Genomic DNA, 230,686 nt, shown 5'->3' with positions numbered 1-230,686 from the left:
GCTAGCAATAATTCTAGACAGTACGGGAGCTAAGCGTAACTCAGACACTTTGGCTACATCACTAGAACGATTAACCGCACAAGGTGAAAAAGCCACAGGGTCAACTGATGAACTAGGATTTTCCTTTAAACGCCTTGCAACGTCAGCTGCAGGTGCTTTATCAATTGGGATTGTTATTAAAACGGTCGATGAATGGGGGCAGGTTGCAGCGCGTATGAAAAACGCCTTGAGATCTGTTGAGGGTGATATTAAAAATTACTCAGCTATTCAGGAACGATTTTTAACTATCAGTAATCGCAATGGTAAAGATATTGCTGACACTCAGTTACTCTATATTGGTGCAGCTACAGCAATGCAGGAACTTGGTTATAGCACAACTCAGACAGTCGATTACATTGAGTCTCTTTCATCTGCAATGACCGCTAATGCTTCAAGTGCTAATGAAGTTTTATCTATGCAGAATGCACTTAATAAATCAATGGTTGCTGGAAGGGTTGCAGGGGAAAACTGGAATTCAATAATGAATGCCACACCTACATTATTGTGGGATATAGCTAGACAGCTAGAAAAGCAAAACGGTGGTATTAAAGTTACTGAAATGGAAGTTAAAAAACTTGCATCGGAAGGCAAGATATCATTCAAGTTATTTGCTGATGCAGTAATGGCTGCTAAAGATGCAAATAACGCGTTAGCTGACTCTATGGATAATACCTTTGCTGATGGTTTGACTCGCATTACCAATTCAGTCAAAGCCTATTACGGGGAAATGAACCAAAGTCTAGGCATTACTCGCTCAATGTCAGCAGGTTTGGCAACTGTAAGTGATAATTTCGATGAAGTGGCTACAACATTAACGGCATTAGTCGGAATTGGCGCAGCTCGTTACTTTGGTAATTTGTCTAGCAGTATTTATGATTCAACCAAAAAAGCCGCTGAGAACGCATTAACAAATCGTAAGCTTGCGGTGGATAAAGTTAATACTGCAAGGGCAACACTGATTCAGGCTCAGAATGAAAAAGCGGCAGCAATAGCAGCAATTGAATCCACTAAAGCACAGCAAGCAGCCGCGACTAAGGAAGTTCAGCGTATTTCGCTAAAGACACAATTAGCCAACCAAACAGCAGTACTTACAGCGGCGACAAAAGCTGAAACAGTCGCAACTACTGAGTTGGCAGCAGCGCAGGGTAGGTTGAGCGTTGCCAATAATCTAGTTAAGGGCGGCTTGGCGTTAGTTGGTGGGCCTATTGGATTAGCTATGTTGGCGGCAGGTGGCATGTATGCATTTGCTACGAGTATGCAGCAGGCAAAAGCTGATGCAATAGATTTATCGCGTGGGCTTAGTGGGTTAATTGAAAAGCTCAAGGAGATGACTCGTGAGCAAAAGCTTATCAAGATTGGTGATCTTGAAAACTCCTATGTCGCTTTAGAGTCTGCAATAAGAAAAGCAGAGCAAGCAAAGGCGGAGGCTTTCAGAGGAACTTTTGGTAAGGCTCAAGCGATAGAGAAAGAGACTGTTGGCACTAGAGAGCACACAAAGGCTGTTGAGGAAGCCGAACGAGCGCAAAGGAAATATGAGGCCGCATCTGCAAGTCTTTCTGTAGCTAAGGATGATCTGAGTCGAGCGCAAAACACAGTCAAATTAATTCAAGCTGATTTGAATGGTACGTTACAACAAGGCGCTGACTTATTAAGAGCGCACACACAAACAACTCTTCCCAATGGAGCTGCGGCATTTAAAAGCTTTGGTTTCGATGTAGGAGTTGCAGCCAACGCACTAGGTCGATTTAATGCGGCATCCTTACAGCTTAATTTTACTGATGGCGGCGCAAGGCTTAAGAAACAGCTGGAGCGTGATATAGCGCTAGCTAAAAAAACAGGTGAGGCAAGGGAGCGACTAAGAGCTCAGTATGCAGCTGAGGACGCAGGAGAAACTAGACCTGAAAATATTAAGGTTTTAGAAGATGCTGCCGCTGAATTGTATAACCTTAACAAAGAAAACAAGGAATTAAGTAAAACAACCAAACAAAGTCGTGATGCTGGACAGGAAATGCTCAAGCAGTTGAGGGAGCAAGCTTTAGCAATTGAAGATCAGCTTAGGTACTCAGGTAAGTTAACAGATGCAGGGTTTCAGCGTTTATCGTTTGAGCGCCAAATTGCAGCCATTAAAGCTAAAGGAAGCAAAGCAACCGATGATGAAAAGTCATTATTAGCAAATCAAGGTTTGGTTTTGGCTGCTTATAAAGAGTTAGAGGTCAGGCAAGAAACCGCTAAATTAATGGAAGAGTATCGTAGCCAGCAGACTAGCATTTACTCTGAAATGAAAAAAGGTAATACGCTGCTTGTAGAGAGGCTAACACTACTTGATAAGTTAAAAGCCGCTGGAAAACTAACGGATAGTGAATACGAGACATCGCGCAATAATGCTATAAAAAATACCAAGCCAACATTGCCACAAAGTGTAACGAGTGTGACAGGTAATTTATTGCCTACAGGTGGTGAATTATCGGGTACTTGGGGCGGTATGCAACAGCAAATGAATGAGCTTCAAAAAGCTCAAGAAGCTGTTAACCAATGGCAAGAACAACAATTGGAATCCTACCGCCAATATTATGAGGGGAAAGCAAATCTAACCGCAGAATATGAGGCGAGAATTGCTGAAATTCAAAAAACAGCGCGACAAGCAAATGATCAGATAGAGGCTCAGCGTCGAGAAATAAACCGAGCAGCGACTGAATCCATTATGGATAGTATCGTATCAATTACACGTGATGGTTTTGGTGAGCAATCAGCGGTATACAAAGCGGCGTTTGTTGCTAACAAAGCATTTGCGATAGCTCAATCTATGTTATCTATCCAACAAGGTATAGCAATGGCCGCGGCAAATCCGTTTCCAATGAACTTAGCAGCTATGGCCTCGGTAGCAGCGCAAACTGCAAGTATTGTGTCAAATATTCAAGGTATCGCACTTACTGGTATGGCACATAATGGTATTGATAAGGTTCCGCAAACGGGCACATGGTTATTGGAAAAAGGTGAGCGAGTTATGACTCAAAACACCTCGGCGCGACTAGATAAGATGCTAGAAGACTTATCTAAATCGATGACGCCAGACCAATACGCTATGAAAAACATTCACCCAGCTAACCAGACGACGAATAATAGTAATCAGGAGTCAATGACACAAAATAACATTACCGTGCATTCAGCTCCGATCACTATACAAGGTAACCCCGATAATAAAACTATTGAATTAATAGAGCAGTCACAGAAAAAGGCAATAAAGCAAGCTATTGATGTGGCAGCTGCTCAAATTATTAAAGGAGATGGTAAGTTAGGAAATGCTATGCGTGGTACATACAATGGGCGTAAAACAGGCTAACTAGGTTCGGGTCGCTCTCTTGTATAAGGGAGTAACCACTTTTCCTATGTTGAGAATCCCACGTAAAGATCATAAGATAAGCAAAGTTTTTTTAATTACACGCTTGAGAAAGAAGATAAATGTATGCAACCAATTCATAAATCAGAAGAATTAATGCACTCTCTTCAAGACAGAATTTCAAATGAAGAAGTGTCTAATGAAATTGAATTAATGCAAACACTTAGAGAAATTGATAAGTATAGTAGTGGATTGGAGAAAAACCATCTAAAAGCTTTAGCATATAGCCTGAATAACAAAATTGATAAAGCTTGTGATTTTTTTGAATTATCCATACAAGTAAATAACTTAGATTATGCTAGAAATTATTTAGCAGTGATTAATCAGCGCTCATCAAATGTTAAATACTTACAATTACTTCACCGTTTTGCGGATGAGTATGAGTCTCCCACACTTGCCTTTTTAGCATACCAATCATGCCTTAATATTGCGGATTTACGCAATGCTGAAAAATTTATCTCAAAGGCTATCAAGTTATCAGAAGAAGATAAAAGGAATGCCTATATAAATGAGTTTCAAAATGCAAAGCTTGCATTGATGAAATATCTCATGCTGTCTGGTTTGAGCGAGGAAGAGCTAATGAACTTGGCAAATATAGTTATTTCTATCTTGGATGAGTGGAAGGTTCAAATAGTAGCTATAAATTACACAAACACCTCAGCTCATGATGAACAATCTAATTTATTCATGATGACGGCAGAGTGTGATGATCCAGAAATATTATCGGATATGAATATAGCATTGGCATATAAACTAGCCGAACATGACGAGTTTATAGGTAAAAACTTCAGCGTGTTTATTGGTGGGGTTAATGATATATCTGAATTAAAGGAGCGACTATTGTGGCTATAACATATCTAGATATACTTGATTTCTCTAAAAATTGTATGAAAACTGAAAGCGAAGTTGGATGCAGAAATGCAATATCTAGGTCTTATTATGCGGCATACCATTGTATTTACCCATCAATGGCTTATGGTCCACAAGATAGTCATCAAGGACTGATAGATTATTTGGCTCGTTCAGATACGTCAGCAAGAGAGCAATATGATAAAAAAGATTTACTTGCTCTGCATTACGCCTTGAAAAACATGAAAGGGATGAGGGTAGTGGCTGATTATAGTTTGAATAGTGATGGAATGACTATGATTAATGCAAAGGCAAATATAGCTACAAGCGAAAAAGCAATTAACAAAATGCTTGAAATGAAATCACTCAAGAAATCAAGTAAATGCTAAACAAATCAATGTTTAAAAACAGACCTGCTTCGGCAGGTTTTTTATTTTCTAAAATCCGAGGATAGCATGACTGAAATAACCTATCCGTATGAATATCTACCGCTGCCTGAACAAGAAGGTTATGCATTTAAGCCGGTATCACCGTTAAGGCGAACGCAATTAAGTTCAGGTCGAGCAAGACAACGACGGGTATATACATCAACCCCAACAAACCTATCAGTCTCCTGGTACTTCGAAAAAGAACCGCAAACGCAATTATTTGAGGCATGGTATCGAGATGCTTTAAGTGATGGTTCTGCGTGGTTCTTGATGAAGCTAAAAACACCACTCGGCGTTGAATTATATAAATGTCGGTTTACGGATATTTATGAAGGCCCTATTTTAGTGCCCCCTAACCACTGGAAATTCTCAGCAACGTTAGAGTTGTGGGAAAAGCCCTTGTTACCCAAAGATTACGGTTTATTCCCTGAGTACATTGTTCAGTCAGATATCTTAGATATTGCCTTAAATCGAGAGTGGCCAGAAGCATGACAATATTAAATCGGTTGTATGCCTCTGGCGGTTCAGAGGTGGAAATTGAAACCTTGCAAATCAGAGTCAATGGTGAAGATCACTGGTTAACAAAAGGTTGGGATGATATTGAGGCAAAATTAGAAGATGGGCGGCTGGTGACGTTTATTGCGTGCGGGATGGACATTGCGCTACCGGCACGCAATGAAGATGGTACCCAAGACCTGAAATTTGCTATCAGCAATATCGACGGCATTGTGTCAGGTGCAATACGGGAAGCGATTGATAAGTACAATGAAAAACCCAGTGGTACACTGGCAGAAGTCACTTATCGTCAATACCTTGATGTTGATCTCACCGCACCGAGTAAGCCGCCTTTCACGCTAACCGTTAAATCAGGGCAATGGACGTGGTCTGATGTTCAAATCACCGCAGGTTACATGAATATTCTTGATACCGCGTGGCCTCGCCATCGTTATAACCTCGCCGAGCACGCTGGGCTTCGCTACCTCTCTTAAGGGCATTCTATGTTTAACATTGATAAATACCGTTCTGTCACTTGGCAGAAGGGCGGACGCGCTTATCCTTATTTAGACTGCTATGGCATCGTTCACGAAATTCGGCAGGATTTGGGTTTACCGACATGGCCAGTTTTCGAAGGGGTAACCAAAGACGATAACGGCTTAGACAAAGAGGCTAAGTTGCTGGCGAAAACAGTCAACCGCTGTAAACCTGTTCAGGGGGCTGTTGCCGCCTGTTATACCAGTAGCATGATCACCCATGTAGCGATTGTTGTGGATATTAACGGGTTGCTTCATGCGGTTGAGTGTAACCCAAAATCTAATGTCACCATTTTACCCTTATCCCGATTTGAGCGACGGTTTTCGCATGTGGAGTATTACCAGTGACTATTCGTATTTATCCCTCACGCTTGCAGGGTGAGCCGTTAGAAACTCACCAGCATTGCAATATAACTTTGCACCAGTGGTTAACGGAGAAGGTGAACGGGTATCATAATGAAGATACTCAACCGATCAGTATTGACGTTAACGGCTCCCACATTCATCCGAATGATTGGCCACTCACGGTTATTCGCGCTGAAGATGATGTAAAAATTTATCCCGTTCCATTTGGTCTTGAAGCTGCAACTATCGGCTGGATTGCGGTGGGGATCGCCGTAGCAACAGCCGCATATTCAATATTTATGATGCGCAATATTGATGTGGGCGGCTATTCCTCATCGGGCAATGGTGACCAGCTCGAGCTAAACCCTGCTAAAGCCAATAGCGCTAAACTAGGCGACCCCATCCGTGAGGTGTTTGGACGGTTTCGGGTGTTCCCTGATTATCTGGTGCAACCGATTAGTCGATTTGATAAAGCCGATCCCAAAATATACCGGACGCAAATGTTTTTGTGTGTGGGTCGTGGCAATTTTGCAATTAATGCGTCTAACATCAAAATTGGTAATACCCCAATTTCCTCCTTCGGCGATGATGTTAATTATGCAATATATCAACCGGGTGTTGATGTGACAGGGGATGTTCGCACCGAAAACTGGTATAACTCCACGGAAGTTGGGACCACAACAGCGGGAACGACAGGGCTTGATTTGAGTTCCAGCGCCCCTAAAAGTGTCAGTGTGAATGCCGAGGCAGTAGCGGTTTCGGGGGCGTCCATTTCGATGATTAATACGGAGTCGAGCGACGAAGAAACGCCTCATGATTCGACTATCCCCGCTTCATGGAAAGTCGGAACCATTATCACCGTTGAAGCCCCGGACACGTTTACCGTAAAAACGGAAAATAGCCACAGTGTGATTTATGGCGATATGAGTGAGTTGTTGCCGTATGTAGGTCAGCCGATCACCCTAGTCTTTAACGATAATCACTATGATTTATTTGTAAAAAGCTATGCGCCGCGTCAACCTGCTGTGCCCGGCGTTGGGGGAATTGCTGCCTCGATTGAAGCGAATGAATCACCCCGAACCTATAACTTCACGCTTGAGCCTGAAACTTTTGCAATTAGCTGGCAAGGTGCGGTGTATTATATTTCGCTCTTAACCGATTACGTCACCATGAGCGGCTTAGTCAATACCATCACGACTCAACTAGTTGGCTCTGGGTTAGTGGCGTGGGATGTGTCAGGGCGCATTGTGATCACGGAAGAATCCAGTCCTTATATTGGCGGTAATATTCTTGCATCATCACTACCCGATTCTGTATTCGGTGCCGAACCCCGCTTTAATGGTGGCGTTCCGTCATCAGGTGGCACACCTGCGATAGAAGCGCATATTTCACTGGCCTATAACAGTGCGACAGGCTCTGCATTTTCTGGCTTACCTGAAGGTACTCAACGCCTTAGCCTTGGCCTTAAAGGTAATCAGTACAAAATCACGGAAATTGATGGGCTAACCCTCAGTGTCGAGCGCTTCACTGTCGAAAAAGACGAGTCAGGGAACGACGTCACGGTGGTTGATACCAATTGGCAAGGTTTCCGTGAGCGTACATTATTGGATTTCAGTATCACGGGCATTAATGATGAGCAAAACTGGATAGGGCCTTTCCTTGCGTGTCCGAATGGCGAAACGACTAACCGCATGGAGCTTAATATTGTTTTCCCTGCGGGGCTGGCATCTTATGATAAAAAAGGGCGTCGTGGTTCACGGGAAGTGAAAATAGCGGTTCAGTATCGGGGCGTTAATGACACTGAGTGGGTCACAAAAGAGTTTCGTTATAGTCGCAGTACCGAAGACCAAATCGGCTTCACGGAAGTATTTGAACTACCCCAGCAAGCGCAATATGAAGTGCGTGTTAGACGTGTTTCTGATGTGGGCGGAGGAAGTACCCGTGACCAGTGCCACTGGCAGGCCTTACGTGCATTATTAACCTCAAGGCCAACGCATTATGAAGGGCTAACAACGATTGCATTAACGGTAAGAACTGGAAACCGCTTGGCAGCGCAGTCTGACCGCCGTATTAATGTGGTGGCAACAAGGTTGTATGGTAATCACCCCTCGCGCAGTATCAAAGGGGCGTTCTATCATGTGTTGAATAGCCTCGGGATGAATAATGCGCAAATCGATAATCAGACCATCGAGGAGCTACACAATACCTATTGGTCACCCCGTAATGAGTTGTTTGACTGGTCATCCGAAAGTAACAGTGAATCGGCATTAAAAGTACTACAGCGAATTTGCAAAGCGGGAATGGGGGAGTTTTTGTTAACAGAGGGTTTAGCCTCAGCGTATAGAGAGGGGGTTAAGCCGTGGACGGGGGTCATTAGCCCGCAAGAAACGACTGAGGATTTGCAAACTGGCTTCACTGCGCCCTCTGAGGATGATTACGGTGGTGTGGATGTGACTTACATTAATGGCGTGACATGGGCAGAAGAAACCATCCAATGTCGTACAAAAGATAACCCTACATCGAAAAAGGTGGAAGATTATCAAGCCGATGGCGTGTTAAACCCTACCATTGCCTATCGTATTGGCATGCGGCGACTCATGAAGCATTTACACCAACGACTCAGTTATTCAACATCTACGGAACTGGATGCGCTTTGCTATAACGTGGGGGATCGCATTGTGTTTACGGATGATATCCCGAGCAATAAAACCATCAGCTGTTTAGTGATGAACATAAGTCATGACCAGGAGCGAATTATTCTCACGGTCAATGAGCCTCTTGATTGGTCATTTGAGCAACCGCGCTGTTTAATTCGCTTGCAAGATGGTAGCGCATCACGCCTTTTGGTACCCACGCAGATAGATGAATATACGCTCTCTATTCCGTTCTCCAGTGAGTTGGAAATTGATTCATGGATAATGGACGACCCGTATATTGAACCGCCCAGGTTGATATTTTGCTCATCTAAATATGTGGGTTATGACGGCATTATGCAGGAAATTACCCCCAATTCAGACGGCACTTGCCAAGTTGTCGCCAAAGAGTATAAAGCGATTTTTTATCAATACGATGACGCTGAATACCCAGCGTAATAAACTCATTATATTAATCACGAACCTCGCCACTGTGCGGGGTTTTTGCATTTATAGGTGTCTTGAATGACTACATATAACACAAAAGATCCCCTTGGTTCAGCATCAGTAAAAAACCTGTATGACAATAGTGAAAATTTAGATAAAGCAACGAATGATAGAGAAGCAGAAAAATGGACGGACAGATTCGGTTCTGAGCGTCTCAGCTGGCACGGCATGGAGATGCGAAATGAGCGATTAATTGAAAAATTTAATCAAGATATGCTCTCCGCTATTTTGGCTGCAGGTTATTCGCCAGTTGGATCATTTCAAGAAGGAGCCGAAGTTAATACTCGCAATGAAACTGTATTATGGGCACTCCCAGAGGGGGATGGGGATTATTATCGTTGGGATGGTGAGCTGCAGAAGCAAGTTGCTGCAGGTTCAACACCACAGTCTACTGGGGGTATCAATAAAGGTGCGTGGGTCAGTGTTGGTGATGCGAACCTGCGTAGTGAATTAAACAAAACATTCAAATCGGCTGTTAATATGGGTCTTATCGCTGATGGTGTGACTAATGAAAAGGGAACGTTGGACAGCATTAAGCTCACTGCCAGTGAAGCGAATGCCCCTGTTGCAGTACCCGCAACAGGTAACGTAAGGTCACGTATGCACAATGAACCTGTTGATGATTTAATGCCGGAACAGTTTGTAACGCTCGGAAACTTAAAAGGCCGTTTAGATGTTTACGACCCCGAACCCGTACCGAGTTGGAACGAAGCAGTGGACGGAGTAACGGGTGGAACTACAACGATTAACGCGAATTGGCTTTATGCTGAATTTGATAAGCTCGTTAATGCGTCAAAAGGTAAGCTAGTAAGACAAGAAGATATTGGAACGTCACAAGATGGTGCTTACCCTATTAGACAGTACCTTTGGGTCGGGGCGAATAATCCAACAGGTGCGCCAGCGGATAGAACTCTAAGAGAAGTATTAGTCACTGCTGGAATTCATGGTTCAGAGACTATTAGCATGTTAGGTCTTTTGTACTTTATGAAGGACTTAGTGGAGAAAGGGGATGAGATACCTGCACTGCGCTGGTTGTACTACAATACAAGAATACGAATTGTACCAGTTGCCAACCCGTGGGGCGTGAGCCAAACTCCGAAAGTGCGGAATAACAGCCGAGGCGTCAACCTTAATCGTAATTTTGATTATTTGTGGGACACATTACCAACAACTAATCCGGGTGATGCTGATTATAAGGGGGACGCACCTTTCTCGGAGTCAGAGACAGTAGCTCTAAGAAGCTGGTTTGGGCAGTTTTCTTCTAGAGCAGTTGCTTACATCGATATCCATAGTATGGGTATATACACGGGGAATTCAGCTAAAGCACCGCATTTTGTTGGATTCTGTAGTCCTTTAGCTGACCCTATTGCTAATGAGATATTCACCAAGTTCGCTAATAAACATACTAGAATTGAGATCCTTCAAAATCAGAATAGCCCAACATCAAGGGCTTATGCTACGGTTAGATACGGATTACCGAGTATTACATGTGAACACACAGATACAGCGTGGGCAAGAGAGGGTGCGTCGTACAGTCAAGCTAAAGATACCTCATACTCAATAACGGGTGCAGTTAAGATGTATGGGAATGTTATAGCTGGGTTTGCTAAGTTAGCAGTAAGGCAATTATTCCCTATTCATATATCTGATGACAATTCAGATATTCTTGTGCCGTCTGGTATTAACTGGATTCAGTTATTTCCAAGAAACTCATACGATGCAGGGATAGATGGTGTCATTAAAATCAGGGCATGTGCGGTAGTTAAGAATACAAGTGATACAGCTACTGATGTGTTCTTGGGTGTTATAGGAGATGGGACTGCTGTAGACAGAAAGGCTGTACCGTACACTACGATACAAGCGCAATCAACTTCTGCTCTTTACGTTGATAATATCTTTAGGGTGGACAAGTCTCAAAGGAAGTACCCACTCTCGGTGCATGTAGCATCTAGAACAGCCAGTGTTACAGTTGTGCGGTGGTACGCGATTATTGAGCCACAATATTTAGGATATGATGTTGGAAATATTTAAATGTATCAGCTTTCTAAGCTAGAAGCCGAGCGATTGGCGAAAGAGGAGGCGGATAGGCAAGCGGAGGAGGGGGCTAAGAACGCCGAAATTAAAGCTGAAAGGGTAGAGCAGGAAGCTGCGGAACGTAAACAATATGGCCTTGATGATAATAGTGTATTGCTGTAATTAAAATGAATGCGCCAGCTCGAGTAGTTGGCGCATCTAGATCACATAAAGTATTTTTTATGGCCTAACTCTCGTTTCGCAGAGTCACCATAAAAATGTTTTTCCAGTTGTTTCAATAACTCTTTAGCTACCTGTTCATGCATGAAGGATTGAATTGGTTCCCTTTTAACATTTTCCATTTTTAAAGAATCTTTATTAAAACTAGGATCTGATAACGTCATTTTTATAAATACGAAACCAGGAGGGTTATCAATAGCGATTTGAGTTTTTTCTAACTTAGGAATATATTCCGCTTCGAAAAATTCAGAGTTTTTAGTTTCATTATTTTTCATGCTGGTACCCATGAGTCATCTTGCCAGATTTCTTCCAAAAGTTGGCCTATTTCTTCTTTTTCATCATCTGTTTTTGTGCCACTGATCGTAACTGACTGTGAAGAACTCATAGCAACACGAAGGCTTAATGGCCCAAATCTATCGCCAATTTTTTTAATGATTTGCTCCTGCAGGGCGTTACGTGTTTTATCAGAAGGCTTTTGTTTTGACTCTTTATCAAAGAGTATTTCTATACGCGGCATGGTAGATATCCCTCATCTTAACTGTTTAAATATACAGTGTATTTATATACAGTAAATTGGGATATTTCAAGTATCTTGCATGCAAAATTTTTCGGTTATACCTTCATAATTACATCATGTCTTTTACTGTAATATGTTGTTTTATCTAACTGTTACATTTTCACTATATTATGAAAAAAATCATATGTTATTGTTTTATAATATAATGTATATGAATTTAAAATCCCTCGGCCTTTAGGCTGTGCGGGTTCAAGTCCCGCCCTGGGCACCATATAAAACTTGACTGATAAATCAGTAAGTTAGGGAAAGAAAAAGCCACCTTCAAGGTGGCTTTTTTGCATCTGGAATTTGTCACTGAAAATCAAAAGTGGCGGCAGAATGGCGGCACTGTTCATCATTACAGTATTCAAGCTTCATCATTCTTTCATATATCAAATCTGAATGTGAATTTTACATTCAAAGTTTTTATTTATTATTTTTTATTCAGTGACAACTGACGCACTCTTTACTTGCTATCAAATTAAAATATTACTCTTCATGTACCTATGATCTTATGTATTTTTACCTTCTATCTTTCAAGATGAAAAATAGTTATTTAAAACAATAAGTTAAATAAAGAGTAGGAAAATAAGGTATTTTTGACTATTTTGAGATAACTTATTGTTATCAAGATTATTTTTTATGGTAGTCTATAGGTTCACTGCCGTATAGGCAGCTTAGAAAAAATTGAATGCCTAATTTATTTAAACCCTGATGTTCACTGCCGTATAGGCAGCTTAGAAATGAATAACTGTTTCCGATTAATCGGTCTATCTGTTCACTGCCGTATAGGCAGCTTAGAAAAAAACCACACAAAAAAGCAGAGAAATAATTTTTGTTCACTGCCGTATAGGCAGCTTAGAAAGTTTACGTGCCAGCGCAATGCGTTCCCTTGCCGTTCACTGCCGTATAGGCAGTTTAGAAAAGTTAGTTTGTAAGTTTACGGCTCACACCCGATTTCACTTTTGGTAAGTGGCTTAGAAAGCTGTAAATTAAAATCTGTTTTTGTTGAATTTATTGTTAACGTTTAAGTAGTTTCTCAATATCTGATTGATAAATAATTATTTTTCTATATTTATTTCGCGGATAAAAAAGTCATACTCACAGTGTAAGACAGTGTTAATTAAATGAGTTCGAATATTTTTAAATATTGAGTATTTAGTATTTCTATTTTCGAAAAAAACGAATAAGAATTGACATTTTATGATTCTCCAAAAAAGTGGGGGGGTACAATATTTTTATTATTTCACAATGTTATATTAGGTTCCATATAAGCATTTATACAAGTTATGTTGAGTATAAATTAATCCTATAACGATAGGTGGATTTCAACTGTCTTTGTTGTTCATATAAGAATATGGGAAATATTAACGACACGAAGAAATAGTTTCCGAGCCTGCTACATTAGCATTGCTATCTAATATACAATTCATATTAACTGATATAAAACTGCTCCTATAAATATAGCAGAAGTTGAGTTAAAATTACTGCTCTATGAGTGAAAGAGTGCGATTAAACTACAAACGATTGGTAACATGATAAAGCACTATTGAGGAGATTTATTTTTCGAAAATACTACGAATAGTGCCATGAAAGGCTATTAGTGAGAAAGACTATGGCGATAAGCGGGGATTTATGTGTGACAAAGTATAGTTATGGATATAAATAGGCGGCATATTTGTTATGGATTACGATACAAATATAGTTTGTGTAATGACTACTTTAATGGATCAATTAGCAAGATCGGATAAAATTCGAAAATCTAAATTAGATGCTGTTTGCTGGTGTTTAGATGATCCTTACATTACTGAACTCGATAAAAATATGTTTGCTGTATATCGTGAAAATCGTTTAAAGGGCAAGTGGAATGCGAAAGGTAAAGCTGCTCCGAAACAAGCAACGGTTAATCGTGAGCAATCATATTTACATGCCGTATTCGCAGAATTAAAGCGTCTTGGAGAATGGGAAGGGGATAATCCTTTAGATGGCGTTAGGCAATTTAAAGAGAGTGATCAAGAACTCGCATTTTTATACCAAGAAGATATTAAGCGTTTACTGCATGCTTGCGATGAATCTCGAAATAAAGACCTCGGTAATGTGGTTAGAATTTGCCTTGCTACCGGAGCAAGATGGAGTGAGGCTGAATCTTTAAGTCAGTCACAAGTCATGCCTTATAAAGTGACATTCACTCAGACTAAAGGCAATAAAAACCGCACAGTACCGATATCACAGAAACTATTTGAGCTGCTTCCTAAACGACGCGGAAAGTTGTTTTCTAATTGCTATGATGCATTTGAAGGCGCATTAAAAAAAGCCGGTATAGATTTACCCAAAGGCCAAAGAACCCATGTTCTAAGGCATACTTTCGCCAGCCATTTTATGATGAATGGCGGCAATATTTTAGTACTACAGCAAATATTAGGTCACAGCACCATCATAATGACAATGCGATACGCACACTTCGCTCCAGATCATTTAGATGCAGCTGTGAGTTTGAATCCATTTGATAGGGTGTAGAAATATAATGGAATTACGTATATCAAATTATAAATCAATAGTTGATCAAGTTAGTGTAAAAGTTGATGGGTTAACTATATTATCTGGGGCTAATAGTTCGGGAAAATCTAGCTTTATACAACCATTTTTAATAATAAAACAGACCAAAGATGCATCATTTTCTCCTGAGGGCCTGGTTTTGTCCGGTGACTCAATTCAACTATCTGATTCTACGGATATAGTGCCAATAAATAATAATAATAAAAATAAACTATTTACAGTATCGATCTTAGATGAGAATTATGAGGAACATGTTAGTTTTATAAAAAAAAGAGATGAAGGAATAGTACCTTATGATATTTATCTTAATGAAAATTTTTATAAAATACATGAAAAGTTTGGGAGTTATAGGCAGGTTTCATATGAAGATAGAGCAAACCTAGAACCAACATATTCTAATGGTAAAAAAAATGGTTCATTAAATATTGATGATGTACAAGTATTGTCTAGTGAGGGAGTTGATTTTTTTTACTCAATAAAAAGCCATAAAAATAGTACTGTCGAAAAATATAAAAATAGAATTACTAATAAAATCAGTGTGATAGGTCATGATATCATTCATATCCCAGGTGTGAGAAATATAACAAAGAGAAATTTAACTATAACGTCTGGTGAAAATCAATGGATGGAAGGATATAAAGGTAGCTTTGAGGTTTATATTCCAGGGATTATTTATAAATGGCAAAAGAGTGGTAATAAAAAATTAAATATGTTGATAGAAAATTTAAAAAAATTAAGCTTAACATCAAATATAAAAGTTAACAGAAGAAATGATACTATTTTTGAAATCATGGTGTCTAGAAATATGTTTGCACAAGATTCATTTGTAAATATTATGGATGTCGGTATTGGAGTATCACACGTATTACCAATTCTAGTTGCTGGGTTAGTAGCGAAAAAAAATAATATAATTTACATAGAACAACCAGAGTTACATTTACATCCTAAAGCTCAAGAAATTCTTGCTGACATTATAATTGAAAACATTAATAATGGTTGTAAATATTTAATAGAAACACATAGTTCAATATTCATTCGTAGAGTTCAAACTTTAATTGCTCTGAAAAAAATAAATAAGGATAAAGTTTCGATGAATTGGTTTTCTATAAATGAAAAAGGGAATACCTTGGTCGAATCTGCTGATATCCATGCTGATGGGTCATTTGGTGATTGGCCTGCGAATTTTGAATCTACTTATTTAAATGCTGATGATGATTATATTAATGCTGTGGCCAATTTATTAGGGTTTAACGATGATAGTATTTAATAAAATGGTTATAATAGATGCTGATATTCTTAGATCGGCTGGGGGTATTAATGCTCAAAATGAAGTTTCATTATTTTCATCTCAACTTTTATCTTTAGTTTTAGAAAAAAATATAAAAGTTGGATGTGATCAAAAATTATTTTTAGAATGGAAACAGCATAAGTCAAGATATAGTTCAAAGTGGTTAAGCTCTATGATTAGTAAGAGAAAATTATTGAGATTACCAGAAGATAATGATATGTCATCGAGCATTAGTGATGCTGAAAACCTGACTACAGAACAAAAACGTATAGCGCTAAAAGATAGCCATTTAATTTCTAATGCTATTAATTCGGATAAGATTGTTATATCAAAAGATGATAGGGCTCGAACTATATTTTGTCTTTTAAAGGAAGAAATTGGAGGCAGTCTAATAGAGATATATTGGGTTAGTTTAATGACAAAGAAAGATACTTTATTTGAAAGTATCTCAAATCGTTATGCTCACATTGATGATGCATGTAAATTATAAAATAAAAAATGGCGACATAAATTTATAATTATAGTTATTAGTATGTATTAAATATGATAAAGAGTAATAACTTCAATAAGTTACTGATTTATATGTGAGTTGATTAATATTTAAAATCCCTCGGCCTTTAGGCTGTGCGGGTTCAAGTCCCGCCCCGGGCACCAAATAAAAACCGCGTTGAATAACAACGGGTTAGGGAAAGAAAAAGCCACCTAGTAGGTGGCTTTTTTGCATCTGGAATTTGTCGCTGAAAATCAAAAGTGGCGGCACTGTTCATCATTACAGTATTCAAGCTTCATCATTCTTTCATATATCAAATCTGAATGTGAATTTTACATTCAAAGTTTTTATTTATTATTTTTTATTCAGTGACAACTGACGCACTCTTTACTTGCTATCAAATTAAAATATTACTCTTCATGTACCTATGATCTTATGTATTTTTACCTTCTATTTTTCAAGATGAAAAATAGTCATTTAAAACAATAAGTTAAATAAAGAGTGGGAAAATAAGGTATTTTTGACTATTTTGAGATAACTTATTGTTATCAAGATTATTTTTTATGGTAGTCTATAGTTCACTGCCGTATAGGCAGCTTAGAAAGTTCCAAAGTTATCACCATTTCAGCTGTAGTCCGTTCACTGCCGTATAGGCAGCTTAGAAATGCGGAGACAATGAAAAAGATAGAGCAGACCAGTTCACTGCCGTATAGGCAGCTTAGAAAGACTAATGCTAAACAACGGATCGCATTATTTAGTTCACTGCCGTATAGGCAGCTTAGAAATGTGCAACGTAAAATCGCCAATGCGGTTAAAGGTTCACTGCCGTATAGGCAGCTTAGAAAGTGGTATCGATGCCGATATAGGTCAAGTTAAAGTTCACTGCCGTATAGGCAGCTTAGAAAGTTAGCGTCAGCACCGGACAAAAGTTGGTTTCAGTTCACTGCCATATAGGCAGCTTAGAAAAGTATAGGGAAGCTGAGAGATAGAGCCCCAAGTTCACTGCCATATAAGCAGCTTAAAATATTTTAATACTACAACTCAAAATAGTCGTAAGTTGTAATTTCATATTTATTATCGTAGGGATCGGTGAAGTAGACTGATAAAGACACCTCGTGGTCGATAACTGAAATTGGAACATTACAACTTGTTAGATGCTCTTTGAATTGCAAGAAGCTGGTTTTATCAACACTAAATGCTACTGTGTTTCCTCTATTTTGCGTTGTTCTTTTAAATAGAGATAAATAAACATCGCCACTGTTGATAACTAAAGGGCCGCCTTGCTCAAACCAAAATTTAAAACGTGGGGTTATTTCAAAAGAAAGTATATTTTTATACCACTGAATGGCTTCATCAAGGTCATCAACATAAATATGAACATGGTCAATTGCTATAAATCTCATGGTTTTCTCCTCTTATAAAAGACCTAACGTACTACTTTTTATCTGTAATTTATAAGCTACAATGGCTTTATCCGTATAATTGCATTCTCATATTGCTGCAAAACAATACAGGCTATCATGGCTATAGATCGACAAGGTAGGATAACAACGTTAGCTCCAGTTGAGTATCAAGCACAATTTAAGCAAGTGATTGACGATGTCATCGCTCATCTTAAACTTAGTTTGAATAATCGATTACATAGCATATATGTCTATGGTAGTGTCGCAAAAGGGCAAGCAGTTCAGTATCGCTCAGATCTCGATCTATGCCTGATTCTTACTCAAAAACTTAATGAAACTGAACAGAGACAATTAAATGAGGCGCACTCATATTTAGAAAAAATGCATGATATTGTCAGTAAAATTGATTTTGATATTGGCATACTGGCGGATGTTATTGATGAATGTAATCAGTTTAGTTGGGGGTATTGGCTAAAGCACCATTGTCGCTGTGTGTTTGGTGACGATTTAAGTCTACGTTTTGCCCCTTTTTTACCTTCCAAAGACATTGCTATTGCGGTTAATGGCGATTTTGTTGACGTGCTAACACAGTATATTGATGAATTAAAAAATACGGCAGATGCGAACAAACGAAGATTAATACAGCGTGCAGCTGCCAGAAAATTACTGCGTTCAACGAATATCTTACATGATAATAATGATACTAGTTGGCCGGAAAGTTTAAATGAGTATGCTGAACGCGTTATGGCTCTTTTTCCTGAATGTAAGGAGCAAATTCACTATTTTTTGCAAGAAAGCTATCAACCTCAAGATAACACGAATATATTTATATCTAAATTAGAACATTTCATCTTGTGGTTGAATAAGTATTATCTCCAGCAACAATAATATCCTTATCTATATTCATTATATTTCAAGTTCTAGCGCTTGCGTTACAGTATCGTATCTGTGTTTACTTGTTTTCATTATGGAATTGACCTTCGAAGTATTTATAGTATCAATTGGTAAGTGAGGTGTTTGATGAACATAGAAACTTTAGGCATTGTTTTATTCGATGGCTTTGAAACCTTAGATGTGATGGGGCCAGTTGAGGTTTTTGGCCGATTACCAGACTGTAAGGTGAAATTTATTTCGCCTGAAGGTAACAAAAAAACCAGTTCGCAGGGAGTGGCTATCGAAACTGAGAAAGTCACCAATCCTCAATATAAATATTTGTTGATTCCAGGAGGGCAAGGGACTCGGCCTTTGGCAATAGATAAAGAGTATATTTATTGGTTGAAACAACAAGTTGAATACACCTCATACTGTATGACAGTTTGTACTGGTTCAGCGCTATTAGCGGCAACAAATTTATTGAATGACCTTAGTGCTACAAGCAATAAATTAGCTTTTGAATGGGTAACTTCGATTAACAATAATGTTAATTGGCAGCCGAAAGCGCGTTGGGTGAAAGATGACAAGTTTTATACATCTTCTGGAGTAAGCGCAGGTATTGATATGTCATTACAGGTGGTCAGTGATTTCTATGGCTTACAGCAAGCTTCAACCATTATCAAGAGCATGGAATATGTGTGGAATGATGATGCGAGTCATGACCCATTTGCGGTGAATTTAGCCTGAGCATCTAGTCTTCATACTTCAAGTTGCAGGTTTTTTCGTTAAGGTATAAATGACTAGGCCACGCTCATTGAGTCATAACGTTTATCTATGCTTCCTTGCCTACCTGCAACTCGAATTATTTAGATTATAAAGAGGTTAGCCTCTAATTTTAGAGACTCACGCATGGAATTATTTTTTATTCTTTTCTAACCATTTTTGCATTTGTTCTATTTCAGGGCCTTGAGCATTAATAATCTCTTCTGCTAGTTTTCTCATTTCAGGATCTGTGCCATATTTAAGTTCAATCTTAGCCATATCAATTGCGCCTAAATGATGGGCGATCATCCCTTGTGCGAACGCGATATCTGCATTTTGCTCATTCATACTGTTAGCCATATCTGAATGCATTTTATCCATTGATTGATTCAGCTCTTTTTGCATTTCATTAGTTGCTGGTGGAGACATATGCATGGAATGGGTTGTATCAGCAAAAGTTGCAAATGAAAGCGTGCTTGCAATGAGAGCAGCAAGAGGGAGCAATTTTTTCATGAGAATTTCCTTGTTCATGACTGGTTGAATTGCAATAACCATAAAGCTTCCCCTAGGGGGAAGGTCAATGTGAGGTGAATGAATTTAACTTAATTTACACTCGTGATACTGCTAGGGCAGCGCCTTGTATTGAGGTATAGCACCTCTATGCTTTCGAATTAATCTTATTATTTTTTAATTCTATAGCGATGAGTTAGTTTGCTATCTATCGGTAGCTCGAATTATTTAGAGTGTCGATATTAATGCATAAAGTAAGCTATTAGTTTCTTTATTCAAAAAGAGTGATCTAGGTTGCAAATAAACAATAAAAATTAATATTTTTAATGATGTTATTACATGAAAGATTACAAGGAAAAAGTTAAACACTATTTATTTTGTAAATAACGTTAATTAAACAATACTTGCTACTTATTTTGTGTGTTCGATATATATTTATAATGGGTTGTTTTTTATTAATTTAAATTTAATCCGATTTATTTTGATAGCGTTAAATTTAAGTTTCTTTTGAATTGATTATCAATGCTAATAATAATCATTACCATTTGAGCGGTAAGGCGAATTCTATATACTGCGTACCAAGCATTGCGACTAATGCTTTTAAGCTGTTTTGGATAGTTATATTTACCATTTAAGTTAACAGTCATTTGACAAGGAGCCTTATGAAAAACCTATCATTAGCAGTACTCACGATTGCTTTATCGACTTCTGTTTTTAATGCCAGTGCAGAGATAGCTTTTGCACAAAGCCAAAAATATGGTGTGGATGGTATTGAAGTGATCGTTGGCGACACCCAATACGCTAGCGGGTCACATGCAGGCGCAATCGGTGATCCGGGGATCGGTTTACAACCAATATTTTTTGGTACCAGAATTAGTTTTGCAAGTTTTAAAGCGCGAGCGACTGAAAATGAACATGGGGTATATGAATTAGCTGCATCAACGAGCGCGCACTCTGCTAATACCGGAAAATTTAATTTTACTCAAGTTGCGAATGCCGAAGTTTATTTTGGTGATTGGTCTAAAACCGGTATTGATGGTGATGCAACGCATACCGCATTCTATTCGGGTAAAGATGTTACCGAATCTCTGCCTAATTCAGGGCAAGTTGAGTATACCATCGCTGGTATTAACCAGTTTGATAGCTCAGGTAAATTAAGTGGCACATTTAATGCGGATTTTGATACTAAAGAATATACTGGCTCACTGAGTGGTCATGAATTAAATATCACTATGAGTGGGGACATTTTAGAGCAAGAACAATATCAATTTAATGGGACTGCGATCGCTAATGAATCAATTGAAGGGCATAGTTATGGTCACTTTTTTGGCGCTGATGCAACAGAGGTAGCTGGGATAGTATCTTTCGAAAGTGAACATATTAAAGATGTTGCATTTGGTGGTTCTAAAGCACAATAGTTAACTTGAATAGGTGGAATTAATATTCCACCTATTACTACTTTGTTAGTCAATTGGTTGTATGTTATGACGATATCTCGTTTAATTATATTATTATCGATTTTTTACAGTGGCTTTGTTATTTCTCATAGTGATGACACTAATGATTATCAAAGATTATTAGTAGATAAAGTCAATGTGAATGAAAAATTATCTAAAGATAAAGAAATAAAGATAACCCTTGATGATGAGTTGATAGTTAACTTTGATGGGGAGAACTATAAAATAAATAATAACGTCCATGATATAGGGGAGGCTATTTATATTGCCTTAGCTAGGGGGCAATATAATGATGTGAATCAGCTATTGTCTTCTTATCAAAAATTAACTGGTCATGATGATTTATTGGTGAAATATGCGAATGCTAAAATTTCCCATCAAAATAAAAATTATCAAAAAGCAATCAATTATTATCAGCAAATTTTACAAAAAAATTCTGATTTCCTACGTGTCGAGCTCGAATTAGCTCGTGTATATTATGAAAGCCAACAGAATAAAGAGGCTATAGTACAATTTAATCGTGTGTTAGATAAGTATGCTCAACAATTACCGAAGCATGTATTAGACAATATTGCTCAATTCACCAAAGCCTTGAAAAAAAGAACAGCGTGGCGGGGGAGTATCTCGTTAGGTTATGGTTATAACTCAAATATTAACCAAGTGCCGGGTGATCATCGAAGAGATTGTTATCGTAGTGAGGTAAAAGAGGTCTGTTATGGCGTAGGAGAAGCCACTAAAGGACAAAAATTTATCTACGAGGCGAATATTGAGAAACAAGTTCCTTTGTATCGCCATCATAATGCGCTATTTAAGGCTTATACATATGGATACAAGTATGAAAAAGCGTCTCAATACAATGAGAATATAATAAATACAAAATCCTATTATCAATATCAAGATGGTATAAAAACCTTTGCCTTTGGACCTACAATTGAATTTAAGTTTATTGGTGATCAGCAGCGATATTATGGATTTGGGGCGAGTATAGACGTGGCGTATCACTTCACACCAAAATTTTCGGTCAGTGCTATCGTTGATTATAAAAAATTAAACTACCGCTCTATGTATCAAAGTAGTAATGGTAATAAGAGCACGTTTTATTTAACTAATATTTATGCATTTTCACCCGATATAATATTTTTTGGTGGGGTTGATGGTGTAATGCGAAATAAACGGTATCAAAGTGATAGTTATAAACAATATGGTATTAGAGTCGGTGTATTTAAAAGTTTCTCACAAGGTTTTAATTTTTTAGGTATGGCGAGCTATAAAAAAACGCATTTTGAGCAACCTCAGTATGCATTAAGTCGTCAAATTAGAGATGATAATGAACAGCTCTATTTTATAAAGTTAAGTGCTCCAAAGTATAGTTTATTTACTTTAACACCATCATTATCTTATAAATTCAGGATAAACCATAGCAATATTGATGCACTGTATTCTTATTCACAGAATGAAGTTGAGTTTAAATTAGAAAAACGCTTTTAATATTTTAGGTATTATATAATGAAGATAAAAAAGTTAGTTGCAATTAATATTGCGACAGGTATCTCGTTTGCTTTAATTTCCAATCTGATATTTGCTAAAGAGCAGGAGGATATCGGAACCATTATTATTAATGATAAAACAACAACCATTAAACAGCGCGATCAAAAAGGTTATGATGCTCAGTATGATAAAAATGAATCTAATGTTTACCTCGGTAAAGAATTGGTTGAGCGTTACAAAGGAACGAATCCCGCAGACGTATTAAACAGTGCTGTTGGGGTATTTAGCGGTGATGCTCGAAATAGTGGGGCGATAGACCCTAATGTTCGAGGGATCCAAGGTCAAGGTCGAGTTCCTGTTACTGTGGATGGTACAGAGCAAGCTCATACTGTATGGAGAGGATATAACGGTGCCAATAACCGTAACTATGTTGATCCCAATATGATCAGCAGCATTACGGTACATAAAAGTGCATCATTAGATCCAGATGTAAAAACGTCGGTAGGAGGTGGAATCGCCATTAGAACGATCAATATTGATGACGTGGTTTCCCCTGAAGATAAATTTGGTTTTGATTTAAAGTTAGAAACTAGCAGTAATTCGACCAAGCCAAGAATTGCTCAGTTACAGGCAGGGACAGATTATCGTGATGATCCTGCTATTTTGAAAAGCATGTCTGATGAATTAATAAAAAGAACATCATCACTATTTAATGACCCTGCTTTGTTAATGACAGCAAAGTCCCGTGGTGACGCGAACTTTTTTAATTTGAGAGATAATGCAGTCAGAATGGCAATCGGCACAAGGCAGGAGCGGTTCGATGTAATGGCGGCATACAGTTATCGTGATCAAGGAAATTATTTTGCAGGAACGCGAGGCGCTGAAAACTATACTGAGGAAATTTTGACTTCTCAGTCGAAATCATTTGATCCCTATATGCCATTTGCTGCCAATGTCTATTTCCCAGGCAGGGAGGTCATGAATACTTCCAGCAAAATGGATACCTATTTAATTAAAACCAATCTATTTTTATCTGAACAGCAGAAACTTTCGCTAGGTTATACTCAAACCATGAATCATTACGGTGAAATCATGCCATCAAGAGTCGCGATGATGGACTTAAACGGGAAGGTGCCCCAATGGCCATTAGCAAAATTTAAAGTAGATGCTTTTTATGCTACTTATTCCTTTTTGCCTGAAAACAATCCCTATATTGATATGAAATTAGGTTATTGGTTAACTAAAACTATAAGCAATAGCAATACTTCGGGGGCTTATCCAAGGGAGCCGCGAAATCGTGATCTTGAATTTGAAAGGGGTTTTCTCCCAAGAGATTCAAAAATCGATGGCACATTAGTTTTAGGAGAACAATTTAGTTCACTTAATCATCGGCAAGGAATTGATTTGTCGAATAAGATGCAATTAACCAGCAGTTTAGAGTTAACGATTATCGGCAGTTTAACCCATGAAACAATAAACAGTAAAAATAATGTTTTTGATGCATCTGCTGGGGCGACAGTAAAGTCATTCGGCGCGTTACCGCGAGAAGGGAAACGACAAGAAAATACCTTTGCCTTTAATTTTAATTGGCGTCCTACGAATTGGTTGAATATGACTGCGGGGGCTCAACGTACCAGTTATTGGTCACAGGACGATTTACTTAATAAGCGTCGTGCGTTAAAAGATATTAATTTTGCTCGTCCTCATCAGTTATTAGCTAAGAGTTATGATATTTCTCGAGTTGTTACAGTTGATGAATATAATAAAATTATTAATCATATTTATATTGACTCCAAAGGTAAACATAAACGTTTTGACGATGTACGACGTTCTCCTTATTATCGAGATCTTTTTGTTAAGGATGCATTAAATTTAAGCAGGAATGCATTTGGTGGATCAGAATTAAAAAAAATAAATGGACAAGAAGTATTTCGTATAGATGAAATCTCTAAGGCTAAATGGTATCCGGATAGTGATAATAAGCTAACCAAAGAAACCAATCCTTTTTATAACGGTACTTTCGATCTGAATGCTGAGGCTATTGATCCATTTAGTGGACAATTGGTACCACAATATATCCCCAGTTATTCACTTTCTAGTAATAATAATGAAACTATCCGCCAATTAATGGACGAAGAAAAGTTTAAACCACAAGAAAAACGTAAAGCACACGCATGGGCACCCGCTTTTTCAGCATCCGCTTATCTCACCGATAACGATCGTATCTATGCCAGTTATACCGAAACGGTTCGTATGCCAAGTATTTTTGAAGACACAATTGGCTTTTCATCCATAATTGGCAATACGGCGGTATGGCGAAATTTTCAACCTGAGCGCGGTAAAACAGCGGAGCTTGGTTATGTGCGTAATCTGCAACAGCTACTTGGTGCGGAGCATTTTGCGGATGTACGTATAAATTATTATTACACGACGATTGAGAATTCGTTTGAACGCGATGGCCATCTTAAATTTACTCAAGTAGATAAACACATCACATCGGGCATTGAATTACAGGCGCGTTATGATAATGGCAATTATTTTGGTGACATTGGTATTGATTATCGCCTAAAAAATGAGGTTTGTGATAGTGCCTCTGCTGCCATGTTAGATCCGATGAATAAATTCAATATATCGTCATGTACTGAAGCAGGGTTCCCCGGCGGTTTTATGCGTACCCAATTGCAACCTAAATACAGTATTAATGCGAATTTAGGTATGCGTTTCTTCGATCAACGCTTAGAAGTTGGTAGCCGCATGCGTTATCACAGCGGTGCAGAAAACAGTGATGAAAAAGAGATGATGGGGAAATATCCTGCCCATTATGCACCGCTTAATAATAGCCCGATGCGTTGGAATCCAGTATTCGTTGCAGATGCTTATATGAGTTATCAAATTGCTAAAGACATTAGCATGGAATTATTAGCGACTAATGTTTTTGATGAATATTATTTGGATCCACTGACACGTACTATGATGCCAGCTCCAGGTCGGACATTCAGACTTAATTTCACTAGCCACTTTTAAATCCAGTAGCCCTCTTAATTAATGTTTAAGAGGGCTGATTCGAATATGATGAAAAAAATACCATTTTTGACCGTATCTGTTTCGTTATTACTGCATTCAGTGATTATTGCTAATTTGATTAATCGTTCTTACGCAGAACACAGTTTACAACATCGGGCGGATATTGGATCGCCGGTGGTGTCTATTGCATTGTCACAGGCGATAGAACAAGCAAAGTTACCTGAAACAAAGATTGAGCCCCCGATTGTTCAACATGATTTACCGGTATCTCCAGCCATTGTCGAAACAGCAAAAATCATTGTGCCTAAAAAGGAAAAAAAAACGGAACGTAAGCCAGCGACTAAAGAAAGTAATAAAATGGTGGTATCAAAAGAAAACACAGAACAGCAGGAAAAAACAGACTATGAAACAGAAAAGACGGCTGTTCAGCCACAGCCATTGATGTCACAAAATGGTGAAAATGCATCCTCTCAAGCGATGGGGGCAATGGGTAAGCCAGTTCAAGGTTTTTCAATTATGGAAGATAGCGGGGAATTAAGCGCTTACCGTGAAAAATTGCGTCGAGAAATTGAGCGCAATAAACAATATCCTCGAAGAGCCAGTAGTATGAAAATTCGTGGTACCACTGAAGTTGTTTTTAACCTCACAATAACAGGTGAGTTTACCTCTGCCCGTGTTATCACTAGTTCGGGTCATGAATTGTTAGATAATGCGGCATTGGCGGCCGTTGCAAAAAGTCGCTCTGTTGGTGTGCCACCTGAAGGATTTAAGTCACAAGTGTCATTTGAAATTAAATTTCAGTAGAATAGGGGGGAAGACGATAATGTAGTCTTTATTATATTAAACTATGGCATTGTACTGTGTTTTTGGGGGATATTAAGTCAATCATACTTGTGATGGTTCAGGTTTTTTATTCATATTGTGATTAATTCTAGGGGCAGATTTAAAATAAAGTTTGCTATCATAATCATTGTATGCGTTAATAGCGCGGCTGGTTTGGTAGTACCCATTTATTTATGAAAGACAAGTTAAAGCAGTTCCCTATTAAGTGTTATCCATGATACCTTCATTGTGAATTCCTTCTAATTTAATTCCCATAAGTACGTACAAAGAACAAACCTTACCCCGCCTTATGGCAATTTAATAAATTTAAAGGAAATAACATGTCTAATACAATGACTGGTACAGTAAAATGGTTCAACAATGATAAAGGTTTTGGCTTTATCTCTCCAAAAGATGGTAGCAAAGATGTATTCGTACACTTCTCTGCAATCCAAAGCAACAGCTTCAAAAGCCTGAACGAAGGTCAAGAAGTGTCTTTCTCTATCGAGAATGGCGCAAAAGGCCCAGCAGCAGCTAACGTGATCCCACTGTAAGCTAAAGTTGCAACAGCGTCTAAGCGCTGTACAAATTTGAATAAAAGCCTCGTGTAAACGGGGCTTTTATTTTTGGAAGCAAAAATAGCAATAGTGAATTATCAATTTGTAATTAATTTATTGTTGATAGTTTTTCGCCAATATAATTAATGGAGGATATACCTTTATCACAAGCCGTCTCTTTGAGTGCTGAAGGGGATTTTTCAACGGTGATTTTGAGTTTATTCAATTGCTTAACATAGGTATTTGAACCGGGGATAGTAGGGTTTTCTTCTAGGTAATTTATCAATATAGCAAATTTTTGGTCAAAATAGTCACATTTATTGTCTGAAACTTCAATTTTATTAAAGTTTTTTAATCCTTCAGGGACTAAACTTCCCGTATTATCCTTAATCAACTGCGAATATTGCCCACTTTTTACCTGCTCAATCGTCGTATCGATTTTATTCTTTATATTAAACAAATTAACACCTAAAAAAATAATCGAAGCAAGAAGTATCACATTGACCGCAAGACTAATTGGTAATAAATATTTTTTCATTATTGTTCCTTAAGTAGTAGGTACTGATATTAATAAGTACTCTTTCCTAAAATATGGCGAGCGGCAAGTATAGCAATTTGTTTGAACAAATGAATATAAGTTAAGTAAGCAAGTGTAATAAGGCAATATTGAGGATAGAAAATAGGGAATGAAGGCGGTCAATCATTAGAGTGAGTTGTTCTCACTCTAATGCGGATATCATTAAGTTTTAGAATAATTTTTTCTGCGGTGGACCGGAGAAATTCATCGTACCAATGTTTTTCATTAGAACTTCGACGACCACTGGCTGCTTTAGCTCAATTGCTTGTTGAAGCGTTGGTTGGAACTCTTCTGCTCTATCAATAGTTAACGCATGAATTCCCATTGATGCTGCAAGTTTGCTAAACGATGGCGTGAGCAATTCATTATAGTATTGTCGACCTGAAAAATATTTATCCTGAATACCTCGCATAACACCATATCCATGGTCATTCATAATGATCAGCACAATAGGTAACTGCTCTTGAGCCATGGTGGCTAATTCACCAATGCCAAGCATTAGCCCGCCGTCACCGACTAAGCCAATAACAGGAACGTTGGGATTTGCTTTGGCAGTGCCAATTGACATTGCTAAACCTAAACCGATAGCTCCAGCTAATGAATGTATATTATGCATTGGTTGAGTGGCTTTTAATAATCGGCTTCCCCACAGACTACCTGAAACAGTAATATCACGAACAAAAATGCCTTCGCTAGGGAGAACGTGTTCAATAGCATCACTTAATTGGCTATAAGAACCACATTGTTCTCGCAATTGCGTTTCTGCCTGCTGCACCGCTGTTTGTACGCGTTGTTGCCACTGTGAAGGTGCAGAAAAATGTGTTTGTTCTAATTTATCGGCTAATCCACTTAATATCTGAGCACAATCCGCAGTGATAACTAAATCAGCGCTGTAGTTACGATTTGCTGCCAGTGGGTCGATATCAATTTGAATCAAAGGTTGTGGTAGAGGGAGCGACCATGTTTTTGTTTCGTTACTCCGTAGTCGAGAGCCTGCAACCAGTGTGATATCACAATCACGCAGTAATTTATCAATGGAATCTGCATTATGAAAAGCACGTAAACTAAATGGATGGTCGTCAGATAGAATGCCTCTCCCATGTGTACTGCTAATGACAGCAATACCTAAATCAGCGAGTCGCTTAACCGCTTGGCTTGATTGTAATGCTCCGCCACCAATCCACAGTAAAGGCCGTTGTGCATGTTGTAGTTTTTGCCAAATAGCTTCAACTTGCTCTAGGGTGGCACTAGGAAGCATCGATGGTGCGAGTGGGGCGCTTAAAATAGATAATGGCACTTGCGTGTTTTGAATATCGATTGGAATTTCGATAGATACTGGGCCACAAGGTACGGTTTGTGCGACTTGAATGGCTTTATGTAAAACGGCGATGGCCTGCTCCGCAGTATGCACGCGAAAGGCTTGTTTTGAACTTGCTCTCAAGAAGCCGAGTTGATCACGAGTTTCATGGATAAAACCCGCATCCATATCAAGGTAAGCTTTTTCAACCTGCCCAGTAATATGTATCATTGGAGAACATGCATTCATTGCTTCTATCATTGAACCAATAGCATTGCCTGCACCTGCGCCAGTACTGGTCAGAGCAACACCTAAACCGGTAAATCGACTGTGAGCATCAGCCATCGTCACTGCGCCAGCCTCACCACGACTTGGGGTAAAATCAATGATGCCGCGACGACCGATAGCATCGGCAATCGGGAGGTTGTGAATTGAAATAACGCCATACACGGTACTGACTTGATATTGTTCTAACGTTCTGGCGATAGCCTCGCCAACCGTGATTGTCTCATACATAGTGTTCTCCTTTAGAATTCGATAACTCACCGAAAGCGTATCGGTGGTCATTTATTCACACCAACGGTTTGGTTGTGGGTTTAATGCCAGAAAAATACTTTTTTGTTGCATATAGGCTTTAAGGCTCTCAATGCCTTTTTCTCTACCGAGTCCGCTCTCTTTAAAACCGCCAAAAGGTGTTGAAATGGAGAAAGCTTTGTAGGTATTGATCCAAACAGTGCCAACGTCTAATGCGTCAGCGAGTTTAAATGCACGTGTATAGTCTTTTGTCCAAATACCCGCTGCGAGTCCATAAATAGAATCATTCGCTTCATCAATAAGTTCAGCTTCATCATCAAATGGAATAACGACGAGAACAGGGCCAAAAATTTCTTCTTGGCAGACAGAGGCTTGGTTAGTCAAACCTTCAATGATGGTTGGCTGGTAATAGTTACCTTCTTGTAAACTCGGGTCACTGGGTATTTCACCACCAAGGCGAATTGTGCCGCCTTCGTTAATAGCTTGAGTGACATAGCGGATCACGCTTTCTCGGTGGGCAGGGGTAATTAATGGGCCGATATGTACACGCTCTTGACGTGGATCGCCAATAATCAGCTGTTGGGTAAGGGCGGTTAATCGTTCCATAAACGGTTTATAGATGGCTTTTGCCACAAATAGCCGTGAGCCCGCAATACAAGCTTGCCCCATAGAGCTGAAAATACCATAACAAACGCCGTGTGCCGCCAGTTCAATATCGGCATCTTCTAGGACGATAGTCGGCGATTTGCCTCCGAGTTCAAGTGACGTTGTGATCAATTTGTCAGCTGCAATATGCGCAAGTTGACGACCGGTGTTTGTGCCACCCGTAAATGAAATTTTTCTGACTAATGGATGACGAACCAGCGCATCGCCTACGATAGATCCTTTGCCCGGTAATACACTCAGCAATCCAGCAGGAAGGCCTGCTTGCTCGAACAATTCTGCAAGTTTTAGTGAGATCAGTGGGGTCGCTTCTGCTGGTTTTAAAATCACGGCATTACCTGCGGCAATGGCAGGGGCAATTTTTTGCATATCGCTAGCAATCGGAGAGTTCCATGGCGTAATCGCCGCTATTACACCAACAGGCTGATAAGTGCTCAAGGTCATCATATCGGATTGGCGACGTGGTGGGAGTTCACCACCACTGACTTCACAAACGGCTGCAAAGTAGCGTGCGGTAGCAGCAGCACTCATGACTAAACCACGTGCTTCTGCCCAAGGTTTGCCATTATCAAGGGTTTGTAAATGTGTGAGTTCGTCAATGCGTTCTTCAATTAATGCACTGACTTTAAGCAAAATAGTGGCTCGCTGGTGGGAAGGTTGTGAACGCCAACTCGGCGCACGCCACGCCTTGTCAGCAGCGAGAACGGCATCTTCAACATCTTCAAGGTTAGCACTATTGAGTGTGGCAACAATATGTTGATCACCAGGGAAACGGGAGTGCATTTCGTTACCACGGCCTTGCTGCCATTTCCCTCCGACAAATATATCAAGCTTTTTCATGGTTTTTCTCCTGTCAGATAATGGCATCGTGCTGTGCAATGCGTTGGCAAATTTCAACAGCACTTAAAGCAGATAACAGCGAAGTTTTCGGGTTTGATGGCAAAGGATTACCATTAAGTTCAATGGAAAAATGCCCAAAATCCCCTGTAACATCAATGTGGTGGCTGTTTTTACTGGTGGTTGGGTCAACCATCAACTCCACTTTGGTTTGATCCATACCAACGCCATACAGAGCAACGGTCGCTGCGACGTTGGCATTGGTTGGAAATTTAAGTGCGGCATCACGTGCTGAACCACGGAAAAACACCGTAGGTTCCGTAACGCTATTGAGGTCAATGTATTGTTCCGCAGGGCCATTTCGCCAACTTGCAGGACTTTTACGGGAAAGATAAGTGACTTGGTTAATATTGGCTTGTTTCGCACAGCGTAAGCCATCTAACCCTGCTACAGCGCCCGATAATGGAATGAAAGTGCCTTGATGGGAGTGCTGATTTAGGCTATCTGCAAATTGTGCATCAGCGAGCGCGCCTGTCGAGATCACTGCAAATGTCCAGCCTTTTTCTAAGATCATGGCGGCATATTGTTTGACGGCCTGTTGGCTAGCACATTCTAAAACCAAATCGGGTTTTTGATCTGCCTGTGATGGGCAGATTAGTGGTGTCACTCGGTTATTAAAACGTTGTTTGATTTCGTTATGATGAGGCTCGCGAGCGACCACCCAACGTAATTCAATCCCTGCTGGTAGTCGATTAATGACCTCATTGGCCATAGCGCCATATCCTATAAGCATCAATGTTTTCATCATCATCGTCCCTTTAAATGTGATGGCTAAAGCCGCCAGAGACATCAATTGCCGCCCCTGAAGTAAATGACGCCATTGGTGAAGCTAAAAAGACCAAGGCGCGTGCGGGTTCTTCGGGTTTACCAAGGCGTTGCATCGGTATGCCTCTTTTTTGAGCAATCGCGCCAATCCAGCTATCCCAATCCAGATTTTTGTCGTTGCGATTTTCAAAGCGGCGGCGCCATTGTTCAGATTCCACCATACCCAATAAAATTGAATTAACACGGATCCCTTTTGGTAATAAGGTTTTTGATAGATTTAAGGTTAAATTCAATAATGCAGCTCGTGCCGCGGAAGTGGCGACCATATGCGGCTCGGGTTGTAAAGCTAATAACGAATTGACACAGGTAATAGAGGCAATATCAGATTGCTCTAGCTGTGACATAAATGCATTTACAGGATTGATAACACCGAATAATTTCAGTTGTGCCTCGTGTAACCAAGCCGTTTCGGGAGTATCAGCGTAACTAGCGACATAGCCTTGCCCTGCATTATTAATTAATACATCGACTTGCCCAAAGTGGGATTGAACTTGTTTAGCAAAATCTTCAGTTTGTTGTTTGTCCAAAACATCACAACTCACCGCCAAAAGTTCGCCTTGAGGATAGAGCGTCTGTAATGACTGGCATGTCTGCGCTAATTTGTGTTTATCTCTACCGCAGAAAGCAACTTTGCATCCTTCTTCCAACAGCAATTTAACGGTCGCGAGGCCAATTCCTGAACTGCCTCCTGTGACAACGGCAACACGATTTTCTAACTGTAAATTCATAGCGCTATTCCTTAATCAAACTTCTACTGCGGCATGGGATGCCAAAAATTGTGTCAGGTAACGATTAAATTGTTGAGATGCGTCGAGATAGCTAGCATGGCCTGCTTGTTCGAGATAATTCAACGGGCAGCCTTTTTGTTGTGCTAACTGTTGTACTTTTTCAGGTGGAGTGATGGTATCGTCGAGACCGACAGCCATTTGCACCGCCCCTGAAAAGGTATCGAGATAACGCCCTATGTCATCGTGCGCTAACATCCATGCCGCCGCTAGAAAGCCATCAGGGTTGAGTTGACTCATGGTTTGCCTTACCCAATCAATTTGTTGTTTGGTTGCTGTTGGGCTGAGTAATGCAGCAGCGCGTTGTTGTGCATATTTTTCAATACCTGAATTAAACACAATGTCTTTGCGTTGCTGGTAAATTTGCTGTTGCTCTGTGGGACTTTTTGTTGCGTAGCCTTGCGCAGGGTTAGCTAAAAATAAGCTTGTTACCTTATGTGGGTATTTTGCGGCGAATGCACTTGCCATTAATGCGCCTAGTGAATGGCCTACAAGAACCACTGAATTTAGCGCCAAGCCATCGATAAAAGCGACTAATGCATCTGCGTAGTCTATTGCCGTTGGATGCTCAGTAGCGAGAGCTTGGCTTTTAAGGTAACCCGGAGCATCCCATGCGATGAGTCGATAATGTTGTGTCAGTGATGAGTCTGCCAATTGATAAACCCATGAAGCTGACCCTGAGCTGATACCATGAAGTAGAATGATGGCATCACCATTGCCTGCTTCACGCCAATTTAAAAAATACTGACCGAAATGGGCAGATTGGATCACAGGTAATTGTTCACTTGGCAGTTTCATCACTGATTTCTCCTCTTAACCACGTTTGACTTTTGATAAAGGATGATCTTCTGGGTAAGTCGGAATAGCCGGTTTTGGTGTACCGATCATCACACACATGAGCGCTTCTTCTTCACCATGGTTGAACAGGCCACGATAAATACCGGCGGGTACAGAAATCAGATCGCGCTCTTTTAGCACGGTTTCATATTCTTCGTCGCCATCTTTAATAAATAAGGTGATGGTACCTTTGAGCATGAAAAATACTTCTTCAACATCTGGGTGTAAATGCAGAGGACCTTCACATTTTGCGGGTAGTACCATAGTAGAAAAGGTAAAGTTTTCAGCAGGTACGGTGTTTGCATCATTAGCAACACCTGTAGCTCCAGTACCGATATAGCGCATTTGTGCTCGACGGTATTTAGGGTCAAAATCGGCCTGAAATTTCAGCGCGTTCCAATCATATTTACGACCTTCAAAACGTGCGATGCGTGATTCCACCCAATCAGCGATTTCAACGCCTTGTGGTTTTATTTGATTCTGTTGTTGTGACATAGTGCGATCTCCTAACATTGAGTCTCTAATCAATATTTCTTAATAAGAGGCAGCAGTAGTAAGCTGCCGATTAAACCGATAATAACGATAAATAATAGTCCGCTATCCATATCATGAGTGATGGTGATCAACACGCCCATAAGCAGTGGAGCTGCTGCACCAGCAAGATTGCCTAGTCCATTGAAGATACCGCCAGCTAGTGCACTGACTTGTTTTTGTGTTGCTTTAGCAAGCAAGGCAAAAATATTCGGTGCGCCTGCGCCCCACATAAACATGCTGAATGCCATCATCAAAATAATGCTGTAGGTATTATCAAGGAGTAATACGCCTGCTAGCCCAGCCACTGCACCTAGCAATGAGATAAAGCAAACGAGTGCACGACGATCGTAGCGATCTGAAAGCCAAGCCCCGATGGCTTCACCGAATAACATGGCGATAAAGGGCAGTGATGAGAGGATCCCTGCATGCTCTAAATTGATGGATTTGCCTTTAATTAAGTAACTTGGCAACCAACCATTCATCCCCCACAGGTAAATTAAGAAGGCGATGTTAAATAAGCAAATGATCCAAAAATGGCTATTACGTAGCAAAATGTTGCGCTGTAATTTCGTTTCAGCAATTTCATGGGGGGAAACTTGGCCATTCGCATTTTTGTTTTGTTTATGACTTAAATTAGGATGGCGAATACCGATAATAATCAGCCACCAAACAGGCACAGTAAAAGCCGCCATGACAAAAAAGGTACTTTGCCAACCGAAGTTATGAAGTAAATACAGTGAAATAGGGAAGCCAAGCGCAGCCCCAAGCGGGGTGCCGAGTAACCAAAGCATCGTTGCTCTGGCTTGCATTTTTTGTGGAAATGTTCGGCGAACGATAGCGTAAGAGATAGCTAATAATGGGCCTTCAGCGATCCCAAGTAGGATGCGTAGAAAAACCATAGTGCCATAATGATGGGTGAATCCCATAAAAATCATTAAAAAGCACCAACTACTTACCATGAAAAGTAGCATTTTGGTTGGGTGAAATTTATCACCGATACCACTGAGCACCATGGACGAAATACCATAAGCAAAAAGAAAGGCGCTCATTAATAAACCAAGGCGAGTTGGATCAAAATCAATGCCTAGTGCTTTTTGAAATTGTTCATCAGAGAACAGTGCTGCGATACTAATTTTGTCAAAAAAGGCGAGCAGTACACAAGAAAATAATCCAATTGGAATAAACCAATTCACTTTTTCTTCTTGTTGTGTTTCTAACTCGTTAGTCACTGAGGAAACAGAAACTTGTTGGTTTGCCATGGTGTTTCTCCTACTCGCTTGTTTATTTCAGCGACATCAGTGAAAAATTAGGATCTGCAAGCTCTGTCGGTGATAGCTTACGGTTGTTTTGCATCCATCTCTTACCCAATTTAATGGCTCTGGCATCATTGAATGACACCATCTGGATCAACTCATTGTTTTGATTTAGTGAGAAATAAATTTCAGAATTGGGGGTGATACGTTGAATATGTTGAGTCGCTTCAGCCGTAGGTATGCCAAGTATTTGGATATTGTCTTGATATTGATCCGACCACAGCCAAGCGAGATCACTAAACGGCTCACTGTGTGCATTAAGCATCGCTTTTGCTGTTGAGATGGCTTGGTTTTGTGCATACGCCCAAGATTGTAAACACAGTGATAATGTAGGATGACAAGCCACATCACCAGCTGCATAGATATCGGGGTGTGAGGTTTGCCCTTGACCGTTAATCACAATGCCATGGGCTAATTCAAGACCTGCTTCAGAAGCTAATTCTAGATTGAGTTCTACCCCAATCCCCATAACAGCAATATCAAAACATTGGCTGGCTTGTTTATCACAGCTTATTGATAACGAGTCAGTGGTTTCATCAAGGCAGATATCGCCACAATCTGTAATGATATTAACGCCAGCTTGCTGGTGACGCTGCATTAAAGCATCAGAAACTGAAGCAGGAACGCTACGTTGGCATAGACGTGTTTGGCGTTCAAATACAGTGACGTCAAGCCCCATTTGACGTGCAGAAGCTGCTACTTCTAAGCCGATCCAACCACCACCAATAATGGCAATATTGTCTGCCTTAAGCATGGCTTCACGTAAACGTTGCGCATCATCCCATGAACGTAATGTGAAAACACGAGGGTGTGATTGCCAATCTGAAGAGAGGTAACGAGCCCGTCCACCGGTAGCAATTAAGAGTTTATCAAATGAAATAGCACGCCCATCACTGAGTAGAACTTGTTTGTGCTGAGAATCAATCGCGGTTGCTCTAAGTGGTCGATACCATGTGATGTTCAATGCCGCAGTGTCTTCTTCACTAAATAAACGTGATAGCGAGAAATCGGCTTGTTTAAGAGCGGCCTTGGATAACGGTGGTCGTTCATAGAAATCATGCGCTTCATCGCTGATCACAGATAAAGTGCCTTGGTAACCTTCATCTCTTAAGGTTTTGGCTGCCCAGCCGCCAGCTTGGCCTCCGCCAATAATGACAATTCCACCATTGATTATCTGTGTCATGACATCACTCCTTCTCTTTTTTGACTTGGCGGCGAGTTTCGTGGTCGATACCTCCCTCGATAGCCCATTCAGTAAAAGAAACTAGAGAGTGTTCGAGTTCACGTGGTTGCCACTTTTCAGTTAAATAGTCGTCATTGGTGTAATATTCAAAGGCGCCACCTGTTGGGCTGTTGACATACCAAAAGTAAGCAGATGATATTGGGTGGCGGCCTGGGCCGATAAATGTACTCCAGTGCTGGCGGTTCATTGCCAGACCACCACCAATGACTTCATGGATATCACGAACGGTAAAGGCGACATGATTGAGGCCGCGTCCTCGGTGTGGCAGCTTGAGTAAAAAGAGATTGTGATGGCAGCCATTGATTTGAGTGCGCAAGAAAACAGCGCGATCGATATAACGATCGGAAACTTGAAAACCGAGTTTTTGACAGTAAAAAGCTTCTGTTGTTGGTAAATCATCAACGAAAAACACCACGTGACCGATATTAATTGGGGTCGCTTTATCGTAAACAGGACTCGGTGCATCAATACGGCGAATATCTCCCCACTGATTAATAGGGGAAATTTCAACATCAACGGGCTGTTGCTGTGTAATAGTAAACGCGACTGTCATACCGTTTGGATCCAGACATTCAGCACCATTCTCTGTGCGTTTGAATTGGGGACAATCGGCGATTTGTTTGATGATCTGTTCTAGCTCTGAGGCATCTTTGACGCCCCAAGTGATACGCCGCAAGGTTGAGCCTGATTCAAATGCAGCGGGTAGGTGAGGGTCGTCAATAGCGGAAACTGTGATGCTAGCCCCCGATAATGTGGTGAAATGAGATGGGTTACTGGAGGATTTGTGTAAACCAAAATCCTGTAAAAATTGCTGGCAAGCCGCAATGTCGTCGACCCCAAACTCTAATTTTTCAATACCAATGACTGACATAATTTGACCCTCTATATGATATTGGTTTATTGCCGAGCTAGATTTTGGGCAAGCAAAGGCCGCTGGTTTATGGCAATAAACCTAATGTTTGGTGTTATTTCGTTAAACTCATGCAACGTTAAGTTGCAGCGCTGTTTGTTTAGATTCGGCGGTTACGCTAATTTCGTCGCTAGCGACACCTCGAACTCTTCAGCGCATTATTCGTGCTATATCGCTTTCATGGATGTCATGCCACCAATAAACTCGGTAAGTTTTTGCGCTGCACTTCTAACTTCATTTTGTAATCGCTGTCGTTCTTGGGCTGGGATACTATCCATTGGCATCATAATGCTAATGACGGCTTCGACACCGCTGTCTCGGTTGTACACAGGATAAACAATAGAAGAAATTCCTCGTCGATAGAATGATTCCCCGATGACATAGCCGCGTAAGCGGTCTGCTTGGATCATATTCCAAAAAACCTGTTTACTGCCGGCGTCATCAGGAAGTTCATCATCTGGATACAATTCATCAAATTCGGCGCGACTTAATCCACTCAGTAACATACGTCCAAGGGATGTCCGATGTGCCAGTAAACGTGTTCCAACGGTAACATGGTTAATTTTTGATTCGGCTCCACTGACTCTGGCAATATAAATAATGTCTCTGCCGTCGCGTATTACAAGGTGGCTATTGCACTGACTGCGATCGCGTAATTGCTCGATGATAGGTTGCCCTAATTGAGTAAGATCGAGCGAGGCGATATAGCCTAAGCCTAGGCTAAGCACTTTGCGACCTAGGGAGAAGGCGCCGGTTCTTGGGTGCTGCTCGATAAAATCCAAATGAACCAATGTTTGTATAGCGCGATAGGCTGTAGCTTTTGGCATATCAACTAAACGTAAAATTTCTGCGAAAGTCAGTTCGCGGTGTTGCTGTGCAAGGAGTAATAAAAGTTGTAACCCTTTTTCTAAACCGGGGATCAAATATTTGCATGTTGAACTCAAAATCTTAACCTCCCCGCATCAGCGGTGTGATTAGTTAAATACAAACCCGCCATTAACTGGGATCAATTGTCCCGTCACGAAATTAGCCATTGGTGAAAGCAAATATAAAACAGTGCCTGTGACATCTTCAGGCTGTTGCTCTCCTTGCAGTGCTCGTCCATTCTCATAGAGTTGATGGCGTTCTGCGGGAACGTATTCTGTCGCTTCAACTTTGGTTAGACCCGGAGCGATAGCATTGACGCAGATCTTTTGTGCGCCCAGCTCACGCGCCATAGAACGGGTCATACTAATAATTGCTCCTTTGCTAGCGACATAAGCCATCAGTTTTGGTGCGCCCCAAAGAGCGGTATCCGAGGCAATATTGACAATTTTGCCTTGCTGACTTTGACGTAAATAGGGCAGCGCCGCCTTAGTAACCAGCCAAGTACCTTTTACATTAACGGTCATCACGCGATCCCAAAGGTCGAGGTCATATTCGTCTAATGTCTTACCACCAACCCCTGTCGCAAGTGCGGCATTATTCACTAAGCCATCAATAGCCCCTTGCTGTCCGATCAATTGAAAAACACGTTCTATCGCCTCAGGATCGGCGATATCTAAGTGATGACCTTCGGCGGTTAAACCTGCTTGTTGTAGTTGCATGACGCTCTGCTGTAAACGCTCCTTTAGGATGTCACACAACACAACATGGGCGCCTTGTTCGGCAATCGTTTGGGCGAAACTAAACCCTAAGCCTCTTGCCGCACCAGTAATAACAATACGTTTCCCCGCCAGTAAATCATGCATTTGAGACTTCCTTGTTGTAGATTTGGTCAAATTGCTTTTTGGCCTCGCGCTGCATAATACGGCGTAGACGTGATAAACCAACATCATGTTGATAAAGGAATTCTTGTTGACGAGCATTTGGTGCCATGTTTTCTAAAATGAGGCGATCTTGCTCAAGTACATCCCAGTGCAAGCCTTCTAAGCGATTGCGGTACATAAAGCGCCACAGGTCGCGTTGCCAATCTTTGACCTTACGGATACGCCAAAAGAAGACTCGGGTATTAAATCTATCTTCAGGAACCACCATACCGATGATCCAGAAGTGTCCACCTGGTCCAAAACGCTTTTGATAAGGAATCGATAAACGAAGCCAATTAGCGCCTGTGCTAGCAAATTCTACCCAGTCAAAGTTGACGCCGACTTGGTCATTTTTGCGGAAAATAAATCCATTTTCAGTTGGCTGTAAGATCATTTCTGATTGTTTATCCCCATCCGCCATGGAGTGAGAAGATGAATGCAAATAGGTGCCATGCATTGGATCCATGACATTTTCAAGTGCATATTGATAGTTGCAATGCCATGTCGCAGTACATAAGAAATTGCTATGATTTTCGCTATCAGCTAACTCTTCTGGAAACTCAAGTGATGGCGGTACTTCATCTTCAATGGCAAAGTAGAGAAAAATGGCGCCATGCAATTCTTGAACCGGGTAGGTTTTTAAGCATTTTTGTCCTTCAAGCGGGCATTGACTAACCGCAGGAACATCTTTGACAATACCATCACCACCAACTTCAACACCGTGATACCAACAAGCAATGCGTTCACCTAGATTCCAGCCCATAGATAACCGCGCTCCACGGTGTGGGCAGCGATCTTCTAAGGCATGAATTTGCCCTTTATCATCACGCCATAAAACAATTTGTTCTTCGAGGCGGGTGATGCCTATCGGGTTGCTAGTGACTTCCCAGCTCGATAAAACGGGATACCACTGGCCTCGTAATCCAACATCTAAGTAATCTTGATAGTTTTGAAGTTGTGTTTTGGTTGTCATAATTTGCTTCCTGTTATTGGCGGTATTATTCGTTATTATTATTTCTGTTAACTACTCGTGATATTTCAAGTTGCAGTGTTTATGTGTTCTAGTCACATCTTGAGTCTGTTCCTAGTCTCACTGCGAATAGGCAGAGTAGATAGCAGTGAATTAATACCCATTTACTTGGAGAAATTCGCGAAAACTGGCTTCATTCCATTGTTGACCTTGTCGGTCAAATAGCTGTTTTTGATTTAATTCATCAATGATTTGTTCAAGGGTTTCAACACCCGATGCAAATAACGTTTCTAACATCGCTATTAGTGAGACTTCGTACTCATCGGGAATACGTGAGCGAGTTTGCCAAACGACATTAGGTGCAGTACCGGGTGATTGAATATGACCTTTACCGCCTTCTCTTGCTGGGATAATTTGATGATTAGCTGGTAAGAAGGGGTTAAAATTTTGTATTGGATCCATATCTACTCCTCAATCAAACTGATTTCGATTCGGTTTTCAACAACACGTGTTTGGTATGTTTTCAAATCACGGCCGCCTGGCTCACGTAGACACTTACCTGTTCGTATATCAAACACGGCTTCGTGGAGTGGGCACTCGACTTTGCCATCTTCAACAAAGCCTTGGCTGAGTAAGGCATAAGCGTGTGGGCAAACATCCTCCATGGCATAATATTTTTCTTCCACGAGAAAAATGCCGATTTCGGTATCCTTGACACGTGCTGAATAAGGAAATTCCTCTTGTACTTGCGAGACATCACATACCGCTATCCAACTCATCTTGTTTCCTCTCTCTACAGCCAAATAATTTTGTTTCATATATAAAACATTGTTTATTATTTAAAACCAGACTAATTGGTTGGATGATAAACAGTCAATCAATTGTTACTATCATGTAAAATGATTGTTTTAAAATGTGCAGTGTGTCTAGATTATGATTAGTTTTAGTTTCATATAAGAAACAAGAAATGAATTGTTGCGTTAGAGGGGAAGGGGAAAATAGGCCATTTACGCTATTTCACTCGATATTTCTAATGAAGTACTCAAAAATGGCTTAGTTGATATTTTTTATACTTTTTCTTTTAAGATTGGCGATGCAGTTTAGATTGAAAACCTTTTTCAACATTTTTTTATGCAAGGAAATGGGTAATCATTATATATGACAAATTGTTACAGTAAGTTTCTAAAAAACCCACCGAAGTGGGTTGCTATTTTAACGTACAGTTAAAACAGAAATTTTAGAGTTTTGGATGATCATTGAAGCGGTTGAGCCAAGAAAATACGTCGATACTCCAGGTCGTCTTGAACCAATAACAATTAGGTCTGCTTGAATATCATCAGCGATACGTAAAATTTCATCTCTCGGTGTTCCCATGATCACTTGGGCAGTAAACTTCTCTTTGGGTAAATTAAATTCTTTAATTATATCAGCTAGTTGTTTTGTCACTTTGTCGTTTTCACTGTCTGCTTTTTCTGCAAAACCGAAGCCCATTGAGGTATAAAAAGGTACAGTTGGGATGATTGCTAAAAAATGAATATGAGCGCTTTCTTCCTCTGAAAGGTATCTAATGTGAGGAAGTACCATATTAGCCAAACTTTTTTCAGTAATATCAATAGGAACTAAAATTTTCTTATACATATTGTTCTCCGAACAATCGTCAATCGTGTTTTAAAAACTAACCAGACCATGAAGATAAAAATGTTCAAACGATAAGGAATTCTAGAGTAACTCACGATCAGGAGCATACATCATAATAATCAATAATACTTTGACGTCCGATTTAAGTTAGGAATTAATGTTAAAAAATATAGGGCAAATAAGTCTGTGAATATCTCGTTTGTGCTGATTATCTATCATTATCTCTTTGTATGGGATATGGTTTAGTGCGCGGTGTATTATTTTAGCGTGTATATAGCATTGCGCTGTTATTAAGTCACACGTCAGAAGAAGAGTCTATTAACGATAAAGGGAAGTACCATGAGTAATATCACAATCAAAACAGCTGAAGAAATTGAATTGATGCGTGAGTCGGGGCGCTTATTAGCCAAAGTATTTGCTATGTTAGATACTTTTATTGTGCCGGGTATTACCACCATGGAAATAAATGACAAGGTTGAAGATTATATTGTCAATGAGTTACAGGCAAGGCCAGCGAGTAAAGGGCAATATGATTATCAGTATGTTTTAAACACCTCATTAAATGAAGTCGTTTGTCATGGTGTTCCAAAGGTTGATGAACATTTGAAGGCAAAAGATATTATCAACGTTGATATTACGTTGGAGAAAAATGGCTTTATTGCTGATTCGAGTAAAATGTATGTGATGCCTGAAGCATCGCCACTAGCGCGCAAATTAGTGAAAGATACCTATGATGCCATGTGGGAAGGGATTAAACAGGTAAAACCAGGGGCAACGTTAGGCGATATTGGCGCCGCTATTCAACATCATGCTCAAACCAATGGTTATAGTGTTGTTCGTGAATATTGTGGCCATGGTATAGGCCGAGAGATGCATGAAGATCCTCAAGTTTTACATTACGGTGTTCGTGGGCAAGGCATTGAATTAAAAGAAGGAATGACCTTTACTATTGAGCCAATGATCAATCAAGGCGGAATGAAGATCAAAACCAAGAAAGATGGTTGGACGGTGGTTACCCGTGATAAAAAGCTTTCTGCCCAGTCAGAACATACTATTTTGGTAACAGCTACGGGCTATGAAGTATTAACTTTACGCGATGAAGAGAAAAATATGATGTCCTCATGAGCGTTTAACTCGTAGCGGACTATATTCACGTTATTGACATTCATCATTTGAAGGCCGCAGATGCGGCCTTTGTGTTAATTAATCCGTGTAGTCGTTAATTTCATATTGCTGCGCACAGTGACGATTTGGATTAATACTAATTATTTAAGATCTTTTCTGTGCATATTTGAAAACAGGAAATTAAACAGCCATGTTGGTGTGAAGAGGAAAATAATCACACCAACCATAGATATTATTGGCGCATACCAATAGCAACACGATTCAACGCACTCATTAGCCCAATGGCAAGGGTTAAATCTGATATTTGTTCATCGGAAAAATAATGTTTCAGGTTTTGAAATAACGTATCAGGTGCGACAGTTTGAGCAATATTCACCAAAGATTCAGCCCAAGCCAGTGCCACACGTTCTTTGTCATTAAAATGAGAACTCACTTGCCAACCCGCTAAGCTATCAATTTTTTTATTACTCACACCACGCTCTCTTAATGAAGCAGCATGCATTTCTAAACAAAAAGCACATCCATTCATTTGTGAAACTCGTAGATTGACGAGTTCAATTAACTCGATGCCTAATCCACCTTTTTCTAATGCTTTTTTACAATCAATTAAGCCTCTATAGGCATCAGGTGATAATTTGCTATAGGGTAGGCGTAGTGTGTTCATATTAATTCCTTTATCTATACTCGTCATACTTCAAGTTGCAGCGCTTTTCGTTAAGGTATGGTGACTACGTTCATGCGCGCTAGTCATATACTCATGTATGCGCCTAGGGTCTCATCATTAAGGCATCGTTACGGCAAACATTCGTACCAGTCTCTGTATTTTCAATGTCTCAGCGAACAATTAATAAAGATAGTAATGATAAGTTGTCCTATAATAAAGTGACAAAAATGATTGAAATGACTGGGTCAAGATGGTGAGTAATATATTTAAAGTTGATAGTACGCTAAATGAACCACTGTATATGCAGTTATACCATCGTTTTCGTGATGCAATCGATTCAGGGCAATTGCTTGCTGAACAACGAGTACCTTCGATCCGTGCTCTAGCAAGTGAATTAAACCTTGCGAGAGGGACAGTCGAGTTAACTTATCAGCTATTGATTAGTGAAGGAATATTGATTGGGCGAGGGGCTAAAGGTACATTTATTGCGCCAATGGCGAATTGTTTGCGCAATAAAAAATCAATTATAACGCCTAATTTCAATCAGGATACACACAACTCTAAGGTTACCAGTTTCTATCATGAAAATGAGGTATTGCCTTTTCAACTTGGTATTCCTGCTTTGGATGCATTTCCTTTGACATTATGGAATCGGTTAATGCATCGAGTTTTACGTAATACGGAGTCTGTGCAACTGGGCTATCCTGATCCACAAGGTTTTATTGGTTTAAGAGAAGCATTAGCGAGTTATTTAGCTGTATCAAGAGGCGTAGTTTGCTCCCCTGAGCAAATTTTTATTTCTTCAGGCTATAGAGCAAGTTTACTTTTAATTTTACGCAGTTTATTCCAAGAAGGGGATGTAGGTTGGTTCGAGGAGCCTGGATACCATATCGCTCGAGAGTTTTTGCAAAAAATGGGGATGGTTTTAGTGCCTATTGATGTTGATGCGGAGGGAATAAATGTTCATTTAGGTAATAAAACAGCCGCAAAAGCGAGGTTTGCGTTAGTGACACCGACTCATCAAAGCCCGACTAATGTCACTTTATCGTTAGAAAGACGTATGGATTTGCTTGAATGGGCAAATAAACATAAAAGCTGGGTAATTGAAGATGACTATGACAGTGAATTTCGTTATTTAGGTCGTCCAATTCCTGCGTTGAAAAACCTTGATAATGACAATAGGGTTATCTACTGTGGAACCTTAAGTAAGGCATTATTTCCTTCTTTACGTCTCTCATATATGGTTGTGCCTACTCACCAAGTCGCTCGATTTAAAAGTACAGCACAACAATTAGGTGGGAATAGCCCAATATGGACACAACAAGTCAGCCAATTATTCATCCAAGAAGGTCATTTTTCGCGTCATTTACGAAAAATGCGCAATCTATATCGACAGAGGCGGCAATACTTAATTGATGCAATAAACCAAGTCTTTGCTGACATTTTATTTGTTCATCAGCAGTCAGGGGGGATGCATATTGTTGCCGAGCTGATCAACGGGCAATCATCGGAACGTTTTGTTAAACAAGCGAATAGGCAGGGTATAGGAATTCAATCACTGACAAGTTGGATGCAGTCTAATCATTCTACGCAAATTATTTTGTTAGGATTCACTAATATTAAAAGTGCTCAAGATGCATTTGAGTTGTGTTTGAAATTAAAAAATTGTTATTTTTTAACTCAATAAATCTTTAATATTAGTTATTCTCGTTTTTTGTAATATAGTTTAATATGTAAATATTATTAATGACTAAAGAAATAACGTATTTATGCTGATCTTTATTCATGCGAGTATTCATACTGTATGCTATTTTGTGTTAAATAATATGAAGTGGAATTTTCAACTAATGGTTGTAACTTTATCTTATTGTGTGTAAGGCTTACTTTATCATTGTTTTTATATGAAATTATATTTTAAGTTAATGATGATAATTATTTAAATGAATATTAATTTGACTCGATAAGATTATGAGAATCTATATAACCTAATGATCTTATAAAATTATAAGGAGGCTTCATTTATTGACAATAAACTAGCACTCCATTTAGGAGATATCATTATGCATGAAAAAAATATTGACTTTTGGGAGCAGATTTTTCGCTGGGTTCAACTCAATTTTCCATTATTAAGTGGTGTTATGTTGGCAACGCTGATTGCATTTATTCGAGAATGGCGAGATGGTAATAGTACATGGCAATCATTAGCGGAAGCAGTGATTTGTGGGGCAATTACTGTGAGTGCGATCCGAGCACTACAATGGTTATTAGTTTACATGAATTACTCTGAAGCGTGGTCATCTCTCGCTGAATTTTGTGGAGCAATGATAGGCTTTCTTGGTACTAAAAAGATTAGCTGGATTGTAGATTCGCTTTTAATTTCAATGAAAAAACGTTATGGAGAAAAAGAATAGCATTAAATATGAAGTATATTAAGAGATTGATAAAATTAAGTTGTACGATAAGCCATCAATAAGGCTTATCGGATATAATGATGACGACTGGCATTAATATTAATGTTAAGATTGTAATTTATTTTCCTCCTCTCAATGTAAACTTTAAATTTGATGATGATTTAGTCTGTTACCTATTAAGTTAGCGATAACTAATAATTTGAGGTCTTACGTTTATGATTAATTTAATTGAATATATTATCATATATTTTATTTTGACTTCTATGACTTATCTTGAATTGATTATAAGTTATTACTTATGGATTAACAGAATGTAACAATGCTCAAAATAACGTAGTGAATATTGCAACATTATTTAATTTTAGGCAGAAGGATCATCTTATTTGTCTTGTGTTAACAACTGCGTTACATGTCACAATTACAATCAATTGTGTTAACAATGTTTTGACATTTATTGTTATATGCAAGTAGATTGAAGGCAGCAGATTTTAGATAAGAGACTATCTGTGATATGAAGATGGTCTCTTATTGTCTTTTTTCAGCAGATAGCGGCCATCTTACCAATATTACGAAGGGGGCTGCTATGACTGTTCGCAATCTATCAAAATCCGTAACTATTAGAGGTATCGATGACATTATTCAGTTCATCGATTCTCAGGCTCGTCTTACTGGCCGTGCTGGGCTGATTTGGTGGTTAATGCTCGGAGGATTATTCCTTGATGCATTTTCTAACTCAGCGTTAAGCGCAGGGCTTAATCCAATGACTCGTGATTTAAATTTATCGGCAACGCAGATTGCGTTATTGACGTCTTTTTCGTCATGGGTCGCTATTATTTTTAACCCTGTAGGTGGTTGGATTGCTGACCGATGGGGAAGAGTAAAACCATTAATCATTGCTAAGATTGTCGCTATTATCGGCGCATTATTAGTGATGTTCTCAACTGATTTTCACACCATTATTGCAGGGCGCTTCTTTGTTGGGGTGTCTTATGGAATGGACTTTGCTGTTGCAATGGCAATGTTAGCGGAGTTTACGCCTGCGAAACTAAAAAGTCGCCTTAATACATGGCAAGGGGTTTGGTATGTTGCTGTGTGCCTGAATTTGATATTTGCCTTGTTATTCTTCTCAATGGATGTGGGTGATGCAATCTGGCGTTATTCTATTGGGGTGACTGCGGTTTGTGGTATTACAATTTTTATTCTGCAATTTGTTTACCTCGTTGAAAGTCCCATTTGGCTGGCGAGAAAATCGCGCTTTGCTGAAGCAACAAAGGCGATGTCAAAAGTCTATGGCGATTATTTTACATTAGCCCCTAAAGAAGAATTGAAACCCATTGTTGGTCAAGCAAAAGGGGGAGTACGGAATCTATTACTTATTTTTAAAGGCGTTTATTTACCAAGAACGATTTTGGCTGCAACGGTGCAAATTTGTCAATCTATACAATATTTTGGGATTGGTTGGTATTTGCCAGTGATCAGTGCAGCGATGTTTGGTAAGAATTTTGTTTATGCAACCTTAGGTTCACTATTTTTCAATCTGTTTGGGATCCTTGGTGGGTTTATGTCCCCGCTGATTGGCCGTTGGCTTGGCTTGAGAATGGCATCAGCAACCGGTTTTGCAGTTGCATTTTTAGTATTACTTTCTTTAGGGCTATACAGTGATGTGATGCCAATTTGGTTGTCATTGACGGTTCCTGCCTTGTTCATTCTTTGTCATTCAGGTGGACCCGGTGCGAATGGTAAAAGCCTATCATCACTTTCATTCAGAAGTGAATTGCGCGCTGGTGCAAACGGCATCATTGGTGCTCTTGGTGCGATGGGGGCTGCGCTTGGTTTATTCATCTTCCCTGTTTTTCGTGAGTCTTATGGTTTACAAACCACCTTTCTGATTATGTCAGTGGTACCGTTGGTCGCCAGTATCATTTGCTTCCTAATTAAATGGGATCCTACTCGCACTCACATCGTGCCTGACAACGAGCCAAATGCTCCTCAATTTAAAGCTGAAAAAGAAACGATAATTGACAATCCGTTAAGGAGAACAGAATGAAACACGGTCAAAATGTCATTCTAGCGATTGATGAAGGTACATCAGGTACTCGTTCAGCAGTTGTCAGTGCAGATGGATTAGTGCGTTTTTTAGAATATCATCCTTTACGTGTTGAAAGTTTACAGCATGGTGTTACAGAGCAAAATGCAGATGACATATTAAAGGCAACATTAGAGGTTTGCCGTAAAACAATTGCTCAGGCACAACAAGATAATTTGCATATTGTTGCCTTAAGTATTGCAACTCAGCGTTCGACCTCAGTGCTATGGGACAGTAAAACAGGCAAATCATTAGTCCCCGCTATGGTTTGGCAAGATGCACGCTATGCCGATATTTTACATACTCTAGCTGATGAGTGGGACAGCCGCCTACTACAACATACAGGCCGTCCTGTAGGGATCCGCTCACCTTATTTATGGGCTGCAAAACATATTCAAGAAACCCCAGTCGTTGCAGAGGCTTTTAAGGCCAATCGACTCAAATTTGGCACCATAGATAGCTGGTTGCTTTGGAATTTATCACAAGAAGGCCACTGTGTTACAACGCCCACAAACGCAACGTCAGCGGGCGCTTATAGCTTACGTGAGCATCGTTACTACACTCCTTGGTTAGAGGCATTATCATTTCCTCTATCATTACTGCCTGAACTTAAAGATGACTTAGATGATCTAGGAACCACAAGGCAAGACCTACTTGGTATTTCGGTACCGATTTTGGCTTGCATGGGGGATCAATTTGCGGGTGCTGTTGGATTAGGTTGCATTCAACATGGGCAATCTATTTGTATGCATGGTACTGGCAGTTTTATCGACCAAATTGTTAGTGAGAGTGTTCCTTCATTCGATCATCAATTGGAAAGCACGCTTGCGATGGTGGCTCGTCGTCAGCAATCACAATCTCATTATTCAGTAGAAACCTTTGTTCCGACAACAGGTTCTGCGCTGAATTGGGTGTGTGAGAAATTACATTGGTTTGATTCACCTGAGCAAATAAGTGAACTGGCAATGCAAGCGCAAGATGCAGGTGGTGTTAGCTTTATACCTGCTTTAACTGGGCTACGAGTGCCGAGTTTACAACCTCAAGCACGTGCCTCTTTAAACGGCATATCAATTTCAACTACACGTCCACAGATCGCCTACGCCATTTTAGAAGGCATTGCGAATTCAGTCGCAGGTTGCTTACGTGCGAATCAATCTGCAACAGGGTTAACCGCACAACAATTGGTAGTCGGGGGTGGGATGTCAAACAGTGATGCTTTATTGCAAATTCAGGCAGATATCAGCGGTATACCTGTATTACGCATGTCTGAAACAGCGAGAGCGAGTCTAAGAGGAGCCGCATTTTTAGCGGGTTCTAATGGATTGCTTTGGGACTCTCTCGAAAGTGCCTGTGAAACATTAACGGTAGCGAAACGGTTTATTCCATCAATAAGCGAAGCCGAGCGTAATCAACGTCTTCTATTGTGGAATTCACGCCTTCAACTTGAAATTGATTATACCGCAATAAAAGCCATTGCTTGTTAGGAGTCTATTTACTCATGAATTTTTTTCCATCTCGTAAACCAAGTAAATCACACAGTGATTTGTTTACAACAGCGCCATTAAGACTCAATCGAGAAGAACAACTTGATCGGTTACAACATGAAAAATATGACATCTTGATTATCGGCGGTGGAGTGACTGGTGCTTATTCCGCATTAGATGCCAGTTTGAGGGGATATAAAGTTGCTTTAGTCGAAAAAGATGATTTTGCGTCGGGGACATCATCTAAATCCTCCAAAATGGTACATGGAGGGCTGCGTTATATCGAACAAGGGAATTTAAAACTGGTGTTTCATTCTTTACTAGAGCGACAACGTTTACGCCGTAATGCAAGGCACCTAGTACAACGTTTACCGTTTATGTTCCCAATCTTAGATAAAAACGGGGTATTTGATAAAAGATTAGCCAAAGCCTTCGAAAGCTTATTATGGACATACGATCTGGCAGGGGGATGGCGTGAAGGTATTTTACATCAAAAATTGACACCTGCTGAGGTGCTATCACATTGCCCAACACTGAATGAAGAACAGCTTTCCGGTGGATTTATGTATTTTGATGCACGTGTCGATGACGCCAGATTGACACTTGCATTAGCGAGAACCGCTGCACATCACGGAGTCACTGTTATCAATCATACCAAAGCGCAACAAATACTAAGAGACGCGAACGGGAAGGTTAATGGTGCGATAGTTCAGGTAAATAACCGTGAAATTCATGTTTCAGCGAAAGTGGTGATCATGGCGACAGGTGTATGGTTGCGTGATTGGAAAGGCGAGAAAAAAGGCACGGAAAGTGCTTTGCATGTGCGCCCAGCAAAAGGGGTTCATATTGCAATCCCATGGTTGAAAATACGCAATGATTGTACTGTGACTATCCCTGTTCCGGGGCGCAATCGTCGTGCAACGATTACACGCTGGGGAAATGTTTCTTACTTAGGCACGACAGATGAAGACTATGAAGGAAATCTAGATGATGTGCATTGTACACGTAAGGAATTAGATTTCTTAATTGAAGGTGCCAATACCGCGTTGAAAACCAATTTAACTGTTGATGATGTGGTTGGCAGTATCGCAGGTTGCCGCCCGTTAGTGGGGGGAAAAGGCGGAAAAACTATTGAGATGAAACGTAACCACCAAATTACAGTTGCAGAAGATGGCTTGATTACCGTTGTTGGTGGCAAGTTGACGACTTCACGCCATATGGCAGAACAAACCATTGATGCTGCTAGCAAACTATTGGGTAAGAAAAAACGCTGTACGACCAAATCCGCTTATCTACTAGGTGCGGCTGGTTATGATCCACAAGCGGTGATGGCATCTGGTGGAATGGCTGCACATCTAGGCGAACGCTATGGCACCGAAGCACATTTTGTTAGTGATATTTTGCAGCAGGATCCAACACTTGCAAAACCCATTGTTGAAGGACTGCCTTATAGCGAGGCAGAGGTACTTTATGCCATTCGTCATGAGCTAGCCAGTACGGTTGATGATGTTTTGGCAAGACGGATCCGTGCACGTTTGATGGCACGAGATGCCTCTGCGCAAGCAGCTCAACGAGTTGGTGAATTACTTCAACAAGAACTGAGTTTTACTGCCGAAGAGATTAAGACACAAGTAGACGACTATCAGGCAGCGATTAAACGTGAAAAATCGATACTTATAGGAGAAGCAATATGATCAGTAAAGATGCGATTAAGCGCGGCTATAACCGAGGTAACTATGTTGTTGGCGCTCACACGCCACCAAGTTGGGCAACGTCAGTGTCTTCAAGTAACGGTAATCAAGGATTACAAACAGCGCCAGTGCATGTGAATAAAGAAACCATTAAGCAACTCAAGCAGATCGCCGATCGAGTGATGACGTCAGAGCAAGACGTCATTAATTTCACTCGTGACTGGTGGGCGCGAACGATGATCAGCGAGACAGAAGGCCAGCCTGCAACTCCGATGGCGGTGATCGTCTGTGTCTCCACCGTTGAACAAGTTCAAGCGGTGATGCGTATTGCTCACGAAAAAAGCTTACCCGTCACAGTTTCCGCTGGGCGTAGTAATGTGACTGGCGCAGCGTTGCCTCTACGTGGTGGGATTGTGCTAGATGTCTGTGAACTGAATAAACTCGTGAGTTTTGATAAAACGAGCCAAATTGTTGATGTTGAAGCGGGCATGTTTGGTGATGTTTTTGAAGAGATCATTCAAAAAGAATACGGAATGACGATGGGGCATTGGCCTTCATCATTTGGTATTAGCACGGTAGGTGGTTGGGTGGCATGCCGAGGTGCAGGGCAACTTTCTACACGTTACGGCAAAATTGAAGATATGGTTTACGGTATGGATATCGTGCTCGCTGATGGTCAATTAATTACGGTAGGGGGCTATTCGCGTGCGGCGACAGGACCTGATTTACAGCAATTATTTATTGGTTCAGAAGGAACATTAGGCATCATTGTACGTATTCGTTTTAAGCTACACCGTTTGCCTGATTATGGTCGTGCGATTGCATGGGGGTTTGACAGTTTTGCCGAGGGGCTAGAAGCATGTCGACAAATCATGCAACAGGGCACAACGCCAGCGGTTCTGCGTCTTTATGATAATCTCGAAAGCGGTGTGCAATTTGATCTACCTAATACCAACGTGTTGTTAATTGCCGATGAAGGTGCAAAAGAAGTGGTTGATGCCTTTTTGACCATCGCTGAGCGGGTATGCCAGCAAATAGGGCAGCCTCTCGATCATGCATTTATTTTTGAGCGTTGGTTAGATACGCGTTATTTAACAGGAAAAAGCGCAGAGGGTTTTAAACGAACACCGGGACTGGTTGCTGATACACTAGAAATGATTGGTTGTTGGCGTGATCTCAGTACTATTTATGATGAGGTTGTGGCGGCGATTAATGCAGTCCCAGGAACACTAGCAGGCTCTGCGCACCAATCTCATGCTTATGTTGATGGCGCTTGTTTATATTTCTCTTTGCGCGGCGATGTTGAGGTAACACAACGAGCTGCATGGTACCGCGCAGCATGGGATGCGGCAAACCAAGTGATCATTAAACACAAAGCAACACTCAGCCATCACCATGGGGTCGGGCTACTAAGATCGCCTTATATGGAGAGATCACTGTCATCGGCTTTTCCTATTATGCAAAGTTTGAAAGCGGCGCTTGACCCTAAACAAATACTCAACCCAGGTAAGCTCGGATTTAGTACTGAGCTTCCTAATGATTAGGTAGGTGAATTATGGTTCATAACTTTGGCGCGCTGTTAGCGCGCCATCCTGTCATTATGGCTATCTATGGTGTGGAGCAATTAAAAGTCGCCATCGAAAGCGAAGCAAAAGTGTGCATTATCGCCAATATCGATCTGTTAAAAATTCAACCTGTGATTAATTTACTCACGCAAGCAGATAAATTTGTCATTGTGAATATTGATAGTTGTAATGGCATTCAGCAAGATAAAAGTGGTATCGAATATATTGCTGAAAGCGGCGCTACTGGCATATTGTCAACTCGCTTACAAACGATCCAACGCGCGAATCGTCTTGAGTTACTGACGATGCAAAAAATCTTTGTGACTGACCGCTCCACGTGGTTACGTAGTTTAAATGCGATCGAACAAAGTGCTCCTGACTATGTCCAACTGATGCCAGCCCCTATGCTGCCTCTATTATCTCAAGCCGATAAAATGAAATTACCTCCTATTGTGGCTTCTGGATTTGTGAGCCATGCAAATGATGTCACATATGCATTAGCCAATGGCGCTATTGCAGTTTCAAGTAGTGATTGTCAACTGTGGGGAATGGCCCTATCACCAGAAGGAAAAATAAAATGAATAATGGTTATCTTCAAGTTATCGCTTATTACTATGCCAAACAAGGAATGGGGGAGCATGTTAATCAAGCCTTGATAGAGCTGGCCGCAGCAACACGGACAGAGCCTGATAATTTATCGTATCAGTTCTTTCGTTCCACAGAAAATAGCGATCACTTTGTTATTCTAGAACAATATCAAACGGCGAATGGTTTGGAAGCACACCGTCAAACGGAACATTTCCAGCGTATTGGGGGGAGCATCATCACGCCACTTCTGGACAGCAAACAGGTGGAAAGTATTTTTGTGACACAAGGAAATAATTCGCTCAATCAAGGAGTACGTCAATGATAAACTTAGACAAATTTGAATTTGCCTGTGTACCAAAGCTTATTTTTGAATGGGGGGCCGCACAGCGATTAGCGCAAATTATAGAAACCTTCGGCTCTCCAAGACAAGTGATGATTATTTCAGATCAGGGGCTTGTGCAAGCGGGTATTGTCTCTGATGTCATGCTTAATTTAGAGCGTGCGGGATATAGCGTTTCGCTATATTCGGCTGTTCAGCCTGATCCGTTAGAGCAGCAAGTGATTGATGCCGCTGAAATGGCCACGAATGTTGGCGCAGAAATAATCATTGGATTAGGCGGGGGATCAAGTCTTGATGTTGCAAAGCTGGTAGCAATTATGGCGCAATCACAACAACCGCTTTCACAAATGTATGGCATCAATAAGGTTAAGGGACAACGATTACCATTGATCCAAATCCCCACGACTGCGGGGACAGGATCAGAAGTCACTAATATAGCAATCCTCACTACCTCTGATGATAATAAAATGGGCATAGTCGATGCAAAATTATTCTGTGATGTGGTGGTGTTGGATGCGCAATTAACCCTTAAGTTACCCGCAATACATACGGCTGCATCAGGGATTGATGCTATGGTGCATGCAATTGAAGCTTATACCAGTAAACATAAGAAAAACCTATTTTCTGATTTACTTGCCAAAGAAGCGCTGGTGTTACTTAGCCAAAATTTAGTGGCTGCTTGTAATGATGGTAATAACCGAGCGGCCAGAGAAGCGAACTTATTAGGTGCGACACTTGCCGGTATCGCTTTTGCTAATTCACCTGTTGCGGCGGTTCATGCGTTAGCCTATCCACTCGGCGCGCAGCATCATATTTCTCATGGATTATCAAATGCATTAATGTTGCTGCCAGTGCTTCATTTTAATTTACCTAGTGCGCAGATGTTATATGCGGAATTGGCGACGTATGTGGGTGCTTCAGTAAAACACAATGTGCAGCAAGATAGTGACGCCTTTATCAACAAAATGGCGCAAATTATTGCTGAATGCCAAGTGCCTCAACGCTTACGTGAAGTCGGGATCTTACACAGCGATTTATCATCATTGGCTCAGGCGGCAATGGCTCAAACTCGCTTATTAGTGAATAATCCTCGGGAGTTGACAGAGCAAAATGCATTGGAATTATACCAACAGGCATGGTGACTAGGTTCATTGATAGTCGGCAGCGTGTTTTCTCTGCTCCTCGGGATTGGAGAGTGCATCGTTAATTGTGACTTAAATGATGTATACCCGTCATACTTCAAGATGCAGGATTGTTGACTGCGCTACGCTCGCCGAGTCACATAGTTTATCTATGCTCCCCGTCTATCTTCACTTGTCGCCTACCTGCATCCCGAATTATTTAGAGTATAGATAAAGATAACCTGTTTGATGTCTGTGAATTAACATCAAACGCTAATGGCATAGCGACCGTACTTGAAGATTATATCTGCTGTAATGCTATATCAATTGCAGAATCCCATTATTATCCTGAGTTCAAGCCTAAAGCATTATATTGTGAGCAAGCGTTGATTGGTTTCTTTATGTACCGAGAGCGAGATTTGCTGCCGAATGAAGCCCAAATTTGTCGTTATATGTTAGATCACAAGTTTATTGGGCAAGGTCTCGGAAAAAAAACATTTTCAGCAATAATTGATTACTTTAAAGCCAAAGGACTCCATCGTGTCACATTAGGAGTTGATAATGAGAACAATATTGCTAAAAACCTCTATATATCACATGGTTTTACTTATACAGGTGAAATTGTCGATGGGGAATATATTTATAGTCTAAAATTGATTTAAAAACAGGTGGTTAGATGACTCTTTTTTTTGAGATAAAAGAATGGCTAATATATAAATCTTATCATTTATGGATAAGATTTTAGCGTTAAAGTCTGAAGTTATTCTCAGTCAATAAAAAGCTAGAAAGCCTGATTCTGGATATGGTATATCATCGGAAAATTATCTATCTGGACAGAGTCTATGTTTAGTCTTTCTGAATTAATTAATGATACGCCGATTGACTCTATTTTATTATTTGTAATCACATTTGTGTTATTAGTTATTTCTGCGTATATCGGTAAATTTATATTTAAGCGCCGAAATGCGCACGAAGAAATTGCTGACGATGAAGCTAAAATTATACTAGGTGCCATTTTATCATTATTGGGCTTATTAATTGGTTTTGTACTCTCCATCTCAATTAATGGCTACAATAATCGGCAGCAAACCGAGGAAAATGAAGCGATTGCGATTGGCAATGCTTATCAACGCGTGCAAATATTGAACAGCAGTGATAGGGCTGATGCGATGAATTTATTGGAACAGTACCTAGAGGCACGTATTGAATTTTTCAAATCGGGAGTGAGTGATGAAAATAACCAGTGGCGACGCCTTTCTTTAGAAAAACAAGCCGCATTATGGGAGCTCGCAGTTAAAGAAGCGACTAAAACACCGAACCCTGTGATTGCATCAGTACTGACGGCAATTAGTGATCTTTATCTTTCGCAGCAGAAAACGATGGCAAGCTGGCGACATCAAATACCTAATGCGGCATGGTTTTTATTAATTTTCTTTGCGGTTTGCTCGAATATTTTAATTGGTTACAACATTCGTGGCACTAAAGGGAAGAACTGGTTGATCTTGATCTTACCTTCACTAACTACTTTGGCTTTATTTATGATTGCAGAAATTGATATTCCTGGTGAAGGGGTCATTCATGTCACACCGGACGATTTGATTTCATTGCAAGAATTCTTATTTAAAGAGGGTACATTGGTTGGACAATTAGGCAATTAAATGACCCCCGCAGGTGCATGCCTGCGGGGATATTTTTATCGAACGATAATGCCAAGTAAAATACCAATAACACCGAAGTCTGCATCGCTGAATGTTGTATTAGCGATACCAATATCACCAAGAACAGGGAGTAGGAACACAGGCAAGAAGGTAATTAATAGGCCTTGCGCGAACGCACCTAAAATTGCTCCACGACGACCGCCCGTAGCATTACCAAACACCCCAGCAGCAGCCCCCACGAAAAAGTGAGGTACAACACCCGGTATAATCACAGTCATATTTAACGCATACAGGATAAACATACCGATCACACCAGCGGCAAAGCTACTTAAGAAACCAACTAATACAGCATTAGGCGCATAAGGGAACACAACTGGGCAATCTAGCGCAGGTTTGGCATTAGGAACTAATTTATCGGAGATCCCTTTGAAAGCGGGAACAATTTCTGCAATGACCATACGAACACCTTGCAGAATGATATAAACACCCGCAGCGAAAGTGATAGATTGCATCAATGAGAACATAAACCAGTTTTTACCACCACTCACTTCACGAACGTAATCACTGCCAGCAAATAAACAAGTGATGATAAAAATAATGAACATAGTGAATGAAATAGCAACTGGGGTATCACGTAGGAAAAGTAAACTTTTCGGTACGTTCATGTCTTCAGTTGAATGTGCTTTATTACCAAATTTGCTCCCGATAAAACCAGCAAGCACATAAGAGATCGTTGAAAAGTGTCCGATAGCGACGTCATCTGAACCCGTCACTTTCTTCATGTATGGGTGGGCGATGGCAGGGAAGAACACCATACAAAAACCAACAATGAGTGAGCCAACAACCACCAGTAGCGTACCTTCCATACCTGCTGTTGCAAGGATCACTGCCACCATCATTGACATGAATAAAGTGTGGTGACCCGTTAGGAAAATGAATTTCCATGGGGTTAAGCGGGCAATCAAGATATTAATAAGCATGGCGAAGAACATGATCATTGCCATTTCTCGGCCAAAGCTTTTTTGTGCAATAGAAACAATGGCTTCATTGTTTGGTACAACACCATTAATACCGAAAGCATGTTGGAAAATTGCTGAGAAATCACCTAATGAGCTGACAACGAGGCCTGCACCTGCACCTAAAATGACAAAACCCATAATGGTTTTGATGGTGCCTTTAATACATTCAGTAACGGGTTTCTTTTGAGCAATTAAGCCAATTAAAGCAATCAGACCGACTAGGATCGCCGGTTCAGAAAGGACATCCTGCATCAGAAAACGAAAAAATGACATATAGCCTCCGCTTACAGTGCGCCTAACTTACGCAGTGCAACACTCAAATGTTCTTTCATAGCGACTTTGTCGATCATATTTTCTAGAGCAACGATTTCACCATCGACTTGCTGTGCAACTAATTGTTCAGCAATATCTTTTGTACCAACAAAAATATCACTAGCAGTTCCTTTGGCAGAACCAAGATCCACGTGATCTACATCAGCACTGACTTGCAAATCTTTTAAAATCGTTTTGATACTCATTTCCATCATCAGACTAGTACCTAAACCATTTCCACATACGACGGTAATTTTCATATTCTTTTCCTTCTAAAAATTAATAGTTAGCGATGATTCTAATGATGTCATCAATGTTTTCTGATTGGATGATTTGGTCAATATGATCTTGGTTATCAAATAGTTCAGCGAGTTTAGCAATAGCGCCAATATGGCTATTACTGTCTGTCGCAGCGAGTACGATTAACAACTTAATTGGATCGTTGCCTTCCGAGCCAAACTCAACGCCCTGTTTAATCACCGTTAGACCTAATGATAATTGGTTTACACCATCTTCGGGGCGAGCATGGGGCATTGCAATACCTGGGCCTAATACATAATACGGGCCAATTTTTTCATGAGAGCGAATGATGGCATCGACATAAGACGGCTCAATCGCGTTATTTTTGATGAGTGGTTCACAGGCGATATGTATCGCATCACGCCAGTCAGTGGCGCTATCGACGACCTGAATGACGTTAGGGGTCAATAATGTCGTTAGCATTGAATTTGCTCCTGGTAATGTAAAACTATTTTTAGCTTTTTTTCTAACTATCAAACTAAGAGCATAGTAGTGATCTATGGTAGCGCTATCTAGCTGAATTGTTCATTTTCGTGATAGCGCTATCATTTCATATAAATAAAGTGAATATATTGCAAACAACATTAAAGACCGCTCATTAACAAATCTAACCTGTGGTAAGTTATAGCGTGACAAATTGGGTAATAGAGTAAAAAAGCATCTTTTATGGAAAAAACACGCAAAAGAAAGAATACTGGGCGAGTGACGCTACAAGATGTTGCTAAATATGCAGGCGTTGGTTCAATGACTGTCTCAAGGGCGCTGCGCACTCCAGACTTAGTATCAGATAAACTGCGAGAAAAAATCAATGAAGCAGTCGCAGAGCTTGGGTATATACCAAACTCTGCGGCGGGTATACTCGCCTCCGGTCAAAGCCGAACGATCGCAGTACTTGTGCCATCATTACGAGACTATGCGAGTTCGGCATTTTTGCAATCACTACAGGATGTACTTAACAAAAACAGCTATCAAGTTGTTATTGGCAGCCATGATTATCAACAGAAAAAAGAATCTGAAGTTTTCTTTACTTTATTGCAAAGTAGTCCAGCAGCGATGGTTATTTTTGGCGCGATTAATTCTGAAAGCGTGCTTAGCTATCTTAAAAATATTGATATTCCCGTTATTAGTGTTGCAGGGGAAGCAACACACTCACTTTCGCTTAACATCCGAAGCAATATTGGTGAGGCCGTATATTTTCTAACTAATCATATGCTACAAAAAGGTTATCGAAAAATTGGTTATATTGGCGCACAAATGGATAGTAAGGTACAAAGTCAACAGCTAAGTGGCTGGACAAAGGCAATGTTAAGCCATAATCACAGTGCAGAACAAAGCATAACCACCCCTTATGTGGCCACTATGGATTTTGGACGGCAAGCCATTAGCGAAATGTTAACTCGTCAACCAGAACTCGATGCAGTGATATGCAGTCATGAAATGATTGCATTAGGGGTACTTTTTGAATGCCAAAGGCGGTTGATTAAAGTTCCATCAATGTTAGCTGTAGCCTGTGTTGAAGGGTCATCAAATTGCGATTATATCCATCCATCGCTCACATCCGTTAGGATCGATTACAGTAAAATGGCAAAGGAAGCAGCCAAGAAATTACAAAAATGGCTTTCTGATCCCGATAGCGATTTTTCAAACCAGCAAGAAGAAATTATTTTCCCCTACAAATTCGAAGCCAGGCAAAGTGCATGAAATGCAAATGCCGAGAAGGGCATATTTTCTGCCTTTTTAATCCCTTATTTATACGCTAACACATTCAAAAATGTGTTAGCGGTCACTGTTTAATTATCGATTAGATAGTTATTTTAACCCTCGAAATAAGATTGTCGATGATGTCACGGAATCATTAATTGATTGTGGTAATTTGATTAAGCAGTTAATTATTTTTTATTTTGCAAAGTCAATATGTTGTCTCACAAGGCATGATTTGTAGATAAATTACAGGGGAATTTATGAACACAACACAACTAAAAATAGCGTTATCTGCTGCGCTACTCGCGTCATGCTCAGTGGCAGCAAGCACAACAGGCTCTGAAATACTCGCGGTACAAAACGGCGGGACACCTGATAAAGTGTACCAAACAAATAAACCTACGATTAAAGTCGCGACTTATAATATAGGTAAAAACGAATTATCCGAGAATGTTGCTGATTTTAATCAGCTTAATCAGGCGATTGCTAAAATCGATGCGGATGTCATTGTGGTGACTGAAGTTGATAATAAAACGGCACGCAGTAAAAAAGTTGATCAACTCGAAACGTTGGCGAAAGCGAATAAAATGTATCATGCATTTGGTAAAGCTTTAGACTTCGATGGTGGAGAGTATGGAGTTGGGATCTTATCAAAGTATCCAATTGAAAAATCGAAAGTTATTCCACTACCGTCGGGAGATGCCGAACAGCGAGTTGTTTTATTATCACAAATCAGTAAACCGGGTTTTGATTCACCGATTATTATTATGGGAACTCATTTAGATTGGCAAAAGGATCCCACAATTCGTATTGGCCAAGTGAGACATATACTTGATGCGGCTATTGGCGATACTGATACGGGATTCGATAATATTGCAGCGTCAATCAAAATATTGGCGGGAGATTTTAACTCTACAGCAGAAGAGCAGCCGATTAAAGAGCTTCGCTATTTTTGGGTGCCAGTAGAAAAATCAGGCGTGAACTATCGAAGCTGGCCCGCGGTAAATCCTGCGATTGATATTGACCATATTTTCACCTTTAAAGGTCAAGTTTGGGATGTGAAAGATATGGTGATCCCGAAAGACAGCAAAGAGTTTCAATGGTCACAAGCTAGCGACCATCTGCCTATTATTGCGGAATTAGAGTTGCAGGAACAATAACCCGATAAATATAAAATAACTTGGGATGGAAAAATGATGTTTCTATTCCAAGTCATTGATAATGTAAGCCCCTTAACCATCTAGATAAGGGGCTTAATCATTTATTAGTCTTGGTTGAGAATTTTTTTTCTTTCAATAAAGCGTGTTTCTGCTTGTTCTAAATAACTTTTGATTAATTGATAAATTTGCTCGCGTTGAGCGTACAACTCATGGTTATTTTTCAATATCGGGTCGATTTGCACTTTATAGTTGCTTAAAAAAGAATCAATGCTTAAATGTTGAAGAGCGATTTGCGCATAATAAAACTGATAAATATATGATCCTTGCGTGTGTGAAAGTGCAATGTCTTCTTTGAAGTTATTAGTTGCAAGTAGTAGTAGCTGAATATTTGTCATGATACACCTTATCGTCGGGACATGTAGATGCTACCTGACTAAAATAAAATCCATTGTCAAAATTGGTCGTATAATTTTAGTTTTTAGGCTCTAACCCCATTTATAGGAATATTCTGTATTTAGAGCGGGGGATAAGGTGGCTATAGGATAAAATACGTATTGGTGATGTGATTGTTTAATTATTTTTTATAGTGGATAAATTAACTTTATTTATCTATTTTGTTTTTAACGGGGTTTTTTTACTCTTAAATTGCGTTAGATTCCATTTTAAGATAAATGAATTGATAAGAATAGCTTAAGATATAATCGTTCGAATGATTATATCTAATTGTAGTCTATTGTATTAAGAACATTGTGAACATCAAGTATGAGATAGCTGAAGGGAAACATCAAATTTACAGTATAAATATGCTGCTAGAATATCCTTGAGATATCAATAGCCCGCCTATGTTGGCTTCCTGCCAACTGAGTAGTTAAATTATAAAACATGTGCAAAAACAAAATTTATGAGTTTGATTGCTCAGAATAATAGATTAATGAATATATGGTTAGATTATTTTTATTGCTTTTTTACTCACAAAAGGGATTTTATATATATTGAAATATATATTATCCATTTGTATAACTTATTCATGTTTATACATGGATGAAAATGAAATATGATTGACACTTAAGTTAAATGATACGTTTAGTCATTTTAGATTGATTATTTTTATAGTAAAAAGGATACAACCTGTAACAGTTCAATCTACTACTGATACTTATTTTAAAAGAATATTGCTGATAAAATTACTCCATAATTGAGTTTTATTAAGAGAAGTTATAATAGTTGTATGTTTTTAACTATCTTTAGCCATAATTCTGTAGGTGTTGTAATTATTTTTAGTGATAGAAATATAAGAACAATTTAAGTTGTGATCGCGAAAACTGACATATATCAGAAGTGAGAGGATGAGATTATTTTAATCCAAAAGGTATCGTATATTTTTTCTGTAAAAATTGATTATGAATAAAATGATTAATTATTTTGAAGAGTACAAGATATGAATATCGTTAAGCTGCTTACGATGGCATTACTTATTGGGTGCTCATTTTTATTAGGCGTAACTATCTATTATAAGCCACAACCAGATGTGATCAAACTGGCTGAATACAATGTTGAAGATTATTTATCTTACCCTGAGTCGGCATCATTTAAGCATGTAAAATATAATCTTATCAGAGTAACCGCAGATAAAGGCGAAGTCGGTTATGTTTGTGGTAAGGTGTTAAGAATAAAAAATGCAAAAATAGAAGGCTATAAAAGATTTATAGTAAAAGCATATCATAGTAAAGATGGACGAGCTGTTCTGTCATTTCCTTTGGTTGAAGGCGATGATGATTTATTACCACTTTCGGTTATAGAAAATCTCTGGGTAAAGTATTGCTCTTAATAATAGCTTGGTATGGAAGTGTTTTAACAAAAAACAAACAAAATTGACGTTATTATTTTACATTAATACAAAAGGTCGCGTTTTTTATTAAAAATAAGTTTGCCGATTAAAGAAGCTTTATCAGGTTTTTTGTTAGTCGAATGAGCGATTTTTCATAGAATTAAAAGAGATTAGGAACGCTTGATAACAAGTAATGTTATCAAGCGTCTGATAATATTACTTATTCAATGTATTAATAAGCAGTTGGTGGCGCTCATTGTAAAATTTAATATATGTCATATAGCCAGCTAAAATAGTTGATAAACTTGCTGTTGCCAATAACATAAAAGTGACCATAATCTGATATTTTACCGCTTCTAGCGGATCAACACCTGCAAATATTAATCCTGACATCATACCCGGTAAGCTAACAATACCGACTGTTTTTGCAGAATCGACAGTTGGGATCAGCGATGCACGAATACTTTCACGAATAATTGATGCTGAAGCAATTTTAGGCGTTGCACCTAGACTTAGCATTTCTTGTATTTGTTGTTGCTGACTGTTAAAACGTTGCCCTAAGTTATTAAAACAAAGACCTACAGCGATCATTGCATTACCCGCAATCATACCTGTAATTGGGATCACTTGCATTGGTGTGAAAGCAATGGCTTTACTGGTGATTAATATGATTAAGGTTAGGAATGTCCCTGAAGTAATTGCGATAAAGGCAGTGCCGAAAATTTTATCTATGTATTTACTGCGTTTTTTCGCATTCCATGCCGCATTAAAACAGATAAACATAACCATTGCGATGGTGAGTATTTCATGGTCGACCTGAAAAATATACTTAAGGATATAACCGACAATTAATAGTTGGATGATGGCACGCAACGTACTCCAAATAATGTCTTTTTCTAGAGCGAGTTTTTCTTTATGGCTGATAAATATTGCAACCAGAACAAGCATAATAGAAAAACCCAAGGACTCATTGGTGATAGTGGGTTGGTGCATGTTTAATTCCTATGTTCTTGATTATGGATGGGAAGAGTGATGACGTCATCTGCATGCATAATTTCATCTTGATCGTGAGTTACCCATAAAACAGCAATACCCTGCTGAGTTGTATATTGATGGATCATCTCATTAACTTTGACTTTATTTGCTTCATCTAATGCACTGGTGATTTCATCCAGTAGTAATACCTTCGGTAAGAATTGAAGATTACGAATTAGTGAAACACGCTGTTTTTCACCCCCCGATAACTCATTTATTCCTTTTTCTAAGATAGATTCAGGTAGTGAAAAGTAATTTAGGTCATGCAATATTTTAGCTTTGTCAAAATTTAGTTTTCGAATTTTATAGGGGAAAAATAAATTATCATAGACAGTATTGCCAAACAAAGATGGCGTTTGGGTGCAATAGGAAACTTGTTGTCGATACTCTTCAGGTGATATAGATGCATAATCACGGCCATCAAATAGAATTGTTCCTGAAGTAGGAGGCAACAATGATGCAACTATCTTTAATAGTGTACTTTTCCCACAGCCTGAAGGGCCTGTAATTAGCTTAAACTCGCCTAATTTTAATTCAAATTGGACATGCTCCAATATGGTCTTACCATCAATAGAATACCCAATATCATCAATTTTCAATAAAGTGCGGTTTTTATCCATTTTTACGCTTAACCTATACAATTAACATGGTTTCATGCTGAGCTTATTATTGTTGATTTCTGACTCTACGCATGAAAAAAGCAGGTAACATGGTTTTGTTCTGCGATGAAAATATTATGCGCTATTTAAACTCAAATTTATATATTTCACTGAGTTAAAGGAAGAAATCGATACTGAGCTATCTGTCACTTTAAAAACATCACAATAAATTAACAGTTCAAACTATTTTTCTTCATTTTTATCAAGAAACAATTGCTCAATAACGGGGGCAATAAGGTTTTTTTTAGCTGAATTATATTTGTATAAAATACCAATGTCGCGGCTAGGAGCAGGTTCAGGTAATGGAAATTTAATGATATTTTTCCTATCACTAAATAGCGGCTGCCAGTCTGGTATTAATGAAATGCCACAGCCACTACTGACAAGTGACACAATCGCATCAAGTGTATTTAAATCAAAACGTTTATTTACCTGAATATTTTGTGATTGCAAATAGCGGTCAGCAACAATCCCACCCCATGATTGTTGGTGATAGCGAATAAATGGCTCTGTTTTTAGCAAGTCATGAGCCGTACGGCCTTTTAATGTTGCGGGGGCGACGACGACAAATTTTTCTTGATGATGGTGTAACCAACAATATTCTTTACTAAGAGGAAATAGTGGTGTTACTAGCAAAGCAAGATCGATTTCATCATTTGCCAATTGTCGGTACAAACCACTGGAAAACCCTAATTCAATTGATAAAACTAACTGCGGAAACTGTTCGTTTAAATGTGTTAAGACATCAGGAACTAACATTGACAATAAGGTTGGTAAGACGCCAATCCGAAGCTCTCCTGCAACATCTTGCATTGAGGCTAGCTGTTTTAAGGCCTTACTTCCTGCAATTAATTCCCTGACTTTAGGAAGAATTGCTTTCCCTTCAGGCGTGACTTGCATTGTACGACCTGTTCGATAAAGCAGTGCTACGCCAATCTCATCCTCTAATGCTTTGATTCTCTGTGCCATGGCCGTTGCTGTTAAATGCAATTTACGTGCGGCAGAAGCAACGGAGCCTTCTTCAACAATACAGAGAAAAGTTTCTAAGAATCGAATATTCATAATTAACTTTTTGTTGAGTTTGAAAGTAGAAAAACAATGTTTTGTTTACTTTAATGGCTGAGTACAGTGGTTGTAAATACATTTCTTTTTTACAAATACATAACATCGGGTGAATTATGCGTAGCAAATTATTTGTGCCTGCATCAAGGCCTGAACTTTATCGTAAGGCGCTAAATAGTGCATCTGATTCGGTTAGCTTCGATCTTGAAGATGCAGTAAAGCCTGAAGATAGGCCTGAAGCAAGAAAGTTTTTATCTCAGTTTCTCGATCAAATGCCATTAAATTCTCAATCACAAACAAAAGATTTAATTGTTCGTATCAACTCATTAGAAAGTGATGATATTCGCGCCGACTTACAAGTTGCAGTTCATCCTAATATTCAAATTATTAATCTCCCAAAAGTTGAGTCAAAAGAACAAATTATTGAATTAGCTGAGCGTATTAATGTTATTGCTGCCAAAAAGGGATTAAAAAATAAGCTAGCGATACTTGCCACAATAGAAACTCCAAAAGGATTACGCAATGCCCATGAAATAGCGGGTTCCTCTGAACAATTAGTGGCTTTACAGCTGGGGTTTGGCGACTTATTAGCCCCTTTTAATATCACGGCTACGGATATGTCAATACGCCAATATATCCGATTACAGCTAAAAATGGCGGCAGCCGAACATCAGTTAGCGGTTTGGGATTCGGCTTGGCCTGATATCCACGACAGTGAAGGTTTTATCGCGGATGCGCAAGCAGCAAAAAATCTTGGATACACAGGCAAGTCTTGCATTCATCCAACTCAAATTGTATTGGCAAATCGTATTTTTATGCCAACTAAGCAAGAAGTAGAACAGGCATTAGCCATTATTGAGACCGCAAAAAATAGTCAGCACGGTGCTAGTCAATATCAGGGAAAAATGATTGATGCGCCTTATCTCGCTCAAGCATACGCGGTTGTTGAGCAAATAAAAAATATCAGCAAAAGGAAGTTGAATAATGAATAAAAATAATACAAGAATTCAGGAATTTAATCCACAAACGAAAGGAGCACTACAAGGGATCCGCGTTATCGATATATCACGTTTAGTCGCGGGTAATATGTTGTCATTGCAGCTGGGAGATGCGGGAGCGGATGTTATAAAAATCGAGCCAATTAAAGGAGATCCTCTTCGGGCATGGAAAGAAGAGGGCGATTCATATTTTTGGAAAGTCTATGCTAGAAACAAGCGTTCTATTGCCTTAAACGTACGTGATGATGAAGGCAAGGCGATACTATTAGAATTATTGAAGCAAGCTGATGTCTTTATTGAAAACTATCGCCCTGGGACACTTGAAAAAATGGGGCTTTCACCCGAGGTTTTGCATCAGCACAATCCCCAATTAATCATTGTGCGTATCTCTGGTTTTGGGCAAACCGGTCCCTACGCACAACAGCCAGGATTTGGCACATTAGTGGAAGCTATGAGTGGTTTTGCTCATCGAACCGGTTTTGCGGATCGAGAGCCTGTATTACCACCGCTTGCATTGGCTGATATGATCACAGGAGTGTATGGTGCAAATGCGGTTACGACAGCACTATTTGCTCGATTTAGGCAACTTTCTCAAGGGCAAGTAATTGATTTATCACTGTTAGAATCTATCTACTCGGTTTTGGGTCCAGAGGCGGCTATTTATGAAAAAACCGGTTTGATTAAGCAGCGCATTGGTAGCGCGTCTAATACTAGCGCTCCAAGAAATGTTTATTGTTGCCGTGACGGAAAATATGTCGCACTTTCAGGCTCAACGCAAACCATGGCATTACGTTTTTTTGACTTAATTGGACACAGTGAGTTTGCGGATGACCCTCGATTTTGTGATAACAGTGCACGAGTTAAAAATCGTGAACAACTGGATATCATTATCGCTGATTGGTTTGCACAAAGAAACCGAGCAGAAGCACTTGAGCTAGTTCGAGAAGCAGGCGTCACTGTTGGCCCTGTTTATAGTATTGATGATATTGTTAATGACCCACATTTTATTCATCGCCAAGTTCATCTATCTGTAGCAGACGATGATTTTGGATCGTTGAGTATGCCAAATATTTTACCTCGATATTCCTCAACACCCGGTGTTTGGCGTTTCCCCGCTCCTAAATTGGGGGAGCACAGTCATGAAATTTTGAGCGAACTTGGATTTGACGAGCAAAAAATATCCATGTTGCGACAAAAAGGTGCGATCGCATAAAAGATCTCGCATCACCCTACAAAAATCGGTAACACTCATACAAATAATATAAAGAGGTCACCATGACACAACATAATATTGCTGCATCACCACCACAGACTTTGGTCAAAGTATTTAACTATAAAGTGGGATTTATTCCGTTACCTGTCTATCTATTATTATTGTTGCTAGTGGCTGGCATTATGTCTGTGAAGAAAATAGGTACTGATTTACCTACTATGATAGCAATATTGGGATTAGGTGGAGCAACTTGTGCGGAAATCGGTAAACGCATTCCTTATTTAGGTAAAATGGGCGGATCCGCAATCATTGCTGCATTTCTTCCATCATATTTAGTGAGTATTAATGTTATTCCACAAACATTAGTCGAGCCGATTACATCATTTACCAAGTCCAGCAATTTTATTTACTTGTTTGTTTCTTCAGTAGTCGTTGGTAGTATTTTTACTATGGATAGAAATCTTATATTAAAAGGGTTTGCTAAGATTTTCTTACCATTATTTATTGGTTCAATACTTGCCTTTATTATTGGTGGGTTAGTTGGGCTCGCTTGTGGTTTAGATTTAAAACAAATCGTATTCTTTATTAGTACGCCAGTAATGGGTGGGGGATTAGGGGAAGGTGCCATTCCATTATCGGTTGGATATTCTGAAATCATGGGGATTGATTCTGGAAAAGTACTTGCACAATTATTGCCTGTGATATTAGTTGCTAACTTGTTCGCAATTATTATTTGTGGTTTTTTAAACATGATCGGTCGCCGTTATCCACATCTAACAGGAAATGGGCAGTTACAGGTGACTGGTGATAATTTACTGGCAGGAAATAAACAAGAGGTAAAAGGTACTATTGATGTTAATTGGGTTATTAGCGCAGGTATGTGTGCGATTACACTTTATTTAGCTGGTGTTCTGTTACATGCATTATTTGGCCTACCTGGTCCAGTATGCATGCTCTTTCTTGCAGTAATATTAAAGCTGAGTAATTTAATTCCTGCTCCGCTTGAACAGGGGGCAAAGACGTTATTTCAGTTTTTCTTAGCGAGTGTGACATACCCATTATTATTTGCGAACTCAGTTGCGGTGACACACTGGAGCGAATTAGTTGCTGCATTCCATCCAACAATATTAATTACTATTTTTGTGACTGTAGCGACGTTAGCCTTAGTTGGTTTTCTCATGGCTAAGAAAATGGGTATGTATCCTGTCGAAGCGGGGATTGTTACGGCGTGCCATAGTGGTTTAGGTGGAACTGGTGATATTGCTATTTTAACCGCAGCTGAACGTATGACGTTATTGCCGTTTGCTCAAATATCTACACGAATTGGCGGTGCTATTACTGTGATGATTGCCTTATTAATATTTGCTCAACTAAGTTGATGTCACAATCAGCACTTATATAGTGTATAGGTGCTGTTCAACGAGTGAATAAATTATACAATAATCCACTATTTACCTTGTAATTAATTAGCTGTAATCTAATTGCAGGAGATGGCATTCCTCCCGTGAAAAACCGCCCTTAATGGGCTGATGATGCCTACGTTAACCTTTTCAATTGATGGGGTACGTAGGTATTATGTGCCCTAATTATTGGGGCATAAATGTTAATATATCCGCGCATTTATTTCCCCATGATAACACTAGGGGATCCCGCTATGTATGCAGCTCTTTTTTCTATCGCGCTAGGTTCTGTTTTAGGTGGTTGGTTAAGATGGTTTATCAGTCTAAAACTCAATCATCTCTATCCAAATATTCCAATGGGAACTGTATTTGTCAATCTTGTCGGGGGATTTATCATTGGCTTTGCGATTTCTTATTTTGCCAATGCCAATCTCAGTCCTGCCTATAAACTGTTTATTGTGACCGGTTTTTGTGGCGCGTTTACTACATTTTCAACGTTTTCATTGGAAGTCTTAGTGCAAATACAAGAAGGAAAATTACTGGTGGCACTGAGCACGATTGCTATTCATGTTATCGGGGCACTAATTTTTACTTTTTTAGGCATGTTATGCCATAACTGGCTTGCTCAGCAGTGATTAAGCAATGAATTTTTGATTGAGTGTTTGGTAACGATACCCGTTAAATAAACGATGAGGTATGCGCTTATATTGCATATTTAGCGGGTATGCTTCAGGTTGCAGCGCCTTTCATTAAGATATGTTGATTGTATTTGATCGTAGCTATTACCTATTTTTTAGGTGCCTAGAGACTCGTTCAGTTGTTACCTAGCGGCCTCTAAAATTATTTAAGGGAGAGGGCGCTGTTATTAGTGGAAAACCTATTTTAGGTATTGATTACACTCAATACTGAATAAAGTAGATTGTTTGGGATAAATTAATTAATTCTTTTATAAAATAATTCGTTTTCCAAAATAGCGAGTATACCTTTTTAATATATAGCACTTTTCGACAGAATATAATTTCACTGTTTAAAAAACAAACCAAAAAATTATCATTTGATTTTTTTTATAAATTAGCGATATCACATCGATATGTTAACTAATTGTTAGTCAATTCTAATGTCATATGCCGATCGGCTATGATTTATCACTGTTAAGCTTAGTAGCTTTCTATTTTGTAATTTGTGACCTCTTCAGTGGGTTATCTATACATATTGATTTTCGATGATATTATGAATTTTGGTATGCTTTTAATCGCTTTTAGATAAATCATCTTTATTGTGACCAAATACCATACTAAATGGTGTCGTATGTCACCTCTAATCATAAATAATAAAATTTATAATCTATAAAAAATTGAATTTTAAACAGATATAGACGGGGAAAAGTTATGTCGCAGATGTTAGCGCTGTTTATTATAGTTTTGATTTTGTATATCGGGGATGCGATTGCAGTGAGAACTAAAGCATGGATCCCTTCAGTGTTTGTATGTGCTGTCTTATTTTTATTAGGTTATTGGACATTTTTCCCTAAAAATATTGTCAGTATTGCGGGAATACCACAGGTCGTTGCTGTGACATTGATGTATTTACTTATCACCAACATGGGAACGCTATTATCATTAAAAGAATTGTTACGTCAGTGGAAAACCATTTTAATTTCTTTGTCGGGTATTTTAGGCATTATTGTTTTTATCTATGCCATTGGAATGGTGTTATTTGATCTTAATACCGTATTAGTAGCTATTCCGCCATTAGTTGGTGGGATCGTTTCTTCGTTAATTATGTCAAAAGGTGCTGCAGATGCAGGGCTAATTGACTTATCTGTTTTTGCTATTCTTATTTACGTGATGCAAGGATTTGCGGGTTATCCATTAACTGCTGTTATGTTAAAACGTGAAGGCCGGCGGGTTTTGACCCAATATCGCAGTGGACAATGGAAAGAATCGCTGTCGGTTGATGGGGCTGATGATGTAGAAGTCAAAACAGTCACTTCTGATGAGGAAATGCCTCGTTTATTCAAAAAAATCCCATCACACTATAATACTAGCTATTTCAAATTCTTACGTCTTGCAGCGGTAGGCTACCTTGCTTATTTAGTTTCAACATGGGCCGCACCAATTGTTAGTATCAGTCCATTTGTATTGTGCTTATTATTTGGCGTTATTGCATCATCGCTAGGATTTTTAGAAAGACAGCCGCTACAAAAGGCTAATGGTTTCGGTTTTGCAATTATGGCGCTGATGTTATTTATATTTGATACCTTAAACCATGCTACACCAGACATGTTATTACGCCTTGTTTATCCAATGGTTGTTTTAATCGTTGCAGCTGTCATCGGTATGTATTTGGCATCATGGATAGTCGGTAAAATTCTTGGTGTTTCCAAAGAAATGGCATTTGCTGTCTCCTTGACTGCGTTATACGGTTTTCCTGCTGATTATATTATTACCAACGAAGCGATTAATGCGCTCACTAAAGATGAAAAAGAACGTCAGATCCTAACGGCACATATGTTAGGTCCAATGTTAGTGGGGGGATTTATTTCAGTTACGATGGTTTCGGTAGTATTAGCTGGAATTATGGTCGGTTTTATTACACCAATTGCGGGATAACACAATGGAAATGAGCAAATTAAGAATTCAACGTCATTTAGAGCAATTAGCTGAATATACCGCGACACCGGGCCAAGGTACGACGCGTATGAGTTATAGCGAGCAGGATAAACAGGCGAGAAATTATTTAAAACAGCAAATGTGCCAGCTGGGTTTACAGGTCAGGGAAGACGCTATAGGTAATATCTATGGACGATTAGAAGGCTCTGAACCTAATTTGCCTGCGGTGATCATTGGTTCGCACTTTGACTCAGTTCCCCATGGAGGCGCCTTCGACGGGCCAGCGGGTATTGTTTGTGGGTTAGACATTATTGCTCGCATCCGTGAACAGCAACTACAGCCGCGTTACCCTATTGAGGTGATTGCACTAGTTGAGGAGGAAGGCACAAGCTTTGGAAGAGGTTTGATGGCTTCAAGCGTGATCACAGGTTTAATTGGCACTAAAGAGTTATATCAACTCAAAGATAGACAGGGAGTGTCAGCGGCAAAACGTATGGCTGAGGCCGGTTTTAATGCGGATAAAGCGGATGAGGCGATCCTTAATCCTTCCCAAGTAAAAGCTTTTTTGGAATTACACATTGAACAAGGGCCAATATTAGAGCAAGTACAAGAAGATGTTGGCATTGTCGATACAATCGTGGGTATTGCACAACTTGAAGTGAAACTAAATGGTAAAGCGGGGCATGCTGGAACTACGCCGATGAATATGCGTTCTGATGCATTAGTTTGCGCGAGCCATATAATTGGTCAGATCCCCGCAATAGCAATAGCGGCTGGTGATGGTACGGTTGCAACGGTAGGGCGGCTCAATGTGCTACCTAATGGTGCGAATGTGATCCCGAGTGAAGTGATTTTTAGCGTTGATATTCGGTCAAAAAATGATAAAGCACTACGACAAACCATTGAGCGAATTATTGATTTAGTTGAGCAAGCAAGCCGTCAATCAGCGATACAAAGTGATGTCATTCAACCACTGTATGTTCCGCCAACGGTATTAAATGAAAATATTCATCAGTTGATGGTACAGCATGCAGCTCAACAAGGGTTGCAATACCGCACAATGGTGAGTGGTGCTGGGCACGATACAATGATATTTGCGGGCATTACCCAAACAGGATTAATTTTTGTGCCAAGCCGTAATGGGTTAAGTCATCACCCTGATGAATGGACTGATTATGAACAAATTGTACGGGGTGTTGATGTCATGTTCGCGACAGCTCGGTCGCTAGCAGAGTGTTGAATTAAAAATAAGTATTCTTAGGTAAAGGTAGAAACATGGTAAATACAACGATTACTCAGGCAATTAAAAAATACACCTCAGCAATGATCGCTTTTCGTCGTGAATTACATTCACATCCTGAATTGCCTTGGGAAGAGGTACGTACCACTAAACGTATCGCAGAAGAACTGACTAAAATTGGGATTGAGTATCGCCTCACCGAGCCTACAGGGATCATTGCTGAAATAAAAGGCGGCAAACCAGGTAAAACGGTTGCTCTAAGAGCCGATATTGATGCACTACCGGTGTTGGAGCTGAATGATTCATTAGATTATAAATCACAAAATCAAGGAAAAATGCATGCATGTGGTCATGATGCACATACTTCCATGCTATTAACTGCGGCGAAAGCCCTCTACGATATACGCGAACAACTGAGTGGTAATGTCAGGCTTATTTTCCAGCCCGCTGAAGAGATAGCTCAAGGCGCGAAAGAAATGGTAAGGCAAGGCGCAGTTGAAAATGTCGATAACGTATTCGGTATGCATATCTGGTCAACCACACCTTCAGGAAAAATCTCTTGTAATGTAGGGGGCACATTTGCTTCCGCTGATTTACTTGTTGTCAAATTTAAAGGTCGGGGGGGCCACGGCTCTATGCCTGAAGCGACCATTGATGCTGCGGTTGTTGCATCTTCTTTTGTGATGAATTTACAAGCCGTGATTTCACGAGAAACCTCACCGCTTGAGTCTGCGGTGGTGAGTATTGGTAAAATGGATGTTGGTACACGTTTTAATGTTATTGCGGAAAACGCGGTCTTAGATGGTACGGTACGCTGCTTTAATATTGAAACGCGTAGTCGCATTGAGTCGGCAATCCGTCGCTATGCAGAACATACTGCCGCAATGTATGGAGCAACAGCTGAGGTGATTTATACCTACGGCACATTACCTGTCATTAATGAAGAGCGAAGTGCATTGTTGGCACAGTCTGTGATTACTGAAGCGTTTGGTGAAGATACATTAATATTTGAAAAACCAACTACGGGCGGTGAGGACTTTAGTTTCTATATTGAAAATATTCCTGGCTGTTTCGCCCTATTAGGATCCGGTAATCCTGATAAAGACACTCAGTGGGCACATCATCACGGACGTTTTAATATCGATGAAGATGCAATGGTCGCAGGCGCTGAACTCTATGCTCAGTATGCGTGGTCCTATTTACAACAAGATAAATTCTAAGAGTCTTACGCTTTACTACAGGTATTATCGTGAGATGTTAGGTTGCTGGCGAAGTGAGAAAATAGCATTGTTTTTCACACTTCGCTGACAGGTTCTAATTAACTGAATTGATTTCGTTGGTGCCTGTATGCCTATCCGCTTGGTTATTTTAACTATGTACTTGTCATACTATGGAGATACCGTGATTTTCCTTAAGGTAAGATGGCTACATTGAGGTTTATCGAGTCACATAGTTTATTTATGCTCCCACCTATCTTCGTTTGTCGCCTACCTACATCTCGAGTTATTTAAAGTATAAGGCTGTTACTTGTTAATTCCAGGACTATTAATATAAGTAGCCGAAAATAATTTACTTATGTAAATAAAAATCACCTAAAATTAAATTTTAATTAAACATGTAAATGGCGTTATTTAAATAAAATACTTTTATTGTAATTGTTTCATTATTTTATTCTCTATAATTTTCTATTTTTCTCTTGAGATTAATCTTAATTTTATTTTTCGTTGTTTTTATGTACTTATTATTCTCTGTTTTTTTTTATTATAAAGGTACCTATGGTTTATTTAATTAAAAACGGCGTAAATAAGCAATAATATAACACTAATAAATATTCATAAAAATAATTTTATATATGATCTATTTTAATGTTTTTTGGGGGTTTTCTTTACGCTATTAAAAAACACTTTAACATCACTTCCCTTAAAATTTAAAAATTTCAACTGATTGATTTCAAAGTTGTATATCTTATTTTGATGGTTTCTCTATTGAAATAGTTAGCTTTTGAAAAGTTTATCTATCTGTGATTTTTATATAATTTAACTTTAGGTTATTTAATTGTTCTTTAAATTTTGTTTATTCCATAATTCATTTGCCTTAGGGCGATTTTATTTCTTTTTTCTTTTGTTTTTATCTATAAATAATCTAGGATTTAATTATGAAAAAGAATACAAATAAAGTTTTCAGCACGCCCATGCTGAAAATTAAGCCTATTTACTTATGTGTGTCTGTTATTTTAGGTTTTGCTTCTGTTGCTCATGGAGCAATTATTAATACTAATGGTGCAGGTGTACAAGTACAGCCTAATGGACCAACTATTGTTAATATTAATAAAGCGAGTGATAAAGGTGTCTCGCACAATATTTATCACAGTTTTGACGTCGATCCGACGGGTGTGATTTTGAATAACAGCAAAGATTCTTCCACGACCCAATTAGGTGGAACAATCAATGGTAACGCTAATTTAGCTGGTGGCAGTGCAAAAGTCATTTTGAATGAAGTTAATTCTAATAGAGCCAGTACATTAAATGGATTAATTGAAGTAGCGGGGGATAAGGCTCAAGTTATCGTCGCAAACCCATCAGGTATCACTTGTAATAGCTGTGGTTTTATTAATACCAGTCGTGCAACATTAACAACGGGTAATGCAGTTAAAGCAACAGATGGCACAATTGTTGGTTATAACGTTGAAAAAGGCCAAATCATTGTTAATGGTGCACTACGTTCAGATTCACCGACGGATTTATTGGCTCGTTCAGTGGCTATTCGTGGTGATATTCGTGCAAAAGAGATAAATATCACGACAGGCAGTAACTTTGTGGATGCAGACAATCGTTTTACTACTGCGATCAGAGGCATCGGTTCTACTTCTCGAGTCGGTATTGATACTTCCTCTATTGGTGGAATGTATGCTGATAAGATCACCTTAGTTACCACTGAGAATGGCGTTGGTGTGACAAATAATGGCGTTATTTCAGCAGGTACCGGTGGTTTAGTGATTAATTCCGCAGGCCAAGTAACTAATACTGGGCTTAAAATTGAATCGCAAGGTAAGATTAATATCAAAGCAGCAAGTACTATTACAAACCGCAGTAGTATTGCAGGAAACAGTGATATTGATATTACTACCAGCGGATATGGTTATATTGACAATCAGAAAGGCCAAATTGTATCTAATGGTGGTAACGTTAAGTTAGCGACACTCAACTCGATTAATAATAATAACGGTATCGTCAGTGCATTCAATACGATTGATACTCAATCAGGCTCTGTAGCTAACACAAATGGTACGATCCAAACTCGAACTGGTGATATTAATATTAATACTACGGGTGCAATAGTTAATAGCTTCGATTTAAGAAATAACCTACATGAACAGAATAGGCGTGGAATTATTTCTGGTCGTGATATCAATATTTCATCGAATCAGTTAACTAATAACTATGGTAACATTTCAGCTGAACGTAATATGGACATTCGTAATCGTTTAGAAGTGAGGAATAACGGTAAGGCAACACTTCAGTCTAAAGGTTCAATGAACATTGATAGTTCAACCATCAATAACTTATCTTCAACGATCAAAGCGGGTGGAGATATGAATATTACGGCAACAACGCTCAATAACGATAATGTTGCAACAATCAATGGAGAGAAAAACTTAAACGTCAAATCATCACGATTGACTAATACAGGTTCTATCGTTTTTGAAAATGGTAAAGCGAATATCTCAGCGACAGCGTTATCTAACCAGTATGGTTATATTAAAGCAAATGAGATAGAAATGACTTCTGATTCATTAAATAACCAGTCTGGTTATATTCATGCTAATAAATCACTAACCGTTGATTCTGGTACAATATATAACCGTTATAGTGACAACTTTAAGCAAGTCAGTTCACGTTTTGGTTTAATTAACCAATCCGGTGGTTTAGAAAGCAGTGATGGTGGTATTTCGATTAAGGCGAATAGCTTTGATAACCAATATGGGTTGGTATTTGCCAATATCACTCAAAAAGCAAAAGTGACAGGTGATATTAATGTCACGGTTAGAAATGATTTTCAAAACAACCGAGGAACAGTTAGAGCCTCAAATAATATGAATATCACTGTTGGTAATATGACGAATACTTATGGTCTTATCGATGCAGGTAATAGCGCAATGATAAAATCGTTTAAATCAGTTAATAACCAATATGGAACTATTCGTTCAGTAAATACAACACAAATTGATAGTCCAACAATCTACTCACAAAGAAATGGTCAAATTCTTGGTGGAACAGTAGTACTCAACACCTTAGGTTATTACTAATACCTAATTTTAGGGGAGCAGTTTGCTCCCCTATATTTTCAGAATAATTAAGGGTATGTATGTTTTTACGTTTAACGATTATATCGCTATCTGTATTTGCGTTTATGGTTTATGCTGATCCAATACAGCCAATAGACCAACAAATTAATAATCAAATATCTCAAGATAAATCACGATATCAACAAACACAGTTAACGACTAAAGATGTTTTGGATGATAAAGCCGAGATAAAAGAAGATAAATTATATTTTCAACCAGAACAAAATTGTTATGAAATAAAATCAATACACCTTGATACGGAAAGAAAAATTGCTAATATGCGTTTGTTACAGCAGTATGTTGATCAAGCTGTAGGGCAGTGCCTTGGTATTTATGGTATGGAAACGTTAGCAAAAGGTTTACAAGACAAAATTATTAAAATAGGTTATGTTACGACACGTATTAATATACCTGAACAAAATATTAGTAAAGGTTTGCTAAAATTAAAAATTATTCCCGGTACTGTGGATAATATTAAATTAACAGACAACAGTAGTGAATATATTTCGTTGTTTAATACCATGCCCACAGAGAAAGGCAAAGTTTTAAATTTAAGAGATTTAGAACAAGGGCTTGAGAATTTAGAGCGGATACCCGGAGTAAAAACCAATATTGAATTAATGCCCGGTAAAGAATTTTCAACAACAGATATTGAAATTGAAAGGGTACAGTCATCATATTTTAATGTTGGTGGTTGGCTTAATAATGCGGGAAGTCGACAAACAGGAAAAAATCAAATTGGCGTTACTGTATATGGTAATAATTTAACTTCATTAAATGATACAATTTATGTTTCAATGGGTAAAAACCTAGAAAATAGAGCGCGATATTCGACTAAGAACCAAGCAATTTATTATGCAGTTCCTTATAACTATTGGTTGTATTCCGTATATGCAAGTAAAAGTAATTATAAGCAAACAATCAATGATAGTATTATGAGCTATAAATATTATGGTGAAAACCGATATTTAAATTTTAGTGCAAGTCATGTTTTTTTGCGAGGGCAATCCTATAAAGACTCATTAACATTCCAGTTAATGAAAAGAAAATCTAGATATCACCTTGAAGATATTTCATTGTTATCCCAAGAAAGAGATTTAACTAATATTAATATAGGATTAAATCATCGCCAGAATATTAATAACTCTACAGTTGATGCATCAATTAATTATCAACGAAATGTCCAATGGCTGGGAGCAAAACCCAGTTGGGATATGGAGTATGGTGATGTGAGTAAAATGGGAAGGATCATCACTATTGATGTCAATGCAGTCATCCCTTTTTCTTTCGATAACTTTGTTATGAGTTATAACCCTCAAGTGTTTATTCAGTACACCCCTGATAACTTGACGATTCAAGATCAATTTTCGTTAGGAAATCGTTGGACAGTGAGAGGTTTTGATGAAGAGTACTCATTAATTGGTGATAAAGGATTTTATTTTAGAAATGAGTTTAATTTTTACTTTCCTAATGTCTCTATTTATCCTTATTACGCATTAGACTATGGTCGCATAATTGGTGATATTTATCCTATCGGTCTTTACTCAAATGATCAGTTGTTGGGGAGTGCACTAGGTGTTAGAGGAAATTTTAATATATTTAATTATGATCTGTTTATTGCTGTTCCTCTTTATAAGCCCGCGGAATATGAAACAAGTGATTTAAATATAGGTTTAAATGTTCAATGGTTTTGGTAGTAATATCTTTCTTAAAGTGCTGGGTATTCAGTCTAAAAGTGTATGTATTGGTCGCTACAGTAGTTGAATATAGCGCCTAATAGATAAAAGATAACTAAATGGTTAACGATATCTTTAGGCAATATCGTTAACCAAATATAAACAAGTGATTATATGTTTCACTTAATCAAGTCTATTTATTGACACAATCAATCACGCCAATATAATTCATCTCAAACAATATTAATCACATAAAGAGTAATATGTTTGCCCTTATACTAAAGCTCATGGTGTTTAAAAATAGCATTTCTCAATCGTTGCTGTAACTCAAAACGTTGTTCTTGGGTTAATAATTCGTCATGAGAAAGCTGAGCTAATAATATATTCATATTTACAATTGAGTTCTCAGTGAGTAGGGAATCAACTTGTTTTACGATATCTTCATAATGCTGCATGCATACCTCCTAATCGTGGTGATCAACAGATTATAACACAGGGATATGAAGGTTATTATTGATACTGGAAGTGGTTTATTTTTTATATTATACATAGGAATAAGATCTTGAAATTGATTGTCATCGTGATGAGTTTATTACTTTTTGCTTGTTCATCGACAAAATGGGAGCCTATAGGATCACCTGAATGGACTTACCAAGAGGCTGATTCACAGTGTGAATTTGATGCTTTTAAGCGATTTCCAGTACGTAACGAAGTCGCACAACGCACTGTGTATGAAACGATTACAAAAAGATGTAAGAAAAGTGATGAATGTGGCAAAGCGGAAACTTACGAAGAAAAAGTTCCGGCGACAGAAAGCTACGTATTGGATGTGAATAAAGATAGCCGCTACCAAGAATATAGCAAGTGTATGAAACGTAAGGGATGGCAAGAAAAAAGGTACTATTTTTGGGAATAATTGAAAATACTGACCTAAATTATGTTTAGTTACACTTCGAAGCCAATCATAAATATATTTATGCTTGGCTTCGTTTTAATTCTGTCTATCAATAATCATCACTGCCATTGTGTTTGGCTCAAGGGCTCTCATAATATGGGGTATATCTCCCGGATAATGAATATAGTCACCGGGGGACAGCTCAGTTGGATTATCTAAAGGCCCTACCATAGCACGACCACTCATTAAGATAATATGCTCACTCACACCATTCATATGAGGATCAGAGATCCGATCTCGTCCGGGCTGTGCAAGAACAGTATAGATATCACGTTGTGAATTTGACGGTGCAGATGAAAGTAAAAAGGCTAAATAGTTTGCATGTTCAGCACTGATTTTAGTGCCTTCACCATGACGAATTACGGTTACAGGTTCCTGCTGCTCTTCAATCAAACGAGAAAAAGGGACATTAAGAGCGACACAAATAGCCCATAGCGTTTCAATACTTGGGTTGCCAGTACCTGATTCCAGTTGTGATAGGGTTGACTTGGCAATACCCGCTTGGCGAGACAGTTCTGAAAGCGATAGTCCGCTTTTTTGGCGCTCTTTGGCTAATGCTTTGGCAATTAACTCGATAGGTGGGGTCAATGTGCTCAATTTTATTTCCTATTTTGATTGCGCTTTTTATTCTCGTTCTACATAATGAACAAATGTATTATATATCGAACGGTTTTGATATGCTACTTTCAACGCTAAATCATAGCACGGTAAAAAATATTGTACTGGTTTGTCTTGCTGATTTAATTGTCGGCATTTCTTATGGAGCTTTAGCTCACTCTCAAGGATTTGATTTTTGGGTTCCTTTAACACTTTCTATACTAGTATTGGCTGGGGCGTCTGAATTTTTATTTATTGGTGTGGTGTTCTCTGGTGGTAGCCCAATTTCAGCAGCATTAGCTGGTTTATTAGTCAATTCTCGACATATTCCATTTAGCTTTGCCGTGAGCGAATTAGCCGGCAAAGGCCCAAAAGCCCTACTGGGTTACCACATTATGAATGATGAAAGTGTGGTATTTGGGTTAGCTCAGGAAACAGACAAAGAAAAAAGAGCTGCTTTTTGGTTATGCGGTCTGGGTATTCTTATGTGTTGGCCTATAGGGGTATTGATTGGCGAAGGAGTAGGCAGTTTTATTCAAGATACAAAGGCTTTGGGTATGGATGCAATGTTTCCTGCAATTATTTTAGCGCTTTCATTACCTGCATTAAAAGATAAAAGTTTACGCTTAACGGCGATTATTGGTGCCGTAATTGCAGTTGCATCAACTCCATTTTTACCTGCGGGGATACCAGTATTAATGGCTCTTATCAGTTTGGTTATTTATATTAGGAGCTGAATATGATGGATAATCCATGGCTTATATTGGCAGGTATTATCATACTTGCGGTGGGCACTTATTTAATGCGTGCTTCAGGCGCCTATTTTAAAGGTAAAGTAGTACTTTCAGATAGCAAGAAAGCCCTGTTTTCAGCTGCGGCGATTGTTATTTTATTTTCAGTTGCTATGACATCTACAGTATTTGATGGGGAATATTTTTCCGACCCCGCTAAAATAATAGGCGTATTGGTGGCTGGTATTCTAACTTGGTACCAAAAACCCTTTATTATTATTGTATTGTCAGCGTCAGTGGTTACAGCATTATTGCGGTTCATTTTTTAGTTATACTAAAACGCCTTTGCTTAATTAAACAAAGGCGCCAGAGGTTACAACTTTTTATATGTGATTAAGCCGCTAACTACGCAGTATTATGATGTAAGATCTTTAATCTCATCCGTTGTAGCATTTTTTTGCACGGATGCTATACCTTTCATCGCAGCTTGTTTAGACGAATACATTTCACTACTTGCGATAATTTCATGGTTCGCTGCTTTAAGAACAAAGTAATAAGGTTGAGACGTGTCCTTTGTTGATTTTTTCAGTTCGAAATAACCCATGATAAACTCCAATAGTTGTTTAAAGTCGAAAAGCAAGCAGTGGTTATTACCTCTGCTATTTCTTAAGACTAGAAACAAATATGCAAAATTACTAGTTTTTGGTTTCAATTTCAGACAAAAAAAAGCCTCTATGGAGATAGAGGCAATCGTAGGATTAATGTACTCGTCACACTTCAAGTTACAGTGCTTTTTGTTAAAATAGAGTGAATTACATAAGGTAGTCACATAATTTCTACTTATCGCGCAACTGCATCTCAAAATGTTGAGAGTGTAGATCTGATTGTTATTAGTTCAAAATAGCGAATAATGACAATCAATGCTATTTGGTTCTATGTATTAGTCTAAAAGGTAATATCTATAAAAGGTAATACCTAAAGCGAAGATCTAAAACTATTGCGCTACCGCTGGTGCTGGCGGAGTAACAGCATTGGTGGATTGCTGAGTAGAACCACGCTTTATTTGGTTAAAATCAGGAACTTCTACAATAGTCATTTTTACCATGTAACGTTTTCCATCTGCTGCTTTGGGGGCATCGTTAGCCAGTTTTTGTAGCGTTTCATTAGGATTGGTGGTTTGTTGAGTGACGCTATAAATGACATTATGAGGAGCTCTCATATGATGGCGTGGTGATTTGTTATCCGAACCATTGGCCGCGCTAGCTGCAAAGCCAACTGACATTAACATGATAGCAAGTAAACCCGTATTTAATTTATTCATTGATATATCCTCTTATTTGCAATGATTTAGATAATCAATCAATTAGTTTCTAGCCGCAATCGCTTTTACCTGCTTTGACTAAAGCTTCACAATTGCTGCACTTTTTCCATATTTCCTACTTAATTAGCTTTTTTAGCACATTAAATACAGAAACAACATCGGTTGTGCGGTCTAACTGGTAGTCTCTGGAAGGTGAGCAGAGAATCGATTAGGATGGTACTTATTGAATACTGGAGCACGACAAAGTGAGTCATTATGTCTGATAAGCAAATCCCTCTTTCTGTGTTAGATCTCGCGCCAATCATTGAAGGTTCTTGCGCTAAAGAAGCTTTTTCTCATTCATTAGATTTAGCTCATTTAGCTGAGAAACAAGGTTTTCATCGCTACTGGCTTGCTGAACATCATAATATGACAGGTATTGCGAGTGCGGCAACTTCGGTTTTAATTGGTTATTTAGCCGCTAATACGAAAACGTTGCATTTAGGCTCTGGTGGGGTGATGCTACCAAACCATTCTCCTCTGGTTATTGCTGAACAATTTGGCACATTAAATACCTTGTACCCTAATCGGATAGATTTAGGTATTGGTCGAGCTCCGGGCAGTGATCAACAAACGATGCGCGCATTACGTCGTCATATGAGCAATGATATTGACAATTTCCCCCGTGATGTTGCTGAGCTGGTAAATTGGTTTGATGCCATAGATCCTAAACCGGCTGTTCGACCCGTTCCCGGCTATGGTGAAAAAATCCCAGTTTGGTTATTGGGCTCCAGTTTATATAGTGCACAACTTGCGGCTCAAATGGGCTTACCATTTGCATTTGCTTCACATTTTGCACCTGATTTATTATTACAGGCACTTCATGTGTACCGTGAAAATTTTAAGCCATCACAAAGGCTAGAAAAACCTTATGCAATGGTATGTATTAATATTATTGCCGCAGATACTATCCGTGATGCTGAATTTTTATTTACCTCAATGCAGCAAGCCTTTGTGATGTTACGCAGAGGTAATCCATCACAATTGCCACCTCCTGTACAAGATATGGCGAAAATTTGGTCTCCAGCAGAAGAGTATGGCGTACATCAAGCACTAGGTATGTCTCTAGTGGGTGATAAAGCAAAAATTCGTCATGGACTAGCTTCTGTGTTACGCCAAACCCAAGCTGATGAAATTATGGTTAATGGCCAAATTTTTGATCATCAGGCGCGTTTGTACTCCTTCGAACTCGCAATGCAAGCAATGAAGGAGTTAGCATAATTATTTGGCATCGCGCGTCGTGATTTTACCAACAGATTACTGAGAGAAATTGCGGGAGGACGTCCTCCGCGAGGCTTGGTCTGCTTGGTAATAAAGCATAAGTTTAACCGCTGTGCTACCACTGCTTAAGCTAATATATTCGTCATCTTTCAAGTTACAGGGCTTTTGTTTAAGTATAAGTGACTGCGCTCATAGAGTTTATAGGGGCACTCTATACTGAGTGGGGCAGTCACCATATAGTACAGAGCCTATCTCGATAAAAGTAATGAAAAGCTCAACGTTTTCATACAAATGACAACAGGTGCGATTAATGTATTTTGGGTCATTTCTCCTTGGTCTCTTCTGGCTAAGAGGAGAAATCCAAGGAGTTTGGTTTTGGGCGATGCCTTGTTGGTTAAACACAATAACTAATGGGGCTTTTTTATTTTAGTTCACATAATGTTTGAACCGAAAAGGAGCAAACACTCACACAAATATCATCAAAAAATGGCTCAATAAATTTAAAATTGCTCCGACTCTCTTACCTATCAATGAATGCTTTTATAAAGATCTATGGTGTCAGAAATAATAAGAAGATAACCCAGATATATCTGGGTCATAGACGGCTTAACAAGCGATTTGTGGGCGTTGAGGCTCTAGAGGGGGAAGGCCGTGAGCAGCACGAGCGCGGTCACAGGCTTCGTTATGTATGCCATCAAGCCATGATTGTTCAAATTCACGGCATGGTGTTGGCCTTTGTGTATAGATAGAACAGGAAACGCATTCGCCTATGTTGCCTGACAAGGCAGTACATCGGGTATTGTGTTTCTGGTTAGTCCCTTTCATTGCGCTCATAAACGGGGTTATTTGTTCGGTGAGTTCTTGAGGAACAACACCGCCCCCACTTTCACTTTCGGCCCAATAAAAAGAGACTCGGAAATAAGCGCAGCATGCACCGCAGCTTATACAAGGGTTATTGACAGGATCAGTTTTTAGTATATGAATATTTGTCATATAATTACAGAATTCTATATTTGGTTAATGGTTAAATATATTAATGTAAACTGCAATTTTAATACTAGGTCTGCTTGAGCAAGCTATTGTTTTTCTGCTTTATCTTCTGCTGGTGGGGGATGTGGAATATCTTTTATGATAAAAAATAGTTCTACATCTTAGTATGTTTTCTGAGCTATAAAAATCTTCCCCAAAACCCCACCAAAACTCTTCCCCAAAATAGTATGGAAAACAGGCTGATCAAATTACAACAATTTGCCAATCTTTTCCACGGTCATCATTGTAATTATTTGTCATTTGTTGAGTCTTATGACCTAGCAATTTTTGTGTATCCAAGCCTTGCTCTCTGTACAATCTCTCTGATAGCGATCTCTGTTCATGAAATGATGGTGCGGTTCCTTTTTCCCACTTTAGTCCGCATTTCTCTCTTGCATTTTTAAACGAAGCGGTAAGGGTGGTTGGCGTTACCTTGTCACCTCTATTTGCCCTTCCTGTTGCGTGTCGGTGATGCACCAAGTAAGGGCTAACAACAAGATCCCTACACATAGAAATAATGTCACCTAAAGTCATTCCAACAGCATTGCATTTAAGTGATAAAGGAATTGCAAGCTTTGCGCCCGTTTTCTCTTGTTCTACATGCAACAATCCATCCCAAACATCAGAGAATTTCATTCTTGTGATATCACCAAGTCGCTGACCTGTTGCGAGCGCTAGAAGCATGCCGCACTGCAAATAGTGTGAATGCTTTCCAGCCTGCTCATAAATTGTTTTCCATTCTTCAATTGATAACCTTTCCCGCTTAACTTTATTGCGCGGCTGCTTAGTTGCCTGTGCTGGATTATAACCAGGTGGCACATGACCTGCATGTTGAGCTTCTTTATATACATCAATAAGAACGACACGAACAACTTGAGCCATTCTATTATGCCCAAGCGCTTTAACTTCATCTGTGATCTTTGCTATTTCTAATGCAGTAACATCTTTAAGTGAAAGTAAACCACAATGTTGCTTGAATAAATTCAGGGGCTTTATTTTTTGTTTATATGAATTTATTTTTAACTCACCAAGATCAACACGTTCTTGTTGAATTTCTAAATACTTGTCGATCCAATTTGATACACTAATTCCGACTTTTTTATTCTTTATGTTCGATAACCGATCATTAATACTAAGAATTTGTTTTGTTTGCTGCTCGGCGATAATTGTATTTGCTTGTGACGCAACTAAAGCAGCCTCCTCGGCATCCGTGCCGAGGCTATGAAATGTACCTGTCAATGGATGCTTATATTGATAGTACGTTTTACCATTTCGTTTATCTAATTTTCTGTATAAATTAGGAATGGTAATTTTATGAGAACGCGGTCTTGCTGCCATCAGATAATATCCTCGATAACTTATCACTTGCACCAGCCGGCAATTGAGGTTTTGCAACGACACCTACATAGCGAGAATCACGATCTACCATCCACTTTTTACCGACTTTAAGCGCTGGTGGAACCATCATTTTTGATTTAGCATATTTAAGTAAAACGCGCCTGCTTGGAGCCTCATCGCCAAACTCTATTCTTGCCCACGCCTCTAGATCTACCATCCTAGACATAATTACCCCCACACCTGCCGCATACAGATTTAAATATCGTCGTTAACTGGTTTAATTAAATGCTGGTGGATAATAGACACATACTTAGCTTGATGGATTGCATCAGCTAAAGCATTATGTTGTTCACCTTCAAATTCGAGTGTTCGCTTAGGGTCAATGCCAGCACTACGACCAAGCTCTACAATCGTGCGAACATCTCGATTATTCCAGAATTTCCAGAACGGATTAAAATCACATGCAGCATAAGCACTAGCTAAGGCAACATTATCAAAATCACTACCGTTACCCCATACACATACATTGTCAGATAAATGTTCTTCAGCGAAAGCGGATAGGGCGAGTAGTGCCGATTGAATAGTTCTAGCATCCTCATCAACGATAGCTGCTCTTGCTTCACTGCTTTGTTTCATCCACCACAAGACCGTATCAGCATCAATATGTAGTCCGAACTTTTCACAACTAACCAGATCAACAGTCAAATAGAATTCGGGACCCATTTCACCCGTTGATGGCTCAAAAGCTACTGCACCAATCGAGACAATAGCCGCATTACTTTTGTTGCTCATAGTTTCCAGATCTAACATTAAGTGTTTATATTTCATTGTTTCACCTTGAATTTAATAACAACGTCTTTATTAATTGATATCCTGATGCATGTGCTATCACAATAATAACTAAGTTTGTCGCACTCACGCTGTAAGTCGATATCTGTATTTCTATCAGAGTAATAAAAGTAGCGACAACGAAACCAGCTATCACCAACCTTAATTATGTCATTTGGCTTTAATTCGTTTACTGACTTATCCATCACTCCACCTTCTTAAACTCAATAACCCATACCCACGGATTACTTTCAAAATTACAGTCAGGTTTACTAACTGAATCCCACAAATGACGAAACCAACAAAACGCATCAGTACTACCGCCTGTTAACTCTCTATCCAGCGGGTAACCCTCAGCTTTAAAATCTTTGTCGCTAGCTGCTTGTAGGCGCTCTACTCGAACATCAGTAATTTCTAGTGTGATACGTGAAGCCCAGCGTGGCATGTGAATGGATGGAGTCCATCCAACTAACTCAGAGCCTTTCCAAGATGCACGATGAATACAATGCTCTGGCTTGCGAAAACGCTCAGGTATCATGCTTAACTTTGAATCTTTGCAGCCATAGAATTCAATATCACTCCATGTGCCATCGCGTGGCGCGTCAGGCATCCATGTTTCACGAACCCAAAGGCGATCACCGACACCACCGTGTGGGCAGGCTATACCAGCAATACCAGCCCATGCACCCTCATTGTTCTGCATCATTTCTTTAATATTGATCATGGACTGACATATATTACTAGGCCACGAAAAACCACCGTTTTCATTTGGTTTTGGCTGCGGTTTCATGATTCTGCGTGTTTGAGTTTTACGGCCATCAAGGATGGCGCGTACCATTTCTGAGTTAAAAATAATTCCGCGCTCTTTCATATCAATCCATTAATGACTTGTAAGTTGATTTCATTTCTAGATAAAGCTTTTTACCTTCACCGGCGTCGTAAAGAACCTTCCATTTATCCCAATTATCAATAACAGCAGACCACTGAGGGGAACATGCTTTCATTTTATGTAATTGGCTTGCTAGTTCAGGTACGGCTTCTAATAATCGAATGCAGCGACCTAAATCAGCACCATCCCAAGGGTAATGATGTGGAGAGTTAAATTGACCAGAAAGAACGGAGGCCATATATTTAGAACTTGCACCTACATCATCACTAGCAAGCCATGCAGTAAGCCCCATGCCTTCAGTAGCTTTAACAAGCGGCTTTTTAAATTCATCACAAACCAATGTTGCAGCCTTAATAATGGCATTCATATAACGAGGTTCAGCAGGTATGCCGGGTATTTGTTTTTCTATTTCAGTAGAAATAGCGGAAATTAAATTGATTTGACTAAGTTGCATAATTAACACCCTCGTTATTAATAATCATTGCAGTAGCTAATGTCTTCTGGTGACTCATCCCAAACTAATAAGCTGCCGCCGTAATAGAGGTTCAAAATTAATTTATCAAAACGGGAATATGGGTTAATTATTCTTTTGCCTAAAGTATTACCTTTAACTTTACCGCCAAACAGTTCATATACTTGATGACCTTCATGTAAAAACAATTCGCTTCCATAGCCATCTTCTCGGACGCTACTCAGAAAGAATCTATAATCACATTCGCTTTCTCTTATTGAGCTATATGAAGACACAGCCTCATCTGGGTGTAAGCTAACAAAAATAGATCCATCACGTTCATCATCAAAAAATACCTGTGGAGAATCCCAGCCATTTTCAATTGCATTACTAGCATTGTCTTCAATAAACGCTTCCCATAAATCAGATGCTTTTATATATTTAGGGCACTCTTCATCGCTTGTAAAATCTTTTACTAATGAAATAACTTTTTCCTGTAAGTCCATTTCGATTCCTGAGCTTTCCCAAGAGTTGCGTATTTTTTCAGCAACTAGAGTGTTGTATTTTTTCAAATCAACCATATCTTCTATATTGTTTGGTAGGGCACTTTCCATTGCTTTTCTTAGTGCTTTGCTAAAATCGCCGTAAGAACGAAAAGCATCATCAATAACATTGTTAAATAAGTTAGCTATGCCTTTATCAATAATCTCTACCGCTCGCTCACTATTTGCAAACTCAACGCAACGCTGAGTTAATAATTCACTTAATGTTAGTTCTTTCGACATAATTAATACTCCACACAAAATTTAGATAATAAGAGACCGTCTCTTAATAAAGAGAATTAAATTCCTTGGTGTTGACTAAATAATTTAAAGCTTGGCTTCTCCGCCAAGTGAACCAATCAATGCTTTTATTAAAACATTTAATTCTGAAATAATTAAGAAGAAATCAGCATCAAAGCGTTGGTTATAATCTTCCATCCCAATATCATCATTTTTTTCTAAAAATGCAGCATCAAATTTAAGCTTAGATAAAATAAAACTATCATCAATACAGAATGTAACTCTATCTTCATAGCCCAGCGATAATTTAGTGACTAATTTACCAGCTTCAATATTTGTTTGAATTTCATCAGAGACTAAATCTTGTTTTGTGTATTTAGCGATCCCACCTTCTTCAAGAATGGCTTTCATTTCTGATTGCTCACCAAAAACAAAGCCTTTTGGTAATTGACCGCTTCTAACCCATTCTGTTAGCGTTAATTCAATAGGCTCTTTCATTGTTAGCGGCACTACTGGCAGGGAGCCTAATGCCTTACGTAGCAGGGCGAAGCAGTCCTCTGCTCGACGAGGTGACGATACCAGCCCAATAATAAGACTATCAGTAATGTTAATCCACACATCAAACCGCGTATATTTAGAGAATGCACGAGGTAATAACTCATGTACAACTTCATCTCTAATTGAATCACGCTCAGTTTTCTTAAGTCTGCGGCCTTGATCTAACTCTAATTTACTTACTTTCTTTTGAGTTTCATCTTTAATAACTTGCGCCGGAATTATTTTATCTTCTTTATAAAGAGAAATAAGCATCTGGTCATTTACTAGATGAGTTAAACACTCAGATTTACCGATCCCCATCGGTGGAATAAAACCAAATCGAGATATATCCTGTGAGCCACAAGGCTCGTATTTTAAAGGTAGTAACTGTTCTTCGAGATTATTAAAATCAATATCACGAGTTAAACGATATATGACTAAGTTTTTAACATTAAAAACACTCATGAGATATCCCTCATTAAATTAACTCCACACAATATATAAGACCACTGACAATAATTAATTAACTTACCTAGCGTGAACTGACTATACGCCAGTGGCCTTATGTATTGAGTAAAAAAGTGGCGGCTTGTCACCGCCAAAGCGAGCAATGGCAATTAATTAACAGATTCGTTATTTTTCTCTGCTTGTATTTTTAAATAAATTTCTTGTCTATGAATCCCAATTTCCTTCGGCGCTTCAATTCCAATTCTAACTTGATTTCCTTTTATTCCGAGAATAGTAATTATAATGTCATCACCGATCATTAATGTTTCTCGGGTTCTACGAGTTAAAGTAAGCATTTAATCCCTCTCTATTACTCCACACATTTAAAATTTAGTTAAGCACTAACAGTAACCGCACACATATCCATGCACTCTGCAATTTCTTCGTCGAGCTTTTCGAGTTCAGCTTGCTTGTTGTCACGGTCAGCTTGCAGTCGTTTAAGTTGATTAATCAGTTTAGCCTTTGTGAGGATCCACTCGCGGACATCATCCTGCGACATCGGTACACTGAAAGTTACGATTGGTTCGTTTGAATTGGTTTGCATGACTAGCTCCTAAGTTGTCTTTGATATAAATCTAATCCAGCTTAGGGCTTCTGTCAATAAAAAATCTAATTAAACTTAGATTTTTGCTAAGTGGTGGGGTTAGAGTTCGAATTGAACGCTTCTGACGACACCAACAATTTCACAATTTCCGTTGATAGGAATGCTTGGATATCGAGGATTCAAGGGTAACAAAAATTTATTTGGCCCATCAATTACAAGCTTTTTAACAGTTACCTCATTCGAACCAGATAGGCGAGCTACAACAAATTTACCGCTTACCGGCTCTACATTAGGGTCGACAACTATATGTGCCCCCTCTGGAATTGATGGCATTCCTGCAGGGTTAGTCATTGAGTCGCCCTTGACTATTAGAGAAAAAGCCATAGGGGATACCTTTATGCTGGTTTCTATGTACTCTAGATCTTCATTAAAAATTTCTTCTGGGGGATATTCCGTGAACATTCCAGCCTGAACATATGAAAGCACAGGGATCCGCTGAATGGTAGTAACTACAGAGTCAGCCTCTCTAGTTGGTATGCCATACAAGATATACGCTTCTGATGTATTAAAATATTTAGCTAACTTAATTAAAGCATCACCATTTGGTAAGTTTAGGTCTCTTTCCCAATAGCCCACAGCCACATCAGAAACACCACAAAACAAGCCCAAATCTTTTTGGGATGTTTTAGATATTTTTCTCATGTTTTTGATTCTTTCACCTACCGTTTCCATTACTCCTCCACAAGTAAATAAAACCTAAGTTATCTTATTTTTTATTGACCAATATAAAATTCGGCTTTAATATCTAAGTGTTCTTAGATTTAATCGGAGGTCATATGACTACAGATCAGGTTGAACAATATTTTGGCAGCGCAATAAAAACAGCTGATTTTTTCGGTATCAGTCCAGAGGCGTTTTATCAATGGAAAAAAAGGCCAAATCAATTAATACCAAAAAATAGAGCTATAGAAGCTGATTACAGAACTAAAGGAAAACTGAAGTTCGATCCGGCTCTTTATTAAAAGTATCAAATAAAAACACCTGGTTTAACTACTAGTAAAACTACGGAATTGTAGATATGTGCAAACAAACACTAAAAGAAGTTGTGAAAGAGATGTGCAGAGCATATCCCGGTGGGCGTTCAGCAATGGCTGGTGCTTTGGGTATTTCTGAAACGACTTTCAACAATAAGTTGTATGAAAAAAATGGCTGCCGCTTCTTTGAGCACGATGAACTTGAAGCTATGGAAGAGTTATCTGGCACTCAATTGCTGGTGGCCTATCACATGGAACGACACTCAATTGTACCAGCAACAAAAGTAGAGCCAGAAAACTTAGATGCAGTGGAACTCTTTGAAATACGTATGAATCTTGGGGCTATGCAGGGTGCGCTATCCGTTCTGATTCAAAACAGCATTTCTGATGGTGTTCTTACTGACGAAGAGATTAAGGCAATAGATCGCAAATTAGCTAAGGTTTTTGGTTACGCAGCTGGCTTCATTGAATCACTGAAAACTGTGTACGGGATTAAAAAATGATGAATAGAGCTAGAAAGGGTGACGCCCCAGATATGCGGTCCGAGGCGTCGAGTGCTAACAACTTTTTGTGTGGAGTAATTAGCATGAGTAGTTTAGCGCACTTAAGCCACAAAAAGCAATTTCGTTGTTTACCAACAGGTAAGCATGGTGCGTTTCAATATGTAGAGATCATAACTTCAGTTGATTTATTTGGAAACTACCAAAAAAAGCAGCAGTTGGTAGATAGCAGCAAGTTAAAAACAAGCTGGGCTGATTTCTATTATCAAAGTGGGAGTGAGGGCGGTGAGCAATGAAAAACACAAAAACCTTAATCGCTACTTCAGAGATAGGCGCGGCGTTGTCGTTAAAGTCATTGAGTGGGATCCGCACCAAAAACGGGTCATCTTCATGTGGGGCAAATATGAGCATCGATGCTTTGTGCCACTTTGGTTATTTGAACGTGATTATACAGAAGTTGAATAGGGTGACTGCATGAGCATGATCTTAACTGCCCGTGCACTGCAAATAAAAACGGGCAATCCACTCCGCAAGCTAGTGCTTGTCAAGTTAGCTGATAACGCAAATGACCATGGCGAGTCATGGCCTTCGGTCGCTTATATTGCTGAGCAGTGTGAAATGTCAGTGCGTTCTGTCCAAAATCATATTACTGAGCTAGAAAAAATGGGCTTGGTGAGAACGGAATTCCGTAAATCAGCGAAGGGATTAAACCAGTCAAATATTTATCATTTACGCCTACCAGATGTAACAAATAGTGGTGCAGGAGATGCACCATGTGGTGCAAATGCTGCGGGGGTAAGTGGTGCAGGAAATGCACCCACTGGTGCAGGAGATTCCAATAGTGGTGCAGGAGCTGCACCCAGAATCAGTAATGAATCAGTAATAGATCCTAATAATAAAAATATTAAGCCTCGTTCTGAAAAATCGAAAAGCAAAACCGCCATGCCAGAAGATTTTAAACCGACAGATGAGCACGCTGAAAAAGCCACCAAATATGGTCTGGTTTTAAACGATGAGTTTGAAAAATTCCGTGATTATCACACCAGCAAAGGTTCAGCGTTTGTTAGCTGGAACCATGCGTTCAACTACTGGCTAGGCCAAGCCAAGCAGTACAAGCCACAAAATACATCCGGATCATCGGTTGGCATCGATACCGTTGAGCGTGACACGGTATTTACTCAAATTTTCTCAACGGGTTGGAAGCCAGCTAACAGGATCCAAGAAATTGCCAAAGAAATGGCTAGCAGAAGTGGGCTAGGTCGCCTAAATGAATTTGCAGGGCGTTCGGCATGGAAGGGGATTTGGCAACAGGCAGCAGAGCAAGCAGCTCGGGAGGCAACAGCATGATGCACAGCGAATCTAAAGAAATTTACGGAGCTAATGTTTTTGGTCTAGTTGCCCTGTTTTGTCATGTTTTTCCACACCGCCAAACAACTCGCAAATTACAGCGAGAGTGGGTTGAAGAGCGCAAGACTTGTGCAGAGCTAAAACAATCTGGTTGGGGTTATGTAGACTTCGAATATCGTTACAAAAATATTCGTCAATTAGCCAAAAGCCACCAGCAGCGAGGTGCTATCTAATGGCTGTTTATTCAAGCAATACCGCACCTGAAGATAAAGATTGTTGGCAAACGCCTCAATGGTTATTTGAAGCTTTAACGCTTGAATTTGGCTTCTGGTTAGATGCTGCGGCAAATGAACAAAACGCCCTGTGTCCATACTTCCTAACCATAGCGCAGAATGCATTACAAAGTGATTGGGTAAGTCGTGGCGCAATATGGTGTAACCCGCCTTACAGCAAAATAAAACCATGGATCGCTAAAGCTGCGGAGCAATGCACAAAGCAAAACCAGCCAATAGTGATGTTATTGCCAGCGGATAAATCAACATCCTGGTACTCATTGGCACTAAAAAGTGTTGATGAAATCAGAACAATCATTGATGGCCGTATTAATTTTGTTGATCCCAACACAGGTGAAGAAAAAAAAGGTAACAGCAAAGGCTCAATTCTTCTTATCTGGCGTCCATTTGTAGAGCCAAGAGCTATTGGTACCCACGTTTCAAAAAATCGCCTGATGGAGATTGGTAAAGCGATTTTAGGAGCAGATGTATGAGACTTATTGGTGAAAGTATTTATTTGCGTAACCTTGCAGTGATCATGGCATTTAAAGATAAAGGCCCATTTACAGTTGATGACATGCATCGGCTAACGAAATTAAACCGCTGTGAATGTCAAGAATCCATTAGGCTCTTGCTACCAATAGGAGCCATACAACGGGTCAGCAAGTGTAATGACACAAGGGGTGTTTCTGTTTATCACTATCACGTGTCTCCTAATGCGGAGAGTCTGTTAAATAGTGTAAGAAGATCAGTTAGAAAAGCGTCAGCTCAAAAAGTAACGAAAAAAAAGGTGAAACACAGCCCGAAAAAGCCAAGTAATGATGACCCCTGTGGCTACAAAGTCGTTAAAAAGGCGGATGTGTCTGGAATGGGATGGTCATATCTGAACCATTTGGATCAATTACTAGCAGGGGTGAGGGTATGAGTAAAAAATGCATGTTCTGCGGTGGTGAAGCTGATCTACTATGCGATAGTGTTCTTTGCTACATCGGTGAAAAGAATGATAGCGGGGCATTACTCCGCTTTACATCTGCCTATACTTGTGACGCTCCTATGTGCGCTGCTTGCTCAACATTCCACGGAAATTTTCATTGGAAAAAAAGTAATTCTGGCGGCTTTTCATCTATTGATTACTGTCCCATTTGTGAGAGCCAAGAGTTTGGATTTGGGCGTAGATATGTTTTCTCTGAAATTGAGCAAGTGAAAGTGCATCGTCAGGCGCATTATTTAAAATTCAAGTCATCGAAAGGGCTTCATTTGGAAGCTGTTATGGGAGGTGGGCAAATATGTCTGGATCTTTAAGTTTCATATTACCTTTTCCTCCTAGCGTTAATGCATGCTGGCGAACTGTTCGTGGCACTATGATCATTAGTGACAAGGGGCGCAAGTTCCGCGCTAATGCAATAGCGGCGGTATATGAACAATTAAGAAAAAAGCCAACCGCAATAGTGGGTGATGTTTCAGTTATTGTGAAAATGTACCCACCTACACGGCACAGGAGAGATATTGATAATTACCTTAAAGCGCCATTTGATGCATTGACTTACGCTAACGTCTGGAATGATGACGAACAAGTTAAACATGTTGACATGAGGTGGTGTGAGGTCGTGAAGGGCGGGCGCTTTGAAATCACAATAAATCACTACAACGGGGAGGTTGCATGACAAACGGCTGGATCCTCCCTGCGACTATTGTGCCTGATATGGGAATTGTGATGTTTAAGCCTGGTGTAAATCAATTGGCTGACTTTAACGGCTTAATGCAGATAACACCCGCTTCGAGTGAATCGAACAAATCAGGCAAGGTCACACATAAACAAGCTTTACTTGATGATAAGCGATTGTTTCCATTTTTTAGAAATAGAGATGTATTTGCTAAAACTGGTGGAATCGAGGCATTAAAAGGGCGTATTAAACAGAACGTTAATTATTGCCAAATTCGTGATGATAACGATGACTATCATCATCACGAACTAACAATAACGAAGAACGGTAATCATTATGTTCGCACTTGTTGGTCACATGACAATCAATTACGTGAAAATCCCGCGCTTTATAATGCGTCATCAATAGCGAAGGATAATTACTATCAAAATATACTGTGGGCAGTCGGTGAGGGATTATGTTACCCGAAAGGCACCCCTCTATCGTTGGGTGACTTGTTCACATGGACTGTTCAGCATCAAATTTCGCATTTATTACCTGATGAAATATTAAAGCGACTTTTAGGTATTGGCATTACTCCGTCACATGATGGTCCTATCTATACGCCGAGTGAAATAGCTATAGAGAAAACTAAGGCGTTACTGCCGCTGCAAGTAGACCCCGATCCACCAGCACTGTATTTAAAAAATCCTAAGCGGTATCGATGGGAAAATAAAAACCTGCTTCAAATTATTAAAAAACTGCCTTGCTGCGTGTGTGGTAACCCTGCCGATGATGCACATCATATTGTCGGATATGGCCTGAGCGGAATGGGTACTAAGGCCCACGATTGGTATGTGATACCCCTATGTCGCGGTCATCACGACGAACTACATAGGGATCCGGTCAAGTGGGAACAAAAATACGGCTATCAATTAGATTTTCATCGTCAGTGCTTTGATCGGCTATTCGGTCTTGGCGTGTTTGGTTAATGCGTTGTGCGGAACGCAGGAGATTTTTTGCATGAGAGATATTCAGTTAGTATTAGAAAAGTGGGCTGGCTGGGCGAGTGATAATCCGGGTGTTGATTATTCCCATATTGCAGCAGGTTTTAAAGGTTTAATTGCAAACAAAGAGCCATCAAGGGAATCATGCAGCGATGATGATGGAATAACCATCGACAGTTTATCGCTAAGCTGAGACAGGTTCGAAAAGAAGAAGAATTAGATTTGATAGTGCTACATTACCTTTACGGCGTATCTAAGCGAAGTATTGCCAAAGAATGGAAAATGAGTGAAGGGCGGATTAGGCAAATGATGCAAGTCGCAGAGGGCTTTGTTGATGGTTGTCTAGCTATGCTGGGGGTAACCCTAGAAATGGATTCTGAGGTTATTGATAAAGTAAAAGTGCTAGATAGTAAAAAAGTATTAGTGCGCTACGCAAATTCGATGTTATTGTGATAAGAGTGAATACGTTGTCACCTAACTTATAGAATGAAACCTCGCCATTTGTGCGGGGTTTTTTGCTTTATAAGCAAATAGAACTTGCTGTTACGTTTGGTCAGAGTTACATGTGTAGTTATGCACAATAACTGACCAGAGGTTTAAAAATATCATGTTAAAGCAGTGTGATATGACAGAAAAGGCAACGCTTGTATTTAATACAGTTACAGATGAACCAGCTACAGTAGGTGAAATCGCATGGCTTAGTAATCTAACAGATTCATGCTGCCGATTAATACTGACACAATTAGCAATGGCTGGATTAATCAAAGAAAACATCAAAGAAAGTACATATCAAAATATCTAGCACTGTGAAAATGGGCGGCTGGTGGGTGTTGGTAGCACCCTACCAGCCATTCGCCCGTTGAGATAAGGATCACGGACAAACTAAAGCCCACTGCTTATGTGCACAAAGCAAGTGAAGCTTATCAAAAAAGGTTTCCCTGATCTATGAAAAATACTGTAAATTTAAACAGTGTCAATTTAGTCAATGATGACTCACTCAGCTATATAAAAACACTTCCCGACAACTGTATTGATTTAATCGCAACTGACCCGCCATACTTCCAAGTAAAGGCCTGTAGTTGGGACAATCAGTGGGAAAATGTCACGTCTTATCTATTATGGCTTGATGAAATGCTGGCGGAGTTTTGGCGAGTCTTGAAGCCTAACGGTAGCTTATATATGTTTTGTGGGTCAAAGCTTGCAGCTGATACTGAAATATTAGTGCGTGAACGGTTTAACGTTTTAAATCATATCATCTGGGCTAAACCATCTGGGCCATGGCGAAGAGCGTGCAAAGCTGATCTGCGTAGTTTTTTTCCAAGCACGGAACGCATTATATTTGCAGAACACTACCAAAGCCCTTACAGGGGGAAAGGTAGTGAATATCTGCAACAACGTCGTGAACTTAAAGAAAACGTGCTTAAGCCACTGATTGAATATTTCAAACAAGCTCGTGATACGCTGGGAATAACAGCAAAAGAAATCCACAAAGCAACGGGGAAGCAAATGGCCTCCCATTGGTTTGGTTATAGCCAGTGGCAGCTACCAAGCGAAACAGATTATTTGAAGTTGCAAGAGTTGTTCAGGCGCGTAGCTGAGGAGAAGTTAAGTCATAACCCACTAAGCCGAGAGCATGCCGATCTAGCGAGTGAGCAAAATGCGCTAAGGCGTGAATATCATGAGTTAGCAGAACAATATCAATTATTACGCCGTCCTTTCTCTGTTACTGTTGATGTTCCTTATACCGATGTGTGGACATATCCACCAGTGCAGTATTACCCCGGCAAACATCCATGTGAAAAGCCTGCGGCGATGATGGAACACATTATCAATAGTAGTAGCCGTGAGGGTGATATTGTCGCTGATTTCTTCATGGGGTCTGGCGCAACAATAAAAGCAGCATTAAAACTTAATCGTCGTGTTATTGGTGTTGAGCTAGAAACAGACCGCTTTGAGCAAACCAAGTTAGAGATAGAAGTGCCCATCAACTTGTGACTAATTTTTACATGTGAACCCTCCGGAATTTCCGGATAGTTCACATACTCGGCTATTCTGAACAACTGCGTGATTTACGCTTTCTTGTGTGAGTTCTCTCTCTTTTGAAAATGCGCTTGTAATCATCATCAGTGTATGTGTCGTATTGTTTTCTAGAGTATAAGATTGATTGCTCATGTAGAGCGCTATCATTTTTAATCTGCTGCCAACGTTTCTTTGCATTAAAGTGCTCTTTTTTGATTTGAGACTCAGATGACCTGCATTTTTTTAGAGTCAATCTAGCTCTTTCTCTGAAAACTGAAAGCAAAGCGGGGTCGCTATTTAGTCTATCTCTTAGTTTAGTTAAATATGATGCGCGAGTGTTTTTAAATTCTTCAGTATGTTTGATTGAGTGATAGCGCTTTTTCTCTTTTTCACTATTCCTGATTTTTGCACATTTTTCGCTGCAAGTAGCAGAGATTCGACCCGATTTATATTTTATTCTAGATCCGCATACTTCACAGATGCCACCCTTGCAATAGCTGCACATCAATCGACCCTTGTAGGTCGGTTTTGTTATTGTTCGGGGAAACAGTTCTTCTACGCCGCAATCACAGCGGCATAGAATCTGAGAATTAGGGGAATCTTTTATTATTGTAAGTTTGCCGAACTTTTGGCCTGTTCTATCAGTCTTCATCATTAATTATTTCACTTTGACGCCAATTGTCAGCCGTTGCTTCTGCAAGCAAGCTTGCAGCTATAGACTGTGATAGCCTCCATTTAATAACACTACGAACACCAGAAGCCTTTCCATACTCATCTAAAGAATCGAAATACTGGTAATTATAGTGTGAAAGGTCAGGCTCAACGCTAAGCAGTTCAGTGCGAGTCAACGCGAGCATTTGCATTTGCTCTACAATATCAGACGGAATGGAGCGATCGCCTTTTTCCCACCGTTGCCACGTTCTTGTTTCAGCTTTTGCTATATGCTCTGCTGCTTCGGACTGGGAAAGGAACAACAGCTGGCGAAGCTGCTTGAGTTCTAAATTAGTCATGTTGATACCTATAGTGAAAGGGGCGTATAGCCCCTAAATATTATGCGTTAACCCAAGACTTGCCTGATTCTTTAAAAGCAATTAAAGCGCCATTTTCATGTTCTATTTTAAGCGTTGTGCCTTGGAATGATTGATTGCGTGATGCAAAGCGTTTCGCCTGAGTTAGCGTTTCACCCTCGAATTTGATGCCTTCGCGGTCTGAATTAACGTTTTGAGTTTCTTTGATGATGTAGATAGTAGTCATAATATTCTCACTTAGTTGAGTTGGGTTTGCCTTATTGCCTACCCGATGAATATATTATGGTCGCGAACGCGACCAATTGCAAGCGATATTATGAATTTTATTTATATAACCTAATTTCTGAGAAGTAAGTCACATTCAAGAGGTCGCCTAGTGCGGCCTTTTCGTATACAGCCCCCGCAAATCACACTCAACATGTTTAATTACTGCAATTTTGCGGTGGGCTATCTATTAACTAAGAGAAACACAAATGAGCACATCATTAGGTATCACCCTCGGTGCTGCTGGCGGTGGCGCTATGGGCGGTCTCCTTGTGGGTGCCGACTATGGTGTAGTTCTTGGGGCGATTATTGGTGCCTCAGCTTCCGTTATTGCATCAAAAGACAATAACCGGCGAAAAATATTGCATTTTATTCTTGCGCTTGGTGCAGGGATATTAATCGCTAAAGAAGCATCCGATGTTATTGCACAGATATGGAATTGGGATATTAGCCCTAAGATAACGGCGATTGCTATTTCAGCACTATTGATCCCCGTTCTCGTCTTAATGGCAAACAAGGATAATTTGAGAAAGCTATTTAGCCGGATCATGACATCGATAGATAAGAACTTCAGCACCATCACTCAAGCGATAAAAGACTGGCGCAATAAAGGAGGCTCCTAATGGAAAACCTTCTCTTATTTGGTAATGACATCATTAGCTGGTGTAAACAGAATCCACTCGGTGCTACTGACATACTGTTTATGACAGGCTCAGCAATCACGGTGTTTCTTTGTCGCTATAAAAAGTTTCGTGATTCTATTGTGGGTACAGCGTTATTTATTTGCTGGATCTATAAAGTCTATGAAACAACCGTTGGTGACAGAGTATCAGCCCCATCGGATGTCTTATTTAACGGTGTTATGTTTCTGGTGATCTTCTCGGCGGGTGGAAACATCATGTCAGTTGTTGTTATCCGTCATTTCTTCGAAAAACTAAAATCACTCTGGCTGCTTATTAAGCGGCCTTTTCTTCGTTAAGGCGGCTATATGAATAATCAGCAACGAAAAATCGCACGTGGTGAGCGTAACAATAACCCTGGCAATATTGATTATAATCCAGCGAATAAATGGCAGGGGCAATTGCCGCACGACCCAAATATTGAATCTCGTTTCTGTCGCTTTGTCTCTGCCGAGTACGGTATTCGCGCTATCTATAAATTACTGCAAACCTACCAGCGTAAATACGGACTGAATTCTGTATCAGCAATTATTAACAAGTATGCCCCACCCATTGAAAACAATACTTCCGGTTATATTAATCGTGCCGCTGCGTCTATCGGTGTCGGAATCAATGATCACATCAATACTAGCGATAAGAAAACAGGCATTGCATTAGCAACGGCAATAGTCAGTGTTGAGCTAGGTTATCAACCCTATGATGAGGCTACGTTCGAAAAAGCGTGGAGCTTGTTGTGAACTGGAAAATGCAAGTTTTTACATTAGTTGGTGTGATGATCCTCGGCGGTGTCCTTAATTGGACTATTACTGAAAATCAGAAGCTAACAAGTGAAAACAAATCGCTAAACAGCGAACTATCGACAAGTCAGCTACTGAACAAAGTAACTCAATCAGCAATTACTCTTCACTATCAAGTCTCATTCGACAACATCAAAGCAAAGCAATTAGAGGACTCAGAACATGTCAAAGTTAAGACTGTTATCAAAACAGTGCTCAAAGACAATGAGTGCGCTAATACTGCTGTGCCTGATGATGTTACTAACAGGCTGCGGAACTACAAAAGAGAAATTGATTCCCGTTCAGCCAGTTCCATTGCCCCCTCAGTTAACCGCTGATTGTCCTCAGCCTGATATTCCAGAAAAAATGGATTGGGGCGATATGCCGAAATTACTTATTGACGCTATGAATTCAATCGCAAAGTGCAATTTAGATAAGAAAGCCATTCGAGAGATTGAAATGAAGAGGGTGAATAATGGTATCTAAAAGGTCTGTTTTGGAAGATTTATTTCTTTTTAGAAGAAAAACTGATGTTATCTACAGGGATTTGTATAAGGTATCTACATTAGCACTTCAGATACTGAGAGAAATAGAGCCTGAATTAAAAAAAAGAGGAACTGAGAAGGACGTGGAGCTTCTCGTTAAAGCATATCGTTTTGCTGATGCTGTCGGTGATTCAGTAAAGCATTCAAATGAGTATGCGGATTCACTCGGAAATGAATACACGCGAGTAATGAAAGGTATAAATAAGCTATAGATTATTTTATTTAATTCTACAAATGCTATTCATTGAGTAGCATTGATAGAGTTTTATATTTAGCGAATAGTTTTAGGTCTTAAAATTTACGGGGGTTTAATCACTCACCTCGCAAACAGTTAGAATAATATTCCAAATAGCCATCAGTTAACCGCTGGTGGCTTTTTCATTTATGGAGACAGTCATGTCAGATAAAAAAGAAATAGCCACTATGCACATAAAGATATCAGTTGATACAACAGACTTAGATAAGCTGGAAACGCAACTAAAACGTATTGAAGGTCTAATGGTTAGCACTGGTCTGAAGCAACCAGCTAAGCAGGGCTTCACAATGGATTTTGGTAAAGGATGCTTAGAACCGGTGTTTACAGTTTCTTCTGGTGTCGCTTACATAAATGAAGCGTGTATTGAAAAGGCCACACTAGAGAAGGTGATGCTACAAGCAGTAAAAGAAGGTGCCAAAAAAGGCGCAGAGCAAGCACGGTTTGAAATAACCACAGGCATTAATGATAATCGCGAACAAGTATCTGCTGAGATGCTCCTTAAATCTTCCGCTGAAATTGCTGAAACAAGTAAGACCATCTCCCGTGAGCAGTCAGCATTCGAAAAGTTTAAGCAACAAGTAGAGGCTCGATTTGATGAGCTTCAATCACAACTAACCCATACTCAATGCTCGTCAGCTTCCAGTGAGCAATCAACAGCGCAACACCTATCTGGCCTACAGCGTCAAATTACCCAGCTAAATAAGCAGCTTGAAGATGCGCGATGCAAAGAAAGCATTAATAACATGTCTATCATCAGCTTAAAGCAAACTATGGAGCAGCAAGAGAAATCGCTAGCGGAAACCATCAAGCGGATGATTGCAGAGGATCTGTGTCGCGGTGGTACTTTGTCGCGCATGTTATGAAAGCCACAAATTATTCAGAGGTGAGCAATGCCGCCACGTATTCCCCGAGCATGCCGCAAACACGGATGTAACAAAACAACTACAGACCGAAGCGGGTATTGCCAAGATCATATAAGTACAGGATGGAAGAACCACCAGCCCGGCAAGAGCAGGCATGAACGAGGGTACGGTTACAAGTGGGATAAGATACGACCTCGCATTCTTCAGCGTGATAAACACCTTTGCCAAAACTGCCTACCTCGAGCTGTAGAAGCCAAGACTGTCGACCACATCATACCCAAAGCACATGGTGGTACTGATGATGATAGTAACTTGCAATCACTATGCTGGCCTTGCCATAAAAGAAAGACGGCAACAGAACGACTTCGTAAGTGATTGTTATATTTAAATTTTAAACTAAATGATAATTATTATCATCTAAAGAGAGGGGCGGGTAAAATCCCTACCACTCTCGCCCTCTAGGACTGCCGCTTCAGGTGAATTTTTATACCCGCGAAAAATGAAATTAAAACTGGCTGATTGTTTAGCCTAACTTATGTATCGGATCCTGAGTTATTTGGAGGTTTTTTTATGGCTGGCACTCCGGGCAAATCTGGTCGTCGCCCGAAGCCTACGGCCAGAAAAGAATTGGCCGGCAATCCGGGAAAACGTGCATTAAATAAAGATGAACCGGTATTCACGCCACTAAAAGGTGTGGCGCCACCCGATTGGTTCACTGAGAACGAGTTAGAGCTAGCCATTGTCATGTGGGAGCTCACGATAAAAGAGCTCTGTGGACAAGGTATTTTATGCATTACAGACCTTGCGGTGCTTGAGCGCTGGTGTGTGGCCTACCATATTTGGCGCAATGCAGTTATTGCAATCATGCGAGATGGAACTCGCTTAATAGGTGCGACGGGTGGGCCAATAAAAAACCCTGACTTAACGACAAAAAAAGAGCAGGAAAGCGAAATGGATCGTACTGGCGCAATGTTGGGTTTAGATCCGAGCAGTCGCCAGCGGTTAATTGGTATGGCGGGGCAAAAGAAACAAGATAACCCCTTTATGAGGATCATTTCATCATGAGCCGTAAATCTTACCCGAACGTCAATGCAGCAAATCAATATGCGCGTGATGTAGTGCGCGGCAAGATTGTGGCGTGTCAGTATGTCATTGATGCTTGCCAACGACACATTGATGATATGGCCCAAGAGAAAGGGCGTAAATTCCGCTATCGATTTGATAAAGACTTAGCAGAGCAAGCCGCTAAGTTTATTCAGTTATTACCACACACCAAGGGGGAATGGGCGTTTAAGCGCATGCCAATTACACTCGAACCGTGGCAGCTTTTTATCGTCTGTTGTGCATTTGGGTGGGTGCAAAAAGGTACGAAACTTAGACGATTTCGTGAAGTTTACACAGAGATCCCCCGTAAAAACGGGAAGTCGGCCATCTCTGCGGGGGTCGCATTGTATTGTTTTACATGTGATAACGAATTTGGAGCTGAGATTTATTCAGGTGCAACAACTGAAAAGCAAGCGTGGGAGGTGTTTAGACCTGCAAAACTAATGTGTAAGCGTACACCGTTGCTCACGGAAGCGTTTGGTATCGAGGTCAATGCCAAAAATATGAACCGACCTGAAGATGGTGCGCGGTTTGAGCCACTTATCGGTGATCCGGGGGATGGTCAATCGCCACATTGCGCCATTGTTGATGAGTATCACGAACATGATACGGATTCACTTTATACAACCATGTTAACGGGGATGGGGGCAAGACGGCAGCCGTTGATGTGGGCTATTACCACAGCAGGTTATAACATCGAAGGGCCTTGCTATGATAAGCGCCGCGAAGTGATTGAGATGTTGAATGGCACAGTACCGAATGATGAATTATTCGGTGTTATTTATACTGTAGATGATGGAGACGATTGGACGGATCCTAACACACTAAAGAAGGCTAACCCAAATATGGGTGTTTCGGTTTACAGTGATTTTCTGATTAGCCAGCAAAACAGAGCAAAAAATAATCCTCGGCTGGCTAGCATTTTCAAAACCAAGCATTTAAATATCTGGGTTTCAGCGCGTTCAGCGTATTTCAATATGTTGAGTTGGCGCGAGTGTGAAGATAAAACCCTGACATTAGAAATGTTTGAAGGGCAATCTTGTGTTCAGGCACTCGATCTGGCCAGAAAACTGGATATGAACTCACGAGTTAAACTATTCACTCGCGAAATTGACGGCAGGCGGCATTATTACTGTATCTCTCCGAGCTTTTATGTGCCTTATGATGCTGTTTTTAGCTCAGATATTGAGAATCAACGAACCGCAGAACGCTTTAGAAAGTGGGTTGAAACTAAGCATCTGAAGTTAACAGACGGTGCCGAAATTGATTATCGCGTTATTTTAGAAGATGCCAAGGCAGATAATTTGAATAACCCGATTGATGAAAGCCCAATTGATCCGCACGGCGCAACAAACTTATCTCACCAACTGGCTGATGAGGGATTAAACCCTATCACCATTGTTCAAAACTACACGAATATGTCTGACCCGATGAAAGAACTTGAAGCCGCGATTGCTTCAGGGCGCTTTCATCATGATGGCAACCCCATCATGACATGGTGTATGGGGAATGTGGTGGGTAAATATTTACCGGGTAACGATGATGTCGTTAGACCTATAAAAGAACAAAACGAAAATAAAATTGACGGTGCAGTCGCGCTTATTATGGCTGTTGGTCGGGCGATGCTGCATGAAGATAGCGATTTCCTTTCCTCACTCAACCCAGACGAAGATTTATTATTCCTATGAAAAATTTATTTCTCGATATCACTGCCTTAGTTGGTTTTGGGGCGGTGATGGCAGGCTGTTATCTAAATTATGGGCTCCCCAATACATTGATGATCGGTGGTTCAACGCTGGTGGTTTATGCATTAGTGGCGGCAATGAGGGGGAAACGTGCTTCTTAATGCGCTTTTTCGTGATGATGAACTCACAAATATTGAAAACCCCTCAGTACCGATTACTGCCGACTCTATCGATACCGACAGTATATTTACGGCAGATGTGCATGTAAGCCCTGAAACATCGATGAAATTAGGCGCTGTTTACGCCTGTATTTATGTCCTTTCCTCCTCAATTGCTCAAATGCCGTTGCATGTGATGCGTAAGTCGGGAGGTAAGGTTGAGGCGGCGCGTGATCATCCCTTATTTTATTTGGTTCATGATGAGCCAAATGAGTGGCAAACAAGCTATAAATGGCGTGAAACGAAACATCGCCATATTTTAGGCTGGGGGAATGGTTACACACAGGTTGTACGTAACCGTAAAGGCGAAGTCACCAACCTTGAGGCGTGTATGCCTTGGGAAACCACGCTGCTCAATACGGGAGGGCGCTATACCTACGGTGTTTATAATGAACTTGGTAATTTTGCGATCAGCCCTGACGACATGATCCATATTCGCGCCTTGGGTAACAACCAACGCATGGGATTAAGTCCTATTGCTCAGCATGCGGAAACCATTGGTATGGGCATGAGCGGTCAGAAATACACCAGTTCGTTTTTTGGCGGAAATGCCAGACCTGCGGGAATTTTATCCGTTAAAGGGGAGTTAAATAAAGATAGCTGGGCGCGCTTAAAAGATATGTGGCAAAAGGCAACAGCGCTGCTTCGTAGTCAAGAAAACAAAACCATGCTTTTACCCGCAGATCTTGACTATAAAGCATTAACGGTCTCTCCCGTTGATGCTCAACTCATTGATATGCTGAAACTCAATCGCTCAATGATAGCGGGTATCTTTAATGTGCCAGCCCACATGATAAATGACCTCGAAAAAGCCACTTTCTCTAACATTTCAGAGCAAGCGATTCAGTTCGTTCGGCATACAATCATGCCGTGGACAGTGAACTGGGAACAGGAATTAAATCGACGTTTATTTACGCGACAAGAGCGTCGCGCAGGTTTCTATGTTCGATTTAATCTTGCAGGGTTATTGCGTGGTACCGCGAAAGAGCGCGCTGAGTTTTATCACTACGGCATTACGGATGGCTGGATGAGCAGAAATGAAGTGCGTGCTTTTGAAGATATGAACCCAGTGGATGGATTGGACGAAATGTTAGTTAGCGTTAACGCTGCTCAGCCGGTGGGTAGCAAAACAGAAAACCCCAAAGGAGATAATGATGAGCAGTAATCAAGAAACACGCTGCTATGTTGGCGAGGTTAGGGCGGAACTGGGGGAAGATAGTAAACCCACTCATATCATTGGGTTGGGCTCTGTCTTTGATTCACGTTCTGAGTTGATGTACGGGTTTAAAGAAATCATTAAGCCGGGCGCTTTCGATGGTGTACTTAACGATGATGTTCGAGGGTTATTCAATCATGATCCTAACTACATTTTAGGGAGAACCGCAGCGGGTACACTTTCATTAAGCGTTAGTGAGCGAGGCTTGGTCTATGACATTACCGCGCCTGAAACACAAACTATCCGTGATTTAGTGCTCGCCCCCATGCAGCGAGGCGATATCAATCAAAGCTCATTTGCTTTTAGAGTTGCGCGTGATGGCGAGGATTGGTATCAGGACGATGAAGGGATGATTATTCGTGAAATCCACAAAGTTTCACGTTTATTTGATGTTAGTCCCGTTACGTATCCCGCTTATCAAGAAGCAGGTGCAGCAGTCAGATCAATGAAGGCGTGGAAAGAGGCTAGAGACAGCGGTGATCTGCAAAAAGCAATCAATCAAAAATTAGCGCGTGAGCGCCTTTTAACTTTACTCAATGCATAAGGTAATTCTATGACTATGAAGCTTCATGATTTAAAACAAAAGCGTAACACTATCGCGACAGAAATGCGTGCAATCCATGAAAAAGTGGGTGAAGGCATGATGACGGAAGAGCAGCGTACTGAATGGAACAAGGCTAATACTGAGCTGGAAAAATTGGATGAGCAGATTAAGCGCGAAGAGCAACTTCGTTCGTTAGACCAAGAGTTTGTTGACGATAACGAGCAAGAGCAGCGCAATAACCCCGCTAATGATCCAGAGGCGGCAAAAATTGAACGTCGTAATTTAGCCTTTGACCGTTTTGTGCGCAGTGGCTTTGGCGAATTGACAATAGAAGAACGTCAAGCGCTGAAAGAGCTACGAGCTCAAGGTACTTCCCCTGATGAAAAAGGGGGTTACACGATACCAACTCAAATGCTGAATAAAATTATTGATCAGATGAAAGCGTATGGTGGTATTGCCAGTGTTGCTCAAATCTTAAACACTTCAAACGGCCAAGATATCACGTGGTCCACTTCGGATGGTACTGAGGAAGAAGGTGAATTATTGGGTGAAAACACAGCAGCAAGCGAACAGGATGTTGAGTTTGGTACCGCAATTTTAGGTGCGAAAAAGCTTTCTTCTAAAATCATTCGCGTATCTAACGAATTACTTCAAGATAGTGGCGTGAACATTGAGGCATATTTAGGCAGCCGTATTGCTCAGCGAATTGGTCGCGGCGAAGCGAAGTATTTAGTCAAAGGTACGGGCGCGGGAACTCCGTTACAGCCTAAGGGGCTGGATACGTCTGTTACAGGTACAGTTGATGTATCAGCGGCATTTGGCTGGAAAGACATCAACGCATTAGCTCATGCGCTTGATCCTGCTTATCGTAACGGGCCTAAGTTCCGTTTAGCGTTCAACGATGACACATTAAAAAATCTGAAAGAAATGGAGGATGCACAAAAACGCCCACTATGGCTACCATCGATTGCGGGTGTTGCTCCTTCGACTATCTTGGGTATGCAATATGTAGTTGATCAGGCTATTGATAAAATGGAAGCGGGTAAAAAATTCATCTTCTGTGGTGACTTTGACCGCTTTATTTTGCGTCGCGTGACGTACATGACCCTGAAACGTTTGGTTGAGCGTTATGCTGAATATGACCAAACTGCATTCTTAGCCTTCCACCGCTTCGACTGTGTGCTTGAAGATACCTCTGCAATCAAAGCGCTGGTGGGTAAAGCTGCAACAAAATAGTTTTAAATAACGCTCAGTTAACCAAGCGCCGCTTAATTGCGGTTTTTTTGTACCTGCGATCTGGAATGGTCGCAGGTTTTAAGGGGGACTTATGCCATTTCCAACAATTGAAAAGCTTAAAGCCCAGTGCCGCATTGACGAGGATAATACAGCAGAAGATGACTTATTGATGACGTACGCATTAGCTGCCAAAAAGCGGGCTGAGAATTACATCAATAGAACGCTTTATGATAAAGATATCCCCGAAACTGATCCCGATGGTTTGTTGATATCTGATGATATTGAATTGGCCATTATGCTTGCGGTAGGTCACTTTTATGAAAGCAGGGAAACGACGGCAATGTCCGCTGGGTTCAAAGCATTACTTGAGCCTTACCGCTTCATTAATCTTTAATCTTTAGGTGACCGAATGAAAGCTGGCGAACTCAATAAACGTATTGCGTTATTACGACCTGAAGAAGTCAGAGACGATTTTGGTGAATCTAAAACAGAGTTAGTAAAAGTCACTGATGTATGGGCTAAAGCGGAGGCGATGTCTAATCGTAAAATTCGAACCGCAGACCAACAGCAAGTTATTGAAACCTACCATTTCACCATTCGACCTCGTAGCGATATCAACGAGGAATGGGTGATTGCTTATCAAAAGCGCAATTTCACGGTACGTGCATTAGATAGAAACCAGCCAGACCGTTTAATTATAACTGCGGAGGTCGACAGTCGACATGATAGAAACTGATATCAAGGCAGACTTAGAGCGACTGACGGGGTTAAATGCTTATCCTGTGATGCTGCCATCAAATGTACTCGAAGGGGTGACTTATCAGAAAATAAGTGACCCAAAAATGATAACCGGTCTAGCTAAAACCTCACTAGTTCAAGCGCGATTTCAAATCACCTTTCAGATCCCTAATGATTATGCCAAAGCATTAAAGCTTGAAAAAGTTGTGTGTAGTGCATGGGAAAACATCACCCATGGCCATATTGGCCGTTATCCCGTTCAAACAGTTCAGCGAGGTAATTTCATGCAAAACCGAGAAGAGCAGACGGATAAACGGGTTATTTGGCGTGTGATGCGTGATTTTATTATCACTTATCCAGAGGGGGCTGAATGAGGGTAACAGTTGAGATAAAAGGCCTCAAAGAATTGGAGTATGAGTTAAACCGTTTAGGGGAGGACATAACAACAAAAGCGCTACGGCAAGCTGGGCGTGAAGCGATGGCACCTGTGCTGGAGGATATGAAACAACACGCAGGCTATGATGTAACCAGCGAATCAGAGCACATGCGCGACAGTATCAAGATCCGCACAACGAGCCGTATGAAAGACCAAAAAACGCTCTCTGTCATGACTGTCCGTGTAGGCCCAAGTAAAGCCCATGCAATGAAAGCCAAAGCGCAAGAGTTTGGTACCGTAAAACAAATCCCTAATCCCTTCATCCGTCCAGCATTGGACTACAATCGCCAGTTTATTTTAAACACGCTAGCCGCTGAGATACGCGCCAGCATCGAAAATTATCGTTAATTCATTTATTTGGAGTAAAAATTATGGCCAATAAAACGTCGCCAGAATACGCCATGCTTCCAGCAGGAACCATTGTTAAATGGGGTAAGGTGGGTGATTTACCTACCGCTTTAAAGCCGCTAGAAAACTGCAAAGCTATTGGTGCCACAGGTCTAACGGGTAGCTTTGTGGATTGCACCACGCTAATTGATAAAAACAAGCAGTTTATTTCTGATATGCCAGAAGGCCCTGAAAAAACACTGGGCTTTATCGATGATCCTGAAAATGCAGATTTTGCGGCTTTTTTGAATGCGGCACAGGCGCGTGAAACGGTGCAGTTCTTCATTGAACTTCCCAATAAACGTACCGCAACGATGATCTTAGCGTTATCAGGTTGGGAGATGGCAGATATTAGTGCGCCAGCAAGTGAAGTTATCCAGATCTCAGTTAAAGGCAAACAAAACAACCTAACTTGGGGTGTAGTTGCATCAGGAGGTACAAAATAATGTCCTTGAAAGCTTCATTGTTGAAAGCGTCCCCATATGTTGAAGAACATCCTATTTTAGGGGTAAATGTCTTTATTCGTCGTTTGACTATCGCTGAACTTGATGAGTATGAGCATGATTTACAAGAAGCTCAGAAAACGGGGTTCAGTTCTGATGCGAGTAAAGCGGGTGCCAAACTTATCTTAAAGGCTATTTGTGATAAAGATGGACGGCCTATTCCGGGTGAAGATCTGCCTACAGCAGATGAACTTATTCAGGCGCACGACACGCCGACTTTGCTGTCAGCAATGTCATTCGTGCAAAAATTTAGTTATGGCTCCGTAGAGGAAGCGCAAAAAAACTAACCAACTCACCCTATCTTAAGTTTATTTTCCAATTGGCTGATCGATGGGGTGAGCCAGATCCGAGAAAAATTGCTCAATTGCCTGCCGACATCATCACCCACTGGCAGGCATTTTTTATGCCTGAGCAAGAAAATACCACCAAAACCCAACAAACGACTGCATCAATAGCGAGTGTTCGCACTGATATTGAATCGCAGTGTCATGATGTAATGAGGGCAATAAATGGCTGACGTTGCAAGTTTAGCGGTTGCGTTACACCTCAACGCAGCCTCTTTTAAATCTCAAGTTTTTGATGCCTACGATTCTGCCAGTAAAGAATCGAAAAAGTTTGCACAAGCTGCCTCTAAAGATGCAGGGCAGACCGCCAGTAAATTACTGGAAGTTTCAGCGAATGCGCGAAAAGCAGGGGCAGATCTCTCTGCTTCCGGTCAATTAGCACGTCACTCTCAAATGGGATTCGCTCAATTACGTACAGCATTAACCAATGTTTCGGCAGGCTCTAATGTAGCAACCAGCAGCTTAATTGGTGGCTTTATTCCTGCACTTGAGCGCTCTTTAGAGAATGTGAATAACGTTAAATTCTCGCTCGTAGAACAACAGCGAGTCGCGCAAGAAGCTGCGCGCGAAGCAATGAATTTATCTCGTGCGCAAATTGAAGGCGCGCAAGCGGACAGGAAAAGCGCGCAAGAAAAGCTTAATTTGGCGAATAAAATGCGAGAAGAAGCTATTGCTCGGCGGGAGCAAGCATTTGCGCTTGATGAGTTTTTAGAAAAGCAGGTGGAGGTTAATAAACAGCATGGCATTTCGGTCAGCTATGCGGAAGATCATGCAAAAAATGCCCGCGTTATCCGTGAAGCTAATATTGCCGAAGCTGAGGCTAAACGGCGAATGGCGAGTGCAACAAAGGACATAATAGCGGCGGATAAATATGAGGCTGACGGTAAAAAAGGATTGGTCTCGGCAACGAATCAACTCACAGAAGCAAGTAAAGAGCTTACCTTTTCGCAACGTGCAGCAGCCAGCAGTGCAAGTCTGTTTAAAAGCGCATGGGGAATGATGGGCGGTGCGGTTGGTATTGGGATCATGGCATCAGCAGGCGCCTTCACTTATCTTTATTCCCAGTATCAGCAAGCCGAAGAGCGCCAAAAGGCCTTTAATGCTGCATTGCAAAAAGGTGGATTGGGGCTAACAACAACGGCTTATGATCTGCGTAACCTCGCTAATGAATTGGGTGGTACCGCTGAAGCCTATAAATCAGTTGCCGCCGCCGCTTCTGCGGGTTTTTCTGGCGATTTATTACAGCAAGTTTCTGAGCTTGGCGTTCAGATGGAAAAATCAGGTGGTAACGTAGATGAACTGATCTCTAGGTTAGTAGCATTAGGCGAGCGACCAGTTGAAGGGCTGCAAAAGGCAATTGACGCAGGGCATATTATTGATGCTCAAATCATGGAAAGGATAGCAAGACTAGAGCGGGAGGGGAAAAAACAAGAGGCTGCTAGTGCGGCCAGACTAGCAGCAACAGCGGCAGAAAGCGAATATAACAAGAGTACCAAAGAATTTGCAGATCAACACATAGAAAGAATTAAAGATTTAAACAAGGCTTATGCTGGATTGCAAATGACAGTACGCAATTTAGATATGGGCGATAAAGATCCATTTCTCGGAATGTACGTAGCCGCTAAAAACCTACTAACCAACAAGCTAAAACAGGAACAAGAAGAGCGACAAAAGGAACAATTTGAGCAACAAAAAAGTTTAACTGACAACTTAAAGCTTCAGATTAACTTTAATGCGGCATTTTCTGCGGGAACTGATCAGCAAAAAGAACGTATTGAAAGGCAAAGGCAATTTAAAGAAATGCTAGATAAAGGAACTATCTCAGCGAATGAATATGAACAAGCCCTTAAAGGGTTGGATAAATTGTTTTCTACGCCGAAAAAAACAGGTGGTAGCTCTGTTATTGACGAAGGAAAACAACGCATAGAACAGCTCCTACAACAAGGTGCAGCATTACATGCGCAACTAATGGAAACTGAAGGGTTAACAGCATCTGAGCGTAAGCTCGCCTCATTCGAGCAGGAGCTGCTTGGGTTACAAGGACAGCATTTAAATGTGCGCCAAAAAAGTATTCAAGCACATTCATCTGAAATTCGCGCACAGTTACTTAAAAATGCCGAGCTTGAAAAAGAGATAAAGTATAAAGAGCTGCGTAAAAAATTTGATGATCAAAATTTTGAGGTCATGCAAAAAACTTCAAAATTAAGCCAAGGTGCAACAAATCAGATATTACAGATGACGATGAGCCAGCCAGCTTATGATTTAATGCTGGAGGAACAGCGTATTCGTGATGATTTTCGCCAGAAGCGTTACCAGTTAGACAAGGAGGTTTCTGATAAAACTACACAATTATATGCAGATCAAACAATTTTTTTGGAGTCTGAAGAGCAAAAGCAGATTGAGATAGCGCGCCAATCATCTAAGGATAAATTACTTGCGCAAAAAGATGCTTATGCCGGTATGGCTAAAGGCGTTCAGGACTTTGGTGATACGGCGAACAATGTTCATGAGCAAATGCGGACAATCACTCAAAACTCACTGGATAACATGTCTTCTATGATGGCGGATTTTGTAACCACCGGAAAGTTAAATTTTGCAGATTTTGCACAATCTATTGTCAATGATATCACTAAAATGATATTCAAGATGATGATTTTTAATGCATTAAAATCAGGATTAACGGGTACTGCATTTGGTGACATGATAGGTTTTAAAGCTGAGCCTAACGCCAAAGGAAACACCTACCAATCACCGGGGCTCAGTGCTTATAGCAATAGTCTAGTCAAGTCACCTACGTTATTTCCATTCGCAAAAGGTGGCGTTCCGGGGGTAGGGTTAATGGGCGAGGCGGGGCCGGAAGCGATTATGCCGCTAACCCGAGGGCGAGATGGGTCGCTGGGCGTTAGAGTGCTTGGGCTAGATCTACCTCAGCAGCAAGTTCCTAGTATTATTATTCAGCAAACTTTTAATGTGACAGGGAATGGTGATCAGGCTCTCTACGAAGCTATGCAGGAAGCTGCAAGAGTTGGAGCTAAGCGAGGGTCGGATGATGCACTAGCTAGGATCCAGCGTGATTTTCAAACAAATGGAAAAATCAGAGGAACGTTAGGGAGATAATGATGGTGCTTGAATGGCCTGTATCTGTAGCTCCAGCCAACATGAGCTGGCAATTGATTAGCAATAGTAAAACATTTACCTCTTCGTTTACGGGTAGTACTCAGACCGTACGATTCCCTGGTAGCCACTGGCGTTGTACGTTAACATTCAACAATCTAACAGAATTATTATCACGTGAACTTGAGGCTCTAATAGCTTCTCTTGATGGAGAGAGTGGGCGGGTCAAAATTAGCCATTGGGTGAGAACTGGCTTAACAGGGCGAGGGGATCCGGTTGTTGCTACGCCCAATCAAACAGGGCGAACAATACAAACTAAGGGGTGGGTGCCGAATACTGTTGTTTTACGAAAAGGTGACTATCTGACGGTGGGCAATGAGCTAAAAATGAGCACGGAAAATGTTATTAGTGATAAGGAAGGGAATGCTCTAGTGTCTATTTCGCCAATGCTACGGATCTCGCCTGCGTTAAATGAAAAAATTGAAACAATTAAGCCGTTTGGTATTTTTAAATTAACCAGTAACGATCAGGGGAGTTTTCAGTATCGACCCGGCAACTTTTCTAATGTCACAATCACACTGGAGGAGGCTTTAGCTTAATGCTTTATCATCCCTTTTCTAATGATATGGTTAAGGCGGTTAATGAAGGCTTTGAATTGGTTGTTGCGGCGAAGTTAGATCTGAAATCCGGTGTAACAAGAGCGCACACGGGGATAGGTAATCTTGTTATTGCCGGAGAGGTTTACCCAGGGGTAGGTTCTTTTGGTAAGATAGAACCTATTTCTGAAGCTAATTCAACCAGCCCTCAGCAACTTATTTTATCACTTTCTGGTTTTGACTCTCTTTTAGTGGCTGATGTTATGAACGAGCGGAGTCGAGGTCGGCAGGTTAGTGTTATGCTTGTGGCTTTAGACTTGGAAGGTAAACCTGCTCTAGCGGAGGTGATTTTTGCTGGGCAAATATCTAATATTGGTGTCACAACAGGCAATGAAAATGAAGTTTCGGTTACTGTATCGAATCGCTTCGAACGATGGTCTCAAGGGTTACCGGATAGATTTACCGATGAGTCGTGGCAAAAACGGCATGTTGGCGATCGTATATTTCGATTTGTAGCTCAAATGGCTGAGCGCGCCATTTACTGGGGGAGCAAAAAAGACGCTCCAGCGTTTATTTATAAGTAAATATCTTTTATCCTGAAATAAATGGCATATTTTATTGGACTCAATAATGAAAAAAGAAATGGTTTATGTTTTGGGATCTGTGGGAGTGTTGATTGTCATTTTTATGATTGTTATGTTCTTCAAAGTAACAGATAGTAAAATTTATTCTGCTGTGCAGGATGCCGTATCAGAATCGTTACTTGATCCGAGGTCAGCACAATTTAGCAAACTTAAGATAGTAGACAGATCCAATGAGGGAAAATCTTCTAATATGAAAGTTTGCGGATATGTTAACTCTAAAAATTCTTTTGGTGGATATACGGGTAATAAGGGATTTTATGCTTTTGTTTATATTAATGGTGCAAATATATCCGTAGGTAAAAAACCAACTATAGAAAGTGATTGGCTAACGAAAGGGATGTTTGAACAGACCTGTAATTATTAATTTAGCGTTTATAAAGGAACCTGCTTCGGCAGGTTTTTTATGTGCGGAGATCATCAAATGCGACACATCAACTGGACAACTCGACTCCCTCAAACACTACAAAATGCAATGCAAAAACCCTTTGCATGGGGTGAGCATGATTGCTGTTTATTTGCGGCGGATTGCGTGATCGCAATTTGTGACTTTGATCCGTGTGAAAGTGTGCGAGGTCGATACAAAACTAAATCGGGCGCAGCGCGGGTGCTGAAATCCGAGTTTGGTGATATCGAGTCAGCACTATCACGCTTCTTCGTTGAAATCCCTGTAGGTGCAGCAAGTCGCGGTGACATTGTTCTGTTTGAGGGGGACGAAGGTAAAACTCTTGGCGTGTTGTGGGCGAATAAAATTTGGGCAGTTACTGAAGAAGGGGCTAGACCCGTAAGGCATCAACCAACGAAGGCATGGAGAGTAGAGTAAATGGGTAAGACAGTCACCAATATCGTTTCTGCTGGCTTGATGGTTGCAGGTGTCATTGTTTCGGGCGGGTTGGGTGGTGCGTTAATTGCCGCAGGTTTGGCTGTGCAGACTGCCGGCTCAATGATCTTCAAAGACAAAATGCCTTCCGGCTATCGTGACCAATCAGAACGCAAGCAGATGTTGCGTTCACCCACTGCACCAGAAACTATCATTGTTGGTAAAACAGTATGCTCAGGGTTGTTATTCTTTGCAGAAGAAGAAAAAGGCGAACAAACAGAAAATGAGCGTTTATTTCTAGCGTTAGCAATTGCAGCACATAAACTTGATCACATTGGCCAGATTTGGTTGAACGATGATTTAATCGGTGAGTTTGGTGATAAAGCAGAGTATGAATTTCATAACGGCCGCACTGATTGTGATCCGTATATGCTGAAAAATGCCCCTAGCTGGAAAGAGGATATGATAGGGGATGGCCTCGCTTGGTTGCGCTTAACGCTAAAGTATGATGCTGAAAAATTCCCGTACGGTGTGCCGAATGTCAAAGTCGAAGTATGGGGAAAGCAAATCTATGATCCGCGCACTGATAAGACAGTGTGGAGCAATAACGGCGCGTTGGTTATTCTCGATTACTATCGTAGTTATTTAAGTGTGCCTGATTCCGACATTGATTTTGATGCGTTCAAAGTAGCTGCTGATTTATGTGATGAACCAGTTACTACGCCTGAAGGAAATGCCGAGCCTCGCTACACAATCAACGGCGCTTATGAGCTTTCCGAATCGCCAGCATCGATACTTGATCACATGCACAAATGCATAGCCGCTGAGCCTACGTACGTAGCGGGCAAGCACGGCATTTTAATGCAAGCTTATAACGGTCCTGCTGTGTTACGCATCGAACCCAATCAAATCATCGATACCGTTAATATCACGCCAGAACTTGCGCTACGAGATGCAACCAATGCGATTTACGGTACGTTTGTCGATGCAGAGCAACAGTACATTAAAACCGATTTTGAGCCGGTCATTGTTGATGAATGGGTTGATGAAGATGGGCTAGAAATTAAAGAAAATATGGACTACCGCTTTGTTAGTAGCCCATACCAAGCAGCGCGATTAGCTAATCTCTATCTACGCAAAAAGCGCGCAGGTCGCCGCATTCAGCTAAAAATGAACATGGATGGTTACGCCTACAGACCAGGAGATGTTGTTTTATTAAATCTACCTCAAATAGGGATCCAAAACTTTGAATGCCGCGTTGCTGAGTGGAAGTTTCATCCACAGGAAGGCGTTGATATTCTCCTCGAGGAGGACGGCGCTTACATCTATGAAGATATTATTGGTAAGCCATTTGTTAGACCGCCATTTACTGTTTTACCGACTGGCGGGGTAGCTCCACCGCTTAATCTTACATTTGTGGCCACGAATATCGGTGAAGTGGTTCAGGGTTATTTGAGTTGGCAATCAGCAGCTGCAGATGTTCGCTATAACACGGTGAATATTCTTGAAGCTGGCAAGGTTATCCAATCGATTCAAGTACCGAGTGACCGTGTTGATTTATCTGGGCTTGTGCGCGGCTCTTATCGTGCTGAAGTTCGTTCTATCAATGCTGCTGGAGCAATGTCTGCACCTGCAATTGTTGATTTTGATATTCAAGCCCCGCCTAAACCCGTGAGTGTTGAAATGGTTGGCGGTATGTTCTCACTAACCTGTATTCCGCACGGTGGCGAAACAGCGCAACATGGTTATACGTTTGAGTTTTGGTTCAGCGATAAAAAACTGGCCAGCACGAATGATCAGGACGTCACAACGAAAGCTAATCGTCAAGGTCAGGGGCAATTCTGGACAAAGGAGAATTTAAAGGCTGGTACCGATTATTGGTTTTATGTTCGTACGGTTAACAGCTATGGCAAGTCTCAGTTTGTTGAAGCAGTCGGTCAAGCTAGCGGAACGCCAAAAGATATGCTTGATGAGTTAGGAAATAATTTCCTTAGCAATGAAGCCGGCCAAATCATGCAAGAGCAAATTGACTTCAGCAAAAATGAAATCGAAGTCATCGCGCGTGAACAGTTAGAGATTAAGCAAAATGTTGTTGATATCGACGGCAAGACAATTGACCTAAATAACAAAGTTGTTCAAATCAATACTGATGTTGCAATTGTGAATGAAGCTGTCATGCAGAATGCAATTAGCTTAAATAATGTCACTTTTCGATTAATGGAGGAAGAAGGTACTCGAAAAGCAGAAATACTCGATGTTCGCGAGATTATTATTGATGACCAAAAAGCCTTTGCGCGTTATCAATCTCAAGTTTCTAGTCAGTTTGAGTATGTTGGCGCAGATGTCTATAACTTGCAGCAATCATTAGCGACAACAAATGAAGCTTTTGCTCAGCAAATGAGCCAAGTTCGTGCTGATTTAAACGCAACAAACGATGGTATGGGCAAAATTGCTGCACGTGTGACAACAAACGAAGAAGCTACGGCAAATATCGAGAGGTCACAGGCGAAGTTTGAACAAGTGACACTCGCAGAATTCGAATATCAGCGTGCGTATATTAATCAAATCAGCAGTGCCTTTTCAGATCAGCAAATGTCAATGTCAGAAGCAATTATGCAGACGACGGCACAGTTTAACTCTTTGAATGATAAGCAGCTAAAATCCGAAGCGAAAATCACGAAAAATGAGAAAGCGATTGCAACAGAGACAGAAGCCCGTGCAACGATGGGGGTTCAGCTAGAAGCGCGCATTGATAACAATGAAAGCGGAATAACTGAAATTAAAGAAACTGTTGCGGAGCAGGGTAAAACTATTGCATCAACGACTGAGCAATTACGTGCTGAAATCAAAACGGGTGACGAAAAATTACAAGGAGATATTGATAACCAAGGCCGTGAATTATCTAAAGTCAGCAGTAGCATTGATGAGCAAAAGCTCGCCATTGCCGAACTTGATAAAACACAAACGGAGCTCAAGCAAACTCAACAGAGTAATTATGAAGAGAACAATGCACACATTGCTAATCTTCAGCAAACTATCGCTAATAGTGACAGTGCTAATGCTGAAGCAATTATGCAAACTACAGCGCAAACAACACTTAATCATAATGAAAACTTAAAAGTTAAAGCTAGCGTCGAACGACAACAGAAAACAATCGCTAATCAGCAAGAGGCCCATGCTGAGCTTTCTGAGAAAGTCGATGCACAGTATGCAGACAATCAAGCTACCTTTGTTGATATTCGTAAATCAATCGCAGAGCAAGACAAAGCACACTCTGAGCGTACAGAGCAAGTACGTGCAGAACTCGGAAAAGACATCAACTCGAACAAAGAGGAGTTATCGAAAGTTAGTGCCGCTGTCACGACGAACACAAAAGCGATAGCGAAAACGGATGAGACTGTCACGGAGCTTCAGCAACTTCAAACAGCTCAGTTTAATGATAACAGTTCATCCATTGCGAATGTGCAACACACGCAAGCGAATGCGGATAGCACCAGCGCTGAAAGCACATTGCAACTTGCAGTTCAGCAGAATCAGCAAGGCACTGAGATTTTGCGTGCTAAAGCTTCTATCCGTGAAACTAACAAAATTGTTGCTGATAACGATAAAGCTTATGCGCAGAAGTTCACGCAAATTGATGCTCAACTCGGTGAGAACGGCGCTCGTTTTACGCGAGTAGAAGAAGCGCTGGCAGATACTCAGCAATCAGTTGCAAAAAGCCATGAGCAGCTCAACGCGAAGTTTGATAGCAGGATTAACACCGTTCAAGCTCAAATTGACACGCAGAAAGAAGCGATTGCGAAGCAAGACCAAGCGATTGCTAAAGTTAACACAGATTTATCTACTCGAATCGGTCAAGCAGAGTCGTCAATCAGTGATAACAAGCAGTCAATCAGCGACAACGAGCAAGCTTTGGCGGATTTCAGTCAGTTGACGAGAGCTGAGTTTGACAATCAGCAGGCAGCGATTGAGCAACGTGGGCAAACCATTTTTGACCACAACGGCAATGGCTCTGCTATCTACACAATTAAGACCGGCATCAACTGGAACAATCAATATTACGATGCGAAATTCATGATGGGAGCGGAAGTAAGAAACGGCAAGGTGGTCACACAAATCGGCTTTAGCGCCGATACGTTCGGCATTTTCAATCCATCCAGCGGCAAGTTAGAGCCAGTTTTCTTTGTTGAAAATGGGCAGGTGTTTATCAATGAAGCGTTTATTAATCAAGCGACAATTGAAAAGCTGTTAATTGGTTCGACTATCAAATCCAAAAATTGGGATCCTTCAGCTAAAAAAGGTCTCATGCTGGATTTTGAAAACGGGAAGCTGATTGCAAATGACGCTGAAATAACCGGGAAGATTTATGCAACTGATGGTGAGTTTAATGGAACTGTTTATGTTGAAAAGTTAATTGGCGATAATGCGGTAGCAGCAACTTACAAGTATGCCACCAAAGAAGAAATCCATGGTAGTAAATATGACCAAGTCATTGAGTCAAAGATCATTTATACAGGGGGGATGCCGTATGATGTTGATTTATTAATGCCAACGATGCAGTTTGAGTCAGCAGGGTCTTATTCAGACGCAATTATCGATGCCTATGTTCAAATCATTATTGATGGGGTAACACATACACCGCAAACAACAGAGGTGATAAATGGAAGTTCATGGAAATTAGTTTGCTCATTCTACGCAACAATACCAGCTAGCAAAAAAGACGTTGTCGTTACAGTTAGATACACCACATATCATGCAGGGAAGTGTACGACTAAGATACTGCCAGCAATGGTTATTGCCTGCAAACATAACTCATCATCATTTAAAATCAGTTAAAAGTCTATCACATAAACAAGCCGCTTAATTGCGGTTTTTTTGTATCTAAATTTCGGAGAATATTATGTACAACGTAGGAACAGTCACAACGACAGCAAACAGCACAAAGTTAGTGGGAGTAGGTACTAAGTGGAAAGATAACAACTCACTCGTTTCAGCAGAGCAAGTGATTTTAATTCAAAACGGGTCAACAATTTACATCAACAGCATTGCGTCTATTCAGAGCAACACAGAGATAACACTGAGTTTCCCTGTGCCTGCATCGGTGAGCAATGCACCGTATCAAATACTGACAACGATGGTGAATTCCGTTTCAGATGCAGCAAACAAAGTTGTTGCCATGAACGTTGCGAATGTGCAGTTCAGCGATATCTTAAATCGATGGGCGACAGAAAGCGGTACAATTACAGTGACGTTGCCCGATGGAACAACACAGCAACTGAGAACGGCGAAAGAAATGGATAAGCAGCTTGATGGGAAGTTTGATAAAGCGGGTGGAACTATCTCTGGTGATGTGACTTTCAGTAAGAACGCAATCAAATCGACTAAAGGGACGCATGTCTTGCCTGACAAATACGGCACGCTAATGCAAGTTGGTGATTATGGGATAGGAGGCTCTATGAATGGTAGCTACCTAGGGAGTGTCGAAAATTTTGAAAAAAATAAAGTTGGTATTTTTAATGCATCACACAACGTCGAAGGAATGACAGAGCTTGGCATAACGGATTTTTACGGTTCATGTATTGTTACTAAATACAATAATTCAATAAACAATCAGGTATTATTGTTGGGGAACTTCGGCAAAGATTGGTTGCAACTTGTAAGAAAGGGCGGAAGCGATGCTAGAGTAGAACGATGTATCTTTTATAGTGATAAAAACACAACCAAAGACTCCAACGGCAACTTAAAAGCAGCATCGCCAATTGTGAAATTATTTGCTGATCACATTGAGCTTAACGAAGAGTCAGAAGGCGTTGAAATGGAGCACCTTGGTATTGGCCATTACCTCATCAAAGGTGTTGTGGGTTTTAATGCAGATGGTGCATGGGGTATCAATAACGGCTTTGTCATCCCTCAAGACCATAACGGTAAAAACATGGTGCTTATTGATTACAAGGTGAGACCTGATGGTGATATTGAAGTTTTTGTTTTCCACCAACAGAACGCTGACCTACCGGAGCGTTTTCAGAACAAGCGCATTAAGCACTTTGATGAAGACGGCAACCCTGTTTACTACGAAAACTACGAGCCTTGTGACGTACCTGAGTCTCGCTGGATAGATATGCGTGTCGAAATGCCACCGAACTCTATCTACAATCCCAAGAAAGCAGAATCAGAGCGATTAGCAAAAGAAGCAGCAGAGAAGCAAGCGGAAGAAGAGGCTAAACTTGTAGCAGAGGAAGCTGAAAGGGCAGAGCAGGGAAGCTACTGATCATTAGATAAGCAAAAGCCCCTAATATAGGGGCTTATTCTCAGCGCTGACTTAGCTTGCTATCGCTACCTGTCGCGCTGGCTACAATGGACGCACCTTAGAGTAGTCTTTAAGCCTGTCAATTAATTATAAAACTAACGCAGGAGACACTAATTTCAATTACACAGACTCAAGGCGAACAACATCGCCCTGTTGCTTTTGTTTTCTCTCAAGCCGCCTTTTCAGTCTAGCCACGGATGAGCCAACGGAAACTTTGCGTAAAGAACCATTTTCAATTACGTTTGACGAACAGTGTTCACTTGAGATAGCGCTGCTTGCACTTAACTGCACGTCAAGATTTTCATCTAGAGTTTTAAGCATATCTCTCACCTTGTCGTAAACATACGTTTTATATAATGAAACATCTTCCTGAAATTCTTGATATCGACTTAGGTTTCCAAATTTATTACACTTTACCCAAGGTTTTATGTTTGGGGTGCCGCCAGTTGCGAAATCTTTTAATGATGCATTATTCATAGCTCCGACTATATTACAACCAAAATCACTAATAAAGGACTTTTTTCTTTCGGCAAAGTGAAAGAAGTCACATGCGTGCAATCCACCACTGCCTATGCAGAATAAATTTGACATTCTTTTCCTGCGCTCTACGCCGGATAAGGTATTATCACCATAAAATCTTCCTCCATGAAACTCAAGGAGCTTTCCATTTGACTCGGACACAATGATGGACTCTAAGGTTTCATCCGTTAAATTGGATATTAGTTTTATATAGTCTTCATCATTGATGAGCCCTAATATGGAGGCTTGCTCAACTAAAATTGGATTCTCATCGCCAGCAAATATAGTTATTTCTGAATCACATATGACAAACTTCCTTGTTGGATGATCGTCTATCGGCTTATTTTGTAACTTATACGTCCACCGAGAATCAACACTCCAAAATGCTCCCGGACGTCCAAACGCAGTTGTCATATTTAATACCAATTGTAGATATAACGGATCCGTAATATTTGACTTTGGTATAAATAATAACACACTTAAGTAAAAGTTTATATTTGTAAGTGATTGAAGCGTCATATTAAAAGAAAATTGCTTTCAATAATACTTACAATCTTTTTTTGATGAATAATTAGCGCATTTAGATCACTTATCAAAATATTCCATTTCGGCTTCTTGGGTTTCAGGAAGCCACTCACCATCATTCCAAATTTCTTCCAGCGTTTCTTCAATATAAGTTTTCTTCTCATTCTTCCCAAGACCATCAATCGATAAATTATCTTGAGTACCCCAATTAATATCGACTTTAAGATCAGAATACTTAGCACTTAATCTTTTTGTTACTTCATTTTTCAATGCTTCGAATGTGCCGGTAGGTAGTTGGCCTTTCTTGTTGCTGTTAAAACGGATCTTGATGGTCACCATAAAACACCCCCTTTAGATTAAATCAACTGGTTTTATATACAGTAAAATATAACTGTGATTATATACAGTAAAATAGCGTGAGAGATCAAGAAATTTTATTAACTTTTTATGGGGATTGAGAAAAAACAGTTCCCCAAAACTATTTGGCCATTACAGATAAATCAATGTATTAGAAGGGATGGTTAGTGACGTGAAATTCTTCATTTTTAGCGATAAATTAATTTTAAATCAAGAGGTTAAATTAATTCTTACTGTATGAATATTTGTCATATATAAAACCACTAACAATTTTGATAATAGAGACCCGCAGAAGACGGGCTGACGTAACATAGGCAGGAGGCCCAGAATCGTTACTCAGGCGATATTATCTTACGTACTATTAACTATTGGCAAGGTTTTTTAGACGTTAATCCTGTTATTTATAATTATCCGTACGATAAATAAATTTAATTAAATTATTTTGACAACAAAAAAGCCTGCTTTAAACAGCAGGCTTTAAAAGTTGAATAACACTGAGGGTTAGACGTGTTTCAAATCACCATCATCCTCTTGGTTAAAGATAGCTTTATCCGTTTCACCCATGAGTTGGCTGGTAACCGTACCAGCAGTCATAGAACCACTCACGTTCAATGCTGTACGACCCATATCAATTAATGGCTCAACTGAGATTAGTAAGGCAACGAGTGTTACAGGCAGCCCCATAGCTGGTAGAACAATCAGTGCAGCAAAAGTCGCACCGCCACCCACACCAGCAACGCCAGCAGAACTTACAGTTACAATACCCACTAAGGTGGCAATCCAGAGCGGATCAAAAGGATTGATCCCAACCGTCGGTGCGACCATCACAGCGAGCATCGCAGGATAGATACCGGCACAACCATTTTGACCGATTGTTGCACCAAATGAAGCTGAAAAACTTGCAATAGATTCAGGTATACCAAAGCGACGCGTTTGTGTCTCAATGTTCAGTGGGATACTTGCTGCACTTGAGCGACTAGTAAATGCAAAAGTTAACACTGGACCCGCTTTTTTGAAAAACTTAATTGGGCTTAACCCGGTTACCGCGATAAAGATGCCATGGATAATAAACATTAATGCAATGGCGACATATGAAGCGATAACAAAAGTACCTAAATTAATGATGTCTGACAGGTTAGAGCTTGCGACGACTTTGATCATTAACGCCATCACCCCATAAGGTGTTAAACGCATCACCAAACGTACTAATTTCATTGCCCACGCTTGTAATACATCAATCGCAGCTAATGCTTTTTCGCCACGTTCTTTATCATCTTTGAATAGTTGCAAGGCTGCAATACCTAAGAAAGCAGCAAAAATAACCACGCTGATAATTGAAGTTGGACTTGCACCAGTCAAATCAGCAAATGGATTTTTAGGAATAAATGATAAAATCAGCTGTGGAACAGTTAGGTCTGAAACTTTTCCAACATAATTACTTTGAATAGCATCTAAACGAGCGGTTTCTTGTTGGCCTTGTACCAAACCTTCAGCGGTTAAGCCAAATAGGTTAGCCATTAAGATACCAATCAGTGCCGCAATAGCTGTGGTTAATAGTAGCGTAGCGATGGTTAAGAAACTGATCCTGCCTAAAGAAGAGGCTTTGTGTAGGCGTGCGACAGCACTCAATATAGAAGCAAAAACCAATGGCATGATCACCATTTGTAATAGCTGTACGTAACCATTACCAACAATATTAAACCAAAGAATGGAGTCTTTAACTGTTTGATGACCATTGCCATAAACTAGGTGTAGCACGACACCGTAGGCAACACCGAAAACTAAACCAACCAATACTTTTTTCGACAGGCTCCAGCCCTTTGCCCCGAGTTTTGCTAATAGTATCAGTAGTGCTATAAAGACAAGCACATTAATTATTAAAGGAATATTCATTCCGAACTCCAATCGCAGTTTTTGAATTATGTTATTAGCGTTGCAACCTTAAAGGTTATAAGGGATTAGCTCATCCTAACAACTGGTTATATGTTATCAGTAGATAAATGACAATTCTTATACCGAAAAGTAATAACTTATGATGATTGATGCTTACAGTATATTACAAAACTGACACTTATGCAGAGTTATGCATATCTATTTGATTGTGAATATATTTTATAATGCCTTCAAATTGGCCATATAAATCAAAACTATAACTAGCGGGTAGCGAAAAAGCACAAACTGTCAATGCGATAGCAATAAAGCGTTCTGCACGTTTATTTGATTTACTGCGCAAGATAGGAAAACAGAAACGTATAGGCAGCGGCCATAAAAAAGGTACCCCCGAAGGGGTTAGCATATCGGCGATTAAATGGCTGATATAGCCAAGTAAGAAGGCTTGAAGTAAATCACTGGGAATTGGCCATTGTACCGCAAGCCATTGATAACATGTTATAGAAAGCAACAGCCAAGCAATTAGACTATGAGTAAATCCACGATGCCCACACAATTTGGAAATAGGTAATGACAAAATACGCAGCAACCGACCCGGTATAGAAGAAGGGTGATCGATATCTGGTAATAGTGCGCCGAGTAACGCGCCAGGCACCATATGCAGCCAATCACCTTGAGCAAGCTCAGGCGTTAATTCTAACTTATGTGCCATTACTAATGAGGCGACAGAAAATAGCAGGTGCCCTTCAGCGGTCATGGTGGATAAATTACCATCTGTTTATCTATACAGTTATACGGGCAGTATAAAGTGTTTAAAAAGAATATGATAGGGCTAAAAATGAAAAAAACTCTTAGTTATTAGTCGATAACGTTAGAGTTTTATACTTTTGTGCTCTATCCCTATCGATATGTGATAGGGATGAGTAAGAAAGCAGCGAATAGGGCGATTAGCGTAGGTATTTTTCAGTCAATTGCTCAAGTGAAGATAGCTTCACATCAGCAAGCCCCCAGCGAGGGTCGTTAAAGTGTTGTTTATCAGGAACAACAATCGAACGCATTCGAGCGGCTTTAGCTGCTATCATTCCATTAAATGAATCTTCTAACGATACACAATGAATTGGTTTGGTTTCCAATAAAGCAGCCGCATTAAGATAAACTTCAGGGTGCGGTTTGCTGTGAGGCAGCTCGGCCGCAGAAACAACCGCAGAAAAATAATCTCGAATTTCAAATAAGTTTAGGACTTTTTCTAGCATGTATTGTGGCGATGCAGAGGCTAATGCGATACGCAAATCCATTGAGCGGCAGAGATCAAGTGCATGGTGCACGCCTGAAAGAAGGGGACGCTGCTCTTCAACAAGCCCAATAACACGGTCAATGATCATCTGCTCGACTTGTTGAAGAGTATGGCCTTGCCATGGTGAAGCGTGGTACCAAAGTTCAACCACATGGTCGATACGCAAGCCTAATGTATCAGGCAGTTTGTCGGCAACGGAAAGGTCTAAACCTAGTTGACTAAAAACTTCGTGTTCAGCTTGTGCCCAAAAAGGCTCCGAATCAATCAGTAAGCCATCCATATCAAAAATAACGGATTGGATGGATAAGTTATGGTACATATCAAAACTCCATTCATAGCGTTTTTTAAGCCAACTTGAAACTGCTAGCCTTTTAGTGAGACACCGCATTGTAGCAAGTCAGCAACTGATTATATATATTTGAACATTTTTCTTTGTTAATAGCTTAGGAATTAATGAGTTAAATAATCTGAAAATCATTATCTGAGGAATATTAGCCAATGTAAATTTGGTGGCTTCTCAAAAATTCAGTTATGATTAGTTATAAAAAAAATTTTTGAGGGTTAATAATGAATTACCAGACTGCAAGTTATGTCGCAATCGGCAAGCGTATACTTGGTTGGATTGTTTTTCTTGTAGCATTAATTTCAACTTTAGCTTCATTGGTAAAATTGGCGGGTATGAAAGGATTAGAAGGTGAGGGGATTAATGCAGTAGCCAATGATTTTATTAAACTAATGGCAGAAATGACACGGCAAAGTACACCATTTTTGAATATGTTTTGGAATAATTCTCCTGTACCTCATGTCAATGAAGGGTTTTCAGGTGCAAATATTGGTTTTATGGTGATCTTTATTTTTATTTTTGTTGGCTTAGCGTTGAGTGCCTCAGGCCTACGTATGTACCGACAAATTAAATTTATTCGTGAAAGCCTTGAAGATCACGTTATTTTAGAAAAAGCCAAAGGTAATGATATTTCAAAAGAAGAGCTTGAGGCAAAAGTGACTATTCCTCGTCATACTATTTTCACCCAGTTCTTTATTCTTTATTTTTGGCCAATTGTATTCGGGATTGCGATTTACTTTGCTTTGAAATTATTGAATTGGTAAATCATCAGTTTATTGGCCCAGCAATTGTGTTGGGCCAACGTATCAATTATTTCCCATCAAGTAATTCATCAATAATAGAGCGTGCATGCACGTAACTCTTTTCAAGGCCAAAGATATTTGATTGGCAAAGTAAGTAATAGAGTTGGTAAATAGGCTGTCTTTTAATAAATCCGGCAGGTAGCGGCCATACGCTTTGGTAACCATCAATAATTTGGATAGGAAGCTCGGGGTATAGCGGGAGCATGGCGATATCACACTCTCTGTCTCCCCAGTAGCATGCTGGATCATATAACAGCCCATTATTCTCAGCAGTCATAGCACAGTTAGCGGGCCATAAATCACCATGCAATAGTGATGGTTGCGGTTGATGACCGGATAGCTTTTCTTTAACAACATCAACGATCCGTTGGATATCACCAAATACCATGCCTTTTTCTGCTGCCAATTGTAATTGTAAGCCAATACGCTTCTCTGCAAAAAAAGAGCTCCAGCGTTTTTCCCAGCTATTTGGCTGTACGATAGTGCCTAGCATGGTATCAAAATCGAACCCATAACTCGGTTGTTCCTCCCATTGATGGAGGTGAGCGAGTTGTTGACCAAAACGCCATGCATTAGTTGAATCGAAGTTTTTGAGGGGAAAGTATTCGAGAAGCAGGAAACTATGATGTTTATTACTACCCACACCATAAACTTTTGGGACAGTGATCGTGTTACTTTTAGCAAGCATTTCAAGTTGTTCGGCTTCTTGCTTAAACAAAGGTAAAAACTCACGCAGGTTTTGTTTTACAAAGATGGTATGTTGACCATAATCGATTTTCATCGTGTGATGAATATCACCGCCAGAGAGAATTTCTTTGTTATGAAATTCTGCTTCACCTAAGTGTTCGCTTAATAAACGATACATTGCTTGCCACATGACTCACCTCGCTTTGCTTTGGTCTTCACTATACTCGTCATACTTCAAGCTACAGGGGGAACTACGCTCAGCTAGTTGTTTTCTATACTCCTCCATCTATCTTCGCTTCTTGCCTACCTGCAACTCGAATTATTTAGTATATAACTCGATTCTATAGTGACAGTTTGGGAATTAACAGTAATAATTATTTAAAAAGAAGAGCCTATCACGAAATCAGTCACTTAGTTGAAAGCTAGTCTGGAAGTAATCATGAAGACATTACTTTTAAATTCTATTGATAAGTAATCATAATTAAATATTTAAATACGACTATCATTTGAATTTAATATTGAAGTCGCATTTAATCAAATAATTACTTATTGTAATTAATATTATTTGCTATATTTTCAATTGAATATAATTAAATTATTTTAAATCATAATTAGAATGTAATTATTTGATATTTATTCTTTGCCATATTTAAATTTGAAAGAGTAATGAAAATGAAACAAAAAATTGAAAATTATACAGGTCCAGCAGCAGGCTGGGGAGCCGTGAAAGCCGTCGCAGAAGCTATTCGTGGTCAAATGAATGTGAGTCACGATGTTATTGCTATGTTTGAAATGAACAAACCAGAAGGCTTTGATTGCCCTGGCTGCGCATGGCCTGATCCGAAACATTATGCTTCATTTGATGTATGCGAAAATGGTGCTAAAGCGATGTCATGGGAAGCCACATCAAAAAAAACAACCCCTGAATTTTTTGCTAAACATTCTGTAACTGAATTATTAAAATGGGATGATTACGATTTAGAAAATGAAGGTCGTTTAACTCATCCGGTTAAATATAATGCTGAAACTGATCATTATGAAGCGATTGAGTGGGATGAGGCATTCAGACAAATAGGTAAATGCCTAGCGAATTATTCAAATCCTAATACTGTTGAGTTTTATACCTCTGGCAGAACATCAAATGAAGCTGCATTTCTATATCAATTATTTGCCAGAGAATATGGTACGAATAATTTTCCAGATTGTTCAAATATGTGCCATGAACCAACCAGCGTCGGGCTAGCAGCCTCGATCGGCGTTGGAAAAGGAACCGTCCTATTAGAAGATTTTGATAAAGCCGATTTGGTTATTTGTATTGGGCATAACCCCGGAACTAATCACCCAAGAATGTTAAGTTCATTGCGTGAAGTTTCAAAACGCGGTGCAAAAATCATTGCCATAAATCCGCTTAAAGAACGTGGCCTTGAGCGATTTGAATATCCACAGGATCCCGCGGAAATGCTGACTTTTGATTCCACACCTCTGGCGGAGCATTATTACAAAGTGCGTATTGGTGGCGATACTGCGCTAATAAAGGGTGTCATACGCTGTATTCTGGAGCAAGATGATGAGGCAATTGCTCAAGGCAAGCCATCTATATTAGATAATGATTTTATCCAAACACATACTGTTGGGTTCGATGCCGTTAAACATGATGTCATGACGACGAGCTGGGAAAATATATTACGTGTTAGTGGGTTATCAAAAGAGCAAATAGAACAAATTGCTCAGTTATATATTGACGCTGATAACACGATTATTTGTTATGGAATGGGGATCACCCAGCACCAACATGGCACTCAGAATATCCAACAACTGGTTAATCTACTTCTGCTCAAAGGGAATATTGGGCGTGAAGGCGCGGGTATTTGCCCATTGCGTGGTCACTCAAATGTCCAAGGCGATCGTACAGTGGGGATCACTGAAAAACCAAGCAAATCTTTTTTAGATAAGATAGAGCAGCGTTTTGGTTTTAAACCACCAGCGGAATTCGGTCACGCAGCGGTGGCAAGTATGCAAGCGATATCCGAGGGAACAGCGAATGCTTTAATATGCATGGGAGGTAACTTAGCGGTTGCAATGCCTGATAAGGATGCCTGCTATCAGGGAATGAAAAAATTAGATTTAGCGGTACATATTGGTACTAAATTAAATCGTTCTCATCTATTAACGGCAAAAAATACCTTTTTATTCCCTGTATTAGGTCGTACTGAGCGAGATGAGCAAAAAACAGGACCTCAGAGCATTACAGTAGAAGATTCCATGTCGATGGTTCATGCATCGCATGGCAAGTTAAAACCTGCTAGCCCTTATTTAAAATCTGAATGTGCAATTGTTGCTGGTATGGCAAAAGCAACATTACCAAATACAAAGGTTGAGTGGGATGAATTTATCGATGATTACGATAAAATTCGTGATGCAATGGAAGCGGTATTACCTGGCTTTGATGATTATAATGCACGCATTCGTGTGCCGGGTGGTTTTCATTTAACCAATGCGGCTGCAGAGCGTCGTTGGCTTACTCAATCAGGTAAAGCTAATTTCCTGACCACGGAAGGCGTTATTGAAGATCCAAAATCCGCAGTAAACAGTGAGTTAGTATTAGCAACGGTACGTAGTCATGACCAATATAACACCACTATTTATGGATTAAATGATCGCTATCGCGGTGTGTTCGGTCAGCGAGATGTCATGTTTATTAGCGAAGCACAGGCTAAGAAGCAGAACTTAGCTGCGGGTGATAGGGTGAATATTATCGCATTAGATAGTGAACAAAAACGCACGCATCGTCGTTTAGATAACCTAAAAGTGGTGATTTATGATATGGCTGATCGTTGTGTAGTGACTTATTTCCCTGAAGCCAACAACTTAATTGCACTGGATAACTTTGATCCACAAAGTGGTATTCCTGCTTATAAAAATATTCCGATTGTGCTAGAAAAAGTTGATGTTGCATCTTAATTAATCATAAAAAGCCACCGCGATGGTGGCTTTTTTGTCTCTATTGAGTACTAAGCGGTCTGTAGCTTCTCTTTAGGTAATTTTGCTTTTCTACGTGCTAATACTAATTTGTTGTAGAGTAGCGCAATAATAAAGTAAACAGCTTGGGTGATCACAATACAAGGGCCTGTAGCGCCATCAATATGGAAGCTGACAATGGTACCTATCACACTAGAGGTTACGGAGGCGATAACCGCGACAACGAGCATCCATCCAAAGCTACGGCAGAGCACAAAGGCAATAATACCCGGCGAAATTAGCATTGCAATAACTAAGATGATCCCCACAGCTTGGAGGGAAGCAACAATTGTTAATGCCAATAATGAGAGCAGCCCATAGTGGATCAGTTTAACAGGAAGACCAATGACTCGCGCTTGATTTGGGTCGAAGCAATATAGCATAAAATCTTTACGTTTTAGTAAGATAACAGCAATAGTAATGCCTGCAAACCACAAGTTTTGTGTAAATTCAGCGTCAGTGATCCCTAAAATATCACCAAATAAGATATGGGTGAGGTGTTGTTCGGTATCGATTTTAGCGAACATGACTAAACCAAGGGCAAACATCCCTGAGAACACAATCCCCATCACGGTATCTTCTTTGATACGGCTATTTTCTTTTAAATACCCTGTTGCAAAGGCACAAAATAACCCAGATAAAAACGCCCCTATAGCTAGAGGGATCCCTGCAACTGAAGCGATAACGATACCCGGCAGTACGGCATGGGAAATGGCATCCCCCATTAGAGACCAACCCTTTAATACTAAAAAGCAGGATAAAATAGCGCATACCGCACCAGTAACAATCGCCGTGATAATTGCTTTTTGCATAAAAGGAAAGATAAAAGGCGCGGTTAGTAAATCAATAAAATCACTCATTTGCGGCCTCCTGCTGCTTTATTTTATGCAGGTTTTCAACTTCGCGTTTTGCTTTACGGCGTGATGCAAAAACACCATGTTTTGGTGCAAAGAAGAATGCCAGTAAGAAAATAACTGTTTGTAACGTAACGATTAGCCCACCAGTTGCACCATTTAGGAAATAACTGGCGTAAGCACCAATTGCACTCGTCGCGGTACCAATAGCAACCGCAATAATTAATAAGCGCTTAAACTGATCTGTTAATAAATAAGCGGTTGCCCCTGGAGTCACAACCATCGCAATCACTAAGATAGCGCCAACGGTTTGCAATGCCGCAACAGTACAAGCACTTAATAAGGTGAAGAAAATAATCTTCAAACGTAGAGGATTTAAACCGATTGAACGTGCATGGCTTTCATCAAAAAACACAGCGAGTAAATCTTTCCACAGAGCGACTAGCACAATAAATGAAATTGCGATAATGATTTCAACTTGCAATACATCAGCATCAGCAATACCTAGGATATTACCAAAGATGATGGTTTGCACATTCACTGAGGTAGGATTCAATGAGACAATTAATAGACCCGCAGCAAAAAATGTGGAAAAGATAAAACCAATCACAGCATCTTCCCGCAGTCGAGTTATATGTTTAATAAAAGTCATGGCGAGCGCGGCGAGGATCCCTGTAAAAAATGCGCCAGCGGCATAAGGGAGTCCGAGTGCGTAAGCACCAGCAACACCGGGTACAACAGAGTGGGAGAGGGCATCTCCCATCAGTGACCAGCCTTTGAGCATCAAATAAGCGGAAAGGAAGGCACAAACGGCGCCAACAATCGCACTTACCCAAATGGCTTTAACCATATAGTTGTACTCAAAGGGCTGAAGTAACAACTCGATCATTGTGGATCCTTAGGCTGATTTGTTCTAACTGGGGCATCATGGTCATGACCATAAAAGACAGCGGCTCTTTCGTCATCGGTGATAACTGTAATGGAACGAGGGTCATCATCATCATGCAGTTCTTGGCCAGACAGATTGATGTGGCGTAATACACCCCCAAAGGCCATTTGTAAGTTCTTCTGTGTAAATGTGGTTTCTGTTGGTCCACTGGCAAGAACAGTACGGTTGATTAAAATAACCTGATCACAAAACTCGGGTACACTGCCTAAGTTGTGCGTGGAAACTAAAATAAGATGCCCTTCGTCACGCAAACTGCGCAATAAATCAATAATGGCGTTCTCAGTTTTAACATCCACCCCTGTAAATGGTTCATCCAGTAATAATACTTTACCTTGTTGCGCGAGTGCTCGAGCTAAAAATACGCGTTTTTTCTGTCCACCGGAGAGCTCACCGATTTGGCGATGTTCAAGCCCAGCGAGGTCAACACGCTCAAGCGCTCGTTTGACGGCTTCTTTGTCTTCACTTTTCGGGATGCGAAAGAAGCCCATTTTCCCATAACGGCCCATCATCACGACGTCAGAAACCAGTACAGGGAAATTCCAATCCACTTCCTCGGTTTGCGGAACATAGGCAATAATATTTTCTTTTAGAGCGGCTTTAATGGGTTCATTGTTTAATGTCACGCTACCAGACGATGGGGTAACTAGCCCCATAATGGTTTTAAACAGGGTTGATTTACCACTGCCATTTACGCCAACCAACGCACAGATTGATCCGCCAGTGATATTAAAGCTTGCATCATAGATTGCCGTGTGGCCGTTGTTATAGGTGACTGTAGCGTCATCAACGACTAAGTTAGGGCGTTCAAAGCGGTTTGTATGACTCATTTATTGACCAAATCCTTTCGCTATTGTTTCTACAGTGGTGTTTAACAGGTCGATATAAGTAGGTACTGGGCCATCAGCGGTTGATAATGAATCAACATAAAGCATGCCACCATATTTTGCGCCCGTTTCTTTACTGACTTGGCGCGCAGGTTTATCTGAAATAGTACTTTCACTGAATACGACTGGGATGCTGTATTTACGTACGGTATCGATCACTTTTTTCACTTGCTGTGGTGAACCTTGTTCTTCCGCATTAATTGGCCACAGGTACACTTCTTTAAAGCCATAGTCTTTGGTGAGATAGCTAAAAGCACCTTCACTGGAGACTAACCAACGTTTGTCTTCAGGAATGCGACTTAAACGTTCGCGTAATGGCGCATCAAGCTGAGCGATTTGCTCTGCATATTTTTTTGCATTCTGATTGTAGATTTCTGCATTTTCTGGGTCATACTTCACTAGTGCTTTGCGAATATTTTCAATATAAATTTTTGCGTTTGCAGGTGACATCCATGCATGCGGATTTGGGTTGCCTTTATATTCACCTTCACGGATTGGCATTGGTTCAATACCTTCTGTGACTACAACCGCAGGTACATTTTGGAAATTTTCAAAGAAGCGTTGGAACCAAACTTCAAGATTCATACCATTCCATAAGATAAGATCAGCATCATAGGCTTTCATAATATCTTTTGGTGTAGGCTGATAACCGTGGATCTCTGCGCCAGGTTTTGTTATTGATTCGACTATTGCGGCATCACCGGCAACATTCTGTGCAATGTCTTGAATGATGGTAAAAGTTGTGACGACCTTAAACTTTTTTGCCAATGCAGGTTGACTTATCAACAAAATCGCAGATAAAGCAAAGAGAGCGGAAAGTAGGGGTTTAGAAAGTAGTGATATTTTTTTCTTCATTATTCAGATCCTGACATCATTGGCTTAGTGGATTCTTTAATATTCAAAGGTGCTTGGAAGCTCTCTTAGAATTAATTACTCAACTGATAATGATTATCAATATCATCTGAGTAAAGTCAAGACAAAAAGTGTGTGTTATTTATATTATTATGATAGTTATTTTTGATGACAATAGTCGTCATACTCCAAGCTATGGCTCTAATTATTTAGAGTATAAAACATGTATTGAAGTAAAAGTTAAGTAAAAATTATTTTATTTTTCCTGCAAGTCGTTATTCTTTCGTCAGTTTTATTAGCAGAGGATATCTCGGTGAAAACAAAAATCGGTGGTGCATTGGTATTTCTGTTGCTAGCAGGCTGCTCCAGCGGGCCAGAAAAACCAGCCACAACGCAACGAATGTTAAATCAAAGTAACAATTTATCAACCGCACAGCAAAATATTTCATTTCCTCGTACGCCATTTGATGAATTTATTCGAGAATCTGCTAATCGATATAATGTTGATGAGACGTTAATTCGGGCAATTATTGAGGTTGAGTCAAACTTCCGCCCAGAAGTTGTGAGTAAGTCGAATGCGATTGGCTTGATGCAAATAAAGGCATCAACAGCAGGACGAGATGCATATCGTTATCAAGGCAAAACGGGTGAGCCATCAAGCCGTGATTTGAAAGACCCTCGAACCAATATTGATATTGGTACAGCCTATATTCGGATTTTAAAAGAGCAGCATCTTGCAGGTATTAACCATCCTCAAACAATGTATTACGCAACCGTTGTGGCTTATGTCAACGGTGCTGGTGCTCTGTTAAGGACATTTGATAATAACAAAGGTAGAGCTATTGCAATGATCAATAGCATGACACCTGAAGAGTTTTATCAACATGTGCAAAGTAAGCACCCAGCACCGCAAGCCCCACGTTATTTATGGAAAGTGAAAAATGCGTATAATTCGCTAGCGATGAATTATTGATGTGCTGAGATTAAGTGTGGGAGTTGCGCAACAATTTCAACAATACCGTTGATAACAAATTGTACTCCCATACAAATCAGTAAAAATCCCATCACGCGCGATATTGCGTCGATCCCCCCATTCCCTAACCATTTCATAATGGATGTCGCTCCTCTTAGAGCTAACCAAACAATTAAACTGACAATGAAAAACGTTAATACAGGGGCGATTTTTAATACCCATGGTGCAAACCCTGTATCACCTTGTAAGGATGCTGTTGAACTAATAATTATCGCGATAGTACCCGGCCCTGCTGTACTAGGCATCGCTAAAGGAACGAAAGCAATGTTGGGGGATTTCTGACGTTTTTTAGAAATAGTGGAATCATCAGGGGTTAAGACATTAGCATCATCGTTAGTCTCATTGCTTGGAAATAGCATACCAAAGCCGATAAATGCCACAATTAAACCACCCGCAATACGTAAACCAGGTATTGAAATTCCAAAGGTACTCATGACCAGTTGCCCCGCGTAGAAAGCAATCGTCATGATTGAAAACACGTAAATTGAAGCCAGCAGCGATTGGTGATTTCGTTGCTCTTTGGTCATATTACCTGAGAGGCTTAGCATCACTGCTATTGTGGTCAGTGGGTTTGCTAGTGGGAGTAATAAAACCAATCCAATACCGATGGCTTGAAACAGTTGCAAAAAATCATTCATCATAGGCAAGTTAAGCTCTCAGTGGATATTAAAATTCAGGGTGAATAGTAACGCTACAACATAGAGTATAACAAAATGATTATAAATCTGTATCTTAGACTGGTTAGGTAGCATTGTTTTAAATAACATATGTGATTATCTATGCTGCAATAGATTAAAATTGATTAATCAATGAGGGGGCTAGTTGTTCACATTAACTGTGGATAACATTCGCATTCCATTGTGAATAACTTAATTTAATTCTTATATAACATGCAGATAAAAAGATTGCGCTAAAAGTGTTCAATTATATAGGCAAAAAAAAAACCCTTTTTATGGGGGTCATAAAAAGGGAAAGGGCATCTATTAGTAGGTTGTCAAAATTTCGATGTATTTAGTTATACCCTGAATTATGTTATTTACTTATTTGTTATGTAAATTCATTAAAAGAACGCTGAGATTATTGTTTTATTTTTATTGGTGGATTAACAATGTTATTAGGAATCAATCACTTAACAATTGCGGTGACGAATGTAGAAAAAAGTATTTATTTCTATCATCATATCTTAGGGATGCATTTACATGCTAGTTGGAAAAATGGCGCTTATTTAACATGTGGTGAATTATGGGTATGCCTTTCATTTGATCCGCAAAGGCATCATGTTGATCCTGATACTACAGACTATACCCATTACGCATTTAGTGTGACAGAGAACGACTTTTCATTGGTCGTTGAAAAATTGCAGCAATTCGATGTAAAAGTATGGAAAGACAACCGTAGTGAAGGGGCATCATTTTATTTCTTAGACCCAGATGGTCATAAATTAGAAATTCATGTTGGCTCTTTACTTGATCGGTTAAAAAGCTGTCTAGTTCACCCGTATGAGGAAATGAAATTCTATGAATAGACTATTTCTTTCATAAAAAAAGCATCAATACCGATATTAATAAGAGATCCTCGAATGAATATTGAACTTATCTCAACAATTCAAGGCCATGAGCAGCAATTGACTGCGTTACTGATTGATTGTGTGAATAGCGGAGCGTCAGTGGGTTTTCATGCTCCTCTAACGCAATCTGACGCTGGATGCTATTGGTATAAGGTAGATAAAGGTTTACAAGCAGGTGAACGGCTGCTGGTGGTGACATTTATTGGCGATAAGTTAGTGGGGGCTATACAGCTTTCTTTGTGCTTAAAAGCGAATGGGTTACATCGCGCTGAAGTTGAAAAACTGATGGTACATACGCAATATAGACAACATGGCATAGCGAAACAGCTACTTGCGGCTGTAGAGGATATTGCACTAGGTCACCAACGTACATTATTAGTGTTAGATACTCGTACAGGAGATACTGCTTCAGGCCTGTATCGTAAACAAGGCTATATAGAAGTTGGACAAATTCCACAGTTTGTGACTAATTCAAATGGAAAATTTGAGAGTACAACTATTTTTTATAAACAATTGGGCATTCCTGTATCATCTTAATTTGTTAGGTATTATTGGTGGAATAATATTGCTAAAGTTTTCTTTACAAACAATTTTTTAATATAAAAATTGTTTTACGCCCCATGAGGTAATCTATCTTTAGTTAAATAGGCATGTTTGGGGTTGTAAATGAAAAAGCTAACGACTGCACTAACAGCCCTCATGATGTTAATGGGGGTCGCGATCGCTGCTCTGTTTATTGTATTTCCACAACAATGGAAACAAAATGTTTATCCCAGTATTTCAAACCTTTTGCCTGAGTCAATTAATTCTCTTATCCCAAGCTGGGATATAAACAACAATGTATGCGACCGTCTAGAAAGTAATCTGCAAACATTTACGGATTATTTGCAGGCTAATGAAGATGTAGTAAGCATCAAAGGCATGAATGGTTTGGATGACCAAATTGGTGAAATTCGTTCTCGAGTAAACAGTATTCCATCTCAAGTGAGAAAATTTGCGTGTCAGCAGGAGTATGCGCGTTTAGAAGGGTTAAAAAGTGTTTTCTTTTTAACCAAATAACGTTTGATTTACCTGTATTCACCGTAACTATTATTAAATCGTCTCGCCTTAGCGACTGAGCTGGACGAGTAATAGTGCTTTTATTCGTATAAATTGAAATTTACTTTCCGCTATTAAACCTATCTCATCACTCTTCACGGTAAAACAAAACTGCTCTGACTATCTAATGACTTGCCTTGTCTAACGAGGAGGGTATATTAAAACTTATTGGCTGGGGAATGTATTTTGTAACAGATTGATGTCTGTCAAATAGTTTCACGATATAAATAGATTGTAAGGATGATACTCGGCATTGCTTTACTTATACTCATCAATAAGATTGACCTTGCCCAATATAGGACATTGAAATGAATATATTTAGGCTTCCTTTGTTAACTTGGATCGTTTTAAACTCAATAGCTTTGTATGTGTTACATGTAAAAAACAATTTTTTGTGGAGTTTCTCTGGCTGGATGGGGATATTGGCAATTTTAGTTGCGCTTGAGAGTTTTGGATGGATTGCAGTAAGTTTATATTATTTTCACTGTTATAACACATCCCCCAATCCGACGAATAAAGCTAAGGCTTTGATTACTAAAGGGCCATTCCGTTTATCGCGAAATCCGCTTTATCTTGCATTTACATCAATGTGTATTAGCTTAGCATTGTTCACTCATTCACCTTATTTCTTAGTTTCTGGCTTAGTTTTTTGGTTGATTACAGATTTGTATACCATTCCTCTTGAGGAACGATATCTCGCTGAACATTTTAAGGAAGAATGGCGGCAATATAGCCAGCAAACCCGCCGCTGGTTATAGCGGGCTAGATCCCTATGTTACAAAAATGAAGATTGGCACGACTACCATTGGGTCAATTGTCGTGCCTCCACTCTTTGCGGCAAATATGCAATGAAATAAATTTATTTAATTTTATCAACAGTCTTATTGATATTAGAGACTTTGTTTTCGACATTATTTTTTTTATCAGTGATATCTTTTTGGATTTTTTTCGAATCAACACCTAAGTTATCATCCACTTTCTTAGTTGCCTGGGTTTTGACTGCCTTCTCTGTGTCACAGTTACCCGATAAACCTATTTTTTGATCTAGCATTTTATTTCTAGCTGCCTTTTTAAAATTACAATCCGCTAGCGCTAGGTTTGAAGCTAAAAAAAATGAAAGAAATAGCACAGTTTTTTTCATAAACACCCCCGTAAAAATGCAAATCATATAGCTTAGCTAAATTAGCGCAAGTTCTTAAGTGTGACAGGATTTATTGGTGATTTTAGATGATCGTTATTTGAATTTTTTTGATTAAGGAAATGAGAACTATGCTGTGGTTACTGCCGCTATAACCGATTAAGTTATAGCGACAATAACCATCATGACGTTAAAAATACTGTTTTATATTTTGTTGGTTGAACTATGACTAATGACTATTTTATGATTTGGTTGCTAATTTCATCATAATCACACCAGCAACAATCAATGCCGCAGCGATGATCCTCATAATATTCATGCTTTCATGGAAAAATACGATGCCTAGAATGAATGCGCCAACCGCACCGATCCCAACCCATATCGTATAGGATGTTCCTAATGGAAGTGTTTTCATTGAAATAGATAGTAACCCAAAGCTAACAACCATAAACAAGATGGTTAGCAAGCTAGGAACTAATTTAGTAAAACCGTTTGATTCCTTCATAAAAAAGGCCCAAACAACCTCAAAGACGCCCGCAAGGAATAGATATAACCATGCCATACTTTTAAATCCTACAGGGTCGTCCCTTGAGTAACCAGATACCTAACAGGGTCGTCCCTATAAGGTAAGTATTCAGATGAACACGGAATGTAAACGCTAAATAGAACGCATATAATTTAACGCTTAGAGGCTCCCATATTAGCACTCATTTTCAGTAAAAAAAACATATTTGGATTTTTATTACTTTCTCTTTTCGTCATCGTTCAGCGAAATGAGGCCTATTTTTTATCGAAAGAAGTGAGCGGAAAGTATAACTCTACCTACCTATCTATAGGACAAGGACAGCTGGCGCAATGAGATTGCTAGCTGATAGTTTGAATGAATCCATTTAATTTGGACAAGAAAGCAAGATAGGATATAGAAGAAAAAGTAGCCTAATAAAAAAGACCCCAGCTATTCACTGGGGCAAACTTGAAAACTTATTACAAGAAATACAGTAATAAATACATAACTCTCGTAGGGGGAGTAATGCGAAATGGATACTGCAATGATATTAACTGTTCCTAAAGTTAAATTATGTAACAAAATACGGAAAAGATAATTGAAAGAAAATATGCTGATTAGTAAAGAATTAACTTTATTATAATTCTATAATTGCTATTTAGCGATTAAATATTAACAATGATTTATATAAGTAATGGTAACTCATTGTTATATTTTCAATGAGAATTACACGAAAACATTGAATAAAACTCTAAATAGCCATCAGTTAATCGCTGATGGCTTTTCATTTTCGTAGAAATTTATGTTTGCTACGCTAGAGAAGTAATGTTAGGTTTTTTAATTGCCATATAGCTATTATCTATATTTTTCTCGACATACAACTCTTTATTTTTGGCTACAGATAATCGTTGGTAGACGATAAGAGGGACGTTTCTATACTGATAAGACCCTTTTTTGTGATAATTTATTTCAAGTACTTTAGCTTGATTGTCATAACCTATAGAACAGATGCTGGGTGAGTTAACATGATATCTAAACATTAGTATTACCTTCATCTAAATTATAAGAGTGCTAATAAAATAGAATTAATACGCTAAGAGGAACTTACATGTCGCTTTCATATCTCTTAAATAATGCCACTGATTAAAACATATATCTAAGAAAGTGTAGTCTGAGATTGATTCATTTCAAATTATTTCTAATTAATAATAAATGTAATTGACATGTTAGGAATAAATTTTCATCTCCATTATTGAAAAATGCGCCTTTTAGATAGTTTCAATGAGTTAATTGTTTAGGTAGTAAGAGTCTATTAATAAGTAAGGGGAGTATAATGTCATCGATATTAGCTTTTAAAAGCAATGAAGTCATCTCATTTGATAAGTGCAGATGAGTAAATTTGGTGTACCAATAAATAATGTTCAGAGCGCCTTGAATGCAGGGTAGTTTCTCAATCATACGTATTTTTAATCGCAATAAAGCTGAGTTGACTGATGATATATCTCTACCTATAAATTGAAATTTTATAAAGCAGAATGATGAAAAAAGTCTTACCAACTGACCCCGTCAGGTTTTTTTGTTTTCTTCAATTTGTGCTCCCTATAAACTAACCGTGCTAAAACTAATCGATAGGATAGTGAGATGAAAAGAAGTGAGCTTATAGATTATATTCAAAGCAATTATGGTGTTGTTGCTGAATCACCGTGGAAAAATCTTCCTAACTACAGGGTTTTTAGACATGAAAATAATTCAAAGTGGTTTGCTGTTCTTATGAATGTCACATCTAAGACATTATCCGAAAACGGGGGGAATGACATGGTTGATATTGTCAATATAAAAGCCTCTCCTGAACTCGTTGGCTCTTTGCGATTAAAAGAGCATGTTTACCCTGCATATCATATGAATAAAGAGCACTGGATAACGATAATACTAGGGCGTGGCTTTCCTGAAAATGAGCTTAAAGCATTGATTGATGATAGCTATAAACTCACCACAAAGAGACAAATCAGGGCAGACTTAGCTAATCTATTAGTTTAGTCTTTAGAATATGAATTCAATCAGGGTTTATAGCCCAGTTATTCTAATTTCAGCGAGTACAAGTCATTCTTCGTGGAAACTACGGGTTCAATTATCTGTAATAAGCTAAGCAATCACGAAAATACTCGGAAAGTGTTCTGTTTGTGACTTTTATATCTCGATATCAATAATTGGGATGCCAGTTATTGGCTTGTCGCATTTTTCGCGATAGGTAGCTTCACCTGTAATTCATAGACATTCACTTGTGTCATTATCTTTCTTAGATAGCGCTAAAGGATTGTGCATGATGGTTTTTTTATTGGCATCGAGTGAGAGGAATGTGAAGCAGAATAGGGGAGCTGTATCCTCTTTACTATCGCTAATAATATAGTCTGTGTTATTATTTTGTATGAGTTACTTTTAATGTGCATCGCAATTTTATTGTTTATGTACATACCTCGCATTGTGCAGCGAGAAATTAATTGTAACGTATTGTTTTATAAACTTTGGAATAATCAAGCAAGTGATCTTGCGTGTGGGTCACCACTGCTGATAAGGATTTATTAATGCCTGTTATTACTCTTCCTGATGGAAGTCAGCGTCAATTTGACCATGCCGTTTCGGTGATGGATGTAGCTCGTGATATTGGTGCGGGTCTTGCAAAAGCCTGTATTGCTGGCCGTGTGAATGGTGAGCTGGTCGATGCTTGTGAATTGATTGAAAACGACGCTAAATTAGCCATTATCACCAGCAAAGATGACGAAGGTTTAGAAATCATTCGCCATTCTTGTGCTCACTTGCTAGGTCATGCCATTAAACAACTATGGCCAAATACCAAAATGGCAATCGGTCCAGTGATTGATAATGGTTTTTACTATGATATCGACTTGGACTATGCGCTGACACAGGAAGATTTGGAAAAGCTCGAAAAGCGTATGCTAGAGCTGGCCAAAACAGATTATGACGTGATTAAAAAACGTGTTTCTTGGGCTGAAGCTCGTGAAACATTTGTTGCCCGTGGTGAAGACTATAAAGTTGAGATCCTTGATCAAAACATTAGTCAAGATGACCGCCCTGGCTTATATCACCACCAAGAATATATTGATATGTGTCGTGGTCCACACGTTCCTAATATGCGTTTTTGTCACCATTTTAAACTACAAAAAGTGGCAGGAGCATACTGGCGCGGTAATAGCGACAATAAAATGTTGCAACGTATTTATGGTACCGCTTGGGCTGATAAAAAACAGCTTAGTGCATACTTATTGCGCCTTGAAGAGGCGGCAAAACGTGACCACCGTAAAATTGGTAAGCAACTAGATTTATATCATATGCAAGAAGAAGCGCCGGGCATGGCATTCTGGCATAATGATGGTTGGACCATTTTCCGTGAATTAGAAACTTTTGTGCGCACAAAATTGAAAGCCTATCACTATCAAGAAGTGAAAGGCCCATTCATGATGGATCGCGTATTATGGGAAAGAACAGGTCACTGGGACAACTATAAAGATGCGATGTTCACAACTTCATCAGAAAACCGTGAATATTGTGTTAAGCCAATGAACTGTCCAGGCCATGTTCAGATTTTTAATCAAGGTTTGAAATCTTACCGTGATTTGCCATTACGTATGGCAGAGTTCGGTAGTTGCCACCGTAACGAGCCATCAGGTGCACTGCATGGTTTGATGCGAGTGCGCGGCTTTACTCAAGATGATGCGCATATTTTCTGTACTGAAGATCAAATTTTGAGTGAAGTAACAAGTTGTATCAAAATGATCTATGACGTTTATGCAACATTTGGTTTTGAAAAAATTGTTGTTAAGTTGTCAACTCGTCCTGAAAAACGTATCGGTACCGATGATATGTGGGATACTGCGGAAGCAGATCTGGCTCAGGCGTTAAAAGATCAAGGTATTGAATTTGAATACCAACCAGGTGAGGGGGCATTTTATGGTCCTAAGATTGAGTTTACACTGTATGACTGTCTTGATCGTGCATGGCAGTGCGGTACAGTACAGTTAGACTTCTTCTTACCGGGTCGTTTGAATGCATCTTATGTAGGTGAAAATAACGAGCGTATCGTGCCTGTCATGATCCACCGTGCGGTATTAGGCTCTTTAGAGCGTTTTATCGGTATTTTGACCGAGGAATATGCGGGTTTCTTCCCAACATGGTTGGCACCACAGCAAGTTGTTGTGATGAACATTACAGACGCTCAAGCGGATTATGTTCAAGAATTAGTAAGCAAGCTACAAAGTGTTGGCATTCGTGCGAAAGCGGACTTACGCAATGAGAAAATTGGCTTTAAGATCCGCGAACACACCCTGCGTCGTGTTCCTTACATGTTAGTTTGTGGCGATAAAGAAGTTGAATCAGGTAAAGTGTCTGTTCGTACTCGTCGTGGTAAGGATTTAGGTAGCCTAGATGTCAATGAATTTACAAGCAAACTGCTAGAAGAAATTCGCAGTCGTCAGCTCAATCAGATGGAGGAATAAGGTATTAAAGGCGGAAAAAAACTCCCAACAGCACGTCCTAATCGTATTAACGAAGAAATTCGTGCAACTGAAATCCGTGTCACCGGTTTAGATGGTGAGCAACTTGGTGTCATGAGTGTCCGTGAAGGACTGGCAAAAGCAGAAGAGGCTGGTGTTGACTTAGTTGAAATTAGCCCAAATGCTGAGCCACCAGTTTGCCGGATCATGGATTACGGTAAGTATCTTTATGAGAAGAGTAAGTCTCAAAAAGAACAAAAGAAAAAGCAAAAAGTTGTTCAAGTGAAGGAAATCAAATTCCGTCCGGGAACAGATGAAGGCGATTACCAAGTGAAATTGCGTAGTCTGATTCGCTTTTTGGAAGATGGTGACAAAGCCAAAGTGACATTGCGTTTCCGCGGTCGTGAAATGGCTCACCAACAGATTGGTATGGAAGTGCTTAATCGCATTAAAACTGATCTGGATGAACTGGCAGTAGTAGAGTCATTCCCTTCAAAAATTGAAGGGCGCCAGATGATCATGGTATTGGCACCGAAGAAAAAATAATTAAGCCATAATGGGATAGCACCCGCTGTAAATGTGGGTGCTATCTTCGTTGTTGAAGTGTATGTTAACGAATGGCACTAAATAAAGTGGTTTAACCTTAAGCATTGATTGTTATGTTTAGGCTGTTTTATACTCTAAATAATTCGAGATGCAGGTAGGCGACAAGCGAATATAGACGGGGAGCATAGATGAACTACGTGACTCGGGAGCATAGCGCAGTCCACAACCCTGCATTTTGAAGTATGACGAGTATATGACCCTTTTATTCAGCGGCATCCTATACCTTTGTTAACTATTAACAAGAAAAGTCGGTAGTTAATGCGAAAAAATTGATTATCTACTTGAGTAATCGAGCAATAAGCATTAAAATCCGCGGTCGAATCGCTTTGTCAGTCCATCATAGTGAACTTGATATAGGCAAATGAATATTGCGTTTCAGTATTAATGCTTGAATGCGTTGGTTTTAATCGTTACTGAAATGTGTGCTTTAGAGAAAATAGCAACTCTCTTTATCCAGTTGGAGGAATGAAGTATTAAAGGCGGAAAAAGAATCCCAACAGCACGTCCTAATCGTATCAACGATGAAATTCGTGTGAATGAAGTGCGTTTAACCGGTTTAGACGGTGAACAACTTGGCGTTATGAGTGTGCGTGATGCACTGGAAAAAGCAGAAGAAGCAGGGGTAGACCTTGTAGAAATCAGCCCTAATGCCGAACCGCCAGTTTGTCGTATTATGGATTACGGCAAATTCCTTTATGAGAAGAGCAAGTCTCAAAAAGAACAGAAGAAAAAGCAAAAAGTTGTTCAGGTGAAGGAAATTAAATTCCGCCCTGGTACAGATGAAGGTGATTATCAGGTCAAACTACGCAACCTGATTCGCTTTCTTGAAGATGGTGACAAAGCCAAAGTTACACTGCGTTTTCGTGGTCGTGAAATGGCTCACCAACAAATCGGTATGGAAGTACTTAACCGTATTAAAGCCGATTTAGATGAACTGGCGGTAGTTGAGTCATTCCCTTCAAAAATTGAAGGCCGTCAGATGATCATGGTGCTGGCACCGAAGAAGAAATAATTAGGCCATCAAGTAGTAACAGTGGCAGTAATGTCACTGATATTCGCCTAATTAATTCGTAGTTTATCACAATGCGAAGTTGGAAATTAAAGAAATGCCAAAGATCAAAACTGTACGTGGCGCAGCAAAGCGCTTTAAAAAAACTGCAGGCGGTGGCTTTAAGCGTAAGCATGCAAACCTTCGTCATATCCTGACTAAAAAGTCTACTAAGCGTAAACGCCATTTACGTCCGAAAGGAATGGTATCTAAGGGCGATCTGGGTCTGGTAGTTGCCTGCCTGCCTTACGCATAAGTAAACATTGGTTAATAAGATTAAAGACGATAGGAGATAGCTATGGCTCGCGCAAAACGTGGTGTAATCGCCCGTGCACGTCACAAAAAAATTCTGAAGCAGGCGAAAGGTTACTATGGTGCACGTTCTCGTGTTTACCGCGTAGCATTTCAAGCGGTAATCAAAGCTGGTCAATACGCTTACCGTGACCGCCGTCAACGCAAACGTCAGTTCCGTCAACTGTGGATCGCACGTATCAACGCTGCGGCTCGTCAGAACGGTCTGTCTTACAGCCGTTTCATCAATGGCTTGAAAAAAGCTTCAATTGAAATCGACCGTAAGATCTTAGCAGACATCGCCGTATTCGACAAAGCAGCATTCACTGCACTTGTTGAAAAAGCGAAAGGCGCTTTAGCTTAATGTTTGCTTGAAAAGAGGAAGGTAACTTCCTCTTTTCATTTATGCTTATTTGTGTTACTACTTAAAAATACAAATTATTTAGTGAATTAATTAAATGCAAACCGTTACTTTTCGTTTCTTCTTTTACTTTAGCACCTGAATATCGGGGGCTTATGCGTGTAGAAAAGAAACGAAAAATTACGCCAAAGCCTCCTTTAGGGAGGCTTTTTTGTTTTTGATTTAAGAAAAATACAGTAAAATCAGTTAAGTGCTTATCCATTATTAATGAATGGTAAATGAGAACTTAATCAATCGGTGAATAACTAGCAAAACGACCTGAAGGGTCATAGAGGGGAAACAATGCCACATCTCGCTGAGTTGGTTGCACAGGCAAAAGCAGCCATTGAACAGGCCCAAGATGTTGCTACGTTAGAATCAGTTCGTGTTGAATATTTAGGCAAAAGTGGCCATTTCACACTACAGATGAAAACGTTGCGTGATCTGCCAGCGGACGAACGTCCAGCTGCTGGGGCTGTGATAAATGAAGCCAAAGTACAGGTACAAGATGCACTGAACACACGTAAAGACGCTATGCAGGCAGAGATCCTAAATGCACGTTTGGCATCAGAAACCATTGATGTTTCATTACCAGGGCGTCGTATGGAAAACGGTGGTTTACACCCAGTGACCCGTACTATTCAGCGAATTGAAGAGTTTTTTGGTGAATTAGGCTTTAGTGTTGAAACTGGGCCCGAAATCGAAGATGATTACCATAACTTTGATGCATTGAATATTCCTGCTCATCACCCTGCGCGTGCAGATCATGATACTTTCTGGTTTGATGCGAAACGTTTATTGCGTACGCAGACTTCAGGTGTACAAATTCGTACCATGAATGGGCAGCAGCCTCCTATCCGCATAATTGCACCGGGCCGTGTTTATCGTAACGATTACGACCAGACACATACTCCCATGTTCCATCAAACTGAAGGGTTGATTGTTGATAAAGACATCAGCTTTACCAATCTTAAAGGCACGTTGCATGATTTCTTGAATAACTTCTTTGAAGAGGAAGTTCAAGTTCGTTTCCGTCCATCTTATTTCCCATTCACAGAGCCTTCTGCGGAAGTAGATGTTATGGGCAAAAACGGCAAATGGTTAGAAGTCTTGGGTTGCGGTATGGTACACCCGAATGTGCTACGCAATGTGGGAATTGATCCTGAAGTGTATTCAGGTTTTGCATTCGGTATGGGAATGGAGCGCCTCACGATGCTGCGTTATGGTGTTTCTGATTTACGCGCATTCTTCGAAAATGACCTTCGTTTCCTCAAACAGTTTAAATAAGGCGGGACTTTCTCATGAAATTCAGTGAACTCTGGTTACGCGAATGGGTAAATCCAGCCATTAGCAGTGAAGCATTATCAGAACAAATCACAATGGCCGGTTTGGAAGTAGATGGTGTTGAACCGGTGGCAGGGCAGTTTAATGGTGTAGTAGTCGGTGAAGTGGTTGAATGTGGCCAACACCCAAATGCAGATAAATTGCGTGTAACTAAGGTTAATGTAGGTGGTGAACGCCTACTCGATATCGTTTGTGGTGCGCCAAATTGCCGTCAAGGCTTAAAAGTTGCTGTAGCGACTGTTGGTGCTGTTTTACCGGGCGATTTTAAAATCAAAGCGGCAAAACTGCGTGGTGAGCCGTCAGAAGGTATGTTGTGCTCTTACTCTGAGCTGGGTATTTCTGACGATCATAGCGGCATTATTGAGCTACCTTTAGATGCTCCGATTGGTACTGACTTACGCGATTATTTAAAATTTGATGACAGTATTATCGAAATTAGTATTACCCCTAACCGTGCAGACTGTTTAAGTATTTTAGGTGTTGCGCGTGATGTGGCGGTGATTAATAAACAGCAGTTGCAAGAGCCTAAAATTGAGGCTGTCAAAGCTACAATCGCAGATTCATTCCCTATTCGCGTTGAAGCGCCAGAAGCATGTCCGCGTTTTCTAGGTCGTGTGATCAAAAATATTGATGTATCAGCACCAACTCCATTATGGATGAAAGAGAAGCTGCGCCGTGGTGGCGTCCGTTCAATTGATGCTGTTGTTGATATCACTAACTATGTATTACTTGAGTTAGGGCAGCCTCAACATGCTTACGATCTTGATCGCCTAAATGGAGCCATTGTTGTTCGTATGGCAAAACAGGACGAGAAATTAGTTCTGTTAGATGGTAGCGAAGCAACATTAAAATCTGATACGTTAGTGATTGCTGATGAACAAAAAGCACTTGGTATTGCGGGTATTTTTGGTGGTGAGTACTCAGGTGTTAATAGCGATACGAAAAATGTTCTATTAGAATGTGCATTTTTTAATCCATTATCAATCACAGGTCGTGCGCGTCATCATGGGTTACATACTGATGCTTCACACCGTTTTGAGCGCGGTGTTGACCCTGAATTACAATTCAAGGCTATGGAGCGTGCCACACAACTGATCCTTGATATTTGTGGTGGTGAAGCAGGCGAAGTCATTGACGTTTCCAGTGCGGCACATTTACCTAAAGCGGCCAATATTACCCTGACTCGTCAGAAGTTAGACCGTCTGATTGGTCATGTGATTGCGGATGATGTAGTCACTGATATTTTATCTCGCTTAGGTTGCCAAGTGAAGGTTTCAGAAGGCCGCTGGGATGTGGTAGCACCGAGTTGGCGCTTTGATATGCAAATCGAAGAAGATTTGGTTGAAGAAGTTGCGCGTGTTTATGGTTATAACAGCATTCCAGATGTTCCTCTGCGTGCTGATTTAATTATGACTAAGCACCAAGAAGCTGATTTGCCTTTGAAGCGTGTTAAAGCGATGTTAGTTGACCGTGGATATCAAGAAGCGATTACTTACAGCTTTGTTGACCCGAAAGTACAGTCTCTGCTGCACCCTGAGCAAGAAGCATTAGTGTTACCAAATCCTATCTCAGCTGATATGTCAGCAATGCGTTTGTCACTTTTAACCGGTCTTTTAACCACTGTAGTCTATAATCAGAATCGTCAACAAAGTAGAATTCGTTTATTTGAGACAGGTCTGCGTTTTATCCCTGATAATCAAGCAGAATATCAAATTCGCCAAGAAGCTATGTTGGCAGGTGTGATCGCAGGTAACAAATTTGAAGAGCATTGGTCATTAGATAAACAAATTGTGGATTTCTTTGATTTAAAAGGTGATCTTGAAGCTGTTTTGGAATTGACTGGCAAACTGAATCAAATTACATTTAAAGCTGAAGCACATCCAGCGTTACATCCTGGGCAAAGTGCTGGGATTTATCTGGAAAATGAACATATTGGTATTATTGGTGTTGTTCATCCAGAACTAGAACGTAAACTCGATTTGAATGGTCGAACCGTCGTATTTGAGGTTCGCTGTGATGCGATAGCACAACGTGTGATCCCTGATGCAAAGGCGATTTCACGCTATCCATCGAACCGTCGTGACATCGCAGTTGTTGTGCCAGAAAGTGTAGCTGCAGCAGATGTTCTGGCAGAGTGTAAAAAAATTGGCATAAATCATATAGTTGGCATAAACTTGTTTGATGTGTATTGTGGTGAAGGGATAGCAGATGGTTATAAGAGTCTTGCTATCAGTCTTGTCTTCCAAGATACCGCGCGTACTATGGAAGAAGAAGAGATAACCGCGACCGTTGATCTGTGTGTTGCTGCGTTAAAACAGCGATTCCAAGCCTCCTTGAGGGACTAAACCTATGGCGCTTACTAAAGCTGAAATGTCAGAAAATTTGTTTGAAAAACTAGGTGTTAGCAAACGTGATGCTAAAGACCTTGTCGAAACTTTCTTTGAAGAGGTTCGCCTTTCCTTAGAAAATGGTGAGCAAGTAAAATTATCTGGATTCGGTAACTTTGATTTACGTGATAAAAATCAACGTCCCGGTCGTAACCCAAAAACTGGGGAAGATATTCCAATTACTGCCCGCCGCGTTGTGACCTTCCGCCCTGGCCAAAAATTAAAAAGCCGTGTGGAAAAAGCAACACCAAAAGAGTAATAGCACTTTTTTGTGCTGATAAAAGACCGCCTAGGCGGTCTTTTGTTTTATTAGTAGCATTGATTATTTTATGCGTTTAATGAGTGTGCTCATGAGATTATGCTTAATTCTCTACTGATTAATTTTTCCATGAGGTGAGTTGCCGGTTCTAACCAGCTAGTATCCTGTAGTGAATTTCGAGTGTATTGGTATCGTGATGCGGCAATCTGTACGACATTATTTGTGTCCATTTGGTTGCTTTCTTGATTGTTGATAATCTCTCGGTATAAAGGTATATAAATGCGTGTGAGGTGATCTAAATCAGAGAGTGCTCTTATGTTGCCGTTTGTTTCAAATTCAGATAATTGTTTAAGTAATTTATGTTTCTCAGTTTTATTTTTGTCTAAGAATTTATTTTGTAATTCTTTCATCGCGCTAATTGCTAAGTTTGATTTGGATTCGAATTTTTCTAAGTGGAATAAGTTGAGTGGCTTTTGAGTATCAATGCTGTCTATTAGTGTAGTTGTGTGTTTTAGAGTGCCAGATTGGCGAAATACCCACCCTTGTTGTAGGTATTGTGGTTCAGAAATTAACACAGTAACTAAGTAATTTATTTTGTGAAGTTGAATTTTTTCATTTGCTGATAAAGCACCATCCTCATTGATAGCTTTTTTATTGGCGGTATAGATTGGAGACACCTTCGCCATTTTTTGTTTATATTTGTCATATTCTGAGGCGATAATATGCTGAATATATTGAATATCGCAATCGCGCTGTTCTTCATACTCCTTAAATGTTTCTGGGAGATCATGCTGCAAAACTGGTGCAATAAGGCGCGCTAAATCTTTTTCGCTTTGGTTATACTTTTCTTTTTGCGCGAGTATTTCACACATAGATGGCACTAGCTTTTGTAAATCAGGTGGTAAATCCTTAATATTGGGCTCAAGGAACATCGGCGTTTTTTGATGATCTTCACAAGTATTATTACTTTCTTTCAGAATAAAATCCCAAGTTTTTGTTAACCGATTAAACGTATTGATTTCTTCTTGAGTTGGTATTTCAATATTTTGGATCATAGATTTAAATTTAATGAATAGGTTTTCTTCTTTTCGATATGATGGGTTCTCAAAAGTGGTGAAAGGTTTTTTGCCACTGATGGTATAGTAGATTGATGTAGCGATGTTCGAGATAGCGGTTATACATCTTGAAAACATGCTAGGCGCTGGTTTGACAGAAAACGGATTTGTTGTCTCTGAAGCGCTGTAAGTTTTGTGTTGGTACTCGTTATTCGTATTATTTGCTTTAATATCAATGCTCATAAAGTTCCTTTCGTTTTATAGTTGAAGAAATTATGAGTATCCTAGATTGATGGATAGCGTATTACTTTCATAAATAGCTATAATTAGTCTGCTGACCTCTTTTTTTAAAATATTATTAACCTAATGAATAATCACTTATTAAATCTTCAAAAACAGCAACTGCGCTCTGATGTGCGATTAATTATTATGTTAATGATTTTTTTGATGATTATTTCAGTGGTGGCACTGAGTGTGGGTGAAATTCAGCTTTGGCCAAACCAATGGGGTAGTGAAAGTGCTCAATTGTTTGTTTGGCAAATTCGTTTTCCTCGGCTACTGGCGGTAATCACCATTGGTGCAGCATTAGCTGTTACTGGTGCGATCATGCAAGCGTTATTTGAAAATCCATTGGCAGAGCCCGGGCTTCTTGGGATCAGTAATGGTTCTGGGGTTGCCGTGGTTTTGGTAGTGTTATTATCCAACGGGGTGACGCAATATTGGCTAATCAGCGTTGGTGCGATTATTGGTGCACTGCTGTTAACCTCGATTTTGCTTTTCTTTGCTCGTCGAAAGCATTTTAACAATGCCAGCTTGCTGCTGGTGGGAGTGGCACTTGGCGTGATCTGCGGCGCGATAATGACATGGATGGTGTATATCAGTAGCAGTTTGGATTTACGCCAGTTGCTTTACTGGATGATGGGCAGTTTTAGTGGTATCGATTGGCGTCAATTTGGTTTAGTTATCGCATGTTTACCATTCTTACTATGGGCTATCTTCCAAGGTAATATCCTCAATTACTTGTCGCTAGGATCATTGCAAGCCTATCAATTGGGGGTTTCTCTGCATCGCTGGCGATTAGCTTTGATTATCGTAACAGGTGTATTAGTTGGTTTAAGTGTGGCGATTGCAGGAGCTATTAGCTTTATTGGTTTGGTCGTTCCGCATATTTTACGATTAGCGGGGCTAACGGATAATCGTACTTTATTACTCGGATGTGCATTCGCAGGTGCAGGGGGATTGCTACTGGCTGATATCGTTTCAAGAACATTAATCGCAAATGCCGAAATCCCTATAGGGGTGATCACAGCAACGTTAGGGGCACCTATTTTTATTTGGCTGTTAATCCGTAATAATCAATGGAGGTAAAATAGATGGGGAAATTACCTCCAGTGGTTGAATTAGTACAGTTCAGTATTGGTAACCGTTTACATAATATCAATGAGAGTGTATTTGTCGGTGAGAAAATTTATTTATTAGGTGCAAATGGTTCAGGTAAAAGCACATTATTAAATGGAATAAGTGGTTTTTTATTTTCTACCGGACAACTTAAAGTGAATGGGCAAGATATAGTTAGCTATTCAACTCAAGAGCTGAGCCAACAGCGAGCCTATTTCCCCCAATTAGTCCCGCATCAACCTATTTTAAAAGTATTTCAGTATTTAGAACTGTTTCATTTAGCGACTGACTTTAACTCATCGTTATTTGATGGTTTATGCCATGATTTCCAACTTGATGCTCTATTACTTAAGCCTATCAATCAGTTATCCGGTGGTGAGTGGCAAAGAGTACGCATTATTGCCGCGTTTTTACAGGTGTGGGATGGTCAAGATCTGAGTGGAAAATTTATCCTATTTGATGAGCCAACGAACAATTTAGATATTATTCAGCAATCAATGTTAGATAAATGGGTGAAATATTTTTGTGATTGCCAAGGAACGGTTATAATGAGTGACCATAACTTGAGTCACACATATAAATATGCAGATAAAGTTTGGATGTTAAAAAAAGGTGAAATTATCTTTTCAGGTAAACCTGAGCAAGTTATGAACGAGTGTAATCTTTCTGAAATATTTGCAGGTAAAATCCGTTTAAGTCCAAATGATGAAAATAGGTTTTGGCAGGTAATTAATTTTGACGAGTAACTCAAAAATTGTTTTAATCGACGGTTTCGTTGTGGTTTACGATATAAGAAATGTTTTCAGGTGTTGATGTTCGGTTAAAGTAACTTTAACTAGAATACTCTATTCTTAATAAAAATTAGGCTACAAACTATATGAGCAATTTCCTTCCGTTTTCAAAACCGGCAATCGGTGACGAAGAGGTTAAGGCAGTAGAGAAAGTTCTGCGTTCAGGCTGGATCACCACAGGCCCACAGAATCATCAGTTAGAAGAAGACTTTTGCAAACGTTATGGTTGTAAACATGCAATTGCCCTTACTTCAGCAACCGCAGGTATGCATGTTGTTTTAATGGCGTTGGGGATAGGCCCTGGTGATGAGGTGATAACACCATCACAAACGTGGGTATCCACCATCAATATGATTGAGCTATTAGGTGCAACACCCGTGATGATTGATGTCGATCGTGACACGCTTATGGTGCAACCTGATGCGGTAGAGAAAGCGCTTACTGCGAAAACGAAAGCGATAATTCCTGTACACTATGCAGGTGCTCCTTGTGATTTAGACGCATTACGCGCTATCGCACAAAAAGCAGGTGTGGTACTGATTGAGGATGCTGCCCACGCAGTAGGCACTCGTTATAAAGATGAGTGGGTCGGTCAACATGGCACTGCTATCTTTTCTTTCCATGCAATCAAAAATGTGACTTGTGCCGAAGGCGGCTTAGTGGTTACTGATGATGATGAATTAGCCCAGCGTGTTCGTACATTAAAATTCCATGGTTTAGGTGTTGACGCCTTTGATCGACAAATGCAAGGCAGAAAACCACAAGCTGAAGTGGTTGAACCTGGGTTAAAATATAACTTGTCAGATATTCATGCTGCGATAGCGGTGGTTCAATTGTCTCGTGTTGAAGAAATGAACCAACGACGTGCACAGCTCGTTGCTCGTTATCGTGAAGCATTAAAAGATTCACCGCTGCAAATGCTGTCAGTACCTGAATATCCTCATTTACATGCTAACCACTTATTTATGGTGCGTGTTGACAAAACTGTGTGTGGTATCGATCGTGATACTTTTATGGAAAAACTAAAAGCGTATGATATTGGTACTGGCTTGCATTTCCGTGCTGCACATACGCAAAAATATTACCGTGAGAAGTACCCAGAACTCTCACTCGCAGAGTCAGAATGGAACACAGCAACGCTTTGTTCACTGCCTCTCTTCCCTGATATGTCTGATGCAGATGTTGATCGGGTAGTTAAAGCGATAAATGAAATCCTTTTGGAGTCAAAATAGTGTCATTTGTAGATGAATTTGAAGAGATTAAAAAAGTCTCTGTTGTGATCCCTGTTTATAATGAAGAGCAAAGTCTTCGTCAGTTGCTTGAGCGTACCATCAAGTCCTGTAAACAATTAACTCAGGCTTATGAGCTGATTTTAGTTGATGATGGCAGCAGCGATCGTTCAGCGAAAATGTTGACTGAAGCCGCAGAAAATCCTGATAACCATGTTATCGCGATCATTCTGAATCGTAACTATGGGCAGCATTCTGCAATTATGGCTGGTTTCAATCAAGCAGACGGTGATTTAGTGATTACACTGGATGCAGATTTGCAAAACCCTCCAGAAGAGATACCTCGTTTAGTGCAAACTGCGGCTCAAGGTTATGATGTTGTTGGGACTCGTCGTGCTAATCGTCAAGATTCGTGGTTCCGTAAAACGGCGTCTAAAATGATTAATGCGATGATCACGAAAGCGACCGGTCGTTCGATGGGTGATTATGGTTGTATGTTACGTGCATACCGTCGTCATATTATTGATGCGATGCTGCAATGCCATGAACGAAGCACATTTATTCCTATTTTAGCGAATACTTTTGCGCGTAGAACGATTGAAATTGATGTAGCGCATGCTGAACGTGAGTTTGGTGATTCAAAATACAGCTTTATGAAGCTGATTAATTTAATGTATGACCTGCTGACTTGCTTAACTACAGCGCCTCTGCGTTTATTAAGTGTAGTTGGTAGTATTATTGCAGCAGGCGGTTTCTTATTAGCAGTGTTGTTGATCGTATTACGTTTGCTTTTTGGCGCAACATGGGCAGCGGATGGCGTGTTCACACTGTTTGCAATACTCTTTATGTTTATCGGCGCACAATTTGTCGCTATGGGGCTGCTTGGTGAGTATATCGGCAGGATCTATAATGATGTGCGTGCGAGACCCCGTTATTTTATTCAAAAAGTCGTCGGTGCGGATGCTAAGACTGACAAAAATCAGGAAGAAAACTAATGAAAGCTATTGTTTTTGCCTATCATGATATTGGCTGTGTAGGGCTGAAAGCGCTTAAAAAAGCAGGTTTCGATATTCAGGCGGTATTTACTCACACTGATGATCCTAACGAAAACCACTTTTACTCTTCAGTAGCGCGTGTCAGCGCGGACATGGAACTTCCTGTTTACGCGCCAGAAAACGTCAATCACCCATTGTGGATTGAACGTATTCGCGAATTGAAACCAGATGTTATTTTCTCATTCTACTATCGTGACATGCTGAGTGAAGAACTGTTAGCGTTGGCACCGAAAGGCGCGTTTAACCTACACGGCTCTTTATTGCCAAAATACCGTGGTCGTGCGCCAATTAATTGGGCACTACTAAACGGTGAGCACGAAACCGGTGTGACTCTGCACAAAATGGTTGCTAAAGCGGATGCTGGCGAGATTGTTGCGCAAGAAAAAGTGGCGATCACTGATACTGACACTGCGCTGACTCTGCATGCTAAAGTGCGTGAAGCTGCAGAAGTGTTATTAGATAAAACTCTACCACTGATTGAAGCAGGCAACTACCAGACGACAGCTCAAGATGAGAGCCAAGCAAGCTATTTCGGGCGTCGTACAGCTGAAGATGGCCTGATTGATTGGAGCCGTTCTGCGACAGAAGTTAACTGTCTGATCCGTGCTGTAACTGAACCGTATCCAGGTGCGTTCACCTATTTGGGTGCTCGTAAAATGATCATTTGGCGCGCTCGCGTTTTAGATGATAACCAAGGTAAAGCGGCTGGTACCGTACTGTCTAGCGATCCACTACGTATCGCTTGTGGTCAAGGTGCGATTGAAGTGGTTAGCGGTCAAAGCGAAACAGGTTTGTACATGCAAGGTAACCGTCTTGCTAACGAGATGGGGATTGTGACTGACGTGCGTGTTGGTGCGAAACCTACCGCTCAAGTAAAACGTCGTACACGTGTTCTGATCCTTGGTGTTAACGGCTTTATCGGTAACCACTTGACTGAGCGCCTGTTAAAAGACGGCAACTACGATATCTATGGTATGGATATTGGTTCGTCTGCGATTGAACGCTTTATTGGTAACCCTCGTTTCCACTTTATCGAAGGTGACGTGAGCATTCATACTGAGTGGATTGAATACCACATTAAAAAATGTGACGTTATTCTGCCGCTAGTAGCGATTGCAACACCAATCGAATATACCCGTAACCCACTGCGTGTATTCGAATTAGACTTCGAAGAAAACTTGAAAGTGGTTCGCTACTGTGTGAAATACAACAAACGTATCATCTTCCCATCAACTTCAGAAGTTTATGGTATGTGTGATGATAAAGAGTTTGATGAAGACGAATCACGTCTGATTGTTGGTCCAATCAACAAGCAACGTTGGATTTACTCTGTATCTAAACAGCTGTTAGACCGAGTGATCTGGGCATATGGTGCGAAAGAAGGTCTAAAATTCACCTTATTCCGTCCATTTAACTGGATGGGGCCTCGTTTGGACAGCTTGAATTCTGCTCGTATTGGTAGTTCGCGTGCAATCACTCAGTTGATCCTCAACTTAGTTGAAGGTTCACCAATTAAACTGGTTGATGGTGGTGCACAGAAACGTTGCTTTACTGACATTAAAGACGGTATTGAAGCGCTGTTCCGCATTATCGAAAACAAAGACGGTAAATGTGATGGCCAAATCATCAACATTGGTAACCCAACTAACGAAGCAAGTATTCGTGAGTTAGCGGAAATGTTGCTTGAAAGCTTTGAAAAGCACCCACAACGTGGAAAATTCCCGCCATTTGCAGGCTTCCGTGAAATCGAAAGCAGCAGCTACTATGGTCAAGGCTATCAAGATGTTGAACATCGTAAACCAAGTGTTGAAAACGCACGTCGTTTATTAAACTGGGTTCCGAGCATCGACATGAAAGATACCATCGAAGAGACATTAGATTTCTTCCTACAAGGTGCTGTTGAAGAGTTAGGTGATAAAGACTAATGAAAAAAGTTGGCTTGAGAATTGATGTGGATACCTATCAAGGTACATTGAAAGGCGTTCCACAATTACTCAAAGTGCTGAAACAGCACAACATTCAGGCCAGCTTTTTCTTCAGTGTAGGACCCGATAATATGGGGCGCCATTTATGGCGCCTTTTGCGTCCTAAATTCCTGTGGAAAATGCTGAGATCTAACGCTGCCTCTTTATATGGACTCGATATCTTATTGGCGGGTACGGCTTGGCCGGGTAAAAAAATAGCCAAAGATTTAGGTTATTTAATGAAGCAAACGTTAGATGAAGGCCATGAAGTTGGATTGCATGCATGGGATCACCAAGGCTGGCAAGCGAAGGTGGCTAAGTGGAGTGAGGCTCAACTCGCTGAGCAAGTGAAGCTTGGTGTTGATGCATTACAAAAGGCAACAGGGCAGCCAGTAATGTGTTCTGCGGTTGCGGGATGGCGTGGCGATGAGCGAGTACTTGAAGTTAAACAAAAGTTTGGTTTCAGTTACAATAGTGATTGCCGTGGGCAATATCCATTTAGACCGATCTTACGTGATGGTTCGATAGGGACTGTGCAGATCCCTGTGACCTTACCAACTTATGATGAAGTGGTTGGCACCGTGGTCAGTGATGAAGCTTTTAATGATTTTATCTTGCAAGCGATAAAAGAGGATCAAGGTGTTCCGGTTTACACTATCCATACTGAGGTTGAAGGAATGTCTAAATCAGAACAATTTTCACAATTATTGGAACGAATTACTCAAGAAGAAATCCAATTCTGTACATTAAGTGATTTATTGCCAGAAGACATCAACACACTACCTACGGGCAAAGTGGTGAGAGCACCATTCCCGGGGCGTGAAGGCTGGCTTGGCTGCCAAGAAGAGGGATAGTATAAGCATGTTGAATAACCGAGCGAGCAAAATAGGAGCCTCACTGCTGGCTCTTTTTTTTATCTTAACTTATTTACTGCCGTTGAATAGCCGTTTACTTTGGCAGCCCGACGAAACGCGTTATGCAGAAATTAGCCGTGAAATGTTACAACGTGGCGATTGGATCGTTCCGTATATGTTGGACACTCGCTACTTTGAAAAACCCGTAGCCGGTTATTGGATCAACAATATTAGCCAAATGATTTTTGGTGAAACTAATTTTGCCGTTCGCTTCGGTTCTGTATTTTGCATTTTGCTGAGTGCATTACTTATCTATCGTATGGCTAAAATGATGTGGCGTAATAACCATGTTGCCTACGTTGCAAGCTTTATCTATGTTTCGATGTTCTTGGTGTTTGCTGTTGGGACATATAGCGTACTTGACCCGATGTTGTCATTGTGGATTGCTGCAAGTATGTATTGCTGTTTATGGGCAATGAAGGCTCGGGGAATAAAAGAAAAACTGGGGGCATGGATCTGTCTCGGTTTAGCATGTGGCATGGCATTTATGACCAAAGGGTTCCTTGCATTAGCCATTCCAGTGATTGTAATGCTGCCAATTACGATATACCAAAAGCGCTTTCTTGAAATGATCAAGTATGGGCCGCTTGCCATTGTCTCTGCGGTATTAATTAGTTTGCCATGGGCACTGGCTATTGCAAAACAAGAACCCGATTATTGGAATTATTTCTTCTGGGTTGAACATATCAAGCGTTTCACTGCTGATGATGCACAACATATAGCACCGTTCTGGTATTACATTCCGATTATTTTATTAGGCTCCATTCCATGGGTTGGATTGCTTCCAGGCGCATTATGTAAAGGATGGAAAGAACGTAAATCAAGCCCTGATATGTTTTTCCTACTGTGTTGGTTTGTTGTCCCCGTGTTGTTCTTTAGTATTTCACGCGGCAAGTTACCAACCTACATGCTACCGTTTATGGCTCCATTAGCATTGTTAATGGCGAAGTATGGGGTGGATTGTGTGCGTAATGGCAAAATGAAAGCGCTAAAAGCGAATGGTATTATTAACATTGCCATTGGTGTATTAGCGGTTATCGCAATTATTATTGCCGGCACTGTTATTAAGCGTCCTCTCTACGAAGCAGATGAATGGTCTAAGATGGTACTTGGTATCGTCGCTTTCTCTATTTGGGGTATCATTGGTTACCTATGTACCGTGTTAAATGCTAAGTATTGGTTATGGGCAGCCTCTTGTTCGCTTGCGGTGAGTTTATGCATCGGAAGTGCATTGCCAAACAATACGATTAATTCAAAACTGCCACAAAGTTTTATCCATCAGAATCATGATTTACTTATGGATAGCAAATATTTAATGGCAAGTAATGTCGGGATTGCGGCTGGGCTAGCATGGGAAACGCAAAACTCAAATATCTACTTATATAATAGTAGTGGTGAGCTGACTTACGGCTTAGAGTATCCAGATAGCCAACACCGTTTAGTCAAACCCGATCAATTTGCGGCTTGGTTAGCCAAAGCACGTCAAGAGGGGCAAGTGACCGTGGTATTTTTACTTGGTCGTAAAGAGGGGCTCCCAGACATACCTAAGCCAGATCAGGTGATCAGTAATTCACGCATTGCGATTGTGGTGTATCACAAACAATGATTGCACAATTATTACTACTATTATTGGTCAGTGCATTAACTTGCATTGGCCAAATAGCACAAAAACAAGCGGTCGTTTGTTGGCAGGGCGATAAGCAAAATAAAACAGCATCAGCCATTCGTTGGTTGGTGCTGGCGTTGTTGATGCTAGGTTTGGGCATGTTGTTTTGGTTAAAGCTCTTGGAAACCATGCCATTAAGTATTGCTTACCCGATGCTCAGTATTAACTTTGTTTTAGTCACTTTGATTGGTCAATTTGTTTATCATGAAAAAACAGGGCTAGATCATTGGCTAGGTGTTGTAGCGATTATGATCGGTATCTTTCTGATGAGTATTAGTGGATGAATAAAGGTTATATTTGGGTAGTAGGCAGTGCACTGTTAGTGACAATTGCTCAGCTGAGTTTAAAGGCTGGTGTAGTTGGGCTACCTTCGTTCACCCTTGGATGGCATTGGTTACAACTCGATTGGCTAATGGCGAACGCTGTTAGTTTAGGTATCGTGTTTATTGGTCTAGTGTGTTATGCATTATCTATGCTGTGTTGGTTGTTGGCTTTGAAATCAATCCCATTGAATAAAGCTTACCCATTAATTAGCTTGAGCTATATATTTGTGTATTTGCTGGCTGTTATTTTGCCTTGGTATAATGAACCGGCAACATGGCTAAAAGCCGGAGGCGTCGCATTTATTATTCTCGGTGTTTGGTTAATTAGTCGACCAACAAAACGGTCAGCCAATAAAATTAAATAATGTAATTTAATGACGCGATTATTTATTTTTCATATTTTAACGGCTATGATGAATTTGATGTGCTGATTTTTTATCCACAGGGTGCGATATGATAATTAAATGGCGATATTTACCAATAATATTTTCACTGGTGCTGGTGGGATGTTCCACTTCAGTTAAAAGAACCCCGCCGCCGCCATTAAAAACACAATTATCTGACCCAATCATGACCATTGCTCAGCTAAAAGACCAGTTGGAGCAATGGTATGGTACACCGTATAACTACGGTGGGATGAGTCAAAGTGGCGTTGATTGCTCTGGCTTTGTATATCGTACCTTTAATGATCGCTTTGCTATCCAGTTACCACGTACTACGGTTGACCAAACCCAGCTTGGCACACGTATTGATAAATCAGATTTGATGCCTGGCGATTTAGTTTTCTTTAAAACAGGTTCAGGTGAGAATGGTTTACATGTTGGTATTTATGATACGGACAATACATTTATTCACGCATCAACCAGTAAAGGGGTGATCCGTTCATCGATGGATAATGTGTATTGGCGAAAGGTGTTTTGGCAAGCTCGCCGTATCTAGCCTTCATTTCCTCTTTATTTATACTCTAGATAATTCAAGATTGCAGTTAGGCGACAAGTGTAGGAGCCTACATAAATCGGTGACTCGTACGAGTGAACGTGGTTAACAGCACTGCAACTTGAAGGATGATGAGTATATGCTATCTTAATGCCAATTTTTATTACTAAGGTAGCAGCATGTCTAGCTTACGTTTACTTATTTCTGAATCGTTTGACCCTTGGTTTAATTTAGCTGTTGAAGAAACCATATTTCGCCAAATGGCAGCAGACCAACGAGTGATGTTTTTATGGCGCAATGCAGATACTGTAGTTATAGGCCGCGCACAGAATCCATGGAAAGAATGCAATACCCGCCGTATGGAATTGGACAAGGTTCGTTTAGCTCGTCGTAGTAGCGGTGGAGGGGCGGTATTTCAAGATCTTGGTAATACCTGCTTTACTTTTATGGCGGGTAAACCTGAATATGATAAAAGTATTTCCACGAATATTATTGTTAATGGATTGGCTAAAGTTGGCATTCAAGCGGAAGTTTCAGGGCGCAATGATCTCATATTAAATACCACTGATGGCCCTCGTAAAATATCGGGTTCAGCGTATCGCGAAACCAAAGATAGAGGCTTCCATCATGGCACGTTACTGATTAATTCTGATTTAAATCGTTTAGCTGATTACCTTAACCCAGATCCTAAAAAACTACAGGCTAAAGGGATCACTTCTGTGCGTTCTCGTGTGGCTAATTTATGTGAACTGGTATCTGATATCAGCCACGAAAAAGTCTGTGAAGGGATTATCGCTAGCTTTTTTGAGTACTATGGTGAGTCAGTAGCACCTGAATATATTTCACCTGAGAAGCTGCCTGATCTGCCTAATTTTAGTGAAACCTTCGCTAAGCAAAGCAGTTGGGAATGGAATTTTGGTCAAGCGCCTGCGTTTACGCATTATAGTGATACACGTTTCCCATGGGGTGGTATTGAATTCCATTTTGATATTGAAAAAGGGGAAATTAAGCGCTGTCAATTTTTCACGGATAGTTTGGATCCGTCACCACTGGAGTGGTTAAGTGAGCAACTGACGGGGCAGGTTTATCAAACAGAGACCGTACGTCAGCTCATAGCGAAAATGCACACGATGTGGCCTGAATTAGCTGAGCAACTTGTCGATATAGAAGGTTGGTTGATACATGAATTAAGTTAAAAAAAGAGCCGGTATCGCTACCGACTCAGACATAGACTTAAATATACTTATCATATTTCAATTTGCAGCTTTTTTTGTTTAGGTAGGGTGACTAGTTTCATTTTACACTAGTCACATACTTAAGTGTGTTCCTAGCGATCCATTCACTTGCCACCTAGCTGCCCCTCGAATTACTTAGAGTATAAAGAAATAAAAGGTATTAAGGGGATGACGAATATTTCTACAACTGAACTGAAATAAGTTTAATTATTACAACTGCAAGACATAAATTCTTGGCATTCAGGCATTTGACCGTTTTGGCGGAATTTTGCAGGTGTAATGTCAAAATGTTTTTTAAAGATACGTGTAAAAGTCGCTTGTGAGCTAAAGCCGTATTGCAGAGCAATATCAAGGATCGGTAAGTTGCCATCACGTAAAGATTTCGCAGCTTCTAATAAACGACGTTTACGGACGTATTCGCCAAGCGTGCAACCTTTCATTTCTTTGAAAACACGCTGTAGATGCCATTTTGAATAACCACTCTTATCGGCAATAGTGTCGATTTTGATACCTTCATTGCGCTGTAACTGACTTTCAAGCCATTTAACAATATCGTTAACTACACTCTCAGACATATTTACCTCCCACTACGATGGGTTATTGTTCATTAATAACTAATAATAACTAAAGAAATTAGTGTCTATTCTTCCTATTTTTCCGATATATCGATAGGCATAACGTGCTTTTTTTTAGTGAGAATGGTTATTGATACGATTGGATTTATCAATCTAACTGTTTTATACATTCAATATTGTATGTTATTTTTTTATTTAAATCAATGTGATGAATTTTATTGCTGTTCTTGTTAGGTTTATTTTTACGTGTAAAAATACCCTGTTCAATTTTTTTGTATGATGCATTCGAATTTATTAACCAAGTAAAATGTTGAGAAATTAATTTGTTTTAAGTTCTATGGAAAAAACGATGAATGGCTTTAATAGACAGGAAATACCGATGTGATAATCACAAATGTTAATGCTTTTTTATCTATAATTTTAAGATAATATGATTGGTGTTATTCGTTTTATTAGTAAAAAATTGTAATTAAAGTGTTAACTAATTCATAACAAGATGCTAGCGCAAATAGTCAATTCATTATTAGAGCATGTGTTGTCATCCGAAGAACACAGTTTCTTGCAGAATACGCTGCAAGAAACTGGAAGAAATTAGCGGCGCAAGTAGACGTGTGGTGTGGTTGTTTCAGGGTGGGTAATGATACCTAAGTCAGCTTTATACCACTGGGTGAGGTTTTCTTCTGTTAATACCTGTTCAGGTGTACCGCCAGCAACAAGTTTACCTTGATGTATCAAATAAATACGGTCAGCGTATAACGCCGTGAGGTTGAGATCATGTAGTACACAGCAAACACCAATGGGTCGTTCTCGGGTTAACTGGTGTAGCAGGCGTAAGCTATGTTGCTGATGATAGAGGTCAAGGGCTGATGTCGGTTCATCTAAAAATAAACATACGGGTTGTGGGGTTGGTTGCCAGACTTGAGCCAATACACGCGCTAACTGTACTCGCTGTTGTTCACCGCCAGAGAGTTGGCGAAAATCACGTTGACGTAGTTCAAGGCAATCTGTTTGTGTTAACACTTCCTCAATGGCTTGCTGTTTGTGTTCAGAGCCATGTGGGCTACGTCCCATAGCGACGACATCTTCAACGGTAAAGGCGAAAGACAAATTGCTCTGCTGCTTCATTACCGCACGTTTTTTCGCGAGTGCACGGTGTTGCCAGTCACGTAGATCTAGGCCTTCTAATAGACATTTGCCTTGTGTGGGGGCTGAATATCCCGTTAGTAACTTTAGTAATGTTGATTTTCCCGCACCATTTGGGCCGATAATAGCAACCATTTCATGTTGTTGTATGGATAGACTGATATCATCAATCAATGTTTTATCGCCAATTTGAAAGCCAAGATGGCGTGCTTCAAGGAGAGCTTTACTGCTCATTTTTAAATCCTCCCTGCTGGCTGTCGCAGTATTAACCACAAAAAGTAAGGTCCGCCAATTAAACCTGTCAATAAGCCAACAGGGATCTCTGCTGGGCTAACAGCGGTACGCGCGATAGTATCTGCAACCAGTAGTAATGTCGCACCAACAATAGCTGAGCCGGGTATTAACCAGCGATGGTCAGGACCTAAAGTCATACGGATCAAATGAGGAACTACTAAGCCAACAAAGCCAATCACGCCACTCATTGCAACAGCACAGCCAACCAGTAAGGCACTTAAAAAGAGTAAAATAAATTTAGTTTTCTCAACATTTAAACCTAAATAATGTGCATCTTCATCACCAAGCTGTAGCAGGTTAAGCTTTTTGCCTTGCCATAAACAAATAAGGCAGGTTGGTAAAATGACACTGGCTGCGATCGTCAGTGAAGTCCAATCTATGCTCGCAAGTGTGCCCATCATCCATAAGCTAAAAGTACGCAATTGTTGATCATCACTGATATAACTGAGTACACCGATAAATGACATGCACAGGGCGTTGATAGCGATACCGGCTAAGAGTAATCGAGCAAGATTGCCATTCGAATAACGGTTCAAACTAAAAATAATTAACGAGACAATTAAGCTACCAACAAAGGCAGCACCGATATGACCATAGTTCAGCAAAACGCTAGGCAAAGAAACAGAGAGCACAATAAAAGCAGCCACACACAGAGCGGCACCACTACTGATACCTAATAAACTGGGATCGGCGAGTGGATTACGGAATAGTCCTTGCATAATTGCGCCAGAGACGGCAAGGGCAAGTCCGACTAAAATAGCCAGTAAAATTCGCGGTAAACGGATATTTAGCCAAATTTGCCAGACAGGATCGGTTGTAGGGAGTTGCCACAGTGTTTTAAATGAGACATTCATTGCCCCAGTATTAGATGAAACCATTGCAATGGTGATCAGTACTAAGAGTAGGGCAATAACGACAAATAGTGGGTATTTAATCCGATTCATTGCGAATTCTCTAATGCCTCGCGTATTTGCAGCATCACTTCTGGTGTACCAAGACTAAAGCCAAGCATTCCCATATCATCAACGACAATTAATGCTTTATTTTTCGCCGCCGGTGTCATTGCAACCCCCGGCAATTTCCATACTCGCTCTTTACCACCTAAAGATTTAATGCCTTCTTGAGTGACAATGATGAGATCGGGTTGGCTAGCGATGACCCCTTCTTGAGATAATGGACGATAGCTATTAAAACCAGACATGGCATTTTTAGCGCCGGTTGCTTTAATCAGACTATCAGCGGCAGTTTGTTGACCCGCTGCGAGAGGAAGTACACCACCGTGGCTCATAATAAAGAGTACTTTCTTATCAATCGGTGATGTATTCACTTTGGCTAATTGTTGATTAAATTTCTCAGTAAGTTGTTTGCCTTGTTCCACTTTACCGACAGCATTCGCAATGGTCGTGATTTTTTCAGGAACAGCTTCTAATGAGGGTTTACCTGTGACTTTGATGATCTTAACGCCACTTTTTTCTATCTGTGATAGTGCAATCGACGGTTTGGCAAGCTCACTCGCGAGTATCACTGTTGGGCGCATAGATAATACACCTTCGGCATTAAGCATACGCATATAGCCAACATCGGGTAGTTTAACTGCTTCAGCAGGGTGGAGGCTGGTGCTATCCCTAGCAACCACTTGGTCACCTGCGTTGAGTTCAAAGACTATCTCCGTCACATCTCCCCCGAGCGTTACGACTCGTTCTGCTGATTGGGCGGTGCAACTGATGATGAGTGTCATTGCAATTAGAAGCCATTGTTTCATGTTATTTACCTACAGGCCGTTGATCTAAAAACCAATCATTCAATCCAATGTGTATCGAGAGATTCATTATCTTAATATTAGATAAGAACCTCTCGGAGGTTAATTTACATTTTAGATATCAGCCGTTAATTCAGATGAAAATTGGCGATTAACTAAAAAGGGACTGTCTCTAACGATTAGATGTGTTGCAGTGCCATAACTTGATTACGCCATTGTTCTTGTTCTGGCGTTCCTTCGGTACGTTGGCCATACATCTGTACAATTTGATTGCCATCTTTATCAAACACCTCAAGGCTGGTGACAAAACCATCTTGAGTGGGTTTGCGTGTTACCCAGCACTCAGAAACACCATTTTCAATCATATGTAAGGTGAAATCCGGATTGAAAATGTTCAGCCATTTAATTTCAGACCCTTCGGCTTGATATGGCATCAAACGTTTCAATTGGCCTGTGAAAATCTGTACACAACCACGGTTACCAACAAAAATCATAATTTCATTTTGATCGTTAAACGCGGTATTAACCAATTGATTGAATGAATCAACAGGGACTTGCCAAGCCAAATCATCACTGACGGCACGGAACACTTGCTGGCGGCTCAGATTATTTTTCTTCAGTAAGATAAAGAATTGGTGAACATCGGTCATATTGCGCCATTCTTGCTCTAACTGCTGTTTCAGCTCATCGCTGATTGGCTGTTGAGAAAAAGGCTCCGCAGCTTCAACAACTAATGGCGGGTTGTCATTAGAGGCATATTGTTCAATCAATGCCTGCCATGCCACCATGTCTGTCTCATCTGTAGTATAGACTTTATGCAGAGCATCACCTTGTTTATCAAAAAACTGGATACTATGGCGTTCACCGTTTTTAGCTTCTTCGGTCAAGGTAAAAATAGAATCCCAATGGCTGAAGAACATCCGTAAATCCAACGCGCGTGGATTTAAAATTAACCCTGCGTGTGAGCTGAATTTCGCATTATCGTAGCGGCCAACTTGCTCATGTACCACGTATTCATTACGTGTGATGGCTTTGACTTGACCAACGGCAGCTAAAGCCTTTAGCAAGGTAGGGGCATCAACATTGAGTCTTTGCGCTTTGTCATGACCGACACGGCTATGTAATAGCTCACCTTCAGAAACATTAAGGTAAGCCGCTAGATCGCGAGCGTATTTTGCTTTATTTTCTGCTTTAGCTTGTTGATAACGCTCGAATAATGTTGAACTCACTGTGTATCTCCTTATTTGATTAAAATTACCATTGGAAGCTGACAAATAGCTTCGCATTACGTCCATCCTGCGGAACGCCTTGTGAAGAGTAATATTCCTTGTCGAAGGCATTGCCTAAGACAACGCTAGTACCCAAGCCTTTTAATTGACCATCACCCTGATAGCTAACATAGAAATCATGTACAGCATAGCCTGCTTGGCGTGGTTGTTTTGAAGCAGCATTAAAGTCAGTATGGCGGGTAAATTCACCTAACCAACCGACAGAAAAACCGCTATTAGAAATAGGAACAGAAAGGTTACTGGTGACAGATTCAGGTTTGATAGACGTTATCGATTGTCCATTGTATTCATTTTTACCTGTGGTTTTGTTATAGGCCAGTTTCCAGTTGAAATAGTCATTTTTATAGTCCATTGAAGCATCGACACCCCAAATTTTCGCTTGTTTGGCGTTAACGGATGTCGTGTAGCCTTCGAGAAAACTCACTTCAGTATTGATATAATCTTTAGCTTTCGTATCAAAATAACTGGTTTTAAATTGTAAATTGTCGCGAGCCATAAATAGGTCATCAAAACGTAAACCAAAACCATACTCGGCAGTTTGAGTTTTTTCAGGTTTTAAGTTTGGATTGGGCTTCCACCTATTTACAAATGGACCGACTTGAAAATGAATTTCATCGTTATACATTTCCATCATGGTTGGTGCACGGAAAGCTTCTGAATAGGAAGCAAACAGCATTGACCAGTCTGTAGGCGTAATACTAACCGCACCTTTGGATGACCATTTCCCTTCTTTAACGTCATCATTGCCTTTTGCCGTTGATTTATAATGGTCGTAACGGGTTCCAATAATAAATGAAACAGGCAAATCCTTTAATGCAATCTCATCTTGTAAGAAGCCGGAAGCAAAGGTGATATCTGCATCAGGGAACTGAGTGGTCGCAGCATACGGTGTTTGATTTTGCTTATAGGTCTCACCACCATAAGTCAAGTTATGAGCAGCGAAAGGTAACTCATAAAAATGGGTTTTATTATCCAGTTTCAAACCATAGGTTTTTTGGGTACGCCCTTCATATGGTGTACCATTACCTTTAGCGGTGATATTGACATCGGAATAATAGGTGGTGGCTTTAAGATTTAACCAATTGTTTGATTCTGGCGCGAGGTAATAGGTTGCTTGAGCATCGCGTTGACGTGTGGTGCGATTAACTTTGAGATTATCTTTTGCCACGTTTAAGTCTTGGGGATTTTTCGGCTCATAAGCATTATCGTTATAATAACGTAATTGCCCTGATAACTTTTGGTCATCATTCACCTGCCATGTACCTTTGGCGAGCATGTTGGCAATGGTTTCTTTATTATCCATATCATCACCATTGCTCAAGCGAACATCCCCTGATTGCTTAGTGACAAAACTGAATAGACCATCTAATTGCTCGGTTCGCCCAAATGAAGTACCACCAAAACCAAAGCTATGATCACCGGTAGCGGCTTGGCTGAAGACACGAAAACCGCTATTTTGACCATCTTCTAGTAAGTCTTTAGCATCAACGGTTTCCCATGCTATGACACCGCCCATTGCACCACTACCATACAGTAGGGCGGAAGGACCGCGAATGATCTCGACTTGCTTGATTAACGCAGGGTCAAGAAACGTGCCATTAACATGGCCCGTATCGGTGCCTTGGCGGACATTATCGACAAGAGTCAAAATCCCCTTGCGGTCAAAGCCACGCATATAAATTTCTTGACCATTCACTCGGCTGGTTCCTGAAACACCAATACCGGGAATTTTGCGTAAAATATCATTTGCGGTACTCGCTGTTTTGGTTTCTGGTGAGTTATTTTTGATAACAGTCACCATCATCGGTGCATCAAAACTATCCCGTTCAGTACCTGTCGCATAGACGGTCATAACATCATTGCGATGGGGTGATGTTGTTTGTGTTTCTGCCTGAGCAGTAGCAATAACAGAAAGAACGGCGCTTGTTATAACTGATAAACGTAAAACATGAGACATGTTGTTATACTCCATAAAGTGTTACCGGTTGCGCTCGTTATGCTTCAAGTTGCAGCGTTGTTGACTACGTTCATTCGCACTAGTCACATAGTTTTCTATGTCCCTAGAGACTTATTCACTTGTCGCCTAGCTGCACCTCGAATTATTTAGAGCGCAGTTTTCAAGTTTAAGTTTTTGCCTAAACCCGCATGTAGGAAAACTAACCGGTGAGTATTATTTATTTTATAATTATTAAATGGTTACCATTGATAACTCACATTGAAATAGAAATTACGACCCTCTTGAGGAACACCCATTGATGAAACATATTGGCGATCAAAAGCATTCTTCAGTGTTAGTGTCGTACTTAACCCTTTGATAAATTGATCAGCTTGATAGTTAACATAGAAGTCGTGCAGGCTATAACCAGCGTACTGAATGACTTCTCTATGTTTACGATCGACGCCATGCTGAGATTTATGTTGTTGTAATTTATATTTATCGCTGCCTTGTAATTGGGTTTTGGCCGCAAATTCACCGATCCAGCCTAGATTGATACCTGTTGTTGCAATCGGTGCATTAAAGCGAACAGACAGAGTTTCAGGGCGAATAGATGAAAGTGAATGACCCGTATTATCTTCAGTACCTGTTGTTTGGTTGTAGTTAATGTTTAGGTCGAACCAATGATTTTTATAGGAAATAAAGCTATCAAGCCCATGAATGGATGCTGATGGGATATTGGCGTAAAAAATTTCATGAGGGAACCATTGGAATATTCCCTCCCTAAAATTATATTTTTTTTCATAACGGCCTTCAGCAACGATGTAATTTTTAGCTTTAGTCGTAAAATAGGTGGAACCCAGTTGTAGGGTATCTCCTTGAGTCATCACATCGTCAAAGCTTAATTTAGAGCCAACCTCAAGCGTCTTATTGGTTTCAGGTTTGAGATCTGGTGAAGGTCTAAAATCTGAGCTAAAAATAAATGCCTTAAAATGATTTGAGTTGTTATATAACTCGGTCATGCGTGGTGCACGATAGCCTTCCGAATAAGACGAATAGAGGTTTAACCAATTTGTTGGTGTCACACTCACTGCAAAACGGGATGACCAATTGGTATCTTTATTTGTCGCAACGTCTTTGCGTGACGACTCATAACGGGTAAAACGGGTACCAGCAGAAAAAGTGATAGGTAAATGATGTAGCGTCATATCATTATTAATCCAACCTGAAAGGTTAGATAGCTGAGCCTGTGGGTAGCTATTAGCGTGCAAATTCGGGGTTTGCTGCTGCTGATAATATTCAATCCCATTTTCGATATGGTTATTGAACCAACCTTCAACGGGAACCATAAAATGGTGGGCAAACTTGCTACCGTAAGTGTATTGATTACGCTCTTCTCGTTGATATTTCTTATCCGTTTTTTGTTTAACTAAATCCAATTGCCCTAAAAACAAATCGGTATAGTACAGATCCCAATCTGCTTGCCAATGACGTGAGTTTTGCGGCGAAAAATGCTGATTAATTGCAAGATCACGTTGATGGCTATAGCGCTCATGAGGGGTATTCTTAAACTTTTTATTGCCAGTATCAAAAACGGTCGGTTGTTTTAAACCGCTGCCATCATTACGATATTCACGTAATTGCAGTGCAATGGTATAAGCAGGGTGCGCATGCCATGTGGTTTTCAATGCCCAGTTATGCACTTTTTCGTGATGATCCGTTGTCGATATTTCAGGGGGTGCCAACAAGTATTTTTTGCGTTGGCTATAGCTGAGCAGGGTATCTAATGACTTTGTACGCCCGTATAAAGAGGCACCCGCAAGGTAGCTATGGTCATTACGATTGATGCCACTGAAGACACGACCACCGAAATTTTGCCCCTTTTTTAAGAGGTCGGAAGCATCAACTGTTTTCATTGCCACAACACCCGCTAATGCGCCGCTACCGTGTGCAACAGATGATGCGCCTTTATGAACATAGACTTTTTTCACCAATGAAGGATCAATAAAGGTGGCTTCATATAGGCCCGAATAAAAATCTTGAGTGATGTTATCAACTGTGACTTTGACGCCTCGTGAGTCGTAGCCACGCATGTGGATCTCTTGGCCATAAGTTCCACCGGTACCTGATACAAAGATACCCGCCTGGCCTTTGAGTAAATCGAGTGCCGAAGTTGCTGATTGATACTCAGGGGATTGGGCATCAATCACATCAACTTGTTCTGCAACGGCAATATTTTCCCTTTGAAAAGGGGGGGTTTTGACATGTATGGTGTCACCAACCACATCTTTTTCTTTTGTCGAGGCCGAAGCACTAAATCCAGTTAGTGCTAAAGCGGTAACAAGGGTGGGCATGGCAATTTTTTGCCCATATAAAGAAGTGATGGATGTTGCAGACATCAGTTTAAACTCCATAGGAAATCCTTTCCTTATGTGGTGAATTTAGCTGGCTGCCTTGATAGTGATCTGGGTGGCTTGCTGTGATTATACTCGTGATAATTTAAGTTGCAGAGGGCTAGACTACGCTCGACGAGACTCAGTGGTTATCTATGCTCCCCGACTATCTTCGTTTGTCGTCTATCTGCTACTCGAATTATTTTGAGTCTAAATTTTTAAATAAAAACTATTTAGTCAGAATTAATTTACCGGCGCGGGTTTCCCTTAATTGGTACATTTCGCCACGATGTTGAATGACCAATTTACCATCATGACCTAGCAACTGATGGCTATCTATAACGTCAACTTTTACAGGTTGTACCGTAGGGCTTACGATATTTTCAACAGGTGGTTTAGCGATGTTATCCGTCATACTCAACTCAATTGATAATAAAACTAATAGTGAGAATCATTATCTTTAAGTTAATTGGTAACATCAAGAGGTTTTTACATTTGGATGACAAATTAACTACAATGCAATAGTGATTTATAACTAGAATTGAATGATTGAAAGAGAATCATAAGGTTGCAGGTAGGGCGGTCTGGCTCTTTCAGGCTAAGATAACCAGAAAGAGCCAATGATATCATTTAAATCACTTGAAACGGCTTTCAACAGCTTGAACTAAGATATCGAGTAGTTCTTCAGTATCATCCCATCCTAAGCATGGATCAGTGATTGATTGTCCATAGGTAAGAGGCTGCCCAGAGACAATTTTTTGTGTACCTTCAAGCAAGAAACTTTCAGCCATGACGCCACTAATTGCTGTTGAACCCCCTTTAATTTGCTCAGCAATGTCTCTAGCAACATCTAACTGGCGGCGATGGATTTTCTGGCAATTTCCATGACTAAAGTCGATGACTAAATGCTCTGCTAACTCAAACTCACGGAGTTTGTCACAGGCAGCGGCGATATCACCAATCGCATAATTAGGTTGTTTACCACCACGCATAATAATATGACCATGTGGGTTACCGCTGGTTTGGTAGATAGTCATTTGGCCGCTTTTATCTGGTGATAAAAACATATGCTGAGCTTTCGCAGCACGGATCGCATCAATTGCGATACGGATATTGCCATCAGTACCATTTTTGAATCCGACAGGACAAGAGAGTGCTGATGCCATTTCACGGTGGATTTGACTTTCTGTAGTTCGAGCGCCAATTGCACCCCAACTGATCAAATCGGCAATGTATTGCCCAGTGACCATATCGAGAAATTCAGTGGCTGTTGGTAAACCAAGTTGGTTAACATCAATCAGTAATTTACGAGCAAGCCGAATACCGGTATTCACTTGGCATGAATTATCTAAATTAGGATCGGAGATTAGGCCTTTCCAACCCACGACGGTACGCGGTTTTTCAAAATAGGTACGCATCACGATTTCTAGGCGATCTTGATAACGTTCACGTAACACATTTAATCTATTCGCATAATCAAGAGCTGCATCAATGTCATGAATTGAGCATGGACCAACAATGACTAATAAGCGAGGGTCTTCACCCGATAATATTTTCTCAATCCGCTTACGTGACGCTGTCACGTTATCCGCGACTTTTTCAGAAATAGGGTACTCGTCAGCAAGTGTTTGTGGCGTTATTAAGCTATCAACACGCTGAGTACGTAGTTCATCAGTTTTATGCATTATTTCTTCTCAAAACTTTAATAGGCTGAGCCATATCAGTGATTAAGATCACAATAAACGAAAATGGCTCAAATTCAACCAACAACTGCGATTGAATGCAATATTTTTTCTATACTCGTCATACTTCAAGCTGTAGGGGGTGACTACGTTCAGTGAGTCGCCTACCTACATCTCGAATTATTTAGAGTATAAAACGCGCCTATTAAAAAATACGTCGCTGTAACCCCATTGTGTCGATAACTTTTGCTGATATCTCTTCTACGGAATAATTCGTCGTATTGAGGTAATTAATTTTATTTTGCCTAAACAATGCTTCTACTTCGGCTATTTCAATGCGGCATTGACGTAATGAGGCATAACGACTGTTCTCTCGACGCTCTTCGCGAATTGCCGCAAGCCGCTCTGGACTGATCGTTAAACCAAATAATTTATGCGTATAAGGGCGCAATTCAGCAGGGAGTTGTAAGTTATCCATATCATCAGCAGTAAAAGGATAATTTGCCGCTTGAATGCCAAATTGCATGGCTAGATAGAGACTGGTTGGCGTTTTACCACAACGTGAAACGCCGATCAAAATAACCTGTGCTTGGTCGAGGTTACGTAACGAAATACCATCGTCATGGGCTAATGTGTATTCAATCGCCGCAATACGCGCATCATATTGGTTCATATTCTGAACGGATAAACCATGCGTTCGATTGAGTTTGGGTTCAGGCTCTAAGCCAACTTCTTTCTGAATTGGTGCAACGAGGGTTTGCACGATGTCCTGACAAAAACCCGCGCTTTCGGTGATGATTTTTTTTACTGATGGCGAAATAATCGAGTAAAACACTAAAGGGCGGTTTTGGGTTTCTTGATAGATAGTATCAATCTTGTGTTTTATTTCCTGTGCACGTGTTTCTGTGGTGACAAAAGGTAATGTGTATGAAGTGAATGCTAAAGGAAATTGCGACAATACAGCATGCCCTAATGTTTCGGCGGTGATTGCCGTTCCGTCAGAAATAAAGAAAACAGTTCGTTCTGCGAGGGTTTTATTACGATTAGTTACGGTGATTTCACTCATATATTTGGTCTTTTGTTGTATTTTTTATCGGTTTTAAAGAGATATTATATTTGATTAAAGTTTAAAAAATAGTTTATAGGGGAAAGTATAGCCAATATTTGAACAATTTTTAGAACAAAAATTTTTTCTTGCTAGTTGGAACGATTCACCTGTCTATATTCCTATATTGTCTGTGCTAGTCTAGTTCGTGAGGCGAATAATCGCCAATGAGATTTTTTACGAGTTTGTACCTTGTCACTAAATTGCTAGATAAAGATAAAGGATCGCTTTCAATGTCCACAAATGGCCTCACTCCGTGTAATGTACTTTGGTATAACCAATTAGGGATGAATGATGTTGACCGTGTTGGCGGTAAAAACGCCTCGCTCGGTGAAATGATTACTAACCTGTCCGATCTTGGTGTATCCGTACCTAACGGATTTGCAACTACTGCACAGGCGTTTAATGATTTTCTTGAGCAGAGTGGCGTTAATCAGCGCATTTATACGCTGCTAGATGAAACGGATATTGATGATGTTAATCAGCTCGCGGCTGCGGGTGAACAGATCCGTCAATGGGTAATAGATACACCATTAACACCTCAGTTAGAAAACGATATTCGTGAAGCGTACCAAACCTTATCTGAAGGGGAAAAAGATGCTTCATTTGCTGTTCGTTCTTCTGCAACCGCGGAGGATATGCCTGATGCATCATTTGCAGGGCAGCAAGAAACCTTTTTGAACGTTCAAGGTATTGATGCTGTATTAGTTGCGATTAAACACGTATTTGCTTCGTTGTTTAATGATCGAGCAATTTCTTACCGTGTTCACCAAGGTTATGACCACCGTGGCGTTGCATTGTCCGCTGGTGTGCAAAGAATGGTGCGTTCTGATTTAGCCTCTTCCGGTGTCATGTTTACCATTGACACGGAATCAGGTTTTGACCAAGTTGTCTTTATTACCTCGGCTTATGGTCTTGGTGAAATGGTTGTGCAAGGGGCTGTTAACCCTGATGAGTTTTATGTTCATAAACCAACATTAATTAATCAACGTCCTGCGATTGTTCGCCGTACGCTTGGCTCAAAAAAATTGCAGATGGTTTATGCAAATAGCCAAGAACATGGTAAACAAGTTCAAATTGAGGATGTGCCAGAAGCGCTACGCAATCGTTTCTCTTTGGCGGATCATGAAGTTGAAGAGCTTGCACGTCAAGCTTTGCAAATTGAGAAACACTACGGCCGCCCAATGGATATTGAGTGGGCTAAAGATGGTCATAATGGGCGTTTGTATATCGTTCAAGCTCGTCCTGAAACGGTGCGTTCTAATCAGCAAGTCATGGAACGTTATCAACTGAAACAACAAGGAAATGTGTTAGTTGAAGGGCGTGCTATTGGGCATCGTATTGGCGCAGGGCAAGTCAAAGTGATCCATAATCTGAATGAAATGGATCGTATTCAGCCAGGCGATGTGCTGGTGACCGATATGACCGATCCTGATTGGGAACCAATCATGAAGAAGGCCGCTGCGATTGTGACCAATCGTGGTGGCCGTACTTGTCATGCTGCAATTATTGCTCGTGAGCTTGGGATCCCAGCTGTTGTTGGTTGTGGTGATGCGACAGAACGTTTAACTGAAGGCAGTCAAGTCACAGTATCTTGCGCTGAAGGTGATACCGGTTTTGTTTATGATGGTCAACTTGAGTTTGAAATTCACAGCTCTGCTGTCGATAAAATGCCTGAGCTTGATGTCAAAATCATGATGAACGTCGGCAACCCTGACCGTGCTTTTGACTTTGCTTGTTTACCTAACGAAGGCGTTGGATTAGCGAGATTAGAATTTATCATCAACCGTATGATTGGTGTTCACCCAAGAGCGTTACTCGAGTTTGATGCTCAAACACCTGAGCTGCAAAGCGAAATTCGTATCATGATGGCGGGTTATGATGATCCGATTGAATTCTATATTGGCAAATTAACGGAAGGCATTTCGACTCTTGCAGCCGCATTTTGGCCTAAACGCGTTATCGTCCGTCTATCTGACTTTAAATCTAACGAATATGCCAACCTTGTTGGTGGTGATATTTATGAGCCAGAAGAAGAAAACCCGATGTTAGGTTTCCGTGGCGCGGGCCGTTATGTTTCAGATAGCTTCCGTGATTGTTTTGCACTTGAGTGTGAAGCGGTAAAACGTGTGCGTAATGATATGGGCCTTACTAACGTTGAAGTTATGATCCCATTCGTTCGTACCGTTGCTCAAGCTGAAGCTGTGGTTGCTGAATTAGCAAAACATGATTTGAAACGTGGTGAGAATGGCTTGAAAGTCATTATGATGTGTGAAATTCCATCAAATGCATTGTTGGCGGACCAGTTCCTTGAACATTTTGATGGCTTCTCAATAGGTTCAAATGATATGACTCAGCTTACATTAGGCTTAGATAGGGACTCAGGTGTGGTTTCTGAGTTGTTTGATGAGCGTAATGATGCAGTAAAAGCGATGCTATCGATGGCAATAAAAGCGGCCAAACGCCAAAACAAATATGTTGGTATTTGTGGTCAAGGCCCATCGGATCACCAAGATTTTGCACAATGGCTGGTTGAAGAAGGAATTGATAGCCTTTCACTTAACCCAGATACTGTTGTTAAAACTTGGCTAACATTAGCTGATTAACAAGAAGTTAATCTATTATTTAAGACTAGTGTCTCAAAAAAGCCGGTAATAATATTGCCGGCTTTTTTTATTAATCAAATAGAATATATCAATTACTGATATTTATATAAACTATCAAATATGTTCATACAAGTAATATAAGTAATGCTGTATGCATAATAATGAATAAGTATTTACTCACATAGCTTAAACTAAAAAGTTAATGAACCGATCCATTAGTGTTAATCGTTTTGAGTTAAATTTAATTGTGTTATATAAATAGATATATAAAGGATTATAAAATAGTTTTATTTACTCCAAATCGGAGTAAATAGCGTGAGTACACAATATGATGATTTACAAGGTAACAGCCTTGTTAAAGTGAATAATATTCATGTTGGAAGGTCAAGATAAAAAAAAAGCCTATCATGGGCTGACAGGCAAAGACTACACACAGCAATTCGATTGAGACAGCCACGCTTTAGCTTAAATAAGCATGGCTTTGAGATCCGTATTGAGTGAAACGTAATTTATTATATTAATGATAATTTAATTAAAATTAATCTTCATTAAGAAGACTCTCAATATAATTGTTAGTAGCTGTATCATAAAGAGAATTCGTTTCGACGAAAAAGATAATATCACAAATATGATTGAAAACTAACATTAGTCTGTTAAATATTGTTTCTAAATATTAATGGGGATAATAATTAATCCAACAGTGCACTTAAATTGTTGTGCACTGTTGGTGAATTTAAAGCTAAATTATTTCTTACTCATAAATTCGTCGTGAAGAAACTTTTCTGTTTCATCAAGGTTTTCATTGGGTACTGCAACTTCATTCATCCATGCTTTTAATAAACTATATGAAACGGCAAGTACGACAGGGCCGATAAACAAACCAATCATACCGAATGAAAGAATACCGCCAATAACCCCAACAAGTATTAATACCATCGGCAAGTCAGCCCCCATTTTAATTAACCAAGGGCGTAACACCCCATCCATGGTAGCGACGACCGCAGCCCAAATCGCTAAAATAATTGCCCATGTGGTATCGCCAGTCCAAAACAACCAAATCACTGAAGGCACCATGACCAGTAAAGGGCCAAGCTGAGCGACGCAGCAAATAAAAAGTAAGACAGTTAAAATCGCCGCATAGCTAATGCCTGAGAGTGCCAAGCCAATCCCGCCGACGATAGCTTGGATTAATGCCGTGACAACGACACCCAGAGCAACTGCTCGGATAGATTGAGCGGCTAAGACAACCGCAGCATCGCCGCGAATTCCAGCTAAGCGTACCGCAAAATGGCGAATACCTAACATGACAGATTCACCTTTCAGATATAGTAAGCCACTGAATAATAACATCAGCATGAGATGGAACATAAAACGCCCCGCATTGATAGCTTGAGCAATAAACCATCCTGCTGCTTGACCAAAGTATGGCTGAACTTTAGCTAATAAGGCGTTACCACCACTGGCGACTAAGCTGTGCCAAGCGTAATAAATTTTTTCACCCACGAATGGCAGTGTATTTAACCATTCTAAATCTGGAAAACGTAGGCTGTTGGGTGATTTAGCTAAATCAATAAGAGGTGCACTATTTTGAATGATGCTGCCAATCAAGATCCCTAAAGGAATGACGAACAGCAGCAATATTAAAGAAACCATGATTAAGGCGGCAAGCCAACGTTTGTTCCAGAGTCTTGCTTCTATTCGTAAAAGGAGGGGCCATGTAGCGATGACCATCATACCTGCCCAAACAAATCCAAGAATAAAAGGGTTCAATACCCAAAAGCATGCGGCAATCATTAAAATGATTGAGGCAAATCCGAAGATCAACTTGGGTAAGTCGAGCCTTTTTTGCGATTTTTCCATCAATGACTAATCCTTAACAAATAAAAACACTGCAAGTGAGCCGTTTTTTCAGGTGAAAATAACGTAATTTTTTTTCGCGATCAAAAAAAAACAATATTGTGATATGGTTCTTCACTGACAATGTCATCAGCGATTGTATTCTCTTTAACTTAAAGACTACAGGTTGTACAGGGGAAGCCCTATCAACCAATAAAGCACTATTGTGCTACTTAAAATAAAGATAGTACATAACGAGTAATGCGAACACTATACTCTAAATATTTTGAGGTGCAGCTAGACGACAAGTGCACGAGTCACTAGAGCCTATAAAGCGGCGTGACGGAGCGTCGTCACCATCCCTAAATGAAAGGTGTTGCATCTTGAAGTATCACGAGTATAAACAACAAGAGTCATCGTTAATAATGATCCCGCGTATAACTGAAGCACCTCATTTAAGTAAACTTGTCATTGAATTCCTGCAACAGCTGCAAGAGCAAGGCTTTACCGGTGATAATGGTATTAGCTATGCAGAGCGTTTATCAATGGCAACAGACAATAGTATTTATCAGCTACTACCACAGGCTGTTGTGTTTCCACGTTCTAGTGCTGATGTGCAAATAATTACCCGCGTTGCAGGGCTCGCAAAGTTTCGTGAATTAACGTTCACACCGAGAGGCGGGGGAACGGGGACGAATGGTCAATCGCTAACCGAAGGGATAGTGGTTGATATGTCACGTTATATGAATCGTATTTTAGAAATAAACCCTGAGCAAGGTTGGGTAAAGGTTGAAGCCGGTGTGATCAAAGATCAGCTGAACCAATTCCTTAAACCTTATGGTTATTTTTTCTCTCCAGAGCTTTCCACCAGTAACCGTGCGACCTTGGGCGGTATGATTAATACGGATGCTTCTGGACAAGGTTCTTTAGTTTATGGAAAAACCTCGGATCATGTTCTTGGGGTAAAAGCCGTATTATTGGGAGGAGAGTGCATTGATACACGCGCTATGCCTATTGCACTCGCCCAATCGATTGCGTCAGAAGACTCGGTGACTGGACGTATTTATAAAACCGTCTTAGAGCGTTGTTTAGAACAACGCCCTCTGATTGAAGAGAAATTTCCAAAACTTAACCGCTTTTTAACGGGTTATGATTTACGCCATGTCTTTAATGACGACCTTAGTGAATTCGATCTGACTCGTATCTTAACCGGTTCTGAAGGCTCTCTCGCCTTTATTACGGAAGCAACCCTTGATATCACGCCATTACCTAAAGTGCGTCGTCTGGTGAATGTCAAATACGATTCATTTGAATCTGCTTTGCGTAACGCACCGTTTATGGTGCAAGCTAAAGCGTTATCCGTTGAAACCGTTGATTCGAAGGTACTTAACCTTGCTCGTGAAGATATCGTTTGGCATTCAGTTAAATCACTGATCACCGATATCCCTAATAAAGAGATGCTAGGTCTCAATATCGTTGAGTTTAGTGGTGATGATGAAAATGAGATTAATAGTTTAACGGAAAGCCTCTGTCAGCGCTTAGATGAGTTGATGGCTAGTCAGCAAGCAGGGGTTATTGGCTATCAGGTTTGTGGTGACTTGGAAGATATTAACCGTATCTACAATATGCGTAAAAAGGCCGTTGGTCTGCTAGGTAATAGCAAGGGGGCAGCCAAGCCTATCCCATTTGTTGAAGATACCTGTGTGCCACCAGAGCATTTAGCGGACTATATCGTCGAGTTTCGCGCCTTACTGGATCACCATAAACTGAATTATGGCATGTTTGGGCATGTGGATGCGGGGGTTTTACATGTACGCCCTGCATTAGATATGTGCGATCCGCAACAAGAAATATTAATGAAACAAATTTCAGATGACATTGTGGCATTAACGGCGAAATATGGTGGCCTACTGTGGGGAGAGCACGGAAAAGGCTTTAGAGCACAATACAGCCCTGAGTTTTTTGGGGAAGTATTGTATGCAGAACTGCGTAATATAAAAGCCGCTTTTGATCCGGATAACCGTCTTAACCCCGGGAAAATTTGTCCTCCAGCGGGTATCGATGCGCCTATGAAACAAGTCGATGCGGTAAAACGTGGAACCTACGATAGACAAATACCAGTGCAAGTTCGTCAACAGTTTCGTGGGGCGATGGATTGTAATGGCAATGGCCTCTGTTTTAACTTTGATGTGAAAAGCCCGATGTGCCCATCAATGAAAATCAGTGGCCAACGTATCCATTCACCAAAAGGTCGGGCAACGTTAGTCCGTGAATGGTTGCGTTTACTTTCTGAGCAAGGTGTCACCCCTGAGAGCTTAGAACAGGGGATTAAAGAAAATCGTCCATCATTGCGTGGCTTGATTGATAAAACACGTAATACATGGCGTGCCCAAAAAGGGGATTACGATTTTTCTCATGAGGTCAAAGCGGCCATGTCGGGTTGTTTAGCCTGCAAAGCATGTTCAACCCAGTGCCCAATTAAAATTGATGTGCCTTCATTTAGGTCAAAATTCTTAGCGCTCTACCATGGTCGTTATTTAAGACCTGTTCGTGATCATATTGTTGCAGGGGTTGAAGCGACTGCACCGATGCTATCAAAAGCTCCCGGTGTATTTAACTTTTTCTTACGCCAGCCGTGGGTGCAAAAACTGAGTGAACAGACTATCGGTATGGTGGATTTACCGTTATTTTCTCAGCCTACGCTAAAACAAGAATTATCAGGACATGCGGCAATCACGGTAACACTAGAGCAATTAGAAACAATGTCACCTTCCCAGCGAGAAAAATATGTGCTGGTGGTTCAAGATCCATTTACCAGTTATTACGATGCAAAAGTGGTAGCTGATTTTGTTAAATTGATTGAAAAATTGGGTTTTAACCCTGTTTTACTGCCATTTTCACCAAATGGTAAAGCACAACATATTAAAGGTTTTCTTGCTCGTTTTGCTAAAACCGCACAGAAAACGGCAGATTTCCTGAATCGAGTGGCTAAACTTCAGTTACCGATGGTAGGGGTCGATCCTGCTTTGGTTCTATGCTATCGCGATGAATATCATGAAATATTAGGTCAGCAACACTGCCGTTTTACTGTACAACTAGCTCATGAATGGTTGAGCACATTGCCTGAACCTCAACAAATGGCTACCTTGACGTCAGATCCATGGTATTTCTTTGCTCACTGCACTGAAACAACCGCTCTACCAAATAGTGGCGCACAGTGGGTTAATTTGTTTAAGCGTTACGGACAAGAGTTAAAAAATATCAGTGTAGGTTGTTGTGGAATGGCGGGAACTTATGGCCATGAAGTGGCTAATCTCAAAAATTCAAAAGGCATCTATAATTTGTCGTGGAAACCTGCGATGGATAATTTGCCAAAAGCGCGTTGTTTAAGCACGGGATACTCATGTCGTAGCCAAGTGAAACGGATGGAAAATATACAAATAAAACACCCAATACAAGCTTTGCTGGAGATAATCGGATGATTTGGAAACGTAAATTTACGCTTGAGCAGATGTCAGCAATGGCAAAAGATTGCATGTTAGGTCATTTAGGCATTGAAATCACATGTTATGGTGACGATTATATTGAAGGGACTATGCCTGTTGATAATCGCACTAAACAGCCATTTGGTTTGTTACATGGTGGGGCTTCTGTGGTACTGGCCGAATCATTAGGTTCTATTGCAGGTTATCTGTGCAGTGAAGGGGAACAACGCGTAGTGGGGTTAGAGATTAATGCCAATCATATTCGTTCGGCAAGAGAAGGGCTGGTGAAAGGTGTTTGCAAACCTATTCATTTAGGGCGCCGTCAACAAGTATGGAGCATTGATATTTTTAATGAAAAAGATCAATTGTGTTGCACTTCTCGTTTAACTACCGCGGTCCTTTCTGATTAGTCGCTTTTAGCCTCAAGTTAGTTAGACTTGAGGCTCTTTCAACTTTTTCAGCATAATTTCAATATTAGGTTTATTATTTAAGTTGTATAATAAATGTATCTTTATTATTTTGTGCGATTTTTATGTATCTCTTAGTACACAAAATTAAAAAAAATGTAAAATAATTTAACTGTTTATATTTAATAGGTTAGCACTCATTTTTACTGTTTTTGCTGAGTTAATAGACTACGAATGGGTGAAAAATGAGCTAAAATAGGTATAACCTCTCAAAACAAATGGTTGAAGTGACAAGGGTTATCGTTACCATAGGACAAACGGAGTTAATCTCCTGATAACTGGCTGAAAAGCCATGAAAATTGTGGGGTCAAAATGACTGCAAAAGTGAATGACAATGTAGAAACGTTTTCTATTGATGAAACCAATTGGCAAGGTGTCAATCTGACTGATAGCGCAGCGAAACAAATTAAAAAATTGATGGAGCAGAATCCTGATACTAAAGGGCTTTCGCTAGGGGTTAAACAGTCGGGCTGTGCTGGTTTTGGTTATGTTTTTGAAATGATCAAAAACCCAACAGATGATCATTTACTCTTTGAACACGATGGGGCACGCCTTTATGTGCCGAAACAAGCAATGCCATTTATTGATGGTACCGTTGTTGATTATGTCCAAGAAGGGCTAAATCGCATCTTTAAATTTAATAACCCGAAAGCCCAACATGCCTGTGGGTGTGGTGAAAGCTTCGGCGTTTAACATGTGAAGTCAGATTATGTCTCAGAGCAATGTAGAAATTGGCGATGAAGTTCAAAGCTGGCTAGATGACCAGCGATATAAAGAAGGTTTCTTTACGAATGTCGCCACAGATGAAATGGCTAAAGGGATCAACGAAGACGTGGTCCGAGCGATTTCTGCGAAACGAAATGAACCTGAGTGGATGCTAAAATTCCGCCTTGATGCATATCATCACTGGAAAGGAATGGAAGAGCCACACTGGTTAAAAGCCCATTATCCAAATTTAGATTATCAAGAATATAGCTACTACTCAGCACCTTCTTGTGGTTCATGTGATGATACTTGTGGTTCGCAATCAGGTGCGACACAGGCAACTGGCGTCACTGAAACCAATAATTATCTTACCGCTGAAGTTGAAGATGCTTTCAACCAGCTGGGGGTTCCTGTCCGTGAAGGCGCAAAAGTTGCGGTTGATGCAATTTTTGACTCCGTGTCAGTATCCACCACTTATCGTGAAGATCTTGCTAAGCATGGCATTATTTTCTGTTCATTCAGTGAAGCAATCCAAGAGTATCCTGAGTTAGTGCAAAAATACCTTGGTACGGTTGTTTCCAGTCACGATAACTTCTTTGCGGCCTTAAACGCAGCAGTTGCTTCAGATGGTACCTTTGTTTATATCCCGAAAGGGGTGCGTTGCCCAATGGAATTATCGACTTACTTCCGAATTAATGCAGCAAAAACAGGGCAATTTGAGCGGACCATTCTAGTTGCCGATGAAGGCAGCTACGTGAGTTATATTGAAGGCTGTTCTGCGCCTGTCCGTGATAGTTATCAGCTGCATGCTGCGGTTGTTGAAGTCATTATTCATAAAGATGCTGAAGTCAAATATTCCACAGTACAAAACTGGTTCTCAGGTGGTGACAGTGATACGGGAGGGATCCTGAACTTTGTGACCAAACGTGCATTATGTGAAGGTGAAAACTCCAAAATGTCGTGGACACAGTCAGAAACCGGTTCTGCTATTACATGGAAATACCCGAGTGTTATCTTGAAAGGTGATAACTCAGTGGGTGAGTTTTTCTCTGTTGCGTTGACTAATGGTAACCAGCAAGCCGATACAGGGACTAAGATGATCCATATCGGGAAAAATACCCGTTCAACGATTATTTCTAAAGGTATCTCTGCGGGCAAGAGCCAAAACAGCTATCGTGGTTTAGTGAAGATATTACCAAGTGCACATAATGCACGTAACTTCACCCAATGTGACTCGATGTTGATTGGTACTCAATGCGGCGCTCACACATTCCCTTATGTTGAAGTCAAAAACAATACTGCTCAACTAGAACATGAGGCAACCACCTCTCGTATTGGTGAAGATCAATTGTTTTATTGCTTACAACGTGGAATTAGTGAGGATGATGCTATATCCATGATCGTAAATGGTTTCTGTAAAGATGTTTTCTCAGAGCTCCCGTTAGAGTTTGCAGTGGAAGCACAGAAATTGCTGGCAATCAGCCTAGAGCATAGCGTGGGTTGATCACAATAAGAGTTTATGCGCAAAAGCGCTAAAGGCATGTTGATATGTTAAGTGTTAAAAATTTACATGTAAGTGTTGAAGGTAATGAAATATTAAAAGGCTTATCATTGGAAGTGAAACCGGGTGAGGTTCACGCCATTATGGGGCCAAATGGTTCGGGTAAAAGTACGTTATCTGCAACCCTTGCGGGTCGTGAAGAGTATGAAATCGACAGTGGTGAAGTGACCTTCAAAGGTAAAGATCTGCTAGAGCTTGATCCTGAAGAACGCGCTGGTGAAGGGGTTTTCCTTGCTTTCCAATACCCAGTAGAAATCCCTGGTGTCAGTAACCAATTTTTCCTGCAAACTGCGGTAAACGCGGTTCGTGAATACCGTCAGCAAGAAGCATTAGACCGCTTTGACTTCCAAGATTTTATTGAAGATAAAATTCAATTATTGGAAATGCCTGAAGATCTGCTAACACGCTCAGTAAACGTTGGTTTCTCGGGTGGTGAAAAGAAACGTAATGATATTTTGCAAATGGCGGCCTTAGAGCCACAGCTATGCATTTTAGATGAAACCGACTCAGGTTTAGATATCGATGCATTGAAAACTGTTGCAAATGGTGTCAATTCACTGCGCTCTCCAGAACGTTCATTTATTATCGTGACGCACTACCAGCGCATTCTAGATTACGTCAAACCTGATTTTGTTCACGTGTTATATCAGGGGAAAATCATCAAATCAGGTGATTTCAGCTTGGCGAAAAAACTGGAGGAGCAAGGTTATGGCTGGCTTATTGACCAACAGTGAGAGAGCAGGTAAACGTGGTCAAGTCGCTGCTTTAAATGAGCAAGCCATGGCGCGTTTTGCAACACTTTTCGAACAACGTGCAGGTGCTAAATCGCATCATGCAGCAGCACATTGGGAAAAGGCTAAACAAGTTGGTTTACCACCGTTTCGTCATGAGGACTGGCACTACACCCCTTTGCATACGGTATTAAAAACCCAATATCACTTTGCTGAGCAATCTATTAATGAGCAAGCGTGTGAGGCATTAGCACTATCAATAGACGCTTATCGAATTGTCATGATTGATGGTCGTTATAGTTCAGCGTTGAGCTCAATTGATATGGGGCCATTCCAAGTTGCTTTGTTAGATAATCAAGATCTTTTGCCTGATGCAGTGAATAGCGAGATCTTCTTACACTTAACTGAAAGTCTTGCACAGCAACCGATTGTGATCCACCTTGCCGCCAATCAAGTGGCACAGAAGCCTCTTTATCTTCTGAATATTTCCAGTGGAAATGAAGGCACAGAGGTCAATACGAGCCAATATCGTTATCATATTGCGCTAGGTGCAAATAGTCAGGCTCAAGTTATTGAGCACTTTGTCAGCACAAATGACTGTGCTCACCTGACAGGTAGCCGTTTGACCGTTGAAGTCGGTGATAATGCGCAATATCAGCATTTTAAACTGAACAATGAGAACCATCGTTCACAGCATTTTGCTCACAATGACATTGTAGTTGGTCGTGATAGCCAAGTGCTTAGCAGCAGCTTTTTACTGGGTGGGGCACTAACGCGTCATCATACTAGTGCTCAGCTGACAGGGGAAAATGCTAATTTATCACTGAATAGCTTATTATTGCCGAAAGATAACGAAATTGTGGATACGCGCACTTATCTTGAACATAACGCAAGCCATTGTGAAAGCCGACAATTACATAAAGTCATTGCAATGGATAGCAGTAAAGCGGTATTTAACGGCATGATTAAAGTCGCACCGAGCGCCTTAAAAACTGATGGTCAGATGGGGAATCATACCTTATTACTTGGAGAGCAAGCTGAAGTTGACACCAAACCTCAGTTAGAAATCTATGCTGACGATGTAAAATGTGGCCATGGTGCAACAGTGGGACGTATCGATGATGAACAGTTGTTCTACCTACGTTCAAGAGGGATCGACGGCAAAGCTGCAAAACATATGATTATTATCGCATTTGCTGCTGAGTTAACCGAATCAATTGGTTCAGATGAACTCAAACAAGCGGTTATGGCGAATATACGTCGACGCTTAGCAGAGGTTTAATACGCAAATGACATACAACGTAGCAGCAGTAAGGCAGGATTTTCCTGCCTTGTCTCAAAATATCAATAATCACCCGTTGGTTTATCTTGATAGTGCAGCTAGCGCACAGAAGCCTCTTCAAGTGGTTGAAAAAGAGAGCGAGTTTACGTTGCACCATTATGCTGCGGTACATCGGGGTATTCATACCTTAAGTGCCCAAGCGACAAGTATGATGGAAGAAGTTCGTCAAAAAGCGGCTGATTTTATCAACGCTTCGTCTGCCGAAGAAATTGTCTTTGTCAAAGGCACTACAGAAGCGATTAATTTGGTTGCGAATACCTTTGGTCGCAAGTTCATTAGTCAGGGTGACAACATCATCATTACTGAGATGGAGCATCATGCGAATATTGTGCCATGGTATATGTTAGCTGAAACTATTGGCTGTGAAATTCGTGTGCTTCCTGTTTCCGATAATGGTGAACTGGAACTTGCTGAGCTTGAAGCATTAATTGATGCCAAGACCCGTTTACTGAGTTTTACTCACATCTCTAATGTTCTAGGCACTGTTAACCCAGTTAAAGCGATCATAACGCAGGCTCGCTCATTTGCAGCCTCTTGTGGGGCTCAGCTTCACGTATTAGTTGATGGTGCGCAAGGTGCGATGCACAGTGTTGTTGATGTACAAGATTTAGATTGTGATTTTTATACCTTTTCTGGGCACAAACTGTATGGTCCAACAGGAATTGGTGTACTTTACGGTAAAAAATTGCTATTAGATGACATGCCGCCATGGGAAGGCGGCGGAGCTATGATCCGCAATGTTAGCCTAAAAAAAGGGATCACTTATGCAGATGCGCCATGGCGCTTTGAAGCAGGAACCCCAAACGTCAGTGCGATTATTGGCTTAGGCGCTGCTTTTGATTATCTCAATACTTTGGGAAGAACTGTGGCATTTGCTTATGAAAAGTCGATTATGTCCTATGCATCGCAAAAATTGAAAGAAGTTCCTTCATTAGTTTTATATGGCAATGAGCAGCGGGAAGGAGTACTTGCTTTCAATTTGGGTGAGCATCATGCTTATGATGTCGGCTCATTTTTAGATCAATATGGTATTGCAATACGTACAGGTCATCACTGTGCATTACCATTGATGGAACGGTATAAAGTTCCAGCAATGTGTCGTGCTTCTGTTGGGATCTATACAACAAAAGAAGAGATAGATTCTTTATTCAATGCATTACAACGGATTAAAAAATTGTTAGGCTAAGTGCTATAGCTTGATTGTTTTTGTCATCATTGACTGAAAAGCCAATAATAAATTGGCTTTTTGTTTATGGGCTGAATGATCGTTGTCATCAACAATCAATGTAACCTTAGAACTTAGATTAAATAAGGAAAGTAGTATGCCAGCTTTGCCCGATGAACATAAATTACTGCGCAATTTCTCACGTTGTCAGGACTGGGAAGAACGTTATCTGTATATGATAGAGTTAGGTGGACGTTTAACTGCTTTAACAGAACAACAGCGTAGTGATAGTAATCTGATTGCGGGTTGTCAAAGCCAAGTTTGGATTGATATGCAAAAACAAGCCGATGGGCAGATTATTTTTGCGGGTGATAGTGATGCGGCAATTGTAAAAGGGCTAGTTGCAATCGTAATTATTCTTTTTCAGGGTAAAACTGCAGAGCAAATTTTAGCTGTGGATGTTAAAGCTTTTTTCTCTCAGCTTGCGCTAGAGCAGCATTTAACTCCCTCGCGGACTCAAGGTTTAAACGCGATGATCCGCACAATCCTTACGCGCGCAGCACAATTACAATAACTATCCAATGAGTGGAAGAGATGGTTTCTCCACTCGTTTTCGCCTTAATCCTATCAACATTTTTTCCTTAAATTGTTAATTTATTTGCTGACTGTATCTCGCTGTTTCATAAGCAAAGCAATGATTATTACTCATAATATATTCAATAGGTATTAAAGATATGTAGTATAGTTGCTATTATGTACATCTTAGCGTGATACAAATGTTGTTTTTTCCTTGGAGTCGGTATGAAAAAAGTGTTAACTGCAGCAAGTTTGTTTGTAGCGAGTGCGTTGCTGTCACCAGTGCAAGCAATGGATTATCCATTACCTGATGGCAATACACGCCTGATCGGGGAAAACTCAATTTATGTTGTTCCTAATGATGGTCGCTCGTTAGAAATGATTGCCAGTGAGCATCAAATTGGATTACTTGCAATGTTAGAAGCTAATCCCGGTACTGATCCCTATTTACCTGAGGCAGGCAAAGAACTGATCATCCCTTCACAGATGCTACTGCCTTCAACACAAAGAAGCGGCATAGTCCTTAACCTAGCTGAATTAAGACTTTATTACTATCCAGCAGGAAAGGATGAGGTGGTGGTCTACCCAATAGGAATTGGTCAATTAGGTCGTGATACACCTGAAATGGTCACATCAGTCAGCCAGTTAATTAAAGATCCGACATGGACACCTACAGCGAATATTCGTAAAAATTACGCTAAAGAAGGAATTACATTGCCGGCGGTTGTTCCTGCGGGACCAGATAACCCAATGGGCTTATATGCATTGCGTCTATCCTATGGTCATGGTGAATATTTGATCCACGGTACTAATGCTGATTTTGGTATCGGCATGCGCGTTAGTTCTGGCTGTATTCGTTTGCGTCCTGACGATATTGAAGCGTTATTTAAAACCGTTCCTAAAGGAACACGTGTTCAAGTTGTGAACCAGCCGGTTAAATATTCTAAAGAGCCAGACGGTAGCTATTATATTGAAGTGCATCAACCGCTGTCTAAAAAGCCAAGTGATGATCCTCAGACAATGCCAATTGCTTTGAGTGATGATTTTAAACGCTTTCTTGAAAATGAAGAAATAGATAAAGCGCTAGTCGAAAAAGAGCTGGCAAGACGTTCAGGGTTGCCAGTTAAGGTGAATAAAGGGCAGGACGCTGAAATACAGTCTCAGTATGAGCCTGAATATGCATCAAGCGAAGATCAGCAGGATGAAAGTGCTAATGAGCAAGGCAAATATCCAGAGCTAAAGCCAATTGACTCGTTTACTATTTCTCAACCACAGCCAATCTATAACGAATCAATAAACTAACCAGCAAAAAATAAGGGCCTAAATTAAGGCCCTTTATAAAGAAATGAGTTAAAGAACATTCCGTTAACTCATTGCCAGTTCAAACTTACTTTTTGTAAGAACGAACTTGGTTGTCTAGACGTTGGTTAGCACGAGCTGCTTCTTGTTGTGCAGTTTGTACTTCAGCACGGATAGTCTGAACATCGTTGCTCAGCTGATCAACTTTACCATTCAGCGTTTGCACGTCTGAAGAGAGTTTTTGCACTTCAGTGCTGTTAGAAGAACAACCCGCCAGTAATGCTGAAGCTAATACGATAGAGCCCAGTACAATTTTAGTACGAATCATTATTTTACCCTCTAGATAGATTTATCTTGAAAATATAAAAGTAAGCTACCAACAAAATAGATATCAGACAGTCATTCTACATCTACTTATTCCATATGAACAACGTTATGCATTTATGGAATGGTGCTCACTTAGTCTTATGCTAGTACTTAATTTCCGTTTTTGCTAGAAATACTTTACGCCGGAGAGTAGGAAAAATAAGAAAAAATTTAATTTTTGGCTCACGCGGCTATTATTTAATCAAATCAGTTGCATTCTGAGATATACGTCTAATATAGCAAATGAATAATAGATTGCAATAAAGCCATAAATTGAAAAATTCTCTAATGAAAGCATTTTATGTTAAACCGAAAATAGCACCTCAGTTTTGCTTCAAGTGGGCGATTTAACTTAAGTTAATAGAGGGGAGGATTTATTGGTTGGATAAAAATCGGTGAGAGCAAAGTATCAAGACTTGGCATTCCAAATAATTAGAGGGCGAGCAGGCATATAGAAAAGAAAGTGTTCGACGTGAGTGAGCTCGATTATTAATGTTTAACCAAAAGCGTTGTAACTTGCAGTAGGATGAATATAACCAAAATAAAAAGCGGAAACACAAATGTCCCCGCTTTCATCAAATATCGAAACCTTATACCGTGATTAAACAGTAGAATCGATTATTATAATACATGTACTGAAGAGGTATTTGTCGTACCACTTGGCACTAACGCACCAGACACCATGACAATCGCATCACCTTCTTTCGCTAATCCACTATTCAGTGCTGCACGCTTACCTTCACGATAAAAATCATCAGTAGAAGTAAAACCACCTACCATCATAGGTACTACGCCTTTGACTAATAATAGCTGACGCGCGGTTTCTTCATTGGTAGTTAACGCTAAAATAGGGGCTGTTGGGAAGTATTTACGTACTGATTTTGCCGATTTACCACCAAAAGTTGCGACGACGATCAGAGGAACATCTAATTTTTCAGACATTTCAACTGCGCCACGGCAAACGGCTTCGGTAACGCGTAAGCGCTGACCTGGTTTTTGGCTATCAATACGTGATGGCATAACACGGTCAGTACGTTCACAAATTGTTGCCATGATGGTGACAGCTTCAATAGGGTATTTACCTTTGGCACTTTCACCCGATAGCATAACCGCATCGGTCCCATCGATAATTGCGTTAGCAACATCACCAGCTTCTGCGCGGGTAGGGCGTGGATTTTTGATCATTGAATCTAACATTTGTGTTGCAGTAATAACAACTTTACGTGCAGCAACACATTTTTCAATCATCATTTTTTGTGCAAAAATAACTTCTTCAACGGGGATTTCAACACCCAAATCACCACGAGCAACCATGATGCCGTCAGACGCTTCTAAGATTTCATCAAAGTTGTTTAAACCTTCTTGGTTTTCGATCTTAGAAATGATTTGAATGTTTTCTCCACCATGTTTTTTCAGGTGAGCACGAATTTCTTCAACATCAGAGCGTTTACGGATAAAGGAGGCAGCAACAAAGTCAACGCCTTGTTCACAACCAAACACCAAATCTTCTTTATCTTTATCTGCAAGTGCAGGTAAACCAATGGAAACACCTGGTAGGTTAACGCCTTTTTTCTCGCCTAAATCACCGTTATTTAAGACTTCACAGATTACCTCAGTCGCAGTGACATCTTTGACTTTCATGCCAATGAGCCCATCATCGACCAAAACAGTATCGCCTGCGTTGAGATCTGAAGTTAAACCTGAGTATGTGACAGCAACTTTATCTTTATTACCAATTACTGAGGTATCAGTAGTAAATGTGAATGTCTGGCCTGCAACGAGAGAGACGTCATTACCGCCTTCCAATTTCATAGTGCGGATTTCTGGGCCTTTAGTATCAAGCAAGATAGCTGCTTGTTTACCTGTTCTTGCGCAAACTGCGCGTAGGTTTTTAATGCGTTGACCATGCTCTTCATAGTCGCCGTGAGAGAAGTTAAGACGCATGACATTCATGCCTGCATCAAGAAGTTGACTTAATTTTTCTTCTGATTCGGTTTTTGGGCCGATGGTACAAACAATTTTCGTTTTTTTCATGGCAGTCTATCTAAAGGTTATAAAAGAAATCGGTATTGTCGCCTGATCTCATGAAGCACACTGACTTGTCAGTGTTGCGCAACGTATTGTAGTAAGAATAGGCGACAGTCTGGTGTTTAATGCAATTATGTTGTGAATTAGATCTCATATTTTATTGTCATTATTGTAGTTCTGATCTAATACACAAAAGCTAACTTACTGATTTGTTTCTAGTGAAACCTTTCAGCTTGTGCGCTTATTATAGACAACAAAAAACTGTGAGACAAATCAAATTTTTAAAAATTAGATTAAGAGGCAATACAGATCAAAAGAAATGATGATTTTAGGTGAATGAGTTGCGCAACAAAAGAGAAAGACTGAAATATTGATAATCGTTGAGGTAGCGTATTGAAATAATGAATATTCTAGAATGGTGCGTCCGAGTAGACTCGAACTACCGACCCCCACCATGTCAAGGTGGTGCTCTAACCAACTGAGCTACGGACGCATTGTGATGTTGTTGACGTTGTGAAATGGTGCGTCCGAGTAGACTCGAACTACCGACCCCCACCATGTCAAGGTGGTGCTCTAACCAACTGAGCTACGGACGCATCGTGATTTCGTTGACGTTATGAAATGGTGCGTCCGAGTAGACTCGAACTACCGACCCCCACCATGTCAAGGTGGTGCTCTAACCAACTGAGCTACGGACGCGCTTCAAAACTGTCAAGGTGACAACGGGAACGAATATTAACGTCCTGTTGTCGTTCTGGCAAGGGGAAAATGTATTTTCGTGATAGTTTGCTCGTATTTACAGCGACTAAGCGAAAAATACATCTCCCTAAGATATTAACCTGCTGATTATTCGTTCAATTAACGTGTTGAACGTAATAAAACGAAGCTATCAGGCTGCTTATGGATCCACCAAATACGTCCTGCCATACCAATTGCAGAAGCACTCAGACCGATAATAAAACCAATCCAAAAACCTTGAGGGCCCATTGGTTCGGCAAACAGATCCGTTAACGCTAGAGCGTAGCCAATTGGTAATCCTAATAGCCAGTAAGCAGTAAAAGTAATAAAGAAGATCGAACGTGTATCTTTATAACCACGCAGAATACCTGCGCCAATAACCTGTACTGAGTCTGAAAGTTGATAGATTGCTGCAAATAGCATCAAACTTGATGCCAATACGACAACTTCAGGGTTTTTGTTGTACATCAGTGCGATGGGTTCGCGCAGGGCTGCGGTAACAATTGCGGTCAAGGAAGCTAATAATAAACCGACCGCTAAGCTCGTATAGGACGATATTTTTGCCGCTTCAGTTGACTGTTGACCTAGGTTGTAACCTACACGGATTGTTGCCGCGATACCTAATGATAGCGGGAACATAAACATCACCGAACTAAAGTTCAATGCGACCTGATGCCCAGCAACAGCGACTACGCCCAGTGGTGCAACTAATAATGCAACAATGGCAAATAAGGTCACTTCAAAAAATAATGCTAATCCGATAGGCACACCTAAAACAAAAATACGTTTTAGGATAAGTGGGTCAGGGGAAGCAAACCGCTGCGTTGCATGGATGTCACGCTGCGAAGGCGCTTTTCTGACATACCAACGCATTAAGATACACATCACCCAATAAACTGATGCTGTTGCAACGCCACATCCTACGCCACCTAATGCAGGTGCGCCAAAATGCCCATAAATAAAGATATAGTTGATAGGGATATTGACCATTAAACCTAGGAAGCCAATGACCATACCTGGCTTTGTTTTGGATAATCCTTCACATTGGCTACGATAAACTTGATAGAATAAATAGCCCGGCGCACCCCACATGATAGCATGTAAAAAACGAACCGATTTATCCGCTAATTCCGCATTCATATGCGGCATATTGCCAATAATAAGTTTGCTATTATAAAGCAAAAAGATCACGCCAAGTGATAAGAAAAACGCTAACCACAGCCCTTGTTGAACTTGATTCCCTATCAAATTACGGCGACCTGAACCATTCATTTGCGCCACGATAGGCGTCAGTGCCATTAATAGCCCTTGTCCAAAAAGAATAGCCGGTAACCAAATTGAAATTCCGACAGCAACTGCTGACATCTCAATTTCACTGACACTACCTGCCATAACCGTATCCACAAACCCCATTGCAGTTTGTGAAAATTGGGCAAGAATGATCGGGATGCCGAGAGCAAGCAAGCTACGCGCTTCTGTAAAATATTTCTGCACGCACACACCTTTAGAGTAATAAATGCTAATAAAAAGAATATAAAGAAGGAAATGCCAATGATTTACGATAAATCAAATACTTACTGTTAGCGTTATATTTTAACTCTTTTAATAGTGTTAGCCAATGACTCATAAGGATGAATTTTAAATAAAGGCATTTATTGACATGCATACAGCATAAAGTTGAATAGTTATCGCCATCAACAAACCGCTCAAATCAGATAGATCTCTCAAAAATGTCAGGTAAACTGAGTCTATTAATTCAACCTACTGAGAATCATTATGTTTACAGGTATTGTTCAGGGCACGGCCCCAATTATTGAAGTTACAGAGAGAGCCAATTTTCGTACCCATGTAATGAAATTCACACCAGATCTACTCGTTGGTTTAGAAACTGGCGCTTCTGTTGCGCATAATGGTTGTTGTTTGACAGTCACAAAAATTGAAGGTGAACAGGTTAGTTTTGATTTAATCAAAGAGACTCTTAGGCTGACCAACCTTGGTGAACTACAAGTCGGTGATGTGGTTAATATAGAAAGGGCCGCTAAGTATGGTGATGAAATTGGTGGTCATGTTGTGTCGGGGCACATTGTAACGACCGCTGAAATCAGCAAGATCTTCACTTCAGAAGATAATCACCAGATTTGGTTATCTATTTATGATAAATCACTGATGAAATACATTTTGCACAAAGGTTTTGTGGCAATTGATGGTATTAGCTTAACGGTTGGAGATGTCATCAATAACCGCTTTTGCGTTCACTTGATCCCTGAAACCTTAGCGAGAACAACCTTAGGGAAAAAACGCTTAGGTGATAAAGTTAATATCGAGATCGACCCACAAACCCAAGCAATTGTTGATACAGTAGAGCGTGTGCTATTACAAAAAGAGCAAGAGAAAAAAGCACAGCAGGCTGTGTCGCAAGAGAATGATATGTAAATTGAAGTCTTAGATATTCACTAAAAAATGCTATATCACCCGTATTGTATCGGTGTTATAGCATTTAAAAGTTAGGGGAGGGGGCATCAGCCCTGTGTATTTTGTAGTTAACTATTAGTGGGTATTGCTCTAATACCTATCGTTAATTTGTTTAGTTAAACAGTTTGTTGGTAATTTTCGCTGAAGTTAATTGAAATACTCGCATTGTCACGTTCAATTGCTTCGACTAAACGTTTAAAATGCTCTGATTTTTTATGCATTTCAAGGGCTGCGGTGCTTTCCCATTCTTCAAAAACGATATAGCCATCCTCTTTAGTAATCAGATCATACTTGATGCATCCTTGCTCACGTCGACTTAATTTCGCTAAATTTTTGACGATGTCTTTAGTTAAAAATCCGTTTTTATTTTCCGTTGTGATTTGTGCGTATACAACAATACTCATTCCGTTCTCCTTATGTGTATTGAGAACTATCTTAAAGTTTGCTTTGCGATTGTATTGTAAAAAAACGAATAATCAGACTTTAAGAATGCGGAAGGTGTCATCGTAAAATATCGTTTAAAATCACGATAGAAGTGTGATTGGTCATAATAACCTGTTTCTAGCCAGCGGTAGGTATCCTGCTCTTTCAGCATAGCTTTAAGTAATTGTTCTAAACGACAATTAATCTGATATCTCTTAGGGGTAATACCATATTCTTTTAAAAATTCTTTTTGTATAAAACGTGCGCTATATCCCGTTTCATCGGCAATATCTGTGATCTTTTTAGTGGGATTGCGATAAAGAATATTGAGTATATCATCGATTAATTGGGGCTGTTTTAACGCTTTGGTACGGACAAAGCAGTCTAACAGTCCTTTAAAAGAGGAATTTGCTAAATCTAGATACCAAGGCTCTTGCCAAATGTCAGCTAAGGCGGTTGGCTTATCAGTATAAGATAATGTTCGTTCAGGGAGCAGAAAACGCACCGCATCATGGCGAACACGCAATACCATCAAATTTCCATTATTCGGTTTAGCTGTGAAGGTATCAATGCGAGGGATAACAAGTTGATATTTATTTGTTTTTATATGGTTTTCAGTAGATATGCATAACTCTTTGGATGAAACCCAAATCTCCGCGCCAGTACCCGGAAACACTTTTATTGGTACCGTAAATTTTTTAAGAATTAACACTGAGCTGATAAAACCATTCAATTCAGCAGGCGGATAATACTGTTTGAGCATAGCTTACCCATGGTGAGTTATATAATTAGCCCATGATAACCATTTTTAGGGGAAAAACTAATGAAAATAGTATTTATAGATGAACTAAGGCGCTATATCAAAAGATAGCGCCCTAGTTCAGGTTGATTAATAACGAATTACCTTGGTACGCGTATTCCTCCTTTAGCGCCTTTAGGGCTCCAAAGGATTTGCCATAATTGAATATCTCTGGCTCTGAATGCCCCAGCACATGAGTTCAAATAGTAAGTGAACATGCGTTTAAAGCGTGGCGTATAATTATCGCTAAGCTCAGGCCAACTGTCTAAAAATCGCTGATACCATGCCATTAGTGTTTTGTCATAATCAGAACCAAAATTATGCCAGTCTTCCATGACAAATTTCCCTTCACTGGATTGGCCAATATTCTCAATAGAAGGGAGCACTCCATTTGGGAAAATATATTTGCCAATCCATGAATCAACATTCACTTTGTTTTTATTTGAGCCGATGGTATGTAATAAAAATAAACCATCATCTTTAATATTCTTACGTGCAACATCAAAATAAGTGGAATAGTTTTTAGGGCCTACGTGCTCAAACATGCCAACTGAAACAATCCGATCAAATTTATCATTTAATTCACGGTAATCTTGTAAAATAATATTAACGTCAAGCCCACTACAACGCTCTTGAGCTAATTTTTGTTGCTCTTTCGAAATAGTGACACCAGTGACGGATGCGCCATAATAACGTGCAGCATAAGCGCTAAGGCCTCCCCAACCACAACCAATATCGAGTAAGCGCATACCCGGTTCTATTTGTAGCTTACGGCAGATCAAATCTAATTTATTGATTTGCGCTTGCTCAAGCGTAGTTGCTTCATTCCAATAGCCGCAGGAATATTGCATATAAGGATCTAACATTAGGGTGAAAAGATCATTACCTAAATCGTAGTGCTCTTCTCCGACAATCCATGAACGCTTCTGAGTTTGCAAATTCCTTAGGCGCGCCATTGCGACTTTCATTATATCAGTAAGATTATTGGGTAGCTTAGTATCGAGTTTCGCCTGTAAGACTTTATAGAAAAATAAATCAAGACGCTCGCAATCCCACCAGCCATCCATATAACTTTCACCGAGGCCCAGAGAGCCTTTTTGCAAAACTCTTTTAAAGAAATCGGTATTATGAACTTGAATATCAAATGGGCGGGAACCGTTGATTTCGATGCCAGCTTGGCTTAATAACGATTCTGCAATTCTTTGCCAATTTGAAACTTTACTTTTGGTTTCATCTACACAAGTGCTCATATGCTCTCCAACTTGAGATGAAGGTTTTTGAGATAGAATTTTAACTTGCTGAAAGTGTAGGGCTGCGAAGAAATAGCTTCGCAAAGACAGGGTTTGGTAATAAATATTATTGACCCTGAGTATACTCGTCATACTTCAAGTCGCAGGACCTTTTATTAGGTACGGTGACTACGTTCATAGGCGTCGGTTACATACTTTAGTACGCACCTAACAGCTGATTCATTAATCGCCTCGCTGTGACTAGAATTATTTAGAGTACAGTATTAACTCAAAAATCACTTCGGACTAAGTACTCTCCGAGTATAGAAGTGATAATTTTATTTAACAATGGCGAAAAATGTCACTTTTGATAGAAAAGTAAAATTTAGAGTAAATACGCGCAATTAGAGTTTCTAATAATGTCTGGAAGGTCAAATAAAGAGTGTCAATTTTTGATTTTTTATCAAAATCAGCCACTAAAATACAGTGGCTGATCAGAAAAGTAGTTATTGCGGCTGATATTCAGAGCTTTTTTGTGATGATTTAGAGTGATCTTTTGTATGTTGTAGAAAATAACCGATAACCATCGGAATTATTGTCACCGCCATCACCCCTGTGGTGGCTAAGAGTGGGTCGAAAGGTAACGCTGAAACCAAGAGGCTGGCTAAAAAACATAACCCAAGTTGTAAAGAATTTTGCAAAGCAGCAGCTTTACCGCTAGCTTGTGGATAGGCATTCAATGCTTTGGATACCGCTATTGGGTAAGAGGCTCCGTTCATGGTTGCCATAAAGCAGAATGGTATTAGTATCATGGTCAGTGTTGGTTCAGCATACATAGATATTAAAAATAAGATAATCATACTGACTGCATAACCTACTAATAGTAATGGAAATAATACTTCAGCTCGTAGTTTGATTAAAATAAAACGACAACCATACCCACCGACAATAAACGCTAATGTTTGTGGAATATAGCTTAATCCAATATCTGCTGGGTTGAAGCCCATATTACGTAAAATAAACGGAGATCCTGTTAGCCAAGCAAAAAATCCTGCACTACAAGATGCATAAATTAAAACGTTCCCACTAAAAATACGTGAGCTCAGTAAAGTGAAAAAGGAAATAGATTTACTTTCTGTTGCGTCAGTAGTCATCGCTTTGGGGGTGACGTTTTTTAATAACAGTGTTGGAAGTAATAATAAAATACCCACAGCCATTAAAACGATAAAAATAATTTCCCAGTCATAATGTTCCAATACCCATGCACCTAATAATGGCGCCAATGCCGGTGATAATGCAACGAGCGGCATAATAGATGCAAATACCTTTTGGGTACTCGCCGCATCATAACGGTCAATAACCAATGCTTGCCAAAGAACAGCGGCACTACAAACGCCAACAGCTTGCAAGAAACGTAGGATCAGTAACTGTGTCGCATCGGTTACCCAAAGAATACCTAAGCAGCTGAGAATAAACAGTAATAAGCCAGCAATTAAAATAGGCTTGCGTCCAAGTTTGTCTGACAAAGGTCCCCATAGCAGTTGTGCGAAGGCAAAACCAGCAAGAAAGATACTTAAGGAGGCGCTAATTGCCCCTTCAGTGGTATTTAATGCCGTTTGCATAGAGCCAAATGCAGGGAGGTACATATCGATGGCTAGAAACCCTAACATGCTCAGTCCAGCAAGGTAGAGCATAAAACCTGGGGAGTTTTTCGTCACAGTATTTGTCATAGCGATTTACTTTCTAGAGTTTACAAAATTGTTAATATGTACGCTATTGTATAGGCTATATTTTTACATTGTGAAACGGTAATATTTGGATCCTGCTATCAAAATTTTTGAAAGGTATCGTTATGTGGTCAGCGCATGCGTTAGAAGTGATTGATGCGGTTGCAAGAACCGGGAGTTTTAGTGGCGCAGCAGAGGAATTACATCGTGTCCCTTCCGCAATTAGCTATACCGTTAAGCAAGTGGAGGAATGGCTTGCTGTACCAATATTTGAACGCCGTCATCGCGATGTCGTCTTGACGGAAGCTGGGGAGATATTTATCAAGCAAGGGCGCTCAGTCATCAAAAAAATGACACAAACGCGTCATCAATGCCAACAGGCAGCTAATGGTTGGAGAGGGCAGTTTAGTATTGCTGTTGATTGTATTGTGAAACCTCAACGGACACAGCAACTGATATTAGATTTCTATCGTCATTTTCCGGATATCGAATTATATATTCACCCTGAAGTTTTTAATGGTGTATGGGATGCATTGGCTGATGGTCGAGTGGATGTAGCAATTGGGGCAACCAGAGCTTCACCCATCGGAGAACGTTACAGTTTTCGTGATATGGGCTTTATGTCATGGTGGTGTGTTGCAGCGCCAAATCACCCATTGGCAAAAATTGAAGGGAAACTAACAGATGATCAAATGCGTGATTACCCGAGTTTATGCCTTGAAGATACTTCAAGAAATCTTCCTAAAAGAGATACATGGGCATTAGATAATCAACGGCGCCTTGTGGTACCTTATTGGGAAGATGGTATGGTGTGTTTAGTTAATGAGCTGTGTGTCGGCATGGTTCCGGAACATCGCGCAGCGCCGTATTGTACGCAGGGTAAGTTAGTCCCATTAGAGTTATCACAGCCTTTTCCACCAAGCCCTTGCTGCTTAACTTGGGTTGAAAAAAATACATCACCAGCGTTGAGTTGGTTACTTGAATATCTTGGAGACAGTCAAACTCTCAACGCTGAGTGGTTAGCACCTTAACGGTTAACGGCGATAATCAATAAATGGTCCATCAGCAACAGAACGGCGCTCGACTAAACGTGGGTGCACTTCAATGGTTTGTGCGTCTTCACGCTTATTCACGATACGGTCGAGTAGCATAGTAAAGGCCATTTGGCCTAGACGTTCTTTGGGCTGGTGGATAGTGGTGAGTGCAGGGGTAAAATAGCGTGCATTACGCACATTATCATAGCCAATGATAGAAATATCTTGTGGAACACGCAGCCCCATCTCATCGGCAGCGCAAATGGCTCCCATAGCCATAATATCACCACCACAAAAGACCGCTGTTGGTTTTTGTTTGTTACTTAAGATTTGCATCATTGCTTTATAGCCGGACTCAGGTTCAAAGTCTCCCTGTACAATCCACTCATCACGTAAAGTGACTTTGGCTTCTTCCATTGCTTTTCGGAAGCCGGTGAGGCGACCAATCCCCGTGTTCCGCTCAAGTGAGCCTGGGATCACCCCAATATCACGATGCCCACGATCAATTAAGTAACGACCCGCCAAGTAACCACCATGAAATGAATTATCAATAATGCTATCAGTAAAATCACCTCGCGACGTCCCCCAATCCATAACGACCATAGGGATATTACGGTAATCTTCTAACATGCTAATGAGCTTTTCTGGGTACTCAGAGCACATCACCAGAAGGCCATCAACACGTTTTTGAGCAAGCATTTGTAAGTAAGCTTGCTGTTTACCTAAGTTATTATGTGAGTTACAAAGAATGAGTGTGTAACCTTTTTCATAACAACTGTTTTCGACAGATTCAATAACTTCTGCGAAATAAGGGGCTTCGCTCGATGTGGCAAGTAAGCCAATCGACTTAGTATGGTTAACTTTTAAACTACGAGCAACAGCACTTGGCGAATAGTTGAGTTCTTTTATCGCAGCCCAAACAGCAGCCTTAGTATCATCGGCTACGAAGCGCGTTTTATTAATTACATGGGATACAGTTGTGGTGGAGACATTAGCACGCTTCGCCACATCTTTAATCGTTGCCATGGGAAAAAAAAACTCCTGACCAATAATCGGTCTTGTTATGAATACTTATTAAAAATTACCAGCATATTGAGGCATAGTTACTTAACTGGCAATAATTTAGCGATTTGTTATGGATTTTGTCTGATCTAGCGCAAAAACAAAAGAAATAATTGATGTTATAACCTGTGATATAGACACTGGTTTTTATAAATCGTCATGTCATACTTATTTAACCTTATACAGTATAGGGTCAAATGGCTGGTTAACTGTTCTTGATAATGAGAGGAACTCATGGATACAGATTTTAAATTCGGATTATTAGCAGCAATTGGTTCTTTGGCAGTGATCATCACATTTGCAATACATATTTTTTAATTTTGCCTTTAAATAGCAAAGGTAAGATCACAAAGGGCGAGCACTGCTCGCCCTAAATGTTGCCAAAAATCAGTTAAGCAAGATTTTCTTCAACAAATTTCCAGTTTACGAGTGACCAGAAGTTTTCTAAATATTTTGGACGTGCATTACGGTAGTCAATATAGTAAGCGTGCTCCCAAATATCGACTGTCAGGATAGGCTTATCATCACCAGAGATTGGTGTTGCAGCATTAGATGTATTAACAATTGCTAAGCTACCATCTGCTTTTTTCACTAACCAAGTCCAACCGGCACCAAAGTTTTTGATTGCTGCATCGGTAAATTGTTGTTTGAAGTCAGCGAATGAACCAAATGCTTTATTTATTGCATCAGCAACTTTACCTGTAGGTTCGCCGCCTGCATTTGGTGCTAAACAGTGCCAATAGAAAGTGTGGTTCCACACTTGTGCAGCATTGTTAAAAATGCCAGCATCAGAAGTTTTAATGATTTCTTCTAGGGATTTACCTTCGAAAGCGGTACCTTTTACTAAGTTGTTGAGGTTAACAACATAAGTATTGTGATGTTTGCCATAGTGGTACTCTAACGTCTCTTCAGAGATATAAGGTTCTAGTGCATTTTTTGCATAAGGTAGAGCGGGTAGTTCAAATGACATTGCGTACTCCTTGTTTGCGTTTTAAACAACACGTATGGGTGTGATGCTCAAAGTTGAGCGAGTAATTGTCTTTTTAATCATGTACATACTAAAATATAGCGCACTGTATGTATCATTTTATCGTCATTAGCGCATTATACCACAATAAAAATATGGTCATGTGCATCATTGTACTATATTAACAAATTCAGCATATAAATACATCGTAAAATCATATAGATAATAAAGCCTAAAATCACAAAATGCGTTTGCTAGAATAAAGCTAATTTGATTTAACTATCTTTAAAAGACTGATAGAGAAAAAATCCCTTTTTCTATTTGAGGGTGTTATAGTAATGCCCCTGTAAAACTGGCATATTGTATGAAACAATGTGTAGTAATATTTTCGGTCAAATATTCTCGCTTAGTAACAGTTGCATCATCTGCATTTGCGATTGTTTACTGACTGCAAAACCAGCACCCAAGCTTTAAGGAAGTAAAAAAATGACGACAATTGAAAGAATCGAACGCCAAATCAAAGAAAATCCAATTCTGCTGTACATGAAAGGCTCTCCTAAGCTTCCTAGCTGTGGTTTTTCTGCTCAGGCAGTTCAAGCTCTATCTGCTTGTGGTGAACGTTTCGCTTATGTCGATATTCTGCAAAATCCTGATATCCGTGCAGAACTACCAAAATATGCTAATTGGCCAACGTTCCCACAATTGTGGGTTGATGGTGAGTTAGTAGGGGGTTGTGACATTATCATGGAAATGTATCAGCGTGGTGAATTACAAGCACTGATTAAAGAAACAGCTGATAAGTATCGCTCAGCTGATGAGGCAAGTGCAGAGTAATTTCCCTGTAGAGATAGTCTAAATAATTCTAAGAAACCGTATTAGTCCCTGATTGGCTAATACGGTTTTTTGCTATGAGACGTTGAATCAACTAGTCTTGTTCGGCTAATGGCCACCCACCTAACTTTTTCCATTTATTGACTAATTCACAGAAAAGTAGGGCTGTACGGTTAGTATCATAGAGCGCACCATGTGCTTGCTTACCATCAAAGGGGATCCCTGCGGTAACACACGCTTTTGCTAAGATAGTCTGACCAAAGACTAGACCGCTTAGTGCAGCTGTATCAAAAGTTGCAAATGGATGAAAAGGATTGCGTTTTAGGCCCGCACGTTCAGCTGCATTCATGACAAAACTATGATCGAACGTTGCATTATGCGCGACGATTATGGCACGGTTACAATCAGTGGCTTTCATACCTTTTCGTACCATTTTAAAAATAGCATGGAGCGCATCATATTCACTGACAGCGCCACGTAGGGGATTTGTGGGATCAATTCCTGTAAATGCTAAGGCTGTTGGCTCTAAGTTTGCCCCTTCAAATGGTTCGACATGAAAATGGAGTGTTTCATCGGGTGATAGCCAACCCTCTTTATCCATTTTTAAGGTGATGGCGGCTATCTCGAGTAGGCCATCTGTTTTAGCGTTAAATCCACCAGTTTCAACATCAATAACAACAGGATAATAGCCCCTGAAGCGACTCACCAGTGCATTTGGATTATTTTTATCAGACATTAGACATTCATATTAGAGTTTCTAGTTGTTGGTTATTATGCCAAACCCAGTAAAATTTTGCATATACCCGTCATAGTTCAAATTGAAGCACTTTTTCATTAAGGTTCAGTGACTACTGTTACTGGCTGTCTTGCTGCACCTCGAATTATTAATAGTATTAAGCTAAGCAGTAATATTTACTGCTTAACTTAAATAACTCGAATTAATTAGTTGCCAAGACCTTTGCTAGCACTTTTATTTTCAATTAATTCAATTTTATAGCCATCAGGATCTTCAACAAAAGCAATAATGGTATTACCACCTTTTACCGGGCCTGCTTCACGTGTGACATTACCTCCTGCATGACGGATATCTTCACAGGTTTGAGCGACATTATCGACGCCAAGGGCAATGTGGCCATAAGCCGTACCTAATTCGTAGCTATCAACTCCCCAATTATAGGTGAGCTCAATGACAGCACCTTCACTTTCATCACTGTAACCAACGAATGCTAATGAATATTTATATTCAGGATTCTCGCTCGTACGCAGTAATCGCATACCTAATACTTTGGTATAAAAATCAATCGAACGCTGCATGTCTGTCACACGTAACATGGTATGTAATAAGCGCATATTAAGACTCCCTAAAAAGTAACTGAGTGAAACTGAATCGTTTTAACGATTAATATAACGTATCTGTGCTCTTGAGCACAACGAAATGGGTTTATACTTGAGGTAATTCAAGTTGCAGTATTATTGTCGAACAAGCTCATATTGCGTCACTTGTACACATTGGTGTCATCTAACTGTACTTCGAATTATTTAATTTTTATTAGTAAATGATAGATATAATCGTATTTATGGAGTATATCATTATTTAATGTTTATCGTTAGGTGGTATTTACATGGCGGAGCAACTTGAGTTTTTTGAAATCCAGAGCCCTTGTCGCGGAATTTGTCAAACTAACGAACAAGGCTATTGTCGAGGTTGCTATCGCTCTCGTGAAGAGCGTTTTGGTTGGTTAAAATTTACAGATCCCCAGAAGCGTAATATTTTACGTTTATGTCGCCAGCGTTATATGCGTTCGCTTGCGATAAAAAAAACACAAGAGGATCCACCTACAGCACAACAAGAGCTGTTTTGACCGGTTCGCCTACCTAGCCTTCCATTGATTGAATATCTATCAAGTATAATTTTTATATTCAAAATACTTCAAGTTGAAGTATTTTACGTTGAAATATGATGATTATATTTATCGGCTACTCATTATATTGTTTTTTAATGAACTTAGCATGCTGCTCTCTTATCATTCAGCAATGTTTAGTATTTTTTTAGTATGATTTAATTGTTAATTAATTCATTGTTATTAATTTGCATTTACACTCTTCAATTAATTTTTATTTATTCAAAATAATGATTAAATAGAAGTAATATAACCCCAAATAACATGATTTTAAGATTAACTATATTTTATTGTTTTTAAAGGGTTAATTGAGAATTGTTATTTTTATTGTTAATTGTAATTACTATAAGGGTTAAAATAGATAGATTTGAAATAGGAGTAAGGCTATTCTTATTAACAAGATAATTGATAGTTTATGTGAGTAAATAAAATGGATTTTAATATATAAAACGAGTGAATTCTGCTAGTGATTGATATCACGAATCAAATGATTGATATTGACTATAAATAGGTATTTATCATGGTTTTTCATAATAATTGGTTGTCATGGCAAGAAGGAGTTAATATATAATTTAAAATATAATTTATAACTTGTATATTTGTTAAACCAAATAGTATTGTATAAGGAGGGAACATTGGAGTCACAAATAGGAACTGATTTATCGCGTGTTGTTCGCATGTGGAGATCATTGATTGATCATCGCTTAAAACCGCTTAAATTAACACAAACACATTGGATTACTTTACATAATATTAGTCAATTACCGCCAGAACAGTCGCAGATCCAACTGGCAAAAGCGATTGGCATTGAACAGCCCTCACTAGTACGAACGCTTGATCAGTTAGAGGAAAAGATATTAATTTCTCGTCATACTTGTGTTAATGATCGACGTGCTAAGAGAATAAAGCTCACTGATGAATCTGAGCCATTTATTAAAACGGTTGATGAAGTTATTGACAATACGCGTAAAGAAATCTTAGGTAATATCACTGCTGATGAGCTAGGGCAGTTATCATTACTACTTTTAAAGTTAGAGAAAAACATTTCTCGCTTACAAGGAGATCTATAATCTAGAAATATTATGACCTATATATTATTCAAATTTAAATTATTTTGAAAGATTATTTACTTTTTCTGATGATATCTATTTTTTGATGTTTATAAAGTAAATTGATTTTATAATTAATTATTAATATGGTTTATTATTTAATGATAAATCGTTAATGGTTTAACTGTTTTATTGAATATAAATGGCTATTAAAGCCAAAACATCATGAAATTTAATGAAAATACGATATTTCAGATTAACCGTTTTTTGAGGGATAAGTAAACACAGCAAGTATGAATAAGTATGAATAACTAAAATTCAATTAACAATTGTATATGAAGCTCTATATTCTAATTATATCACTATTGGCTAGGAGACTGATTGAGCCTAACACAATGATCATATAGATATATGAATAATGTGAGCGAATGAGTCAACAAAGCGATGGTTTGATATATATACTCGAAATAAATTGAGGAGCAGAAGGGGGATAAGTAAACGAACGGTGAGGAACATATAAACTATGTGACTGGCACGAGTGAATCGCGTCCACAACGCTGCAATCTGAAATAGGACGAGTATAGCAGTATTTAAAAAAGAGCTTCACATAACCCAAACTAAACATGTATGTTCACCGAGAGTACCCGGTGAACATATTCTAATACTAATATTAGCGAGGCGAAACAGTAACAGTACCACCACTATTAGCAATCATAACACGTTGTCCAGTACGGAAAGCGCTAGGGTCTTGTTTCTGAACCACGACAATATTCTTGCCGCTATCAAGGCGGATTTCTAACTGTACACCTTGGCTTTTATTCAGAGCACCTTGTGCTTGCTGGCCTGCTAAACCACCAGCAATTGCTCCCGCTGCTGTTGCAAGTGTTTTACCAGTACCACCACCTACAGTATTACCTAATAAGCCACCTAAAACTGCACCGCCAATTGCACCGATGACGTTTTCGTCTTCACCGGCTTGGATAGTAACAGGGCGAGCATTGAGTATTGTTCCGTAAGTGACGGTTTGTACTTGTTTTGCATCTTTGGCTGAAATAGTATCACCAGAAAGTGTACTAGTATTGACACAGCCAGATAACACAACGACTGCAACAACACCAACGAAAACTTTCTTAAGCATAATTACTCCTATGAGACTGGCTGTCTGTGGCAATAACGTAGCATGAATAGCGCTTTTAACTACCATATTAGGTATGTCTTTAAGTTATGCCAAGTTTTAAACGGTTATCAGGCTACTGATTCTGATTTAAACGGGGCATAAACACTAGGTAAAATATCTCAAAGTAGGAAATATTTCCTAATGTAAGGCACACTTTGTTAAATACTTCTCTTAAATAAATTCACGATATAATCATCATTCGATGTTCATCGCACAAAAAGTATTCTCTTAATACCGATGTTTCTTCACTATCTCATCGAGAAATACCTTGGTCTGATAATTATACTATAAATTATAATTAACGAGATGGGTATTAGTGCGTAAAAGTAAATTGTATTGTCTGTATTTTGTACTTTAGGCTTTCTTATTTTGCTTAAAGATTTTTTTCTGCGAGCCAGCACGAGAAATTTTAATGTTCGGTTGACAAAAGTATCAGCCAAAGCACAATCTTTTGAAGTCTAAGAATCGTTTAGCGCTGAATGAAAATGGTATGTAGTTAAGCAACCAATAGAGTATGTGAAACCTAAAGGAACAGTGATGATGATAAAGTCCGGCCGTTATATAGGGATTATGTCTGGAACCAGTTTAGATGGGGTTGATGTCGTTCTGGCAGCGATTAGTGATAAATTTGTTGCTGAACAAGCAAGCGTAAGCATTGGCTTTCCTGTGGAACTAAAAAAAAGAGTGCTTAATATTTGCCAAGGCCAAGAAACAACGCTGTCTGAAGTTGGTAAAATAGACCGTGAACTTGGCTCTCTCTATGCTCAGGCTGTGGAACAGTTATTAAAAGAAACAGGGGTTGCAGCAAAAGATATCATTGCAATTGGCTGTCACGGACAAACGGTTTGGCATGAACCCGACGGAGAAGCACCTTTTACCATGCAACTTGGCGATAATAATCGGGTAGCGGCATTAACAGGTATCACCACTGTTGGCGATTTTAGGCGGCGAGATATGGCGTATGGTGGACAAGGTGCTCCGTTGGTACCTGCATTTCATTTAGCTGTATTAGGACATCCAACTGAAAAACGAGTCATACTCAATATTGGTGGCATATCCAATATTACAGCACTCTTCCCTGGAGCTTATGTTAAAGGTTATGACACCGGCCCAGGAAACATGTTGATGGATACTTGGATATGGCGGCATAAACAACTACCGTATGATGAAAATGGTCATTGGGCCAGTTCTGGTGTGGTTAATCAGGCATTGCTCAAAAATATGTTACGTGACCCTTATTTTAGGCGTTCTGCACCTAAAAGTACGGGGCGCGAATATTTCAATATGCAATGGTTAGACCAACAGTTAGCTGGTTTTGACGATATGTCTCCTGATGATGTACAAGCAACTTTATGTGAGTTGACCGCTGTTTCTATTACTGAACAAATTTTGCTTTGTGGTGGTTGTGAGCGTCTGATTGTGTGTGGTGGCGGTGCAAAAAATACATTTCTTATGCATCGGCTTGCTGCATTGTTGCCAGGAACAGAGGTTGGCACGAGTGACAAATATGGATTAAGTGGTGATGATATGGAAGCCTTAGCTTTTGCTTGGCTTGCTGCAAGAACTATCGCGAATTTATCGGGTAATCTGGCTTCAGTAACGGGGGCTGAGCGTGAAACCGTTCTTGGTGCTATTTATCCTACAAATACTGATGAAAAATGATGGCGTTAAGGAAATAGAAATACGATGAACGAGGTACAAAATCAAGAGTTGGCTGTGTTACGCCGTGAATACACAAGAGGGGGACTGCGTAGAGCAGATCTAACTGCGGATCCTCTCGACTTATTTGAACGGTGGTTGAAGCAAGCTTGTGAAGCTAACCTTAGTGACCCAACAGCGATGTGTGTTGCTACGGTTGATGAAACAGGCCAACCTTATCAACGTATTGTTTTATTAAAGCATTTTGATGAAAAAGGCTTGGTGTTTTACACCAATATGGGAAGTCGTAAAGCGCAGCAGTTAGGAAAAAACAATAAGATAAGCTTACACTTTCCATGGTATCCCCTTGAGCGACAAGTTAATTTTTTAGGGGTTGCAGAACGTTTAAATCCGATTGAGGTAGTAAAGTACTTCCATAGTCGCCCTAAAGATAGTCAGATTGCTGCATGGGCATCACAACAATCATCACGCATTTCAGCTCGCAGTATTCTTGAAGGCAAGTTTTTAGAGCTAAAACAAAAATTTCAAAATGGCGAAGTGCCATTACCGAGTTTTTGGGGCGGTTTTCGCGTGGTATTTAATAGTGTTGAGTTTTGGCAAGGTGGTGCAAATCGTTTACACGATCGCTTTATTTACCAACGAGAAGAGGATGGTTGGAAAATTGATAGATTAGCACCATAATAAAACGTTTTTTAACTGGCACTTAAAAGCTAGGCGCTTTATGCTATAGCTTCGTTTACGAAAACTGACAAGCTATGTTCACGAGAACAACCGCTAGGTGGCGGTCTTGTGGCACTTTTAATAAAAATATACTCGTCATACTTCAAGTCGCAGCGTGTTTCGTTAAGAAAGAGTAGCTATTTCACTTGTTGCTTAGCTGTGCTTTGGATGATTTAAAGTATAGATAGACAAAATACAACTGATGGAGTCATTGATGTCTAGCAATAACCTGATTAAACAATTGCAAGAGCGGGGCCTCGTTGCCCAGGTAACGGATGAGGATGCGTTAGCAGAGAGACTGGCGCAAGGCCCTATCTCTCTCTATTGTGGCTTCGATCCTACCGCTGACAGCTTGCATTTGGGGCATCTGGTTCCCTTGCTGTGTTTAAAACGATTCCAACTAGCCGGGCACAGGCCTGTGGCGTTGGTCGGTGGCGCAACGGGTCTGATTGGTGATCCAAGTTTTAAAGCCTCTGAGCGTAAATTAAATACCGCAGAGACCGTCCAAGAATGGGTAGCAAAAATCCGTAACCAAGTCTCTCCTTTTCTGAGTTTTGATTGTGGCGATAACAGCGCAACATTAGCCAATAACTACGATTGGTTTGGTAAAATGGATGTGCTGACTTTCTTACGTGATATTGGTAAACATTTTTCTGTTAACCAAATGATTAATAAAGAAGCCGTTAAACAGCGTCTAAACCGTGATGATGTTGGTATCTCGTTTACTGAGTTTGCTTATAACTTACTGCAAGGTTATGACTTTGCAAACCTGAATAAAGAACATGGTGTGGAGTTACAAATTGGTGGTTCAGACCAATGGGGCAATATCACATCAGGTATTGATCTGACTCGTCGTTTACACCAAAACCAAGTCTTTGGGATGACAGTACCGCTGATTACGAAAGCAGATGGCACTAAGTTTGGTAAGACAGAAGGTGGTGCTGTGTGGCTTGATCCTAAGAAAACCAGCCCATACAAATTCTACCAGTTCTGGATTAATACCGCAGACGCTGATGTCTATCGTTTCTTGAAATTCTTCACCTTTATGGAACTCAGTGAGATTAATGCACTTGAAGAAGAAGATAAAAACAGCGGTAAAGCGCCTCGCGCACAATATGTTCTCGCTGAAAATGTGACTCGATTAGTTCATGGTGATGAAGGCTTAGCGGCGGCTCGTCGTATTACTGAGAGTTTATTCTCTGGTGCGGTTTCTGATTTAACGGAAGCTGATTTTGAACAGCTCGCACAAGATGGCATGCCATGTATTACTCTGGATTCGGGTGCTGATTTACAACAAGCACTGGTTGATTCTGAGTTAACGCCTTCTCGTGGTCAAGCTAGAACGGCAATTAGCTCAAATGCTGTTGCTGTGAATGGTCAAAAACAAACTGACCCAATGTATGTATTTACAGATACAGATCGCTTGTTTGGGCGTTTCACCCTGATCCGTCGTGGTAAGAAAAACGACTGCTTGATCAACTGGAAATAGCTCTGACTAACCATGGTGAGAATAGCTCGAAGAAAACTTCGGGCTATTTCTAGTCATCATACTTTTTATGGTAGCATCACTAAGAGCCCTCACATTCTGAGTAGATTTTTTGCTTGTTGCTGGGATGCTCTATTTGCTTACCGCAATACAAAGAATGGTGAACGTCTATTCCACTATGGCTAATCACTGATTTCTCTTCATTCGACTTACAATTCTTTTGGGTTTTCCATGAAAAGTGTTCTTTCAATTCAATCCCATGTTGTTTTCGGTCATGCAGGAAACAGTGCTGCTGCATTTCCTATGTGCCGAATGGGGGTCGATGTCTGGCCGCTAAATACTGTTCAATTCTCCAATCATACTCAGTACCCTCAATGGACTGGTACTGTATTTCCTGCGCAACATTTAACGGATATTGTGCAAGGGTTAGCGAAGATCCATAAGCTAGAAATTTGTGATGCAGTGTTAAGTGGTTATATCGGTTCTGCTGAACAAGGTAACGATATTCTGTCTATCGTGAAGCAAATTAAGTTAGTTAATCCACAAGCACTCTATTTTTGTGATCCTGTTATGGGACATCCAGAAAAAGGCTGTATTGTTGCTCCAGGTGTCGCGGAGTTTCTTTGCCAACAAGCGTTACAAGCAAGTGATGTTATTGCGCCTAATTTGCTTGAGTTAGAAACCTTATCAGGAGAAACAATTACAACTGTTGAGCAAGCAGTACAGGCTGCTCGTCAGCTATGTCGTCAAGGCCCTAAGATTGTTTTAGTGAAGCATTTGAGCCGAGCGGGTTACAGAGCTGACCGCTTTGAAATGATCTTAGTGACTGAAGAACATAGTTGGCATGTGAGCCGTCCACTGGTGGATTTTGGTGAAAAACAGCCAGTTGGTGTTGGGGATTTAACTAGTGGATTGATGTTGGTTAATCTACTAAAAGGTGAAAGTTTACCTAAAGCATTAGAGCATGTTGCTGCTGCTGTGTATGAAGTGATGATACAAACTAAGAAAATGGGAGAGTATGAACTTCAGTTGGTGGCCGCTCAAGACAAGATGGTGAAGCCAGAACACAAATTTTGCGCAACTGAAATTGACTAAATAGGGGTTCCAGTAAAACCCGTAGCGCTCACAAAAACGGAGCGCTACGGCTCTATTAAATTAAGCCTTCCGCAGACAATGCTTCTTGTACTTTAGGTCGTTTAGCTATTTTCCCGCAGTATTCACTTAAATGCTTAAGGTGAGAAATATCAACACCAACTAATTTAGTCCAGTTAGTTACTGTAAATAGATAAGCATCAGCAACGGTGAAATTATCATCAGCAAAGAAAGCTCTTTTTGCCAATACATCATCAACATATTGGAATTTTTTAACGAGATTCGCTCTAACAATGTCTTTATAGTCTTCAGGTGTACCCGGAGTAAATAAAGGTGCAAAGCTCTTGTGAAGTTCTGTTGAGATAAAGTTGAGTGCTTCGAGTTGATGATAGCGTTTTAGCGTGCCTGCGGGTGCGATTAAATTCCTGTCTTGTTTTTGATCTGCTAGGTATTGCACAATCACCGCGCCTTCTGTTAGCAGCTCACCATTGTCCAAAAGTAACACAGGGACTTGGCCTTTAGGGTTAATTGCTAAAAAATCTTCACCATCTTCAGTTTTTTTGTCTTTTAAATTGACACGTATAATGCTGAAATCTAGACCTGTTTCACGCAAAATGATGTGAGGAGAAAGGGAGCAAACACCGGGAGAATAATACAATTTCATCATAAAACCCCTAAAAATAGTTATGTTGGCAATGATAACTAGCAAGCTTAAATCCAGTGAATCACAGTATATCATGCTTAAATAAAAAAATTTGTATTAAGATGTCAGTGTTACTATCAGTTTGTAAGGGCATGAGGGGTTATCCTCTTGAATCAATTATTAAGAGTGATTCTTATCTTTTTTAGTTTCATACCTGCTAAAATTTGAGTCAAAAACGCCACATCAAAAATAAATGCTCAAAATAAGTGTAGGTAAACTGAATGGATAGTGAGTACCAGAAGCTGAATGTTCTTCGTAGGTTTGATGATCTGTTAATGGCGCATAGACCTCATAACATTACAGGGTTAAAACGTTTTGTTTTAGAGTTTTGGTTTTTTGGGTTGATTAATGCCAGATCATGCTTATTTGCTGGTTTCTTTTTCTTAGCACTTTTTTTAGTGCCTGCAAAAGGGATTTTAGGGGTACCGCGTTACGATGTTTTGTTAGTTTTTGCTGTTATTTTTCAAGCTCTACTAGTGTGGTCAAAACTAGAAACTTGGGATGAGCTAAAGGCGATTTGTGTGTTTCATATGGTCGGTTTTATTATGGAACTATTCAAAACATCAGCAACGATCGCGTCATGGCAATATCCTGATGAAGCTTATACTAAATTATGGGGTGTCCCTTTATTTACTGGCTTTATGTATGCAGCGGTGGGGAGTTATATTATTCAGTCATGGCGTTTCTTTAAAGTACGTATTCAACATTATCCACCCTATTGGATGGCGACACTTGTTGCACTAGCCATTTATATTAACTTTTTTAGTCATCATTATATTGAAGATTATCGTTGGTATCTTACCGCGTTTATTTTTGGTTTATATGCACGAAGTATGGTTTTTTATACTCCGTTAGATAAAGAACGTAAGATGCCATTATTACTTGCATTTATGTTAATTGGTTTCTTTATTTGGTTAGCTGAAAATTTTGGAACATTTTTTGGGGTCTGGCAGTACCCTAATCAGATTGGGGCATGGTCAGTGGTGCATGCAGGTAAATGGGGAGCGTGGTCGTTATTAGTGATTGTCACTTTCACGATTGTCGTTCATCTTAAACATATCAAAGCAAATGTGGCTATTGCGCGCTAGTCCCAAGATAGCAAAACGCCATCCGAAGATGGCGTCATCGAACTAGAGTATGACTTATTTCAACTCTAATTCATTCATTGCCGCGATGCTAAAACCACCATCAACATGAACCACTTCACCAGTGATACCGGCTGCAAGGTTTGAGCAAAGGAATGCTGAAGTGTTACCAACGTCTTCAATGGTGACAGTACGACGAATTGGTGTTACAGCTTCACAGTGTGCCAGCATTTTGCGGAAGTCTTTGATACCAGATGCTGCCAATGTACGGATAGGGCCGGCAGAAACAGTATTAACACGGATACCTTGAGGACCCATCGCGTTCGCCATATAACGCACGTTAGCTTCTAATGAAGCTTTAGCTAAGCCCATGACATTGTAGTTAGGGATCGCACGCTCTGCACCTAAGTAAGTCAGAGTAAGTAAAGCTGCATCTGGGTTAAGCATGTCACGACATGCTTTTGCCATCGCAACAAAGCTATATGCACTGATGTCGTGAGCAATACGGAAACCATCACGGGTAACGGCATCAACATAGTCGCCATCTAATTGATCTGCTGGAGCAAAACCAATTGAGTGCACAAAGCCATCAAATTTAGTCCATGATTTTCCTAATTCAGCAAACAGAGCGTCAATACTTGCATCAACCGCCACATCACATTCAATAACGATGTTAGAGTCTAAAGATGCCGCGAACTCTTCAACGCGTGGTTTCAGTTTTTCGTTCTGATAAGTAAACGCTAATTCAGCGCCTTGTTCACGCATTGCTTTTGCAATACCGTATGCAATTGATAATTTACTGGCAACGCCAGTGATTAGAATGCGTTTGCCGGTTAAAAAACCCATAGCATTATCCTTGTTTATTTTCTATTGAAAACGCGAATATAACAGAAGACACTGTGTCTTGGGTAGTTTTCGCATCTCTTATTGACGAATCGGCTATATATTACCATGTATTATATCAAGAAGGATATTTTGCTGCGCTTGTCGGAGCAGTCAAAGATCCTGACGCCATGCATCGATTGAAAGAGGTTCACCAAAATGACTCTCAATTAATCGGCGAGTAACATCATGCAGCGGAGCTGCTAATACCTCAGCAGTATTACCGCGCTCAACGACAACGCCTTTATCCATTACTAACATTTTATCACTAATATGTTTCATCATGCCTAAATGCTGTGTGACATAAATATAGGCTATATCTTGCTTTGCTTGTAATTCGAGCATTAGATTAATTATTTGCGAGCGCATCGACATATCTAGGGAAGCTAATGCTTCGTCAGCAATAATAATTTCAGGTTGTAAAATTAGCGCTCTGGCTAATGCAACACGTTGTTTTTGCCCAGAAGCTAGCATATGTGGGTAATACTCTGCATGATCAGGCAATAAACCGACTTGGCGTAAGGTTTGAATAATACGCCGTTCTCGTTCAATACCTGTCAACTCAGTATTGAGTTTTAAAGGTAACTCAAGTGTTTGGCCGATACGTTGTCTTGGGTTTAATGAAGTACTGGGATCTTGAAATATCATGCGTATTCGCTGACTACGATAACCATAATCACCATAATTGAGCTGATGTCCACGGATCATAATTTCCCCCGCGGTTGGCTCTGTGACGCCTGATAACATCCGAGCAAGTGTTGATTTTCCCGAACCGTTAGCACCAATAATGGCTAAGGTTTGTCCTGCTTGCAAATTGAAACTGAGTGGTTTCACCGCTTCTAATTCATAACGACGAAATAGTCCTTCACGAAAACGAAACGTTTTTGTGAGGTTACGTACCTCAAGTAGTGCCTCCATTAAGATTGCTCCTCCGTATTCAGCGGATAATGACAAGCGAATAGGTGGTTTTTAATATTACGCAGTGGTGGGGCGACAATACATGTACGTTGTGCATAAGGGCAACGCGGACCAAGCCTACAACCAATTGGCAAATGCTCTAATGATGGGATAGCTCCAGGTAACGTATTTAATCGTCCTTTATGAGGAATAGGGCTTTCAAAGTCAGGAATTGAACGAATAAGCGCTTGTGTATAGGGATGGTGTGGACGTTGTAGAATATCTTCAGGAGTCGCACTTTCAACAGTTTGCCCGCAATAAAGCACGTTAATTCTATCCACTAACTTGGACATTAGTTCCATATCATGGCTAATTAATAATATGGACATATTATTATTTTGATTTAGTTTATCGAGTAAACGGAAAATCTGCGCTTGAGTGGTTGATTCCATAGCATTTGTGGGCTCGTCAGCAATCAATAAGCGTGGCTGATTGGCAATAGCAATCGCGATCATCACCTTTTGACACTCACCATCGGTAAGTTCATAGGGGTAGCTACGCATGATATCTTTATGATCTTTAATGCCTACACGATGTAATAATTCAATAGCGCGACGCTTTCGCCAATTAAAGCGTTGCCACCAACGGCCTTTATAAGTCCAGCCGGGGATCGCTTGTATCAGTTGCTTACCGATGTCTTCAGAAGGGTCAAGGCAAGATTGCGGTTCTTGAAATATCATTGAGATATTATGACCGATCAATTTGCGTCGTTTTCGTGGGCTAAGTTTTAATAAATCAATATCTTGAAAACGAAAACGGTCAGCGGTCACTCGAATATTGTCTTTAGTGACACCACAAATGGCTTTAGCAATAAGACTTTTGCCTGAGCCTGATTCACCCACTAATCCACGTACTTCCCCTTCAGATAGGGTCATGGAAATACGGTCGACCGCTTTAACAGGGCCGTTAGCCGTCAAAAACTCAATGGTCAAATTGCGGATGTCTAACAGAGGCATTATTCAACTCCCGCATTAATAGCTCGGTGCAATCCATCACCAAGCAAATTGACGAACAGGACACTGATCATAATTGCAGCACCGGGTAAAATCACTGACCAAGGTGCAACATAAATCAGCTCTAAAGTATCGCCTAACATCGCTCCCCATTCAGAAGAAGGTAACTGAGCGCCAAGATCAAGAAACCCTAGTGCAGCAATATCTAAAATGGCAATGGATAGCGCACGTGTCAGCTCAGTAACAAGGATCGGGGTAATATTCGGTAATACGGTATACCACAAAATAAAAATATTTGATGCACCATCCAACCGTGCAGCAACAATATATTCTTTATCTAATTCATCATGAACGGCGACATAAATTGTTCTGACCATACGTGGGATCAACGCCAAACAGATAGCAAGCATGGCATTTTGTAAGCTTGCTCCCATAAAAGCGACAACGATAATGGCAAGTAGCAATGATGGAATAGACAGTAGGGTATCAAGTACGTGATTAAAAACCGCAGATTTTAAACCACGGGTCATACCAGCAAGGCAACCAAGTATTAGGCCAACTAAGGTGGCAATAAATGTCACGAGGAGTGCTGCGCCAAAAGTGGATTTTGTGCCAATGATCAAACGACTCAGGATATCTCGCCCTAGATCGTCAGTTCCAAGGAAAAAAGCGACATTACCGTAATGAGACCATGATGGTGGCAATAACTGATAGCCTAAAAACTGCTGATCAATGGTATAAGGCGCAAGATACGGCCCTACGAAGCACAGTATTAATAGAAACAGTACCCCATAGAAACCGATCATAGAAATGATATCAGAAGAAAAAATATTCCAAACCACCCGTGTTGGGGATGGCATCTTCTGTTCACGATAAAAATTATCTGAGGACATACCAATCCTTATGTTTCAACGGATCCATCATCGCCCCTAAAATATCAGACAATACGTTAACGGTGATCACTAAAGCCCCTATTAGCATCACGCCAGCAGAAATAGCTGAATAATCTTGCTGGCGGATGGCGGTTACCAGCCAACGACCAAGCCCTGGCCAGTTAAATACTAACTCTGTAACCATTGTCAGGGTTAACATCGTTGAAAATTGCAGCCCCAGTTTTGGAATAATTGGGGGGATTGCATTGTGAAATATATGTCGCCGAATAATTGTTAATCTTGATAATCCACGTGTTGCAGCGGCCTTAATATAATTTTCACTAGCAATTTCCTCGGTGCTATTACGAACTAAGCGAATAACTTCTGTCGTAGGTGCTAAAGCCAATGTTAATACAGGTAAAATCATATGTTCCAAAACATTAATGATCATTTGTTGGCGATAAGGTGAATCAGAAAGCCAAGCATCTATTAATGCAAACCCAGTAACAGATTCTAAATTATAGAGCAGATCGATTCTTCCAGAAACAGGGAGCCAACCTAAACGCAGTGAGAAGAACAGCGTTAGAACTAAAGCTAATACAAAAACGGGTACTGAAAAGCCGAGTAAAGCAAATGTGCTAATCGCGATATCTGCGGGCTTATTACGCCAAAAAGCGGCAATCATACCTAATGGTATCCCCACAATTAAAGCGAACATAAAAGCTAAGATACATAGCTCCATGGTAGCTGGAAAGGTATCTCTTAGCTGATCTGAAATAGGTTCACCATTGATACTAGAAACACCAAAATCGAAGTGCAATAAGCCATCAAAATAGAATAAATAAGCATCATAAAGTGAAGCGCCACTCAATGGTGCATTAGGGGTAAAATAGCTCAGACTAAAACTGACCAAAGAAAGAAAAAATAGCGTGATGAACAATAATAGTATGCGTCGCAGCGAGTAAATAATCATGGTTGCTGCTCCTGCTTACGGTCATTTTGGGGGCTATTTTCATTCATATCTCGATAAACACCAGCAAATGAGGTATTACCAAATGCACTAATGACTAATCCTTTCATATCAAAACGATAGGCTTGTAAGCGTAATGAATAAGCCAAAGGTAACACGGGAAGATCATGACTCAATATTTGTTGAGCTTGATGATAGTAGTCAATTCGTTCAGCTAATTGCTCAGTGAGTAACGCTTTATGTAATATTTCATCAAAAGTTGGGCTACACCAATGGCTTAGGTTAGTTTGCGAGGCGATCGCTGCACAGCTTAATAATGGACGAAAAAAGCTATCAGGATCGTTACTGTCGGTAGCCCAACCGGCCAATGTCATATCATGAGAGCGATCCATCAATTGATTTTCTTGAAAGCGTCCTTCTACAGAGCGAATATTCATAATGATCCCCACCTGAGCTAAATCCGCTTGGATCAGCTCTGCCATCTTTAGTGGGCTAGGATTATAGGATTGTGAAGAAACAGGAACCCAAAGGTCGAGTTTGAGGTTTTCAAGACCAAGCTCTTGCAACATTTTTTTCGACAACTCAGGATTATAATCCGTCACTTTAGCTTGATTATCATAAGCCCAAGATGCACGTGGGAGGATTGAAGCTGCGGTTTCTGCGGTTCCGTAATAAATAGATTGCATTAATCTTTCATTATTAATTGCGTAAGCAATAGCTTGACGCACTTTCAGTTGGTCTAAAGGGGGCTTACTGGTATTAAAGGCTAAATAGGCAATGTTCATGCCTGAGCGCATTGAGATACGTAATCGTGGATCATCACGTAAAACAGGTAATTGACTCGCAGCAGGGTAAGCTAATACATCGCACTCTCCGGTTAGCAGTTTGGAAATACGACCTGTTCCCCCGGCACCCATATCAATAACCACTTCTTGCATGCGTGGTTCACCTTTCCAGTAGTTATTATTACGCATCAAACGTACAAATTGGCCTGCTTGGTAATCGTCAAGTCGAAATGGCCCTGTACCAACAGGGCGCCAGTCAATCATTTCTTGGCGATTGATACTCGAAAGGTAATCCGCATACTCAGCCGACAAAATAGGTGCGTAATGGGTAGCTAAATGCCATAAAAAAGAGGTATCAGGCGCATTTAAACGAAACTCAACGGTATAGTCATTAAGTTTGCGAATACTTTGCACGCTATTGGCGAATTGTAAGCTATCAAAGTAGGGATAACGGCCACCATTAATATAATGATAAGGATGATGGACTTCAAACATGCGTGAGAAACTAAAGACAACATCATCTGCGTTCATATTACGCGTAGGAGTAAACCAAGGAGTTTCTTGAAATTTGACATCTTTACGCAGTGTTAGCCGATAAGTCGCACCGTTATCGAGCACTTTCCAGTGAGAAGCGACTTCAGGAATTAGCTGATAGGTGAATGGGTCTACATCCAACAAGCGGTCATAAATTTGTGCCGCAAGTGGATCGACAATCAGGCCACTACTCACTAGCTGTGGATTAAATGTCGTGACAATGCCATTAACACAGTAGATAAAGCCATTTTGACGAATGTTTTTAGGAACATCATTCGCTACGGTATCTCTGTATGAGACATTGCCACTAAGAGCTTGGGCTGTTAGTGAAAGAGTAAATAGAAGCCAAAGAGTTATTAGGCGCATATCACTGATATCGTTAACCTGAAATGACCTATTGTAGCTTAAAAATGGGTCGACAGGGTATAAGCAAAATATTAGCTATTTTTTATACCCACTCTACTTCAAGTTGTAGTGCCTTTTATTAAGGATGGTGACTGCATTCACTGGCGCTAGCCACCTAAATATGTGTGCTTCTAGCGACCTGTTTACCAGCAACAGGAATTCGTTAGAGTATGGAGCAAATCGAGATTGTTGAATCAGCGAGCGAAACACGAAATAAAATTTAATTGTTTAAATATCAAACTGTTATTCTTTAATGAGAAAAAATCTCATTAAAGCGCTTTACAAATACTACTGATAACTATTATCATTCTCTTTGCCGCCTAAGCAAAAGCTTAGGTCTAGGCATGACATTGCTCACATTGCTTCCAGTGTTTTTTTATAGCCAGCATGGGTGCTGGCTTTTTTTTATCTAAAACTTGGTTGATTTATTAATGAATAAGTCCAATAGCTTTTAGGCCTTCGTCATTAACATTTCCTTGTAATGTGCACATTAGTTTAACCGTTCCATTTTCCTTGTTTGCTTCTATAAAGAACAGCTTCTCTGCTGAATTTCCTGTAGGTGCAATACCACTGACTGGCGCTAAATTATGTTGCCAAGGATCTTCATTGGTATTACGCATCATGGAGTTAGCGACATAATATCCACCCCCTTCAATTAGAGGGAGTTTGGTTGATACACGTTGTATAACACCAAGCTCTGCTTGTGAGGTTTCAAATCCCCAAAAATAGAATTTGCCACTTATATTATCGCTAGGGATGATTTTATAGCGATCGAGGTCGATAGCGATGGCAATAAAATGATCAATCTCAATACCTTCTTCAGTGGTATGCTGTAAAGGAATTGAAATGCCGTTGTCACTGAATAATTCTGATGGACTGATGGCATCGGGGATCATGGTAAATTGCTTATTTTGATTTATTTGTTTAAAGAATGAATTGTCACACTTAGAAAGTAATTTTATAATATCCATTGCATGACTAGAGTAGCTAATACCCATAAATAAAAAAATAATATCATTTTTTTAAGGCAGTCATTTTTTTACCCTTTAATGTAGTCAGAAAAGAAATATTCATAAAATCATAAAATTAATTATTAGCATTAATTAAAGTAAGGTGATTATTCGATTTTAATTTTTATTATGTGGTTAAGTGTTTTTACTTATAATTGTTGATGAATATAATTAGCAATTTATTTTACCAATTAATAATAGGATGGTATATAAATAATAACAATATTATAGTGTAAATAATCTCTGTCATAGTCTAAATAGCCGCTAAGTCACTTAAAATTTATGGCGGTGTTATATTTAATTCTAGTTTTTTCAATGTGTTTCAGTATTTACTCTGAAATTTCAAGTAGGGAGCAATCAATATAATCTCTATCATTTTAGCTAGGTTAATATTAACCTAGCATTTAAATTTTACTCATTAAATGTTATTTACTTCAATTTGATGTTTTTTAATTAATCCTCTAATTTGATCATAACTTAATGATAATCGCTGAGCTGCTTTACGTTGATTAAATTGGCATTGCTGTAACGCATGCTCAACTAATTGTTTTTCACTTTGTTGTTGCCATAAACGTAAATCACAAGGAAGTGAAGGTAGTGGGGAGATATTATCAAATTCAGATTGTTTGGGGCCTGCAAGCTCAGATAATTTTTCACCAAAGGGGTCAAATATAATCGTCTCAACAAGTTCTTCACTTTCACCATGACGATACACCGAGCGTTCGACAACATTTTTTAGTTCACGAATATTTCCCGGCCAAGAATAGTGTTCGAGAGCATGTCGAGCTTTTGTACTAAAGCCACTAAAATAAGGGCGTTTGAGTTCACCACTCATGGCTATCGCAAAGTACTCAGCTAGCAACATAATATCGGAGACACGTTCACGTAGGGGTGGGATGCGGATCACTTCAAAGGCAAGCCTATCGAGTAAATCAGCTCTGAAACGACCTTCTTTTGCTAATTCAGGGAGATTTGCATTAGTAGCACAAACGAGTCGTACATCAACTTTGAGAGATTGACTGCCGCCAACACGCTCTAATTCACCATATTCAATGACGCGTAGTAATTTTTCTTGTACAGACATGGGGGCTGTGGCAAGTTCATCTAGAAATAAAGTACCTTTATCTGCCCGTTCAAAACGGCCTTGATGGCGTTTTTGGGCACCAGTAAAAGAACCTGCCTCATGACCAAATAACTCAGAATCAAGTAAATTCTCATTGAGTCCACTGCAATTAAGAGAGATAAAAGGCTCTTGCCAGCGGGGGGATAGAAAGTGTAAGCGGTCGGCAATCAACTCTTTACCTGTACCTCGTTCACCAATTACTAAAATAGGTTTGTTAAGTTTGGCTAACTCAGAGGTACGTTCAAGGACATCTAAGAAATTAGATGAATTACCAATAATGGTATCGTTAGTATTTTTCATGGTTATTTTCACCAATAGTTGGTTTTATTGACCTGATATTAACTATAGTTTACTGTACGAGAAAATGATATAAAAATAATTTATTTCTTTTTATTCATATGGTTAATGATTTTTATTAAAAGTTGGCATGCTGCTTGCAATATGTTTTATGTAATAGTCAAACGGAGCATCACGTATTGGTGGGAAGCCAAAATCGGGTTGAGGCTCTACTGAATGATATAATCCATCAAGAGGAAATAAATAATGGGTATTTTTTCACGTTTTGCCGACATCATTAATGCAAACATCGCATCTTTGCTAGATAAAGCAGAAGATCCGCAAAAAATGATCCGCCTGATGATTCAGGAAATGGAAGATATGCTAGTTGAGATCCGCTCAACCTCTGCGCGTACTTTAGCTGAGAAAAAAGGCTTAGAACGTCGCATTGAAATGGGCGAAAAGCAAGTGGCAGATTGGCAAGAAAAAGCTGAACTAGCACTGGTTAAAGATAAAGAAGACTTAGCTCGCGCTGCACTGATTGAAAAACAAAAAGTGAGCGCAATGGTTGATACACTGAAACATGAGCATATTATTGTTGAAGAAACCTTAGCTCGTTTGAAAGGTGAGATCACTGAGCTAGAAAATAAATTGCAAGAAACGCGCGCTAAACAGCAATCGATGACGGTTCGTTTAGAGGCTGCACAATCAAGCCGTAATGTTCGTCGCCAATTAGATAGCGGTAAGCTGGATGAAGCAATGGCACGTTTTGAGCAATTTGAGCGTCGTATTGACCATATGGAAGGTGAAGCGCAAAGTTATGGTATCGGCAAACAGAAATCTTTAGATCAGCAATTTGCTGAACTAAAAGCAGACGATGAAATTAGCGCGCAATTAGCGGCGCTTAAAGCTAAAATTAATACTAACAAAGAATAGTTATGATAATTCCCCTAATGCTGCATTAGGGGAAAAAGATAATATTACCATTTGATATAAGGAAATGTGATGGGCTATGTTTTTCTGTCTCTCGTATTAATTATTTTTGTTATCTTTATTCTACCGTTTTGGTTGTGGCTGCATTACAGCAAACAAAAAAACGGTCAGGAGAGCCAGCTAACAGAAAATGAAATTCAGCGCTTAATGCAGCTTGCTGAGCAATCACAACGTATGCAACAACGCATTAAAACGTTAGAAGATATTCTGGATGCGGAACATCCAAATTGGAGGCAAAAATAATGACTCATTTTCGCAACCGTAAATTATATCGTTTAACTGATCGCCGAGTATTTGGCGGTGTGTGTTCCGGTATTGCGCAATATCTTGACGTACCGGTTGCATTGGTCAGAGCATTGACAGTATTGGCTCTATTTATGAGCTTTGGTATCACACTGGTCATATATATTGTTATGTGCTTTGTTGTTCCTAATGCACCAAGTGGCTATCGTGCCGAACAAGATATTAGTGCAGAGGTGACCAGTTTATTTAATGAGGTGGATGCTCAATTAAAATCAGGGGAATTACGTTTACGCCAAATAGAGCGTTATGTGACTTCTGATACCTATACGGTAAATAGTAAGTTTCGTGATTTATAATTCAAACACCCCCATCTGCGTTTTCGGGGGATAATGGAAATCATTATTCCCTAAAACGTATACGCGTCATACTCTAAGTTGCAGTGCTTTACGTTGAGGTATGGTGAATAGGAGCATTCGCGTCAGCTACCGTGTTTTCTATACGCCTAGCGGCTCGTTTGTTTGTTGCTTCGCTGTACCGCGAATTATGTAGAACATGCTTACTTATTGAAATTTATACGGTAAAACAATGCATACTCATATCAAACGCAAATTCCAGCAGCAAGTGAAAAAGCAGGCTGTCGGTAAGGTATTGAAGGTCGTTGTAACATTAGCTATGACCTATGGCCCAGGTGGAGTCATTGGCAAAGTGATTAAAATCGTTGGCAGCAAATGGGTCATCAGTTACCTAACAAAACGTCTAACCCGTTAAAAAATAGCGACTATGCTTGCATTCTTGCAATTCGTGATGAGCGAATTGATACTCGTCATACGGCCAGTTACAGGGCTTTTCTTCAAGGTATCAGTGGCGATGCAACGTTTACCGAGTCGCATAGTTTATCTATACTTCCCCGTCTATCTTGACTTGTCGCCTACCTGAGCCTCGAATTATTTAGAGTATATGTTAAATTAGATATCAATATTATTGAGCGAGTGGGAGAATTATGAAACGGCTACAAAATGAATTGACCGACTTGATGAATCGCAGTGTTGATCGTCATGTCAGGCTTGCCGTAACTGGACTTAGCCGTAGTGGAAAGACGGCTTTTATTACTTCCCTTGTTAACCAATTATTGAATGTAAATAGTGGTGCGCGTTTACCGCTATTTTCCGCTGCGCGCGATAAGCGTTTACTTGGTGTTAAACGTATCCCACAGCGTGATTTTTCAATCCAACGTTTTACTTATGATGAGGGCATCTCTCAGTTATATGGTGATCCTCCTCAGTGGCCAACACCTACCCGTGGTGTGAGCGAAATACGTTTGAAGTTACATTACCGCTCAGAGGACTCCTTTTTCCGTCATTTTGTTGATAATTCTTCGTTATATTTAGAAATTGTTGATTACCCTGGGGAATGGTTGCTTGATCTTCCTATGCTTGATCAACATTACGTTGAGTGGTCGGCACAGATGGCATCGCTACAAAAAGGAAAACGTAGCCAATTAGCACAATCATGGCTACAACTGTGTGAGTCATGTGATCCATTTGCACCGGCAGATGAGAATTTACTCGCTGCAATTTCAGCAGCTTATACAACTTATTTAGAGCAATGCAAAGCGGAAGGGCAGCACTTTATTCAACCGGGGCGTTTTGTGCTTCCTGGAGATTTGGCTGGAGCGCCTGCATTGCAATTTTTTCCGTGGCCAAATATCGAAAAATACGGTGAAAAGAAGCTGGCTCAAGCCGATAAGCAGACCAACATTGGTATGCTTCAGCGTCGTTATCAATATTATTGTGAAAATGTAGTTAAGGGGTTTTATAAAGATCACTTTCAGCGTTTTGACCGCCAAATTGTATTGGTTGATTGTTTACAACCATTAAATAGCGGTCCTGATGCCTTTAATGATATGCGTATGGCATTAACTCAATTAATGCGTAGCTTTCATTATGGTAAACGTACTTTGTTAAGGCGTATGTTTTCACCTTGTATTGACAAATTACTGTTTGCGGCCAGTAAATCGGATCATGTTACCCCCGATCAACATACTAATTTAGTTTCATTGTTACAGCAGTTAGTGCAAGAGGCTTGGCAAAATGCGGCTTTTGAAGGGATTAGTATGGATTGTATCGGTTTGGCTTCTATTCAAGCGACAGACAGCGGTATTATCGATTATCGAGGAGAAAAATTACCTGCGTTAAAAGGAGAACGCTTGAGCGATGGTCAAACGATGACCTTTTATCCAGGTGAGGTTCCTAAACGGTTGCCAAATGAACAATTTTGGCAAAAACAGCAGTTTGAATTTGAAAATTTCCGTCCTCGGCAAATACCCCTTGATCAGCCACTACCGCATATTCGAATGGATAGTGCATTAGAGTTCTTATTGGGAGATAAATTAAAATGAGTGAGCCCATTAAGCCAAGAGTCGATTTTTCTGAGCAGACAGCGGCTGAACATGATGAAAAATTGCGAAAAGCGCAATACTTTGATCCGCAAGAGCAACATCATTTTGTATCTGTTGAAATTGAAGCAGAACAAGATGTTCAAGAGGGCGAAGTTGAAAGCTTAATTAATGAAGCTTTGAAACCTAAGCGTAGCTTTTGGCGTCGACTGGTTGGTGCTGCGATAGGTGTGTTTGGTGTCAGTGTTATCGCTCAATTAGGCATATGGATCCATACCTCTTGGGTTACTCAAGATTGGACCGCGTTAGGTACTGCCGCCGCTGGTGGTTTAATTGTTGTTGCTGGTGTTGGCTCTGTTATCACAGAGTGGCGTCGTTTATATCGCTTAAGAGAAAGAGCGCAAGAACGTGATATTGCGAGGGAATTACTGCATAGCCATGGTATGGGGCAGGGTAAAGCATTCTGTGAAAAATTGGCCAAACAATCGGCTCTTTCAGAACAACACCCCGCGATACAGCGCTGGCAAACGACAATACATGAAACGCATAACGACCGCGAAGTCATCGAATTATATAGCAAACTAGTTCAGCCGATCTTAGATGAGCAGGCACGTAAAGAAATCAGCCGGTCATCTGCGGAATCAGCACTGATGATCGCAGTTAGCCCACTAGCAATTGTTGATATGGCTTTTATTGCATGGCGGAATATCCGTTTAATTAATCGTATTGCTGCTATTTATGGTATTGAACTCGGTTACTATAGCCGTATTCGTTTGTTTAGAATGGTATTAATTAATATTGCA

General features: G+C 40.1%; 234 protein-coding genes, 3 tRNA genes, 1 other RNA gene, 2 pseudogenes, 2 CRISPR repeat arrays, 1 riboswitch and 1 other annotated feature (2 of these 244 cut by a window edge). Of the genes and pseudogenes, 143 read left to right on the top strand and 97 right to left on the bottom strand.

Going from position 1 to position 230,686, the window contains the following annotated elements; all coding sequences use genetic code 11:
- The 9 genes from M1E96_RS12525 to M1E96_RS12485 all read left to right on the top strand — a co-directional run.
- On the top strand, positions 1-3,379 hold the 3' portion of the coding sequence (locus M1E96_RS12525) for a tape measure protein (protein ID WP_369427065.1). The gene continues 20 nt to the left of window position 1, outside the view; only the last 3,379 of its 3,399 coding nucleotides appear in the window; the start codon falls outside the window, past its left edge; it ends in the stop codon at positions 3,377-3,379.
- A gap of 123 nt (positions 3,380-3,502) precedes the next feature.
- Positions 3,503-4,288, top strand: a complete 786-nt coding sequence (locus tag M1E96_RS12520; RefSeq protein WP_369427064.1) for a hypothetical protein — start codon at positions 3,503-3,505, stop codon at positions 4,286-4,288.
- Positions 4,279-4,674, top strand: coding sequence for a hypothetical protein (locus M1E96_RS12515; protein WP_369427063.1), 396 nt, complete (start codon positions 4,279-4,281; stop codon positions 4,672-4,674). Before M1E96_RS12520 ends, M1E96_RS12515 begins: the two co-directional genes overlap by 10 nt.
- 66 nt (positions 4,675-4,740) lie before the next feature.
- Complete coding sequence (locus M1E96_RS12510) at positions 4,741-5,205, top strand: hypothetical protein (RefSeq protein ID WP_369427062.1); 465 nt, start codon at positions 4,741-4,743, stop codon at positions 5,203-5,205.
- A complete protein-coding gene (locus M1E96_RS12505; protein ID WP_369427061.1) occupies positions 5,202-5,702 on the top strand; it encodes a DUF1833 family protein in 501 nt (166 codons plus the stop codon). Before M1E96_RS12510 ends, M1E96_RS12505 begins: the two co-directional genes overlap by 4 nt.
- A 9-nt stretch (positions 5,703-5,711) precedes the next feature.
- Positions 5,712-6,092, top strand: a complete 381-nt coding sequence (locus tag M1E96_RS12500; protein WP_369427060.1) for a nitrite transporter — start codon at positions 5,712-5,714, stop codon at positions 6,090-6,092.
- A complete protein-coding gene (locus M1E96_RS12495; protein WP_369427059.1) occupies positions 6,089-9,181 on the top strand; it encodes a host specificity factor TipJ family phage tail protein in 3,093 nt (1,030 codons plus the stop codon). The genes M1E96_RS12500 and M1E96_RS12495 overlap by 4 nt, the downstream gene beginning before the upstream one ends.
- 66 nt (positions 9,182-9,247) lie before the next feature.
- Complete coding sequence (locus M1E96_RS12490) at positions 9,248-11,260, top strand: M14 family zinc carboxypeptidase (protein WP_369427058.1); 2,013 nt, start codon at positions 9,248-9,250, stop codon at positions 11,258-11,260.
- A complete protein-coding gene (locus M1E96_RS12485; protein ID WP_369427057.1) occupies positions 11,261-11,425 on the top strand; it encodes a hypothetical protein in 165 nt (54 codons plus the stop codon).
- 41 nt (positions 11,426-11,466) lie between these two features.
- Here the strand turns inward: M1E96_RS12485 and M1E96_RS12480 are convergent, their stop codons facing one another.
- Both M1E96_RS12480 and M1E96_RS12475 read right to left on the bottom strand, forming a co-directional pair.
- Entirely contained in the window at positions 11,467-11,757 is a 291-nt protein-coding gene (locus M1E96_RS12480) for a hypothetical protein (protein ID WP_369427056.1), read from the bottom strand.
- Entirely contained in the window at positions 11,754-11,999 is a 246-nt protein-coding gene (locus tag M1E96_RS12475; protein ID WP_070926319.1) for a DinI-like family protein, read from the bottom strand. Before M1E96_RS12475 ends, M1E96_RS12480 begins: the two co-directional genes overlap by 4 nt.
- A gap of 695 nt (positions 12,000-12,694) precedes the next feature.
- A CRISPR array of direct repeats spans positions 12,695-12,963; the repeat unit is 28 nt; unit sequence GTTCACTGCCGTATAGGCAGCTTAGAAA.
- An 818-nt stretch (positions 12,964-13,781) separates the two neighbouring features.
- On the opposite strand from M1E96_RS12475, the pseudogene M1E96_RS12470 reads away from it, so the two are divergent.
- The 3 genes and pseudogenes from M1E96_RS12470 to M1E96_RS12460 all read left to right on the top strand — a co-directional run.
- A pseudogene (locus M1E96_RS12470) lies at positions 13,782-14,555 on the top strand (tyrosine-type recombinase/integrase); the annotation flags it as partial.
- 7 nt (positions 14,556-14,562) lie between these two features.
- Positions 14,563-15,861: an AAA family ATPase gene (locus M1E96_RS12465; protein WP_369427055.1), complete on the top strand. Its 1,299-nt coding sequence runs from the start codon at positions 14,563-14,565 to the stop codon at positions 15,859-15,861.
- The gene (locus M1E96_RS12460) at positions 15,848-16,372 is read left to right on the top strand and encodes a hypothetical protein (protein WP_369427054.1); all 525 of its coding nucleotides are present in this window, start codon (positions 15,848-15,850) and stop codon (positions 16,370-16,372) included. Before M1E96_RS12465 ends, M1E96_RS12460 begins: the two co-directional genes overlap by 14 nt.
- Positions 16,373-16,947: 575 nt before the next feature.
- Positions 16,948-17,397: direct repeats of the CRISPR family, unit length 28 nt; unit sequence GTTCACTGCCGTATAGGCAGCTTAGAAA.
- 9 nt (positions 17,398-17,406) lie between these two features.
- Here the strand turns inward: M1E96_RS12460 and M1E96_RS12455 are convergent.
- A complete protein-coding gene (locus M1E96_RS12455; protein WP_272579660.1) occupies positions 17,407-17,775 on the bottom strand; it encodes a VOC family protein in 369 nt (122 codons plus the stop codon).
- Between the two features lie 117 nt (positions 17,776-17,892).
- Between M1E96_RS12455 and M1E96_RS12450 the strand changes: the two genes are divergently transcribed.
- On the top strand, positions 17,893-18,663 hold the full coding sequence (locus tag M1E96_RS12450; RefSeq protein WP_369427053.1) for a nucleotidyltransferase domain-containing protein: 771 nt from the start codon (positions 17,893-17,895) through the stop codon (positions 18,661-18,663).
- 132 nt (positions 18,664-18,795) lie between these two features.
- Complete coding sequence (locus M1E96_RS12445) at positions 18,796-19,395, top strand: DJ-1/PfpI family protein (RefSeq protein WP_272579662.1); 600 nt, start codon at positions 18,796-18,798, stop codon at positions 19,393-19,395.
- Positions 19,396-19,563: 168 nt separating this feature from the next.
- On the opposite strand, the gene M1E96_RS12440 is transcribed toward M1E96_RS12445, so the two are convergent.
- Positions 19,564-19,923: a DUF305 domain-containing protein gene (locus tag M1E96_RS12440; RefSeq protein WP_337979968.1), complete on the bottom strand. Its 360-nt coding sequence runs from the start codon at positions 19,921-19,923 to the stop codon at positions 19,564-19,566.
- 659 nt (positions 19,924-20,582) lie between these two features.
- On the opposite strand from M1E96_RS12440, the gene M1E96_RS12435 reads away from it, so the two are divergent.
- The 5 genes from M1E96_RS12435 (at position 20,583) to cspA (ending at position 27,265) form a co-directional block, all read left to right on the top strand.
- Positions 20,583-21,338 carry a Slam-dependent surface lipoprotein gene (locus M1E96_RS12435; protein ID WP_349490310.1) on the top strand — a complete coding sequence of 252 codons (756 nt, stop codon included), beginning with the start codon at positions 20,583-20,585 and terminating at the stop codon, positions 21,336-21,338.
- A 66-nt stretch (positions 21,339-21,404) separates the two neighbouring features.
- Complete coding sequence (locus M1E96_RS12430) at positions 21,405-22,865, top strand: porin family protein (protein ID WP_319069086.1); 1,461 nt, start codon at positions 21,405-21,407, stop codon at positions 22,863-22,865.
- 18 nt (positions 22,866-22,883) lie between these two features.
- Positions 22,884-25,889 carry a TonB-dependent receptor gene (locus tag M1E96_RS12425; protein WP_369427052.1) on the top strand — a complete coding sequence of 1,002 codons (3,006 nt, stop codon included), beginning with the start codon at positions 22,884-22,886 and terminating at the stop codon, positions 25,887-25,889.
- Between the two features lie 45 nt (positions 25,890-25,934).
- On the top strand, positions 25,935-26,693 hold the full coding sequence (locus tag M1E96_RS12420; protein ID WP_272579666.1) for an energy transducer TonB: 759 nt from the start codon (positions 25,935-25,937) through the stop codon (positions 26,691-26,693).
- A 359-nt stretch (positions 26,694-27,052) separates the two neighbouring features.
- Positions 27,053-27,265 (top strand): RNA chaperone/antiterminator CspA, encoded by a 213-nt coding sequence (cspA, locus tag M1E96_RS12415; RefSeq protein WP_070925520.1) that lies wholly within the window; start codon positions 27,053-27,055, stop codon positions 27,263-27,265.
- A 112-nt stretch (positions 27,266-27,377) separates the two neighbouring features.
- Here cspA and M1E96_RS12410 read toward each other — a convergent pair whose 3' ends face one another.
- The 16 genes from M1E96_RS12410 to M1E96_RS12335 form a co-directional block, all read right to left on the bottom strand.
- Positions 27,378-27,806 (bottom strand): hypothetical protein, encoded by a 429-nt coding sequence (locus M1E96_RS12410; RefSeq protein WP_272579667.1) that lies wholly within the window; start codon positions 27,804-27,806, stop codon positions 27,378-27,380.
- A 208-nt stretch (positions 27,807-28,014) separates the two neighbouring features.
- The gene (locus M1E96_RS12405; protein ID WP_272579668.1) at positions 28,015-29,658 is read right to left on the bottom strand and encodes a thiamine pyrophosphate-binding protein; all 1,644 of its coding nucleotides are present in this window, start codon (positions 29,656-29,658) and stop codon (positions 28,015-28,017) included.
- 51 nt (positions 29,659-29,709) lie between these two features.
- A complete protein-coding gene (locus tag M1E96_RS12400; protein ID WP_369427051.1) occupies positions 29,710-31,179 on the bottom strand; it encodes an aldehyde dehydrogenase in 1,470 nt (489 codons plus the stop codon).
- Between the two features lie 13 nt (positions 31,180-31,192).
- On the bottom strand, positions 31,193-31,981 hold the full coding sequence (locus tag M1E96_RS12395) for an aspartate dehydrogenase (RefSeq protein ID WP_369427525.1): 789 nt from the start codon (positions 31,979-31,981) through the stop codon (positions 31,193-31,195).
- Between the two features lie 13 nt (positions 31,982-31,994).
- Entirely contained in the window at positions 31,995-32,789 is a 795-nt protein-coding gene (locus M1E96_RS12390) for an SDR family oxidoreductase (protein ID WP_140181385.1), read from the bottom strand.
- A 15-nt stretch (positions 32,790-32,804) separates the two neighbouring features.
- Positions 32,805-33,644: an alpha/beta fold hydrolase gene (locus M1E96_RS12385; protein WP_272579883.1), complete on the bottom strand. Its 840-nt coding sequence runs from the start codon at positions 33,642-33,644 to the stop codon at positions 32,805-32,807.
- A gap of 15 nt (positions 33,645-33,659) precedes the next feature.
- A complete protein-coding gene (locus tag M1E96_RS12380; RefSeq protein WP_175442456.1) occupies positions 33,660-34,196 on the bottom strand; it encodes a cupin domain-containing protein in 537 nt (178 codons plus the stop codon).
- A gap of 11 nt (positions 34,197-34,207) precedes the next feature.
- Positions 34,208-35,476 (bottom strand): MFS transporter, encoded by a 1,269-nt coding sequence (locus tag M1E96_RS12375; RefSeq protein ID WP_140181383.1) that lies wholly within the window; start codon positions 35,474-35,476, stop codon positions 34,208-34,210.
- Between the two features lie 22 nt (positions 35,477-35,498).
- Positions 35,499-36,713, bottom strand: a complete 1,215-nt coding sequence (locus M1E96_RS12370; RefSeq protein WP_272579670.1) for an NAD(P)/FAD-dependent oxidoreductase — start codon at positions 36,711-36,713, stop codon at positions 35,499-35,501.
- Between the two features lie 4 nt (positions 36,714-36,717).
- The gene (locus M1E96_RS12365) at positions 36,718-37,644 is read right to left on the bottom strand and encodes a VOC family protein (RefSeq protein WP_369427050.1); all 927 of its coding nucleotides are present in this window, start codon (positions 37,642-37,644) and stop codon (positions 36,718-36,720) included.
- 206 nt (positions 37,645-37,850) lie between these two features.
- Positions 37,851-38,627 carry an IclR family transcriptional regulator gene (locus M1E96_RS12360; protein WP_272579672.1) on the bottom strand — a complete coding sequence of 259 codons (777 nt, stop codon included), beginning with the start codon at positions 38,625-38,627 and terminating at the stop codon, positions 37,851-37,853.
- Between the two features lie 30 nt (positions 38,628-38,657).
- Positions 38,658-39,413 carry an SDR family oxidoreductase gene (locus M1E96_RS12355; protein WP_272579673.1) on the bottom strand — a complete coding sequence of 252 codons (756 nt, stop codon included), beginning with the start codon at positions 39,411-39,413 and terminating at the stop codon, positions 38,658-38,660.
- Positions 39,406-40,443 (bottom strand): aromatic ring-hydroxylating dioxygenase subunit alpha, encoded by a 1,038-nt coding sequence (locus M1E96_RS12350; protein ID WP_070925510.1) that lies wholly within the window; start codon positions 40,441-40,443, stop codon positions 39,406-39,408. The genes M1E96_RS12355 and M1E96_RS12350 overlap by 8 nt, the downstream gene beginning before the upstream one ends.
- Positions 40,444-40,593: 150 nt before the next feature.
- Positions 40,594-40,902, bottom strand: a complete 309-nt coding sequence (locus M1E96_RS12345; protein WP_140186660.1) for a recombinase-like helix-turn-helix domain-containing protein — start codon at positions 40,900-40,902, stop codon at positions 40,594-40,596.
- Positions 40,903-40,904: 2 nt separating this feature from the next.
- Positions 40,905-41,219, bottom strand: coding sequence for a non-heme iron oxygenase ferredoxin subunit (locus M1E96_RS12340; protein WP_070925508.1), 315 nt, complete (start codon positions 41,217-41,219; stop codon positions 40,905-40,907).
- Between the two features lie 433 nt (positions 41,220-41,652).
- Positions 41,653-42,078 (bottom strand): universal stress protein, encoded by a 426-nt coding sequence (locus M1E96_RS12335; protein ID WP_319069099.1) that lies wholly within the window; start codon positions 42,076-42,078, stop codon positions 41,653-41,655.
- A gap of 339 nt (positions 42,079-42,417) precedes the next feature.
- Between M1E96_RS12335 and map the strand changes: the two genes are divergently transcribed.
- Positions 42,418-43,203, top strand: a complete 786-nt coding sequence (gene map, locus M1E96_RS12330; RefSeq protein ID WP_070925506.1) for a type I methionyl aminopeptidase — start codon at positions 42,418-42,420, stop codon at positions 43,201-43,203.
- 232 nt (positions 43,204-43,435) lie between these two features.
- Here the strand turns inward: map and M1E96_RS12325 are convergent, their stop codons facing one another.
- The gene (locus M1E96_RS12325) at positions 43,436-43,867 is read right to left on the bottom strand and encodes a carboxymuconolactone decarboxylase family protein (RefSeq protein WP_272579674.1); all 432 of its coding nucleotides are present in this window, start codon (positions 43,865-43,867) and stop codon (positions 43,436-43,438) included.
- 250 nt (positions 43,868-44,117) lie between these two features.
- On the opposite strand from M1E96_RS12325, the gene M1E96_RS12320 reads away from it, so the two are divergent.
- The 11 genes from M1E96_RS12320 to M1E96_RS12270 all read left to right on the top strand — a co-directional run bounded on the left by M1E96_RS12320 (position 44,118) and on the right by M1E96_RS12270 (position 56,811).
- On the top strand, positions 44,118-45,554 hold the full coding sequence (locus M1E96_RS12320) for a PLP-dependent aminotransferase family protein (protein WP_272579675.1): 1,437 nt from the start codon (positions 44,118-44,120) through the stop codon (positions 45,552-45,554).
- 373 nt (positions 45,555-45,927) lie between these two features.
- On the top strand, positions 45,928-46,278 hold the full coding sequence (locus M1E96_RS12315; protein WP_070925504.1) for a phage holin family protein: 351 nt from the start codon (positions 45,928-45,930) through the stop codon (positions 46,276-46,278).
- Positions 46,279-46,861: 583 nt separating this feature from the next.
- Complete coding sequence (locus M1E96_RS12310; RefSeq protein ID WP_272579677.1) at positions 46,862-48,325, top strand: MFS transporter; 1,464 nt, start codon at positions 46,862-46,864, stop codon at positions 48,323-48,325.
- Positions 48,322-49,848, top strand: a complete 1,527-nt coding sequence (locus M1E96_RS12305) for an FGGY family carbohydrate kinase (protein WP_140186663.1) — start codon at positions 48,322-48,324, stop codon at positions 49,846-49,848. Before M1E96_RS12310 ends, M1E96_RS12305 begins: the two co-directional genes overlap by 4 nt.
- 14 nt (positions 49,849-49,862) lie before the next feature.
- Positions 49,863-51,542, top strand: coding sequence for a glycerol-3-phosphate dehydrogenase/oxidase (locus M1E96_RS12300; protein WP_272579679.1), 1,680 nt, complete (start codon positions 49,863-49,865; stop codon positions 51,540-51,542).
- The gene (locus M1E96_RS12295; RefSeq protein WP_272579680.1) at positions 51,539-53,083 is read left to right on the top strand and encodes an FAD-binding oxidoreductase; all 1,545 of its coding nucleotides are present in this window, start codon (positions 51,539-51,541) and stop codon (positions 53,081-53,083) included. The genes M1E96_RS12300 and M1E96_RS12295 overlap by 4 nt, the downstream gene beginning before the upstream one ends.
- 11 nt (positions 53,084-53,094) lie before the next feature.
- On the top strand, positions 53,095-53,685 hold the full coding sequence (locus M1E96_RS12290) for a glycerol-3-phosphate responsive antiterminator (RefSeq protein ID WP_070925500.1): 591 nt from the start codon (positions 53,095-53,097) through the stop codon (positions 53,683-53,685).
- Entirely contained in the window at positions 53,682-54,014 is a 333-nt protein-coding gene (locus tag M1E96_RS12285; RefSeq protein WP_272579681.1) for a putative quinol monooxygenase, read from the top strand. The genes M1E96_RS12290 and M1E96_RS12285 overlap by 4 nt, the downstream gene beginning before the upstream one ends.
- Complete coding sequence (locus tag M1E96_RS12280; protein ID WP_272579682.1) at positions 54,011-55,174, top strand: iron-containing alcohol dehydrogenase; 1,164 nt, start codon at positions 54,011-54,013, stop codon at positions 55,172-55,174. Before M1E96_RS12285 ends, M1E96_RS12280 begins: the two co-directional genes overlap by 4 nt.
- 206 nt (positions 55,175-55,380) lie before the next feature.
- Positions 55,381-55,815, top strand: a complete 435-nt coding sequence (locus M1E96_RS12275; protein ID WP_337979967.1) for a GNAT family N-acetyltransferase — start codon at positions 55,381-55,383, stop codon at positions 55,813-55,815.
- A 180-nt stretch (positions 55,816-55,995) separates the two neighbouring features.
- Complete coding sequence (locus M1E96_RS12270; RefSeq protein ID WP_272579683.1) at positions 55,996-56,811, top strand: hypothetical protein; 816 nt, start codon at positions 55,996-55,998, stop codon at positions 56,809-56,811.
- A gap of 35 nt (positions 56,812-56,846) precedes the next feature.
- Here the strand turns inward: M1E96_RS12270 and M1E96_RS12265 are convergent, their stop codons facing one another.
- Genes M1E96_RS12265 through M1E96_RS12255 form a run of 3 tightly spaced genes read right to left on the bottom strand, consistent with a single transcriptional unit; the run spans position 56,847 to position 58,865 of the window.
- Complete coding sequence (locus tag M1E96_RS12265) at positions 56,847-58,103, bottom strand: PTS ascorbate transporter subunit IIC (RefSeq protein ID WP_070925496.1); 1,257 nt, start codon at positions 58,101-58,103, stop codon at positions 56,847-56,849.
- A gap of 11 nt (positions 58,104-58,114) precedes the next feature.
- Entirely contained in the window at positions 58,115-58,402 is a 288-nt protein-coding gene (locus M1E96_RS12260; protein WP_272579685.1) for a PTS sugar transporter subunit IIB, read from the bottom strand.
- Positions 58,403-58,421: 19 nt separating this feature from the next.
- A complete protein-coding gene (locus tag M1E96_RS12255) occupies positions 58,422-58,865 on the bottom strand; it encodes a PTS sugar transporter subunit IIA (protein WP_070925494.1) in 444 nt (147 codons plus the stop codon).
- Positions 58,866-59,108: 243 nt separating this feature from the next.
- Here M1E96_RS12255 and M1E96_RS12250 point away from each other — a divergent pair, with 243 nt between their 5' ends.
- Together M1E96_RS12250 and M1E96_RS12245 are read left to right on the top strand one after the other, a co-directional pair.
- Entirely contained in the window at positions 59,109-60,143 is a 1,035-nt protein-coding gene (locus tag M1E96_RS12250) for a LacI family DNA-binding transcriptional regulator (RefSeq protein WP_272579686.1), read from the top strand.
- A gap of 260 nt (positions 60,144-60,403) precedes the next feature.
- A complete protein-coding gene (locus tag M1E96_RS12245; RefSeq protein WP_070925492.1) occupies positions 60,404-61,303 on the top strand; it encodes an endonuclease/exonuclease/phosphatase family protein in 900 nt (299 codons plus the stop codon).
- 104 nt (positions 61,304-61,407) lie between these two features.
- On the opposite strand, the gene M1E96_RS12240 is transcribed toward M1E96_RS12245, so the two are convergent.
- Entirely contained in the window at positions 61,408-61,698 is a 291-nt protein-coding gene (locus M1E96_RS12240; RefSeq protein WP_070925491.1) for a hypothetical protein, read from the bottom strand.
- Between the two features lie 1,043 nt (positions 61,699-62,741).
- Here M1E96_RS12240 and M1E96_RS12235 point away from each other — a divergent pair.
- Positions 62,742-63,131 carry a hypothetical protein gene (locus tag M1E96_RS12235; protein WP_070925490.1) on the top strand — a complete coding sequence of 130 codons (390 nt, stop codon included), beginning with the start codon at positions 62,742-62,744 and terminating at the stop codon, positions 63,129-63,131.
- Positions 63,132-63,347: 216 nt separating this feature from the next.
- Here M1E96_RS12235 and fetB read toward each other — a convergent pair whose 3' ends face one another.
- From fetB to M1E96_RS12220, 3 genes are all read right to left on the bottom strand, one after another.
- Entirely contained in the window at positions 63,348-64,124 is a 777-nt protein-coding gene (fetB, locus tag M1E96_RS12230; protein WP_070925489.1) for an iron export ABC transporter permease subunit FetB, read from the bottom strand.
- Between the two features lie 2 nt (positions 64,125-64,126).
- Positions 64,127-64,786: an iron ABC transporter ATP-binding protein FetA gene (gene fetA / locus M1E96_RS12225; RefSeq protein WP_349485371.1), complete on the bottom strand. Its 660-nt coding sequence runs from the start codon at positions 64,784-64,786 to the stop codon at positions 64,127-64,129.
- Between the two features lie 222 nt (positions 64,787-65,008).
- On the bottom strand, positions 65,009-65,887 hold the full coding sequence (locus M1E96_RS12220; RefSeq protein ID WP_070925487.1) for a LysR family transcriptional regulator: 879 nt from the start codon (positions 65,885-65,887) through the stop codon (positions 65,009-65,011).
- Between the two features lie 116 nt (positions 65,888-66,003).
- Here M1E96_RS12220 and M1E96_RS12215 point away from each other — a divergent pair, with 116 nt between their 5' ends.
- From M1E96_RS12215 to M1E96_RS12175, 9 genes are all read left to right on the top strand, one after another.
- On the top strand, positions 66,004-66,879 hold the full coding sequence (locus tag M1E96_RS12215; RefSeq protein WP_272579689.1) for a CoA ester lyase: 876 nt from the start codon (positions 66,004-66,006) through the stop codon (positions 66,877-66,879).
- A complete protein-coding gene (locus M1E96_RS12210) occupies positions 66,872-68,098 on the top strand; it encodes a CaiB/BaiF CoA-transferase family protein (RefSeq protein WP_272579690.1) in 1,227 nt (408 codons plus the stop codon). Before M1E96_RS12215 ends, M1E96_RS12210 begins: the two co-directional genes overlap by 8 nt.
- Positions 68,099-68,160: 62 nt before the next feature.
- Positions 68,161-69,477, top strand: coding sequence for a 2-hydroxycarboxylate transporter family protein (locus M1E96_RS12205; protein WP_140181353.1), 1,317 nt, complete (start codon positions 68,161-68,163; stop codon positions 69,475-69,477).
- 98 nt (positions 69,478-69,575) lie between these two features.
- A riboswitch (Fluoride riboswitch) is annotated at positions 69,576-69,644 on the top strand.
- Between the two features lie 108 nt (positions 69,645-69,752).
- Positions 69,753-70,133 carry a fluoride efflux transporter CrcB gene (gene crcB / locus M1E96_RS12200; protein WP_272579885.1) on the top strand — a complete coding sequence of 127 codons (381 nt, stop codon included), beginning with the start codon at positions 69,753-69,755 and terminating at the stop codon, positions 70,131-70,133.
- Positions 70,134-70,886: 753 nt separating this feature from the next.
- Positions 70,887-72,110, top strand: coding sequence for a hypothetical protein (locus M1E96_RS12195; RefSeq protein ID WP_070925483.1), 1,224 nt, complete (start codon positions 70,887-70,889; stop codon positions 72,108-72,110).
- A gap of 4 nt (positions 72,111-72,114) precedes the next feature.
- Positions 72,115-73,350 carry a Zn-dependent hydrolase gene (locus M1E96_RS12190; protein WP_337979398.1) on the top strand — a complete coding sequence of 412 codons (1,236 nt, stop codon included), beginning with the start codon at positions 72,115-72,117 and terminating at the stop codon, positions 73,348-73,350.
- Between the two features lie 35 nt (positions 73,351-73,385).
- Positions 73,386-74,570 (top strand): M20 family metallopeptidase, encoded by a 1,185-nt coding sequence (locus M1E96_RS12185; RefSeq protein WP_272579692.1) that lies wholly within the window; start codon positions 73,386-73,388, stop codon positions 74,568-74,570.
- A gap of 935 nt (positions 74,571-75,505) precedes the next feature.
- Positions 75,506-77,656, top strand: coding sequence for a filamentous hemagglutinin N-terminal domain-containing protein (locus M1E96_RS12180; protein WP_070925480.1), 2,151 nt, complete (start codon positions 75,506-75,508; stop codon positions 77,654-77,656).
- Positions 77,657-77,715: 59 nt separating this feature from the next.
- Positions 77,716-79,392 (top strand): ShlB/FhaC/HecB family hemolysin secretion/activation protein, encoded by a 1,677-nt coding sequence (locus M1E96_RS12175; protein WP_337979397.1) that lies wholly within the window; start codon positions 77,716-77,718, stop codon positions 79,390-79,392.
- Positions 79,393-79,649: 257 nt separating this feature from the next.
- On the opposite strand, the gene M1E96_RS12170 is transcribed toward M1E96_RS12175, so the two are convergent.
- Entirely contained in the window at positions 79,650-79,826 is a 177-nt protein-coding gene (locus M1E96_RS12170; RefSeq protein ID WP_140181341.1) for a DUF2526 family protein, read from the bottom strand.
- A 107-nt stretch (positions 79,827-79,933) separates the two neighbouring features.
- Between M1E96_RS12170 and M1E96_RS12165 the strand changes: the two genes are divergently transcribed.
- Positions 79,934-80,287, top strand: a complete 354-nt coding sequence (locus M1E96_RS12165) for a hypothetical protein (RefSeq protein WP_233445700.1) — start codon at positions 79,934-79,936, stop codon at positions 80,285-80,287.
- A 75-nt stretch (positions 80,288-80,362) separates the two neighbouring features.
- On the opposite strand, the gene M1E96_RS12160 is transcribed toward M1E96_RS12165, so the two are convergent.
- Positions 80,363-80,923, bottom strand: a complete 561-nt coding sequence (locus tag M1E96_RS12160; RefSeq protein WP_070925477.1) for a helix-turn-helix domain-containing protein — start codon at positions 80,921-80,923, stop codon at positions 80,363-80,365.
- 80 nt (positions 80,924-81,003) lie between these two features.
- Between M1E96_RS12160 and M1E96_RS12155 the strand changes: the two genes are divergently transcribed.
- A complete protein-coding gene (locus M1E96_RS12155; RefSeq protein ID WP_140181427.1) occupies positions 81,004-81,660 on the top strand; it encodes an AzlC family ABC transporter permease in 657 nt (218 codons plus the stop codon).
- Positions 81,661-81,662: 2 nt separating this feature from the next.
- A complete protein-coding gene (locus M1E96_RS12150) occupies positions 81,663-81,983 on the top strand; it encodes an AzlD domain-containing protein (protein WP_175442455.1) in 321 nt (106 codons plus the stop codon).
- 86 nt (positions 81,984-82,069) lie between these two features.
- Here M1E96_RS12150 and M1E96_RS12145 read toward each other — a convergent pair whose 3' ends face one another.
- Both M1E96_RS12145 and M1E96_RS12140 read right to left on the bottom strand, forming a co-directional pair.
- A complete protein-coding gene (locus M1E96_RS12145) occupies positions 82,070-82,258 on the bottom strand; it encodes a YegP family protein (protein WP_070925476.1) in 189 nt (62 codons plus the stop codon).
- A gap of 390 nt (positions 82,259-82,648) precedes the next feature.
- Positions 82,649-82,975 carry a hypothetical protein gene (locus M1E96_RS12140; protein WP_070925475.1) on the bottom strand — a complete coding sequence of 109 codons (327 nt, stop codon included), beginning with the start codon at positions 82,973-82,975 and terminating at the stop codon, positions 82,649-82,651.
- A 255-nt stretch (positions 82,976-83,230) separates the two neighbouring features.
- Here M1E96_RS12140 and M1E96_RS12135 point away from each other — a divergent pair, with 255 nt between their 5' ends.
- Positions 83,231-84,235 carry an LLM class flavin-dependent oxidoreductase gene (locus tag M1E96_RS12135; protein ID WP_070925474.1) on the top strand — a complete coding sequence of 335 codons (1,005 nt, stop codon included), beginning with the start codon at positions 83,231-83,233 and terminating at the stop codon, positions 84,233-84,235.
- A gap of 606 nt (positions 84,236-84,841) precedes the next feature.
- Here M1E96_RS12135 and M1E96_RS12130 read toward each other — a convergent pair.
- The 11 genes from M1E96_RS12130 to M1E96_RS12080 all read right to left on the bottom strand — a co-directional run bounded on the left by M1E96_RS12130 (position 84,842) and on the right by M1E96_RS12080 (position 91,872).
- A complete protein-coding gene (locus tag M1E96_RS12130; RefSeq protein WP_070925473.1) occupies positions 84,842-85,228 on the bottom strand; it encodes a YkgJ family cysteine cluster protein in 387 nt (128 codons plus the stop codon).
- 240 nt (positions 85,229-85,468) lie between these two features.
- Positions 85,469-86,602 (bottom strand): site-specific integrase, encoded by a 1,134-nt coding sequence (locus tag M1E96_RS12125; protein ID WP_140181337.1) that lies wholly within the window; start codon positions 86,600-86,602, stop codon positions 85,469-85,471.
- A complete protein-coding gene (locus M1E96_RS12120; RefSeq protein ID WP_180737817.1) occupies positions 86,577-86,828 on the bottom strand; it encodes an excisionase in 252 nt (83 codons plus the stop codon). The genes M1E96_RS12125 and M1E96_RS12120 overlap by 26 nt, the downstream gene beginning before the upstream one ends.
- Before the next feature lie 29 nt (positions 86,829-86,857).
- Complete coding sequence (locus M1E96_RS12115; protein ID WP_369427049.1) at positions 86,858-87,430, bottom strand: 3'-5' exonuclease; 573 nt, start codon at positions 87,428-87,430, stop codon at positions 86,858-86,860.
- A 205-nt stretch (positions 87,431-87,635) separates the two neighbouring features.
- A complete protein-coding gene (locus M1E96_RS12110) occupies positions 87,636-88,301 on the bottom strand; it encodes a hypothetical protein (protein ID WP_369427048.1) in 666 nt (221 codons plus the stop codon).
- A gap of 1 nt (position 88,302) precedes the next feature.
- Positions 88,303-88,773: a hypothetical protein gene (locus M1E96_RS12105; protein WP_369427047.1), complete on the bottom strand. Its 471-nt coding sequence runs from the start codon at positions 88,771-88,773 to the stop codon at positions 88,303-88,305.
- Positions 88,774-88,790: 17 nt separating this feature from the next.
- Complete coding sequence (locus M1E96_RS12100; RefSeq protein WP_369427046.1) at positions 88,791-89,555, bottom strand: hypothetical protein; 765 nt, start codon at positions 89,553-89,555, stop codon at positions 88,791-88,793.
- A gap of 84 nt (positions 89,556-89,639) precedes the next feature.
- Positions 89,640-90,554 carry a recombination-associated protein RdgC gene (gene rdgC, locus M1E96_RS12095; protein ID WP_369427045.1) on the bottom strand — a complete coding sequence of 305 codons (915 nt, stop codon included), beginning with the start codon at positions 90,552-90,554 and terminating at the stop codon, positions 89,640-89,642.
- 152 nt (positions 90,555-90,706) lie between these two features.
- The gene (gene csrA / locus M1E96_RS12090; RefSeq protein WP_369427044.1) at positions 90,707-90,892 is read right to left on the bottom strand and encodes a carbon storage regulator CsrA; all 186 of its coding nucleotides are present in this window, start codon (positions 90,890-90,892) and stop codon (positions 90,707-90,709) included.
- Between the two features lie 38 nt (positions 90,893-90,930).
- The gene (locus M1E96_RS12085) at positions 90,931-91,140 is read right to left on the bottom strand and encodes a hypothetical protein (RefSeq protein ID WP_283125283.1); all 210 of its coding nucleotides are present in this window, start codon (positions 91,138-91,140) and stop codon (positions 90,931-90,933) included.
- Positions 91,141-91,239: 99 nt separating this feature from the next.
- Positions 91,240-91,872 (bottom strand): LexA family transcriptional regulator, encoded by a 633-nt coding sequence (locus M1E96_RS12080; protein WP_319065750.1) that lies wholly within the window; start codon positions 91,870-91,872, stop codon positions 91,240-91,242.
- Positions 91,873-91,976: 104 nt separating this feature from the next.
- Here M1E96_RS12080 and M1E96_RS12075 point away from each other — a divergent pair, with 104 nt between their 5' ends.
- The 14 genes and pseudogenes from M1E96_RS12075 (at position 91,977) to M1E96_RS12010 (ending at position 98,938) form a co-directional block, all read left to right on the top strand.
- On the top strand, positions 91,977-92,162 hold the full coding sequence (locus tag M1E96_RS12075) for a Cro/CI family transcriptional regulator (protein ID WP_140186699.1): 186 nt from the start codon (positions 91,977-91,979) through the stop codon (positions 92,160-92,162).
- Between the two features lie 56 nt (positions 92,163-92,218).
- Positions 92,219-92,677 carry a YmfL family putative regulatory protein gene (locus tag M1E96_RS12070; RefSeq protein WP_140186701.1) on the top strand — a complete coding sequence of 153 codons (459 nt, stop codon included), beginning with the start codon at positions 92,219-92,221 and terminating at the stop codon, positions 92,675-92,677.
- Between the two features lie 83 nt (positions 92,678-92,760).
- Positions 92,761-92,970 (top strand): hypothetical protein, encoded by a 210-nt coding sequence (locus M1E96_RS12065; RefSeq protein WP_369427043.1) that lies wholly within the window; start codon positions 92,761-92,763, stop codon positions 92,968-92,970.
- Complete coding sequence (locus tag M1E96_RS12060) at positions 92,960-93,139, top strand: DUF4222 domain-containing protein (RefSeq protein ID WP_369427042.1); 180 nt, start codon at positions 92,960-92,962, stop codon at positions 93,137-93,139. Before M1E96_RS12065 ends, M1E96_RS12060 begins: the two co-directional genes overlap by 11 nt.
- A 9-nt stretch (positions 93,140-93,148) precedes the next feature.
- Positions 93,149-94,021: a helix-turn-helix domain-containing protein gene (locus tag M1E96_RS12055; protein ID WP_369427041.1), complete on the top strand. Its 873-nt coding sequence runs from the start codon at positions 93,149-93,151 to the stop codon at positions 94,019-94,021.
- Positions 94,018-94,254 (top strand): hypothetical protein, encoded by a 237-nt coding sequence (locus tag M1E96_RS12050; protein WP_140181310.1) that lies wholly within the window; start codon positions 94,018-94,020, stop codon positions 94,252-94,254. Before M1E96_RS12055 ends, M1E96_RS12050 begins: the two co-directional genes overlap by 4 nt.
- Positions 94,254-94,787 carry a phage N-6-adenine-methyltransferase gene (locus tag M1E96_RS12045; RefSeq protein WP_140186710.1) on the top strand — a complete coding sequence of 178 codons (534 nt, stop codon included), beginning with the start codon at positions 94,254-94,256 and terminating at the stop codon, positions 94,785-94,787. Before M1E96_RS12050 ends, M1E96_RS12045 begins: the two co-directional genes overlap by 1 nt.
- Positions 94,784-95,218: a hypothetical protein gene (locus M1E96_RS12040; RefSeq protein ID WP_369427040.1), complete on the top strand. Its 435-nt coding sequence runs from the start codon at positions 94,784-94,786 to the stop codon at positions 95,216-95,218. The genes M1E96_RS12045 and M1E96_RS12040 overlap by 4 nt, the downstream gene beginning before the upstream one ends.
- Positions 95,215-95,595: a hypothetical protein gene (locus M1E96_RS12035; protein WP_272682216.1), complete on the top strand. Its 381-nt coding sequence runs from the start codon at positions 95,215-95,217 to the stop codon at positions 95,593-95,595. Before M1E96_RS12040 ends, M1E96_RS12035 begins: the two co-directional genes overlap by 4 nt.
- The gene (locus M1E96_RS12030) at positions 95,580-95,957 is read left to right on the top strand and encodes a RusA family crossover junction endodeoxyribonuclease (RefSeq protein ID WP_272682215.1); all 378 of its coding nucleotides are present in this window, start codon (positions 95,580-95,582) and stop codon (positions 95,955-95,957) included. The genes M1E96_RS12035 and M1E96_RS12030 overlap by 16 nt, the downstream gene beginning before the upstream one ends.
- Positions 95,954-96,928, top strand: a complete 975-nt coding sequence (locus tag M1E96_RS12025; RefSeq protein WP_272682214.1) for a DUF968 domain-containing protein — start codon at positions 95,954-95,956, stop codon at positions 96,926-96,928. Before M1E96_RS12030 ends, M1E96_RS12025 begins: the two co-directional genes overlap by 4 nt.
- Before the next feature lie 31 nt (positions 96,929-96,959).
- Positions 96,960-97,396: pseudogene (locus tag M1E96_RS12020) on the top strand (antiterminator Q family protein).
- A 154-nt stretch (positions 97,397-97,550) separates the two neighbouring features.
- Entirely contained in the window at positions 97,551-97,745 is a 195-nt protein-coding gene (locus M1E96_RS12015; RefSeq protein WP_369427039.1) for a TrmB family transcriptional regulator, read from the top strand.
- 143 nt (positions 97,746-97,888) lie between these two features.
- A complete protein-coding gene (locus M1E96_RS12010) occupies positions 97,889-98,938 on the top strand; it encodes a site-specific DNA-methyltransferase (RefSeq protein ID WP_369427038.1) in 1,050 nt (349 codons plus the stop codon).
- A 52-nt stretch (positions 98,939-98,990) separates the two neighbouring features.
- On the opposite strand, the gene M1E96_RS12005 is transcribed toward M1E96_RS12010, so the two are convergent.
- From M1E96_RS12005 to M1E96_RS11995, 3 genes are read right to left on the bottom strand one after another with little or no spacing between them, the layout of a single operon-like run.
- A complete protein-coding gene (locus M1E96_RS12005; RefSeq protein ID WP_369427037.1) occupies positions 98,991-99,617 on the bottom strand; it encodes a hypothetical protein in 627 nt (208 codons plus the stop codon).
- Positions 99,604-99,972, bottom strand: coding sequence for a DUF1870 family protein (locus tag M1E96_RS12000; protein WP_369427036.1), 369 nt, complete (start codon positions 99,970-99,972; stop codon positions 99,604-99,606). Before M1E96_RS12000 ends, M1E96_RS12005 begins: the two co-directional genes overlap by 14 nt.
- 40 nt (positions 99,973-100,012) lie before the next feature.
- On the bottom strand, positions 100,013-100,216 hold the full coding sequence (locus M1E96_RS11995; protein ID WP_369427035.1) for a hypothetical protein: 204 nt from the start codon (positions 100,214-100,216) through the stop codon (positions 100,013-100,015).
- A gap of 247 nt (positions 100,217-100,463) precedes the next feature.
- On the opposite strand from M1E96_RS11995, the gene M1E96_RS11990 reads away from it, so the two are divergent.
- From M1E96_RS11990 to M1E96_RS11860, 27 genes are all read left to right on the top strand, one after another.
- Positions 100,464-100,877: a putative holin gene (locus tag M1E96_RS11990; protein WP_140181293.1), complete on the top strand. Its 414-nt coding sequence runs from the start codon at positions 100,464-100,466 to the stop codon at positions 100,875-100,877.
- Positions 100,877-101,233, top strand: coding sequence for a hypothetical protein (locus M1E96_RS11985; protein WP_257644803.1), 357 nt, complete (start codon positions 100,877-100,879; stop codon positions 101,231-101,233). The genes M1E96_RS11990 and M1E96_RS11985 overlap by 1 nt, the downstream gene beginning before the upstream one ends.
- 9 nt (positions 101,234-101,242) lie before the next feature.
- Positions 101,243-101,671: a structural protein gene (locus M1E96_RS11980; protein ID WP_369427034.1), complete on the top strand. Its 429-nt coding sequence runs from the start codon at positions 101,243-101,245 to the stop codon at positions 101,669-101,671.
- On the top strand, positions 101,668-102,048 hold the full coding sequence (locus M1E96_RS11975; protein ID WP_369427033.1) for a hypothetical protein: 381 nt from the start codon (positions 101,668-101,670) through the stop codon (positions 102,046-102,048). The genes M1E96_RS11980 and M1E96_RS11975 overlap by 4 nt, the downstream gene beginning before the upstream one ends.
- A gap of 137 nt (positions 102,049-102,185) precedes the next feature.
- Entirely contained in the window at positions 102,186-102,467 is a 282-nt protein-coding gene (locus M1E96_RS11970; protein WP_369113690.1) for a hypothetical protein, read from the top strand.
- Between the two features lie 184 nt (positions 102,468-102,651).
- Entirely contained in the window at positions 102,652-103,374 is a 723-nt protein-coding gene (locus tag M1E96_RS11965; RefSeq protein WP_369113689.1) for a hypothetical protein, read from the top strand.
- A gap of 27 nt (positions 103,375-103,401) precedes the next feature.
- Positions 103,402-103,749, top strand: a complete 348-nt coding sequence (locus tag M1E96_RS11960; protein ID WP_369113688.1) for an HNH endonuclease — start codon at positions 103,402-103,404, stop codon at positions 103,747-103,749.
- Positions 103,750-103,944: 195 nt separating this feature from the next.
- Positions 103,945-104,439 (top strand): phage terminase small subunit P27 family, encoded by a 495-nt coding sequence (locus tag M1E96_RS11955; protein ID WP_109913116.1) that lies wholly within the window; start codon positions 103,945-103,947, stop codon positions 104,437-104,439.
- A complete protein-coding gene (locus M1E96_RS11950) occupies positions 104,436-106,166 on the top strand; it encodes a terminase large subunit (protein ID WP_369427032.1) in 1,731 nt (576 codons plus the stop codon). The genes M1E96_RS11955 and M1E96_RS11950 overlap by 4 nt, the downstream gene beginning before the upstream one ends.
- The gene (locus tag M1E96_RS11945; protein WP_004911622.1) at positions 106,163-106,324 is read left to right on the top strand and encodes a hypothetical protein; all 162 of its coding nucleotides are present in this window, start codon (positions 106,163-106,165) and stop codon (positions 106,322-106,324) included. The genes M1E96_RS11950 and M1E96_RS11945 overlap by 4 nt, the downstream gene beginning before the upstream one ends.
- Positions 106,314-107,546 carry a phage portal protein gene (locus M1E96_RS11940; RefSeq protein WP_140181272.1) on the top strand — a complete coding sequence of 411 codons (1,233 nt, stop codon included), beginning with the start codon at positions 106,314-106,316 and terminating at the stop codon, positions 107,544-107,546. Before M1E96_RS11945 ends, M1E96_RS11940 begins: the two co-directional genes overlap by 11 nt.
- Positions 107,536-108,141, top strand: coding sequence for an HK97 family phage prohead protease (locus M1E96_RS11935; RefSeq protein ID WP_349494500.1), 606 nt, complete (start codon positions 107,536-107,538; stop codon positions 108,139-108,141). The genes M1E96_RS11940 and M1E96_RS11935 overlap by 11 nt, the downstream gene beginning before the upstream one ends.
- A gap of 15 nt (positions 108,142-108,156) precedes the next feature.
- Positions 108,157-109,377 (top strand): phage major capsid protein, encoded by a 1,221-nt coding sequence (locus M1E96_RS11930; protein WP_369427524.1) that lies wholly within the window; start codon positions 108,157-108,159, stop codon positions 109,375-109,377.
- Positions 109,378-109,468: 91 nt separating this feature from the next.
- Positions 109,469-109,771, top strand: coding sequence for a head-tail connector protein (locus M1E96_RS11925; protein WP_369427031.1), 303 nt, complete (start codon positions 109,469-109,471; stop codon positions 109,769-109,771).
- Between the two features lie 15 nt (positions 109,772-109,786).
- Positions 109,787-110,113, top strand: coding sequence for a phage head closure protein (locus M1E96_RS11920; RefSeq protein ID WP_369427030.1), 327 nt, complete (start codon positions 109,787-109,789; stop codon positions 110,111-110,113).
- Positions 110,100-110,489, top strand: a complete 390-nt coding sequence (locus tag M1E96_RS11915; RefSeq protein WP_369427029.1) for a hypothetical protein — start codon at positions 110,100-110,102, stop codon at positions 110,487-110,489. The genes M1E96_RS11920 and M1E96_RS11915 overlap by 14 nt, the downstream gene beginning before the upstream one ends.
- Entirely contained in the window at positions 110,486-110,899 is a 414-nt protein-coding gene (locus M1E96_RS11910) for an HK97-gp10 family putative phage morphogenesis protein (RefSeq protein WP_369427028.1), read from the top strand. The genes M1E96_RS11915 and M1E96_RS11910 overlap by 4 nt, the downstream gene beginning before the upstream one ends.
- A 23-nt stretch (positions 110,900-110,922) precedes the next feature.
- Positions 110,923-111,384 (top strand): phage tail protein, encoded by a 462-nt coding sequence (locus tag M1E96_RS11905; protein ID WP_140181262.1) that lies wholly within the window; start codon positions 110,923-110,925, stop codon positions 111,382-111,384.
- Entirely contained in the window at positions 111,384-111,728 is a 345-nt protein-coding gene (locus M1E96_RS11900) for a phage tail protein (protein ID WP_140181260.1), read from the top strand. Before M1E96_RS11905 ends, M1E96_RS11900 begins: the two co-directional genes overlap by 1 nt.
- 32 nt (positions 111,729-111,760) lie before the next feature.
- Positions 111,761-111,958, top strand: coding sequence for a hypothetical protein (locus tag M1E96_RS11895; RefSeq protein WP_369113680.1), 198 nt, complete (start codon positions 111,761-111,763; stop codon positions 111,956-111,958).
- Positions 111,951-114,902, top strand: a complete 2,952-nt coding sequence (locus M1E96_RS11890) for a phage tail tape measure protein (protein ID WP_369427027.1) — start codon at positions 111,951-111,953, stop codon at positions 114,900-114,902. Before M1E96_RS11895 ends, M1E96_RS11890 begins: the two co-directional genes overlap by 8 nt.
- The gene (locus M1E96_RS11885; protein ID WP_369427026.1) at positions 114,902-115,498 is read left to right on the top strand and encodes a hypothetical protein; all 597 of its coding nucleotides are present in this window, start codon (positions 114,902-114,904) and stop codon (positions 115,496-115,498) included. Before M1E96_RS11890 ends, M1E96_RS11885 begins: the two co-directional genes overlap by 1 nt.
- Positions 115,498-116,079 (top strand): hypothetical protein, encoded by a 582-nt coding sequence (locus M1E96_RS11880; protein WP_369427025.1) that lies wholly within the window; start codon positions 115,498-115,500, stop codon positions 116,077-116,079. Before M1E96_RS11885 ends, M1E96_RS11880 begins: the two co-directional genes overlap by 1 nt.
- A 46-nt stretch (positions 116,080-116,125) precedes the next feature.
- The gene (locus tag M1E96_RS11875) at positions 116,126-116,503 is read left to right on the top strand and encodes a hypothetical protein (RefSeq protein WP_140181251.1); all 378 of its coding nucleotides are present in this window, start codon (positions 116,126-116,128) and stop codon (positions 116,501-116,503) included.
- A 57-nt stretch (positions 116,504-116,560) separates the two neighbouring features.
- On the top strand, positions 116,561-116,959 hold the full coding sequence (locus M1E96_RS11870) for a hypothetical protein (protein ID WP_369427024.1): 399 nt from the start codon (positions 116,561-116,563) through the stop codon (positions 116,957-116,959).
- Positions 116,960-121,792 carry a DUF1983 domain-containing protein gene (locus tag M1E96_RS11865; protein WP_369427023.1) on the top strand — a complete coding sequence of 1,611 codons (4,833 nt, stop codon included), beginning with the start codon at positions 116,960-116,962 and terminating at the stop codon, positions 121,790-121,792.
- A gap of 64 nt (positions 121,793-121,856) precedes the next feature.
- On the top strand, positions 121,857-123,224 hold the full coding sequence (locus tag M1E96_RS11860) for a hypothetical protein (protein WP_369427022.1): 1,368 nt from the start codon (positions 121,857-121,859) through the stop codon (positions 123,222-123,224).
- A 159-nt stretch (positions 123,225-123,383) separates the two neighbouring features.
- Here the strand turns inward: M1E96_RS11860 and M1E96_RS11855 are convergent, their stop codons facing one another.
- The 5 genes from M1E96_RS11855 to hxpB all read right to left on the bottom strand — a co-directional run bounded on the left by M1E96_RS11855 (position 123,384) and on the right by hxpB (position 128,167).
- Positions 123,384-124,196, bottom strand: a complete 813-nt coding sequence (locus M1E96_RS11855) for a hypothetical protein (RefSeq protein ID WP_369427021.1) — start codon at positions 124,194-124,196, stop codon at positions 123,384-123,386.
- Between the two features lie 171 nt (positions 124,197-124,367).
- A complete protein-coding gene (locus tag M1E96_RS11850; protein WP_369427020.1) occupies positions 124,368-124,646 on the bottom strand; it encodes a DinI-like family protein in 279 nt (92 codons plus the stop codon).
- A gap of 519 nt (positions 124,647-125,165) precedes the next feature.
- Positions 125,166-126,557, bottom strand: a complete 1,392-nt coding sequence (locus tag M1E96_RS11845) for an L-cystine transporter (RefSeq protein WP_070925472.1) — start codon at positions 126,555-126,557, stop codon at positions 125,166-125,168.
- Positions 126,558-126,735: 178 nt separating this feature from the next.
- Positions 126,736-127,311 carry a metal-dependent hydrolase gene (locus M1E96_RS11840; protein WP_070925471.1) on the bottom strand — a complete coding sequence of 192 codons (576 nt, stop codon included), beginning with the start codon at positions 127,309-127,311 and terminating at the stop codon, positions 126,736-126,738.
- A gap of 190 nt (positions 127,312-127,501) precedes the next feature.
- A complete protein-coding gene (gene hxpB / locus M1E96_RS11835; RefSeq protein WP_070925470.1) occupies positions 127,502-128,167 on the bottom strand; it encodes a hexitol phosphatase HxpB in 666 nt (221 codons plus the stop codon).
- Positions 128,168-128,415: 248 nt separating this feature from the next.
- Between hxpB and M1E96_RS11830 the strand changes: the two genes are divergently transcribed.
- Complete coding sequence (locus M1E96_RS11830; RefSeq protein ID WP_070925469.1) at positions 128,416-128,955, top strand: YniB family protein; 540 nt, start codon at positions 128,416-128,418, stop codon at positions 128,953-128,955.
- 46 nt (positions 128,956-129,001) lie between these two features.
- On the opposite strand, the gene M1E96_RS11825 is transcribed toward M1E96_RS11830, so the two are convergent.
- Positions 129,002-129,871: a fructosamine kinase family protein gene (locus M1E96_RS11825; RefSeq protein ID WP_140179082.1), complete on the bottom strand. Its 870-nt coding sequence runs from the start codon at positions 129,869-129,871 to the stop codon at positions 129,002-129,004.
- 482 nt (positions 129,872-130,353) lie between these two features.
- Between M1E96_RS11825 and M1E96_RS11820 the strand changes: the two genes are divergently transcribed.
- Positions 130,354-132,642: an FdhF/YdeP family oxidoreductase gene (locus M1E96_RS11820; RefSeq protein WP_140179084.1), complete on the top strand. Its 2,289-nt coding sequence runs from the start codon at positions 130,354-130,356 to the stop codon at positions 132,640-132,642.
- Positions 132,643-132,692: 50 nt separating this feature from the next.
- Here the strand turns inward: M1E96_RS11820 and M1E96_RS11815 are convergent, their stop codons facing one another.
- The 4 genes from M1E96_RS11815 to M1E96_RS11800 are packed head-to-tail and all read right to left on the bottom strand — an operon-like array spanning position 132,693 to position 136,241.
- On the bottom strand, positions 132,693-133,559 hold the full coding sequence (locus M1E96_RS11815; protein WP_070925466.1) for a metal ABC transporter permease: 867 nt from the start codon (positions 133,557-133,559) through the stop codon (positions 132,693-132,695).
- The gene (locus M1E96_RS11810; RefSeq protein ID WP_070925465.1) at positions 133,552-134,442 is read right to left on the bottom strand and encodes a metal ABC transporter permease; all 891 of its coding nucleotides are present in this window, start codon (positions 134,440-134,442) and stop codon (positions 133,552-133,554) included. Before M1E96_RS11810 ends, M1E96_RS11815 begins: the two co-directional genes overlap by 8 nt.
- Positions 134,439-135,329, bottom strand: coding sequence for a manganese/iron ABC transporter ATP-binding protein (locus M1E96_RS11805; protein WP_070925464.1), 891 nt, complete (start codon positions 135,327-135,329; stop codon positions 134,439-134,441). Before M1E96_RS11805 ends, M1E96_RS11810 begins: the two co-directional genes overlap by 4 nt.
- Positions 135,330-136,241 carry a metal ABC transporter substrate-binding protein gene (locus M1E96_RS11800; RefSeq protein ID WP_140179088.1) on the bottom strand — a complete coding sequence of 304 codons (912 nt, stop codon included), beginning with the start codon at positions 136,239-136,241 and terminating at the stop codon, positions 135,330-135,332.
- 310 nt (positions 136,242-136,551) lie between these two features.
- Between M1E96_RS11800 and M1E96_RS11795 the strand changes: the two genes are divergently transcribed.
- Positions 136,552-137,211, top strand: coding sequence for a transglycosylase SLT domain-containing protein (locus tag M1E96_RS11795; RefSeq protein WP_070925463.1), 660 nt, complete (start codon positions 136,552-136,554; stop codon positions 137,209-137,211).
- Here the strand turns inward: M1E96_RS11795 and M1E96_RS11790 are convergent.
- Positions 137,205-137,909, bottom strand: a complete 705-nt coding sequence (locus M1E96_RS11790; RefSeq protein WP_070925533.1) for a MarC family NAAT transporter — start codon at positions 137,907-137,909, stop codon at positions 137,205-137,207. The two genes, M1E96_RS11795 and M1E96_RS11790, sit on opposite strands and share 7 nt — an antisense overlap.
- A gap of 470 nt (positions 137,910-138,379) precedes the next feature.
- Between M1E96_RS11790 and fos the strand changes: the two genes are divergently transcribed.
- The 4 genes from fos to M1E96_RS11770 all read left to right on the top strand — a co-directional run bounded on the left by fos (position 138,380) and on the right by M1E96_RS11770 (position 140,694).
- Positions 138,380-138,796, top strand: a complete 417-nt coding sequence (gene fos / locus M1E96_RS11785) for a fosfomycin resistance glutathione transferase (protein ID WP_070925462.1) — start codon at positions 138,380-138,382, stop codon at positions 138,794-138,796.
- Between the two features lie 54 nt (positions 138,797-138,850).
- Positions 138,851-139,375: a GNAT family N-acetyltransferase gene (locus M1E96_RS11780; RefSeq protein ID WP_272579696.1), complete on the top strand. Its 525-nt coding sequence runs from the start codon at positions 138,851-138,853 to the stop codon at positions 139,373-139,375.
- A gap of 129 nt (positions 139,376-139,504) precedes the next feature.
- Complete coding sequence (locus M1E96_RS11775; RefSeq protein WP_070925460.1) at positions 139,505-139,897, top strand: hypothetical protein; 393 nt, start codon at positions 139,505-139,507, stop codon at positions 139,895-139,897.
- Between the two features lie 347 nt (positions 139,898-140,244).
- Positions 140,245-140,694, top strand: a complete 450-nt coding sequence (locus tag M1E96_RS11770; RefSeq protein WP_272579697.1) for an isoprenylcysteine carboxylmethyltransferase family protein — start codon at positions 140,245-140,247, stop codon at positions 140,692-140,694.
- A 101-nt stretch (positions 140,695-140,795) separates the two neighbouring features.
- On the opposite strand, the gene M1E96_RS11765 is transcribed toward M1E96_RS11770, so the two are convergent.
- The 3 genes from M1E96_RS11765 to M1E96_RS11755 all read right to left on the bottom strand — a co-directional run bounded on the left by M1E96_RS11765 (position 140,796) and on the right by M1E96_RS11755 (position 142,619).
- The gene (locus M1E96_RS11765; RefSeq protein ID WP_140179094.1) at positions 140,796-141,077 is read right to left on the bottom strand and encodes a hypothetical protein; all 282 of its coding nucleotides are present in this window, start codon (positions 141,075-141,077) and stop codon (positions 140,796-140,798) included.
- A gap of 238 nt (positions 141,078-141,315) precedes the next feature.
- Positions 141,316-141,636 carry a multidrug efflux SMR transporter gene (locus tag M1E96_RS11760; protein ID WP_070925457.1) on the bottom strand — a complete coding sequence of 107 codons (321 nt, stop codon included), beginning with the start codon at positions 141,634-141,636 and terminating at the stop codon, positions 141,316-141,318.
- A 752-nt stretch (positions 141,637-142,388) separates the two neighbouring features.
- Positions 142,389-142,619, bottom strand: a complete 231-nt coding sequence (locus M1E96_RS11755; RefSeq protein WP_070925456.1) for a KTSC domain-containing protein — start codon at positions 142,617-142,619, stop codon at positions 142,389-142,391.
- A 601-nt stretch (positions 142,620-143,220) separates the two neighbouring features.
- Here M1E96_RS11755 and M1E96_RS11750 point away from each other — a divergent pair.
- From M1E96_RS11750 to ihfA, 10 genes are all read left to right on the top strand, one after another.
- The gene (locus tag M1E96_RS11750; protein ID WP_272579698.1) at positions 143,221-143,616 is read left to right on the top strand and encodes an MmcQ/YjbR family DNA-binding protein; all 396 of its coding nucleotides are present in this window, start codon (positions 143,221-143,223) and stop codon (positions 143,614-143,616) included.
- Between the two features lie 545 nt (positions 143,617-144,161).
- Positions 144,162-146,090 carry a threonine--tRNA ligase gene (gene thrS, locus M1E96_RS11745; RefSeq protein WP_070925454.1) on the top strand — a complete coding sequence of 643 codons (1,929 nt, stop codon included), beginning with the start codon at positions 144,162-144,164 and terminating at the stop codon, positions 146,088-146,090.
- Between the two features lie 3 nt (positions 146,091-146,093).
- Positions 146,094-146,633, top strand: a complete 540-nt coding sequence (gene infC / locus M1E96_RS11740; RefSeq protein WP_081335855.1) for a translation initiation factor IF-3 — start codon at positions 146,094-146,096, stop codon at positions 146,631-146,633.
- Positions 146,634-147,165: 532 nt separating this feature from the next.
- Complete coding sequence (infC, locus tag M1E96_RS11735; RefSeq protein WP_070925452.1) at positions 147,166-147,705, top strand: translation initiation factor IF-3; 540 nt, start codon at positions 147,166-147,168, stop codon at positions 147,703-147,705.
- A gap of 94 nt (positions 147,706-147,799) precedes the next feature.
- On the top strand, positions 147,800-147,997 hold the full coding sequence (rpmI, locus tag M1E96_RS11730) for a 50S ribosomal protein L35 (protein ID WP_004263702.1): 198 nt from the start codon (positions 147,800-147,802) through the stop codon (positions 147,995-147,997).
- Between the two features lie 42 nt (positions 147,998-148,039).
- Positions 148,040-148,396 carry a 50S ribosomal protein L20 gene (gene rplT / locus M1E96_RS11725; protein ID WP_004263714.1) on the top strand — a complete coding sequence of 119 codons (357 nt, stop codon included), beginning with the start codon at positions 148,040-148,042 and terminating at the stop codon, positions 148,394-148,396.
- Positions 148,397-148,484: 88 nt separating this feature from the next.
- Positions 148,485-148,609 (top strand) — a sequence feature (Phe leader region).
- Positions 148,491-148,535, top strand: coding sequence for a pheST operon leader peptide PheM (pheM, locus tag M1E96_RS11720; RefSeq protein ID WP_175442457.1), 45 nt, complete (start codon positions 148,491-148,493; stop codon positions 148,533-148,535). Its footprint overlaps the feature before it by 45 nt.
- Positions 148,610-148,735: 126 nt before the next feature.
- Positions 148,736-149,719 (top strand): phenylalanine--tRNA ligase subunit alpha, encoded by a 984-nt coding sequence (gene pheS, locus M1E96_RS11715; RefSeq protein ID WP_140179098.1) that lies wholly within the window; start codon positions 148,736-148,738, stop codon positions 149,717-149,719.
- 14 nt (positions 149,720-149,733) lie between these two features.
- Positions 149,734-152,121, top strand: coding sequence for a phenylalanine--tRNA ligase subunit beta (pheT, locus tag M1E96_RS11710; RefSeq protein ID WP_070925450.1), 2,388 nt, complete (start codon positions 149,734-149,736; stop codon positions 152,119-152,121).
- A 4-nt stretch (positions 152,122-152,125) separates the two neighbouring features.
- Positions 152,126-152,422 (top strand): integration host factor subunit alpha, encoded by a 297-nt coding sequence (gene ihfA, locus M1E96_RS11705; protein WP_004263721.1) that lies wholly within the window; start codon positions 152,126-152,128, stop codon positions 152,420-152,422.
- Between the two features lie 89 nt (positions 152,423-152,511).
- On the opposite strand, the gene M1E96_RS11700 is transcribed toward ihfA, so the two are convergent.
- Entirely contained in the window at positions 152,512-153,720 is a 1,209-nt protein-coding gene (locus M1E96_RS11700) for a hypothetical protein (protein WP_272579699.1), read from the bottom strand.
- 123 nt (positions 153,721-153,843) lie between these two features.
- Here M1E96_RS11700 and btuC point away from each other — a divergent pair, with 123 nt between their 5' ends.
- The 11 genes from btuC to M1E96_RS11645 all read left to right on the top strand — a co-directional run bounded on the left by btuC (position 153,844) and on the right by M1E96_RS11645 (position 164,949).
- Positions 153,844-154,845 (top strand): vitamin B12 ABC transporter permease BtuC, encoded by a 1,002-nt coding sequence (btuC, locus tag M1E96_RS11695; protein ID WP_319065854.1) that lies wholly within the window; start codon positions 153,844-153,846, stop codon positions 154,843-154,845.
- A gap of 5 nt (positions 154,846-154,850) precedes the next feature.
- Positions 154,851-155,621, top strand: a complete 771-nt coding sequence (locus M1E96_RS11690) for an ATP-binding cassette domain-containing protein (RefSeq protein WP_319065855.1) — start codon at positions 154,851-154,853, stop codon at positions 155,619-155,621.
- Positions 155,622-155,752: 131 nt separating this feature from the next.
- Positions 155,753-156,898 carry a UDP-4-amino-4-deoxy-L-arabinose aminotransferase gene (gene arnB, locus M1E96_RS11685; protein ID WP_070925446.1) on the top strand — a complete coding sequence of 382 codons (1,146 nt, stop codon included), beginning with the start codon at positions 155,753-155,755 and terminating at the stop codon, positions 156,896-156,898.
- Positions 156,898-157,890 (top strand): undecaprenyl-phosphate 4-deoxy-4-formamido-L-arabinose transferase, encoded by a 993-nt coding sequence (gene arnC, locus M1E96_RS11680; protein ID WP_369427019.1) that lies wholly within the window; start codon positions 156,898-156,900, stop codon positions 157,888-157,890. Before arnB ends, arnC begins: the two co-directional genes overlap by 1 nt.
- On the top strand, positions 157,890-159,875 hold the full coding sequence (gene arnA, locus M1E96_RS11675) for a bifunctional UDP-4-amino-4-deoxy-L-arabinose formyltransferase/UDP-glucuronic acid oxidase ArnA (RefSeq protein ID WP_070925444.1): 1,986 nt from the start codon (positions 157,890-157,892) through the stop codon (positions 159,873-159,875). Before arnC ends, arnA begins: the two co-directional genes overlap by 1 nt.
- Positions 159,875-160,768 (top strand): 4-deoxy-4-formamido-L-arabinose-phosphoundecaprenol deformylase, encoded by an 894-nt coding sequence (arnD, locus tag M1E96_RS11670; protein ID WP_070925443.1) that lies wholly within the window; start codon positions 159,875-159,877, stop codon positions 160,766-160,768. The genes arnA and arnD overlap by 1 nt, the downstream gene beginning before the upstream one ends.
- A 7-nt stretch (positions 160,769-160,775) precedes the next feature.
- Positions 160,776-162,434 (top strand): lipid IV(A) 4-amino-4-deoxy-L-arabinosyltransferase, encoded by a 1,659-nt coding sequence (arnT, locus tag M1E96_RS11665; protein WP_070925442.1) that lies wholly within the window; start codon positions 160,776-160,778, stop codon positions 162,432-162,434.
- Positions 162,431-162,778 carry a 4-amino-4-deoxy-L-arabinose-phosphoundecaprenol flippase subunit ArnE gene (gene arnE, locus M1E96_RS11660; protein WP_070925441.1) on the top strand — a complete coding sequence of 116 codons (348 nt, stop codon included), beginning with the start codon at positions 162,431-162,433 and terminating at the stop codon, positions 162,776-162,778. The genes arnT and arnE overlap by 4 nt, the downstream gene beginning before the upstream one ends.
- Complete coding sequence (gene arnF, locus M1E96_RS11655) at positions 162,775-163,182, top strand: 4-amino-4-deoxy-L-arabinose-phosphoundecaprenol flippase subunit ArnF (protein WP_369427018.1); 408 nt, start codon at positions 162,775-162,777, stop codon at positions 163,180-163,182. The genes arnE and arnF overlap by 4 nt, the downstream gene beginning before the upstream one ends.
- An 88-nt stretch (positions 163,183-163,270) precedes the next feature.
- The gene (locus M1E96_RS11650) at positions 163,271-163,756 is read left to right on the top strand and encodes a C40 family peptidase (protein WP_070925440.1); all 486 of its coding nucleotides are present in this window, start codon (positions 163,271-163,273) and stop codon (positions 163,754-163,756) included.
- 176 nt (positions 163,757-163,932) lie between these two features.
- The gene (locus tag M1E96_RS11645; RefSeq protein ID WP_140179112.1) at positions 163,933-164,949 is read left to right on the top strand and encodes a lipoate--protein ligase; all 1,017 of its coding nucleotides are present in this window, start codon (positions 163,933-163,935) and stop codon (positions 164,947-164,949) included.
- Between the two features lie 242 nt (positions 164,950-165,191).
- On the opposite strand, the gene M1E96_RS11640 is transcribed toward M1E96_RS11645, so the two are convergent.
- The 10 genes from M1E96_RS11640 to M1E96_RS11595 all read right to left on the bottom strand — a co-directional run bounded on the left by M1E96_RS11640 (position 165,192) and on the right by M1E96_RS11595 (position 177,125).
- Complete coding sequence (locus tag M1E96_RS11640) at positions 165,192-165,563, bottom strand: helix-turn-helix domain-containing protein (RefSeq protein WP_070929058.1); 372 nt, start codon at positions 165,561-165,563, stop codon at positions 165,192-165,194.
- Between the two features lie 591 nt (positions 165,564-166,154).
- On the bottom strand, positions 166,155-166,940 hold the full coding sequence (locus tag M1E96_RS11635) for a heme ABC transporter ATP-binding protein (RefSeq protein ID WP_140179114.1): 786 nt from the start codon (positions 166,938-166,940) through the stop codon (positions 166,155-166,157).
- Positions 166,941-166,942: 2 nt separating this feature from the next.
- A complete protein-coding gene (locus M1E96_RS11630) occupies positions 166,943-167,944 on the bottom strand; it encodes an iron ABC transporter permease (RefSeq protein WP_319065859.1) in 1,002 nt (333 codons plus the stop codon).
- Complete coding sequence (locus tag M1E96_RS11625) at positions 167,941-168,762, bottom strand: hemin ABC transporter substrate-binding protein (protein WP_140179116.1); 822 nt, start codon at positions 168,760-168,762, stop codon at positions 167,941-167,943. The genes M1E96_RS11630 and M1E96_RS11625 overlap by 4 nt, the downstream gene beginning before the upstream one ends.
- Before the next feature lie 176 nt (positions 168,763-168,938).
- Positions 168,939-169,988 carry a hemin-degrading factor gene (locus M1E96_RS11620; RefSeq protein WP_272579703.1) on the bottom strand — a complete coding sequence of 350 codons (1,050 nt, stop codon included), beginning with the start codon at positions 169,986-169,988 and terminating at the stop codon, positions 168,939-168,941.
- A 25-nt stretch (positions 169,989-170,013) separates the two neighbouring features.
- Positions 170,014-172,005 carry a TonB-dependent hemoglobin/transferrin/lactoferrin family receptor gene (locus M1E96_RS11615; protein WP_070929772.1) on the bottom strand — a complete coding sequence of 664 codons (1,992 nt, stop codon included), beginning with the start codon at positions 172,003-172,005 and terminating at the stop codon, positions 170,014-170,016.
- Between the two features lie 239 nt (positions 172,006-172,244).
- Positions 172,245-174,398, bottom strand: a complete 2,154-nt coding sequence (locus M1E96_RS11610; protein WP_369427017.1) for a TonB-dependent receptor — start codon at positions 174,396-174,398, stop codon at positions 172,245-172,247.
- Positions 174,399-174,606: 208 nt separating this feature from the next.
- The gene (gene hemP, locus M1E96_RS11605; protein ID WP_070929770.1) at positions 174,607-174,792 is read right to left on the bottom strand and encodes a hemin uptake protein HemP; all 186 of its coding nucleotides are present in this window, start codon (positions 174,790-174,792) and stop codon (positions 174,607-174,609) included.
- Between the two features lie 220 nt (positions 174,793-175,012).
- A complete protein-coding gene (locus tag M1E96_RS11600; RefSeq protein WP_272579705.1) occupies positions 175,013-176,062 on the bottom strand; it encodes a 3-deoxy-7-phosphoheptulonate synthase in 1,050 nt (349 codons plus the stop codon).
- Positions 176,063-176,264: 202 nt separating this feature from the next.
- Positions 176,265-177,125 (bottom strand): pyruvate, water dikinase regulatory protein, encoded by an 861-nt coding sequence (locus M1E96_RS11595; protein ID WP_140179122.1) that lies wholly within the window; start codon positions 177,123-177,125, stop codon positions 176,265-176,267.
- Between the two features lie 272 nt (positions 177,126-177,397).
- Here M1E96_RS11595 and ppsA point away from each other — a divergent pair, with 272 nt between their 5' ends.
- Entirely contained in the window at positions 177,398-179,770 is a 2,373-nt protein-coding gene (gene ppsA, locus M1E96_RS11590; protein ID WP_319065863.1) for a phosphoenolpyruvate synthase, read from the top strand.
- A 390-nt stretch (positions 179,771-180,160) separates the two neighbouring features.
- Here ppsA and rprA read toward each other — a convergent pair.
- Positions 180,161-180,308, bottom strand: an RNA gene (gene rprA / locus M1E96_RS11585) — antisense sRNA RprA.
- A 206-nt stretch (positions 180,309-180,514) separates the two neighbouring features.
- Entirely contained in the window at positions 180,515-181,630 is a 1,116-nt protein-coding gene (gene ydiK, locus M1E96_RS11580) for an AI-2E family transporter YdiK (RefSeq protein ID WP_272579707.1), read from the bottom strand.
- 401 nt (positions 181,631-182,031) lie between these two features.
- On the opposite strand from ydiK, the gene M1E96_RS11575 reads away from it, so the two are divergent.
- From M1E96_RS11575 to M1E96_RS11535, 9 genes are all read left to right on the top strand, one after another.
- On the top strand, positions 182,032-185,088 hold the full coding sequence (locus tag M1E96_RS11575) for an FAD-binding and (Fe-S)-binding domain-containing protein (protein ID WP_369427523.1): 3,057 nt from the start codon (positions 182,032-182,034) through the stop codon (positions 185,086-185,088).
- Entirely contained in the window at positions 185,085-185,501 is a 417-nt protein-coding gene (menI, locus tag M1E96_RS11570; protein ID WP_070929765.1) for a 1,4-dihydroxy-2-naphthoyl-CoA hydrolase, read from the top strand. Before M1E96_RS11575 ends, menI begins: the two co-directional genes overlap by 4 nt.
- A 369-nt stretch (positions 185,502-185,870) precedes the next feature.
- Complete coding sequence (gene sufA, locus M1E96_RS11565; protein WP_070929764.1) at positions 185,871-186,251, top strand: Fe-S cluster assembly scaffold SufA; 381 nt, start codon at positions 185,871-185,873, stop codon at positions 186,249-186,251.
- A 16-nt stretch (positions 186,252-186,267) separates the two neighbouring features.
- Positions 186,268-187,767 (top strand): Fe-S cluster assembly protein SufB, encoded by a 1,500-nt coding sequence (gene sufB / locus M1E96_RS11560; RefSeq protein ID WP_070929763.1) that lies wholly within the window; start codon positions 186,268-186,270, stop codon positions 187,765-187,767.
- A 44-nt stretch (positions 187,768-187,811) separates the two neighbouring features.
- Complete coding sequence (sufC, locus tag M1E96_RS11555; RefSeq protein WP_070929762.1) at positions 187,812-188,558, top strand: Fe-S cluster assembly ATPase SufC; 747 nt, start codon at positions 187,812-187,814, stop codon at positions 188,556-188,558.
- The gene (gene sufD, locus M1E96_RS11550; protein ID WP_070929761.1) at positions 188,533-189,837 is read left to right on the top strand and encodes a Fe-S cluster assembly protein SufD; all 1,305 of its coding nucleotides are present in this window, start codon (positions 188,533-188,535) and stop codon (positions 189,835-189,837) included. The genes sufC and sufD overlap by 26 nt, the downstream gene beginning before the upstream one ends.
- A gap of 7 nt (positions 189,838-189,844) precedes the next feature.
- Positions 189,845-191,083, top strand: coding sequence for a cysteine desulfurase SufS (sufS, locus tag M1E96_RS11545; protein ID WP_272579709.1), 1,239 nt, complete (start codon positions 189,845-189,847; stop codon positions 191,081-191,083).
- 136 nt (positions 191,084-191,219) lie between these two features.
- Positions 191,220-191,636: a cysteine desulfuration protein SufE gene (gene sufE / locus M1E96_RS11540; protein ID WP_070929759.1), complete on the top strand. Its 417-nt coding sequence runs from the start codon at positions 191,220-191,222 to the stop codon at positions 191,634-191,636.
- Positions 191,637-191,863: 227 nt separating this feature from the next.
- Positions 191,864-192,940: a L,D-transpeptidase family protein gene (locus M1E96_RS11535; RefSeq protein WP_140179132.1), complete on the top strand. Its 1,077-nt coding sequence runs from the start codon at positions 191,864-191,866 to the stop codon at positions 192,938-192,940.
- 85 nt (positions 192,941-193,025) lie between these two features.
- On the opposite strand, the gene M1E96_RS11530 is transcribed toward M1E96_RS11535, so the two are convergent.
- From M1E96_RS11530 to M1E96_RS11505, 6 genes are all read right to left on the bottom strand, one after another.
- On the bottom strand, positions 193,026-193,265 hold the full coding sequence (locus tag M1E96_RS11530; protein WP_070929757.1) for a major outer membrane lipoprotein: 240 nt from the start codon (positions 193,263-193,265) through the stop codon (positions 193,026-193,028).
- Positions 193,266-193,924: 659 nt separating this feature from the next.
- Entirely contained in the window at positions 193,925-195,337 is a 1,413-nt protein-coding gene (pykF, locus tag M1E96_RS11525; protein ID WP_070929756.1) for a pyruvate kinase PykF, read from the bottom strand.
- A gap of 410 nt (positions 195,338-195,747) precedes the next feature.
- Positions 195,748-195,824, bottom strand: a tRNA-Val gene (locus M1E96_RS11520).
- A gap of 26 nt (positions 195,825-195,850) precedes the next feature.
- A tRNA-Val gene (locus tag M1E96_RS11515) sits at positions 195,851-195,927 on the bottom strand.
- A gap of 26 nt (positions 195,928-195,953) precedes the next feature.
- Positions 195,954-196,030 (bottom strand) — tRNA-Val (locus M1E96_RS11510).
- A gap of 159 nt (positions 196,031-196,189) precedes the next feature.
- Positions 196,190-197,563 (bottom strand): MATE family efflux transporter, encoded by a 1,374-nt coding sequence (locus M1E96_RS11505; protein WP_070929755.1) that lies wholly within the window; start codon positions 197,561-197,563, stop codon positions 196,190-196,192.
- Between the two features lie 282 nt (positions 197,564-197,845).
- On the opposite strand from M1E96_RS11505, the gene M1E96_RS11500 reads away from it, so the two are divergent.
- On the top strand, positions 197,846-198,502 hold the full coding sequence (locus M1E96_RS11500) for a riboflavin synthase subunit alpha (protein ID WP_140179134.1): 657 nt from the start codon (positions 197,846-197,848) through the stop codon (positions 198,500-198,502).
- 155 nt (positions 198,503-198,657) lie between these two features.
- Here M1E96_RS11500 and M1E96_RS11495 read toward each other — a convergent pair whose 3' ends face one another.
- The 4 genes from M1E96_RS11495 to punC all read right to left on the bottom strand — a co-directional run bounded on the left by M1E96_RS11495 (position 198,658) and on the right by punC (position 202,722).
- Entirely contained in the window at positions 198,658-198,945 is a 288-nt protein-coding gene (locus M1E96_RS11495) for a putative quinol monooxygenase (protein ID WP_272579711.1), read from the bottom strand.
- Positions 198,946-198,971: 26 nt separating this feature from the next.
- Positions 198,972-199,727 (bottom strand): helix-turn-helix transcriptional regulator, encoded by a 756-nt coding sequence (locus M1E96_RS11490; protein ID WP_140179136.1) that lies wholly within the window; start codon positions 199,725-199,727, stop codon positions 198,972-198,974.
- A 137-nt stretch (positions 199,728-199,864) separates the two neighbouring features.
- Complete coding sequence (gene cfa / locus M1E96_RS11485; protein ID WP_272579712.1) at positions 199,865-201,013, bottom strand: cyclopropane fatty acyl phospholipid synthase; 1,149 nt, start codon at positions 201,011-201,013, stop codon at positions 199,865-199,867.
- Positions 201,014-201,498: 485 nt separating this feature from the next.
- Positions 201,499-202,722, bottom strand: a complete 1,224-nt coding sequence (gene punC / locus M1E96_RS11480; protein ID WP_070929750.1) for a purine nucleoside transporter PunC — start codon at positions 202,720-202,722, stop codon at positions 201,499-201,501.
- Positions 202,723-202,844: 122 nt separating this feature from the next.
- On the opposite strand from punC, the gene punR reads away from it, so the two are divergent.
- Positions 202,845-203,750: a DNA-binding transcriptional activator PunR gene (gene punR / locus M1E96_RS11475; RefSeq protein WP_070929749.1), complete on the top strand. Its 906-nt coding sequence runs from the start codon at positions 202,845-202,847 to the stop codon at positions 203,748-203,750.
- Positions 203,751-203,753: 3 nt separating this feature from the next.
- Here the strand turns inward: punR and purR are convergent, their stop codons facing one another.
- The gene (gene purR / locus M1E96_RS11470; protein ID WP_070929748.1) at positions 203,754-204,779 is read right to left on the bottom strand and encodes an HTH-type transcriptional repressor PurR; all 1,026 of its coding nucleotides are present in this window, start codon (positions 204,777-204,779) and stop codon (positions 203,754-203,756) included.
- 270 nt (positions 204,780-205,049) lie between these two features.
- On the opposite strand from purR, the gene M1E96_RS11465 reads away from it, so the two are divergent.
- A complete protein-coding gene (locus M1E96_RS11465) occupies positions 205,050-205,133 on the top strand; it encodes a YnhF family membrane protein (protein ID WP_139158717.1) in 84 nt (27 codons plus the stop codon).
- Positions 205,134-205,206: 73 nt separating this feature from the next.
- On the opposite strand, the gene sodB is transcribed toward M1E96_RS11465, so the two are convergent.
- Positions 205,207-205,785, bottom strand: coding sequence for a superoxide dismutase [Fe] (sodB, locus tag M1E96_RS11460; protein ID WP_272579714.1), 579 nt, complete (start codon positions 205,783-205,785; stop codon positions 205,207-205,209).
- Positions 205,786-206,268: 483 nt separating this feature from the next.
- Here sodB and M1E96_RS11455 point away from each other — a divergent pair, with 483 nt between their 5' ends.
- Positions 206,269-206,616: a Grx4 family monothiol glutaredoxin gene (locus tag M1E96_RS11455; RefSeq protein ID WP_070929746.1), complete on the top strand. Its 348-nt coding sequence runs from the start codon at positions 206,269-206,271 to the stop codon at positions 206,614-206,616.
- 91 nt (positions 206,617-206,707) lie between these two features.
- Here the strand turns inward: M1E96_RS11455 and rnt are convergent, their stop codons facing one another.
- Positions 206,708-207,349: a ribonuclease T gene (gene rnt, locus M1E96_RS11450; protein WP_070929745.1), complete on the bottom strand. Its 642-nt coding sequence runs from the start codon at positions 207,347-207,349 to the stop codon at positions 206,708-206,710.
- A gap of 206 nt (positions 207,350-207,555) precedes the next feature.
- Positions 207,556-207,963 (bottom strand): lactoylglutathione lyase, encoded by a 408-nt coding sequence (gene gloA / locus M1E96_RS11445; protein WP_070929744.1) that lies wholly within the window; start codon positions 207,961-207,963, stop codon positions 207,556-207,558.
- A gap of 272 nt (positions 207,964-208,235) precedes the next feature.
- Between gloA and M1E96_RS11440 the strand changes: the two genes are divergently transcribed.
- Together M1E96_RS11440 and slyA are read left to right on the top strand one after the other, a co-directional pair.
- Positions 208,236-208,475, top strand: a complete 240-nt coding sequence (locus M1E96_RS11440) for a DUF1289 domain-containing protein (protein ID WP_070929743.1) — start codon at positions 208,236-208,238, stop codon at positions 208,473-208,475.
- A 674-nt stretch (positions 208,476-209,149) separates the two neighbouring features.
- Positions 209,150-209,584 (top strand): transcriptional regulator SlyA, encoded by a 435-nt coding sequence (gene slyA, locus M1E96_RS11435; RefSeq protein ID WP_369427016.1) that lies wholly within the window; start codon positions 209,150-209,152, stop codon positions 209,582-209,584.
- A 649-nt stretch (positions 209,585-210,233) separates the two neighbouring features.
- On the opposite strand, the gene M1E96_RS11430 is transcribed toward slyA, so the two are convergent.
- The gene (locus tag M1E96_RS11430; protein WP_070929741.1) at positions 210,234-210,701 is read right to left on the bottom strand and encodes a glycine zipper 2TM domain-containing protein; all 468 of its coding nucleotides are present in this window, start codon (positions 210,699-210,701) and stop codon (positions 210,234-210,236) included.
- A gap of 579 nt (positions 210,702-211,280) precedes the next feature.
- Here M1E96_RS11430 and anmK point away from each other — a divergent pair.
- From anmK to pdxY, 4 genes are all read left to right on the top strand, one after another.
- Positions 211,281-212,402, top strand: coding sequence for an anhydro-N-acetylmuramic acid kinase (gene anmK, locus M1E96_RS11425; RefSeq protein ID WP_272579887.1), 1,122 nt, complete (start codon positions 211,281-211,283; stop codon positions 212,400-212,402).
- 24 nt (positions 212,403-212,426) lie between these two features.
- Positions 212,427-213,080, top strand: a complete 654-nt coding sequence (pdxH, locus tag M1E96_RS11420; protein WP_369427015.1) for a pyridoxamine 5'-phosphate oxidase — start codon at positions 212,427-212,429, stop codon at positions 213,078-213,080.
- Positions 213,081-213,333: 253 nt separating this feature from the next.
- Positions 213,334-214,608 carry a tyrosine--tRNA ligase gene (gene tyrS, locus M1E96_RS11415; protein WP_070929739.1) on the top strand — a complete coding sequence of 425 codons (1,275 nt, stop codon included), beginning with the start codon at positions 213,334-213,336 and terminating at the stop codon, positions 214,606-214,608.
- 228 nt (positions 214,609-214,836) lie between these two features.
- Entirely contained in the window at positions 214,837-215,700 is an 864-nt protein-coding gene (gene pdxY, locus M1E96_RS11410; RefSeq protein ID WP_283125830.1) for a pyridoxal kinase PdxY, read from the top strand.
- 55 nt (positions 215,701-215,755) lie between these two features.
- Here the strand turns inward: pdxY and gstA are convergent, their stop codons facing one another.
- The gene (gstA, locus tag M1E96_RS11405) at positions 215,756-216,361 is read right to left on the bottom strand and encodes a glutathione transferase GstA (protein ID WP_070929737.1); all 606 of its coding nucleotides are present in this window, start codon (positions 216,359-216,361) and stop codon (positions 215,756-215,758) included.
- 260 nt (positions 216,362-216,621) lie between these two features.
- Between gstA and M1E96_RS11400 the strand changes: the two genes are divergently transcribed.
- Positions 216,622-217,488, top strand: a complete 867-nt coding sequence (locus M1E96_RS11400; RefSeq protein ID WP_272579716.1) for a DUF817 domain-containing protein — start codon at positions 216,622-216,624, stop codon at positions 217,486-217,488.
- 54 nt (positions 217,489-217,542) lie between these two features.
- Here M1E96_RS11400 and fabI read toward each other — a convergent pair whose 3' ends face one another.
- The 8 genes from fabI to pspF all read right to left on the bottom strand — a co-directional run bounded on the left by fabI (position 217,543) and on the right by pspF (position 226,276).
- A complete protein-coding gene (gene fabI / locus M1E96_RS11395; protein WP_369427014.1) occupies positions 217,543-218,331 on the bottom strand; it encodes an enoyl-ACP reductase FabI in 789 nt (262 codons plus the stop codon).
- A 150-nt stretch (positions 218,332-218,481) separates the two neighbouring features.
- Positions 218,482-219,285 carry a putrescine export ABC transporter ATP-binding protein SapF gene (gene sapF / locus M1E96_RS11390; RefSeq protein ID WP_070929734.1) on the bottom strand — a complete coding sequence of 268 codons (804 nt, stop codon included), beginning with the start codon at positions 219,283-219,285 and terminating at the stop codon, positions 218,482-218,484.
- Positions 219,285-220,280, bottom strand: coding sequence for a putrescine export ABC transporter ATP-binding protein SapD (gene sapD, locus M1E96_RS11385; protein ID WP_070929733.1), 996 nt, complete (start codon positions 220,278-220,280; stop codon positions 219,285-219,287). Before sapD ends, sapF begins: the two co-directional genes overlap by 1 nt.
- Entirely contained in the window at positions 220,280-221,170 is an 891-nt protein-coding gene (gene sapC / locus M1E96_RS11380; protein WP_070929732.1) for a putrescine export ABC transporter permease SapC, read from the bottom strand. The genes sapD and sapC overlap by 1 nt, the downstream gene beginning before the upstream one ends.
- The gene (sapB, locus tag M1E96_RS11375) at positions 221,157-222,122 is read right to left on the bottom strand and encodes a putrescine export ABC transporter permease SapB (protein WP_070929731.1); all 966 of its coding nucleotides are present in this window, start codon (positions 222,120-222,122) and stop codon (positions 221,157-221,159) included. The genes sapC and sapB overlap by 14 nt, the downstream gene beginning before the upstream one ends.
- Positions 222,119-223,804 (bottom strand): ABC transporter substrate-binding protein SapA, encoded by a 1,686-nt coding sequence (gene sapA, locus M1E96_RS11370; protein WP_070929730.1) that lies wholly within the window; start codon positions 223,802-223,804, stop codon positions 222,119-222,121. Before sapA ends, sapB begins: the two co-directional genes overlap by 4 nt.
- A 467-nt stretch (positions 223,805-224,271) precedes the next feature.
- On the bottom strand, positions 224,272-224,814 hold the full coding sequence (locus M1E96_RS11365; RefSeq protein ID WP_272579719.1) for a hypothetical protein: 543 nt from the start codon (positions 224,812-224,814) through the stop codon (positions 224,272-224,274).
- A gap of 457 nt (positions 224,815-225,271) precedes the next feature.
- The gene (gene pspF / locus M1E96_RS11360; RefSeq protein ID WP_070929728.1) at positions 225,272-226,276 is read right to left on the bottom strand and encodes a phage shock protein operon transcriptional activator; all 1,005 of its coding nucleotides are present in this window, start codon (positions 226,274-226,276) and stop codon (positions 225,272-225,274) included.
- Between the two features lie 243 nt (positions 226,277-226,519).
- Between pspF and pspA the strand changes: the two genes are divergently transcribed.
- From pspA to M1E96_RS11330, 6 genes are all read left to right on the top strand, one after another.
- Positions 226,520-227,188 (top strand): phage shock protein PspA, encoded by a 669-nt coding sequence (pspA, locus tag M1E96_RS11355; RefSeq protein WP_070929727.1) that lies wholly within the window; start codon positions 226,520-226,522, stop codon positions 227,186-227,188.
- A 69-nt stretch (positions 227,189-227,257) separates the two neighbouring features.
- Positions 227,258-227,488: an envelope stress response membrane protein PspB gene (gene pspB / locus M1E96_RS11350; RefSeq protein ID WP_070929726.1), complete on the top strand. Its 231-nt coding sequence runs from the start codon at positions 227,258-227,260 to the stop codon at positions 227,486-227,488.
- Complete coding sequence (pspC, locus tag M1E96_RS11345) at positions 227,488-227,844, top strand: envelope stress response membrane protein PspC (protein WP_070929725.1); 357 nt, start codon at positions 227,488-227,490, stop codon at positions 227,842-227,844. Before pspB ends, pspC begins: the two co-directional genes overlap by 1 nt.
- A 229-nt stretch (positions 227,845-228,073) precedes the next feature.
- Positions 228,074-228,256, top strand: coding sequence for a hypothetical protein (locus M1E96_RS11340; protein WP_070929724.1), 183 nt, complete (start codon positions 228,074-228,076; stop codon positions 228,254-228,256).
- A gap of 232 nt (positions 228,257-228,488) precedes the next feature.
- Positions 228,489-229,886, top strand: coding sequence for a YcjX family protein (locus tag M1E96_RS11335; protein WP_140179146.1), 1,398 nt, complete (start codon positions 228,489-228,491; stop codon positions 229,884-229,886).
- Positions 229,883-230,686: the 5' portion of a YcjF family protein gene (locus M1E96_RS11330; protein ID WP_070929722.1), read on the top strand. It continues 252 nt past the right edge of the window; 804 of the gene's 1,056 nt are visible here — the first part of the coding sequence; the start codon lies at positions 229,883-229,885; its stop codon lies beyond the right edge, outside the window. Before M1E96_RS11335 ends, M1E96_RS11330 begins: the two co-directional genes overlap by 4 nt.

The organism is Providencia sp. PROV236 (genome assembly GCF_033676985.1).
GTDB classification, from domain to species: domain Bacteria; phylum Pseudomonadota; class Gammaproteobacteria; order Enterobacterales; family Enterobacteriaceae; genus Providencia; species Providencia manganoxydans.
This window is presented reverse-complemented; position numbering and strand designations above follow the sequence as displayed.

Bases quoted from the DNA above. Each gene is read 5' to 3' on its own strand.
- pspF (WP_070929728.1), bottom strand. From the start codon at position 226,276: ATGAAAAATACTAACGATACCATTATTGGTAATTCATCTAATTTCTTA.
- M1E96_RS12425 (WP_369427052.1), top strand. From the start codon at position 22,884: ATGAAGATAAAAAAGTTAGTTGCAATTAATATTGCGACAGGTATCTCG.
- M1E96_RS11995 (WP_369427035.1), bottom strand. From the start codon at position 100,216: ATGACTACTATCTACATCATCAAAGAAACTCAAAACGTTAATTCAGAC.
- M1E96_RS12295 (WP_272579680.1), top strand. From the start codon at position 51,539: ATGATCAGTAAAGATGCGATTAAGCGCGGCTATAACCGAGGTAACTAT.
- M1E96_RS11430 (WP_070929741.1), bottom strand. From the start codon at position 210,701: ATGCTTAAGAAAGTTTTCGTTGGTGTTGTTGCAGTCGTTGTGTTATCT.
- cfa (WP_272579712.1), bottom strand. From the start codon at position 201,013: ATGAGCACTTGTGTAGATGAAACCAAAAGTAAAGTTTCAAATTGGCAA.
- M1E96_RS11850 (WP_369427020.1), bottom strand. From the start codon at position 124,646: ATGGTGACCATCAAGATCCGTTTTAACAGCAACAAGAAAGGCCAACTA.
- rnt (WP_070929745.1), bottom strand. From the start codon at position 207,349: ATGTCTGATAAAAATAATCCAAATGCACTGGTGAGTCGCTTCAGGGGC.
- M1E96_RS12345 (WP_140186660.1), bottom strand. From the start codon at position 40,902: ATGGATCCAATACAAAATTTTAACCCCTTCTTACCAGCTAATCATCAA.
- M1E96_RS12320 (WP_272579675.1), top strand. From the start codon at position 44,118: ATGGTGAGTAATATATTTAAAGTTGATAGTACGCTAAATGAACCACTG.
- M1E96_RS11905 (WP_140181262.1), top strand. From the start codon at position 110,923: ATGGCCAATAAAACGTCGCCAGAATACGCCATGCTTCCAGCAGGAACC.
- M1E96_RS12450 (WP_369427053.1), top strand. From the start codon at position 17,893: ATGGCTATAGATCGACAAGGTAGGATAACAACGTTAGCTCCAGTTGAG.
- M1E96_RS11500 (WP_140179134.1), top strand. From the start codon at position 197,846: ATGTTTACAGGTATTGTTCAGGGCACGGCCCCAATTATTGAAGTTACA.
- M1E96_RS12485 (WP_369427057.1), top strand. From the start codon at position 11,261: ATGTATCAGCTTTCTAAGCTAGAAGCCGAGCGATTGGCGAAAGAGGAG.
- M1E96_RS12085 (WP_283125283.1), bottom strand. From the start codon at position 91,140: ATGCAAACCAATTCAAACGAACCAATCGTAACTTTCAGTGTACCGATG.
- M1E96_RS12480 (WP_369427056.1), bottom strand. From the start codon at position 11,757: ATGAAAAATAATGAAACTAAAAACTCTGAATTTTTCGAAGCGGAATAT.
- M1E96_RS11800 (WP_140179088.1), bottom strand. From the start codon at position 136,241: ATGAAGAAAAAAATATCACTACTTTCTAAACCCCTACTTTCCGCTCTC.
- M1E96_RS11625 (WP_140179116.1), bottom strand. From the start codon at position 168,762: ATGAAACAATGGCTTCTAATTGCAATGACACTCATCATCAGTTGCACC.
- M1E96_RS12210 (WP_272579690.1), top strand. From the start codon at position 66,872: ATGAATAAAAATAATACAAGAATTCAGGAATTTAATCCACAAACGAAA.
- M1E96_RS11885 (WP_369427026.1), top strand. From the start codon at position 114,902: ATGATGGTGCTTGAATGGCCTGTATCTGTAGCTCCAGCCAACATGAGC.
- M1E96_RS12280 (WP_272579682.1), top strand. From the start codon at position 54,011: ATGATAAACTTAGACAAATTTGAATTTGCCTGTGTACCAAAGCTTATT.
- M1E96_RS12055 (WP_369427041.1), top strand. From the start codon at position 93,149: ATGAGCATGATCTTAACTGCCCGTGCACTGCAAATAAAAACGGGCAAT.
- pspA (WP_070929727.1), top strand. From the start codon at position 226,520: ATGGGTATTTTTTCACGTTTTGCCGACATCATTAATGCAAACATCGCA.
- M1E96_RS12355 (WP_272579673.1), bottom strand. From the start codon at position 39,413: ATGCATGATTTACTGGCGGGGAAACGTATTGTTATTACTGGTGCGGCA.
- M1E96_RS12370 (WP_272579670.1), bottom strand. From the start codon at position 36,713: ATGACACAGATAATCAATGGTGGAATTGTCATTATTGGCGGAGGCCAA.
- M1E96_RS12130 (WP_070925473.1), bottom strand. From the start codon at position 85,228: ATGACAAATATTCATATACTAAAAACTGATCCTGTCAATAACCCTTGT.
- M1E96_RS12140 (WP_070925475.1), bottom strand. From the start codon at position 82,975: ATGAATAAATTAAATACGGGTTTACTTGCTATCATGTTAATGTCAGTT.
- M1E96_RS11615 (WP_070929772.1), bottom strand. From the start codon at position 172,005: ATGTCTCATGTTTTACGTTTATCAGTTATAACAAGCGCCGTTCTTTCT.
- pspC (WP_070929725.1), top strand. From the start codon at position 227,488: ATGACTCATTTTCGCAACCGTAAATTATATCGTTTAACTGATCGCCGA.
- M1E96_RS12400 (WP_369427051.1), bottom strand. From the start codon at position 31,179: ATGAAAAAGCTTGATATATTTGTCGGAGGGAAATGGCAGCAAGGCCGT.
- M1E96_RS11490 (WP_140179136.1), bottom strand. From the start codon at position 199,727: ATGCTCAAACAGTATTATCCGCCTGCTGAATTGAATGGTTTTATCAGC.
- sufC (WP_070929762.1), top strand. From the start codon at position 187,812: ATGTTAAGTGTTAAAAATTTACATGTAAGTGTTGAAGGTAATGAAATA.
- M1E96_RS12180 (WP_070925480.1), top strand. From the start codon at position 75,506: ATGAAAAAGAATACAAATAAAGTTTTCAGCACGCCCATGCTGAAAATT.
- M1E96_RS12250 (WP_272579686.1), top strand. From the start codon at position 59,109: ATGGAAAAAACACGCAAAAGAAAGAATACTGGGCGAGTGACGCTACAA.
- M1E96_RS12520 (WP_369427064.1), top strand. From the start codon at position 3,503: ATGCAACCAATTCATAAATCAGAAGAATTAATGCACTCTCTTCAAGAC.
- M1E96_RS12220 (WP_070925487.1), bottom strand. From the start codon at position 65,887: ATGAATATTCGATTCTTAGAAACTTTTCTCTGTATTGTTGAAGAAGGC.
- M1E96_RS11440 (WP_070929743.1), top strand. From the start codon at position 208,236: ATGGCGGAGCAACTTGAGTTTTTTGAAATCCAGAGCCCTTGTCGCGGA.
- map (WP_070925506.1), top strand. From the start codon at position 42,418: ATGAGTAATATCACAATCAAAACAGCTGAAGAAATTGAATTGATGCGT.
- pspB (WP_070929726.1), top strand. From the start codon at position 227,258: ATGGGCTATGTTTTTCTGTCTCTCGTATTAATTATTTTTGTTATCTTT.
- M1E96_RS12235 (WP_070925490.1), top strand. From the start codon at position 62,742: ATGAATATCGTTAAGCTGCTTACGATGGCATTACTTATTGGGTGCTCA.
- gstA (WP_070929737.1), bottom strand. From the start codon at position 216,361: ATGAAATTGTATTATTCTCCCGGTGTTTGCTCCCTTTCTCCTCACATC.
- hemP (WP_070929770.1), bottom strand. From the start codon at position 174,792: ATGACGGATAACATCGCTAAACCACCTGTTGAAAATATCGTAAGCCCT.
- M1E96_RS11775 (WP_070925460.1), top strand. From the start codon at position 139,505: ATGAAAAAGCTAACGACTGCACTAACAGCCCTCATGATGTTAATGGGG.
- M1E96_RS11900 (WP_140181260.1), top strand. From the start codon at position 111,384: ATGTCCTTGAAAGCTTCATTGTTGAAAGCGTCCCCATATGTTGAAGAA.
- M1E96_RS12350 (WP_070925510.1), bottom strand. From the start codon at position 40,443: ATGACAACCAAAACACAACTTCAAAACTATCAAGATTACTTAGATGTT.
- M1E96_RS11630 (WP_319065859.1), bottom strand. From the start codon at position 167,944: ATGAATCGGATTAAATACCCACTATTTGTCGTTATTGCCCTACTCTTA.
- M1E96_RS11930 (WP_369427524.1), top strand. From the start codon at position 108,157: ATGAAGCTTCATGATTTAAAACAAAAGCGTAACACTATCGCGACAGAA.
- sodB (WP_272579714.1), bottom strand. From the start codon at position 205,785: ATGTCATTTGAACTACCCGCTCTACCTTATGCAAAAAATGCACTAGAA.
- M1E96_RS12170 (WP_140181341.1), bottom strand. From the start codon at position 79,826: ATGCAGCATTATGAAGATATCGTAAAACAAGTTGATTCCCTACTCACT.
- sapB (WP_070929731.1), bottom strand. From the start codon at position 222,122: ATGATTATTTACTCGCTGCGACGCATACTATTATTGTTCATCACGCTA.
- M1E96_RS12505 (WP_369427061.1), top strand. From the start codon at position 5,202: ATGACAATATTAAATCGGTTGTATGCCTCTGGCGGTTCAGAGGTGGAA.
- M1E96_RS12050 (WP_140181310.1), top strand. From the start codon at position 94,018: ATGATGCACAGCGAATCTAAAGAAATTTACGGAGCTAATGTTTTTGGT.
- M1E96_RS12105 (WP_369427047.1), bottom strand. From the start codon at position 88,773: ATGCAACTTAGTCAAATCAATTTAATTTCCGCTATTTCTACTGAAATA.
- M1E96_RS12010 (WP_369427038.1), top strand. From the start codon at position 97,889: ATGAAAAATACTGTAAATTTAAACAGTGTCAATTTAGTCAATGATGAC.
- M1E96_RS12150 (WP_175442455.1), top strand. From the start codon at position 81,663: ATGATGGATAATCCATGGCTTATATTGGCAGGTATTATCATACTTGCG.
- M1E96_RS12145 (WP_070925476.1), bottom strand. From the start codon at position 82,258: ATGGGTTATTTCGAACTGAAAAAATCAACAAAGGACACGTCTCAACCT.
- arnE (WP_070925441.1), top strand. From the start codon at position 162,431: ATGATTGCACAATTATTACTACTATTATTGGTCAGTGCATTAACTTGC.
- arnD (WP_070925443.1), top strand. From the start codon at position 159,875: ATGAAAAAAGTTGGCTTGAGAATTGATGTGGATACCTATCAAGGTACA.
- M1E96_RS11945 (WP_004911622.1), top strand. From the start codon at position 106,163: ATGAAAAATTTATTTCTCGATATCACTGCCTTAGTTGGTTTTGGGGCG.
- M1E96_RS11990 (WP_140181293.1), top strand. From the start codon at position 100,464: ATGAGCACATCATTAGGTATCACCCTCGGTGCTGCTGGCGGTGGCGCT.
- arnF (WP_369427018.1), top strand. From the start codon at position 162,775: ATGAATAAAGGTTATATTTGGGTAGTAGGCAGTGCACTGTTAGTGACA.
- M1E96_RS11700 (WP_272579699.1), bottom strand. From the start codon at position 153,720: ATGAGCATTGATATTAAAGCAAATAATACGAATAACGAGTACCAACAC.
- M1E96_RS11535 (WP_140179132.1), top strand. From the start codon at position 191,864: ATGAAAAAAGTGTTAACTGCAGCAAGTTTGTTTGTAGCGAGTGCGTTG.
- M1E96_RS11935 (WP_349494500.1), top strand. From the start codon at position 107,536: ATGAGCAGTAATCAAGAAACACGCTGCTATGTTGGCGAGGTTAGGGCG.
- sapF (WP_070929734.1), bottom strand. From the start codon at position 219,285: ATGGAGGCACTACTTGAGGTACGTAACCTCACAAAAACGTTTCGTTTT.
- M1E96_RS11765 (WP_140179094.1), bottom strand. From the start codon at position 141,077: ATGAAAAAAACTGTGCTATTTCTTTCATTTTTTTTAGCTTCAAACCTA.
- M1E96_RS12100 (WP_369427046.1), bottom strand. From the start codon at position 89,555: ATGTCGAAAGAACTAACATTAAGTGAATTATTAACTCAGCGTTGCGTT.
- M1E96_RS11640 (WP_070929058.1), bottom strand. From the start codon at position 165,563: ATGTCTGAGAGTGTAGTTAACGATATTGTTAAATGGCTTGAAAGTCAG.
- M1E96_RS12265 (WP_070925496.1), bottom strand. From the start codon at position 58,103: ATGTCATTTTTTCGTTTTCTGATGCAGGATGTCCTTTCTGAACCGGCG.
- M1E96_RS12315 (WP_070925504.1), top strand. From the start codon at position 45,928: ATGCATGAAAAAAATATTGACTTTTGGGAGCAGATTTTTCGCTGGGTT.
- pykF (WP_070929756.1), bottom strand. From the start codon at position 195,337: ATGAAAAAAACGAAAATTGTTTGTACCATCGGCCCAAAAACCGAATCA.
- sapC (WP_070929732.1), bottom strand. From the start codon at position 221,170: ATGTCCTCAGATAATTTTTATCGTGAACAGAAGATGCCATCCCCAACA.
- M1E96_RS11790 (WP_070925533.1), bottom strand. From the start codon at position 137,909: ATGAATGATTTTTTGCAACTGTTTCAAGCCATCGGTATTGGATTGGTT.
- M1E96_RS12255 (WP_070925494.1), bottom strand. From the start codon at position 58,865: ATGCTAACGACATTATTGACCCCTAACGTCATTCAGGTCGTCGATAGC.
- M1E96_RS11810 (WP_070925465.1), bottom strand. From the start codon at position 134,442: ATGATCGAGTTGTTACTTCAGCCCTTTGAGTACAACTATATGGTTAAA.
- punC (WP_070929750.1), bottom strand. From the start codon at position 202,722: ATGACAAATACTGTGACGAAAAACTCCCCAGGTTTTATGCTCTACCTT.
- M1E96_RS11635 (WP_140179114.1), bottom strand. From the start codon at position 166,940: ATGAGCAGTAAAGCTCTCCTTGAAGCACGCCATCTTGGCTTTCAAATT.
- purR (WP_070929748.1), bottom strand. From the start codon at position 204,779: ATGGCAACGATTAAAGATGTGGCGAAGCGTGCTAATGTCTCCACCACA.
- M1E96_RS12270 (WP_272579683.1), top strand. From the start codon at position 55,996: ATGTTTAGTCTTTCTGAATTAATTAATGATACGCCGATTGACTCTATT.
- M1E96_RS12245 (WP_070925492.1), top strand. From the start codon at position 60,404: ATGAACACAACACAACTAAAAATAGCGTTATCTGCTGCGCTACTCGCG.
- M1E96_RS11600 (WP_272579705.1), bottom strand. From the start codon at position 176,062: ATGCATAAAACTGATGAACTACGTACTCAGCGTGTTGATAGCTTAATA.
- M1E96_RS12260 (WP_272579685.1), bottom strand. From the start codon at position 58,402: ATGAAAATTACCGTCGTATGTGGAAATGGTTTAGGTACTAGTCTGATG.
- M1E96_RS12075 (WP_140186699.1), top strand. From the start codon at position 91,977: ATGACTACAGATCAGGTTGAACAATATTTTGGCAGCGCAATAAAAACA.
- M1E96_RS11970 (WP_369113690.1), top strand. From the start codon at position 102,186: ATGGTATCTAAAAGGTCTGTTTTGGAAGATTTATTTCTTTTTAGAAGA.
- M1E96_RS12285 (WP_272579681.1), top strand. From the start codon at position 53,682: ATGAATAATGGTTATCTTCAAGTTATCGCTTATTACTATGCCAAACAA.
- M1E96_RS11365 (WP_272579719.1), bottom strand. From the start codon at position 224,814: ATGGATATTATAAAATTACTTTCTAAGTGTGACAATTCATTCTTTAAA.
- M1E96_RS12040 (WP_369427040.1), top strand. From the start codon at position 94,784: ATGAGACTTATTGGTGAAAGTATTTATTTGCGTAACCTTGCAGTGATC.
- M1E96_RS12065 (WP_369427043.1), top strand. From the start codon at position 92,761: ATGAGTAGTTTAGCGCACTTAAGCCACAAAAAGCAATTTCGTTGTTTA.
- M1E96_RS12500 (WP_369427060.1), top strand. From the start codon at position 5,712: ATGTTTAACATTGATAAATACCGTTCTGTCACTTGGCAGAAGGGCGGA.
- M1E96_RS11915 (WP_369427029.1), top strand. From the start codon at position 110,100: ATGATAGAAACTGATATCAAGGCAGACTTAGAGCGACTGACGGGGTTA.
- M1E96_RS11650 (WP_070925440.1), top strand. From the start codon at position 163,271: ATGATAATTAAATGGCGATATTTACCAATAATATTTTCACTGGTGCTG.
- M1E96_RS12070 (WP_140186701.1), top strand. From the start codon at position 92,219: ATGTGCAAACAAACACTAAAAGAAGTTGTGAAAGAGATGTGCAGAGCA.
- M1E96_RS12395 (WP_369427525.1), bottom strand. From the start codon at position 31,981: ATGAAAACATTGATGCTTATAGGATATGGCGCTATGGCCAATGAGGTC.
- M1E96_RS12115 (WP_369427049.1), bottom strand. From the start codon at position 87,430: ATGAAATATAAACACTTAATGTTAGATCTGGAAACTATGAGCAACAAA.
- M1E96_RS12110 (WP_369427048.1), bottom strand. From the start codon at position 88,301: ATGAAAGAGCGCGGAATTATTTTTAACTCAGAAATGGTACGCGCCATC.
- M1E96_RS12335 (WP_319069099.1), bottom strand. From the start codon at position 42,078: ATGTATAAGAAAATTTTAGTTCCTATTGATATTACTGAAAAAAGTTTG.
- M1E96_RS11890 (WP_369427027.1), top strand. From the start codon at position 111,951: ATGGCTGACGTTGCAAGTTTAGCGGTTGCGTTACACCTCAACGCAGCC.
- M1E96_RS12015 (WP_369427039.1), top strand. From the start codon at position 97,551: ATGTTAAAGCAGTGTGATATGACAGAAAAGGCAACGCTTGTATTTAAT.
- M1E96_RS12080 (WP_319065750.1), bottom strand. From the start codon at position 91,872: ATGGAAACGGTAGGTGAAAGAATCAAAAACATGAGAAAAATATCTAAA.
- M1E96_RS12410 (WP_272579667.1), bottom strand. From the start codon at position 27,806: ATGAAAAAATATTTATTACCAATTAGTCTTGCGGTCAATGTGATACTT.
- M1E96_RS11690 (WP_319065855.1), top strand. From the start codon at position 154,851: ATGGGGAAATTACCTCCAGTGGTTGAATTAGTACAGTTCAGTATTGGT.
- M1E96_RS11980 (WP_369427034.1), top strand. From the start codon at position 101,243: ATGAATAATCAGCAACGAAAAATCGCACGTGGTGAGCGTAACAATAAC.
- M1E96_RS12290 (WP_070925500.1), top strand. From the start codon at position 53,095: ATGGTTCATAACTTTGGCGCGCTGTTAGCGCGCCATCCTGTCATTATG.
- M1E96_RS11950 (WP_369427032.1), top strand. From the start codon at position 104,436: ATGAGCCGTAAATCTTACCCGAACGTCAATGCAGCAAATCAATATGCG.
- M1E96_RS11400 (WP_272579716.1), top strand. From the start codon at position 216,622: ATGGATAGTGAGTACCAGAAGCTGAATGTTCTTCGTAGGTTTGATGAT.
- M1E96_RS12440 (WP_337979968.1), bottom strand. From the start codon at position 19,923: ATGAAAAAATTGCTCCCTCTTGCTGCTCTCATTGCAAGCACGCTTTCA.
- M1E96_RS12490 (WP_369427058.1), top strand. From the start codon at position 9,248: ATGACTACATATAACACAAAAGATCCCCTTGGTTCAGCATCAGTAAAA.
- M1E96_RS12420 (WP_272579666.1), top strand. From the start codon at position 25,935: ATGATGAAAAAAATACCATTTTTGACCGTATCTGTTTCGTTATTACTG.
- M1E96_RS12155 (WP_140181427.1), top strand. From the start codon at position 81,004: ATGCTACTTTCAACGCTAAATCATAGCACGGTAAAAAATATTGTACTG.
- arnT (WP_070925442.1), top strand. From the start codon at position 160,776: ATGTTGAATAACCGAGCGAGCAAAATAGGAGCCTCACTGCTGGCTCTT.
- M1E96_RS11910 (WP_369427028.1), top strand. From the start codon at position 110,486: ATGAGGGTAACAGTTGAGATAAAAGGCCTCAAAGAATTGGAGTATGAG.
- cspA (WP_070925520.1), top strand. From the start codon at position 27,053: ATGTCTAATACAATGACTGGTACAGTAAAATGGTTCAACAATGATAAA.
- M1E96_RS12375 (WP_140181383.1), bottom strand. From the start codon at position 35,476: ATGGCAAACCAACAAGTTTCTGTTTCCTCAGTGACTAACGAGTTAGAA.
- M1E96_RS11780 (WP_272579696.1), top strand. From the start codon at position 138,851: ATGAATATTGAACTTATCTCAACAATTCAAGGCCATGAGCAGCAATTG.
- M1E96_RS12340 (WP_070925508.1), bottom strand. From the start codon at position 41,219: ATGAGTTGGATAGCGGTATGTGATGTCTCGCAAGTACAAGAGGAATTT.
- pdxY (WP_283125830.1), top strand. From the start codon at position 214,837: ATGAAAAGTGTTCTTTCAATTCAATCCCATGTTGTTTTCGGTCATGCA.
- M1E96_RS11875 (WP_140181251.1), top strand. From the start codon at position 116,126: ATGAAAAAAGAAATGGTTTATGTTTTGGGATCTGTGGGAGTGTTGATT.
- M1E96_RS12405 (WP_272579668.1), bottom strand. From the start codon at position 29,658: ATGTATGAGACAATCACGGTTGGCGAGGCTATCGCCAGAACGTTAGAA.
- M1E96_RS12035 (WP_272682216.1), top strand. From the start codon at position 95,215: ATGAGTAAAAAATGCATGTTCTGCGGTGGTGAAGCTGATCTACTATGC.
- M1E96_RS12510 (WP_369427062.1), top strand. From the start codon at position 4,741: ATGACTGAAATAACCTATCCGTATGAATATCTACCGCTGCCTGAACAA.
- sapD (WP_070929733.1), bottom strand. From the start codon at position 220,280: ATGCCTCTGTTAGACATCCGCAATTTGACCATTGAGTTTTTGACGGCT.
- arnB (WP_070925446.1), top strand. From the start codon at position 155,753: ATGAGCAATTTCCTTCCGTTTTCAAAACCGGCAATCGGTGACGAAGAG.
- csrA (WP_369427044.1), bottom strand. From the start codon at position 90,892: ATGCTTACTTTAACTCGTAGAACCCGAGAAACATTAATGATCGGTGAT.
- M1E96_RS12445 (WP_272579662.1), top strand. From the start codon at position 18,796: ATGAACATAGAAACTTTAGGCATTGTTTTATTCGATGGCTTTGAAACC.
- M1E96_RS11495 (WP_272579711.1), bottom strand. From the start codon at position 198,945: ATGAGTATTGTTGTATACGCACAAATCACAACGGAAAATAAAAACGGA.
- M1E96_RS12455 (WP_272579660.1), bottom strand. From the start codon at position 17,775: ATGAGATTTATAGCAATTGACCATGTTCATATTTATGTTGATGACCTT.
- M1E96_RS12000 (WP_369427036.1), bottom strand. From the start codon at position 99,972: ATGACTAATTTAGAACTCAAGCAGCTTCGCCAGCTGTTGTTCCTTTCC.
- rpmI (WP_004263702.1), top strand. From the start codon at position 147,800: ATGCCAAAGATCAAAACTGTACGTGGCGCAGCAAAGCGCTTTAAAAAA.
- M1E96_RS12195 (WP_070925483.1), top strand. From the start codon at position 70,887: ATGTCGCAGATGTTAGCGCTGTTTATTATAGTTTTGATTTTGTATATC.
- pheT (WP_070925450.1), top strand. From the start codon at position 149,734: ATGAAATTCAGTGAACTCTGGTTACGCGAATGGGTAAATCCAGCCATT.
- ppsA (WP_319065863.1), top strand. From the start codon at position 177,398: ATGTCCACAAATGGCCTCACTCCGTGTAATGTACTTTGGTATAACCAA.
- menI (WP_070929765.1), top strand. From the start codon at position 185,085: ATGATTTGGAAACGTAAATTTACGCTTGAGCAGATGTCAGCAATGGCA.
- sufE (WP_070929759.1), top strand. From the start codon at position 191,220: ATGCCAGCTTTGCCCGATGAACATAAATTACTGCGCAATTTCTCACGT.
- fabI (WP_369427014.1), bottom strand. From the start codon at position 218,331: ATGGGTTTTTTAACCGGCAAACGCATTCTAATCACTGGCGTTGCCAGT.
- btuC (WP_319065854.1), top strand. From the start codon at position 153,844: ATGAATAATCACTTATTAAATCTTCAAAAACAGCAACTGCGCTCTGAT.
- M1E96_RS11985 (WP_257644803.1), top strand. From the start codon at position 100,877: ATGGAAAACCTTCTCTTATTTGGTAATGACATCATTAGCTGGTGTAAA.
- sufB (WP_070929763.1), top strand. From the start codon at position 186,268: ATGTCTCAGAGCAATGTAGAAATTGGCGATGAAGTTCAAAGCTGGCTA.
- sapA (WP_070929730.1), bottom strand. From the start codon at position 223,804: ATGCGCCTAATAACTCTTTGGCTTCTATTTACTCTTTCACTAACAGCC.
- M1E96_RS12310 (WP_272579677.1), top strand. From the start codon at position 46,862: ATGACTGTTCGCAATCTATCAAAATCCGTAACTATTAGAGGTATCGAT.
- pdxH (WP_369427015.1), top strand. From the start codon at position 212,427: ATGAACGAGGTACAAAATCAAGAGTTGGCTGTGTTACGCCGTGAATAC.
- M1E96_RS11855 (WP_369427021.1), bottom strand. From the start codon at position 124,196: ATGACAACTGCGTTTGGACGTCCGGGAGCATTTTGGAGTGTTGATTCT.
- sufA (WP_070929764.1), top strand. From the start codon at position 185,871: ATGACTGCAAAAGTGAATGACAATGTAGAAACGTTTTCTATTGATGAA.
- rplT (WP_004263714.1), top strand. From the start codon at position 148,040: ATGGCTCGCGCAAAACGTGGTGTAATCGCCCGTGCACGTCACAAAAAA.
- M1E96_RS11575 (WP_369427523.1), top strand. From the start codon at position 182,032: ATGATCCCGCGTATAACTGAAGCACCTCATTTAAGTAAACTTGTCATT.
- tyrS (WP_070929739.1), top strand. From the start codon at position 213,334: ATGTCTAGCAATAACCTGATTAAACAATTGCAAGAGCGGGGCCTCGTT.
- fetB (WP_070925489.1), bottom strand. From the start codon at position 64,124: ATGCACCAACCCACTATCACCAATGAGTCCTTGGGTTTTTCTATTATG.
- M1E96_RS12175 (WP_337979397.1), top strand. From the start codon at position 77,716: ATGTTTTTACGTTTAACGATTATATCGCTATCTGTATTTGCGTTTATG.
- M1E96_RS11595 (WP_140179122.1), bottom strand. From the start codon at position 177,125: ATGAGTGAAATCACCGTAACTAATCGTAATAAAACCCTCGCAGAACGA.
- M1E96_RS11825 (WP_140179082.1), bottom strand. From the start codon at position 129,871: ATGTGGCAAGCAATGTATCGTTTATTAAGCGAACACTTAGGTGAAGCA.
- M1E96_RS11870 (WP_369427024.1), top strand. From the start codon at position 116,561: ATGCGACACATCAACTGGACAACTCGACTCCCTCAAACACTACAAAAT.
- M1E96_RS12305 (WP_140186663.1), top strand. From the start codon at position 48,322: ATGAAACACGGTCAAAATGTCATTCTAGCGATTGATGAAGGTACATCA.
- M1E96_RS12365 (WP_369427050.1), bottom strand. From the start codon at position 37,644: ATGTCAGTCATTGGTATTGAAAAATTAGAGTTTGGGGTCGACGACATT.
- M1E96_RS12435 (WP_349490310.1), top strand. From the start codon at position 20,583: ATGAAAAACCTATCATTAGCAGTACTCACGATTGCTTTATCGACTTCT.
- M1E96_RS11830 (WP_070925469.1), top strand. From the start codon at position 128,416: ATGAATTACCAGACTGCAAGTTATGTCGCAATCGGCAAGCGTATACTT.
- M1E96_RS12205 (WP_140181353.1), top strand. From the start codon at position 68,161: ATGACACAACATAATATTGCTGCATCACCACCACAGACTTTGGTCAAA.
- M1E96_RS11610 (WP_369427017.1), bottom strand. From the start codon at position 174,398: ATGGAGTTTAAACTGATGTCTGCAACATCCATCACTTCTTTATATGGG.
- punR (WP_070929749.1), top strand. From the start codon at position 202,845: ATGTGGTCAGCGCATGCGTTAGAAGTGATTGATGCGGTTGCAAGAACC.
- ydiK (WP_272579707.1), bottom strand. From the start codon at position 181,630: ATGGAAAAATCGCAAAAAAGGCTCGACTTACCCAAGTTGATCTTCGGA.
- gloA (WP_070929744.1), bottom strand. From the start codon at position 207,963: ATGCGCTTATTACATACCATGTTACGTGTGACAGACATGCAGCGTTCG.
- M1E96_RS11860 (WP_369427022.1), top strand. From the start codon at position 121,857: ATGTACAACGTAGGAACAGTCACAACGACAGCAAACAGCACAAAGTTA.
- hxpB (WP_070925470.1), bottom strand. From the start codon at position 128,167: ATGTACCATAACTTATCCATCCAATCCGTTATTTTTGATATGGATGGC.
- M1E96_RS11925 (WP_369427031.1), top strand. From the start codon at position 109,469: ATGCCATTTCCAACAATTGAAAAGCTTAAAGCCCAGTGCCGCATTGAC.
- M1E96_RS11865 (WP_369427023.1), top strand. From the start codon at position 116,960: ATGGGTAAGACAGTCACCAATATCGTTTCTGCTGGCTTGATGGTTGCA.
- M1E96_RS11645 (WP_140179112.1), top strand. From the start codon at position 163,933: ATGTCTAGCTTACGTTTACTTATTTCTGAATCGTTTGACCCTTGGTTT.
- M1E96_RS12185 (WP_272579692.1), top strand. From the start codon at position 73,386: ATGGTAAATACAACGATTACTCAGGCAATTAAAAAATACACCTCAGCA.
- pheS (WP_140179098.1), top strand. From the start codon at position 148,736: ATGCCACATCTCGCTGAGTTGGTTGCACAGGCAAAAGCAGCCATTGAA.
- M1E96_RS11955 (WP_109913116.1), top strand. From the start codon at position 103,945: ATGGCTGGCACTCCGGGCAAATCTGGTCGTCGCCCGAAGCCTACGGCC.
- M1E96_RS11920 (WP_369427030.1), top strand. From the start codon at position 109,787: ATGAAAGCTGGCGAACTCAATAAACGTATTGCGTTATTACGACCTGAA.
- rdgC (WP_369427045.1), bottom strand. From the start codon at position 90,554: ATGAGTGTTTTTAATGTTAAAAACTTAGTCATATATCGTTTAACTCGT.
- M1E96_RS12430 (WP_319069086.1), top strand. From the start codon at position 21,405: ATGACGATATCTCGTTTAATTATATTATTATCGATTTTTTACAGTGGC.
- M1E96_RS12390 (WP_140181385.1), bottom strand. From the start codon at position 32,789: ATGAATTTACAGTTAGAAAATCGTGTTGCCGTTGTCACAGGAGGCAGT.
- arnA (WP_070925444.1), top strand. From the start codon at position 157,890: ATGAAAGCTATTGTTTTTGCCTATCATGATATTGGCTGTGTAGGGCTG.
- M1E96_RS11815 (WP_070925466.1), bottom strand. From the start codon at position 133,559: ATGAGTGATTTTATTGATTTACTAACCGCGCCTTTTATCTTTCCTTTT.
- M1E96_RS12385 (WP_272579883.1), bottom strand. From the start codon at position 33,644: ATGAAACTGCCAAGTGAACAATTACCTGTGATCCAATCTGCCCATTTC.
- sufD (WP_070929761.1), top strand. From the start codon at position 188,533: ATGGCTGGCTTATTGACCAACAGTGAGAGAGCAGGTAAACGTGGTCAA.
- M1E96_RS12460 (WP_369427054.1), top strand. From the start codon at position 15,848: ATGATAGTATTTAATAAAATGGTTATAATAGATGCTGATATTCTTAGA.
- M1E96_RS12045 (WP_140186710.1), top strand. From the start codon at position 94,254: ATGGCTGTTTATTCAAGCAATACCGCACCTGAAGATAAAGATTGTTGG.
- M1E96_RS11880 (WP_369427025.1), top strand. From the start codon at position 115,498: ATGCTTTATCATCCCTTTTCTAATGATATGGTTAAGGCGGTTAATGAA.
- M1E96_RS12240 (WP_070925491.1), bottom strand. From the start codon at position 61,698: ATGACAAATATTCAGCTACTACTACTTGCAACTAATAACTTCAAAGAA.
- M1E96_RS11760 (WP_070925457.1), bottom strand. From the start codon at position 141,636: ATGGCATGGTTATATCTATTCCTTGCGGGCGTCTTTGAGGTTGTTTGG.
- M1E96_RS11340 (WP_070929724.1), top strand. From the start codon at position 228,074: ATGCATACTCATATCAAACGCAAATTCCAGCAGCAAGTGAAAAAGCAG.
- M1E96_RS11805 (WP_070925464.1), bottom strand. From the start codon at position 135,329: ATGAGTCATACAAACCGCTTTGAACGCCCTAACTTAGTCGTTGATGAC.
- M1E96_RS11965 (WP_369113689.1), top strand. From the start codon at position 102,652: ATGTCAGATAAAAAAGAAATAGCCACTATGCACATAAAGATATCAGTT.
- M1E96_RS11755 (WP_070925456.1), bottom strand. From the start codon at position 142,619: ATGTTTAGATATCATGTTAACTCACCCAGCATCTGTTCTATAGGTTAT.
- M1E96_RS11840 (WP_070925471.1), bottom strand. From the start codon at position 127,311: ATGACCGCTGAAGGGCACCTGCTATTTTCTGTCGCCTCATTAGTAATG.
- thrS (WP_070925454.1), top strand. From the start codon at position 144,162: ATGCCTGTTATTACTCTTCCTGATGGAAGTCAGCGTCAATTTGACCAT.
- ihfA (WP_004263721.1), top strand. From the start codon at position 152,126: ATGGCGCTTACTAAAGCTGAAATGTCAGAAAATTTGTTTGAAAAACTA.
- fetA (WP_349485371.1), bottom strand. From the start codon at position 64,786: ATGGATAAAAACCGCACTTTATTGAAAATTGATGATATTGGGTATTCT.
- crcB (WP_272579885.1), top strand. From the start codon at position 69,753: ATGTATGCAGCTCTTTTTTCTATCGCGCTAGGTTCTGTTTTAGGTGGT.
- M1E96_RS12120 (WP_180737817.1), bottom strand. From the start codon at position 86,828: ATGTCTAGGATGGTAGATCTAGAGGCGTGGGCAAGAATAGAGTTTGGC.
- M1E96_RS12325 (WP_272579674.1), bottom strand. From the start codon at position 43,867: ATGAACACACTACGCCTACCCTATAGCAAATTATCACCTGATGCCTAT.
- M1E96_RS11820 (WP_140179084.1), top strand. From the start codon at position 130,354: ATGAAACAAAAAATTGAAAATTATACAGGTCCAGCAGCAGGCTGGGGA.
- M1E96_RS12380 (WP_175442456.1), bottom strand. From the start codon at position 34,196: ATGTTAGGAGATCGCACTATGTCACAACAACAGAATCAAATAAAACCA.
- fos (WP_070925462.1), top strand. From the start codon at position 138,380: ATGTTATTAGGAATCAATCACTTAACAATTGCGGTGACGAATGTAGAA.
- M1E96_RS11845 (WP_070925472.1), bottom strand. From the start codon at position 126,557: ATGAATATTCCTTTAATAATTAATGTGCTTGTCTTTATAGCACTACTG.
- M1E96_RS12125 (WP_140181337.1), bottom strand. From the start codon at position 86,602: ATGGCAGCAAGACCGCGTTCTCATAAAATTACCATTCCTAATTTATAC.
- M1E96_RS12465 (WP_369427055.1), top strand. From the start codon at position 14,563: ATGGAATTACGTATATCAAATTATAAATCAATAGTTGATCAAGTTAGT.
- M1E96_RS12005 (WP_369427037.1), bottom strand. From the start codon at position 99,617: ATGATGAAGACTGATAGAACAGGCCAAAAGTTCGGCAAACTTACAATA.
- M1E96_RS12475 (WP_070926319.1), bottom strand. From the start codon at position 11,999: ATGCCGCGTATAGAAATACTCTTTGATAAAGAGTCAAAACAAAAGCCT.
- M1E96_RS11465 (WP_139158717.1), top strand. From the start codon at position 205,050: ATGGATACAGATTTTAAATTCGGATTATTAGCAGCAATTGGTTCTTTG.
- M1E96_RS11960 (WP_369113688.1), top strand. From the start codon at position 103,402: ATGCCGCCACGTATTCCCCGAGCATGCCGCAAACACGGATGTAACAAA.
- sufS (WP_272579709.1), top strand. From the start codon at position 189,845: ATGACATACAACGTAGCAGCAGTAAGGCAGGATTTTCCTGCCTTGTCT.
- M1E96_RS12190 (WP_337979398.1), top strand. From the start codon at position 72,115: ATGGAAATGAGCAAATTAAGAATTCAACGTCATTTAGAGCAATTAGCT.
- M1E96_RS11335 (WP_140179146.1), top strand. From the start codon at position 228,489: ATGAAACGGCTACAAAATGAATTGACCGACTTGATGAATCGCAGTGTT.
- M1E96_RS12300 (WP_272579679.1), top strand. From the start codon at position 49,863: ATGAATTTTTTTCCATCTCGTAAACCAAGTAAATCACACAGTGATTTG.
- M1E96_RS12025 (WP_272682214.1), top strand. From the start codon at position 95,954: ATGACAAACGGCTGGATCCTCCCTGCGACTATTGTGCCTGATATGGGA.
- M1E96_RS12135 (WP_070925474.1), top strand. From the start codon at position 83,231: ATGTCTGATAAGCAAATCCCTCTTTCTGTGTTAGATCTCGCGCCAATC.
- anmK (WP_272579887.1), top strand. From the start codon at position 211,281: ATGATAAAGTCCGGCCGTTATATAGGGATTATGTCTGGAACCAGTTTA.
- M1E96_RS11530 (WP_070929757.1), bottom strand. From the start codon at position 193,265: ATGATTCGTACTAAAATTGTACTGGGCTCTATCGTATTAGCTTCAGCA.
- M1E96_RS12215 (WP_272579689.1), top strand. From the start codon at position 66,004: ATGCGTAGCAAATTATTTGTGCCTGCATCAAGGCCTGAACTTTATCGT.
- M1E96_RS12030 (WP_272682215.1), top strand. From the start codon at position 95,580: ATGTCTGGATCTTTAAGTTTCATATTACCTTTTCCTCCTAGCGTTAAT.
- M1E96_RS11455 (WP_070929746.1), top strand. From the start codon at position 206,269: ATGACGACAATTGAAAGAATCGAACGCCAAATCAAAGAAAATCCAATT.
- M1E96_RS11770 (WP_272579697.1), top strand. From the start codon at position 140,245: ATGAATATATTTAGGCTTCCTTTGTTAACTTGGATCGTTTTAAACTCA.
- M1E96_RS11750 (WP_272579698.1), top strand. From the start codon at position 143,221: ATGAAAAGAAGTGAGCTTATAGATTATATTCAAAGCAATTATGGTGTT.